This window comes from Tepidiphilus baoligensis (genome assembly GCF_012911495.1).
GTDB classification, from domain to species: Bacteria; Pseudomonadota; Gammaproteobacteria; order Burkholderiales; family Rhodocyclaceae; genus Tepidiphilus; species Tepidiphilus olei.
The window spans coordinates 1-227,829 of the sequence record NZ_JAAAUB010000002.1; the positions used below are offsets into that span (position 1 = coordinate 1).

The following is a 227,829-nucleotide window of genomic DNA, read 5'->3' on the forward strand; positions in this document are numbered from 1 at the left end:
ACGTCCATGGTGGCTTTGTCCGATTCGAGGGTGCAGATCGGATCCTCGGGCGCGAGCACGTCACCGGGCTCGACCAACACCTCGATCACCGGCACGTCGTGATAGTCGCCGATGTCCGGTACCTTCACTTCGATGAGGGATGCCATCGGGAGTCTCCTTTAGGCCGTGCGCGGGTTGGGTTTGGCGGGATCGATGCCGTATTTGGCGATGGCCTCGGCCACCTTGCTTCGCGGCAATTCACCGTCTTCGGCGAGCGCCATGAGGGCGGCGAGCGTCACCCAGTGCCGATCGACCTCGAAATGGAAGCGCAACTTCTCGCGCGTGTCGGAGCGCCCGAATCCATCGGTACCCAGCGTGTAATAGGTGCGTTTGACGAAAGGACGAATCTGCTCGGCGAAGAGTTTGACGTAGTCGGTCGCGGCGACCGCCGGGCCGCGATGACCGGAGAGTTTGCGCTCGACGTGGCTCTTGCGCGGTGCTTCCAGGGGGTGCAGCAGGTTCCAGCGTACCGTGTCCTGGCCGTCGCGGGCGAGCTCATTGAAGCTCGTGCAGCTCCAGACGTCGGCGGCCACGCCCCAGTCCTCACGCAGGATGTCGGCCGCGGCCATCACTTCACGCAGGATGGAACCGCTGCCCATGAGCTGCACGCGGGGCGCCGCGCCTGCCGGCGCGGCCTGGAGCAGATACATGCCCTTGAGGATATCCTCCCGGACACTTTCCCCTTCGGGCATGGGGGGATGCTCGTAGTTCTCGTTGAGCACGGTGATGTAATAGAAGACGTCTTCCTGCTCCACGATCATGCGCCGCAAGCCTTCATGGACGATCACGGCGAGTTCGTACTGGAAAGTAGGGTCGTAACTGATGCAGTTGGGCACGACGTGGGCGAGCACATGGCTGTGACCGTCCTGATGCTGCAGCCCCTCGCCGTTCAAAGTCGTTCGCCCGGAGGTGCCGCCAATGAGAAATCCTCTCGAACGTTGATCCCCCGCCGCCCAGATGAGATCCATGATGCGCTGGAAGCCGAACATCGAGTAGAAGATGTAGAAGGGGATCATGATCACGTCGTGCACGCTGTAGCTCGTGGCTGCCGCGATCCAACTGCAGGTCGCGCCCGCCTCGTTGATCCCTTCTTCGAGGATCTGACCGTCGCGCGATTCCTTGTAGAACATCAGCTGGTCATGATCCTCGGGAACGTATTTCTGCCCTTCCTGATTCCAGATGCCGAACTGGCGGAACATTCCCTCCATGCCGAAGGTGCGCGACTCGTCCGGCACGATGGGCACGACGCGTTTGCCGATTTTCTTGTCGCGCATGAGCTGGATCATCATGCGCACCAGCGCCATGGTCGTGGAGATCTCGCGCCCTTCGCCGCTGCCGGCGAAGAATGAGGCAAACGATTCGAGCGGAGGAATCTCCAGCGATTCGCTCGCCTTCTGCCGTCGCTGCGGCAGATAGCCGCCCAGCGCCTGGCGCCGTTCGTGCATGTAGCGCGCCTCGCGCGAGTCGGGGGCAAAGGTGAGGAAAGGCAGCGCATCGATCTGGTCGTCGGGAACGGGCAGTTGAAAACGGTCGCGGAAACTGCGGATCGCGTCGTGATCCATCTTCTTCGCCTGGTGGGCGATGTTCATCGCCTCGCCCGCCTGTCCCATGCCGTAGCCCTTGATGGTCTTGGCGAGGATCACCGTCGGCTGACCCTCGTGCTCGACGGCGGCCTTGTACGCGGCGTACACTTTGAAGATGTCGTGGCCGCCGCGGTTGAGCTGCCAGATCTCCTCGTCGGTCCAGTCGGCCACCAGCGCCTTGAGCTCCGGCGTGTTGAAGAAATGCTCGCGGATGTAGGCTCCGTCCTTGGCGCGGAACGTCTGATAGTCCCCGTCGCACAGCTCCATCATGCGTTTTTTCAGGATGCCCTTCTTGTCGCGGGCAAAGAGCGCGTCCCAGCGCGAACCCCAGATCACCTTGATGACGTTCCAGCCGGCGCCGCGGAACTCGGCTTCCAGCTCCTGGATGATCTTGCCGTTGCCGCGCACGGGGCCGTCGAGCCGCTGCAGGTTGCAGTTGATGACGAAAATGAGGTTGTCGAGCTTCTCGCGCGCCGCCAGGCCGATCGCGCCCAGCGTCTCGACCTCGTCGACCTCACCATCGCCGATGAAGCACCATACTTTGCGTTTGGCGGCTCGTTCCGCGTCGAGCAGCCCCCGGCAGGCGAGATACTTGATGAAGCGTGCCTGATAGATCGCCTGGATGGGACCCAAGCCCATGGAAACGGTAGGGAATTGCCAGAAAGCCGGCATCAACCAAGGGTGGGGATAGGAGGAAAGCCCCTTGCCGTCGATCTCGCGCCGATAGCTGATGAGCTGCTCTTGCGTGAGCCGGCCGAGCATGAAGGCGCGCGCGTAGATGCCCGGAGCGGAGTGTCCCTGGAAGAAGACGAGGTCCCCTGGATGCTTTTCGTTCGGCGCATGGAAAAAGTGGTTGAACCCCACGTCGTAGAGCACGGCGGCCGAGGCGAAGGAAGCGATATGCCCGCCCACGTTGGAATCGCGGTTGGCACGTACCACCATGGCCATCGCATTCCAGCGGATGTACGAGTGGATCTTGATTTCCAGATCGGGGTCGCCCGGATAAGGCGGCTGCAGTTCGACCGGGATGGTGTTGATGTAGGCGGTGTTGGCCGAATAGGGAATGTCAACGCCGTGTTCTCGGGCCTCTTCGATCAGGGTCTCGAGGAGCGCATGCGCCCGCTCCGCGCCTTCATGCTCGAGAACGGCGTCGAGCGCATCCAACCACTCGCGCGTTTCTTCGGGATCCGGATCCGGGTGGACATGGTGCTGGGACTGGACGGACATGAGGGGCTCCTTTTGCGATGGACATCTCGCAATATAAAATTTAATCTCACGAAGCGCAATCGTGCGCTGCAACACGGCAAAACGAAAACATGACTACGGGTTTTCCCTAGTAGTGGAATGGCCGGGAATGCGCGACATTGTCGGCCGAGGAATTTTTTCGTCTCTGGGCGTTCCCACCTACCGATGAAAACCAGTCTTCCCGTCAGCTCCTCGCGCGACGATGCCCCCCTGCGGTTTGGCGCCGCAGCGGCTCTGTTCGCCCTGATCATGTTAGGCGCCGGGGCCATGCTTTACCAGTGGGGCGCCTCGCAAGCCGCGACCGGCGCCAGCGCCGAGATGCTGACCATGCTGCTGGTGATCGCCGCGCTGGGGTCCTGGGTGATCGTGCTCCTCGTTCGTGCACGCCAGCAGGGCTTGGCCTTGAAGCGGCTCGAACGCGAGCGGGACCGGCTCTTCCATTTCTCGCTCGACCTGCTGGCGGTGCTGGGGCAAGACGGAAAGGTCCTGCGCTGCAATGCGGCTTTCCCCCGCGTGCTCGGCTATACCGAGAGGATGCTCCAGGGCAAGTCGCTCATCGACCTGGTGCATCGCGACGACTTGGCCGAGACGATGTCGGCACTGCGCCGGCTCTCGAGCGGCGAGGCGGTGGAATTCGTCGCCCGCGTCCGCGATATCACCGGGGAATACCGCTGGCTGTCGTGGCGCATCAACCCCGTCGCCGATGAAAACGCCTCCTATGCCATCGCCCACGACATCACGCAGGCCAAACAGACCGAACAGGCGCTGCAGGCCGAGATGGCCTTCCGTCGCGCGATGGAGGAATCCCTCGTCACCGGCCTGCGGGCGATCGATCTGCAGGGACACATCATCTATGTGAATCCAGCCTTCTGCCGCTTGGTAGGGTTCACGGAAGAAGAGCTGCTCGGGTGCGGGCCGCCGTTTCCTTATTGGCCGGAGGAATCGCTCGAAACGTGCTGGGAGAGCCTGCGCATGACGCTCTCGGGCCGTTTTCCTGCCGAAGGGTTCGACATGCGCATCCGGCGCAAGGACGGCGAGCGGCTCGACGTGCGTTTTTACCTCTCGCCGCTCATCGACGGCGAGGGGCGGCATACCGGCTGGATGGCGGCCGTGACCGATGTGACCGAGGCACGGCGGGTGCGCGCCGCGCTCGAGGCGGCGCAACGCCGCTTCGCCGCGGTACTGGAGGGGCTCGACGCCGCGGTCTTCGTCGCCGACTGGGAAAGTGACGAGATCCTCTTCGCCAACCGGGCATTCAAGCGCATCTACGGTTTCGACGCGGTGGGGCAACGGGCGGCGGCCTTGGGCGTGCCTCGGCCGATCTCTCCCGAGCCGGAGGGGGCTCATCCCGACGCAGAAAAGCTGCCCCGGGAACTCTTCGATGGCGAGGTGCAACATCCGGAATCCGGGCGCTGGTACCACGTCCATGAACAGCTCACGCGCTGGGTCGACGGGCGCATCGTGCGCATGGCGATCGCCACCGACATCACCGTCCATCAGCACCTGCGCGCGCTGGAGCTGCAGCGCCAGGCCCAATTGCAGCAGACGGCGCGGCTCATCACCATGGGCGAGATGGCTTCCACCCTCGCGCACGAGCTCAACCAGCCGCTGGCGGCGATCGCCAATTATTGCCGCGGCGGCATGAGCCGGTTGGAACAGGGCCGGCTCGACGAGGCGGCCGTGCGTGCCGTGCTCGAGAAAGCGGCGACGCAGGCTGAGCGCGCCGGTTCCATCCTCAACCGCATCCGCGACTTCGTGCGCAAGTCCGAACCGCGGCGCGAAGCGGTGCCGCTTGCCGCCATCGTGGAGGGAGCCGTCGAGATCATGACCCCCGAGGCCAAGCGCCACAACGTGCGTCTCATGGTGGAGATCCCCGAGGCGCTGCCGCCGGTGCGTGCCGACCAGATCCTCATCGAACAAGTGCTGGTGAATCTGATCCGCAACGGCATCGAAGCGATGGCGCGCACCAGACCCGCCGCGCGCCAGATCCGGGTGCAGGCGGCGCGTCTGGACGAACGCCACGTGGCCGTGGCTGTCATCGACCGGGGCCGCGGCCTCTCGCCGGAAGAACGCGAGCAGATCTTCACCTCGTTTTTCACCACCAAACCCGATGGACTGGGCATGGGCCTGAAAATCTGCCGCTCCATCGTCGAGTTTCACGAAGGGCGGCTCATGGTGGAGGACAACCCCCAAGGAGGAGGGACGGTGTTTCGTTTTACCCTGCCGCTGGAGGAGTGCTAAGAATGAACGGGATGGAGGAAGGGCGCATCGTGCATGTCGTCGACGACGACGAGGCGATGCGCGATTCCTTGCAGTGGCTGCTCGAAGGCAAGGGCCATCGCGTGCGCACCTACGCCGATGCGGCGAGTTTCCTCGCTGCCATCGGCGCGCAGGACGGGGGCTGCGTGCTGCTCGACGTGCGTATGCCTGGCATGAGCGGGCTAGAGCTCTTCGAGGAATTGCGCCGGCGCGAGCTGCCGCTGGCGGTGATCTTCATCACCGGACACGGCGACATCCCCATGGCGGTGCGGATGCTGCGCAAGGGGGCGGTCGACTTCCTGGAAAAACCCTTTTCCGACGTGCAGCTCATCGATCGCATCGAGGAAGCGCTCGGGCGTTCGCGTACCCTGCGGGAGCGGCAGCGACGGCGCCTGGAAATCGAGCGGCGCCTCGCGAGCCTGTCGCAGCGCGAACGCGAGGTGCTCTTGCTCATCGTCGCCGGACGCCTCAACAAGCAGGTCGCCGACGACTTGGGCATCTCGATCAAAACGGTGGAAGTCTATCGCGCCCGGGTGATGGAAAAGATGGCGAGCGAGTCGCTTGCCGAGCTGGTGCAGACGATGACCTGGCTGGAGGAAGAGCATGCCCGCCCTTGGGGGCAGCTCGAGTAATCAAAGCGCTTTTCGATTCCGCTCGGACCATTCATTCACCAGCTGCCGCGCCGCAGCCACCGTCTCGCTGGCCCTGAGCCCGATGGGGCCGATCCCTTCTGCAACGAGCCGATCGGCCGCTGCGCCATGCAGGAAGGTGCCGAAGCGCGCCGCGAGCGGCACCGGCCAACCCTGGGCGAGCAGCGATCCCAGCAGGCCGCTGAGCACGTCGCCCATGCCGGCGCTCGCCATGCCCGGATTCCCCGTGGGGTTGATCGCCCAGGTGCCGTCGGGATCGGCCACGATCGAGCCACAGCCCTTGAGCACCACGTGCGCCCGGTAGCGCCGGGCGAGCTCCTGCGCCGCGGCGATGCGGTCGTTCTGCACGGCGGCCACCTCGGTGCCGAGCAGGCGCGCGGCTTCCATGGGGTGGGGCGTGAGGATTGCCGGAATCGGGCGTGAGCGCAGGGACTCCTGCAATTCGGCGTCGACGGCCAGGCGATTGAGCCCGTCGGCGTCGAGCACGAGCGGCAGGGGGGAAGGCAGCAGACGCGCGAGCAAGGCCCGGGCTGGGTCCGAAGCGCCCAGCCCCGGCCCGACGACGAGGACATCGACGCCGCGCTCGGGAATCGCGTTTCCCACCATCAACTCCGGATGCACTGGACTGAAGGAGAGGATGTTCGGGTCGAGCGCGCACAGGGTCACCTTGCCGGCGCCGGTGGCGAGCGCCGCGTGCCCCGCGAGAAAGGCCGCGCCGCTCATGCGTGGTGCTCCGCCCACCACGAGCACGTGACCAAAGCTGCCTTTGTGGGTGTTTTTGCGCCGTGGCTGCAGATGGTCGGCGAAGGCATCCAGCCCAAGCAAACGTCCGAGCCCCAGATCGTGGCGCCGCGGATCGATGCCCAGCGAGTCGACGACCACCTTGCCGGCCCGATCCGGGCCGTCGAGCGTGTGCAGGCCGGGCTTGTCGGCAAGGAAAGTCGAGGTGAGGTCCGCCGTGAAACAGGGTCCCGTGCAGCGCCCCGTGTCGGCATCGAGCCCGCTAGGCACATCCACCGCCAGTTTGAACGCCGTCTGCGCCAGGCCCCATTCGATCCAGGAAGCATGGGGTTCGCCGATGGGACGCGCAAGCCCGATACCGAAGAGGGCATCCACGATCGCCGCCGGGGGTGTCTCGAGCGCGTCCGGTCCGGCCAACATGACCCCGCCGGATGCCACGAACGCTTCGCGCGCCGCCGCGGCTTCCCCTCCAGATCCCCCCCCGTCGAAGCGACCGATCACCACGGCTCGCCGTCCGAGAGCAAGCAGACGACGTGCCGCGACGAACCCGTCCCCCCCATTGTTGCCCGGTCCGCACAGGACGCACACCAAACCGCCAGGCGGCACGTGTGCGATTACCGCGCGGGCGATCGCCGCCCCGGCACGTTCCATCAGCGGTGGGTCGGCCAGGGGGACTTCCACCGCCTCGATCGCCCTGATTTCCTGCAGACGGAGCAAAGGGCGCGAAGAAAGGGGCACAGTGAACGAGGAAACGAAAGGCATGACGCGGCTCCCGGCTGGAGATCGAATCATGTTAGAATGAAAAACCGTTTTTACCCACCCAATTGCAAGGAACTCGGATGGAAGTCGCCGAACAGACGCCCGCGCAGCAGCCCGTCAATCCGCTCGAGCGTTCGCTCACGCTCGAGATCCCCGTCTCTGAGGTCGAGAAAGAGGCCGAGAAACGGCTCAAGCGTATCGCGCCCACCGTGAAGATGCCTGGTTTTCGTCCGGGCAAGGTGCCCATGCGCCTCGTCAAACAAATGTATGGGAACGAGACTTGGGCCGAAGCGGTGAGTGAGGCGATCGAACGCAGCTTCAACGAATCGGTCGCGCGCGAGGGTTTGCGCGTGGCGGGAAATTTTCGCATCGAACCTGCCGAATCCGCCGATTCGGCCATGCTCGCATTCACTGCCAAGTTCGAAATCTACCCCGAGATCGAACTGGCCGATCTCTCCGAACACACCGTGGAGCGGGTGAACCTCGAAGTCACCGACGCCGAGGTCGACAAGACCCTCGAGCGCCTGCGCAAGCAGCGCGCCACTTGGCGTGAAGTCGAGCGCCCGGCGCAGGAAGGTGATCGCGTCACCGTCTCCTACGTAGCCCGCAAAGACGGCGAAGAAGTCGAAAATGGGCGCATCGAGAACCATGCTTTCGAAATTGGCGCAGGGACCTTGCTCGAGCCCATCGAAAAAGCGCCGATCGGGATGCGCGCGGGCGAGACCAAGACCTTCGAAGTCACCTTCCCCGAAGGTGAAGAGAGCAAGTTCGCCGGCCAAACACTCCAGTTCGAGCTCACGGTGCATAAAGTCGAAGAGCCCGAGCTTCCTGGGGTCGACGCCGACTTCGCCCGTGCGCTCGGCATCGAAGATGGCGACGTGCGGAAACTGCGCGACGAAATCCGCGCTTCGCTCGAGCGCGAGCTCAAGCAGCGACTCGACGCCGATCTGAAAAAACAAGTGTTCGACCTCTTGCTCGCCGCCCACGAGTTTGCTGTCCCAGGTGCGCTCGTCGAACTCGAGGCCGAACAGCTCCTGGAGCGGGCCAAGCGCGATCTGCAGATGCGAGGGTTCGATGCCAACCAGCTCAAACTCTCGCCCGCGTTCTTCGAAGAAGAAGCCCGGCGACGGGTTCGTCTTGGGCTGCTCATCGGCGAAATCGTCAAGCGCCATGAGCTCAATGCCTCGCCGGAGCAGGTGCGGGCGTTCATCGAGGAAATGGCAGCCGAATACGAACGGCCACAGGAAGTCGTCGATTGGTATCATGCCGACCGACAGCGACTGGCCACCATCGAAGCGGTCGTCATCGAAGACAACGTGGTGCAATGGGTTCTGGAGCGAGTCCGGGTTACCGAAAAAACCGTCGACTTCGACGAATTCATGGCGCAGAAACCCGTCTGAGCCGAACGGCGCGGCTGCGGTGCATTTTGCCTCGGCCGCGAACTTACCGTCTTTTTTTGCGTCGATTGCTGGCAAGTCGATACGCTGTGTGAGGAATTCATGAAAGAATCGTTTGAGGCGAATACCCCGCTCGGCCTCGGTCTGGTGCCCATGGTGGTCGAGCAAAGCGGCCGAGGCGAGCGAGCCTACGACATCTACTCACGCCTGCTCAAGGAGCGGGTGGTCTTTCTCGTCGGTCCCGTCGACGATGCGGTCGCAAGCCTGGTCGTCGCGCAGCTCCTCTTCCTCGAGTCCGAAAATCCCGACAAAGACATCCACTTCTACATCAACTCGCCGGGCGGATCGGTCACGGCGGGCATGGCCATCTACGACACGATGCAGTTCATCAAACCCGACGTGAGCACCCTGTGCATTGGCCAGGCTGCGAGCATGGGCGCCTTTCTGCTCGCGGCCGGTGCCAAAGGCAAACGCTATTGCCTGCCCAACTCCCGGGTGATGATTCACCAACCTCTGGGCGGCTTTCAGGGGCAAGCTTCCGACATCGAGATCCATGCCCGAGAGATCCTGAAGATCAAGGCAAAGTTGAATGAATTGCTTGCCTTTCACACCGGCAACGATATCGAGCGCATCGAACGCGATACCGAGCGGGACAACTTCATGAATGCCGAAGAGGCCGTCAAATACGGCCTCGTCGACAAGGTGCTCATTCGTCGCGAGGATATCTGAGTCAACATGGCAAAAAGCAAACGCGGCAACAGCGGCGAATTCTTCTGTTCCTTCTGCGGCAAGAGCCAGCATGAGGTCAAAAAACTCATCGCCGGCCCATCGGTGTACATCTGCAATGAGTGCATCGAGCTGTGCAACGACATCGTTCGCCAAGACCTCGAAGAAGTGCGCGGCGAGGCCGTAGATGCAGCACGGCGTCTGCCCACTCCCAAGGAACTCGTCGACTACCTAGACCAGTACGTCATCGGCCAAGACTACGCCAAGCGTGTGCTCTCGGTCGCGGTCTACAACCACTATAAACGCCTGGCACTTGCTGCTCGCGACGACGAGGTGGAAGTCGCCAAGAGCAACATCCTGCTCATCGGGCCTACGGGTTCGGGCAAGACGCTGCTCGCACAGACGCTCGCGCGCAAGCTCGACGTGCCGTTCGCCATCGCCGACGCCACTACGCTCACCGAGGCGGGCTACGTGGGCGAGGACGTGGAGAACATTCTCGCCCGCTTGCTGCAAACGTGCGACTTCGACGTCGAGAGAGCCCAACGGGGTATCGTCTTCATCGACGAAGTCGACAAGATCACGCGCAAATCCGAGAACCCCTCGATCACGCGCGACGTCTCCGGCGAAGGCGTGCAGCAAGCGCTCCTCAAACTCATCGAGGGAACGGTCGCCTCCGTGCCGCCCCAGGGCGGACGCAAGCATCCGAATCAGGATTTCATCCAGCTCGACACCACCAACATCCTCTTCATCTGCGGCGGTGCCTTCGACGGGTTGGAGAAGATCGTCGAGCGTCGTACCGAAGCCGCCGGCATCGGGTTCGGGGCAGCGGTGGCGAGCAAGAAAGAGCGCAAGAAATCCGAATTGCTGCGTCAGGTCGAACCCGACGATCTCGTGCGCTTCGGGCTGATTCCCGAGTTCGTCGGACGCTTGCCAGTGATCGTTCCGCTCGAAGAGCTCGACGAAGAGGCGCTCATGCGCATCGCCACCGAGCCGAAGAACGCCCTCGTCAAGCAATACCGCAAGTTGTTCGAGATGGAGGGCGTGGAGCTCGAATTCACCCCGGGAGCAATCCGGGCGATCGCCCGTAAAGCCATCGAGCGGCGTACCGGTGCCCGAGGCTTGCGCTCCATCATGGAAGACATCCTGCTCGACCTGATGTTCGAACTCCCCAACCTCAGCAGCCAAGGGGTGCACAAGATCCTCATCGAAGAATCCACCGTAACCCAAGGAACCGAGCCGCTCAAGATCGGCAACGAAGAAGCCCACGTCAGCGGTGAAAACTGAGCACTCATGCAGTGATTGCCGCAAACGGCCCGCCCGCGAGGCGCCGAGGGCTCCAGCGAAACCGTTCGAGCAGCTCGAACGGTTTCGCTGTACTGCGACATGGCGGTGTTTTTCTGGTGCTGGGCTGCAGGCTTTGCCCTGATAGAGCGTTGCCGTACTCCGGTTGGCTTGCCCCGTAACCGCTCACGACGATTCATCGAGGCATTTCTTGGTGTATCGGATGAGCAAGGCGCGATGCCCCGAGTAGCGATGCGCCGGCAGGTCGCTGGCAGCACGTCCCACGAGCCCCCTTGATTTTTGCCCGCCAAGCGACCATATTGCGAAGTAGCGATCTCTCGCCTCATCAGGATTTCCACACATGACCGAACTCATCGAAGCCCAGGGTAAAACCCTCGAACACCTGCCGCTGTTGCCCTTGCGCGACGTGGTCGTGTTCCCTCACATGGTCATCCCGCTCTTCGTCGGGCGACCCAAGTCCATCAAAGCGCTCGAGCGTGCCATGGAAAATGGCGGGCGGCTCGCGCTCGCCACGCAGAAAGACGCCGCCAAGGACGATCCCGGAGCGGACGACATCTTCACGCTCGGGTGCATCGCCCACGTATTGCAGATGCTCAAACTCCCCGATGGGACGGTCAAGGTGCTGATCGAAGGGCGGCAGCGGGCGCGTTTCGATCGCATCCTCGAAGAGGGTGACACCTTCGTCGCTCTGGCTAAGCCGCTGGAAACACAGCCGGGCGACCCGCGTGAGACCGAGGCGCTACGCCGCTCGTTGCTGTCGGCTTTCGAGGAGTACGTCAAGCTCAACCAGAAACTGCCGCAAGAGCTCGTCGCCTCGCTCGCGGCGCTCGAAGATCCCGAGCATCTCACCGACATCATCGCTGCGCATCTGCCGCTGAAGATCGACAAGAAGCAGGAACTGCTCGAAATTCTCGCACTCGTGCCGCGCATGGAGCGCCTGTTGGCGCTGCTCGAAGCCGAGATCGACATTCTCGAAGTCGAGAAGCGCATTCGCAGCCGCGTCAAGCGCCAGATGGAGAAGTCTCAGCGCGAGTTCTACCTCAATGAGCAAGTCAAGGCGATCCAGAAGGAACTCGGCGAAGGTGACGAACAGGCAGAGCTCGACGAGCTCGAGAAGAAGATCAAGGCCGCCGGCATGCCCAAGGAGGTGCAGGAGAAGGCCGAGGCCGAGCTCAAGAAGCTGCGCATGATGTCGCCCATGTCGGCCGAAGCCACCGTGGTGCGCAACTATCTCGACGTGCTCGTGAGCCTGCCGTGGAACAAGAAAACCAGGGTCACGCTGGATCTGACCAAGGCGCAGAAGATCCTCGATGCCGACCACTATGGTCTGGAGAAAGTCAAGGAGCGCATCGTCGAATACCTGGCGGTGCAAAAGCGCGTCGATGTCGTCAAGGCGCCCATCCTGTGTCTGGTCGGTCCTCCCGGAGTGGGCAAGACCTCGCTCGGGCAGTCGATGGCGCGTGCCACGGGGCGTAAGTTCGTGCGCATGGCGCTGGGCGGCGTGCGCGACGAAGCCGAGATCCGCGGCCATCGGCGCACCTACATCGGTGCCATGCCGGGTCGTATCATCCAGAGTCTCATCAAGGTCGGCGTCAAGAATCCGCTCTTCCTGCTCGACGAGGTCGACAAGATCGGCATGGATTTCCGTGGCGATCCGAGCTCGGCGCTGCTCGAGGTGCTCGACCCCGAGCAGAATCACGCCTTCCAGGATCACTACGTCGAGGTCGATTTCGACCTCTCGGAAGTGATGTTCGTGGCCACGGCCAATACGCTCAACATCCCGGCGCCGCTGCTCGATCGCATGGAGGTGATCCGGCTCTCGGGGTACACCGAAGATGAAAAGATCGCCATCGCCGAGCGCTATCTTTTGCCCAAGCAGATGAAAAACAACGGGGTGAAGAAGAACGAGCTCACCGTGACCACCGAGGCGATCCGTGACATCGTCCGCTATTACACGCGGGAAGCCGGTGTGCGCAGCCTCGAGCGTGAGATCTCGAAAATCTGCCGTAAGGTGGTCAAGGGAGTCCTGCTCAAGGCACTCAAAGCGCCGGTCACCGTGGACTCGGGCGATCTCGAAACCTATCTGGGTGTGCGCAAGTATTCTTTCGGCGTGGCCGAAAAGGAGAACCAGGTGGGACAAGTCACGGGCCTCGCGTGGACCGAAGTCGGCGGCGAGCTCCTTACCGTGGAGGCGGCGGTGATGCCAGGCAAAGGCAAGGTCATCACCACCGGCAAGCTCGGCGAGGTCATGCAGGAATCCATCCAGGCGGCCATCACCGTAGTGCGCAAGCGCGCGCGCAAGCTTGGCATTGCCGAGGATTTCTACGAGAAGAACGACGTGCACGTGCACCTGCCCGAAGGGGCCATCCCCAAAGACGGGCCTTCGGCGGGGATCGCCATCACCACGGCGCTCGTGTCCGCGCTCACCGAAATCCCGGTGCGCTGCGACGTGGCCATGACGGGCGAGATCACCTTGCGCGGCGAGGTGCTGGAGATCGGCGGGCTCAAGGAGAAGCTGCTCGCCGCGGTGCGCGGTGGCATCCGCAAGGTGCTCATTCCCGAGGAGAACGTGAAGGATCTGGCCGAGATTCCCGAGAACGTCAAAGGTGCGCTCGAGATCATTCCCGTGCGCTGGATCGAGCAGGTGCTCGAGCTCGCCCTCGAGCGCAAGCCCGAGCCTTTGGTCCCAGCCAGCGAGCCTCCCGTCGCGACGCCAGTCGTTGCCGCGAGTACCACCACGGGCACAGGCGTGCGCCCAGCGGCAAGCGAATTGCCGCATTGAGCTTCGCCGCGTTTGCCAAGCAAGGTCGGTGATGGTACCATTGCCGGCTCTTGCAGCGGGTGCTTAGCTCAGTTGGTAGAGCGTCGCCCTTACAAGGCGAATGTCGGCGGTTCGAGTCCGTCAGCACCCACCATTCATCCCTTTTCGCTATGCTATCATTGAGCATTCGGTGCATGGGCGAAGGGGCAGGCGATGGTGCAACCAACGTTTCTGGCGCATAACGTGGGAATGCTGGAACACGCCATTGCCGCCAAGCTCGCCGTTCTGGGGCTCGATCCCGCCAATGCCAAGCAAATGCGCGATCTCGCCCGCGAGGCCCTTGATACCGACGCTGAGCACCTCACGCAGCATTTCTATTCTTCGACCCTTGAGCCGCGCGTGCGCGCCGAGCTCCTGGGGCTCATCGCCCTCATGTTTCAAACCATGGCTTCGGCAGCGAGCATGGGAGAGGAGCTCCACGGCGGCCCCGTGTGGAAGGCCGTTGCGCGGGCGATCTACGAAGAAGCCGAGGCCCGCGGGCTCATTCCGACGAAAGGGGCGTGAATGCGGAAGGATCCCATCTCGTCATCTCCTCAGCTCGAAACGCGCCTACGGCTAGCACTAGAAGCGGCTGAGCTGGCAACGTGGGATCTGGATTTCGGGAATGAAACTGCCTGGCTCGATGCCCAGTGGAGCCGTTGGATGGGTTTGGGCAACGAGCCCGTCCGCTTGAGTTTTGCCGAATGGCGTTCCTTCGTCCATCCCGACGATTGGCCCAAGGTTCGCTCGGCCCTCATCGATCTGCTCAAGGGAAAAACTGCAACTTATCAGCAGCGTTACCGTATTCGGACACCGGATGGCCGCATCCTGTGGCTCGAAGATCGTGGCCAGGTATGTGACCGCGATCCTACGACGGGACGCGCGTTGCGTGCGATCGGTGTGTCGCGTGACGTGACCCAGGAAGAAGAAAAAATCCAGCGAGATCGCCTCTTGACCGCGGCGCTGCGCCATGCGCCGGTAGGCATCATGATCGCGGCGGCCGACGGTACCGTCGAATGGGTCAATCCAGCGCTCGAGCAGATCACCGGTTATCGTGCCGATCAGCTGATCGGTACGCGTGCTGGACATTTGTTACACAGCGGCTTACAACCAGAATCGTTTTATCGAGAATTATGGGAGACGATCTCTCAGGGAGAGATTTGGCAAGGGCGGGTGCTCAACAAAACGGCAACGGGAGAATTGCGCCACCACGACGTGACGATCGCGCCCGTCACCGACAGAGCAGGGAAGCCTTTGCATTACATCGCCACCTATCGCGACGTCACCGACCAGGTACTGCTCGAGGAGCGGCTCGAGCGCATGGCCATGACCGATCCGCTCACCGAGCTACCCAACCGTCGTGCTTTTCTCGAGGTGATGCAAAAAGAGTTTCAGCGCGTCGTTCGTTCCGGATTCACGATCGATTCCTCCTTTTGCCTCATCGATCTCGATCACTTCAAACGCATCAACGACACGCTGGGGCATGCCGCGGGCGACGCCGTGCTGCGTCATTTCGCCCAGACGATTCGACAAACCCTGCGTCAGATGGACGTCTGTGGTCGGCTGGGGGGAGAGGAGTTCGGCATCCTGTTGCCGCAAACCGACGATCGGGCGGCCGCAGCGGCAATCGAACGGCTGCTGCGCACCATTCGCCAAAGCGTCGTCGTCTTCAATGGCCATGCGATCCGCTATACGGTGAGCGCCGGCGGCACGTCGTTCTCGATCAGCGATCGCACGATCGACGACGTGTTCGCACGTGCCGACCGGGCGCTCTATCAAGCCAAAGAGAACGGACGGGACCACTTGGTTTGGATCGCTCCGGAAGATCAGTAACTTGTCATTGTCACGAATCGAGGAGAATTCAATGGATTTGTGCGTGATCGGGACCGGCTACGTCGGCCTCGTGACTGGGGCGTGTTTTGCCGAGATGGGCAACGAGGTGTGGTGCGTCGATGTCGATGCGGCCAAGATCGAGGGGCTGAAAGCCGGGAAGTTGCCCATCTACGAGCCGGGGCTCGACGAGATCGTGGTCCGCAATTACCGCGAGGGGCGGCTGCGTTTCACCACCGATCTGGGCGAGGCGATGGCCGAGTGCGATGTGCTCTTCATCGCCGTGGGCACGCCACCGCTCGAAGACGGCTCGGCCGACCTGCAGCACGTGCTCACGGTGGCGCGCGACATCGGCCGGCGGCTTACGCGCTACAGCGTGATCGTCGACAAATCCACGGTTCCGGTGGGAACCGCCGAGCGGGTGCGCCGTGCGATCCAGGCAGAGCTCGATGCACGTGGCGTGTCGATCCCGTTCGATGTCGTCTCCAACCCCGAATTCCTCAAGGAAGGCGCTGCGGTCGAAGATTTCATGCGCCCGGACCGCATCATCGTCGGTACGGATTCGGAAGCGGCGCGCGAGCGCATGGCCGAGCTCTATGCGCCCTTCAACCGCAGCCACCAGCGCGTCATCCACATGGGCGTGCGCGATGCCGAGATGACGAAGTACGCCGCCAACGCCATGCTCGCCACCAAGATCTCTTTCATGAACGAGATCGCGGCGCTGTGCGAGCGCTACGGCGTCGATGTCGAAAACGTCCGCTTGGGCATCGGCTCGGATCAGCGCATCGGCTACCACTTCATCTATCCGGGCTGCGGCTACGGCGGCTCGTGTTTTCCCAAGGACGTCAAGGCGCTCATCGCCATGGCACAGGCGGCCGGGGTCGAACCGGAGGTGCTCACGGCGGTGGAAGAGCGCAACGCGAAGCAGAAGCGCGTGCTGGAAGAAAAGATCGTCGCGCGTTTCGGCGAAGACCTCACCGGACGGACTTTCGGCGTGTGGGGGCTCGCCTTCAAGCCGGGGACCGACGACATGCGCGAAGCGCCTTCCATCCCGCTCATCGAGGGGCTGCTCGGGCGCGGTGCCAAGGTGCTCGCCTATGATCCGGTGGCCATGGACAATGCCCGCAGCGTCTTCCCCTCGGCGTGGTTTGAGCAGGACCGGCTCGCCTTCACCCGGCATCAGTACGATGCGCTCGAAGGAGCCGACGCCATGGTGCTGGTGACCGAGTGGAAGCCTTTCCGCCATCCGGATTTCGCCGCGATCAAGCGGCTCCTGAAAACGCCGCTGATCTTCGACGGGCGCAACCAATACGATCCGCAGCAGCTTGAGCGGCTGGGAATCGCCTATGTCGGCATCGGGCGGGCGAACGCGCTGGCGGAGCGGGGGGCGGTTGCGGCCTGAGCGTGTTTGGTGCAAGTAGAGTACGGCTGGTCAGCAGGTGCCCCCCTGGAATGTCATGGACAAGAACCGCTTGATGCTCCTTCCAGGCATTTTCTTAGTTGCACCGCGAAGCGCAATGCCTGTGCCGGCTCCAGCATGGATGCGGTGATTCGCAAGGCCGGGCGCTTCGATGCGATCGCAAAGGCTTCACCGGTGCGTACGTACCACCCTTTTTGGGCTAGGGAATGTGCGACGCGCACAGCGTCAGTACCCTGCGGCAGCGGTACCCATACATTGAATCCATCACAGGGCTGTTGCGGGGCGAATCCCTCGGTGTGCAGCGCCTCGATCAAGGTTTCACGGCGCAAAGCATAGATGCTCCGGGCGGTTTGCAGATGTGCCCTGATGGCATCCGAGCCCAAAAGCCCTCGCACAGCGGCTTGTAATAAGTGGCTTACCCAGCTCGTACCTGGTGCTAGACGCATGCCGAGTCGAGCGGCAGTTGTGGCATCGCTCGCGACGAAGGCAAGCCGAAGGTCGGGGCCGAAGCCTTTGGACACGGAGCGGATCAACGCCCAATGTGAAGCAGATTCCGGCACGATGCTATGGTAGGCCGTGTTTGCCAGCAGGGCGAAATGGTCGTCTTCGATTACCAGGACATGGGGATGATTCTCGAGGATGCGGCGCAACTTGCTTGCGCGGGCCTTGCTCAGGCTGCAACCGCTCGGATTCTGGGCCCGCGGTGTGCACAGTACGGCTTGAGCGCCGGCAGCCAGCGCCTCCTCTAGGGACTCGGGCTGCATGCCTTGCCCATCGATGGCGACAGGTATTGCCTCTAGCCCTGCACAGCGCAGGGTGTTGAGGCTGCCTAGGAAGCAGGGATCCTCCACTGCGACCTTGTCACCGGGAACGAGATAGGCAGTGAGCAGGCGCTCGATCGCATCTACCGCCCCATGCGTCAAGCTCAAAACGTCATGGTCGCGGCAATCGGACCCAAACCATCGACGGGCCAGGTGCTCCAGATCAGGATAGAGCACGGGGTGGCCATACAGTGTCGGTCGATAGCCACTGGAGGAAAGAACCTGCAAAGGGTCGGGTAACAAAGCAGGGTCAGGATTGCCGCCTGCCAGGTCTACCAGCGGCGAGTTGGCAGAGGTTCCCTCCTGCTCCCCTAGGCGTGCAGGGGGTTTGATCACCGTGCCCTTGCGCCCCATGGTCTCGGCGATGCCAGCGGCGACCAGTCGCTTGTATGCAGCGGCGACCGTATTTCGATTGACCCCGAGCCGTTTGGCCAACTCGCGTACAGGGGGCAAGGGCTGCCCCCCACCCAAGCGACCTGAAAATACCTCGCGGCGAATGCTCTCGAAAATGTCCGATGCGCTGTTGCCGGTGATTTGCATTAGTCCTGTGACTATATATAATTTGTCTTAGGACAAATTATAGCACAACAAGGAGATCGTCCTCATGGACGCACCGCCCCTTTATCACGAAGCGCATCGCATCGAGGACTTTCAACGCAACTTGGAGACGGTGCGCACGCGCATCGTCTGCGCCTGCAAGCGGGCAGGCCGCGATCCGGCCGGGGTGCGTCTTTTGCCGGTCAGCAAGACGGTTTCCGAAGAGCGACTCCGGATGGCCTATGCGGCGGGATGCCGTGAATTCGGCGAAAACAAGGTGCAGGAGGCTTTTCACAAGGCCGGGCTCATGGCCGACTTGCCCGAGCTGCGCTGGTCGCTGATCGGACATTTGCAAACCAACAAGGTGAAGCTCGTCGCGCGCTTTGCCAGCGAATTCCAGGCGCTCGACAGTCTGCGTGTGGCCAAGGCCCTGGATCGGCGCCTGCAGGCTGAGGGGCGTGGATTGGACGTCTTGGTGCAGGTCAACACCTCGGGAGAGGTCAGCAAGTTTGGACTTCCTCCCGAGGAAGTCGCTGGTTTTCTGCGGCAGCTGACGGGGTTCTCCTCTTTGCGGATCCGAGGATTAATGACTTTGGCGTTATTTTCGACTGATTCCTCCAAGGTGCGTTCCTGCTTCGTCTTGCTGCGCGAGCTGCGCGACCGTCTGCGTCAAGAAACGCCAGCTGGCGTCGTGCTCGATGAGTTGTCGATGGGGATGTCGGGCGACTTCGAGATGGCGATCGAGGAAGGCGCTACCATCGTACGCGTCGGGCAAGCCCTTTTCGGCCCTCGCGCCACCCCCGACAGTCATTATTGGCCGGAGCATGACCACGCTTCAAGGGAGCGACATCGACCCTTGGAAACCAAGGAAAGCCCTGTGCTCGGGGGGTATTCATGAAAATTTACCGAATTGTCATTTTTCGGCATGGACGTCTGCTCGGTCAGTTCGACAGCGAGACGCCATGGGCAGCCGAGGCGGTGCATGATCTGCTGCAGCGTCTGCCTGAGCAGGAAGGCTATCGCACCGAACTGTTCGTTGCCCACGATGAGCGCCGCCTAATCGAGAGCGGACCAGGCGGTCTCAGGCTCCTGGGCCGCGAACCCTTGTTTCAACCTTTGCCGCTCGCCGCCGTGAGAGCGGATGAGTCTACGGAGCCTACCCGATGAGCACCTCTTGCTACCTGATGCCGACTTATCAGCGCCATCCTCTTCGTTTCACCCATGGGCGAGGAATGCGTCTGTGGGATGTGCAAGGCAACGAATATCTGGATGCGATCGCCGGTGTCGCCGTCACCAACTTGGGGCATGCTCATCCCGAGATCGCTGAAGCGATCAGCGATCAGGCCATGCGTCTTTTGCATACGTCCAATCTGTTCGAGATCGAATGGCAAGAGAATCTAGCGCAGCGACTCTGCGAGCTTGCCGGGATGGAGAGCGTATTCTTTTGTAATTCAGGTGCGGAGGCCAATGAGACTGCCATCAAACTCGCTCGCCTCCATGCGCGAGTGCGCGGTGTTGCGCTTCCGTCGATCGTGGTGATGGAGAACAGTTTTCATGGTCGGACGTTGGCGACGCTGTCGGCCACGGGAAGCGCTGCGGTGCAAGAGGGCTTCTCGCCCCTGGTCGAAGGGTTCGTGCGCGTTCCAGCCAATGACATTGAGGCTATTGGCAAGCTGGCTGCCGCTCGTGACGACATCGTCGCCGTCTTGCTGGAGACGGTGCAAGGGGAGGGCGGGGTGAGGGTGGTGTCGTCAGACTACCTGCGTGCTTTACGGGCGCTTTGCGATGAGAACGGCTGGCTGATGATGATCGATGAAATACAGACCGGTTTGGGGCGAACTGGCGCATGGTTCGACTATCAGCGTGCATCGGTTCGCCCGGATGTGGTCACGCTTGCCAAAGGACTCGGCAATGGCATCCCGATCGGTGCTTGTCTGGCAGGTGGGGCTGCGGCAAGGCTGTTTACCCCTGGCCGGCACGGCTCCACTTTCGGCGGCAATCCGCTTGCCTGCCGAGTCGGCTGCAAGGTGCTGGACATCACTGAGCGTGACGCCTTACCCCAGAGGGCCAGCGAACTCGGGCAGCGTTTGATCGATGGCTTGCGTCGATCGCTCGACGGCTTGCCTGGTATCCGTGAAATCCGCGGGCAGGCACTGATGGTGGGCATCGAGCTGGATCATCTTTGCGATCATCTGGCAGCCTTTGCCATCGAGCGCGAACGTTTGCTCATCAATGTAACCCGTGGCCGAACCATTCGCCTGCTGCCTGCGTTGGTGGCCAGCGAACGGGACATCGACGAGATCATCGAACGGATGTCCAGATTGCTGAGCTGGTACGTCCGGTCCGTGCAAATCTGATCACGGTTTCAGCCGCGCCGCAACACCAGCCCTAGCCCGGCCATGATGGGCAGTGCGCCGAGCAAGTCGGACGCGGGGATGTGCTCGCCCAAAAGCAGTACTGCGAGCAAGGTGCCAAACAGCGGATTCAGCAAGTGAAAGCTGCTTGCGCGGCTGGCTCCGCCATGGCGCACCAGCCACAGCAGCAGCAAGGTGGCGCCGATCGAAACCACTACTGCGAGGTACAGCAGACTGCCGAAAAATGCTGCGTTCGGCTGTACCGCCAGACCCTCACGCCACCAGGCCAGAGGCAGCAGCACGAGCCCGCTCGTTGGCAGCTGGATCGCAGCGATGCGCCACGGATCGAGCCGGCCCGCGACCTGGCGGTAGAGCAGGATCGACGCTGACAAGGCGACTGTACCTAGGAGGATCAGCATCACGCCATCCAGGTCGGCAGATGCCGAGAGCGCCCGTGTGCGCATGATCCAGACGACTCCGGCAAAACCCGCTGCAAGTCCCGCGGCGGCGCGCCAGCTAGGCCGCTCGCGCAGCGCCACGGCCGCGAGCGCCGAGGTCATCAAAGGGCTGGTGCTCACGAGAATGGTGGTCAGCCCCGCCGGCACCGTGCGCATGCCCACGAAGGCAAGGCCCAGATAGACGGCGTTGTTGAGCAGGCCTGCGAGCAGCGCCACGCCGATATCGCGCAGCTTCTGCTTCTTGGGTACGCGTTCGGGTCGGGCTTGGGCGGCTGCCCGATGCATGCCACTGTGCAGATGGACGAGCGGCCACACCAGGATTCCTGCGAGCAAAAAGCGCAGGCTCAGCAAAGTCAAAGGCCCGCTCGCGGCCATGCCGGCCTTGCCTGCTATGAAGGCAGAGCTCCATACGAGACTGAACAGCGTGCCCATCAGCACAAAGCGCGGCAGTGAGACCGGGGGCGGAGGCGCGGCGGAGGGGGTGGCAAAATCGGCGACGGGTGTGGAAGAACGTTGCATGCGGACTTCTCTCGCCTCGGTTATGGGAAGCCACTTACCACGCCTGCCCTGTCTCGCACGGAATGGGGGCAGGGGGATCAGGCGGCGGAAAGCGCTTGGTCTAGATCGGCGATCAGGTCGTCGACGTGCTCGATGCCTACCGATAGGCGGATCATGTCTTCGCTCACGCCGGCTTTCTCCAGTTCTTCCTTGCTCAATTGCCGGTGGGTGGTGGAGGCCGGGTGGCAGGCGAGCGTCTTCGCATCGCCGATATTCACGAGCCGGGTCACCAGCTTGAGTGCATCCTGGAATCGCGCCCCGGCCTCGCGGCCGCCCTTGACGCCAAACGTGAGGATGCCGGACGCGCGTCCGCCGAGGTATTTCTGCACCAGGGCGTGATCGGGATGATCGGGCAGGCCGGCGTAATTGACCCAGCTCACTTTGGGATGGGTGCGCAGGAAGTGGGCGATACGCACGGCGTTGTCGCAGATGCGATCCATGCGCAGCGGCAAGGTCTCGATCCCTTGCAGGATGAGAAAGGCGTTGAAGGGGCTCAGCGCCGCGCCCATGTTGCGCAGCGGCACCACGCGCGCCCGGGCGATGTAGGCCGCAGCGCCGAAGGTTTCCGTGTAGCTCACGCCGTGATAAGACGGATCGGGCTCGACGAGCACGCGAAAACGTTCCTTGTGCTCGGCCCAGGGAAACTTACCGCTGTCGACGATCACCCCGCCGATGGAATTCCCGTGTCCGCCGAGGTATTTGGTGAGCGAATGCACCACGATGTCGGCGCCGTGCTCGAAGGGACGGCAGAGGTAAGGGGAGGGGACGGTGTTGTCGACGATGAGCGGAAGGCCGTGTTCGTGGGCGATCGCCGCGAGCTGCTCGAAGTCGGTGATGTTGCCGAGCGGATTGCCGATCGATTCGCAGAAGATCGCCTTGGTCTTGCCATCGATGAGGCGGGCGAAGGAAGCCGGATCGCGGTGGTCGGCGAAGCGCACCTCGATGCCGTACTTGGGCAGCGTATGGGCGAAGAGATTGTAGGTGCCGCCATAGAGCGTGGCTGAACTTACTATATTGTCGCCAGCTTCGGCGATCGTCTGGATGGCGTAGGTGATGGCCGCCATGCCCGAGGCGAGCGCGAGGCCCGCGATGCCGCCTTCCATGGCGGCGACGCGTTTTTCCAGCACGTCGCAGGTGGGGTTCATCATGCGGGTATAGATGTTGCCCGGCACTTTGAGATCGAACAGATCCGCGCCGTGCTGCGTGTCGTCGAAGGCGTAGGAGGTGGTTTGGTAGATCGGCACTGCCACGGCTTTGGTGGTCGGATCGGGCGTATAGCCGCCATGGACGGCGAGCGTCTCGATGCGCATGGAACGGTCTCCTATCGGGTGGTGCGCGGAAATATAGCACGATGGCCAGAAGAGGACAGGGGGGAGTGGGAATGTCTTTATTCATGCACGATCTGGATCCTCCGCCGCGTGGCCATCTGACCGTGCGCCGCCTCGCATACTCATCCCGCCGGGCTTGCAGTATATTTTACATAATACAAATTATCACGAATTTATGTGGCCGTCGGGAGGCTATGTATCCCGATCGAGCCGGTTTGCGCGCTATCGACCCACGTCGGCAAAGCTCTCGAGGATGCGCTTGACCCGCGCCATGGTATCGGCGAGCGTTGCCTCGATTTCGGCGAACGAAATCTCGCCGGCATCTGGACCGCGGCCGGCGGCGTAGTTTGCCACCACGTTGATCGCGGCGTAGGCAAGGCCCAGTTCGCGGGCGAGCGCCGCTTCGGGCATGGCGGTCATGCCCACCACGTTGGCGCCGTCGCGCTCCAGGCGGTCGATCTCGGCGGCGGTCTCCAGGCGCGGGCCTTGGGTGCAGGCGTAGACCGCGCCGTCGATCACCGGCTCCCCTGCCCTTTGCGCCGCGCGAATCAGGCGTTGGCGCAGCGCCGGGGTGAACGGCAGGGTGAAATCGATGTGCGTGACCGGATCTTCCTCGCCTTCGAAGAAGGTCGACACGCGGCCCCAGGTGTAGTCGATGATCTGATGCGGGATTACCAACGTGCCGGGAGCGTAGCGCGCCTGGATGCCGCCGACGGAAGCCACCGAAATGACCTCGCGCACGCCCACGTGCTGCAGCGCCCAAAGGTTGGCGCGGTAGTTGATGCGGTGCGGCGCGTAGGTATGGCCGTAGCCGTGCCGGGCAAGGAAGGCGATGTCCCGGCCGGCGATGCGCCCGAGGGTGAGCGGCCCGGAGGGGTCGCCGTAGGGAGTGCGCACGACCTGCCGGTGTACGATTTCGAGGGTGTTGAGCGAGGTGAGGCCAGTGCCGCCGATGATCGCGAACATGGAATTTCCGCATCGAGCCGAAATGATGCGGAATTTTACACGACGCCGCCCTGCCCCTTTGTTATAATTGGCGTTTTCGTACGTCTGGAAGTCCATGTCCTCCGCCATTCGCAACATCGCCATCATCGCGCACGTCGATCATGGTAAGACCACCCTCGTCGACCAGCTCCTGAAACAATCCGGCACGTTTGCCCAGCATCAGACCGTCTCGGAACGGGTGATGGACAGCAACGATCTCGAGCGCGAGCGCGGCATCACCATCCTGGCCAAGAACTGCGCCATCCGCTATGGCGACACCCACATCAACATCGTCGACACCCCGGGTCACGCCGATTTCGGCGGTGAAGTGGAGCGGGTGCTCTCGATGGTCGACGGCGTGCTGCTGCTGGTCGACGCCGTCGAAGGCCCCATGCCGCAGACGCGCTTCGTCACCAAGAAAGCGCTCGCGCAGGGGCTCAAGCCCATCGTGGTCATCAACAAGATCGACCGCCCCGGCGCGCGGCCCGACTGGGTGATCAACGCCACGTTCGACCTCTTCGCGGAGCTGGATGCGAGCGAGGAGCAGCTCGACTTCTCCATCGTCTATGCTTCGGGCCTGCAGGGCTATGCCACGCTGGATCTGAACGAACCGGGCAAGGACATGCGGCCGCTCTTCGAGACCATCATCGCGCACGTTCCGCCGCCGCCGGTGTCGATCGACGCCCCCTTGCAGCTGCAGATCTGCTCGCTCGACTATTCGAGCTATGTCGGGCAGCTGGGTATCGGCCGCATCCGCCAGGGGCGCCTGCGTCCCAATCAGGAAGTGAGCGTGTGGCTGGGCAAGCAGAATCTGGGCCGGGCAAAGATCGGTCAGGTGCTGAAATTCGTCGGCCTGGAGCGCGAGGCCGTGCCCGAGGCGGTGGCGGGCGACATCGTGATGATCTCCGGCGTGGAACAGGTCGGCATTGGGGTGACGGTGTGCGATCCCGAGGCGGCGCAACCGCTGCCGCCGATCGAGGTGGACGAGCCCACGCTCACCATGACCTTCATGGTCAATACGTCGCCGCTCGCCGGGCGCGAAGGAAAATTCGTCACCAGCCGCCAGATCCGCGAGCGGCTGGAGAAGGAGTTGCTCAAGAACGTGGCGCTGCGCGTGCGCTTTGGCGAGGACGGCGACAGCTTCGAGGTTTCCGGCCGGGGCGAATTGCACCTCACCATCCTGCTCGAAACCATGCGCCGCGAGGGCTATGAACTGGCGGTGGGTCGGCCCCGCGTGGTATTGAAGGAGATCGACGGCGAGATACACGAACCCTACGAGCGGCTCACCGTCGATATCGAGGAAGGCCATCAGGGCGCCGTGATGGAGGAACTGGGCCGCCGCCGGGCGGAGCTCCTCGACATGGCGCCCGACGGCAAGGGGCGCGTGCGGCTGGAATACCGTGTGCCGGCGCGCGGCCTCATTGGATTCCAGGGCGAATTTCTCACGCTCACGCGCGGCACGGGGCTCATGAGCCACATCTTCGACGGCTACGGACCGCTCGCCGGCCCCGTGGGCGGGCGGCGCAACGGCGTGCTCGTGTCGCAGGACGACGGCCAGGCGGTGGCCTACGCGCTGTGGAAGCTGCAGGATCGCGGGCGAATGTTCGTCAATCCGGGTGATGCGGTCTATGAGGGGATGATCATCGGCATCCACACGCGGGAAAACGACCTCGTGGTGAATCCGATCCGTACCAAGCAGCTCACCAACATCCGCGCTTCCGGCTCGGACGAGGCGATCCGGCTCGTGCCGCCGATCGAACTCACGCTGGAAGCGGCGGTGGAGTTCATCGAGGACGACGAGCTGGTGGAGATCACACCGAAGTCGATCCGCCTGCGCAAGCGCTACCTGCAGGAGCACGATCGCCGCCGCGCGGCGAAGCAGACGGCGCTCGCCTGAGCCTCCTTTCGCGAAAAAGCCCCTTCGGGGGCTTTTTCGTTACAGCCCCACCGAGCGTGCGCGCAGGAAGTCGCGGAAGTCGTTGGCGACTTCGGGGTGACGCAGGGCGAATTCGACCGTGGCCTTGAGGTAACCCAACTTGGAGCCGCAGTCGTAGCGCACGCCGTCGAATTCGTAAGCGAGCACGGCTTCTTCCTGCAGCAGTGAGCTGATGGCATCGGTGAGTTGCAGTTCGCCGCCGGCGCCGGGTTGGATGCGGTGCAGGTGTTCGAAGATGTTGCCCGAGAGGATGTAGCGCCCGACCACGGCCTGGGTGCTCGGGGCTTCTTCCGGCTTGGGTTTTTCGACGATGCCGGTGATGCGCTGGATCTTGCCGCGGGCTTCGGGCTCGGTGCTGACGATGCCGTATTGGCGCGTTTCTTCGCGCGCGACGTTGATGGTACCGAGCACCGAGCAGCGGTGATAGTTGTAGACGTCGATCATCTGGGCGAGCACCGGTTTGCCTTCGGGATGGTCGCAGAGGTCGTCCGCAAGCAGCACGGCGAAGGGTTCGTCGCCGACCACGGATTCGGCACACATCACCGCGTGTCCCAAACCCAGCGCTTCGGACTGGCGGATGTAGATGCAGTTGACGCCCTTGGGAACGGTCTTGCGCACGACGTCGAGGAGTTCCTTCTTGCCGCGGGCTTCGAGCTCGGATTCGAGCTCGTAGGCTTTGTCGAAGTGGTCTTCGATCGAGCGCTTGGTGCGACCTGTGATGAAGATGAGCTCGGTAATGCCGGCGGCCACCGCTTCTTCCACAGCGTATTGGATGAGGGGTTTGTCGACGATGGGCAGCATTTCCTTGGGGCTCGCCTTGGTGGCGGGCAGGAACCGGGTGCCCATCCCAGCCACGGGGAACACGGCCTTGCGCACGGCTTTCTTCATCTCGTTCGACTCCTGCGGTTGATCCATGGGTTCATCCTTGGGTTGTGCTGCGCTCGGCGATCAGGCGCTCGAGCGTGTCTTCGTCGATGACGGGAACGCCCAGCTCGAGCGCCCGCTGCAGCTTGCTGCCGGCTTCGCTGCCGGCCACGACGTAGTCGGTCTTCTTCGAGACGGAGGAGCTCACCTTGCCGCCGTGCGCTTCGATGAGCGCCTTGGCTTCTTCACGGCTCATCCGCGGCAGCGTGCCGGTGAGCACGAAAGTGAGGCCGGCGAGCGCCCTGCTCTTCTTCGCGGGCGTGCTTTCCTCCCAATGCACGCCGAGCCGGCGCAGGCGCTCGATCGCTTGGCGGTTGTGCGGCTCGTCGAAGAAGTCGCGGATGCTCTGCGCCACCACCGGGCCGATGCCCTCGATGGCGGTGAGCTCCTCGAGCCCGGCCTGCATGAGGGCTTCGAGCGAGCCGAAGTGCTCGGCCAGGAGCTTGGCGGTGGCTTCGCCCACGTGCCGGATGCCGAGCGCGTAGATGAAGCGCGCGAGCGTGGTCTTCTTGCTGCGTTCGATGGCGGCCATCAGCTTGGCGGCGGATTTTTCCCCCATGCGGGGCAGGCTCGCGAGCCGCTCGGCGTTGATTTTTTCCGGATCGTAGAGGTCAGCGGGAGTTTCGACCCAACCGAGATCGACGAGCTGGTGGATGAGTTTCTCGCCCAGCCCCTCGATGTTCATCGCCAGGCGCGAGGCGAAGTGCTCGAGGGCGCGTTTGCGCTGGGCGGGGCAGTACATGCCGCCGGTGCAATAGGCCGCGGCTTCGTCCGGGTCGCGGGCCACCGCCGAGCCGCACACGGGGCAGTGCTCGGGCATGACGAAGGGGCGTTCGCTACCGTCGCGCCGCTCGGGGAGCACCTTGACGATCTCGGGGATGACTTCGCCCGCGCGGCGCACCACCACCCAGTCGCCGATGCGGATGTCTTTGTCCCGGATGTAGTCTTCGTTGTGCAGGGTGGCGTTGGTGACGGTGACGCCCCCTACGAAGACGGGTTCGAGCCGGGCGACGGGGGTGAGCGCGCCGGTGCGTCCGACCTGTACTTCGATGCCGATGAGACGGGTGATCTCTTCCTGCGGCGGAAACTTGTGGGCGATGGCCCAGCGCGGCGCCCGGGCGATGGTGCCCAGACGCTGCTGCGCGGTCAGATCATCGACTTTATAGACGACGCCGTCGATGTCGAAAGGAAGGCGGTCGCGCTCGACTTCCATGCGTCGGTAGTAGGCGAGCAGGCCGGCAATGCCGTCGGCGAGCGCGCGCGCATCCGACACGGGGAAACGCCAGCGTTGCAGCAGCGCGAGCGCCTGGCTGTGCGTTTCCGGCCAAGGGTGCCCTTCGAGGCGCACGAGCTGGTAGGCGTAGAAACGCAGCGGCCGTTTGGCGGTCACGGCGGGATCGAGCTGGCGCAGGCTGCCGGCGGCGGCGTTTCTCGGGTTGACGAAGGTTTTTTCGCCGGCCCGCAGCTGCGCTTCGTTGAGGCGTTTGAAGTCCTCGCGGGTCATGAGGACTTCGCCGCGCACTTCCAGCAACGTCGGCGGGGAATCGAGCCGCAGGCGCAAGGGAATGGAACGCAGGGTGCGCAGGTTGGCGGTGACGTCTTCGCCGGTGAAACCGTCACCCCGGGTGGCGCCGAGAGTGAAGAGGCCGTCGCGGTAGATGAGCGAGACGGCGAGCCCGTCGAATTTCGGTTCGCAGGCATAGCGGATGCGCTCGACGCCGAGCAGCTCGCGGCAACGCCGGTCGAAGGCATACACTTCTTCGTCGGTATAGGCGTTGGTGAGCGAGAGCATCGGCACTTCGTGCCGGACTTCGGCGAATTCGGGCGCCGGTTTGCCGCTCACGCGCTGGGTGGGGGAATCGGGGGTGACGAGCTCGGGGTAGCGGGTTTCGAGCTCGACGAGTTCGCGGAAGAGCCGATCGTATTCGGCATCCGGCACGAGCGGCTCGGCGAGCACGTAATAGGCATGATCGAGCCGAGCAATCTCCTCGCGCAGCCAGCGGGCGCGCTCGACCGCCTCCGGCGGGGCATGGGAGGTCATGACGATCCTTTCATCCGGCAAAGACGCGACGGGCGATGGAGCTGCCGGGTGGGATTTCTTGCGCTTTCATGCGCTGGTGGATCTGGGCGATGCGCTCGCGGATCAGCCGACCGGCTTCGGGCGTGATGGGGTTGCCGGCATCGTCGACCAGCTGGCCATCGAGCGTGGAGGCAAGCTTCTCGGCAAACGTGAACATGCGGTCGAACACCACCGGCGAGGGGATCTTGGTGACTTCGAGAAAGAGGGTGACCCCGTTTGCCTGATGCAATTTGATGTCGGGTTGGCGGAAGGGGCGTCCGTCGAGATCGGCGAGCGCGTACAAGGGAACACCATGATCGTCGAGCAGGCGATAAAGGCCGTCTTCACCGAGCGTGAGACCGGCCGCTTCGGCGGCGGCCCGGATCTTGGTACCCGGGATCGGGGCGTTGCGCGGCACGACGTTCACCGCGATCTGCACGTCGACCTCGGCACAGAAGCGGTCGAGCGCAGCGGCGCGCTCGAGCACGGTGACGCGCGGTTCGATGGCCCCGGGCACGGCACCGAGCTGGTCGGCCACCCGTTCGACGCCGCCGGTGAAACGCAGATAGTCTTTCTCGCCGATGGCGCCGCTGCGATCGGCGAGCTGCAGCGAGGCGAGCGCGAGGTGATACTGACCCTCGGTTTTGGCGGTGAGCGGCTGCCAGTCGTTGCTCGCATCGTCGAAAACGTACCAGCCGACCGGACGCGGCGAATCGCGGAATTCGCGCAGAACGACTTCTCTGAGCGCCGCGGCATCCATGCCGCCGAGCGATTCGAGGCGCACCATGAGATCCACGCCTTCCTTGAGACCGTCGGGATGATGGTGTGGAGCGCGGGATACGGACGGCGCGGCGGCGTATTCTCGCCGGGCCGGAGCGTGCCGAACCGGGTCGAGTACGCGGTCTCCTTCCCCACCCTCTCCAGACGTCTCCGGGGTCTCGTCATGCCTGGTGTCGAGCAGGGGGTCGTGCGAGGGCGTGTGCAGGGTGCGCTCGAGGGTGCGTCGGCTGCGGGTCTCCTGCCACTTGCTGTAGCCGAAGAATCCAGCAGTGACGATGACGAGCACGCCTCCCAGTGCGACGAGTAGATCGGTATCCATGCGTATTCCTTTGCGTCGGCGCGCGGGCTGGCCTCAGGGCATTTCGGCGAGCCGAAGCGCTTCGTCGATATCGACGGCGACGATGCGCGAGACGCCCTGCTCCTGCATCGTGACGCCGATGAGCTGCTCGGCCGCCGCCATCGTGATTTTATTATGACTGATGAAGAGAAGTTGCGTCGTGCCGGACATCTCCCGCAACAATCGAGCGTAACGTTCGGTGTTGGCATCGTCGAGCGGCGCATCGACCTCGTCGAGGATGCAGAAAGGCGCCGGGTTGAGGGCGAAGAAGGAGAAGACGAGCGCGATGGCGGTGAGCGCCTTTTCCCCCCCGGAAAGAAGGTGGATGCTCGCATTCTTCTTGCCCGGCGGTTGGGCGACGATCTGCACGCCGGCATCCAAAATCTCTTCGCCGGTGAGCACGAGCTTTGCCTGCCCGCCGCCGAAGAGCCGGGGAAAGAGCCGGCCGAAATGGGCATCGACGGCATCGAACGTGGCGGCGAGCGCCTGGCGCGTCTCGCGGTCGATGCGCCGGATCGCTTCTTCCAGCGTGCCGATGGCGGTGGTGAGATCGTTGAGCTGGGTTTCCAGTGCCGTCTTGCGCTCTTCCACCTGACGCAGGGCTTCGAGCGCGGCAAGGTTGACTTCGCCCAGCGCGGCGAGCTCGCGTCCGAGGCGCTCGATCTCCCGGGCGAGCTTGGCGGCGTCGAGATGGTCGAGCTGGGGTTCGAGCGCGGCCAGATCGGCGCCCAATTCGGCGAGCCGCTCTTCGGCGTGGGTGAGCGCCGCGACCGCTTCCTGCCGCCGTAACCTCGCCTGCTCGAGTTCGTCGCGCAGGGGTTGCAGGGCGAATTCCTGCTGCTGGCGGGTTTCTTCGAGCGTACGGAGCTGCTGGTGGTGCTCGTCCACCCGCAGGCGGGCTTGGGCAAGTGCATTGGCAGCGTGTTCGCGCGCTTCGCGTACGAGGGATTCTTCTTCGAGTGGCGCGGCGGCGAGCCGTTCGCGTTCGGCCTCGTGCTCGGCGCGCTCGCGCTCGAGCCGCTCAAGGCTTTCGGCGGCAATCCGGGCGCGGCGCTCGCTCTCCTCGCGCTTGAGGGTACATTCGCGGCAGGAGAACTCGGCCTCCTGCAGCTCGCGGGCGAGCGCCTGACGCTGCGTGCGGGCCTCTTCGAGGCGTTCGTGCTGACGGCGGAGATCGGCTTGACGCTCGAGGCAGGAGGTTTCGAGTGCGGTCTCGCGCTCAAGCAGCTCGGCGATGCGCTCCTGCAGCGTGGCGAGTTCGGCGCGCTCGCGCTCGGCCTGACGAGAGAGGGCAGCGCGCTCTTCGTCGATCGCCTGCCGTCGACGACGGGCGTGCTCGAAGGCCGTCTCAAGCCGGGCAAGCTCGAGCGCATGGTCGCGTTGCAGCTTTTCGGCTAGCTGCAGCTCGCGGCGCAGCGCTTCGTGTTCCGCCTTGGCTTCGTCACAGGCAGCGGCACGGCGGGAACGTTCCTCCGCGGCGGATTCCCGCTGCCGCTCGAGCTCGGCACATTCGGCGTCCAGCACACCGAGCTCGCGGGCGCGCTCGAGGACTCCGGCGAGCATCCGCTCGTCGGCGCCGAGGCTACGCGCTCCATGGGGATCGGCAATCCAGCCTCGCCGGTCGACCAGGCGCAACCCGTGCTCGCGGGCCCAGGCGAGGTTCGTTTTGTCGATCGTCTCGACGAAGACGGTATGGGCCAGGAGACGCTGGAGGGCTCCGGCGAGCGTTGGGTCGCTCGTGGAGACCGCCGCCGCAGCGCGCACCGCCCCTTGGGGCATCGGCCCGAAGCCTTCCGGCTCGTCCACCAGGGGAAGATCCTGCCACAGGCAGGCTTCCCCCGAACGCGGCGCGTGTTCGAGCTGCCTCGCGGCCTCGGGTAGCGGAACGAGGCGCGCGCCAAGCCAGGGGCCGAGCACCGTTTCGGCTGCCGTTTCCCAGCCGGCGGCGACTTCCAGCCTGGGCCAGAGGGCCGCGTACTCCTGCCCCGCAGCCCCGGCGCAGCGCGCCTGGGTTTCGGCGAGCGCCCGGCGGCGCGATTCGAGTCGACCGAGTTCGGCGTCGAGCCGGCGAAATTCGTCCTGGGATGCGTCATGCTGCGCCTGCGCGTCGCGCAGCCGGACTTGCGCAGCCTCGAGCGCCTCGCGTAGCGCTTCGAGCCGCTCGGCGAGTGTCTGCTGCCGCGCGTGCTCGCGCTCGAGCGCTTCCTCGTCCCCGCTGCCGAGCGCCGAGGCTTCCTGCTCGAGGCGCTCGAGCCGGGCCTCGTTCGCCTGCAGCGAGCGCTCGAGCGCGGCGATGCGGGCGCGTTCGACGGCGATCTGCCGCTGGGCATCGTTTCGCTCGCGCTCGGCGATCGCCGCGCCGTGACGGGCGTCTTCCAGGGCACGCCCGAGTGCTTCCAATACCTCGTCGAACGAATCCACCCGCTCCTGCAGCGTCTCGCAACGCCCCTGGGCGAGTTCGGCGAGCTCAGCCCAGCGTGCCAGGTCGAGGCGGGCCTGATCGCCCTCTTCCTGCCAGCGCCCTGCCTCCTCGCCGATGCGCTCGAGCCGCTCGGCAAGGGCGGCGAGCGTCTCCTCGCGGTGGCGCCGCTCGCCGATCACGCGTTCGAGCCGGGCGCTCGCCTCGAAATAAACTTGCTGGGCGGATTCGAGCGCCGCGGCGGCCGCCTGCGCCTCGACCCGGGCAGATTCGAGCGCCGCTGCGAGGTGCGTTCGTTCCTGCCGCTGCCGTTCCAGCTCGGCTTCGAGCGCGGCGATGCGCTCGTCTCCGGCGGCAAGGGCCGTGGCCGCCTCGCGCCGTCGCAGTGCCCAGGATTGCTGACGTGCGAGGCGCAGGCGCTTTTCCAGCTCACGATAGCGCCGGGCGCGTTCGGCCTGAGCGGCGAGCGTCTCGGCTTGGGCTGCGAGTTCGGCGTGCAGGTCGGCGAGCCGCCGAGATGGGCGCGTGCGTCCCGCAGCCGCGCTTCCGTCTCCTTGCGCCGCTCGTGGTAGCGGGTCACGCCGGCCGCCTCTTCGAGGAAACGGCGCAGCTCATCGGGCTTCGCCTCGACGATGCGCGAGATCATTCCCTGTTCGATGATGGCGTAGGCGCGCGGCCCCAGCCCCGTGCCGAGGAAGAGGTCGACCACGTCCCGGCGCCGCACGCGCTGACCGTTGAGAAAATAGCTGGATTCGCCGCCGCGCACGACGACGCGTTTGACCGAAATCTCGGCGAATCGCCCCCAGGGGCCGGGCACGCTGCCGTCGGCATTGTCGAAGACGAGCTCGACACTGGCGCGCGCCAAGGGTTTGCGCGTGTCCGAGCCGTTGAAGATCACGTCCGACATCTGCTCACCGCGCAGGGCGGAGGCGCGCATTTCACCGAGCACCCAGCGCACGGCGTCGATCACGTTCGATTTGCCGCAGCCATTGGGACCGACGATGCCGACCAATGCCCCGGGGAGCACGAGGGTGGTGGGCTCGACGAAGGTCTTGAAACCGGCCAGTTTGATCTTGATGAGTCGCACGGCGTATGAGGGAAGACCAATGAGGGCTTCGAGCCGCGCATGATACCATTTCGCGTTACGTGAAACTGGAATCATCTCCACGGAGGAACCTCATGGCCGACTGGCAAGGCGTCGCATCGCTGATCGACGCGGCATTCGAAGAGCGTACCCGCTTCTCTCCCGGCAACGCGCCCAAAGATCTCGTCGACGCGGTGGAGGCGGTGATCGACGGGCTCGACCGGGGCGCGATCCGGGTGGCCGAGAAGCGCGACGGCGATTGGCACGTCAATCAGTGGATCAAGAAAGCGGTGCTGCTCTCTTTCCGTCTGCGCGACAATCGCCTCATGGAAGGCGGCGAGACGCGCTACTTCGACAAGGTCGAGCCGAAATTCGCCCGCTACGATGAAGCGGCGTTTCGCGCGGGCGGCTTTCGCGTGGTGCCCCCGGCGGCGGCGCGGCGCGGCTGCTACATCGCCAAGAACGTGGTGCTCATGCCTTCCTACGTGAACATCGGCGCCTACGTCGATGAAGGCACGATGGTCGATACCTGGGCCACGGTGGGCTCCTGCGCCCAGATCGGCAAGAACGTGCATCTTTCCGGCGGCGTGGGCATCGGCGGCGTGCTCGAGCCGGTGCAAGCGGGGCCGGTCATCATCGAGGACAACGTCTTCGTCGGCGCGCGCTCCGAGATCGTCGAAGGCGTGATCGTCGAAGAGAATGCCGTGATCTCCATGGGCGTCTATCTGGGAATGAGCACGAAAATCTACGATCGCGAAAGCGGTGAGATCCTCTACGGGCGTGTGCCCTCCGGCGCCGTGGTCGTGCCCGGCAGCCTCCCCTCCCCGGATGGCAAGTACAGCCTGTACTGCGCCGTGATCGTCAAGCGCGTGGATGCCCAGACGCGCGCGAAGACCGCGATCAACGAACTGCTGCGCGGCGCCTGAGGAGGCGATCATCATGCCGATCGTCACACCGGTGCTGGAAAAACTCTTTCGCGCGATGCACGATCGCAGCGCCTCCGACATCTTCATCACGGCGGGCGCGCCGATCCACATCAAGATCAACGGCATCGTGGCACCGATCAACCAGCAGGTGATGAAGCCTGATCAAGTGCGACGGATACTGGAAGACGCCATCGCCAACGAGACCTTGTGGCAGCGCTACGTCGAACGCAAAGAGCTCAATTTTTCGCTCGGCGTCTCGGAGATCGGCAACTTTCGCATCAACGCGTTTTGGCAGCGCAACAGCCCGTCAGTGGTGATCCGCTATGTGAGCCGCGACATCCCCTCGTTCGAGGCTTTAGGTCTGCCGCCCGTCCTGGGCGAAATGGCTCTGGGCAAGCGGGGGCTCATCCTGGTGGTGGGCCCCACGGGGTCGGGCAAATCGACCACGCTCGCCGCGATGATCGATCATCGCAACGCGAATCTGCCGGGCCACATCCTCACGGTGGAAGACCCCATCGAATATCTCTTCCGCCACAAGAAATCCCTGGTCAACCAACGCGACGTGGGCATCGACACCCTTTCCTGGGGTGAGGCGCTCAAAAGCGCCATGCGCCAGGCACCGGACTGCATCCTCATCGGCGAGATCCGCGACCTCGAGACCATGCAGGCGGCCATCGCTTATGCGCTCACCGGGCACCTGGTGCTGGCTTCGCTGCATGCCAACAACACCTATCACGCGCTCAACCGCATCGTGAATTTCTACCCGCTCGAGAGCCGAGGCTTGCTCTTCTCAGACCTGAGCGTGGCCCTGCGAGGGATCATCGCCCAACGCCTGGTACGGCACGTCCAAGGGCAACGCATTCCTGCAGTGGAGATTCTCGTCAATTCGCGGCTGATCGCCGAGATGATCGAGAAAGGCAATCTCTCCATGATCAAGGACGCGATGGAGCGCTCCCTCTCGCCGGGCGTGCAGACCTTCGACCAGGATCTCGTGCGGCTCTACCGCAGCGGCGCCATCACTGTGGAAGAAGCCATCGCCCAGGCCGATTCGCCCACCAACCTGCAATGGGAACTGCAGAATACCGGGGTGAAAACGTCGATACAGGACGGAGGCGTTCCGTCTGCCGACGTCGACCCGCCTTCGCAGATGAGCGAAATCGAATTCCCCTCTTTGACCGATAACAAGACATGAACGTGCTCGAGCTCGCCCGGGCGCTCATTCGCCGCCCTTCCGTCACCCCCGACGATGCCGGTTGCCTCGAGTTCATCGGTGAGCGGCTCGCTGCGCTCGGTTTTACGCTGGAGCGGCTCGATGCGGGCGGCGTGGCGAATCTCTGGGCGCGGCGCGGCGACGATGGGCCGCTCTTCGTCTTTGCCGGGCACGTCGACGTCGTGCCCCCCGGCCCCGAGGATCGCTGGCGTTTCCCCCCCTTCTCCGCCACCGTGGCCGACGGCAGGCTCTACGGGCGCGGCGCCGCCGACATGAAGGGTTCGCTCGCCGCCATGGTGTGCGCGGTGGAATCCTTTCTCGCCGAGCACCCCTCGCCTCGGGGCTCCATCGGCTTTCTGCTGACTTCCGACGAAGAAGGGCCGGCAGTCCACGGCACGCGCCACGTGGTCGAGATCCTGCAAGCGCGCGGCCTGCGTTTCGATTACGCGCTGGTGGGTGAGCCCACCAGCGAACACGCGCTCGGCGACACGATCAAGAACGGCCGGCGCGGCTCGCTCACCGGCCGGCTCACGGTGCACGGCAAACAGGGGCACGTCGCCTATCCGCATCTGGTCGACAACCCGGTGCATCGCCTGTCGCCGGCGCTCGCCGAGCTCGTAGCCACCGAATGGGATCGGGGCAACGAACATTTTCCGCCGACCTCGCTGCAGGTGACCGACCTGCACGCCGGGGTGGGCGCGACGAACGTGGTGCCCGGCGAATGCCGCATGACCTTCAATTTCCGCTTTTCCTCCGAGCAGACGCCGGAGGGCCTGCAAGAGCGAGTGGATGCGATGCTGCGTCGGCACGGCGTGCCCTTCTCGCTCGCCTGGGAACTGGGCGGTCGCCCTTTTCTCACCCCCCAAGGCGAACTCATCACCGCCCTGTCGGACAGCATCGAGGCGGCCTGCGGGATCCGGCCGCGGCTTTCCACGAGCGGCGGTACCTCCGACGGACGCTTCATCGCCGCCATTTGCCCGCAGATCGTGGAGTTCGGACCGGTGAATGCGACCATCCACCAGATCGACGAATCGGTGGCGCTCGCCGAACTCGAGCCGCTCGCCGCGGCCTACCGCGGTGTACTGGAACGTTTGCTGCCCCCTGCCGGAGATGACGATGCCCGAGTTTGAAGACGATCCGATGTTCGCAGCGCACGATCATGACGAGACCGAAGCGCTCGTCACGGTGCGCGACTGGGTGCGTTACGCCGTCACCCGGCTCGAGAGCGAAGAAGCTTTCTACGGCCACGGCTGCGAGGACGTGATCGACGAAGCGGTGTGGCTGGTGAGCGGCGCCTTGAAGCTGCCGCGCGAGCGCCTGGAGTGGTTCCTAGATGCGAGCCTCACCGAGTCCGAGCGCCAACGCCTTGCCGAGCTGGTGGAGCGCCGTGCCGTCGATAAAGTGCCGACGGCCTACCTTCTCAACGAAGCCTGGCTGGGACCGTTTCGCTTCTACGTAGACGAGCGCGTGATCGTGCCTCGATCCTTCCTCGCCGAACTGCTAGAGGAGCGCTTCTCCCCTTGGATCGAGCAGCCGGAAGCGATTCACCGCGTGCTCGACTTGTGCACCGGCTCGGGGTGCCTCGCGATCGTGGCCGCCTACGCCTTCCCTCAGGCGGAGATCGTGGCGGCCGACCTCTCGGACGAGGCGCTGGAAGTCGCGCGGATCAACGTCGAAGCCTACGGCCTGCAGGATCGCGTACGGCTGCTGCGCTCGGACGTGTTCTCGGCGCTTGCCGGCGAGCCGTTCGATTTGATCGTGAGCAACCCGCCCTACGTCACGGCCCAGGCCATGGCCGAATTGCCGCAGGAATACCGTCACGAGCCGACGATCGCGCTCGCCGCGGGCGAAGACGGGCTCGACGTGGTGCGGCGCATCCTCGCCGGCGCGAAGCGCTACCTCACGCCCCAGGGCTGGCTCGCCGTGGAGGTCGGCCACAACCGGGCGCTCGTGGAAGCGGCTTTCCCCGAACTGCCCTTCACCTGGCTCGCCACGGAGACGGCGGAGGACAAGGTGTTTCTCCTGCCCGCCTCCGCGCTATGGAAACGCTGAATAATTGGCTGCGCGGGCGAATCGCTGCGTTGCGCGGTGCTCGCTCCCTCGCCTATCTACTCGATATGTCTCGGTCGCTGCGCTCCGTGCGCCTTGCGCTTCATCCCGCTCGCTCATTTCTTCAGCGTTTCCCTATGAGCGCCGGGGAAGATTCAGACGGCGAAGCTCTCGCCACACCCGCAGGTGGCCTTCACGTTGGGGTTGTCGAACTTGAAGGATTCGTTCAAGCCTTCGCGGCGGTAATCGATCACCGTGCCCTCGAGCATCGGCAGATCGTCTTGCGCCACCAGCACTTTCACGCCGTGGCTCTCGAACACCAGATCCTGCGGCCCCGCTGCGTCGGCCACGTCGAGCTTGTAGGCAAAACCCGTACAGCCCGAAGGCGTCACGCCCAGTTTCAGGCCCAAGCCGTGCCCGCGTTTTTCCAGGATCCGCCGCACTTGGGCAGCGGCGCGTTCCGTCAGGGTGATTGCCATGATGCGCTCCATTGCTCGAGATAAATGAATAGACCCTTCCCTGCCCCGCAGGGTTTCCCTCAGCGCCTCCGCAGAACGAGGATGCGCTCGCGCAGCAGGCGGATCGCCGTGTCGATCTCCTCGGCGGTGGTAAAGCGCCCGAGGGTGAGACGCAAGGCGCTGCGGGCGAGCTCCGGCGTTCGCCCGAGGGCGCGCAGCACGTAGGAGGGTTCGAGGCTCGCCGAAGTGCAGGCGGAACCGGCCGAGACGGCCAGTTCCTCGCCCAGGGACAGGAGCAGGGCATCCCCCTCGATGCCTTCGACCGAGACGTTGAGGTTGTGCGGCACGCGCCGCTCGAGGTCGCCATTGACGTGGATACCCGGAAGCTCCAGCAAAGCGGCGAGCAGGCGGTCACGCAACGCCCGGATGCGCGGCACTTCCTCGGCCATTTCTTCCCGCGCGAGGCGATAGGCTTCGCCCATGCCGACGATCTGGTGCGTGGGCAGCGTCCCCGAGCGAAAACCACGCTCGTGCCCTCCGCCGTGCATCTGCGCCTCCAGCCGCACCCGCGGGCGACGGCGCACGTAGAGCGCGCCGATCCCTTTGGGGCCGTACGTCTTGTGGGCAGAGAAGGACATGAGCGAGACGTCGAGTTTTTGCAGGTCGATCGCCATCTTGCCGGTGGCCTGCGCCGCATCGACGTGAAAGAGGATGCCGCGCTCGCGGCACAGCGCCCCGATCTCCTCGATCGGCTGGATGACGCCGATCTCGCTGTTGACGAGCGCCACTGACACTAGCAAAGTGTCCGGGCGCAGGGCACGTTCGAGTTCGTCCAGGTCGACCAGACCGTTGTCGCGCACCGGCAGATAGGTGGCGGTGAAACCGCGCGATTCCAGCGCCTTGACGCTGTCGAGCACCGCCTTGTGTTCGGTCTGCAGGGTGACGAGATGCCGACCCCGGTCGCGGTAGAACTCCGCCACGCCTTTGATGGCGAGGTTGTCGGCCTCGGTGGCGCCCGAAGTCCACACGAGTTCGCGCGGCTCGCAGCCGACGAGCTCGGCCACACGGCTGCGCGCCTCTTCCACGGCTTTTTCCGCCTCCCAGCCGTAGGCGTGGGTGCGGCTTGCCGGGTTGCCGAAACGCTCGGTGAGCCAGGGAATCATGGCATCGCGCACGCGCGGATCCACCGGCGTGGTGGCGGCGTAGTCGAGATAGATCGGTCGCTGCATGAAGAGTCCTTTCAATCGGCACACAAGGCCGCAAGGCGCCGCAGTTGGCCTGCGGCCTGCGCGAGCGCGGCGAGAAACCCGTCGATATCGGCTTCGGTCGTGCTGCGTCCGGTACTCACGCGTACGGCCCCGCGCGCGAGCGCCTCGGGCACGCCAATGGAGAGCAAGCTGCGCGGCGCGCCGGGCTGGGCGCTGGAGCAGGCCGAGCCGGTGCCCACCGCGAAACCGGCGCGATCGAGCACACCGGCGAGCGCCGCCCCCTCCAATCCGGGCAGGGCAAAAAACGTCGTATTGGGTAGCCGCGTCGCGCCGGCGCCGAAGATCACCGCCCCCTGCGCTGCGAGCCCCGCCTCCAGCCGCTGCTGCAAGGCGTGCAGGCGGGCGTGCAAGAATTCCCTGGCTTCGAGCGCTTCGACGAGCGCCGCGGCCATGGCCATCGCGCCCGGCACGTTCTCGGTGCCCGAGCGCCGCCCTGCCTCCTGCCCGCCGCCGGTGAGCAATGGCTCCAATGCCACTTCACGCGCGAGCACGAGGGCGCCGATCCCCGTCGGCGCGCCGAACTTGTGTCCCGACAGCGTGAGCGCATGCACGCCTAGGGCGCGCCGCGACAACGGCATTTTCCCGGCCGCCTGCACCGCGTCGCAATGCACCAGGGCGCCGGCCTCGCGTGCCGCTCGGGCGAGGCTCGCCACGTCCTGGATCACGCCCGTCTCGTTGTGCGCCAGCATCACCGAAACGAGCGCCGGGCGCTCGCGCAGGATGCGCTCGAAGGCGAGCGGGTCGACCCGGCCCGCGGCATCCACGGGAATCTCGACGAAACGCCAACCGTGCGCAGCGAGGCTTCTTGCCGTTTCGTAGACGCTGGAGTGCTCGACGGCACTCACGGCGATGATGCCAGGCTCCATGAGCGCCGCCGCACCGCGCAGGAAGAGCGCGTTGGCCTCGGTGCCGCCGCTCGTGAAGACGATCTCCTCGGGCGCTGTCTCGAGACAGTCGGCCAGGGTACGCCGCGCCTCTTCGAGCAGGGTACGGGCGCGTCGCCCCGCGGAATGCAGGCTGGAGGGGTTGCCGAGTAACTCTCCGTCCAGACAGGACTGCAACACGGCGCGCGCCGACGCCGCGAGCGGCGCGGTGGCATTCCAATCGAGATAGACGCCACCCGGGGCGAGGGTCATCGCCTCAGCACGCCTCGCAGGCGGCGAGCTCCCCCGTCTCATTGGCCTTCTTCTTTTTCGGCCGGCGACGGGAAACGACGCGCTTGATCTCGCCGCGCACCACGGCGCCCAAGGTGACGGAGTCGAGATACTCCATCATGCGCACGTTGAGGTTGCTCCAGAGATGGTGCGTGGAACAGATGTGGTCGTTCTGGCAATTTTCCTTGCCCCCACACTGCGTGGTATCGAGCGGCTCGTCCACCGCCTCGACGATCTCGGCGATGGTGATTTCGTCCATCGGCCGCCCGAGGCGGTAGCCGCCGCCGGGCCCGCGCACGCTCGACACCAGACCCTCGCGCCGCAGGCGGCTGAAGAGCTGTTCGAGATAGGACAAAGAAATGTTTTGGCGCTCGGCGATGGTTGCCAGCGCCACCGGCCCCTTGTCCTGGTGCTTGGCCAGGTCCACCATCGCGGTGACCGCGAATCGCCCCTTCGTCGTCAGTCGCATCGTCCATCCTCCCGCTGGATCCTCGCCAGCGTGTCGCGAGCAAAATAACTTACCCGACTGAAAAAGTCAACTATTCGAACGATGCGTCGAAACTATGCACGAGACGCCCGCAAGAGATTGCCATGCCTTGCGAAAGAACGGATAATGTCTTAAAATTGTACAATATAAAGTACAATAAAGGAGCTGCCCTCATGCGCGTGGTGAATTTTTCCGAGGCGAGAAACAACCTCAAGGCCGTGATCGATCAGGTCGTTGCCGATGTCGATTACACGGTCATCACACGCCGGGATGCACCGGATGCCGTGGTGATGTCGCTCGACACCTTCAACGGCCTGATGGAAACCGTCCATCTGCTCAAGTCCCCCGCCAATGCCCTGCATCTTGCACGCTCCATCGAGCAGTATCGCCAGGGACGGGTGAGCCAGTGGGATTTGATCGATGCCGATTGAAGGCAAGCTGCTCGAGCTGACGTGGACTCTGGCCGCTTGGGAAGATTACGAATACTGGCAAAATCAGGATCGAAAAACGCTCCGGCGCATCAATGTCCTGATCAAGGATTGCCTACGTCACCCTTTCGAGGGGATTGGCAAGCCCGAACCCCTGAAGGAAAACCTGTCGGGATTCTGGTCTCGCCGCATCGACGACACACACCGGCTGGTGTACTGCGTCGATGGACGATCCCTCGTGGTGATTGCCTGTCGGTACCATTACCAATAGCAACCTGCTGGTCATTCCACCCAACGTGAAACGCGCTGCGGGTCGAACCCTTGATCCTCGCCGGGCAGATCGGGCAAGGCGATGCCGGCCGCTTCCAGTCGGCGCACGAGCTCGGCGAAGCGCCGGTCGGATTCGACCGCGTGATCGAGCAGCGCATGCAGCGCCTTGGCGAGCGGATCGTCGAGATCCTTGGTGAGCCCGTAGGCGGTGAAACCGATCTCCTCGGCCTTGCGTCGGCGGGCTTCGTCGCGCGATTCCTCGTGTTCCGGCTCGAGGATGCGCGCGAGCGTTCCCACCGCGGTCGCGCCGGCCGGAACCGGCTTGACGACGACCGCGTTCGAACCGATCTTGGCCCCCGCCCCGACGGTGAATCCTCCCAGCACCTTGGCCCCGGCCCCCACCACGACGCCGGCTTCCAGCGTGGGGTGGCGCTTCACGCCGCGATAGAGCGAGGTGCCGCCCAGCGTCACGCCTTGGTAGATGGTGCAGTCGTCGCCTATCTCGGCGGTCTCGCCGATCACCACGCCCATGCCGTGATCGATGAACACGCGCCGGCCGATCGTCGCGCCGGGGTGAATCTCGATGCCGGTGAGCCAGCGCGCGAGATGGCTGAGAAAACGCGCGAGCCAATACCAGCGCCGAGTCCACAGGAAATGGGCCAGCCGGTGCAGCCAGAGGGCGTGCAGGCCCGGATAGCAAGTGAGCACTTCCCAGCGCGAGCGCGCCGCCGGGTCACGTTGCAGGATGCTGTCGATGTCTTCACGCAGGCGTTCCAGCCAGGAGGGCATGGAGGGGTTCCTTTCTCGGGTTGCGCCGCAAGGCGGATCATTTTACGGGATTTTACGCGCCACCGCCTTGAGCATGCCGCGCAGGATGTCGAGCTCGGCACGCTCGAGCCGGGTGCGGGCGAGCAGCCGCCGCAATCGCGCCTCTAGCCGTTTCGGCGCGGCCGGATCGTAGAAATCGAGCCGCTCGAGCACGGCGAGCCACTGCGCGATCAGCCCCTCGACCGCCTCGTGCGAGACGGGAACGAAATCGGGCGCGTCCGCGATGGCGCCCGCCTGAGGCGAAAAGGCTTCGCAGGTGCGGGCGAGCACGTAGCAGGCCACCTGCACCGCCGCCGCGAGGTTGAGCGAGGAATACTCGGGATTGGCGGGAATCGTCGCCGGGAAGGCGCACTGCCACACTTCTTCGTTCGCAAGGCCATTCGTCTCGTTGCCGAAGACGAGCGCAGCCTGCGTGTCGGGTGCGGCCTGCAGCGCCTGCAGCACTTCCCGGGCGCTCTCTTCAGGCGTGCGAAAGGGCTGAACGTACGTGCGCGAGCGCGTGGTGAAGGCCACGCTCACGACGGTTCCGGCGAGCGCTTCGGCGAGCGTCTCCACCACGACGGCGCGCTCGAGCACGTCGACCGCGCCGGAGGCCCGCGCCGCGGCCTCCGCATCGGGAAAACGCCGCGGCGCCACCAAGACGAGCCGGGACAGGCCCATCGTCTTCATCGCCCGGGCCGCCGCCCCGATGTTGCCCGGATGCGAGGGGCGGCACAGCACGACGCGCACGCGGGAAAGCAAGGAAGAAGAATCCATCGGCGTCGTCTTCTCAGGGTTCCGTGATTTTTTGTAATGACGATGACAGTACAGCTTGCTATACTATCACCATCAACCCCAAAATGCGGCGATCACCATGTCAGAAGCCACGCCCCGCGCCAAGCGCGACACGCTCAACCTACGCATCAAACCCGAAGTGCGCGCCCTCATCGACCGAGCCGCGCGGGTGCGCGGCAAGAACCGCACCGACTTCATCCTCGAGGCCGCTTGCCAAGCCGCCGAAGAAGCACTGCTCGATCGGGCCGTGTTTTTGGTCGGCGAAGAAACCTGGAGCGCGTTCCTCGAGCGTCTGGATCGCACCCCCCGCCCGGACGAGCGCCTCCAGCGCACCCTGAACACCCCTGCACCGTGGGATGAACGGTGAGCCTGCGAGCACCCGAAGCGCTCACCGCGCAGCACGACCCGAACGCATTCGATTGCGGCGCAGAATCGCTCGATCGCTGGCTACGCCAGCGCGCCCTGAAGAACCAGGCGAGCGGCGCTTCGCGTACCTTCGTGGTCTGCGAAGGGCTGCAGGTGCGAGCCTACTACGCGCTCGCCGCAGGCGCCGTGGCGCTCAGCGACGCCCCGGCGAGACTGCGGCGCAACATGCCCGATCCCATCCCCATGGCAGTGCTCGCTCGCCTGACGATCGATCGCGCGCTGCAAGGACGAGGTCTCGGTCGGGCACTCGTGCGCGACGCCCTGTTGCGCGTATTCGCCGCCGGCGAGTCCATCGGCATCCGCGGCTTACTCGTCCATGCGATCTCCGAACCCGCCCGGCGTTTCTACCAACACGTCGGATTCGACCCCTCGCCCATCGACCCCATGACGCTCATGATCACGCTCGCCGATCTGCAGGCCAATCTCGGTTGAGCAAAGGACGGGCGTGGAGTGCCTGTCCAGCGTATCTTCCTCATCTCGGTTCAGGCATCGGCAGAGGCTGATCGGTGCCGAGGCGTTCGGCCCATTCCTCGACGGCCCGATGCTCGAGCACCCGCCCCGCATCGACGTCTGCGAGCGCCTCCATCGTGAGGCGATCATTTTCTTCCTCTTGGGCGATCCAAGCCGCAAGCGCTTGTTTCAGGATCCAACCTCAAGAGCGCTCCATGCGCCGGGCGAGATCATCGACTTTTTCGGCCAAGGAAACGGGAACATGAGCCGTCAGAACGCGGGTATCGGTTTTCAGCATTCCCAAACTCTCGAGTTTGATTGAAATTCAATCGACGCGATCGAGTTTAAATCACCCCTGCGGACAACGCAACGCCTGCGAACGAATCGACCGCTTGCCCCGATCGAGAAAATCCATCGGGACGATCGTCTCGATCGCCATCGACGACAAAGGTTTTGCATGGATAATGGAATCTCACTCGAACCCCTCAGGAGACTCCGATGAACGCCCTCTATACCACCCGAGTCACCGTCACCAATGGCCGCAATGGGCATGTCCGCAGCGAAGACGGCCAGCTCGAACTCGAGCTTGCCATGCCCAGGAAACTGGGTGGCACTGGCCAAGGAACCAACCCCGAACAGCTTTTCGCCGCCGGCTATGCCGCCTGTTTCGGCAGCGCTGTGATGCACGTGGCGCGGCAAAAGCGCGTTGCGCTCGCCGACCGCGACGTGAGCATCACCGCCGCAGTCTCTCTCCTATCCACCCCAGAGGGCGGATTCCGTCTCAAGGTCGACCTGGAGGCGGCGCTCGCCGGGGTCGATTCACAGGCGGCGGAAGAACTGGTGCTCGCCGCGCATCAGGTCTGCCCTTACTCCAACGCCGTGCGCGGCAACATCGACGTCACCTTGTCGGTGCGAACGGTCTGAAACGTACGGTCGAGGCCGGTTCCTGATCCGCCGGCCCCGCAGTCCTTTACGGTAAAATTCAAGGTTGGCCCGCAGGGGCGTTTCGCAACCGAGGATTTCGCCGATGATCGTCCACCCCACCCTCAACATCGCCATCAAGGCCGCCCGGCGCGCCGCGGCCATCATCAACCGCGCGGCGCTGCAGCTCGAGCGGCTCACCATCGAAGCCAAGGCGTTCAACGACTTCGTCACCGAGGTCGACCGCTCGGCCGAGGAGGCGATCATCGAGACGATCCGCGAAGTGTACCCGGAACACGCCATCCTCGCCGAGGAATCGGGCGCACTGGCCGGGGAAGGGTTCGAGTGGATCATCGATCCGCTCGACGGCACGACGAACTTCATCCACGGCGTACCGCAATACGCCATTTCCATCGCCGTGCGCAAGGATGGCATATTGGAACATGCGGTGGTCTTCGACCCGGTGCGCAACGAGCTCTTTGCCGCCTCGCGCGGCAGTGGGGCGTATCTCAACGAACGGCGCATTCGCGTGAGCCGCACGGTGAAGCTGCACCAGGCGCTCATCGGCACGGGGTTTCCTTTCCGCGAGTTCCGTCACATCGACACCTACCTGGCGATCTTCCGCGATCTGGCGCAAAAGACCGCCGGAATTCGCCGTCCCGGCGCAGCGGCGCTCGATCTGGCCTACGTGGCCGCCGGCCGATTCGACGGTTTCTGGGAATTCGGTCTCCAGCCTTGGGACATGGCCGCGGGGGCGCTGTTGATCCTCGAGGCGGGCGGCCTGGTGAGCGATCTCTCCGGTGAAGGCGGCTTTCTCGAGAGCGGCAACGTCGTGGCCGGTACCCCCAAGGTTTTCGTGCCGCTGCTCGGCGTGGTGCGTGAGCACCTCACGCCCGAGCTTTCACGCTGATCGAACGTTTTTGCCCATGCCCGTGTCGCACACCCCCTCCGTCGCCGATCTCTCCGCCCATACCCCCATGATGCAGCAATATCTGCGCCTCAAGGCGCAGCATCCGGGGTGCCTGCTGCTCTTTCGCATGGGGGATTTCTACGAGCTCTTCTACGAGGACGCCGAGAAGGCCGCGCGGTTGCTCGATCTCACGCTCACTACCCGCGGCCAGTCGGCTGGAGCCCCCATTCCCATGGCCGGCATCCCGTTCCATGCATTGGAGACGTACTTGGGGCGGCTGATACGCGCTGGCCTGGCGGTGGCCATCGCCGAGCAGCAGGGCGAGCCGGGCGCGCAAAAGGGGCCGATGGAGCGGGTGGTGACCCGCATCGTCACGCCAGGCACGCTCGTCGATGCGGCGCTGCTCGACGAGCGCAGCGATGCGCCGCTCGCCGCGTTGTTTATCCGCAAAGGGAAAATGGGCGTGGCGACCCTGACGCTTGCGAGCGGCGATTTTCGCCTGCTGGTGTGCGATGCCGCCGAGCTGGAAGCGCAATTCGAGCGCCTGCGCCCGGCCGAGGTGCTCGTGCCCGAGGATCTGCCTTTGCCCGCGGTGTTGGAGACGGAGCGCACGCCCTTGCGCCGCCTGCCCGGCTGGCAGTTCGACGCAACGATCGCTCGGCGCCTGCTCACGGCCCATTTCGGCGTGCAGAATCTGGCCGCCTTCGGCGTGGAAGCGATGCACGAGCCGGCGCTCGCCGCGGCCGCGGCGCTTTTCGAGTACGTGCGCCAGACGCAGAAGAGCGAACTCGCCCATGTGCGCGCCCTGCGCCTCGAGCGCGACGACGATTATCTCTGGCTCGACGCCGCCACGCGCCGCAACCTCGAACTCACCGAGACGCTGCGAGGCGAATCCTCCCCTACCCTTTTCTCCACGCTCGATTTCACCCGCACGGCAATGGGTGCGCGCTGGCTGAAGCAGGCCTTGCACCATCCGCAGCGCAGTGCTGCTGCCGCGCGCGAGCGCCAGGCGGTGATCGGCAGGCTGCTCGCGCAACCGCGCACCTTGGATGCGCTCCTCGAGCGGCTCGACGGCTTGGGCGACCTGGAGCGGATCGCGGCGCGCATTGCGTTGGGCACGGTGCGCCCGCGTGAGCTGGCGGCGCTGCGCGCCTCGCTGCGCCGTCTGCCCGAGCTGAGGGCGTTGCTCGAGCCGCACCGCGAGGTGCCGCGCCTTGCCGCCTTGAGCGATTCCCTGACGGTGCCGCCCGAAGCGCTCACCCTTCTCGAACGCACGCTGGCGGACGATCCTCCGGCGCTGGTGCGCGACGGCGGTGTGATCGCCCCGGGGTTCGATGCCGAACTCGACGAATTGCGCGCCTTGCACAACGACTGCGGCGCCTTCCTGCTCGAACTGGAAGCGCGCGAGCGCGAGCGTACGGGCATCGCGACGCTCAAGGTCGAATACAACAAGGTGCACGGTTTCTACATCGAGGTGAGCAAGACGCATGCCGACAAGGTGCCGGCCGACTACCGTCGGCGCCAGACGATGAAAAACGCCGAGCGTTTCATCACCCCCGAGCTCAAGGTCTTCGAGGATCGGGCGCTGTCGGCAGCCGAACGGGCGCTCGCGCGGGAGCGTTTTCTCTATGAAGAGTTGGTACGTCGGCTGCTTGCCTGGGTGGCGGCGCTCCAGGAGGCCGGGCGCGCTGCCGCCGAGCTCGACGGGCTCGCTTCGCTCGCGCAAGCCGCCGAACGTTACGGCTACGTCGCACCGGAATTTACCGACACGCCGGGGCTCGCGATCGACGGTGGGCGACATCCCGTGGTCGAGCGTCAGGTGGAAACCTTCGTGGCCAACGACGTGCGGCTCGACGGCGCGGCGCAGCGGCTGCTGGTGATCACCGGTCCCAACATGGGCGGCAAATCCACCTTCATGCGCCAGACGGCGCTGATCGCCCTACTCGCCTACGTGGGTGCCTGGGTGCCGGCACGGCGCGCCGTCATCGGGCCGCTCGATGCGATCTACACCCGCATCGGCGCAAGCGACGATCTCGCCTCGGGCCGCTCCACCTTCATGGTGGAGATGACGGAGGCGGCCTATATCCTGCACCACGCGAGCGAGCGTAGCCTCGTACTGATGGACGAAATCGGCCGGGGTACCTCGACCTTCGACGGCATGGCGCTCGCCTGGGCGATCGCGCGCCACTTGCACGGCAAGAACCGCGCCCTCACCCTCTTTTCGACGCACTATTTCGAGCTCACGCGCCTGGCCGAAGAGCTGGAAGCCTGCGCCAACGTGCATGTGGAAGCGGTGGAGCACGAGGGACGGGTGGTCTTCCTCCACTCGGTGCGCGAAGGGCCGGCGAGCCGCAGCTACGGCATCCACGTGGCCGCGCTCGCGGGCATGCCGCGCGCCGTGCTCACCCAGGCCCGCCGCGAACTGGCGCGCCTGGAAGCCCGCGCCCTGGAGGAGAGCCGCCAGCCCCAGCTCTTCGCCTGTGAACCCACGGACGACGACTTGCCGGCCGAACCCGAGCGCGTGGAAGTGCTTCCTGCCTGGCTAGAGCCGCTCGCGGACGTCGATCCGCGCGCGCTCACCCTGGGAGAGGCGATCGCGTGGTTCGAGCGCCTGCGCGCCGCGCTGCGGGCAGCCGAGGGAGAATCTCGACACTAGCGAGATGAGCACCTTCGAGCGTCTCGAATAACCTATTATCGTAAATTAATTCCCCAGCGACCGGATTGCAGGCGTCTTTCCTTGGCGTTTTTCGTAGCCTTCCGAGGTGGCGCGGACGGCGTAACTGTATCGAATCGTGTTGAACCGGGAATCAAGAAATCAGAATGCTACAATGAAAGCCGGCATCACGATGCTCACCAGACTTCGTCATTTTAGTCGATTTTCATCTTTCTCTTCCTTGGAGGTCGGGTCCATGAGGTTTCAAGCCCATCTCATGTCGCTGTGTCTGCTGATCCTACCGCTCGTCGGCGTGGCTGCCGAAAAAACGATCTATGGCCTGCATGAATATGTCGGCATCCCTGATTTCGACTTGGAAGTCAAGGCCAAACTAGACACTGGTGCCGTGACCGCGTCGCTCAGCGCACGCGACATTACCCGTTTCGAGCGCAAGGGGGAGCCTTGGGTGCGGTTCTATCTGGCCATAGATGGTGCACACGCACATCCCATCGAACGACCGATCAAGCGTATCAGTAGGATCAAACGCCGTGCCGACGATTTCGACCCGAAAAAAGAAAAGCCCTATACCGAAAGGCCCGTCATCGAGCTCGACTTGTGTATCGGTGAGACGAAACGCACCATCGAAGTCAACCTCACCGACCGTACTTCGTTCGAATACCCGCTTTTGATCGGTTCCGATGCCCTCGTCAGTTTTGGCGCCGTGGTTGACCCAAGCCGATCTTTTACCGCCGGCAAACCCGGTTGTCTCAAAAAATCCAAAACTGATAAGTAATCAACATGCGCGCACTGAGTCTGCATTTGAAGATCCTGATCTCTCTGCTCGTTGTATTGGGAGTTTCGGTTACTGCCTATCAAATCTTCGTTCTCGGCATTCCAATTACCGAAGACGTAATCGACGACCTCTGGAATATCGAAGCCAAGATCGAATTCCAAGCCAATCCAGGCGTGCCCGTGAAACTGCAGATGTATGTGCCGCCATTGGATCAGGATTTCGTCAGCCTCAACGAGAGTTTCATCTCCAACAACTACGGCGTCAGCGTGAACCAGGTCAATGGCAACCGCCGTGTAACCTGGTCAGCGCGCCGCGCCAACGGCAAACAGACGCTCTATTATCGCTTGGTGGTGACCAAGCGCTACAGCGCAGAGCAAAGCAAACCCACAGGGCCTGTTTTCCGTGACCCAATCCCGATCGAAGGCCCGGAGAAGATCGCCGCCGAAGCCTTGCTTTCATCCATTCGTCAGCACTCCGCCGACATCGAAACCTTCATCAGCGAAGCGATCAAGCGGGTCAACAATCACAACGACGACAATGTCAAAATTCTTCTGGGCGGCGATACCTCGATCCAGAACAAGGCTCGCGTCATCGAGCTGATCCTCTCCATGGCGCACGTGCCGATGGAACGCGTACACACCATCCGATTGAACGCCGATCAACCTCAGACGCCGGAACTTTGGCTGCGCAGTTTCAATGGTAATAGGTGGCTGTTCTTCAATCCACAAACCGGTGCACAGGGTTTGCCCAACGACCGTCTGATCTGGTGGACCGGTGACGAGCCACTGATCAACCTGGAAGGTGGTCGTAACCCGAAGGTGACATTCACGTTGAGCAGCAGCGAGTTGAACGCGATCCGCCTAGCCAAAATGATCGACGAGAACACCGAGGCCAACATCCTGAAGTATTCCCCTCTCTATGACCTGCCGCTGCAAACCCAGCAGCTTTACCAGATCATCCTCATGATCCCCGTTGGCGTGCTGGTTATTCTGATACTTCGTAATCTTATTGGCATAGATACGCTCGGTACATTCACGCCGGTGCTGATCGCTTTGGCATTCCGTGAAACCCAGATCGGTTACGGTATCATCCTATTCACCCTGATCACCGCGCTTGGCCTGGCGCTGCGCTCATACCTGGAACACCTCAAGTTGCAAATGTTGCCCCGCTTGTCAGTGGTACTGACCTTCGTCGTGGCATTGATCGCAACGATCAGTTTGTTCAGTCACAAACTCGGCCTGGAACGTGGATTATCGGTTTCGCTGTTTCCCATGGTGATCTTGACCATGACCATCGAACGCCTATCCATCACCTGGGAAGAACGTGGCGGCGGTCACGCTTTCAAGGTGGGGATCGGAACGCTAATCGCAGCGAGCTTGGCGTATTTACTGATGAATATCCGGGAATTGGCTTACTTCATCTTCACCTTCCCGTCCGTACTACTGCTCATAGTAGCTTTCATGCTGGCGATGGGACGCTATCGCGGGTATCGCCTGACCGAATTGTTCCGATTCAAAGCCCTGGCAAAGGACTGAGTCATGTTCGGTCTGATCGAGACGTGGAGGGCCCTGGAAGCCAAAGGGGTCATGGGCATCAACCGGCGTAACGCCGATTACGTGCTCATGTACAACGAACGCAGTCTGTATCCGCTCGTCGATGACAAGATCCTTACCAAGCAGCGCGCCATCGAGGCGGGCATTCTCGTACCGGAGATGTACGGCATCATCGAGACCGAGAAGGACATCGAAAAACTACAGGACATCGTCAAGGATCACCAAGATTTCGTCATCAAGCCGGCTCAGGGCGCTGGCGGCGATGGGATTCTGGTGATCGCCGGGCGATTCGAAGGTCACTACAAGACGGTATCCGGCAAAATTTTGACCCACGAAGAGATCGAGCATCACATATCCAATATCCTGACCGGCCTCTACTCGCTCGGCGGCCATCGCGACCGTGCCTTGATCGAGTATCGCGTCAAGCCCGATCCGATTTTCAAGAGTATCAGCTATGAAGGCGTGCCGGACATCCGTATCATCGTACTGATGGGCTATCCTCTCATGGCCATGCTGCGTCTGCCTACCCGCCAGTCGGGCGGTAAGGCCAACCTGCATCAGGGTGCCATCGGCGTTGGCGTCGATCTTGCTACCGGCATTACCTTGGGCGGCACTTGGCACAACAAAAAGATCACGAAGCACCCTGATACCAACAACGCGGTAAACGGCATTCGGCTGCCTAGTTGGGGCGGGTTCATGCGGCTCGCCGCCGACGCTTACCATCTATGCAATCTGGGCTACATAGGGGTCGATATGGTGCTAGACCAAAACAAAGGTCCGCTGATCCTCGAACTGAACGCGCGCCCGGGGCTGAATATCCAGATCGCCAACAACTGTGGCTTGCTCCCCCGTGCCCGCGCCGTGGAACGCCACTTGGAAACGCTCAGAGAGAAAGGTATTCAGGAAACCGTCGAGGAACGGGTAAGGTTTTCTCAGGAACACTTCGGCCATGTCACGTCGCACGACTGACCGCAAGCGTGCGCCACAGCGTCTTGCCACCGCTCGCCTTGTCGATCTCTGCGAGCACCGCTTCATGGGCGATGAGCTCTTCCTCGCTCGGTCGCAGCACCCGCAGGGCCGGCCGTGGGGTGCCATCGCGCAGAGCGCCGCGCTGGGCCCTTGCCGCGGGCGTTGCATCCAGCATCAGGGTTTCCTGCCCGCGGGTCATCGCCAGATAGACTTCGGCGAGCAATTCGGCGTCGAGTAGCGCGCCGTGCAGGGTGCGGTGGCGGTGGTCGATGCCGTAGCGCTCGCACAGGGCATCGAGCGAGGCTTTCTTGCCGGGAGCGATCGTCTTGGCGAGCTTGAGCGTGTCGATCACGCCGCTGACCACCGTCTCGATCGGATCCCGTCCCAGGCGAGAGAGTTCGGCGTTGAGGAATCCCAGGTCGAACGCCGCATTGTGGATGATGAGCTCGGCGCCGCGCACGTAGTCGAGGAATTCGTCGACGATGTCGGCGAAACGCGGCTTGTCGGCGAGCATCTCGTCGGTGATGCCGTGCACCTCCACCGCTCCGGCGTCGATCGGGCGCTCGGGGTTGAGGTAGCGGTGGAAGCGATTGTCGGTAAGGCGCCGTGCCAGCAGCTCGACGCAGCCGATCTCAATGATGCGATCGCCGTTCTTCCAATCGAGCCCCGTAGTCTCGGTGTCGAGCACGATCTGATGCATGGTTCATTTCTCCTGCAGGGCGCCGCGGCGCACTTCGTCGATGCCGCGGCGGGCGAGCTCGTCGGCCCGTTCGTTGCCTTCGTCCCCGGCATGCCCGCGGACCCAGTGCCATTCGATGGGAAAACGCGAAGCGAGCGCGTCCAGCTCCTGCCAGAGGTCCTGGTTGGCCACGGGCTTGCCGGCGGCGGTACGCCAGCCGCGGCGTTTCCACTGCGGCAGCCACTCGGTGATGCCTTTTTGCACGTACTGGCTGTCGGTGTAGAGCGCCACCGGAACGGCTCGACGCAACGCCCGCAGTGCCTCGATCACCGCGCGCAGCTCCATGCGGTTGTTGGTGGTGGCGGGTTCGCCCCCCCATAGCTCCTTGCAGTGGCCGTTCCAGCGCAGCACCGCGCCCCAGCCGCCGGGGCCGGGATTGCCGGAACAGGCCCCGTCGGTATGAATCTCCACTTTTTTCTCTGCGCTCACGATCTTCGTTCCAGTCGCGCACGCTCGGCGATGGCCGCGAGCCGCTCGGCACGCTGTTTCTTGCGTTTCTGCCAATCCGGCTGGATGATCCGCATACCGGGCACGCGCTTGACTGCGTCGAGCACGTAGACGCCGCCCAGGAGCGGCCACCAGCGGTCTCCCGCCGCCTCGAAAGCGCGTCGCGCACGAGATGGCGCCCCGTTGCCGGGCGGGGCATAGAGGCCGAAACGCCCTCCGCGAGGCTCGAAACCGAGCACGAGCAGACGGTCCTTGAGACGCGGCACGGTCATGCTGCCCGGCAAGTGCGGCCAGCGCTCGCGGCGCAGGAGCAGCCGCCAAGGATACCAAGGGTTGAACCCAAAGAACAGCGCATGACCTTCCGGCACCAACACGCGCTCGATTTCGCGCAGCAGCGCATGGGGATCGGCGCTGCGATCGAGCGCGAACGGAACCACGACCAGATCGAGGGCGTTCGCTTCGAACGGCAGTTCGTCCCAGGCGGCGCGCACTTCCCCTCCTTCGGGGTCGCAGCGCCAGCGCCAGGGAATGCGGCAGGAAGCGAGCAGATCGCGCTGTGGCAGGCCGAGCTGGATGGCGTAGAATCCAAAGACGTCGGCGACGAAGCGATCGACGACCTCCTCACACCAAGCCCAAACCCGTTCCCCACCCGGCGATTCCAACCAGGCGGAAAAAGCCGGTTCTTGCATTTCAGGAGAAGCCATGACCCAAACGTTCCTCGAACCCATCGCCGCTTTGAGCGACAATTACATTTGGCTGGTGCACGACGGCCGGCACGCCGTGGTAGTCGACCCGAGCGAGGCCGACCCCGTGCGCGCGGCACTCGCCGCCCGAAGGCTCGCCTTGGCGGCCATCCTCGTGACGCACCATCACTTCGACCACGTAGGAGGCGTGCCGGCGTTGCATGCCGAGTACGACGTTCCGGTGTTCGGACCGGCGGCCGAAGACATCGGCTGCCTCACGCAGCGCTTGCACGAAGGCGATACGGTGTCGATTCCTCAACTGGACCTCACGCTCGAGGTGTGGGAAATTCCCGGTCATACCCGCGGGCATCTCGCCTATGTGGGCGCGGACTTCGTCTTTTGCGGCGACACCCTCTTTTCCGCCGGCTGCGGCCGCCTGTTCGAGGGAACCCCGGCGCAGATGTACACCTCGCTGCAGCGGCTCGCCGCGCTGCCCGAGTCGACCCGCGTATGCTGCGCCCATGAATACACGCTGGCCAACCTGCGTTTCGCCGCGGCGGTCGAGCCGGAGAATGCCGAACGAGCCGAATATCAGCGTCGTTGCGAGCAAAAACGGGCGGCCGGCGAGCCGACGCTGCCGAGCACGATCGGCCTCGAGCGCGTGATCAACCCTTTCCTCAGGGTACATTTGCCGAGCGTAGCCACGGCGCTCGCGCGGCATTACGGGCATTGCCCCGACGATCCGGTCGAGCGATTTCGTCTGCTGCGCCAATGGAAGGACGGCTTTCGCGGCTGATGCACGTAGGCGCGGCTCAACGAGACGCAGGCAAAGAGGACGCCATGGCATCCGCATCGAAAATGACAACTCGGTTCCTGCCTTCTTTTTTCGCCCGATAGAGGGCGGCATCGGCAAAGTCGATGAGGCGGCTCGCCGGCATGGCCGGCAAGGCGGCCGGATGCGCCACGGCCCCGCCCACGGAGATCGTCACGTGTTCCGCCATACCCTGGGCCGGGTGGGAAATGCGCAATTTATCCACGTTCTCACGGATGCGCTCGGCGATGTGGCGCGTACCGGCCAGGTCGGTGTTGGGCAATACCACGGCGAATTCTTCGCCGCCGTAGCGCGCGGCCATGTCTCCCGGACGCTGCAAAGACCCGGCAATGGTGGCGGCGACGATCTTCAGCGTATCATCGCCGGCCAGATGCCCTAGGCTGTCGTTGAACGCCTTGAAATGATCGACGTCGATCATCAAGAGCGCGAGCGGACGCTCTTCACGGCGGCAGCGCGCCCATTCGCGGGCGAGCTTGTCGTCGAATCCGCGCCGGTTGGCGATACCCGTGAGTCCATCGAGATTGGTGAGCCGGCGCAGTTTCTGGTTGGCTTCGTCGAGCCGACGGGTGAGCAGAAGAAGGTTCTGCTGAGCATGCGCCAGGCGCAGCATCGCCCGCAGTTTGGCCGCCAGCACCACGAACGAGACCGGCTTGGTGAGATAGTCGTCACCGCCTGCCTCGATTCCCGCCTCGATTGCCCCCTCATCGCTGCGGGCAGTGAGAAAGATGATGGGCGTCCATTCTCCCGCGCGCTCGGACTGGCGGATGCGCCGGGCCACCTCGATGCCGTCGATGCCAGGCAGAATCACGTCGAGCGGCACGACGTCCGGGTTGTGGTAAAAGAAGCTCTCCAGCCCTTTCTCGCCGCTGTCGGCCAGCAAAGGGATGCAACCCATTTTTTCGAGATGGCGTGCGAGCACCGCGGCGCTGGTGAGCGTATCCTCGATCACCAGCACCTTGCGCTCGCTGCCGGGGAGCTTGCCGGTGGACGCCTCAGTGGGCGTGCCCGCCGGCTCCGTGAGGGTGTCCATGGGCGATCTCTTCGGGCGTAGCGGGACGCACGTCGGCGACTTCGAGGTCGAATACCAGCGCCATGCCCGCGAGAGGGTGGTTGCCGTCGACCACCACCTTGCCTTCGGCGATGTCGGTGATGCGATAGAGGATGTCGTCCTCGCCGTCCTCACCCACGCGCTCGAACGCCATGCCGACCTCGATGTTCTCGGGAAAGAGGCTGATGTCCTCGATGAAGACGAGCTCTTCGTCGTACTCGCCGAACGCTTCTTCCGGCTGCAGCTTGAGGCGCAGCGTATCACCCACGTTCTTGCCCTGCAGCGACTCCTCGATCTTGGGGAAAATCCCGTCGTAGCCGCCGTGCAGGTAGACCAGGGGCTCCTTGCCGTCGTCGATCAGCTCGCCGTCGCTGTCGCGCACCGTGTAGCGCAGCGTGACCACCGTGTTTTTTGCCACTTCCATGGAACGAACTCCGTACAATCAAAGTAAGATGACACCGCCCGAGGACGCCCCCGTCCGATGCCAAGCCATTGTAGCAGCATGACCGCCGGCGCGGCAGGAGGTTCCTAAAGTTTTTGTCGAGCCCGCCGTTATCTCACGAAACCCATCGAGCAGAGAGCCCGACCATGCGGATCAACGAACCCGTGACGCAGCAAGAATACCCCGTGCGCGACGACGTGGTGATCGTCTCACACACCGACAAGGAAGGCGTCATCAAATATGTGAATGACGACTTCTGCGAATACGCCGGGATGACGCGCGAGGAACTCATCGGCCAGCCGCACAACGTCATCCGCCACCCCGACGTGCCGCCCGAAGTATTCCGCGACCTGTGGCAAACCATCCAAAGCGGCCACCCATGGCAAGGCGTCGTCAAGAATCGACGCAAGAACGGCGATCACTACTGGGTCAAGGCCACGGTGGCCCCCCTGCCCGACGGCTCCGGCTACATGAGCATTCGGCTCAAAGCCTCCCCGGAAGAAATCGCCGCCGCCCAGGCACTCTATACCCGCATGCGCTCCGACCCCTCGCTGCGGCTCGAGCGCGGCAAACCCCGCCCCTCGGCGCCGGTGCGCTTCCTGCGCCGCATCACCCTCAAGGCCCGTCTCTGGACCACGGTGGCCGTAGCGATGCTGCTCTTCACCGGCATGGGGTATACCGCCGTGCAGACCCTGCAAAGCGAGATCAGCATGATGGGCTCCATCTACCAGGACCGGGTGCTACCGCTCACCGACCTCGCCACGGTGAAGCATCTCATCGAGCGCAAGGGCGCGATGCTCTACCGCGCGTTTGGCGAAGCGGCCACCCAGTACGGCAGCGGCGAGTATTACCGCGAAGAGTGGCAGGAGATGGACCGGGCGGCGGTCGAGATCGACCGGCGCATCGCCTCCTACCTCAAAAAAACCGACGATCCGGAAGAACGGGCACTGTTCGAAAAGTTCGAACAGCATCGCCGCGCCTATCATGAACTGCTGATGACGGCGCGCGACGCGCTGGAGCGGGCGCCCGAGCGCGACACGGCGCTAGCGCTCGCCGGGGATTATCTCACGGCGATGGAAGAGCGCGGCCGGGCGGTTCATGCCACGCTCGACGAACTCATCGCCTTCCAGCGCGCCCGTACCGACGCCGGGCTGCAGCACTCCGTCGCCGAAGCCCGCAGTACCACATACGCCTTGCTCGGGCTGGGCGCAAGCGGCTTCATCCTGCTCGTCATCCTGGCTGCCTGGGCCGGACGGCGCATCGAGCGCGGCATGGGAAACATGCTTGCCATGGCCCGCTCGATCGCCTGGCTCGATCTGCGCACCGACGTCGACGACCCGCAGCGCGACGAGATCGGCGATCTGCTCGAGGCGCTCAAGATCATGCGGGCGCGGTTCTATGAAGTAGTGATCACCCTGAGCCAGGCCGACCACAAGCTCGAAGAGGCGGTCAAGGACGAGACCCAGCGCGCACTGCAAACCGCGGAGGCGGCGAGCAGGCAGGCCGAAGCGGCGCAGCGCATGGCCAGCAGTATCGAGGAACTCTCCACGAGCATGGACGAAGTGGCGGCCAACGCCGAACGCTCGGCGCAGCAGGTGGCCGAGGGGGTCGCGCGCAACCGTGCCGCCGCCGCCCGGGTGCGCGCGAGCGCCGAGAAAACCGAGCGGCTCGCTGACGAACTGGGCGCCATCGCCGGCGAGGTACAGTCGCTCACCGAAGCGATGCAGTCGGTGCGTTCGGTGATCGAGGTCATCCGCGAGATTGCCGAGCAGACGAATCTGCTCGCCCTGAATGCCGCGATCGAGGCGGCACGCGCCGGCGAACAGGGCCGCGGCTTCGCGGTGGTGGCCGACGAAGTGCGCAAGCTCGCCGAACGCACGGCCAAGTCCACCGTCGAGATCGGCGAGATGATCGGCCAGGTGGAAGAAAAAGTGGGAACGACGGTGGCCCACATGGCCGAAGGTCAGCGTACCGTGGGCGAGACCGTGGAATCGGCTCGCGAAGCCGCGCAGGAAATCGCCCTCGTCGAACAAAATATGGACCAGATCGGGGCGCAGGCGCTGGCGATTCGCGACAGCGTCCAGGAGCAGGCCGCCGTGACGCGACATGAGGCGGAAGAAGTGAGCCATATCGCCGAAATGGCGGAAGCCCTCGCGCGTCTGGCGCAGCAGGGACGGGAGCTCGCGCGCGACCTCGATACCATGACGCAGGCCATGGCGCAGATGCTACGTCAGTTCCGCACCTGAGGTCGGTGCGAACGATTTACTGCTGCGCGGCGGGATGCAGCCAGGAATGCAGGCGCTCCCGCTGTTGCGCCGTGGCACGCGGCATGCGGCGCAACTCCACTCGCTCGAGCGCCGGCGGCGCGAGTTCCAGGCTCGTCTGGTAGAGCCTCCCTTCGCGAAAGGCGTGCACGGCGATTCGTGCCCCCGCGCCGCGGCGGCGCAGCACGCTCTCCCACTGCGCGGAACTCGCCTTGAAGCCCTCGACCGCGATGAGCTCGTCGCGCGGCGCGATGCCGGCGCGCTCGGCCGACCCGCCCCGGCGCACCGTCGCCACGCGCATCGAATCGCGCTCGAAGCGCAACCCTGCATCGGGCAAGGTAGCCATCACCTCCCGCCACTGCACGCCAAAACGGCGCAGCAACGCCGCCAAGGGCGGATCCTCCGTGCCCTGGACCATTTTTTCCAACCAGCGTGCGAGCCGCGCCCCGGCCATCTCATGGAGCACGGCAAAGGGCGTATTTTCTTCCAGCCCCTTGCCGCTGCGACCATGGCGCTCCCACAGGAGGCGCAACAGCGCATCGAGCGATGCTCCACGTTCGCGCAGCTGCAGGTCGAGCGCCAAGGCCAGCAACGCCCCCTTGGCGTAGTAGCTCACGTTGGCGTTGGCGCTATTTTCGTCCGGACGATAGAACTTGATCCAGGCATCAAACGAGGCGTCCGCCAGGCTCTGCCGCAGACGCCCCGGGGCAGTCAGCACCTGCGTGGCCGTTTTCGCCACGAGGGCGAGGTAACGGTCCGCGTCGATCACCCCGGCACGCACCAGCAGCAGATCGTCGTAGTAGGATGTCCAGCCCTCGAAGAGCCACAGCAGGCGCGTGTAGTTTTCGCTGAAGAGATCGCAGGGGGTAAAGGCGGCGGGTTTGAGGCGCTTCACCACCCAGGCGTGGAAATATTCGTGGCTGAAGAGCCCCAGCAAGCGAACGTACTCGTCCGACGGCACCCCCATCCCCGGCCAGGGCAGATCGCGCCGAGCCGCCAGGAGCGCCGAACTCTCACCGTGCTCCAGCCCCCCATAGCCCTCGTCGGTGAGCGTCAGAAGGAATAGATAGCGGCGAAAAGGGATGTCGCCAAACAGCGCCTGGGTGGTGCTGCAGATCGCCGTCAGGTCGGAGGCAAGGCGTTGCCGGTCGACGGGCTCGAGCTGCCCGGTGAACGCCAACGTATGCGGCACGCCTCCGGCACTGAATTCGACGAACTCGAGCGGCCCCATCGCCACCGGCGCGTCGATGAGCGCGTCGTAATCGGGCGCACGATAGTCCCCGAAGCTCCACGGGGCCGTCCCCTCGGCACGATCCAAGGCCGTGGCCACGCGCCAGCCGGCACAGCGGGAATCGGAGGGTGGGACGAGCCGGACCCGATGTTCCTCGCGGATTCGACCTTCGACGCGCAAAAAGAGACTCGTGCCATTGAAAAACCCCCGGTTCGTGTCGAGCCAGGCTTCGCGCACCGAGGCGTCGAACGCCCACACGCGGTAGCGGCAGCGCACCGCGCGAGCGCCGCGCGGCGGCAGCACACGCCAGGAGCACTTGTCGATTTTGGTGACGGCAAGCGGCCGTCTCGCGCCATCGCTCAATACCGCTTCGGCGGTCAACTCGAGCACGTGGCGGGCGAACTCGCGGATCAGATAGGAACCGGGAATCCATACCGGCAAGCGCAGCAGGAGCGCTTCCTCACCGGCAAGGGGAACATCCATTTCGACCCGAAATTCATGGGCGGCGGGATCGTCGCAGTAAACCGTATATTCTATTGACATCATCGTTCTCCTCGCCCTGGCAGCCAAGCCACGGCAAGGGTCCTATAATGCCTCAAAATTCCCCGTGTGCTGCCCTATGACCGAATCGCTCGCCCTCGTCCTGTGCCCTTCACCGACCGAACGGGCCACGTTGCTCGCCGTGCTCGAATCCCTGGGCTACGAAGCTCTGGTAGCGGACACCCCCGAAGGAGCCATCGCCCTCTTCGAGCGTCGCCATCCCGACCTCGTCGTGCTCGAAGACGGCGAGGGACTCCCCTCTCTTTTGCGGGAGCTACGGCAGCGCCGCCGCCACGAGGTCGAATTCTTCGTGATGACGCATGCGGAAGAAGACGCCCTCCGCGCCCTGGAGGCGGGTGCGAGCGAGGTTGCGCTCACCCCTCTGCATCCGGCCTTGTTGCGTCATCGCCTCCAACGCCTGCACGCCGAACGCCTGCTGCAGCGCCATTTCCACGGTCTTCAGCAACTATGTACCACGGCTTCGCGCATCGCCGGCATCCTCGGCTGGGGCTGGCGGCCCGACGAAGACCGCTTCCATTGGCCCGACGAAGCCCATCAGTGGTGGCGTGGCGAGCCTCCGCCCAACCGTGCGGCATTGCTTGCACGGGTCCACGACGAAGACCGTTTACGCGTGGAAACGACGCTCGAGCACCTGCGCCTCCTCGGCCGGCAGGCAGAGGTGGAATTTCGCCTCGAGGAAGAACCTCCCCGGTTCGTGCGGCTGGTTGCCGAACCCTGTGAAGAAGAGGCTTCCCTCATCCTCGGCGTGCTGGTCGACGTCACTCTCGCACGCCGCTTCGAGGCCACGCTCGAGCGTCTGACGCAGTATGACGAGCTCACCGGCATTCCCAACCGAGCGCATTTTCTGCGCGCGGCGCGGGACATGATCCGTCAGGCCACCCCCGAAAGGCCCCAGCTTCTCCTGTGCCTCGACGTCGCGGGGCTCGCGAACATCAACGATGCCTTCGGTGACCGGGCAGGAGACGAACTCCTACGCACTCTGGCGCAGCGTCTCGCCCAATGGGCAGCACGTCATGGCGGGGTGGCGAGCCGTTTCGGCAGCGACGAATTCGTCGCCCTCGTGAGCCTCGGTTCGGAGAGCCGTGAAGCAGAGCCGATCGAAGAGCTGCTTGCCACCTTGCACAATCCGGTCGGCGTACTCACGACAGGTGGGGAACGACAGGAGCTCCATCCCCGTGTCACCCTGGGAGGCGCCTGGATTCCGGCTGCCGGCACCGACGTCGAAGCCCTGCTGCGGCTCGCCCGTCACCAGCAACACCAAGCCAAGGAGCGCGGACGGCGTTACTTCCTCACGAGCGACGCGGAATCCGGCGAAACCCCGCTCCTGCAGCTCGAATCCGATCTGCACCAGGCGATCGCACGCCAGGAATTCTTCGTCCTCTATCAGCCGCAGCGTGCACTGGAAACGCAGCGACTCGTCGGAGCGGAAGCCCTGCTGCGTTGGCGCCATCCGGAGCGCGGCGTACTGCCGCCGATCCAGTTCATTCCCCTGCTCGAGGAGACGGGGCTCATCGTCGAAGCCGGGCGTTGGGTGATCGACACCGTCTGCGCCCAACTCGCTGCCTGGAGCGACGCCGGTCTGCCGTTGCGGGTGGCGATCAACCTCTCGCCGCGCCAGATTCCCGACGATGGACTGGTCGATCACATCGCCGAGTGCTTGCGCCGTCATCGCCTGCCGTCGGCTCTGCTGGAATTCGAGATCACCGAGTCGCTCGCCATCCGCGATCCCGAGCGCGCCAGCACCATGATCGCCGCCATCCGCTCGCTCGGCTGCCCCGTCGCGCTCGACGACTTCGGCGTGGGCTATGCCTCGCTCGAATACATGCTGCAATTCCCCTTCGACGCGATCAAACTCGACATGTCCTTCGTCCATCGCCTGGTGGAGACCCCGGTCGATCGCGCCATCGTGCGCGGCGTCGTCACCATGGCCGACGCTTTGGACAAGCGCGTGATCGCCGAAGGCGTGGAGACGGCCCGCCAGGCCGATTACCTGCACGCGCTCGGAGTAGACGAAATCCAGGGCTGGCACGTGGGCAAACCCATGCCACCCGCCGATCTGATCGGGGAACTACGCAAAGAGCGGCAGCGCACTCAATGACGCAGCTGCGCAAGCGCTGCCTCGATGCGATCGACCCCAATCACCTCCAGCCCCGGGATGGGCTGCTTGGGGACGTTGGCGCGCGGCACGATCGCCTGGGTAAAGCCGAGCTTCGCGGCCTCGCGCAAGCGCTCCTGCCCGCGCGGCGCCGGCCGGATTTCGCCAGCGAGCCCCACTTCGCCGAAAACCGCCAGACGCAGCGGCAGGGCCCGGTTCCTGAGCGAGGAGACGATGGCGAGCGCCATCGCCAAGTCGGAAGCCGGTTCGGTGATGCGCACTCCGCCCACGGCATTGACGAACACGTCCTGGTCGAAACACGACACGCCGGCATGGCGGTGCAGCACGGCGAGCAGCATCGCCAGACGGTTGGGCTCCAGCCCCACCGTCAGGCGCCGCGGCGTGGGGCTCGCCGAACCGTCGACGAGTGCTTGAATCTCCACGAGCAGCGGTCTCGTACCTTCGAGCGTGACGAGGATGGCGCTGCCGGGCACGTCCGCCCGGTGTTCCGAGAGAAAGATCGCCGAGGGATTGCTCACCGCCTTGAGCCCCCGGTCGGTCATGGCGAACACACCCAGTTCGTTCGCTGCGCCGAAGCGGTTCTTCACCGCGCGCACCAGGCGAAAGCTCGAATGCGCGTCCCCTTCGAAATAAAGCACGGTGTCGACGATGTGCTCGAGCACGCGCGGCCCAGCCAGGCTCCCTTCCTTGGTGACGTGCCCCACGAGCAGCACCGCCGTGCCGCTTCCCTTGGCGTGGCGAGTGAGCTGTGCGGCGCACTCGCGCACCTGCGCCACCGACCCGGGCGCGGAGGTGAGCGCTTCGGTGTACATCGTCTGGATGGAGTCGATCACCATCACGCGCGGCGCGAGCACCTGCGCCGCGGCGAGCACCCGTTCGAGCTGGATCTCGGGCAGCAGCGGCAGCGGCAAGCCCGCCAGCCCCAGGCGCTCGGCCCGCAACGCCACCTGCTCGGCTGATTCTTCTCCCGTGACATAGAGCACGGGGCCGGCGCCGGCAGCTTCCAGACGGGCGAGCGCCTGCAGCAGCAAGGTGGACTTGCCGATACCGGGGTCGCCTCCCAGCAGGACCACCGCCCCGGGCACGATGCCGCCGCCGAGCACCCGATCGAGTTCGCCGATGCCCGTGGCTTGGCGCTGGAGGGGGCGGCGCTCGATGCGATCGAGCGTGACCAAGCCCGAGCCCGCGTCGGCCGCGAGCGCCGCTGGGCGTTGGATGGCCCGATGCAGGGTCGGCCCTGAGTCGTTCGTCTCGCGCGTTTCCTCCAGCGTGTTCCACGCCTGACATTGACTGCACTGCCCCTGCCAGCGGGGAAAACGCGCGCCGCACTCGCGGCAGACGAAGACGGTGCGTGCCTTGGCCATCAGCGTCCGAAGAAGAATTCGGCCGAGGGCAGCTGCCGTTCCATGGTCTGGATACGCTCCCGGGCGAAATCGGCGAAGGTCATGATGAGTCGCGAGCGAAAACGATCCTTGGGCAGGATCAGTTCGAAGGGCGTATATTGCGGCGGATCGAGCGGTGCGGCGGCCAATTGCCCCGTACGCAGCTCTTCGAGCAAGGCCGCGCGGGAAGCGATGGCCACGCCGATGCCGGCAGCGGCGAGATGTTTCACCCCTTGCAGCGTTCCGATCTCGGCGGCGATTTCCAACGATTCGGGCGAGATCCCCGATGCTGCGAAAAACGCCTCGGCGATCTCGCGAATGCCGTTGCCCGGGTCGCGCTGGATGAACGGATGCTTCGCGAGCTGCTCGGCGCGTACGGGCTTGCCTTTTCCCTTGGCCAGAGGATGGTTCGGAGCGAAGATCGCCCATAGTTCGTCCCGGCCGATTTCCTCCTGCTCCAAACCGGGTTCCTTGGTGGCGATCTCGATGAATCCCAGATCGAGGTCGCGTTCGAGCACCCGTTGCTGCGTGAGCTGCGAAGTGCCTACCACCAGCCGCGGAATCACGCGCGGGTGGGCTCGCTTGAACTCCTCGATCACGCGCGGCATCCACCAGGTCGCCAGCGTGGTCGACGCGCCGACGCAGAGTAGCCCCGAGAGCTCGCTCGTGAGTTCGGCCACGCGCGTCTCGAGTTCCTCGTCGAGCGAGAGCATCTTTTCAGCATAGGCGAAAACGATCTCGCCGGCTGGAGTGAGCTTCAGCTTGCCGTGGCCACGCTCGAGCAGCCGCGTGTTGAAATGCTCCTCCAGCTGCTTGATCTGGAACGTGACGGCGGGTTGCGTCATGAAGAGCCGCTCCGCCGCCTTGGTGAAGGATCCCGCCTTGACGACGGTATAAAAGACCTGTAGTCGACGATCAGCCATCGATGGTCACCTCTTCGAACGATGAGTAGTGGAGGGGCGCGGTGTAGTGCGCGGACGTGGGATCTTTCCTGCACGGGGGTTCGTTCGCTTCGTCTCGGAGGGGGTCAGCCCGAAGGTCTGCACCACCGACTCCGGCGGCAGTTCCATCCACATGCCGCGCTTGAGCCGCGGCGGCAGCGCCACGGGACCATAGCGCACGCGAATGAGACGGCTCACCGTAAAGCCCAGCGCCTCGAACATGCGCCGCACTTCGCGGTTGCGCCCCTCCTTGATGATGACGTGGTACCAATGGTTGGTCCCCTCGCCGCCCGCATCGACGAGGGATTCGAAACGCGCCGGGCCGTCTTCCAGGGTGATGCCGCCGGTGAGCTCCTCGATCTGCTGCGGCGTGAGCTCGCCGATGATGCGCACGGCGTACTCCCGCTCCAGCTCGTAGCGCGGATGCATCAGGCGGTTGGCGAGCTCACCGTCGTCGGTGAAGATGAGCAGGCCCGAGGTGTTGAAGTCGAGCCGCCCCACCGCGATCCAGCGCCCCTTGCGCAGCGCCGGCAAGCGATCGAACACGGAGGGGCGCCCCTCCGGATCTTCGCGCGAGACGATCTCCCCTTCGGGTTTGTGATAAAGCAGCACGCGCGGGATTTCGCGCCCCGGCCGCCAGGCGAGGAGCTTGCCATCGACCTTGATCCGGTCGCCCGGCCCTACCCGATCGCCCAATCGCGCCGGTCGATCGTTGATCGCCACCCGCCCCTGCACGATCCACTCCTCGATCGTGCGGCGCGAGGCGAGTCCCATGCGCGCGAGTACCTTCTGCACCCGTTCGCGCGGTGCCTCGGTCGAGGCGGCCGGCGCCGGAGCGTCCTTGTGCGCACGGGTGCGCCGCGGCGCAGCGCGAGGCGTTTCAACTTCCTTGGTCTTCATCTTCATCCTTGTCATGCACTCCCTGCAGGGGTTCGAGCATCGCTTCGAGCTCGGCGAGCGGGGGCAGTTCCGTCAGTGGCGCAAACCCAGATCGTCGAGGAAGCGCTGCGTGGTGGCATAGAGCGCCGGCCGCCCTGGGCCGTCGCGATGCCCCACGACTTCGATCCAGCCTCGTCCCTCCAGCGTGCGCAGCACCTGCGTCGACACCGTCACGCCGCGGATCGCCTCGATGTCGCCGCGCGTGACCGGCTGGCGGTAGGCGATCACGGCCAAGGTCTCCCACACCGCCCGGCTGTAGGTGGGCGCGCGCTGAGCCCTTAGCCGGTCGAGCCAGGGCTGGATTTCGGAGCGCGTACGAAAACGCCAGCCGCTCGCCGTGCAGACCAGCTCCACCGCTTTGCCGCTCCACTCCTGCTGCAAGTCGGCGAGCACCGAAGCGAGGATGTCCGCTCCCGGATCGGGTTCGAAGAGCCGGCGCAGGACGTCCAGCGTCAGCGGCTCGTCGGCCGCGAGCAGCGCCGCCTCGACGATGCGCTTGGTCGAAAAGGGGCCCGTCGTCATGGTTCGAGCGCCAGGGGTTCGGTTTCCGGTGCCGCTTCGGCCGAGCGCACCCAAAGAGGCGCGAAGGGCTCGCGCTGTTCCAGGTGCAAGGCCCTTTCCTTGCACAGCTCGAGCACGGCCACGAAGGTGACGGCCACGCCCAGCCTCCCCTGCTCCGGTTCGATCAGCGTGGAGAACGCGAGCGCTCCCGCGGCATGATGCAGCCGGCGCAGCACGCGGCTCATGGCCTCGCGCACCGAAATGGCCTCGGCGGCGACTTCGTGCCGGCGCTCGAGCCGCAGGCGCTGCAGGATTCCCGTCCAGGCGTCGAGGAGTCGATCCAGGCTCGCCTCCGGCTGCGGCCGCTGCGGCGTATGCCCCCACTCGATCGGCCCGGCCCAGAGAAAATCGCGTCCCGCCCGCGGATGCTCGCCCAAGAGGCGCGCCGCGCGTTTGATGCGTTCGTATTCGAGCAGGCGGCGCATGAGCTCGGCCCGGGGATCGCCGCCCTCGTCTTCCTGGAGCACCGAAGGGGCTCGCGGCAGCAGCGAGCGCGATTTGATCTCGAGGAGCGTAGCCGCCATCAAGAGGTAGTCGGCCGCCAGATCGAGGTCGAAGCGGCGCATCGCCTCCACGTAGGCGAGATACTGCTCGGTGAGCCGCGCCACCGGGATGTCGCGCACGTCGAGCCGGTTCTTCTGGATGAGATACCACAAGAGGTCGAACGGCCCCTCGAAGGTTTCGAGAAAGACACGCAGCGCCTCCGGCGGAATGAAGAGATCTTCCGGCACGGCGGTGAGCGGCTCGCCGTAGACGCGCGCGATCGGCGCCTCGGTGGCCAGAATTTCATCCATGCTCACGTGTAATCCAACCCCATCGCTTCGCGCACGTCGCGCAGGGTCGCCTGGGCGAGCTTGCGCGCCTGCTCGCAGCCGTCGGCGACGACGTTGCGCACGAGACCAGGGTTCTCTACATAGGGCTGCGCCCGCTCGCGCATCTCCGCCTGTTCTGCGAGGATGGCCTCGAGCACGGGCTGCTTGCATTCCAGACAGCCGATCTTGGCGCTGCGGCAGCCTTCCTGCACCCACTGGTGCACCTCGGCATCGGTGTAGATTTTGTGGAACTGCCATACCGGGCAGCGTGCCGGATCGCCGGGATCGGTGCGGCGCACCCGCGCCGGATCGGTCTGCATGGTACGCACCTTGCGCGTGATCGATTCGGGGTCTTCACGCAGATAGATCGTATTGCCATAGCTCTTCGACATCTTCTGCCCGTCGAGGCCGGGCATGCGGGATGCCTCGGTGAGCAGCACTTGGGGTTCCACCAGGATGTGCTTGCTATAGCCCTCGAGATAACCATAGAGCCGCTCACGGTCGCCCAGGGACAAACTCTGCGCTTCCTCGAGGAGGGCGCGGGCCTGTGCGAGCGCCTCGGTGTCGCCCTCCTGCTGGAAACGGGTACGCAACTCGAGGTAGAGCCGGGCGCGCTTGCTGCCGAGTTTCTTCACCGCCTCTTTGGCGTTTTCCTCGAAATTGGGCTCACGACCGTAGAAATGGTTGAAGCGGCGTGCCACTTCGCGCGTGAATTCCACGTGCGGGATCTGGTCCTCGCCCACCGGCACGAGATTGGCGCGATAGATGAGGATGTCGGCCGCCTGCAGCAAGGGATAGCCGAGGAATCCATAGGTGGTGAGATCCTTGTGCGAGAGCTTTTCGAGCTGATCCTTGTAGGTCGGTACCCGCTCGAGCCAGCCGAGCGGCGTGATCATGGAAAGCAGCAGATGCAGCTCGGCATGCTCGAGCACCCGGGACTGGATGAAGAGCGTGGCCTGGTTCGGGTCGATGCCCGCTGCCAGCCAGTCGATGAGCATCTCCCAGGTGGCCTGCGAGATCACGTCGGGCTGGTCGTAGGTCGTGGTGAGCGCATGCCAGTCGGCCACGAAGAAAAGGCAAGGATATTCATACTGCAGGCGGGCCCAATTTTTCAGCACGCCGTGATAATGCCCCAGATGGAGGCGCCCAGTGGGACGCATTCCCGAAAGGACCCTTTCAGCATACATGGTTTTTTCGCCTTTACGGTTCGTAGGATTCGAAGGTGCTAAAAGCCGATCGTCGCGAGAATTGTGCTGCGTACCGCGACGAACATCGGCCACAGGATGGAGGAGCCCACCCCGCTGATCATGGCCACCAGCAGGATCGCGATGCCGTACGGCTCCAGCCGCGACAAGGCCCAGGCCGGACGCGGCGGCAATACGCTCACGAGCATGCGACCGCCGTCGAGCGGCGGCAGCGGCAGGAGGTTCAATACCATGAGGGCGACGTTGATCGAGATGCCGGCATCGGCCATGCGCGCGAGGGGCACTGCCCAGAAGGGAGGTAGAAAAGTGAGCGAGAGCTTGAAGAGCAAGGCCCATCCGAGGGCCATCGCCAAATTGATGCCGGGCCCTGCGCCCGCCACCCAGAACATGTCGCGCTTGGGATGACGCAAGCGCGAAGGGTCGACCGGCACCGGTTTCGCCCAACCGAAGAGCAGCGCTCCGGCGCCGGTGAGCAGTGACAACAGGAGAATGCCCAGCGGCACGAGGAGGGTGCCCACCGGGTCGACGTGACGCAGTGGATTGAGCGAGATGCGCCCGGCACGCTCGGCGGTGGGATCGCCGAAAGCCCGGGCGACGTATCCATGCGCCGCCTCGTGCAAGGTGATCGCCAGCAGCACCGGCAGCGCCCAGAGCGTGAGATCGGCGAGAAAGGCGTTCATTCGACGATAAATGGGGTGGGATCGCCCGCCCCGAGGCGCACGATGCGCGGCGCTTCGCCCGTGAGATCGACCACGGTGGTGAGCTCGCGGCAGGTTTCCCCGGAGTCGACGATCACGTCGACCAGCTTGCCGATGCGCTCGGCCACCGCCTCGGCATCGGGCAAAGGCTCTTCCTCACCGGGCAGGATCAGACTGGTGCTCAAGAGCGGCTCGCCCAGCGCCTCGAGGATCGCCTGTACCACGCGGTGCTGCGGCACACGCAAGCCGATCGTACGCCGTTTGGGGTGCAGGATGCGCCGGGGAAGATCGTGCGTTCCCTCGAGAATGAAGACGTAGGGACCAGGGGTGTTGGCCTTCAGCAGGCGAAAGACGCGGTTATCCACCCGGGCATAGTTGCCCAGCTCGGAGAGGTCGCGGCACAGCAAGGTAAACGGCTGCGACTCGTCCATGTCGCGAATACGGCGGATGCGCCGGATCGCCTCGACGTCCCCCAGATGACAGGTGAGGGCATAGCTCGAGTCGGTGGGCATGGCCACGACCGCGCCTTGCCGCAATTGACGCGCGACGAGGTCGACGAGTCGGCGTTGAGGATCGACGGGATGAATGGAGAGAATTTGCGCCATAATCAAACATTATAGCGCGCATTCGAGCAGCTGCCACACCGGCGTGAGGTCGGGCGGCAAGGGAGGCGCCGCGCCCAGTTCGACGGGCGATTCTCCTGGAGAATGAAAATCGGACCCCAGCGAGGCGGCAAAGCCCCATTGGCGCGCCACGTGCGCCCAGCGGCGCATGTCGTCGGGGCCGTGGGAACCGGAACTCACCTCGATGGCCGTGCCCCCTGCTTCATCGAAGCGCCGTAGCAGCTCTGCGAACTGCGAGGTCGAGAGGCGGTAGCGCGCCGGATGGGCCAGCACCGCCACCCCGCCCGCCCTGTGGATCCAGGCGAGCGCCTCTTCGAGCACGGCCCACTCGTGTTGGACGTAGCCGGGCTTGCCCTTGGCGAGGTAGTACTCAAAAACTTCCGAGACAGAGCGCATCAGACCGAGGGAGACGATATAGCGGGCGAAATGCGCGCGGCTCACCAAGGCCGGATTCTTGGCGAAGCGAAGGGCGCCTTCCCATGCACCATGGATGCCATGGCGCTCGAGCTCCTCGGCGATGCGCTTCGCCCGCGCGTCGCGCCCCGATCGCACCCGCTGCAAGCCTTCACTGAGGGCAGGATCGTCGGGATCGATGCCCAGGCCGAGCACGTGGATCGTCTCGTCGGCGAACGACACCGAGATCTCCACCCCCGGCACGAAAGAGATGCTCCACAGGCGCGCCTCTGCCTCAGCCGAGGCGCAGCCGGCGGTCTCGTCGTGGTCGGTGAGTGCGAGCAACGCCACGCCGTTCGCAGCGGCGCGACGAACCACCTCGGCCGGGGTGAGCACCCCGTCCGAGACGAGCGAATGGCAATGGAGATCCACTTTCATCGCATCCACCCTTCGCCCGCCGTAAAGCCGCTTACTGAACGGCGACGAGCTCGATCTCGAATGTGAGGTCGCGCCCGGCGAGCGGGTGGTTCGCGTCGATGGTGATCGAATCTTCGGTCACTTCGACGACGACGATGGGGATCTGCCGACCGTCACGCGATTGCATCACCAGCTGCTGTCCCACTTCCGGCTCGAGATCCGGCGGCAGCTGCTCGCGCGGCACCTGCAACACCGCCTCGGCCACGCGATCGCCGTAGGCCTCGGCCGCCGGGATGGTGACGGTTTTCGTCTGCCCCACGGCCATGCCCTCCACGGCTTGTTCGAAACCGGGAATCACCTGACCGGAGCCGACGGTGAATTCGAGCGGGTCGCGCCCGGCCGAGCTATCGAACACCGAGCCGTCGTCGAACTTGCCGGTGTAATGGACCTGGACGGTATCGCCCGCTTTTGCTGCTTGATTCATGATCTTTCCTTTCCGCTGTCGTGTAGAGCACGCCGGTATCGACCGACGTATCCAAGACCTTACCTGCTTTCTCTTGCTTTGGCTAGACGTTTGCGGAAAAATTCCTTGCCCCTTTGGGCACTTGATGCTAATTTGGCGCCCCTGCAGCTTGCCCCGGAGCCCGTGATGAATCCCTCTCCCGACGACCGTCTGTACCTTCCCAGCCACCAGTGGTTGCGCCGCGAAGACGATGGAATTTACACTCTAGGCATCACCGATCATGCCCAGCGTGAGCTCGGCGACATCGTCTATGTGCAATTGCCCGAGCCTGGCCAGCATCTCGAAGCCGGAGACGTGCTCGCCGTCGTCGAATCGGTCAAGGTCGCTTCCGAGATTCTCTGCCCTTTCCCCGCCACCGTGGTCGCGGTAAACGAAGAGCCCCGCGAACGACCCGAGCGACTCAACGAAGCGCCCTACGAGGTCTGGCTCCTGCAATTGCTGCCCGACGAAGACGCGCCTCTTCCCGAGCTGCTCACGGCGCGCGCCTATGATGCACTCCTCTCGGTCTGAACCATGCTCTCTGCCGCGCAGGCGCCTTTACGGCGGTATTTCGCTCTCACGGCGCTCGTGCTCGCCGCCCTCCTGGGGTGGTACTGGCACGAGAGTCGTCCCATCGATCTGCCCTCCTCGCCGCTCGCCGACCCGCGCATGCAGTGCGTCTCTTACGCTCCCTACTATCGCGACGGCTACACCCCGTTCAAGAAAGACCTGAAACTCACTCGCGAAGAAATCGCCACCGATCTGCGCTCGCTCGCCGCCGTCACCCGCTGCGTGCGCACCTACTCGGTCGACCAAGGGCTGGATCGGGTCCCCGAAGTGGCACGCGAACTCGGGCTCACCGTGCTCTTGGGGGCATGGATCGGGCGCGACGACGACAAGAACCGCCATGAGCTCGAGCGCGCACTGGAGGTGGCCAATGCCAACGCCGACGTCGTGACGATGCTCATCGTCGGCAACGAAGTGCTGCTGCGCCGCGAGCAAAGCCCGGAGGCGATGGGCCGCTGGCTGGAAGAAGCCCGCGCGCGCAGCCGCGTGCCGGTGACCTACGCCGACGTCTGGGAATTCTGGCTGCGCCATCGCAGCGCGCTCGAGCCGCACGTCGATCGTGCCACCATCCACATCCTGCCCTACTGGGAAGACCGCCCTCAGCCGATCGAGGCGGCGATCGATCATCTCGTACGCATCAGGACGCTTGCCCGCACCTTGCTGACCAAACCGGTGGTGATCGGTGAGACCGGCTGGCCCAGTGCCGGACGCCAGCGCGAAGGAGCGATCCCTTCGCGTGTGAACCAGGCGCGCTACGTGCGCGAGTTCCTGGCCTTGGCGGAGCGTCATGGCTGGCAGTACAACTTCATCGAAGCGGTGGACCAGCCCTGGAAGCGCTGGTTGGAGGGCACCGTCGGTGGCCACTGGGGGATGCTCGACACTTCGCTCGCGCCCAAATTCCCCCTTACGGGGCCGATCGCCGAACGCGCGTCATTCTGGCCGGTGCTCGCCTGGGCGGGCATGGGCGCGGCGCTGCTGCTCCTCATGGCCGCGCCAAGAGCCGCGAGCGGACGCGAGCACGCGTGGTATGCGCTCGCTGGCGCCGTGCTCGGACTCATCGCGATGTGGCAGTGGGAACACGCCCTGCTCGCCTACCGCGACGCCATGGAATGGGCGGTGCTCGGCGCAATCGGACTCGCCTCGCTCCTCCTCGGCGCCCGGCTTGCCGTGACACCGCGTCTGCCTTCCCAAACCACTGCGTCCAAGTACGTCGCGCTCGCGCTGCGGCTCTTGCTCTTTTGCGCCGCCGTGGCCTCCGTCTGGCTCGTGGTCGACGGCCGCTACCGCGACTTTCCCACTGCGCTCTATCTGCCGCTCGCGCTCTTTGCCTGGCGCCGCGCATGGGAGGTGAGCGCCGAAGAGCGGCTCTGGGCCTGGATTCTCTTCGCCTTTGGCCTCTACCGCTGGCTGGAAGAACCGGGTAACGGCCAGGCACTGCTGTGGGGACTCACGGCGATGACGTTCGCGCGCGCCATCCACGCGGCGCATCGCAGAACCACAGCCGCGGCAAAGCCCATAGCACCGCAATGACTCCCGGCGTGGCGGCATAGAACACCGTGGCCGCCACGCCGAGCCACAGCGCCGCCACCGCCCAGCGGCGCGATCCACGAAGCTGGGAGAGGGCCGCGCACAACACGGCCACCCAACCGATGCGTTCCTCGAGAAACGCCTGAACCAACAGGAATTTGGCTGCACAGGCAACTCCTCCTCCGGGCACCCACTTGCCGCCGCAGGCCGCCGGCGCGAGTTGCGCCTCCAGCCATCCGAAGCGTACCCATAGGCAGGCGAGCCCCACCAGGATCGCACCCAAGAACCAGCCGCGCACCAAGGTGCGCCATCCACTCTTCTTCGTCATCCGGTTCGCCGTCTACATCCACCAGGAAACAAACATTTTCTCATCGCCCCGGCCAATTCCACACGGGAAGCCGTAAAATCGCCCGTTATCCCCCCGTACCACGGATCGATGCAGTGAGCGTAAAACTCCATCTCTTCTGGCGGGCGCTCGTCGCCCTCGTCCTTACTCTGCTCGTGATGTTCGGAACCTTCAAACTATGGGAATGGCAGGCGCGGGGCGATGCCATGCCCGGCGTCTCGGGCGAGATCGGCGGCTTCGCCTACACCCCTTTCCGTCGTGACCAGTCTCCCTTCGAGAAGAAGTACCCCACGCCTGAACAGGTCGCCGAAGACCTCGACATCCTGAGCAAGTACACTCGCCGCATCCGTACTTACGGCGTCACCGATGTCCCCTCGATCTATCCCTTGGCCGAAGAAAAAGGCTTTACCGTCACCATGGGTTTGTGGGTCTCGGCCGACAAGGAACTCTCCGAGCGGGAGATTAGCGAAGGCTTGGCGCTCCTGAAGCGACACAAGAACATCGAACGCATCGTGGTGGGCAATGAAGCGCTGCTGCGCAAGGAGATGACGGTGGCCGAGATGGCGTCCTATCTCGACCGCGTGCGCGCCGACATCCGCCGCCAGTTCCGCAAAGGACAACGTCCTCCGGTCTCCACCGCCGAACCTTGGCACGTCTGGCTCGCCAACCCCGAGCTCGTCGACCACGTCGATTACCTCATGGTGCACCTGTTGCCCTATCACGAGGGCATCTCCTCTGCACGGGCGCTCGAATACGCTTTCAGCCGATACGAAGAGCTGAGGCAGCGATTTCCCAAGAAGCCCATCGTCATTGGCGAGATCGGCTGGCCCACCAAGGGTGAAGTGATGCCCAACCTCATGGGCGGGGACGAATACGCCCGCGCCACCCTCGAAGACGCCGTGCGCTTCGTGCGCGGATTCCTCGCCGATCCACGTTCCGCCTTCCTCGATTACTTCATCATGGAGGCGTTCGATCAGCCCTGGAAAGTCGCCGTGGAGGGCTGGGCGGGTTCCTACTGGGGCATGTTCGACGCCGATCGTCAGCTCAAGTATTCTCTCGACGGTCTCATCGTGAGCGACGTACGCTGGCAAGAAAAAGCGCGGCTGGCGGTGGCGGTCGCAGCCGTGCCCATGTTCCTCATCGCCTTTGCCTTGGGTAGCTGGAACGTGCTCGGACGCCTGTGGCTCATGGGGCTGGTTCAACTCTCCGCGGCCGTGCTCGTGGTCGGCGTCTATCTGCCCAAGGATTATTACCTCTCGCGGGGCGATCTCGTCGGTCTCGTCTTTCTCATCTTTGCCACCCTCATGACCATCGCCGTGCTGCTGTCGCACGGGTTCGAATTCGGCGAGGTGCTCTTCAAGCGACAATGGCGACGGCGCTTCACCCCACGTGAGCCTCTGCCGCCCGAGCAGCAGCCCTTCGTCTCCATTCACCTCGCCTGCTACAACGAGCCGCCCGAGATGGTGATCGCCACCATCGACTCGCTCGCCCGGCTCGATTATGCCAACTTCGAGGTAATCGTCGTCGACAACAACACCACCGACGAAGCCCTGTGGAAGCCGGTGGAGGCGCACTGCGCCACGCTCGGGCCGCGTTTCCGCTTCTTCCACCTGCCGAAGTGGCCCGGCTTCAAGGCCGGCGCGCTCAATTTCGCCCTAAAGCAGACGGATCCGCGCGCCGAGATCATCGGTGTAGTCGATGCCGACTACGTCGTCGAACCCGATTGGCTCGCCCGACTCGTGCCGCACTTCCTCGACAGCCCTCAGGTGGCGGTGGTCCAGGCGCCGCAGGCGCATCGCGACTTCGAACACAGTTTCTTCCAGCGCATGTGCAACTGGGAGTTCGAAGGGTTCTTCCGCATCGGCATGCACCACCGCAACGAACGCAACGCCCTGATCCAGCACGGTACGATGACGCTCATCCGCCGCCGGGCCCTGGAGGAAGTCGGCGGCTGGTCGGAATGGTGCATCTGCGAGGATACCGAACTCGGCCTGCGCCTGATCGAGCTCGGCTACGAAACCCGCTACGTGGATCACATCTTCGGCCGTGGCCTCACCCCTTCGGACTTCGCCGCCATCAAGTCGCAGCGCTTCCGCTGGGCGTTCGGTGCGATGCAGATCCTCAAGGCCCACTTGCCCAAGCTCCTGGGGCTGCGACCCTCGAAGCTGAACTTCGCTCAGCGCTACCACTTCCTCACCGGCTGGTTCGCCTGGTTCGGTGATGCCCTGCACCTCGTCTTCGCGCTCGCCTCCATCTACTGGACGCTGGGCATGATCCACTTCCCCAAAACCTTCGCCCTGCCGGTCGCCTCGCTCGCCATGCCCGTGCTCGGTTTCATGGCCTTCAAGACCGCACTCGGGCCCGTCCTCTACCGGCGCACCATGCACACGCGCTGGAGTGACATCCTCGGCGCATCGATTCTCTCGGTCGGCTTGGCGCACACCATCGCGCGCGGCGTCTTCGCCGGGCTCTTCCAGAAAAAAGGCACCTTCGTGCGCACCCCCAAAGGCTGGCGCGCCAAGGGAACCTTTGCCTTCTTCGGTCCCATCCGTGAGGAACTCGGGCTGCTCGCAACGATCCTATTGGGTGCAGGGGTACTCATAGCCAAGCGGGGGCTGCTCGATCTGGAGGTCAAACTCTGGGTCTCCATCCTCATGCTGCAGGCGATCCCCTATCTGGCCGCGGTGCTGTGCCAGATCATCGCCTATCTTCCCGACAATGCCCCACCGGAAGAACAGGCCGAGAAACCGTCCGCCCCGAGCACTGGGGAAACCCCGGTGGGCATTTCGGGTACAATGGCCCATTGAACCGTAATTTCGCAGGAGTGTCATGGCTCAGTATGTCATGTCCATGCTTCGGGTGAACAAGGTCGTTCCCCCCAAGCGCCAGATCATCAAGGACATCTCGCTTTCCTTCTTCCCCGGCGCCAAGATCGGGCTATTGGGTCTGAACGGCGCGGGCAAATCCACCGTGCTGCGCATCATGGCCGGCGTCGACAAAGAGTACGATGGCGAAGTGCAATGGCAGCCCGGTATTCGCATCGGCTACCTGCCGCAAGAACCCCAGCTCGACCCGGAAAAAACCGTGCGCGAAGAAGTCGAAGAGGGTCTGGGCGAACTCATCGAGGCGCGGCGCAAGCTCGAGGAGATCTATGCCGCCTATGCCGAGCCCGACGCCGACTTCGAGAAACTCGCCGAAGAGCAGGCCAAATACGAGGCCATCCTCGCCAGCGCCGGCAGCGACCTCGAAAACCAGATGGAGATCGCCGCCGACGCGCTGCGCCTGCCCCCCTGGGACGCCAAGATCGCGAACCTCTCCGGCGGCGAGAAACGGCGCGTGGCGCTGTGCAAGCTCCTGCTCTCCAAGCCCGACATGCTGCTGCTCGACGAGCCCACCAACCACCTCGACGCCGAATCGGTCGAGTGGCTCGAGCAGTACCTCGTGCGTTTTCCCGGCACGGTGGTGGCCGTCACGCACGATCGTTACTTCCTCGACAATGCCGCGGAATGGATTCTGGAACTCGACCGCGGCGAGGGCATTCCCTGGAAGGGCAATTACACTTCCTGGCTGGAGCAGAAGGAAAAGCGCCTGGAGCAAGAAGCCAAGGCCGAAGCCGCTCGCCTCAAAGCCATGAAGCAAGAGCTCGAATGGGTGCGCCAAAACCCCAAAGGGCGGCAGGCGAAATCCAAGGCGCGTCTGGCGCGCTACGAGGAGCTCGCCTCGATCGAATACCAGCGCCGCAACGAGACCCAAGAGATCTTCATTCCGCCCGGTGAGCGGCTCGGCGACAAGGTGATCGAATTCCACCACGTGAGCAAAGGCTTCGGCGATCGGCTGCTCATCGACGACCTCTCCTTCTCCGTACCCAAGGGGGCGATCGTCGGCATCATCGGCCCCAACGGCGCGGGCAAATCTACCCTTTTCCGCATGATTCTCGGCAAGGAACAGCCCGATGCCGGCACGATCGAGATCGGCCCGACGGTGAAGATCGCCGCCGTGGATCAATCCCGCGAAGGGCTCGATCCCAACAAGACGGTGTGGGAAGAAGTCTCCGGTGGGCTCGACATCCTCAAGGTCGGCGCCTTCGAGATGCCCAGCCGGGCCTACCTCGGCCGCTTCAACTTCAAGGGGGCGGATCAGCAAAAACCCGTGGGCAAGCTCTCGGGCGGTGAGCGTGGACGGCTGCACCTCGCCAAGACCCTGATCCAGGGCGGCAACGTGCTGCTGCTCGACGAACCCTCCAACGACCTCGACGTGGAAACACTGCGAGCGCTCGAAGAAGCGCTCCTCGAATTCCCCGGCTGTGCGCTGGTGATCAGCCACGACCGCTGGTTCCTCGACCGCATCTGCACCCACATCCTCGCGGCCGAAGGCGACTCGCAGTGGACCTTCTTCGAGGGCAACTACCGCGAATACGAAGAGGACAAGAAAAAGCGCCTCGGCGAAGACGCCGCCCGCCCGCGGCGAGTCCGTTACAAGCCGCTCGCGCGCGCCTGATCATTCCCGGCCGGGATCTTCTTCCTCCGGCCGGGGAAACGCGACCCGGACTCGGGTGCCTCCCGTAGCGGGTCGCTCGAAGTGCAGGACCCACCCCTCCCGTTCGCACAGCCGGCGTACGATCGTCAACCCACGGCCACGAGCCTGGGCTCGAGCCACGACGTCCTGATCAGGAAGGCCGATCCCGTCGTCTTCGATATTCACCCCCTGCGCATCGATGCTCACCTCGACCCGGTGGCAGCGGGCGTGCTGTAGGGCATTACGCACCAGATTGGTCACGATCACCGCGAGCGCCTGGGGCGAGCCATGCAGCGTCGGGTTCGCCTCGACGCTGAAATGCAGGACAGGGCCTCCGTCTCGTGGGGTGAATTCGATCTGAGCAAGGCAATTGCGAACGATTTCGCTCACGTCGAATTCCTCCCGCGTCGCTTCCGGTTCGCGCGCGAGCAGCAGGAGGGTCTCGATGGTCTCGGCCATCCGTACGCTCGCGTGATCGATACGCGCCAGGGCCCTCCGGGAACGCTCCGAGAGAGAGGGATCTGACGCGAGCAGCTCTGCTGCATGGCGGATCACGGTCAGCGGCGTGCGCAATTCGTGGCTCGCGTCGGCCGAAAAATCCCGCTCACGCACGAGCGCCTCGAACATGCGCTGCCGGTAGTCTTCGAGCGCCCGTGCCAGCACCAATACCTCTTCGTCCATGTCCTCGTCGGCCAGTCGCATTTCGGGGGAAAAATCGTGTACCACGCTCAAACGCTCGGCGAGTCGATTGAGCGGTGCGAGCAAACGGCGGGAGAAGTAGAACCCGAACCACAGCGCTGCATAGCCGGCGAGCACGGTGCCGGCGAGCATGATGAATACGCTCACCCATTCGCGCTGCTCGATGCTGGAGATGTCGTGGAGCACGGCAAAACGCCGGCCATCCACGAGGGAGGCAAACCCCACGATCCATGCTTTGCGCCCGAGTTCGAATTCATGCACGCCATCGGGCAGGAAAAAAATGGCATCTGGCAAAGTTTCGAGCTCGAGAGCGTACAAGACGAGGACCTCGGGATGGCGTGGATGCGGGCGCAAGGCAAAGTTCTCTGGCGCCGCCATGAGGCTAGTCAGGCGATCTTGCACCACCTCCATCACCGCTCGCTCTTCCAGCTGGTAGCTTACCCAGAGCATGATGCCGGAGACGAGTGGCCCCAAAACCACCCCGAGGCAAGCAAAGGCGGCGATGAGCCGAACGCGCAGGCTATGCGGGCGTTTCTTCATCGGGTACGGCCAGACGATAACCCACGTGGGGCACCGTATGCAGCAAAGGAACATCGAACGGTCGATCGATCGCCTGACGCAGGCGATGGATGTGGGTTCTCAGCGCGTCGCTGTCGGGCGGATCGTCTCCCCATAGTGCGGCTTCGAGGCGCTCACGCGTCAGGACGGCGGGCGAAGCGCGCATCAAGAGCCGCAGCAGTTGGTAATCGAACGGGGCCAGGACGATTTTCTTTCCTTGTCGCGATACCTGGTGGGTTCGTTCATCGAGGATCAGGTCACCCACTTGCAGGCGTCGTCGTTCCAAGCCGCCTGCGGCCCGCCGCGTGTGTGCCCGCAATCTCGCTTCGAGCTCGCGCAGCGAGAGGGGCTTGACGAGATAGTCGTCGGCACCCACTTCCAGACCGAGCAGCTTGTCGTCCAATTCACCCCTGGCCGTGAGCACGAGGATCGGTGTGGCGATCCCTTCTTCCCGCAGGCGACGGCAGAGCTCGATCCCGTCGAGGCCGGGCAAGCCGAGGTCGAGCACGATGGCGTCGAAGGGCTTGCTCGCGGCCAGATGCAGCCCGCTCAGACCATCGCTCGCCCAATCGACCCGATGACCGCACGCTTCGAGATGGTCGAGGAGGTTGCCCGCGAGATCCCGATTGTCTTCGATGAGCAGAACATCCATGTCGTCATTATAAAGGGGGGATTACCGATTTTCGAGGATTTCACGCGGCGTTGACCTAGGGTTCACTAAAATCTCGCTCCCATGGATGCCTTACTGCGCCGCCCCTTTCCTTTGCAAACGTCGCCGCTCCATCTCGGCTGCTGGCTTGTCGGCATCTCGGCACTCACCCTGACGTTTCTCGTTTCTCTGCCTTTTCTGCCGATCGACGAGACGCGCTATCTCGGGGTTGCCTGGGAGATGTTCGCACGCGGCGATTTTCTCGTCCCGCATTTGAACGGCGAACCCTATCATCACAAGCCGCCGCTGCTTTTCTGGATATTCCACCTGGGCTGGGCCCTGTTCGGGATCAACGATTGGTGGCCGCGCGTGGCCGGGGCCGCAATCTCCTTTTCAGGATTGCTGCTCACGGCACGGCTCGCTCGGCGGCTCTGGGCGGAAGAAGCGATGCTCGCCCCTTTGGCCGGGACGATTCTGCTGGGGGCGGGACTCTGGGCCGCTTACACGCCGGCCGTGATGTTCGACATGCTGCTCGCGGTCTGCGTTCTATTGGCAATGAACGGATTGTGGGACGCAGCACAGGGTCATGGTCGAGCCTGGACGTGGGTGGCTGCGGGCATCGGTTTGGGGGTACTCGCCAAAGGGCCGGTGGTGTTGTTGCACGTGCTGCCCGCGGCGCTGCTGTGGCCGTGGTGGCGGCCTCTGGCACAGCCCTTGGGGCGCTGGTACCGACGCCTGGCGCTCGCCGTCCTGGGGGGCGCGGCGATCGCGCTCGCCTGGGCGGTGCCGGCGGCGATCCGCGGCGGCCCCGAGTACGCGCACATGATCTTCTGGGGGCAGAGCGCCGGGCGCATCGTCAAATCCTTTGCCCACCGGCGCCCCTGGTGGTGGTATTTCCCCCTCTTGCCGCTGCTCCTCTACCCCTGGCTGCTGTGGCCGAGCGCTTGGCGGGCGCTCTCGCGGCTCGAATGGCGAACCGACCCGGCGCAGCGCTTTCTCTTGGCTTGGGCAGTGGTCCCGTTCGTCGCCTTCTGTGCCATCAGCGGCAAACAAGCCCATTACCTCCTGCCGCTCTTCCCGGCCGTATCGCTCCTGCTCGCGCGCACTCTCGCGACGCGGGAGATACTTGCCACCCGTTTCGACCATTTCCCCTTGCTTCTGCCGTTCCTCGCGGCAACGGCGCTCCTCTTCCTTCGTCTGCGGCCCCCGGCTCATCTTCCCCCTTTCATTGCCGAAAGCGCTTGGTGGCCGATTCCTGCGCTCGCCGCCGTAGCCTTTTTCGGCTGGCTGGCTCCCGGGCGCATACTGTCTTTGATGGTATCGTCGCTCGCGGGCACCACCGTCCTGTCGCTCGTGATCCTCGCTCTGGGACTGGGTCGTGCTGCAGCGCCTTATTACGACGTACGCCCTACGAGCCGCTTCATCGCCCAAGCTCAGGCCGAGGGGCGCCCCGTGGGTTTCGTCGGTAAATACCACGACCAATTTCATTTCTACGGTCGTCTGACGCAACCGATCGAAGAGATTTCCTGGTCGAGTCTGCACGCCTGGGCCAAAGACCATCCTCATGGGTTGATCATCGAGACTTTCGCCAACACCCCGCCCTCTGAATTCGCTGCGCCGGTTTTTCAGCAACCCTACCGCGGCCGGATTCTACTCGTGGTCGCCGCCTCCGACGTCATGGCGGTTTTCGGTGACGCATCCACCAACCCTTCCAACGACGAGGCCGACGACGCGTCGGAATGAACTTCATGGACCTCTCCATCGTCATTCCTGTACACAACGAACGCGACAACGTCGCCACCCTCGCCGAGGAGATCGCCACGGCACTCGGTGACAAGCTCGATTTCGAAGTGATCTTCGTCGACGACGCGAGCACCGACGACACCTTGGCCGTGTTGCAAGATCTCTGCGCCAAGAAGGGGCCGAACTGGCGCGTCTTGCATCATGCACGCAACGCCGGTCAGAGCGCGGCGCTGCTCACGGGAGCGCTCGCCGCACGGGGAGAATGGCTCGGGACGCTCGATGGCGACGGCCAGAACGACCCGGCCGATCTGTGGCGTTTCTGGACCCTGGTGCAGCAGGAGCCAAACCCGCCGGACATGGTCATCGGCCATCGCGTCGATCGCCACGACACGTGGATTCGGCGGCTGTCCTCGCGCATCGCCAATGCGGTCCGCTCGGCGCTGCTGCACGATGGCGTGCCCGACAGCGGCTGTGGTGTGAAACTCATCCGGCGCGAGCTCTTTCTGCGCCTGCCCTACTTCGACCACATCCATCGTTTCCTGCCCGCCTTGGTGCGACGCGAGGGCGGGCGCGTGGTCTCAGTGCCGGTGCATCACCGCCCCCGACGGCACGGCACCTCGAAATACGGCATCGGTAATCGCCTATGGGTCGGACTGGTCGACCTCCTCGGCGTGTGGTGGCTTCTGCACCGCCGCCGTTTACCTTTTCCCTCGCAGAATGGAGGGCAAAAATGAATTCCGACTTCATTTGGCTAGGCATCGGCCTGCTCGGTCAGGCGCTTTTCTCGATGCGCTTTCTCGTCCAATGGCTCGCCAGCGAACGCCAACGGCGCAGCGTCATGCCAATCGCCTTTTGGTATTTCAGCCTGGCCGGCGGGGCAACGTTGCTTGCCTATGCGATCTATCGCGCCGACCCCGTGTTCATCATCGGCCAAATCACCGGGCTCTTCATCTATACCCGGAACTTGCACCTGATCTGGCGGGAGCGCAAAGCCCACGCAGACGAAGCTGCGCGTGCCGTCCCCGAAGCCCAAAGCAGCCCCGTTACTTCAACCCTTTCCGGGGGGAGCTAGGGAGACGCTGAAGAAATGAGCGAGCGGGATGAAGCGCAAGGCGCACGGAGCGCAGCGACCGAGACATATCAAGTAGATAGGCGAGGGAGCGAGCACCGCGCAACGCAGCGATTCGCCCGCGCAGCCGATTATTCAGCGTTTCCCTAGCATCTCGGGACGAGGCAAACCGATGTAATACCCCTGTGCATGGGTCACCCCCAATTCTCGCACTTGTTCGAGAAGCCTCTGGCTTTCGACGAATTCGGCCACCGTCTGGATGCCGAGATCGCGACATAGGCGAGCGAGGTTGCGTACCAGCGCCTCGTCGGTCTTCGAGTGCTCGATGCCGCGGATGAAGGCACCGTCGATCTTGACGAAGTCGAAAGTCAGCTCACGCAAGTAGTGAAAAGAGTTGTAGCCGCTGCCGAAATCGTCGAGCGCAAAACGAAACCCTTTGTTGCGCAAGGTATCGAGGAAACGGCGAATTTTCTCCATGTCGGAAATCGCGTCGCGTTCCAGCAGCTCGAAAACGATGCGATGGGGGTCGATCTCCCATTGATAGCAGAGACGAGAAGCAAAAGCCAGCACGTTGCGGTTCTGGATCTCCTGCACCGAGAGATTGAGGAAAAGCATCGGCGCGGTTTCCTTCGACTCGGCGGGAAGTCGGCGCAAAGTATCGAGGGAAGCAGCGATCATGCGACGATCGAGTTCACGCCCCATGCCATACTTCTCGATTGCATCGATGAAGCGGGCGGCGGAGACGATCTCCCCATCGTCGGCAATGAGGCGGGCGAGCACCTCATAGGCGACGACCCTGCCGGTCGCCGTTTCGATGATGGGCTGGAAATAAGGGACGATGCGCCCTTTGCGCAAAGCGGCCCGCACGATCTCCGCTTCTTGGCGGCGGTGCTGGGCGATGCGCTGCGCCTCCTCTCCACGATCGATGTCGCTGTAGAGGAAGATGCCATTCTTGCCTCGTTTCTTCGCTTCATAAGCGGCAAAGTCGAGACGGGTCATCAGTTCCTGCTCATTCACGCCGTCGTAAGGATAGGTGACGATACCGATCGAGGCGGTGAGGTGGAATTCGAGGTTGACGGCACGAATAGCCTGTTCACGCAGGCGATCGCAGAGGATGCGGGCAAGGCGCTTGGCTTCCTCCTTGCTCGTTTCGGGCATGAGGATGACAAATTCATCCCCGCCGATGCGACAGACGAGATCGCCTGGCCGCACACTATCCTTGAGTCGATTGCCGACTTGGCATAGCGCCTCGTCGCCCACGGGATGGCCGAAGGTATCGTTGACGTCCTTGAAGTCGTCGAGGTCGACCATTAGGAGTGAAAACTCATGATGATGGCGTTCGCTGCGCGTGATCTCGTATTGCAGCATGGTGAGGAAATGCCGCCGGTTGTAGAGATTGGTGAGTGGGTCGTGCAGCGAATAGTATTCGAGCTCGGCAAGGGATTGTCCCAGCGCCCGGCTTGAACCGACCACGATGACGACGATCGCCAAGAGCGAACGGATGACGGCTTCTTCCTGGGGCGAAAGCGTTCCGTGAATGCCAAAAGCCGCTCCGAGGATACCGGCGAGCTTGGTGTGATGCTCGGGTACGCGTTCGGTGATCAACACGAGCGAATCGGCTGGATTCACCTCGGTGTGCTTCGTCGAGAGGAAATACTCTTCGGTATCGAAAACGGCATCGGATGATTCTCCCAGTGCGGCGAGGACGTGCTGCGAGACTTGATGCAACAAACGTTCTCGCGTAGAGAAATCGATCGTCGTCGGGTGAAATACTTTGAGCGTCAGGCCATGTTTCTCGGTGAAAGCGATGAAAAAGGCGTCGAAGGGAAAAATCTCATAAAACTCGGTCAAGATCTCCTTGAGGAATTCCATCCATTGGGAAATGCGTTCATAGGAGAAAATGATGCGCTCGAGCACGGCGCGCTGCCGGTCGATGAGATCCTTCTCCACGAGGGTCTGCATCAATTCGGCGGTGCTTTGCTCGAATTGATGCAACAAGGCAGAGATTGCCTCCGTTTGGGCTCGACCGTCCTTGTCGAGGAGTTCGCGCAGCAGACTGACCATGTGGTCGAGTCGCTCGAGGCGGGAGCGTGGGGATTCCGCTTCGATGACCCCTTCACTCGAGGGATGTTCGAGCGCTGCCGCCAAGCGACGGTGACTACGCTCGATCGCCGACGTCATGGCGGAAAAGCCGATGCGAAAACGGGTCTCGTGCTCGAGGATCTCGATGATCGATTGCAGACTCTCGCGCCGCAGGCGCAGGAAATCGGGTGGGACGAAGCGGTTCATCGGCGAAAGACTCCGCCTGGCTGAAGCAGATCGACGCCGCATTCCAAACCGTCGAGCCACGCGAGGAATTCGCGGACGGCAGCCCCGCGGTAGATCGGCCCGTGCTGCGGCGCCAACAACTCGATCGCCCGATCGCCCAAGGTCTGCCGCCACGCCTCGATGGCCCGATTGCTCGCCATGTAGCGGCGGTGGAACCCTTCGATGCGCGGCAGGTGCGGTGCCAGCGTCTCGATGAATGCTTGCGTTTCGGTACCGCTCAGTTCGGAGGCTCCCAGGTCGCCGGAAAAGAGGATCTTCGCCCGTGGATCATAGACCTGGAAATTCCCTTCCGAGTGCAGGAAGTGGGCCGGGATCAGATCGAGCACGGCGGAGGTACCGAGATCGATCTGGGCTCCGGTATCGGGGATGGCGACGATGCGGTCGGTGCTCGGCAGGCCGTAATGGGGAATGAAACGCGTCCATAGGCGCGAGATGAGGACGGTGGCGCGGGTGAGCTCGAGCCAGGAAGCCAGGCCGCCGACGATGTCCGGATCCTGGTGCGACAGAATGATGTAGCGGATCTGCTCCGGTTCGCAGTAAGCGAGCATCGCCTCGAGCACGTCGGCCATCACGCCGAAACCGCCGGGATCGAGCAGGACGCCGAACTCCTGATGCAGGATGAGGTACTGGTTGGAGTGAATGCCGCCTTCGTCGAGCTCTTCGCTTTCGTTGAGGAGCACGCACAGGTGAGCCTCGTCCCGATAGAGCTCTATGTTGTGCATCGATTTCGTCTCACCTCGTGAGAAAAAGGGGCTCTGCTTCGAGTTCGATAAGAATAACACCGACTAGCTCAGGGATAAAACCCCATCAGAGGGTGTGGAGACATGGAACGAGTGCCTGTCCAGTCACGGGGAATATGCTCTGCTGGGCGGGAAGGCCGCACGACGCTACCGGGTGCCGTTTCCGCGTCCTTGCTGCGTTAAAATGGGCGGTCAAAATTCGTTGCGGCACGGCGATGCGCCCCTATCTCGACCTTCTGCGCCACATCCTCGAACACGGCACCCGCAAGGCAGACCGCACCGGCACGGGGACCTTGTCGGTCTTCGGCTGGCAGATGCGCTTCGACCTGCGTGAAGGCTTTCCGCTGCTCACCACCAAGAAACTGCACGTCAAATCGATCATCTACGAATTGCTGTGGTTCTTGCGTGGCGACACCAACGTCGCTTACCTGCGCGAACACGGCGTGACGATCTGGGACGAGTGGGCTGACGAGCACGGCGAGCTCGGCCCCGTCTACGGCAAACAGTGGCGACGATGGGAGGCCCCGGACGGGCGCACCATCGACCAGATCGCTCGCCTCGTCGAAGGGTTGAAGACCAATCCGGATTCGCGCCGGCATCTGGTCGTGGCCTGGAACCCCGCCGAGGTGGACCAGATGGCGCTGCCGCCGTGCCATGCGCTCTTTCAATTCTACGTTGCCGAGGGCAGGCTCTCCTGCCAACTCTATCAGCGCAGCGCCGACGTCTTTCTCGGCGTGCCGTTCAACATCGCCTCCTATGCGCTGCTCACCCTGATGGTGGCCCAGGTCTGCGGCTATGAGGCGCACGAGTTCATCTGGACGGGCGGCGATTGCCACCTCTATCTCAACCACCTGGAACAAGCTCGGCTGCAGCTCGGTCGCGAACCAAGGCCATTGCCCAAGATGAAGCTCAACCCGGCGGTGACCGATCTCTTTGCCTTCCGCTACGAGGATTTCACGCTGGAAGGCTACGATCCGCACCCCCACATCCCCGCTCCGGTGGCCGTATGAGCGAGTGGGTGATCGTCGCCGCCGTGGCGCGAAACGGGGTGATCGGCCGTGGCGGGGCACTGCCGTGGCGGCTGAGATCCGACTTGCGGCACTTCCGCCGGCTCACCACCGGGCACGCGGTACTCATGGGGCGAAAGACATGGGAATCGCTCGGCCGCCCCCTGCCCGATCGGCGCAATGTGGTGGTGAGCCGCGATCCCTCTTTCACGGCCCCGGGCGCCGAGGTCTATCCGTCGCTGGATGCCGCGCGGGCGGCGCTCGCCGATGAGCCGGTCGTCTTCGTGATCGGCGGCGCGCAGCTCTATCGCCAGACCCTGCCGTTTGCCGATCGCCTGGTACTCACGGAAGTGGACGCCGAGCCACCGGGAGATGCCTTCTTCCCGGAGTGGGATCGGACGCGCTTCGTCGAAGTCGGCCGTCAGGCGTTACCTGAAGAAAGCGACGAGTATCCGGCCGTGGTGGTCACGTACCACCGCCGGCCTCGAATTTGACCGTTCCCTGCCCGTCGCTGGAGGCAGGAGCCAGCATTTGCCGCAAGGTTTCTTCGAACTGCTCGATCGGCAACGGTCGAGCAAAATAGTAGCCTTGATAGGCGGGGCACCCGAGTTCGGCGAGGAATTTCCACTGCTCGGGCGTTTCCACCCCTTCGGCGATCACTTGCAATCCGAGGCTTTCGGCCAAGGCGACGATGGTACGGGCGATGGCGGCATCATTGGGATCGGTGAGCACGTCGCGCACGAAGGACTGGTCGATCTTGAGCTCATCGAGCGGTAGGCGTTTGAGGTATCCCAACGAGGAATATCCCGTACCGAAATCATCCAAGGCAAAACCGATGCCCCGTTGTTTCAGGACGCGCATTTTGTCGATGATGCCGCCGAGATCGGAGGCGAGCGTGCTCTCGGTGAGTTCGAGTTTGAGGCGGCGAGGATCGGCCTCCGTCTTCTCGAGGATTTCGAGCACCCGCTCGACGAAATCGGGCTGATAGAACTGACGCGCGCTCACATTGACCGAGAGCGTAAGCCCTGCCGTCTCCGCCTTGCGTTCCCATGCCACCAATTGCCGACAGGCGTTTTCGAGAATCCACCAACCAAGCGGTACGATAAGTCCCGTCTCCTCGGCCAAGGGGATGAATTCGGCCGGAGAGATCAAACCACGTTCGGGATGCGGCCATCGGATCAGCGCCTCGGCGCCGACCGGCCAACTGGGACCACGCACCTGAAGCTGATAGTAAAGGACGAATTGCCCCGTCTCCACCGCCTTGACGAGATCCCGCTCGAGTTCCGCTCTCCGGCGGACGGCGCGCGCCATCTCTTCGTCGAAGAAACAGAGACGGTCACGGCCGCTCGCCTTGGCGTGATACATCGCCACGTCGGCGCGTTTGAGCAGTTCTTCCAGCCCAGGATCACCATCGTGGAACAGCGCGCCCCCCGCGCTGGCGGTGGTGCGCACCGAGGCATGGTCGATCCGACAAGGAAGGGCAAGGGACTCGCGCAGGCGGGAAAAAACGACCTCGACGCGCTGCTTGGCCTGCTCTTCGGTCGCTCCGAGCCGCGACAGGATCACCAGGAATTCGTCGCCCCCGGCCCGGGCGATCAACCCTTGGCTTTCGAATTCGACACGCAAGCGCTCGGCGATCTGGCGCAGCAACTCGTCCCCTGCTTCGTGCCCCAAGGTGTCGTTGAGCGTTTTGAAGTCGTCCAGATCGACGAGCAGCAATGCGCCGTACTCTTGCGGGCATGACAGTAAAATCTCCCGTAGGTGCTCGAGCGCGGCGATACGATTGGGCAGGCCGGTGAGCTGATCATAGAAAGCGAGCTGGCGGATGCGCGCCTGCGCCCGCTTCTGTTCGGCGATGTAGGCGGCGAGTTTTTCCGTCATCGAATTGATGCCCTGCTGCAAGTCGCCCAATTCGTCGGCGTAGGTGATCGGGATGCGCGTCTCCAGCGCCCCTTCCTCGATCTGCGCGAGCGCCCTGAGGGTGCGCTGTACCCGGCGCGTGATGAGACGGTGCGCGACGAAGACGATGGCAAGCGATGTGAAGAGGAGGAAGGCCAGAGACAAGGCCGTCCCCCAGGCGATCACCTCGCGTTTGGCGGCACGCAACTCGGCGGTGTCGAAATCGAGCACCACCGTATAGAGGGGAATGGGGGTTTGCGGCCCTCGCAGACGTAGGACGGCAGTGAGCCGCTCGGACGTGAAGGACGCTTCGATCGGAGGGCGAGCGGCATCGTTCAACCAGGAAGGATCGAATCCCGGCACTTCTTCGGCTTTCTTCCCCAGGAGAAACGGGTCGCTCGCGACGATCACCCGGCCGTTGCCGCCCAAGACGAATCCGCCCTGGTATTCGAGGCCGATCAGGTCGGACATGAGGCAAGGGGTGGCCACCGCGTTGAGCGGCAGGTTTTCTTCCTGCAGCATGCGGCCGACGCGCTGCAGTTGAGCTTCGATGCGCCGCTCCATGATGGTGCGCGAGCGATCGAGATACACCGCCGTGAGCGCGCCGAAGGCGAGCGCCTCGATCGCGAGGACCAGCCAGGCGATGCGAGCGATCAGGCCGAAGCGCGGGCGGGTCATGGGCTTCCTCTCAGGGGGTATAGAGCGGGGTCTCATCGAAAGATTCGAGACGAGTATGATCTTCCCTCTCGTAGCGCACTTCTTCGGGGCTCAGGTGCCCAAGGATTTCGATGCCGGCGGCGGGGTTGACGGGATCATGGCGCCAGGTAGCGGTATAGACGGACTGCTGCAGGTGATGGCTCACCGGATCCATCCAGGCGTCGTCGTGCTGCATGCGCTCATGCGCGCTCCAACGCATCGTCTCGAGCGTACGGATCACGGCGTGGTTCTGCGTGGTGCCCGCGGCCTCGATCGCTTGCAACAGGGCACGCATGGCCAGATAGGCGGCGTGCGTCACGTCACCGGGATAATCGAGCACCGTGTTGCCGTAGCGCTGGCGGTAGCGCGCCACGAACTCGGCCGTGCCGGGCGTGTCGAGATTCCACGCCCAGGTGGTGCCGAAGAGCGGCCGCGGCGTGCCAGGCGCCGGATAGAGTTCCTCCCAATCGACCTCGCCCACCACCCACGACTGCCGTTCGAAGAGCGCGGGGTCGATCTGGGAGAAGAGGCGGATCTGGTTGTTGCCGCTCAGATTGACGGCGACGACGTCGATGTCCATCGACGCGATGCGCGCGGCAAGCCCGGCTGGATCGGGCAGTGAGACGGGGACGACGATCTCCTCGACCACGCTGCCGCCGTAGCGCTCGATGTAACCGCGCGAGGCCGCGGCGTTGCTGTGCCCCCAGACGTTGTCCTCGGTGAGCAGGATGGCCCGTTTACGCGGATGTCGATCGAGGGCGTATTTCAGGAGCGCCTTGTTGAAGTTGGCGCCGTTGGCATCGAAAACGAATTTCGTGCGATGGGCGTTCTCCACCGCTTCCGAGGGAGCCGAGGAGTTGGTGTTGATGAAGATCACGCCGTAGCGTTGGCACACTGCCGACATGGCGGCGGCCACGCCCGAGTCGATCGCCCCGACCATGAAGGCGATACGGTTCTGCGTGATGAGCGACTCGGCGATCTCGGCCGCTTTCGCCGGATCGGTGGTAGCGTTACGTGTGAGCAAAACCAGGTCGCGCCCCAGGATTTTACCGCCGAAATCCTCGATCGCCATTTCCACGCCGCGCCGGTCGGCCTCGGCATGCAAGGCGAAACGCCCCGTGGTGGGCATCACGTGGGCGATGAGGAGCGCAGGCTTTTGGGTTTGAGCGAAAGCGACGCTGCTCAAACAAAGAAAGCATAGCGTACGTATTCCGCTCCTGCCCAGGGAAGCGCAGAGGCGCTTTGCGTACAAAGCGCAAGCAAGAAGAATCCTCATCGCCGTAGTCGGTAAACCGCTGAAACGCTGCATGTCGTTCCCCTTCGGGCTCCTCGAATGCGCTGCTGCGCGGCCGCATGGCGCCGTTCCCGTGTGCCCGGATGCTCGCCCATCTTCGTGATGGGTGTCGCACTGTGCCCCGGACACCTTACCCTGCTGCCGCTCGCAACGGTTTTTCGAGGGGCTTTTCGTTTTGGTCCGCGCACGGCGGAGGATACGTTCAGCCGCTAGGTGCGCACGCAGTCGACATGATAGTCCCCTTCAGAGTCCTTGACCAGACCATGGATATCGGTTTCGAATCCGGGAAACTGTCGATTGAAGTCGCGGGCGAAACGCAGATAGCGCACGATGGTGGCGTTGAAACGCTCGCCGGGGATCAGCAGAGGGATGCCAGGCGGATAAGGGGTGACGAGCATGGCGGTGATCCGGCCTTCGAGCTCGTCGATCGGAACGCGGTCGATCTTGCGGTGCGCCATCATGGCGAAGGCGTCGGACGGACGCATCGCCGGCACCATTTCGGAAGTGTACATCTCGGTGGTGAGCCGCGCGACGTCGTGCACCTTGTAGAAAGCGTGGATGCGCTGGCACAGGTCGCGCAGCCCCCAGTCCTCGTACTGCGGGTGCTTGGCGACGAATTCGGGCATCACGCGCCACAGCTTGCGGTTCTCGTCGTAGTCGTCCTTGAACTGCTGCAGTTCGGTGACCATGGTATTCCACCGGCCCTTGGTGATACCGATGGTAAACATGATGAAGAAGGAATAAAGGCCCGTTTTCTCGACCACGATGCCGTGCTCGGCGAGGTAGCGCGTGACGACCCCGGCCGGGATGCCCCATTCGTCGAATTCGCCCTCCACGTCCAGCCCCGGCGTGATGATGGTGGCCTTGATCGGATCGAGGATGTTGAATCCTTCGGCCACGGCGCCGAAGCCGTGCCAGCGCTCGTTGGGGCGCAGCAGCCAGTCTTCGCGCTGGCCGATTCCTTCCGCGGCGAGATACTCTGGCCCCCATACTTTGAACCACCAGCCGCCGATCTCGGCTTCCACGTCGCGCATGGCGCGGCGGAATTCCGCCGCCTCCATGAGGGATTCCTCGACGAGCGCCGTGCCGCCGGGCGGTTCCATCATGGCCGCGGCGATGTCGCACGAGGCGATGATGGCGTACTGGGGCGAGGTGGAGGAGTGCATGAGGTAGGATTCGTTGAACACGTCGCGGTCGAGCGTGCGCGTGCGCGATTCCTGCACCAGGATCTGCGAGGCTTGGGACAAGCCCGCGAGCAGCTTGTGCGTCGATTGAGTGGAAAAGATGAGCGAGTGCTCGCAACGCGGGCGATCCTCGCCGATGGCGTGGTAGTCGCCGTAGAAATCGTGGAAAGCGGCGTGAGGCAGCCAGGCCTCGTCGAAGTGCAGCGTGTCGATGACGCCGTCGAGCTTTTGCTTGATGGTCTCGACGTTGTAGGCGATGCCGTCGTAGGTCGATTGCGTGATCGTCAGAATGCGCGGCGTGCGGCTGTTGGCCTGGTCGATGAGGGGGTGCGCGTCGATCTTGGCTTGGATCGACGCAGGCTCGAACTCCTCGAGCGGAATCGGACCGATGATGCCGTAATGGTTGCGTGTGGGCGTCAGGAAGACGGGAATGGCCCCCGTCATGATGATAGCATGGAGAATCGACTTGTGGCAGTTACGATCCACCACCACGATGTCGTTGGGTGCAACGGTGGAATGCCACACCATCTTGTTGGAGGTGGAAGTGCCGTTGGTGACGAAATAGAGGTGGTCGCAGTGGAAGATACGCGCGGCATTGCGTTCGGAAGCGGCCACCGGCCCGGTGTGGTCGAGCAACTGCCCCAGTTCCTCGACGGCGTTGCACACGTCGGCGCGCAGGAGGTTCTCGCCGAAGAACTGGTGGAACATCTGCCCGACGGGGCTCTTCAAGAAGGCCACACCCCCCGAATGCCCCGGACAGTGCCAGGAGTAGGAGCCGTCGGCGGCATAATGCGTGAGCGCACGAAAGAACGGCGGCGGCAGGCTGTCGAGGTAGTTGCGCGCCTCGCGCACAACGTAGCGCGCGATGAATTCGGGCGTGTCCTCGAACATGTGGATGAAACCGTGCATCTCGCGCAGCACGTCGTTCGGGATGTGGCGGCTGGTCCTGGTCTCGCCGTAGAGAAAGAGGGGGATGTCACGGTTGCGGAAGCGGATGGCGCGCACGAAGCCGCGCAACCGAGCGATGGCACGCGCGGCATCTTCCGGCGCCTGGAATTCCTCGTCGTCGATCGAGAGGAGGAAAGCCGAGGCACGGCTCTGCTGCTGGGCGAATGAGGAGAAATCGGTGATGCTGGTCACGCCCAGCACTTCCATGCCTTCGGCCTCGATCGCCTTGGCGAGCACCCGGATGCCCAGGCCGCTCGCATTCTCGGAACGGAAATCTTCGTCGATGATGACGATGGGGAAATGGAAGCGCATGGAACTCGCCCTCGCAGCAAGATTCGGCAAAGGATGAAAAACGGTTACGTACGGCGATCAGAGTCGCGGCAAGGTCACGCCGCGCTGACCGAGGTACTTGCCGCCGCGGTCGCGATAGGATGTCTCGCAAACTTCGTCGGACTCGAAGAAGATCATCTGCGCCACGCCTTCGTTGGCGTAGATCTTGGCCGGCAGCGGCGTGGTATTGGAAAATTCCAGCGTCACGTAGCCTTCCCATTCGGGCTCGAGCGGCGTGACGTTGACGATGATGCCGCAGCGCGCGTAAGTGCTCTTGCCCAGGCAGACGGTGAGGACGTTCCTCGGGATGCGGAAGTATTCCACCGTGCGGGCGAGTGCGAAGGAATTGGGCGGGATGATGCAGACTTCGCCCTTGAAATCGACGAAACTGCGCTCGTCGAAGGCCTTGGGATCGACGATGGTGGAGTTGATGTTGGTGAAGATCTTGAATTCGTCGGCACAGCGCACGTCGTAGCCGTAGCTCGAGGTGCCGTAGGAGACGATCTTGCCGCGCTCGGTCTGGCGCACGAGCTCGGGCGCGAAAGGTTCGATCATGCCGTGCTCTTGCGCCATGCGCCGTATCCAGCGATCCGATTTGATGCTCATCGTACTCCCGTTCGTGGCCTTGGTCGAAAACGGCGCGGCCGGCAACCCTGCACGCCCGCGATTGCCGCGAAGTGTACGCCAAAACTCAGCGATTTTGCACCACGACGGTAGGGAATTTGTGGCTGAGGTCGCGCGGCGAGCGCGCAAGCGCAAGTGCCACGCGCCGGGCGATGTCACGATAGCGCGCAGCGAGGGGGCCCTCGGGTTCGGCCACGACGGTGGGCGTTCCCGAGTCGGTCTCCTCGCGGATACGGATGTCGAGCGGTAGCGCCCCCAAGAACGGGAGACCATACTCCTGGGCCATGCGCTCTCCCCCGCCGCTGCCGAAGATGGGCTCGGCATGACCGCAGTTCGAGCAGACGTGGATGCTCATGTTCTCGACGAGCCCGAGGACCGGGACATTCACTTTCTGGAACATCTTCACCGCCTTGCGCGCATCGAGCAGCGCGATGTCCTGTGGCGTGGTGACGATGAGCGCACCGGTGAGCGGCGCCTTCTGCGACAGGGTGAGCTGGATGTCGCCCGTGCCCGGCGGCAGGTCGACGACGAGATAATCAAGTTCGTGCCAATTCGTCTGGGTGAGGAGCTGCAGCAACGCCTGGGAGGCCATGGGCCCGCGCCAGATCATGGGCGTCTCGGGATCGACGAGAAAACCGATGGAATTGACCTGCAGGCCGTGCGCGCGCAGCGGCTCCATGCTCTTGCCGTCGGTCGATTCGGGTGGCTGATGCCCCAGCCCCAGCATCTGGGGAATCGAGGGGCCGTAGATGTCGGCATCGAGCACGCCCACGCGCGCACCTTCGGCCAGAAGCGCCAAGGCGAGGTTCACCGCGGTGGTGCTCTTCCCCACGCCGCCCTTGCCGGAAGCCACCGCGATCACGTTGGCCACCCCGGGCAGGGGTTGCGTGCCGGGCGGAATCTTGTGGATCTCGATGCGGGAAAGAAGCTCGACCTGCACCGACGCCACGCCGGGCAGCCGGGCGAGCGCTTGCGTCACCGCCTCGCGCACCGCCTCTCCCATCTTCGCCACGGGATAATCCAGAGCGAGCCGCACGCGCACCGTGCTGTCGGCGAGCTCGATCCCGGCGATCGCCCTTTTACCCAAAGGAGTGCCGAGGTTGGGATCGGGGATCGCGGCCAGCGTGTCGCGAAGGGTATCGGCTGAAAAGCTCATTGCAAGAACTCCGACAGAGGTTCGGGTATCATAGGGGACACCTCGAATGATCTACAGCGTGGCCGCATGGCAGCGCTCTCCGCTACACGGATGGGCCCACGGGCGTGTCGCCCGGCGACTGCTCGTGACGGTTTTTCGAGGTGTGCATCGAAGCAGACACTTTTCGCCGATCTTACTGCAAAACCCGATACGGCAAACCCGCCGCCCTTCAGGGTTTCCAGGTCCGAGGATGATTCCAGACATCGAGCATTGCCGAGAACGTCTCGCCCGCCGTCCCAACGCCCGCTACTACAGCCTGCTGCTTCTGAAGGGCCCCCGACGGGAGGCGCTTTTCGTACTCTACGCCCTCATCGACGCGCTCGAAGACGTCGTGCATTCCTGCCGTGAAACTCAGGTGACCCTTACGACCCTTGCCTGGTGGGCGAACGAAGTCGAAGCCGCCTTTGCCGGAACACCGACCCACCCCATCACGCGAGCGTTGCGCCTCGTGCTGGCGGACATGCCCTGGGAACGGGCTTTCTTCGACGAGCTGGTGCTCGCCGCGAGGCTGAGGGCGACGACGATGCGCTGCGCCTCCAGCGCCGAGCTGCAGCAACTGACCTATCGCCTGGGCGCGGTGCCCGCCTTGCTCACGGTGCGCGCCTTGGGCGGCATGGAGCGCGAGGCGCAACAGGCGGCCCAGGAATTGGGCATGGGACTGGCGCTTGCCGAACTCTTGCTCGGCGTCGGCGCGGACGCGCGCGCCGGCCGCATTCTGGTACCCGTGGAACAACTGCAGCGCCACGACGTGCCCGCGGAGCAGATCCTCGAGGGGCGCTGGAGCGAATCCTTTGCGGCGCTGATGCGAGCCCAAGCCGAGCGGGTACGGCACCACTTCCGTGCCGTCGACGAAATGGCCTCGCCGGGAATGCGCGAGGCGCTGCGCCCCTTGATGGCACGGCGTACGGTGACCGAAGCCCTGCTCGCCGAAGCCGAGGCTCTCGACTATCGGCTGCTCGATCGTCGCCTCGAGCTGCCGCCGCTGCGGCAGCTGTGGCTGACCTGGCGCGGCTGGCGGCGAAAGCCCGGCCGATGAGCGCTGGTGAAGAAATCGTCGCGAGCGGTTCGCGCGGGCGGCGCCCGGAGCGCGGCGACGAGACCTATCGGGCAGATCCGCAAGGAACACGCACCGCGCAACGAAGCAATCGGGCTGCGCGACGGAGTGATTCACAGGCTCTGCAGGTGGCGGTTATCGGCGCAGGGGTGGCAGGGCTGGTATGTGCACTGCGCCTGGCAGAAGCCGGAGCCAAGGTGGCGGTCTTCGAGCGCGCGCCGCGGTTGGACGCGGGAACGTCCTGCCTGAGCGCGGAGATTCTGCCCCTGTGGGGGGCGAGCCTCCATCTCTTTGCTTGTGCCCGCCGGCTGGGCCTGTCACCACGCCGCTTGAGGACGATCGCGCCGACATGGTCGGTGGCCGGTGCCGGGACGGTCATCCTGCGCACGCGCTGGAGCGGACTGGAAGTATGGGTCGAGCCAGAGGGGATGCTCTCTGGCGCGGCACGGCGCGCGGCCGGCCGAGCCCTGAGGCGGCTGCTGCGCGCCGGCCGGCACGGCGCAAGCACCCTGCCCGACGTGCCGCTTGCCCAGGCGGCGCTGCCTTGGGGCGGCGAGGAGGGACTTCGTCTGCTGTGGCGCCCATTGTGTCGTCTTCTGTGTCTCACGGCGGCCGAAGAAACCCCCCTGCCCCGCCTCGCCCGCCTTCTCGCCGCTGCGCTGGGTACGAGGCTCCAACGCCAATGGGTCCAGTTACCCGATTCCTTCGTCGAATGGTTCTCCGTACCGCTCACTCGTACTTTGGGGCATTGCGGCAGCGAGGTGGCGATCGCCGCGCCGGTGCACACCCTGGAGCCCTGTGACGGCGGATGGCGCCTGCCTCAGACCGACGGCCGACGATTCGATCACGTCGTCCTCGCCGTCGCTCCTTGGGATGCGGCAGTTCTGCTCCGAGAAATCCAGGGGCTCGGTGCACTGCGCCACCGGCTCTCGAATTGGCCGAAAACCTCACTCTGGAGCACGATCCTGTCATGCCCTTCCGGCGAATGGCGTTTCACCCCGGCAGCCGATGCCTGGTGTGCGCCAGCCGGAGGCGCCCGCACGGGATGGGCTAGCCTTGATCGGCCCTCTGTGGAACGTCTCGCACCCCTGGGTACGGCAGCGATCGAGGAACCCTGGCATGATTTCCTCCTGCCTCTGCCAGAGTCCTCTTCCCTGACCCCGGACATCGCTCCAGGTCTCTGGCTCGCTGGTGGATGGCTGGCGCCAGCGCCGACCTTTGTGGGGCCGGAAGCGTCGGCCGCGAGCGGCTGGCATACCGCCGGTGCGATCCTGAACGCGGAAATGGTGGCAGGATAGCAAGCGAATGTCGGTTCCTCCTACCCCATGATGCGATTTTCCCGCGACCATTTCCTGCTCCTGCTCGTTGCCGCCATCTGGGGCAGTACCTTCGTTGCCCAGCGCCAGGCCATGACCACCATGGAGCCATTTTCCTTCAACATGGCCCGTTTTGCGCTGGCGGCGTCCTTTCTCCTGCCCATGTGGTGGTGGTATGAACGCCCTTGGGGCCGCGTACCCTTGCGACGCTGGATTCGGGCCTCGACGATCACGGGAACCCTACTCTTTGGTGGATTTGCCTTACAACAGATCGGTTTGCTCGAAACGACCGCCTCGAATGCAGCCTTCATCACCGCGAGCTACATCGTCTTCGTCCCCTTGTTCGGTTTGCTGCAAGGGATCCGCCCGCCAAAACTATTCTGGTATGCCCTATCCGCATGCATCCTTGGGCTCTATTTACTCTCGACCCAAGGAGGATTGAAAATTCACCGTGGGGATGCGTTCGAATTGGCCGGTTCCTTTTTCTGGGCAGCTCACGTCATTGCCCTCAGCCGCTACGGCCGACACTTGTCCCCCATTGGCCTGACGGCGGGACAATTCCTCGTGGCAACGCTGCTGTCCGCGCCGGTGGCCCTTTTTTGGGAGCGTCCAACCATCGAGGACGTGACGGCAACCCTAGGCCCCATCCTTTGGGCGGGGATCCTCTCCAGTGCTCTGGCCTTTACCTTACAGGTGGTCGCTCTGCGCACCGTACGCCCGACACATGCGGTGCTGATCCTCTCGCTCGAGAGCGTATTTGCGGCACTAGCCGGTGCGCTCTGGCTCGGCGAGACGTTGAGCGCACGCCAATGGCTGGGGGCCGCCATTTTGCTGATGGGTATTTTTTTGGCTCAATGGCACGAAACGTCTCGCGAGGAAGCTCTGAAGCGTGCCGAGACGCGCATACCTCATTGAACCAGTCGTCCCGCGTGCATTTTCAGGACACGATCGCATCGTGCTGCCAAGCTGGGATCATGCGTGACGAGCACGAGCGTGGTGCCTTCCCCCGCCCGCAAGGAGAACATCAGTTCGATCACCGCCTCTCCCGTGGCCGTGTCGAGGTTGCCCGTCGGCTCATCGGCGAGAATCACCTTGGGCGAAGTGACGAACGCGCGCGCCAGAGCCACACGTTGCTGCTCGCCGCCCGAGAGCGTACGTGGGTCGTGATGCAACCGGTGCGCCAAGCCGACGCGTTCCAGCCATTCCCGGGCTTTCTCCTGCGCAGCCGCAACACCACCGAGTTCCAGCGGCAACGCGACGTTTTCCAGGGCGCTGAGGGTCGGCAGGAGCTGAAAACCTGAAAAACGAAGCCGATCGTACGCCCCCGCAGAGCCGCGCGTTCGTCTTCGTCCAGTGCGAAGATCGACGCTCCAGCGAGTCGAACCTCGCCGCTGGTCGGCGAATCCAGTCCCGCGAGCAAGCCGAGTAAGGTAGACTTCCCCGAACCGGAGGAGCCGACGATCGCCACTGCCTCGCCCTGCGAGACGCTGAGATCGACGTCGTCGAGAATGACGAGAGGAGGGTCGTCCCGACGGGACACGACTTTACGGAGTTTTTCGGCGCTCAAGATCACGTTCTTCGTTTGCGGAGTTTGTTCACCCATGCCTTCCTTTCCTTCCTTGTCTCAAATCAGGCGTCTTGTTACCCACACGGTTTTGCTGGCACTCGTCTGCGTCACCTCCCCCGTTGCCGCGGCTACCCTCCTCGTGTTCGGCGACAGCCTCTCGGCCGGTTATGGTCTACCCCCAAAGAGCGGCTGGCCACATTTGCTGCAGGACAAGCTCGATACCCTCGAACCCGGGATGCACCGGGTCATCGACGCGAGTGTCTCCGGGGAAACGAGCGCCGGAGGGGCTGCCCGCTTGCCGGCGCTCCTTGAGCGACACCGACCCGATGTGCTCGTCCTCGCACTGGGCGCCAATGATGGCCTGAGGGGGCTTCCCCCTGCAGCCATGGAGGCGAACTTAGAGCGCATGATCCGCATGGCGCGCCAAGCCGGCTGCGAAGTCGTGCTCGTAGGTATGAGGCTACCTCCCAACCTCGGGCCGGATTACACGGCCGAATTCGAAGCGGTCTATTCGCGCCTCGCGGCCCGCCATCCCGTGCATTTCGTCCCTTTCTTGCTCGAGGCGATCGCGCTCGACCCTGACGCGTTCCAGGAAGACGGACTGCATCCCGTGCTGGAGGCCGTGCCCAAGTTGCTCGAGACGGTGTGGCCGGCGATCGCCACAGCGCTGGAGGCGGTGCGCAAACGCAGCGCCACCTCCGGGCGTTGAAACACGGTGCATTTCAGCGCAGCATGACGCGCGGCACGGGCGCCTCGATGATCTCACCGATCTTCCAGCCGCCCAACGCCTGATGGGCGCGGATCTCGGCGATCACCCCTTCGGCTGCCTCTGGCGCACAGGCGATCAGGAGCCCCCCGCTCGTTTGCGGATCGGTGAGCAAGGTACGCCACAGCGCCGTCTCGCTTTCTTCGTCGACGAGCGCCGACAGATCGACCTCCTCGCCGTAACTCGCCCAGTTGCGCTTGGAAGCCCCCGTGGCCACGCCCTCTGCGGCATATCGCCGGGCGCTGGCGAGCACGGGAATCGCCTCCCGGTCGAGCACCGCCGACACGCCGCTCGCACGGCAGATTTCCAAGAGATGTCCTGCCAGACCGAAGCCGGTGACGTCGGTCATGGCGTGCACCGCCTCGCGACTGGCGAGCGCCTGCCCGGCGCGGTTGAGCGTCATCGTCCACAGCCGCATCTCGGCGTATTCGCTGCCGGAGAGCCGGCCCTGCTTGAGCGCCGCCGAGAGGATGCCGATGCCCAGCGGTTTGCTCAGGATCAGCACGTCGCCCGGCCGCGCCCCGCCGTTGGTCTTCACCTGCTCGGGATGCACCACGCCCAGCGCCACCAGACCGTAGATCGGCTCGACCGTGTCGATCGAATGCCCGCCGGCGAGCGGGATGCCCGCCTCGCGGCACACGCTCGCGCCGCCCTCCAGAATGCGCGTGATCGCCTCCTCGGGCAACTTGCCGACCGGCATGCCGACGATCGCCAGCGCCAAAATCGGCCGCCCCCCCATGGCATAGACGTCGGAGAGCGCATTGGTCGCGGCGATGCGGCCGAAATCGTAGGGGTCGTCGACCACGGGCGTGAAGAAATCGGTGGTGGCGACGATCGCCAAATCCTCGCGCACGCGGTAGACTGCCGCATCGTCGCTCGCCTCGGTGCCCACGAGCAGCTCCGGCGGACACAGCCCCGGTGGCAACGAACCGAGCAGGCGCTGCAGCACCGCCGGCGCGATCTTGCAACCGCAGCCGCCGCCGTGGGCCCATTCGGTGAGCCGGATGCCTGGCATCGCCGCCTTCGTTCCTTCCGCTCGTTCCATATCGACCTCCTCGCTATCCATGGCCGCCAAAGACAAAGATAGGATTGTACCGCTCGAACGAATCGAGGAATTCGACACGATCATCGACGCGCGCTCCCCGTCCGAATTCCTCGAAGACCACCTCCCCGGTGCGATCAATCTGCCGGTGCTCGACGACACCGAACGGCGGATCGTCGGCACCATTTACAAGCAACGCTCGGCTTTCGAAGCACGCCGGCTCGGCGCCGCCTGGGTGGCCAAGAATCTCGCGCGCCACCTGCAGGAGCGCCTGCAGCAGTATCCCCCTTCATGGCGCCCCCTCGTCTACTGCTGGCGCGGCGGGCAACGCAGCGGCGCCTTCGTCACCTGGTTGCGCCTGATCGGCTGGCCAGCGGCACAACTGGCCGGCGGCTACAAGACCTATCGCCGCTGGGTGTTGGAGCGGCTCGTCGATCTGCCGGGGCGCTTTGCCTGGCGGGTGCTCGCCGGGCCCACCGGTTCGGGCAAGACGCGCGTGCTGCAGGCGCTCGCCCAACGAGGTCACCAGGTGCTCGATCTGGAGGCGCTCGCGCGCCATCGCGGCTCCATCCTCGGCACCTGGCCCGGAGGAGAATCACAGCCCTCGCAGAAAGCCTTCGACACGGCGCTCGTGGCGGCGCTGCGTCGGTTCAACCCGCAAAAACCCGTCTTCGTCGAAGCCGAGAGCAAGCGCATCGGCCTACTGCAGCTCCCCGATGCGCTCCACGAGGCGATCCGGCTCGCCCCGATGATCGTGCTCGACACGCCCCGCGAGTGCCGCATGCAGCTCCTGCTCGAAGACTATGCCTGGATGGGCGACGAGCCCGGATCGCTCGCACGACGGCTCGAGCGATTCAAAGGCTTCGTCCCGAACGAGACCTTGCGCCGCTGGCAGGAACTCGCCCTTCGCCGTGATCTGGCGACGCTCTTTGCCGAGCTCATCGCCCGGCATTACGACCCCCTCTACCGCCGCTCGCTTGCCCGCCACCCGGAGCTTGGCCGAGCGCCCCGGGTACGGCTCACGGGATTGGATCCCGGTGCACTGGAGGTCGCCTGCCGGGAGATCGAAGCGTGGAGCTCGGTTTCCGAGCGCCTTCTCCAGCCGTCCGCGGTCTCGGCCCGCCCTCCTCACGCCGCACCATAGCGCTCGCGCAGTGCCCGCTTGTTGATCTTGCCCACGCTGGTTTTGGGAATTTCCTCGAGGAAGACGATGCGATCGGGCACGGCATAGCGCGAAATTTCCCCTGCCTCGGCAGCGCGCCGTAGTGCCTCGAGGATGTCCTCGGAACCCACCGCGCCAGGCCGGGACGGTACGACGAAGGCCAGTGGACGCTCACCCCAGCGCTCATCCGGCACACCGATCACTGCCGCTTCGGCCACCCCCGGTACCCGGAGGACATGCCCTTCGATTTCGAGCGAGCTGATCCATTCGCCGCCCGATTTGATCACGTCCTTGAGGCGATCGGTGATGCGCAGGAAACCGTCGGGGTCGATCACACCGATGTCCCCCGTGTGCAGCCATCCGCCGCGCCATAGACGCTCGGAACCCTCGGGATCGTGCAAGTAGCCTTGGGTGAGCCAAGGCGCGCGCACCACCACTTCCCCGGCGCTCTTACCGTCGTGCGGCAGTTCGTTCATCGCCCCGTCGACGATGCGCAGCTGTACCAAAGGAATCGGCCGCCCTGTTTTGGATCGTTGTCTGGCCTGAGCTTCCAGATCCCACGACAGCATCTCTTCATCGAGGAACGCCACGGTGAGAATGGGGCAGGTCTCCGACATACCATAGCCAGTGACGACGTCGATACCACGTTCCAAGGCGGACTTGGCCAACGCAGCCGGCAAGGCCGAACCACCGATGATCACCTTCCAGCCGGAGAGATCGGCCGACGCCGACGCCGGACTCATAAGCAGCATCTGCAAGATGGTAGGCACACAATGCGAGAACGTCACGCCATGCTCGGCGCGCAATTTCAAGAGACGCTCCGGCACGTAGCGGCCGGGATAGATCTGCTTCAGGCCGAGGTTCGTCGCCACGTAAGGCATGCCCCAGGCGTGGACGTGAAACATGGGGGTGATCGGCATATAGACGTCCCGTTTGTCGAGACGGCAGTGCGCTGCGCTGCTCAGTGCGAGCTGACAAGCGAGCGTGTGCAGCACCAGCTGGCGGTGGCTGAAAAACACCCCTTTGGGTAGGCCCGTGGTGCCCGTAGTATAGAAAGTGGTGGCACGGGTGTCTTCGTCGAGCTCGGGGAAGAGGTAATCCGGCGCGGATTCTTCGAGCAAGGATTCATACTCCCCCGCGCAGCGCAAGCCCTGCAAATCTGCCTCGCGAGCCCTTCCTTCGTCGTCGAGCAGCACGACCGCCCTGACGGTGCGCAATTGCCCGGCGATGCGTTGCAGCAGCGGCAAGAACTCGACATTGACGAGCAGGATGTCGTCGGCGGCGTGGTTGATCGTATAGACGATCTGCTCCGGCGAGAGACGCACGTTCACCATGTGCAACACCGCCCCCATCATCGGTACGGCGTAAAAGCATTCGAGATAGCGGTTCGTATCCCAGTCCATCACGCCGACGGTGCTCCCCGCTTCCACGCCCAGCCCGGCAAGCGCATTGGCCAACCTCCCGACCCGTTCGTGCAATTGACGATAGGTACGGCACGTCTGGCCATAGACGATCTGGGCGTTAGGATGATCGGATACCGCCCGTTCGAGCATGTGCCGTATCAGCAAGGGATAGGGATAGGCCGAGGGGGTTCGTTCGATCCGTGCTGCCATGTTCATGGTTGTGTCTCCTCTGGGAAAACGACCGAGTGCTGCAAAGCATAACACGGAAAGCACTTTCGTTTCGAGGACTTCGTCGTTAAATGATTGTCGGGTCCCGAACGATGACATCGATCCACGACATCGTGCATCATTTTTGGGTCGTGAGACGATGCGCGAGTCGATCGAAGCGCTCGAAGCGACGACTCAGCGAGACTTCTGGCCCTCAATCACCGCATCCCCCAGAAAGCCCTGGGACATGTCACACCCATCGAAGCCATGAAAAGATGGTACGCGAAAAACGAGCGAAGCAAGTTTCGACGAAGTCAAAAACTGGAAAGTTTCATGAAAATAATACTTTGGCATCGTTCGGGACATGACACGTAAGCATTTTGTAAGACTTTCATCCTAGCCTATGGCCTGCAGACTCCCGCAAACGCTTAAGGAAGAGAGCAGCATGCAAAACGACATCTACGAGCGGATTCGCGCGAATCCGAAGTACCAGCGTCTGGTGCAGGCGCGCGGGCGATTCGGCTGGATCCTGACGATCCTGATGCTGATCGTCTACTACGGCTACATCGCGCTGATCGCCTTCGACAAGGAGTTCCTCGCCCAGCCCATCGGCACCGGCGTCACCACCCTCGGCATCCCCATCGGCGTCGGCGTCATTCTCTTCGCCATCATCATCACGGGCATCTACGTGCATCGGGCCAATACCGAGTTCGATGCGCTGACCGAAGAAATTCTCAAAGAGGTGCGCAAATGAGAATGGCAACGAAACTCGGCGGCCCACTGGCGCTACTCGCGATCACGGGGGTCGCCTTCGCGGCTGGCGGCGACCTGGGGCAAACCGTCAAGCAGGAAACGAACTGGACCGCGATCCTCATGTTCGTGGCCTTCGTCGGCCTGACGCTGTGGATCACGAAATGGGCAGCGGGACGCACGAAAACGGCAGCGGCCTTCTACACTGCCGGCGGCGGAGTCACCGGCTTCCAGAACGGCCTGGCGATCGCCGGCGACTACATGTCCGCGGCCTCCTTCCTCGGCATCTCGGCGGCGATCATGGCCAACGGCTACGATGGCCTGATCTACTCGATCGGATTCCTGGTCGGCTGGCCCATCATCACCTTCCTGCTCGCCGAGCGGCTGCGCAACCTCGGTCGTTTCACCTTCGCCGACGTGGCCGGCTACCGCTTTCAGCAAGGACCGATCCGCACCTTCGCCGCTGCCGGTACGTTGGTGGTCGTCGCCTTCTATCTCATCGCGCAGATGGTCGGTGCCGGTCAGCTCATCAAGCTGCTCTTCGGTCTGGACTACTGGATGGCGGTGGTGATCGTCGGCGTGCTGATGATGGTCTACGTGCTCTTCGGCGGGATGACCGCCACCACCTGGGTGCAGATCATCAAGGCGTGTCTCCTGCTCGCGGGTGCTTCTTTCATGGCCTTCGCCGTGCTCTTCCACTTCGGTTTCAACCTGGAGGCGATGTTCGCCAAAGCGGTGGAGATCAAGACCAACCTCGCCCTCAATGATCCCAAGGTGGTCGCCACGGCGGCCGAACAGGGCAAGGACGTGATGGAGGTGGCGAAGAACGTCGGGCACTCGATCATGGGGCCGGGCAACTTCATCAAGGATCCGATCTCGGCGATCTCCTTTGGCATGGCGTTGATGTTCGGCACAGCCGGCCTGCCCCACATCCTGATGCGTTTCTTCACCGTGCCCGATGCCAAGCAAGCCCGCAAATCCGTGCTGTGGGCCACCACCTGGATCGGCTATTTCTACATCCTCACCTTCATCATCGGCTTTGGCGCGATCATCTTCGTGCTCACAGACCCGACCTTCCTCGATGCCAAGGGCGCGCTCAAGGGTGGCGGCAACATGGCGGCGATCCACCTGGCCAACGCACTGGGCGGCAACGTCTTCCTCGGATTCATGTCGGCGGTAGCGTTCGCGACCATCCTCGCGGTGGTGGCGGGACTCACGCTGTCGGGCGCCTCGGCCGTGTCGCACGACCTCTATGCGACGCTCTTCAAGGAAGGCAAGGCGGATTCGGCCTCCGAGCTGCGCGTCTCGCGCATCGCCACGCTGTGCCTGGGCGTCGTGGCCGTGTTGCTCGGCATCGCCTTCGAGAAACAGAACGTCGCCTTCATGGTGTCGCTCGCCTTCGCGGTCGCGGCTTCGGCCAACTTCCCGGTACTGCTACTCTCGGTGCTGTGGAAAGACTGCACGACGCGCGGGGCGGTGACCGGCGGCTTCCTCGGCCTGATCGCCTCGGTGGGGCTCACCGTCGTCTCACCCGCGGTGTGGGAAGACGTGCTCGGCAATGCGAAGGGTTCGGCTTGGTTCCCCTATACCTCGCCGGCGCTCTTCTCCATGCTGGTCGGCTTCATCGGCACCTGGCTCTTCTCGGTGCTCGACCAGAGCGAGCAGGCGAAGAAAGAGCGGGCGGCCTATGCTGCCCAACGGGTACGCTCCGAAACCGGCCTGGGCGCTGCGGCCGCTTCGGACCACTGATCGTTCAATCAGAAAACCCCTACACCCCCGGCTCCGGCCGGGGGTTTTTCATGTTTCGGATTTCCCCGCCGACTCTGCCAACGGGTCCTCTCCCGCGGGATCGTCATCAAGCAGACCGGGCAGCAAGTTCTTCCCCGGTTTCACCCCCAGTTCCCTGAGCGACTCGGCACGACGCAGGAGATTTCCCCTGCCGGTGGCGAGTTTGCCCATCGCCTTGTCGTACTCGCTGCGCGCCTGCTCCAGGCGCTGCCCGAGCGCCTGCAAATCGGCGACGAACCCGGCGAGCTTGTCGTAGAGCTCGGCGCCGCGCTTGGCGATTTCCTGCGCGTTTTGATTTTGTTGCTCCTGACGCCAGAGGTGCGCCACGGTGCGCACGACGAAGAGCAGCGTCGAAGGGCTCACGAGCAGCACGTTGCGCTGCCAGGCGTCCATGAAGAGGTCCCGGTCGTGGGTGACGGCGAGCATGAAGGCCGGCTCGATCGGTACGAAGAGCAGCACGAAGTCGAGCGACCCCACGCCGTAGAGTTCTTCATAGCGTCGTTGCGACAGTCCTTTCATGTGCGTACGCACCGAATCGAGGTGCCGTTTGAGCGCCGCCTGGCGGGCATGCTCGTCCGTAGCGGCCGTGTAGTCTTCATAGGCATTGAGGGAGACTTTGGCGTCGATGACGAGGTGCCGCCCCTCGGGCAGGCGGATCACGACGTCGGGTTGTAGGCGGCGTCCTTCGCCATCGGTGTGCGACACCTGCACCTCGTACTCCTCGCCGCGGCGCAAACCGGAAGCCTCCAGCACGCGTTCGAGCACGAGCTCTCCCCAGGTGCCCTGGGTCTTGCTCGACCCCTTGAGCGCCTCGGTGAGTTGCCGCGCCTCCCGGCTCAGGGTCTGGTTGAGCGCCATGAGCTGACGCACCTGCTCGGCGAGCGCCGTGCGATCCTTGCCTTCATTGACGTAGGCTTCTTCGACCTTGCGCTGAAACTCGGTCAGGCGCATCTTGAGCGGTTCGAGCAAGCCGGCGAGTTGCGCCTGATTTTGATCGGTGAAGCGGCGAGACTTCTCTTCGAGGATCTCGTTGGCCAGGTTCTTGAATTGCTCGGTGAGCTGCTGACGGGTGTCTTCGAGCAAGCGCAATTTCTCCGCCGCTGCCCGGCGTTCGGCTTCGAGTTCCTGGGTCAGAGCCGCTTGACGTTCGGCCAGGCGCCGGTTTTCTTCCAAGGTTTGCTGCCAACGGGTTTGCACTTCCGCGAGGCGCTGGTTGGTTTCGGCCAGGCGCTCTGCCAAGCCGGCGCGATGAGTCAGCTCGCCGCGCAGTTGCGCCACTTCTTCGTGCAGCAGGCGGCGCTCGCTCTCCAGGGACTCGATGCGCTGGCGCAATTCGCTCTGCAAGCGCAGTTCCGCTTCTTGCCGTTGGGCGAGCTCACGCTCGAAACTGGAGCGCAGGGGCGAGAGCGATAAACGCGCCCAGAAAAAGGACGACGCAACGCCGATGAGCATCGCCAAGAGAATGAGAAGAAAAAAATCCATGGAATCGACCCCTCGCATCGAGTGAAAGTGCTAAGATGAAATGCGGAATCCCCCATCAACCAGGAGGAATAGCGCCATGAAACCAAATGTCGGAGGCGTCGACAAGATCGTTCGTATCGTCGTGGGCGTATTGTTGATCGTGCTCGCCCTGATGGGCATCGGCACGCCCTGGACGTGGATCGGCGTGCTGCCGCTCGTCACCGGCCTCGTCGGCTGGTGCCCGCTCTATCCGCTGCTCGGCATCAACACCTGCAAGACCAAGGAATCCGGCTCCGGCCAGAATTCCTGAGCCTCATGCCCCAGAGGCTGGCGCGTGCGCGAGCACGTTTGCCAGCCGCACGAAATCCTCGACCGCGAGGGTCTCCGCACGGGCGTTTGGATCGATCCCCGCCTGAACGAAGAGGGCCGGATCCGGAATCGACGCTTTCAAGGCGTTGCGTAACGTCTTGCGCCGCTGATTGAAGGCGGCGGCGACCAGCCGGGAGAATCGTTCGGGATCTTCGAGGGTATGCGTCCCCGCGGGCAAAGGAGTGAGGCGCACGATGCTGGAAGTGACTTTCGGCGTGGGCACGAATGCGCCCGGCGGCACGTCGAAACACTTGCGCACGGCAAATCGCTGCTGCAACATCACCGACAATCGCCCATAGGCAGCACTGTCCGGAGCGGCCGCCATGCGCTCCACGACTTCCTTCTGCAGCATGAAGGTCATGTCCGCGATGCGATCGGCGTAGTCCGCGAGGTGAAAAAGTAGCGGCGTCGACACGTTGTATGGCAGATTCCCTACCACCCGCAAAGGGGCCGGCAGAGAGGCAAAATCGAAACGCAAGGCGTCGGCCTCGATGAGCCGCAGCCGCTCCGCGGGGAAGCGCTGCCGCAGGCGGGCGGCGAGATCGCGATCGAGTTCGATGGCCGTGAGCTGGCCGGCGGCTTCGATGAGCGGCTCGGTGAGTGCGCCGAGCCCGGGGCCGATCTCGACGAGGTGCTCGCCTGGTTTCGGGTCGATCGTGACGACGATGCGCCGGATCACGTTGGGATCACGCAGGAAATTCTGCCCGAAGCGCTTGCGCGCCCGGTGGCCTTGTACTTCGGCGATCACGTGCCGCTTTCTCCCCGGGCGGCAAGACGCTCCTCGACGGAAGCAAGCAGACAGGCGAGCGTGACCGCCTCGAAGAGGCTGCCCGGATCGGCGCGCCCGGTGCCGGCCAGATCGAGGGCCGTGCCGTGATCGACCGAAGTGCGGATGAAGGGCAAACCGAGGGTGACATTGACGCCGTTGCCGAAACTGGCGTACTTGATCACCGGCAAGCCCTGGTCATGGTACATGACGAGCTGGGCGTCACTGCCGGCAATCACTCGGGGCGTAAAGAGCGTATCGGCCGGCAGAGGGCCGACCAGGGTCATCCCCTCGGCGCGCAACCGCTCGAGCACGGGAGTAATGACTTCGATTTCTTCCCGTCCGATATGGCCGCTCTCGCCGGCGTGCGGGTTGAGGCCGGCCACGAGGATGCGCGGCCGGGGGATGCCGAAACGGCGCTGCAGATCCCGATGGAGGATGCGTAGCACGGCTTCGAGCCGCTGCGGCGTGACGGCGGCAGGCACTTCGGCCAAGGGCAAATGGGTGGTGACCAGCGCGACGCGCAACCCCGCACCCACGAGCATCATCACTACGAGCGGCGTGCCGCTACGCTCGGCAAGATACTCGGTATGTCCGGTGAAGGTGCGCCCCGAATCGGCGATGAGGCTTTTTTGGATCGGCGCCGTGACGATCGCGGCGAAGGTGCCTTCGAGCACGCCGTCGATCGCCGTGTCGAGCACTTCGAGCACGTAAGGCGCGTTGGCCGGTTCGAGGCAACCGGGCTTGGAAGGGGCGCGCAGCGGGACATGGCGTACCGACAAGGGCGCAGGATCGGCGGGATCGAATTCGGGCAGCGGCGGCGCACCGCGTTGGCGCAGCAATTCCCGATCGCCGATCAGCACGAGCGGCGCGGGCCACAGACGGTCGGCAAGCCGGGCGCAGAGCTCGGGACCGACCCCAGCAGGTTCGCCTGTGGTGAGGGCGATCGGTTTCATGTTCCCTCCAGTGCGTCGCGACGGATTTCGACGAAGGCCTCGGCGCGAATGGTTTGCAACCAAGCATTGTAGGCCTGCTCGAGTTTTTGGCGACGTAGGATCTGCCTGGCGTAGTTACGGCGATAGTCTTCGGAGGCAGTGAGCGGACGGCGCTCCAAAACCTGGATCAGGTGCCAGCCGAAGGGGGTTTTCACCGGTTGGGAAATCTCGCCCGGTTCGAGTCGGTTCATCGCTTCCTCGAAGGCAGGCACGGTATCGCCCGGGTTGATCCAGCCGAGATCTCCTCCCTTGAAGGCGGAGCCGTCGTCGGAATTGGCCCGGGCAAGCTCGGCGAAGTCTACTCCATTGAGAATGCGTTCGCGCAATGCAAGGAGCCGTGCTCGAGCCGATTCGTCGTTGGTGGCCTGGTTGGTACGGATCAGGATGTGGCGTACGCGGGTCTGGATCACATTGCCTGCTTCCGCCTCGATGCGGCGCATCAGATCGGGGTTGTTGGCCAGAAAGTGGTCGACCTCGGTATCCGACACCGTCACCCGCCCCTCCATCTCTCGCTCACGCAGCCGAGCGATGGTCATTTCGCGGCGAATCTGCTCGCGAAACTGATCGAAACTGATCCCGTCGGCGGCGAGTGCCTGTTCCAAGGTATCCAAAGTGAGGGCATTGCGCTGGGCGATGTCCTCGATTGCCCGGGAAACGGCCGCATCATCGACGGAGATCCCCATGCGTTTGGCTACCTGCAGTTGCAGTTTCTCCAAAATCATCTGTTCGAGCACTTGCTGGCGCAAGTCGGATTCGGAGATCTGCAGGCCCTGTTTGGCCACTTGATTCTGAGCGCGGACGAGGTATTGGTTCAATTCGGTAGACGTGATGGGCTCGTTGTTGACCACGGCCACGACCCGGGTCAGCTCGAGCGCGGAGGCCGGCCACATCCAGAACACCAGAAGAAAGGGCAATAGCCCACGCAGCCCCCTTGGGCGTCGTTGTGCAATCATGCAAGCACCACGCAACCAAGCCATGTGGCTGCACAGTTGGCCAATCGAGATACCCATCACATCCCCCCTTCGGTTCCGAGCATCGTGCTGGTGGCGGTTGGTTGAATCTTGCCGTACCCGGGAACCGAGCGGCGCAATAGCGTTTCTGGGCTGGAACCGAGGCTACCCAATCCATTGAGTTCGAGTTGCACGAAAAATGCCGTGTTCTCGTCATCAGCAGACAAGGCATAACGGTGGAAGGCGGTGCGCAGCACCCAGCAGCCGCCGTCATACTCCAACCCCACGATGGCCTCGGTGAGGCGCTCTTCGAGCAAAGAGCGGCTCATGCGCGCCACTCCGACCCATCGTTTGGCCAGCGGCCACTGCACGCCTATGCCCACGTCTTCGAGGAGATCTCGAGTATAACGGTAGTCGAGATTGAGCACCCGGGCAAAACCTGGTTGGTAGCGCACGCCCGTATTCAGGCGCTGCGTCTGGTTCTCGTTGGGGTTATATTGCCAGAAGGTTTTGAACTGCATCTGTCGGGTCAGGTGTACATCGGCTTCACCGAGCACGTCGGTTCGTCGATCGAGAATGGGGCTCTCATAGGGCATCAGCACTCGAGGCGTTTCGAAATAATAACGTTGACCCAAAGTAACGCGCAGGCGTTCCCAACCGGTTTCGGATTCGAGCAAACGCGACGTGACGGCAAAAGTGATCTGGTCGGCATCGGAAATCCGATCGTCCCCGACGTAGCGGTTGGGGTAGAAAATCTGGGCAAATCCGTAGCCGAAACGGCTCGAATCGAACAAGGGGATGTCCGACTGCCGCCGATAAGGAGTGTTCACGTAAAAAAGACGCGGCTCGAGGGTCTGTAACCAATCCCGGCCGAAGAAGGCCGCGTCACGCTCGAAAGCGAGCCCCATGTCGAGCGAGGTGATGGGGATGCTGCGGGTGATCTGGGTCCTTCCCTGTTCGATGGCTGCCTGATCCAGGTCGTAGCGGCTGTAATGCCATTGAACCCTGGGCTCGAAATGCCACCAGCTGCGGTAGATCGGCAGGGAAAGACTCGGAGCGAGCACGAACCGGCTCCCATCGACCCAGTTCATGCCATAGAGACCGGGCGAACCGGCCTGATCATGCCGGAATTCAGTATAGTGCCCGCCCAAATCGAGCTGAAGGCCGCCGGGAAGATCGATCGGACGGTGCCACAAAGTCAGCTGAGGCAAACGGCGGTAAGGCTCGGTGACGTCTCGGTCGACCGTCTGGTATTCCTGCATCAACAGCGATCCACCCCAACCTGCCGGATTGTAGTAATTGAGGCGCCCCTTGCGAACCAGGTGCGAGATCGAAGATAGTTCGATGCGACTGCTCAGATCACGAAAATAGTTTTTGTCGCTGACGGCGTTGAGGTCTAGTGAATACGACCAGCTGGGGGAAATCGATTGTTGATGCTGCAGGGAGCCCAACGCACGGTTACGATCGGCCTGGCGGTCGCTGGGCAGGAATTCCCCACGCAGCTGCCCCTGATAGCTCGGGGTGAGGTAGCGGTATTCCCCCCCCAGTTGTACCCCACGCTTGGCCATCAGGCGCGTCGTCAGGGTGGCGTCGTAATTCGGGGCCAAGTTGAAGTAATACGGAACCGCCACGTCGAATCCGGACTGGGTGGACATCCCCGCGGTTGGCGTAAGGAAACCAGACTTTCGCTCTTTGCTCAGCGGAAATTCGGCGTAAGGCGCAGCCAGGATCGGCACTCCGTGCAGAACGAGCGACATGTTCCTTGCCTGCCCCTGGTTTCGGTCATAGTCGAGCTTTAGCTCATCGGCTTTGACGTACCAGGCCGGATCCGGGGCAGGACAGCTCGTCCAGGTGCCCCTGAGCAGGCGATACTGGTTTTCCCCTTCGAAGAAGAGCTTCTGCCCTTGACCGTGACCCGCGCGGCTCTGATCCTTGACGTGCTCCGGTGGATCGTAGCGATAGACCGGCTGCTCGATCTCGCCCTCTTTGGCCGTGACATAGAGACGCCCCCGCGGTCCCTCGACCTGGAAGCCCTTGGCCGTGTCCTGGATGACGACTCGTCCCTCGCCGCTCGCCTCATCGGTGAGCTCGTCGAAGCGCAAGCGATCCCCTCGGATGCGAAGGCTGTCTCGTATGATTTCAGCATTACCTATGGCTTCGACGGCAACCCCTCGCTCGCCGCGGATCTCGTCGGCTTCGACGATCGTCCCCTGAGGTAGGAGGGAGGTTTCGGTGCCACTCACCGCCTCGGCAGAAAGGCGGATACGAGACGCTTGCTGTGTGCTGGACGTCGCACCGGGCTGCGCCGCGGGCAAAGAAGCCGGCGCGGGGCTCGATGACGTTTGGGGCGAGGCGGAAGGAGGAGTCGGGGTGCGCGGCGCAGCGTCCTCCGATGCGGGTTCGGGCTCGACCGTGGCGGAAAGGGGAACAGGGGGCGGCGGTGTCGGCGAATCTTGCTGCGACGCCGAGGGTCGCGGCGCGCTTGCCGGCGGTAAAGGCTGAGCGGTTCCTTCCGTTGGCGAAGGAACGACGGTGACCGAGGCTCCAGAGGGCGTCGCCGTAGGCGAAGTTGGTGCGACGAGGACGGGCTTGGGCGCCGGTGGCAGGCCAAGGAGCTCCGGTTTCACCGGTAAAGGCGACAAGGGTTGGGCGATCGCTCGAGCGCACGGCAGGCTCCAGGCCAGGAACACCGCCGCCCAGGCAAGCAAACCAAAATTTTCCCCGTCACGCAAAATTCGACTCCCCCGAAGTCACGGGCACACAGCCTCGGCTTTGTTAAAATCGTCCGCCATTGTACCGCAAGGAACTCGCCCTCATGGATCGCTTCGCGCGCCTGCGCCATTGGCTCGCCGATCTCGGCATCGCTGCCGAACCCCGTCCGGCGAGCGCCGACGCCAGCTTTCGCCGCTACTGGCGCGTCGTCCTGCCCGACGGTGGTACGCGCATCGTCATGGACGCTCCGCCCGACAAGGAGCCTATCGGCCAGTGGCTCGCCGTGCAGAGGCTACTCTACGAGGCCGGCATCGCCGTGCCGCGCGTGGAGGCGGTCGACGCGGCCGAAGGCTTCGTTCTCATGGAAGATTTCGGCGACCGCCCCTACGCCGGCAACGTTTCCCCGGAATCCGCCCACGAGCGCTACGCCCAGGCCCTGGGAACGCTGGCCACCCTGCAGGCCCTGCCGCGCCCCGATTGGCTGCCGGAATATGATCGGGAAAAACTGCTCACCGAGCTGCGCCTCTTTCCCGAATGGTACGTGCGTCGCCATCTGGGCGTGACCCTCACGCCGAGCGAAGAAGAAATGCTCGAGCGCCTCTTCGCGGTGCTGGTGGAACGGGCGCTCGCGCAACCGCGGGTCTTCGTGCATCGCGACTACCACGGCCGCAACTTGATGCTGCTCGACGAAGGTCGCGGTCCGGGCGTACTCGATTTTCAGGATGCGGTCTGGGGTCCGATCACGTACGACGCGGTCTCGCTCTTCAAGGACGCCTACGTCGATCTGACCGAAGAATTCGCGCTCGACCTGCTGGTACGCTACTGGCAGGTGGCCAAGCGCCTGGGGCTGCCGATCCACGCCGAGTTCGAGTCCTTTTATACCGACTACGAATGGATGGGCGTACAGCGTCACCTCAAGGTGCTGGGCATCTTCGCCCGGCTCGCACATCGCGACGGCAAGACGCGCTACCTCGAAGACCTGCCGCGCGTGCGCCGTCATTTGCTGCTGGCGAGCCGCCGCTACGGGGAACTCGCCCCCTTGCGCCGATTGCTGGAGCGCTTGCATCCCGAGGATCTGGCCGTTGGGTACACCTTCTGAGGGATTCGTGGCGATGGTGCTCGCCGCCGGACGCGGTGAGCGCCTGCGCCCTCTCACCGACACCTGCCCCAAGCCGCTGGTGGAGGTGGGCGGGAAAACGCTCATCGACCACTGGCTCGACCGGCTCGCCGCCGCGGGCTGCCGCTGCGCCGTGGTCAATCCCTGCTGGCTCGGCGAGCGGATCGTTGCGCACCTCGCGCGGCGCGAAGGACCCCCGCCATTGCGCTTCAGCCCCGAGCCGGCGCCGGGCCTGGAGACGGCCGGAGGGGTGCGCCAGGCGTTGGCGCTGCTCGATGCCGAGTCGTTTCTCGTCGTCAATGCCGACGTCTACTGCCCGCTCGACGTGGCCGCTTTCGTATGCCGCGCCCGGCGCCGGCTAGAAGCCGGGTTCCTCGCACATCTTCTGCTCGTCCCCAATCCGGTACACCACCCCCAAGGAGACTTTGCCCTGGGAGCAAATGCCTTGGTGTATCCTGATGCCAAGGAGGCACACGGCGAACCGCTCACGTTTGCCGGTATCGGTCTTTACCGCGCGGAGTTCTTCCGGCCGCTGCCTGCCGGAATGCGCGCACCGCTCGCGCCGCTCTTGCGCGCAGCGATGCAAGAGGGCAAGGTGAGCGGGGAGCGCTACGATGGCCTGTGGGTCGACGTCGGCACCCCCGAACGATTGCACGCCCTGTGCCGCCAGTTGTCGGCAGCACCCGAGGAGAACGAATGAACCCCGATTTTCCCGTCGGCCGTTACCACGAAGACCTGAGTGCCTTCGCCAAGCGCCGTGCGAGCCTCTTGCATCAACTCGAAGGCGCTGGCGGCGGTGCGTTGCTCTTGCCCACGGCCCCCGAGCGCATCCGCAACGGCGGCACCACCTATCCTTACCGCTTCGACAGCGATTTCTACTACCTCACCGGCTACATCGAACCAGACGCCTGGCTGTTGCTGCGTACCTACGAAGAACCGCGCAGCGTGCTTTTTTGCCGCGACCGCGACCCGGAAAAAGAGTTGTGGGAAGGGCGTCGTCTGGGCGTGGCCGCCGCCCCCCAGGCATTGGGGTTGGAAGCGGCTTTCCCGCTCGCCGAGCTCGACACGAAGCTGCCGGAACTTCTCGCCGGCGCGCCGGCGCTGTGGCTGCCGCTCGCGGAGAACGAGGAGATCGACGCCCGTCTGCGGCGGCTGCTACCGAATTTGCGTGCCAAGGCCCGCCTCGGCCCACCGGCGCCTGCCACGCTGCACGACGCCCGTGCGCTCATCGGACGCATGCGCCGCGTAAAGGATGCCTTCGAGCTCGACCTGATGCAGCGCAGTGCGAGCATCGCCGCCCATGCCCACCGCCGCGCCATGCGCGTCTGCCGCCCCGGCGTGCATGAATACACGCTGGAAGCGGAAGTGATCGCCGAATTCCGCCGCCACGGCGCCCAAGGCCCCTCCTACCCCTCCATCGTCGCCGGCGGCGCCAATGCCTGCATCCTGCACTACACCGACAATCGTTCGCGCTTGAAGGCAGGGGATCTCGTGCTCATCGACGCGGGCTGCGAATACGACGGTTACGCATCGGACATCACTCGCACTTTCCCCGTGGATGGGCGATTCCGCCCGCCGCAGCGCCTACTCTACGACCTCGTGCTCGCGGCGCAGGAGGCGGCGATCGCCGCGATCCGCCCCGGCGCCACCTTCGACGAACCCCACCAGGCGGCGGTGCGCGTGCTCGTCCAGGGGTTGCTCGACCTGGGGCTCCTCTCCGGCACGTTCGACGAAGCGCTCGAACGGCAGACCTACAAGCGCTTCTACATGCACCGCACCGGTCACTGGCTGGGTCTGGACGTACACGACGCCGGGCCCACGCATGAGCACGGCCAGCCGGTCACGCTCGTGCCCGGCATGGTGCTCACCGTCGAACCAGGGCTCTACGTGCCAGAGGCCGACGACGTACCGCGCGACTTCTGGAACCTCGGCATCCGCATCGAGGACGACGCCCTCGTGACCGAAGAAGGCTGTCGGCTACTCACACGCGACGTGCCGGTTGCGCCCGAGGCGATCGAAGCGCTGATGCAGCACGAAGCGGCTTGACCCGAGGACGATCACCATGCCCCATTCCTCCTCTGCCCCCGAAGTCGCCATCGTCGGTGCCGGCCCCGTGGGGCTGACCCTCGCCCTGTGGCTACACGAGCTCGGACGCGAATCCGTCGTTTTCGATGCCCGGCCACTCGCGAGGCTCACCGATGATGCCCGGGTGCTGGCGCTCTCGCTCGGCACCTGGCGCCAGTTCGAGCGGTTGCAGATCGCCGAGCGGCTCCCGGCCACGCCGATCCGCACGATCCACGTCTCGCAGCGAGGTTTCGGTCGCGTGCGCCTGGAGGCGCACACCCTGGGAGTTCCCCTCTTCGGCGCGGTCGTGCGCGCGTCGGATCTCATCACTGCCCTGCTCGAGGCGGCACAAACCCGCGGCATCGCCGTGCTCGACGAGACTCCGGTCGAGTCGGCAGAAGCACAGAGCGAGCGCATCGCCCTGCGCACGCCCAAAGGAGCCTTCCATGCCCGGCTCTGCGCCCGCGCCGAGGGACGGCTTCCGGCCGAGGCCGAAGGGGTCGTCTCCCACGACTATGGCCAGAGCGCCCTCATCGGCTGGGTGCACGCCGAGGGGCTCGCGCCGGAGACTGCCGTCGAGCGCTTCACTTCCCAAGGACCCGCGGCGCTCCTACCCGATCACGGCCAATGGACCTTCGTCCACGTGATGCCGCATGGCGAAGCCGAACGCGCCCTGGCGCAGCCCGACGCCGACTACTTGGCACGTCTGGAACACACTTTCGGCAACCGCTGGCGCCTGAGCGAAATCCACGGCCGCGCCGCCTATCCTTTGGTGCTGCGCTGGCGCCGCCGACCGGTGGCCGAGCGTACGGTCTGGTTGGGCAACGCGGCGCAGACCCTGCACCCGGTCGCAGGACAGGGGTTCAATCTCGCCGCGCGCGACCTAGCCACCCTGGTGGAGCTGCTGCGCGAGGCCGATGATCCCGGCAGCGCCTGGACGCTCGAGCGCTACGCCCGGCGCCGCGCCCCCGATCGACGGCTCACCATCGGCCTCACCGACGGCTTCGTGCGCGGATTCCTGCCCCAGGAAGGCCTACTGCCGCTTGCGCGCGGCGCCGCCCTGCTCGCGCTCGATGCCTGCCTGCCGCTCAAGGCGCGCTTCGCGCGGCAGATGATGTTCGGGTGGCGATGATCATTCGTAGGCCGATCGACCATTCGATGGCTCCGCTCCGCCTTGGCAAGATCACGGCGCTCACCGCGGGCTGCGAGAGTAGGCTCGATGTCCAGGATCACGACGTCGGCACCCGCCGACAGCGCCTTGGAGAAACGCTCTGGCCGATTGCCGGGAACGAAGAGGTAGGTACGGGCGAGCTTCATCGACCTCACTCCCAGAATCGAGCCACGCGTGGCGCCTGGGCGATGGCCCACAGCCGCGGCAGCAGGCGATCGACCTCCTCGCCCGTGGCGGCCTTGCCATACTCGGTCAGCCGGCGGAATTTTTCCTCGATCTCGGTCCGCGACAAGGTATTGCCGGGATCGCCCTTGGGTTCATCGACGCGACCGCTCAAAGTTCGTCCATCGACGGTCTCGATGACGACTTTGCCGATCCAGCGCTGAGGGTAGGCCGAGTCGACCTCCGGGTCGAGCACCATGTCCACCTTGCCACGGAAGGCGACGACGCGCGGATCGCGGAAAGCGGTCTCGAACTCCTGCAGCCCGGCACGACCGAACACCGCGATGAGTCCGAGGACCGTCCCCATGGAGAATTTCGCCTGATGCACCGTCTGCGGCTCGACCACTGGCCCCAGGACGTCGATCGCCGCCTGATGCACGTAGGCGCGCACTCGCGCGATATCTTCGGCCTCGAGGCCATGTTGCCGCATCACGTGCAGCAGCGCATCGGCCGCCGGGTGCGTGTGGCGGCAGGAAGCGTGGTATTTGAACGAGGTCTCGGCCAAGGCCCAACGGCTGCCGAGCCGATCGGTGAGGCGAGAGGGGTCGGCATCGCGCGACATGCCGGCGCCCATTCCCTGTGGTCCTTCGAGAACGTGTTTCGCGCCGGTAAATCCCTTGGCCGCGAGCAGGGCAGCGGCCAAGCCGGCTGAGGCCGCATGCGCCGTATGCAGTTGCTTGGAGTCGGCGGCATCGCGCAGGAACTCCCACAAGCCGGCGGCCTGGGTACCGGCCGAGCCGAAGGCATCCAGCATCTGAGTAGGGGTGAGGCGCAGGAGCCTACCGGCCGCGGCCGCCGCGGCGAGCGTACCGGCCGTTCCGGTCGTATGAAAAATCTTGTAGTGCGATCGGCCGAGGAACTCGCCGACGCGGATCCCCACCTCATAGCCTGCCGCCACCGCGGTGAGAAATTCCTCGCCGCTGCGCCCCAAGCTTTGGGCCAAGGCAAGCGCCGGAGGAAACACCACCGCTGCCGGATGGAACACCGAGCCATTGTGCACGTCATCCTGTTCGGCATAATGCGACGCCGCGGCATTGACCATGGCGGCGAAATAGGGGCTGGTGCCGCGGCGCGAGATCAGCACTTCGGCCTCCCCTGCTTCGGGCCCCATCTCTCGTGCCAAGGATTCGATCGCCTCGACCGGGCGGGCGCCCTTGCCGGCGAGCGCCGAGCCGAACCAGTCGACGAAGAGCTCTTCGGCCCGGCGCAGCACCGTTTCCGGGATCGCCTTGGGTTCGAGGGTGGCCGCGAACTCGGCCAGAGTCTTGCTCGGATGCGCATCCATCGTCATTTCCCCGCGTCAAATCACCTCGTGTTCGCGCAGCCGGGCGATCGCCGGTGCATCGAACCCCAATTCACCCAACAAGGCTTCCGTATGCTCCCCCAGCGCCGGCACCGGATCCATGCGCACTTCCTGCGGCGTGCGCGCCGTGGGCGGCAAGAGCGCCGGCAAGGTCCCAACGGGAGAATCGATCTCCACCCAGCGGCGGCGCGCCTCGAGCTGGGGATGACGCCAGACGTCGTGCATGGTGTTCATCTGGGCGTTGGCGATCTGCGCGGCTTCGAGCTTCTCAATCACCTGCTCGGCGCTCAAACCGGCGAAAACGTTCTCGATGATGGCAGTGAGCTCGGCGCGCGCCGCGCTGCGCTTGGAATTCGAGGAGAAGCGCGAATCGTTTGCAAGCTCCGGCCGACCAAGGACGAGCTCGCAAAACTTCACCCATTCCCGCTCGTTCTGAATGCCCAACATCACCGTGCGTCCGTCGCCGGCACGGAAAGGGCCATACGGGAAAATCGAGGCATGGAAAGCGCCGGTGCGCGGCGGCGGTGGGGCGCCGTCGAAAGCATAGTAGAGGGGAAATCCCATCCACTCGACCATGGTCTCGAACATCGAGATCTCGATCGCCTTCCCCTTGCCCGTGCGTTCGCGCTCGTAGAGGGCGGCCAAGATGGCGCTATAGGCGTACATGCCGGCGGAGATGTCGGCGATCGAACAGCCCGCTTTCGCCGGTTGCTCCGCAGTGCCGGTCACGGACAGGAACCCCGATTCACTCTGAATGAGCAAATCGTAGGCTTTCTTGTCGCGGTAAGGACCCTCGGCGCCATAGCCGGAGATGTCGCACACGATGAGGCGAGGAAAGCGCGGTTGCAGCGCGGCAAAGGACAATCCCAGACGCGCCGCCGCTCCGGGGGCGAGATTTTGCACCAGCACGTCGGCGCGCTCGAGCAGCCGATCGAGTACCGGTTTCGCCTCGGGATGCTTGAGATCGAGGGTGAGGCTTTCCTTGGAACGGTTGGTCCACACGAAGTGCGAGGACATCCCCCGCACCCGCTCGTCGTAAGCCCGGGCGAAGTCGCCCACGCCGGGGCGTTCGATCTTGATGACCCGCGCACCGAGATCGGCGAGTTGCCGGGTGCAAAACGGGGCGGCGATGGCGTGCTCCAACGTGACGACGGTAATGCCTTCGAGTGGCCGCATCACGACCCCCCTTCAGAAAGAACGCGGTAGTCCGAGCACGTGCTCGGCCACGTAAGAGAGGATCAGATTGGTCGAGATCGGCGCCACTTGATAGAGGCGCGTCTCGCGGAACTTGCGTTCGACGTCGTATTCGGCGGCAAAACCGAACCCGCCGTGCGTCTGCAGGCAGACGTTGGCCGCCTCCCACGAGGCTTTGGCCGCCAGATACTTCGCCATATTGGCTTCGGCGCCGCAAGGCTCGTGCGCGTCGAACAAGGCGCAGGCGCGAAAGCGCATGAGGTTCGCCGCCTCGATCTCGATGTAGCACTCGGCGATGGGAAATTGCACCCCTTGGTTCTTGCCGATGGGCCGGTCGAAGACCACACGTTCGGCCGCATAGCGCCGTGCCTTGTCGATGAACCAGTAGCCGTCGCCGATGCACTCGGCCGCAATCAGGGTGCGTTCGGCGTTCAAGCCGTCGAGGATGTATTTGAAGCCCTTGCCTTCCTCGCCGATGAGGTTCTCGGCCGGGATCTCCAGATTGTCGAAGAAGAGCTCGTTCGTCTCGTGATTGACCATATTGCGGATCGGCCGCACGGTGAGGCCGTGCCCGATCGCCTGGTGCAGATCGACGAGGAAGATCGACATACCCTCGGACTTCTTCTTCACTTCGGTGACGGGTGTGGTACGCGCGAGCAGGATCATCAGATCGGAGTGCTGCACACGCGAGATCCACACTTTCTGGCCATTGACCACGTAGCGGTCGCCTTTTTTTACGGCGGTCGTCTTGATCTTGGTGGTGTCGCTGCCGGTGGTGGGTTCGGTCACCGCCATCGACTGCAGGCGCAGTTCGCCGGAAGCGATCTTGGGAAGATAGCGCCGTTTCTGCTCCTCCGAGCCATGGCGCACCAGCGTGCCCATGTTGTACATCTGTCCGTGGCAGTGCCCGGCATTGCCGCCGCAGCGGTTGATCTCTTCCATGATCACCGAGGCCTCGGCCAGCCCCAACCCGGCTCCGCCATATTCCTGAGGGATGAGCGCGGCGAGCCAGCCGGCCCGAGTGAGGGCGTCGACGAATTCTTCCGGATAGGTGCGCGCCTCGTCGTGCGCGCGGAAGTATTCAGGGGAAAACTGGGCACATACGGCCCGCACGCCGTCGCGAATGTCGCGGTAAGGATCATCGGCTCGATCGAGTTCGTTCATCTTGTTCCTTCTCCTCACGGGCACTCAGGCGAGGGTGGCACTGGCTTCCATCGTCACCCAGCCATCGGCATCCCTCGTCCACAAGGTGGCCGTCTTGCCGTCGGCCTCCAGTTTGCCGCACACGGTAAAAGGCCGTGGCGCGTAGAGCGGCCGCACCGCGCGGAACGAAAAGCGCTCCAGCCGCATGCGCGGCAAATGGCGGCGCAGCAGATCGACGAGAAGCGTTGCCGTGAGTGGCCCGTGCACCACCAAACCCGGGTAGCCCTCGATATGAGTCGTGTAAGGATGATCGTAGTGGATGCGGTGCCCGTTGAACGTCAGCGCCGAATAGCGAAAGAGCAACACCGGATCGGGCACGATCTCGCTGTGCCACGCAGCATCGAGCGGCGCCGCTTTGGGCGCGGGCGGGGTCTCACCCGGGCGTGGTGCCTCGCGATAGACGATGTCCTGCTCCTCCGCCAGCGCCACCCCGGCGTCGTTGCTCACTTCGTGGCGCACGCGCACGAACACCAGGGTGCCGCTGCGCCCTTCTTTCAGGCTCACGTCGGCGATGCGCGAGGTGCGCCGGATGGCTTCCCCCACACGCAGCGGGTGGAAGAACTCGAATCGCCCGCCCGCCCACATGCGCCGCGGCAAAGGTACCGGCGGCAAAAAACCGCCTCGCCGCGGATGCCCGTCGGACCCGAGTTCGGAATGCCGCACGAGCGGCAGGAAATAAATCCAGTGCCACAGCGGAGGCAGTTCATCTCCGGGTTGCGGTAAGGGATCGTCGCGATCGAGGGTAGCGGCCAACGCCGCCACCGGCACCGGAGTCACCGTATCGTCCTGGGTCTGACTGCGGCCGATCCATCGCCGCAATTCATCGAAATTCACGTCCATGATCCCAGCTCTCATCCCAAGGAAAGCCATCGCAGTTTGCCTCAGCTTGGCGCCCGAGACAATTCGTATCTGCCAAACCCCCCTTTCACCTGGCTTGAACCTCGTCCGGAGGCATACGGTACAATGTTCTCCGATTCCCAAGATGGCCAAACACCGAGCATGCATTTCGATCTCGCGGATTTTCGGCTGCTCGTGCATATCGCCGAAGCCAATAGCCTCACCGGCGGAGCCGAGCGCGCCCATCTTTCCCTGCCGGCCGCGAGCATGCGCATCAAGAACCTCGAAGAAAGCCTCGGTCTCAAATTATTTACGCGCACCAACCGCGGCGTCTGCCTCACCCCCGCGGGGCAGGTGTTCCTCAACCACGCCCGGCAAGTACTCGGCCAGCTCGAGAACTTGTGCGGCGATCTTCTGGAATATGCTAACGGAGTAAAAGGACAGGTGCGCATTTTTGCCAACACCACGTCCACCGAGTTTCTGCCTGAAGTCTTGCGCACCTATCTGGCACGGCACCCCAATGTAAACGTGGAGCTGCGCGAGCGCCTCAGCCAGGAAATCGTGCGCGCCGTCACCGAGGGAATGGCCGACATCGGGATCGTCGCCGGCAACGTGCGCACCGAAGGACTGGAAGCCTTGCCCTATCGGCGCGACCGGCTCGTCCTTGCCGTTGCCCCCAGCCACCCACTGGCCGCCAAACCCGCGGCGGACTTTGCCGAGACGCTCGATTACGGCTTCATCGGCCTGACCGAGACGAGCGCGATCCACGGTTTTCTCGTCGAAGCGGCGACCCGCCTGAACCGGCGACTCAAGATTCGTATCCAAGTGGGCAATTTCACCGCCGTCTGTCGCATGATCGAGGCCGACATCGGCATCGGCATCTTGCCGGAGTCGGCTGCCCGGCGCCATGCCAAATCGATGAACATTCGTCTGATACGTCTCAACGACGAGTGGGCCAAGCGCGATTTGCAGATCTGCGTGCGCAGCCTCGACCTACTACCGGTCTTCGGCCGCGATCTCGTCGAGCTGCTGCTTGCCGATGCCGCCGCCGCTGAACGGCCGCAGTGATACACTGATTCCCTTGATGCCTCTCGCGTGCCTCGAACGATGCCCACCTCGCCCGTCGATCTCGCCAAAGAAACCCTCTTGCGTCTGTCGCAGTTGCGACAACCCCCGACTCCGGAGAACTACACCCGGGTCTACTGCGAACTGGCCGGAGAACCGGAGCCACTGCCGCCGAGGTTCGTTCGCCTGCTCGAACAGCTCGTAGCCAAACTTCCCCGCGCGGGGGAGAAGGCCTGCGCGGCGCTCGGGCGAGCACGGGATCACCTCAAGCGTAACGAAACGGCTCAGGCACTAGCCGACGTCGAAGAAGCTTTGCTCGTCCTGCCGCCGTCCCACGAAACGGACGTCTCTTGGGGGGACTTGATCCGTCAACTGATCGATGCCTGGGAGCATGCCGCTTCCGGTTGGACGCCGGAGCGCAAACTTCACGCCTTGGAATCGATCCTCGCGGAAGGACAAAGCCGCTGGTTACCCCGACGGCTCGAGCGTTTCATCTCTGGGCTGCGCCAGTCGCCCGGGGAGACTGCTCCAACTTCGATTACTACGAATCAAGAGGTCGATACCGTTGCCCTCATCGGGGCGCTCCTCGAGCTGCTCGGTCGCTCCCTGCAAGCGCTCGAACTCGTCGGCAGCGACAACGACGGCATCCGGGTCGAGTTGGCCCACCTGCGCGCTGAACTTCTTGAGCCGGCCACCATCTTCACCCCGCAGTTGGTGCGCCTGCTGCAAGAACGGCTCGACGCCCTGCTCGACCCTTTGCAACGCGCCCTCGAGCGCAAGCGCCAGGCCGAAGCCGAACTCAAACGCCTGCTGGCGGATTTTCTCTCGCACCTGGGGCGTATGAGCCGAGAGACCGAGCAGTACCAGAGCCAGCTCCAGCAGGCGGCAACGGCCATCGAACAGGCCGACGATCTCGCCTCCGTCGCGGGCGAGCTCCGCACCTTGCTTCAGGCGACGCGCCACATGAGCGAGACCACACGCCAGGCGCACGAAGCGCTCGAACGCACCCGCCGTGAAGCCGAGGATGCCGATGCCAAGGTACGTGAATTGGAAGCGCAGCTACAGTCGCTCAATGAACGACTCGTGCGAGACTCCCTCACCGGTCTCTATAACCGCAACGGCTTGGAGGCCGCTTTTTCCCGCACGATCGAGACCCTGCGCCAAGGATCCATCCCTGCGCTCGCGCTGGGAGTGATCGATCTCGACGACTTCAAACGCATCAACGATCTCTTCGGTCATCAAGCCGGCGACGATTCCCTCAAATTCCTCGCCGAGATCGCCCGCAGGCACCTGCGCGAGCACGATGTCATTGGTCGCTACGGTGGAGAAGAATTCGTCGTCATCCTACCGGGCACGACCGCCGAGAATGCCGCCGAAATCCTGCGTCGGCTGCAGCGCATCCTCACGCGCGAGATTTTCTTCCACGACGAGCGCCATCGGGTGGTCACCTTCAGCGCCGGCGTCACCGAAGTCTACCCCGACGACGGTTGGGAGAGCGCCTTCGAGCGTGCCGATCAAGCGATGTACCGCGCCAAGCGCGCCGGCAAGAACCGCGTCTTCGTCGCCGACACCTGAAGCCCACCCGCGGTATACTTCTCTTCCGATAGATGGACCCCCGTTTCGACGTGCGACCGAGGGCAGGCGCACGCATCCAACCGTTCTGGAGAGCATTCAATGGACAAGAATTTCCGCGACGCCGCGCTCTACTATCACCGCCACCCCACACCAGGCAAGATCTCGGTAGTCCCCACCAAGAGCCTGAGCAACCAGCGCGACCTCTCGCTGGCCTATTCCCCCGGCGTCGCGGCCGCCTGTGAGGAGATCGTGCGCGATCCGCTCACTGCGCGGGAATACACCTCGCGCGGCAATCTCGTAGCCGTGATCACCAACGGCACCGCCGTCCTGGGGCTGGGCAACATCGGGCCCCTCGCCGCCAAACCGGTCATGGAAGGAAAAGGGTGTCTCTTCAAGAAATTCGCCGGTATCGACGTCTTCGACATCGAGCTCGACGAGAAAGACCCGGATCGCATCATCGACATCATCGCCGCCATGGAGCCGACGCTGGGCGGCATCAACCTCGAGGACATCAAGGCGCCCGAGTGCTTCTACATCGAGAAGAAACTGCGCGAGCGCATGAAGATCCCCGTCTTCCACGACGACCAGCACGGAACGGCCATCATCTCGGCCGCGGCGCTCCTCAACGGCCTCATGGTCGTCGGCAAGAAGATAGAAGAAGTCAAGCTCGTGTGCTCGGGCGCCGGAGCCGCGGCCATCGCCTGTCTCGATCTGATGGTGCGCCTGGGGCTGAAACGCGAAAATGTTTATGTGTGTGATTCCCGTGGCGTGATTCGCGTCGGGCGCGAACCGGACATGGAACCGAACAAGGCGCGCTACGCCCAGGTGACCGACGCGCGCACCCTCGCCGAAGTGATCGACGGCGCCGACGTCTTCCTCGGCCTCTCTTCGGCCGGGGTGCTCAAGCCCGAGATGGTCGCCAAGATGGCGCGCGACCCGCTCATCTTCGCGCTCGCCAACCCCATCCCCGAGATCATGCCGGAAGTGGCCAAGGCCGTGCGGCCGGACGCGATCATCGCCACGGGGCGCTCCGATTATCCCAACCAGGTCAACAACGTCCTGTGTTTCCCCTTCATCTTCCGCGGGGCGCTCGACGTGGGCGCCACCACCATCACGGAAGAGATGAAGCTCGCCTGCGTGCACGCCATCGCCGATCTCGCGCGCGCCGAACAGAGCGACATGCTCGTTGGGGCCTATGGAGAAGCTGCGCTCACTTTCGGGCCGGACTACCTCATTCCCAAACCCTTCGACCCGCGCCTCATCGTACGCATCGCTCCGGCGGTGGCCAAGGCGGCCATGGACTCGGGCGTGGCCACCCGGCCGATCGAGGATTTCGACGCCTATCGCGCCACCCTGCAGAACTTCGTCTACCACTCCGGCGTGGTGATGAAAACCATGTTCTCGGTGGCCAAGCGCATCCCGCTCGAACAAAAACGCGTGCTCTACGCCGAAGGCGAGGACGAACGGGTACTGCACGCGGCGCGCGCCGTGATCGACGAGAAACTCGCCCGCCCCATCCTCATCGGCCGCCCGGCGGTGATCGAGATGCGCATCAAGCGCCTGGGGCTCAACCTCGTGCCCGAGCGCGACTTCGACGTCGTCAATCCCGAATCCGACCCGCGCTACAAGGAACTGTGGCAGCAATACCTCGAACTGATGTGCCGCAAGGGAGTGACGCCCGAAATCGCCAAGGTGCGCATGATGAGCGACACCACTTTGATCGGCTGCATGCTGCTCAAGAACGGCTATGCCGATGCGCTCGTGTGCGGCACGTTCGGCACTTACCACGCCCACCTGCAGCACGTGCGCGACGTCATCGGCCTTGCCCCGGACGCGCGTCTCTTCGCCGCGATGAACATCCTCATGCTGCCCAAACGCACCGTCGCCATCACCGACACCTACGTCAACTACGACCCCAGCGTCGAGGACGTGGCCGAAATCGCCCGCATGGCCGCGGTCGAGCTCACCCGATTCGGCTACGAGCCGGCCGTGGCGCTGCTGTCGCACTCCAACTTCGGTTCGGCCGACACCCCATCCGCGCGCAAGATGCGTGAAGCCCGGGATCTACTGCGCACCCTGTGCCCACAGCTCAACATGGACGGCGAGATGCATGGCGACTCGGCCCTTTCTCCCGAGATCCGCCAGCGGCTGATTCCGACGTGCACCCTCGAGGGCGAAGCGAATCTGCTGGTGATGCCCAATTTGGACGCCGCCAACATCGCCTTCAACCTGATGAAAGTCGCCAACGGCGACGGCGTCACCGTCGGTCCCATGCTGCTCGGTGCGGCCATGCCCGTCCAGATCCTCACTCCTTCGGCCACCGTGCGCCGCTTGGTGAACATGACGGCCGTGTCGGTGGTCGATGCGCTCGAACTGCGCAACAAACTCGAAACAGAATGATTGGAGAAAGCAGGCCATGTTGACGCACGCGATCCGTTTCTCCGCTCATGGCGGTCCCGAAGTGCTGCGCTGGGAGGCGTTGGAACTCCCTGATCCCGGTCCGGGAGAAATCCGCATCCGCCACCATGCCATCGGGGTCAACTTCATCGACACCTACCACCGTACCGGGCTTTATCCGGTTTCTCTTCCCTCCGGACTCGGACAAGAAGGGGCCGGCGTGGTCGAGGCCGTCGGCCCCGGCGTGACCGAATTTCGCCCGGGCGATCGCGTCGTCTACTGCGGCGGGTCTCTGTCGCCCGTAGGGGCCTATAGTGAAGTGCGCAACTTCCCGGCCGAGCGGGCCGTGCGCCTGCCCGACGACATTTCCTTCGAAACCGCCGCCGCGGTAATGCTGAAAGGCTTGACGGCGCAATTCCTCGTGCGCCGTACCCACCGCGTGCAGCCGGGCGACACGGTCCTCATCCACGCTGCCGCCGGCGGGGTGGGACTGCTCCTCGTGCAGTGGGCCAAGCGGCTCGGCGCCACGGTCATCGCCACCGCAGGCAACGATGAAAAAGCCGAACTCGTGCGCGCGCACGGTGCCGATCACGTCATCGTCTATACGCGGGAGAATTTCACCGAACGCACCCGGGCGCTCACTAACGGGCGCGGCGTCGACGTGGTCTACGATTCGGTGGGCCGCGCCACCTTCCTCGGCTCGCTCGATTCGCTCCGCCCCCTGGGGCTGATGGTCTCCTTCGGCAATGCCTCGGGCAAGGTCGAGCCTTTCGACATCGGCTTGCTGGCCCAGAAGGGGTCGCTCTTCCTCACCCGGCCGACGCTCTTCACCTACATCGCCGAGCGCGAGGATTTGCTCGCCATGGCCGAAGAACTCTTCACGGCGCTGCGCGACGGCTGGCTCGACGTCCAAATCGGCCAGCGTTTTCCCCTCAGCCAAGCGACCGAAGCCCACCGCGCACTCGAATCCCGTCGCACCACCGGCGCCACCTTGCTGTTGCCCTGATGACGCTCTACGTCCATCTACGCCTGCACTCGGAATACTCGCTCACCGACGGCATCTGCACCCTGCCGGAGGCCGTCGCCGCGGCCGCCGACGACGGAATGCCCGCCCTGGGCATCTCGGACGCCATGAACCTCTTCGGCATGGTGAAGTTCTACAAGGCCGCGCGCGCCAAGGGCATCAAGCCGGTGATCGGCGTGGACGCCTGGATCAGCAACGAAGAAGATCGCGCCCATCCGTGGCGGATGCTGCTGATTGCCCGCCACCGCGAGGGTTACCGCCAGCTGTGCGAACTGCTCACCCGCGCCTATCTGGAAAACCAATACCGCGGCCGCGCCGAGATCCATCCGGCCTGGCTCGAACGGGAATCCTGCAGCGGCCTCATCGCCCTCTCCGGGGCGATGGAGGGCGAAGTGGGACGCTTGCTGCTCGCCCAGAAAGAAGCGGAAGCCGAGGCGGCGGCGCGGCGCTGGGCCGAGATTTTCCCCGACGCGTTCTACCTCGAGCTGCAACGCGCCGGACAGCCGGACACGGAGGTCTACATCGACGCCGCCGTCGAGCTCGCCGCTCGTCTGGGGCTGCCGGTGGTGGCGACGCACCCCATCCAGTTCATGCGCCCCGAGGATTTCGAGGCGCACGAGGCGCGCGTGTGCATCGCCCAGGGCACGGTGCTCGCCGACCCCCGTCGCCCCAAGCCCTTCACCCCGGAGCAGTACTTCCTCAGCCGCACCGAGATGGCCGAGCGGTTTGCCGATCTGCCCGAGGCGCTGGAGAACGCCGGTGAGATCGCGCGCCGCGCCTCGCTCTCCATCACGCTGGGCAAGAACTTCCTGCCGCCCTTCCCCACGCCGCCGGGCATGACGCTGGACGACTACCTCGTCGCGCGCGCCAAGGAGGGGCTGGAAGTTCGCCTGCGCGAACTCTATCCCATCGAGGCCGAGCGCGAACGCCAACGCCCGCGCTACGAGGAGCGGCTAGCTTTCGAAACCGAAACCATCGTGCAGATGGGCTTTTCCGGCTACTTCCTCATCGTGGCCGACTTCATCAACTGGGCCAAGGAAAACGGCGTGCCCGTCGGCCCGGGGCGCGGCTCGGGCGCGGGCTCGCTCGTGGCCTACAGCCTGCGCATCACCGACCTCGACCCCTTGCGCTATGCGCTCCTCTTCGAGCGATTCCTCAACCCAGAGCGGGTATCCATGCCCGACTTCGACATCGACTTCTGCCAGGATCGGCGCTACCGGGTGATCGAGTACGTACGCGAGCGCTATGGGCACGACGCGGTGAGCCAGATCGCCACGTTCGGCACCATGGCCTCCAAGGCGGTGGTGCGCGACGTGGGGCGCGTGCTCGACCTGCCCTATGGCCTGTGCGACCGCCTCTCCAAACTCATCCCGCTCGAGGGCGTCAAACCCGTCTCGCTCGACAAGGCGCTCGAGCTCGAACCGCAGCTGCGCGAGCTGATGGAAGATGCCAACGATGGCGAGGCGATCCAGCAACTGTGGCAGCTCGCCCGCCCGCTCGAGGGGCTGACGCGTAACGTGGGCATGCACGCCGGCGGAGTGCTCATCGCCCCGGGCAAGCTCACCGACTATTGCCCCCTGTATTTGGCCGACGGCGAGGACGCCGTGCCCGTGTCGCAGTTCGACAAGGACGACGTCGAGGCGATCGGGCTCGTCAAGTTCGACTTCCTGGGGCTGCGCAACCTCACCATCATCGACCTCGCCCTCGACTACGTCGAGCGGCTCACCGGCAGCCGTCCCAAACTCGAAACCCTGGGCTACGAGGATCCGGCCACCTACCAGATCCTGAAAGACGCGAACACCACCGCCATCTTCCAGCTCGAATCGGAAGGGATGAAGAAGCTGCTCAAGAAACTGCAGCCCGACCGTTTCGAAGACATCATCGCCGTACTCGCCCTCTACCGCCCAGGCCCCCTCGGGTCGGGCATGGTCGACGACTTCATCCTGCGCAAGAAAGGCGATCAGGCCATCGATTACTTCCACGAGGATCTCAAGCCCTGCCTCGAACCCACCTATGGTGTCATCGTCTATCAAGAACAGGTGATGCAGATCTCGCAGATCATCGGCGGCTATACGCTGGGCGGCGCCGACCTGCTGCGCCGGGCGATGGGCAAGAAAAAACCCGAGGAGATGGCCAAGCACCGCGAGATCTTCCGCGAAGGGGCGCGCAAGAAAGGCTACGACGAGTCCCTTGCCATGCGCCTCTTCGACCTGATGGAGAAATTCGCCGAATACGGTTTCAACAAGTCCCACACTGCCGCCTACGCCGTGGTCACCTACCAGACCGCCTGGCTGAAGGCACATCACTGCGCTGCGTTCATGGCCGCGACGCTGTCTTCCGACATGGACGATACCGACAGCGTCAAGATCTTCGTCGAGGACGCGCGCGCCAACGGCCTCGAGATCCTGCCGCCGGACGTCAACGCTTCCGCCTATCGCTTCGAACCGGTCGACAACCGCACCCTCCGCTACGGTCTGGGGGCGATCAAGGGGGTGGGCCGCCCCGCGGCCGAGGCCATCGTCGCCGAGCGTGAACGCAACGGTCCATTCCGCGACCTCTTCGAACTGTGCGCCCGCGTCGACCGGCGGGCGGTCAATCGCCGCGTGCTCGAGGCGCTGGTACGCGCCGGGGCGCTGGACAGCTTGCCGGGACATGCCGGTCGCGACCGGGCGCAGTTGCTCGCCACCGTCGGGCTTGCGATGGAAGCGGCCGAGCAGGCGCAGGCGAACGTCCTGCAAGGGGGGCTCTTCGACGACCTGCCCCAGGCCGAGGCGATGCAGCCGGCCTTCGCCGCCGTCCGCCCCTGGACCGAGCGCGAACGGCTCAAGGAAGAGAAGATCGCCATCGGCTTCTTCCTCTCGGGGCACCCCTTCCACGCCTGGGCCGAGGAAGTACGCCGTCTGGTCTCGAGACCGCTCGCCAGCCTCGAACCCGGCTGGGACCCGTGTGGATCGCCGGCGTGGTCACCAACCTGCGCACCAAGATGGGCAATCGCGGCAAGATGGCCTTCGTCGAATTCGACGACGGCACAGCCCAGGTCGAGGTACTCGCCTACAGCGAAGTCTATGAGGCCTGGCGCCACGCCATCGTGCTCGACGAGCCGCTCTTCGCCGAAGTGAAAGTAAGCCCTGACGACTACTCGGGGGGATTGCGGGTGGTGGCCGAGCGGTTCGCCACGCTCGCACAGCTGCGGGAAGAACGCGCCCGGGCAGTCGCCCTCACCGTGGTGCTCGAACGCACCACGCCGGGATTCATCGACGAACTGGAATCCGCGCTGCGGCCACACCTCGGCGGCAGGTTGCCGCTCGCGCTCACCCTGCGCCTCGACGGCACCGAGGGGACGCTGCGATGCTCCTCCCCGTGGACCCTGCATCCGCAAGAGACTTTGCTCGCCACCCTGCGGACGCTCCCGGGAGTGGAGCGCGTCGAGGTGCGCTACGAATGATCCACGCGCCCTGCGGCCAACCAGCCTCGTGGATATATGACAAATTCCTTATATGTCCGGATGTTCGTCCGCCTCCTTCCGCGCCCGCTCAACGCCCCGCGGGCAAGCGCTCGAGCCCTTCGACGCGCATGCCCGGCGCGATGCCGCGCTCGCGGAACCACCCGCCCGGCATCTCCAGCGCATAGCGCGCCGGCGCCACGGCACAGTGCGAATCCAGGGTACGCGGCGCCATCTCCTCTATGTTGAGGATGCGCCCCGCCTCGTCGATGAAAGCCACCGACAAGGGGATGAGCGTATTCTTCATCCACATGCACTGACGCCCCGCCACGGGAAAGACGAACACCATCCCCTCGTTCGCCCCCAGGTGCTCGCGAAACATCAGGCCGCGCGCCCGAGAGGGCTCGTCGGCCGCCACTTCGGCCACCACTCGGTACATGCCAACCGTCAGCTGCGCGCGCGGCTGAGCCAAGACGCTCAATGGCATCAGCACGAGCCCGAAAAGCATGGCCCACAAGCAGGACTTCAACGACATCTTTCCTCCTCGAGCAAGATGGGGTCAAACCCTCTTGACCCTCACCGGCTTTGCCCCCATAGTTCGATCGAACTTCTTCGTGGAGCCATCCCCATGAGCGATACCCTGCATATCGTCTGCCCGGCCTGCTTCGCCGTCAATCGCGTCCCCGCCGAGCGCGTGCACGAAAGGCCCAACTGCGGCAAATGTCACCAACCGCTCTTTCCCGATCACCCCGTCGAACTCAGTGAGGCGCACTTCGACACGTATCTGACGAAGAACGATCTGCCCGTGCTGGTCGATTTCTGGGCTCCCTGGTGCGGCCCCTGCCGCATGATGGCGCCCGCCTTTGCCCATGCTGCCAGCCAGCTCGTCCCGCGGGTTCTCTTCGCCAAGCTCAACACGGACGAAGCCCAACAAACGGCCGCCCGTTACGGCATCCGCAGCATCCCGACGATGATCCTCTTTCAGCAGGGGCGGGAAGTGGCGCGGCATTCCGGCGCCGTCGGTACGGCCGAGATCGTGCGTTGGGTCCAGAGCCACCTTCGCCAATCCTGACGATCCCGGCCTTTGGATGCCGACTCAGGGCCGCTCAATGAGCTCGATCTTGTAGCCGTCCGGATCCTCGACGAAAGCGATCACGGTGGTACCGTGCTTCATCGGCCCGGCCTCGCGGATCACTTTCCCACCGCGAGCACGGATCTCGTCGCAGGCGGCTTTGGCGTCGGGAACGGCGATGGCGATGTGCCCAAACGCGTTGCCCATTTCGTAATGATCGACCCCCCAGTTGTAGGTGAGCTCGATCACCGCCCCTTCGCTCTCGTCCTGATAGCCGACGAACGCCAGCGTGAATTTCCCGTCGGGATAATCTTCGCGCCGCAGCAGCCGCATGCCGAGCACTTTGGTGTAGAACTCGATCGAACGGTCGAGATTGCCGACCCGGATCATGGTATGCAAAATACGGGGCATGACGTCTCTCCTTCTTCTGGTTGAGGAATCAACTGTGAGGGCGTTCCCAGGGCAAACCTCGCTCCTCGAGCGCGGCCACGATGTCGCGCATCGCCGCCTCCACGATCGCCCTGGGGCCCTTGAAACCCAGCTCGAGCCGACGCCGGCCGCCCGTCTCCTCGGGTACCGACGGCAGCGAAAAGAGCGTTCCTTCAGGATAGCGCGCGGTGAGCGCCTGCATCAGATCGACCAGATCGCCCTCGTGCGCGTCCCACACGTAGACGGAATCCTCGACGTAGTCCTCGCGATGGAAGAGGTGCGCGTATTGGGTGTCGAGCACCCATTCGATCATGGGCCAGGCCATCACGGGAAAACCCGGCACGAAATGGTGATTGCCGACGGAAAAGCCCGGGATCTGGTTGTAGGGATTGGGGATGATGCGTGCGCCCCGGGGAAAACGCCCCATTTCCAGACGCTGCGCCGTGGTACGCTCGCCGAAACGCGCGCGGATCAGGGCCTCGGCCTCGGGATGCAGCTCGAGCGGCACGCCCAGGGCTTGCGCCACACACTGCCGCGTATGATCGTCGGGCGTGGCCCCGATGCCGCCGAAACTGAAGACGATGTCTTCGCTCGCGAAACTGTGGCGAAACGCCTCGGTGAGCCGCCGCGGATCGTCTCCCAGGTAGTGCACCCAGGCAAGGCGCAAGCCGCGCGCATGCAATAGCGCGCGCAGCTTGGCGAAGTGTTTGTCCTCTCGACGGCCCGAGAGGATTTCGTCACCGATGATGTAGGCTCCGAACGCGCTCATGGCTTCCCCTTGGGCAGATGAGGATACGAGGTCGCTTCGCCGGAAGGAACGTCCGCCTCCACGATCCATTCCCCGCGCTCGGCGCGCAAGCGCCGCAACGCCTCCAGCCCGGCATGCACGAAGAGCAAGCCCGTGATCGCCGGGGCGAAGAGGTTGAGCAGCGGCACGTAGGCGAGCGCCGCACCGATCGCTCCGAGCCAGAAGAAGGTTCCTCCTTCCCGTGCCTCCAGCGCCCGCAGCTCCTCGGCGTCGGCGTGTTCCATCAGGCAATCATAAGTGAAAGTGCGCCTGTTGAGCCAGGCCGTCAAGATCCAGGGTAGCACCAGCGCAGCGCCGGGAATCCACCAGAAAATCATGCTCACGAGAAAACCGATCAGGAAGAGGCCCGAGGCGCTGAGGGTGTTCCACAGGCTGCGGGCAAAATTCCCGCCATGGCGCAGATCGAGGTCGGCGTATTCCTCGCGGCCCACCAAGGCGACGACGCGCGGCATCACCCAGATGCCCACGATCACCAGCATGGTGACGTACATGAGCGGCAACACGCTCAACACCAGCAACACCTTGAGCGCGAAGAACCCGGCCATCGCCAGCATTCCCGCTTGCGCACCTTCCGGCGAGGCGTCGAACCAACCCGCAAGCCAGGTCGTGAGCGGCTCCCAGGCGAGTACGAGCGCCACGATCCAGACCAAGCCCGCCGCGAGCAGCGGCCAGAACATCTCCCACAGGATCTTGCCCCGCCCCAGGGTGGCGAGCGAGCGCCAGAGCGCGACGCGGATGAGATCCATCATCCCTCAGTGCAGCCGCGGCATCACGCCGCGCAGCCCGCGCATCACCTTGCCCATCCCGCCCTTGGAGAACTGCTTCATCACGCGCTGCGTCTGGTCGAACTGCTTGAGCAAGCGATTGACCTCTTGCACCGTCACCCCCGCGCCGGCGGCGATGCGCCGCTTGCGGCTCGCCTTGATGATGTCGGGATTGGCGCGCTCCTGCGGCGTCATGGCATCGATGATGCCCTGGATGCGCGAGATCGCTTTTTCCTCCATGCCCCCCTGCAGCTGCCCGGCCGCCTGGGCGAATTGGGCCGGCAGCTTGTCGAGCAAGGCCCCGATGCCACCCATCTTGCGCATCTGCACGATCTGCTCGCGGAAATCGTTGAGATCGAACCCCTTGCCGGTGCGCAGTTTCTGCGCGAGCTCCTTGGCTTTGTGCTCGTCGACGGTGCGCCGCGCCTCTTCCACCAGACCGAGGATGTCGCCCATGCCGAGGATGCGGTTCGCCATCCGGTCGGGATGGAACGGTTCCAGCCCCGCGAGTTTCTCTCCCACCCCGGCGAACTTGATCGGCTTGCCGGTGACGGCGCGCACCGACAGCGCCGCCCCGCCGCGCGCGTCCCCGTCGAGCTTGGTGAGCACCACGCCGGTGAGCGGCAGGGTCTCGTTGAAGGCACGCGCCGTATTGACCGCGTCCTGCCCCAGCATGGCATCGACCACGAAGAGCGTCTCGGTCGGGTTCAAGGCCGCGTGTAACGCCTTGATCTCGTCCATCATCGGCTGATCGATCGCCAGCCGGCCGGCGGTGTCCACCAACAGTACGTCGTGGAAATGCCGCTCGGCCCAGTCCTTGGCCGCCCGTGCGATCGCCTCGGGCTGCTGCTCGGGCGAGGAAGGAAAGAAGTCGACCCCGGCCCGTTCGGCCACCGTACGCAGCTGCTCGATCGCCGCCGGGCGGTAGACGTCGGTGGAGACCACCAGCACTTTCTTGCGTTTTTCTTCCTTGAGCCACTTGGCGAGCTTGCCCACGGTAGTCGTCTTGCCCGCCCCCTGCAGACCCGCCATGAGGATGACGACGGGCGGGCGCGCCTCGAGCTTGAGCCCCTCGCTTTGGCCGCCCATCAGCGCCACGAGTTCGTCGTGCACCACCCCGATGAGGGCCTGGCCCGGCGTGAGCGAACCGATCACCTCCTGGCCGACGGCCTTTTCCTTGACGCGGGCGATGAAGTCCTTGACCACCGGCAGGGCCACGTCGGCTTCCAACAGCGCCATGCGCACTTCGCGCAGCGCCTCCTGGATGTTGTCTTCCGTGAGCCGCGCCTGGCCGCGCAGCGTCTTGACGACTTTGGATAGTCTTTGCGTCAGGTTGTCGAGCATGGGCGCAAAACCTCGGCATTCTTCGAGTAAACTAGGATCATGGATTCGATTCTACCCCATCTGCTGGCCTTCCTCTTGTATGGCCTCGGGGCGATCGCCGTCGGGCGGCGTTGCCATCGTCAGCCGGAAGAAGGTAGCCGCTGCCCGCGCCCGCTCGACCGGGTGCTACTCACCGCAGCCATCCTCGCGCACGGCTGGGGCGCCGCCACCTTGCTGCTCTCGGACCAAGGATTGCGGCTCGGGTTCGCGCCGGCGCTCTCGCTCACGGTATGGCTTGCCGCCCTCTTTTTCTGGATCGAATCCTTCTACGCCCCCATCGGTTGGCTCTATATTCTGCTCACCCCCATCGCCGCCCTGGTGTGTTTGCTCGTGCCCTGGCTGCCCTTGCCGGCCACGCCCGTGGCCGCCGACAACCCCTGGCTGCGCCTGCACCTGGTGGTAGCGTTGCTCTCCTACGCGCTCTTCACGCTCGCAGCGCTGCACGCAGTGCTGATGTCGGTCCTCGAACGCGCCCTGCACCGACGCGATCCCGTCGCCTGGCTCGGGCGGATGCCACCGTTGCTCGTGATGGAGTCGCTCCTCTTTCGCGTCATCGGCGTGGCCTTCGTGCTGCTCACGATCACGGTGCTCACCGGCGTCGTTTTTTCCGAGACACTCTTCGGCCAGCCCTTGCGCTCCGACCACAAAACGGTATTCACCCTGCTCGCCTGGGCCATCTTCGGCATCTTGCTGCTGGGGCGACGAACCTGGGGTTGGCGCGGGCGCGTGGCCCTGCGCTGGACGTGGGCCGGTTTCATCACCCTCGTGCTTGCCTACCTCGGCACTCATTTCGTCCTCGAATACCTCCTGCAGCGCCGGTGACGCCTCCGATGGATGCCCCGCTCCCCGCCGATCTGTTCTGGCAATGGTTCGGCCTGGCCTTGTTGCTCTTGTCCTCGGGCCTGTCCTCCATGAGCGAAACCGTGATGATGGCGACCAACCGCTATCGCCTGAAAGCCCGGGCAGAGCATGGCGAGCGAGGTGCACGACTGGCCGTGACACTCATCGCACACCCCGAGCAGATGCTGAGCGTGATCTTGCTCGTAAACAACGCGATCAACGTAGGGGCTGCAACCCTCGCCTCGGTCATCACCATCGAGCTCTTCGGCCAGAACGAGGCGATGCTCGCCGTGGGCAGCTTCTCGCTGACCTTCCTCATCCTCGTCTTTTCCGAGATCACGCCGAAAGTGATCGGCGCGCGCTATGCCGACCTCCTCGCGCCCTACGTCGCTTATCCGCTCACGGTCTTGCTGCGCCTGCTCGGACCCGTAGTGAATTTCGTCAATCTCTTCGTCAGGGCACTGCTGTGGCTGCTGCGTCTGCCGCACCGAGCCGCACCTCAGGACCCGAGCCTGGAGGAGCTTCGCAGCCTCGTTCTCGAATCCCGCGTCTTGCGTTCCCAAAAGCACCGCGACGTGCTGCTCAAACTCTTCGATCTCGAGCGCATCACGGTAGCCGATGTGATGATCCCACGACAGGCGATCGAATTTCTCGATCTCACCGACGACGAAGAGACCCTACGGGCGCAACTGGCCACCGCCTACCATACGCGGCTGCCGGTGATCGAAGGCAATCCCGACGAGGTACTCGGCATTTTGCACGTGCGCCAGCTCCTCGCCGAGACGCTCACCGCGGGATTCTCCCGCGAATCCATCCGCCGCAGCCTCTCGCCGCCCTACTTCGTGCCGGAAGACACCAATGCCATGACGCAATTGCAGTTCTTCCAGGAACATCACCAACGGCTGGCGCTGGTGGTCGACGAATATGGCGAGCTCCAGGGGCTGGTGACGCTCGACGACATCATCGAGGAGATGGTGGGAAAATTCACCACCAGTCGCCCCGGTAGCGACGCCTTGCTGCAGTGGCAGGAAGACGGAACGGTCATCGTCGACGGGGCCACCCCCGTACGGGACATCAACCAGATGCTCGGACTGAACCTGCCCACCGCTGGCCCCAGGACCCTCAATGGGCTCATTCTCGAATATCTCCAGGAGATCCCCGAATCGGAAGTATCCCTGCGTATTGGCGACGTACGCCTGGAGGTTTTACAATGCCATGATCGCCGAATAAGATCGGTCCGCATTTACGCCCCCTCGTCCGGCAGAACCGATGCGGATGAGCGCGATGCCACTGAATCCAGTGAGGAAGGACGATGACGGAAAAGACGGGTTTGGTACGGGCCCTGATCCAGAAAGGCTGGATCGACGAGAAAACGGTCGAACAGGCTCAAGCCAAAGCGGATGATGGACCCAACGCCCTGCTGCTCGCCCTCATCAAGTCGGATGCACTCGACGAGCGCAAGGTCGCCCAGTTCGCGGCCGAGACGTTTGGTTTGCCCGTATTGGACATCGAGGCCGTCAATCCCGACGTCTTGCCACGCAAACTGATCGATCCGCAGATCGCCAGTCGCTACCAGATCGTCGCCTTGTCGCAGCGCAAAGGGAAAACGGTGATCGCCGTGGCCGACCCCACCCAGGTGCGTGTCTACGACGAAATCCGATTTCAGACCGGCATGTCGATCGAGCTCGTCGTTGCCCCGGCTCAATCCCTCGCCCGTTTTTGTGAAAAATTCTACGAATCGACCACCAATGCGCTTTCTACCCTCATTCAAACCGACGAGCTGTATGAGGAGGTCTCCCTCAGCACGGAGAGTACGGCCGCGGAGGAATCCGAAGTCGACGTCGAAGACGCCCCGGTGGTACGCTTCATACAGAAGATCCTGATCGACGCGATCAATGAAGGCGCCTCCGACATCCACTTCGAGCCCTACGAGAAATTCTTCCGCGTCCGGGTGCGCCAAGACGGCGTGTTGCGCGAGATCGCTCGCCCGCCGCTGGCGCTCAAAGAAAAGATCTCCGCCCGCCTCAAGATCATCTCCCGGCTCGACATCTCGGAAAAACGCATTCCCCAAGATGGACGTACCAAGCTCACCCTCAGCAAGAACAAATCGATCGATTTCCGCGTCTCCACCCTACCCACTCTGTGGGGTGAGAAGATCGTGCTGCGCATCCTCGATGCGAGCCAGGCGATGCTCGGCATCGACGCCCTCGGTTACGAGCCAGAGCAAAAAGCAGCACTTTTAGAGGCGATCGAGCGCCCCTACGGCATGATCCTCGTCACGGGCCCCACCGGCTCGGGCAAGACCGTCTCGCTCTATACCTGCCTCAATCTGCTCAACAAACCGGAAGTCAACATCTCCACTGCCGAGGACCCGGTAGAGATCAACCTGCCCGGAATCAATCAGGTCAACATCAATGACAAGGTGGGCTTGACCTTCGCCTCGGCCTTGCGCGCCTTCCTGCGCCAGGATCCGGACATCATCATGGTGGGTGAGATCCGAGATCTGGAGACCGCCGACATCGGGGTCAAGGCAGCCCAGACCGGCCACTTGCTCCTCTCCACCCTGCACACCAACGATGCGCCCAGCACCGTCGAGCGGCTGCGCAACATCGGGATCGCCCCGTTCAACATCGCTTCCTCGGTGATCCTCATCACCGCCCAGCGACTGGTACGGCGTCTTTGTACCTGCAAGCAACCGATCGACGTACCGCTCGAGGCCCTCATCTCGGCCGGTTTCACTGAAGACGAACTCGATGGCGACTGGCAACCCTACGGTCCGGTCGGCTGCGAGAAGTGCCGCGGCTCGGGCTACAAGGGGCGCACCGGGATCTATGAAGTGATGCCGATCAGCGATTCCATCCAACGCCTCGTCATGGCCAATGCTTCGGCCATGGAGATCGAGGCCCAGGCACGGAGCGAAGGCGTCCGCAGTTTGAGGCAATCCGGGCTTCTGAAAGTCAAACACGGCATCACTTCGCTCACCGAAGTGCTTGCCGCCACCAACGATTGATCCCGTTGCGAGAGGTTCTCCATGGCTGCTACGACCGCGAAATCCAAAGAGCTGCTGTTCAGCTGGGAAGGTAAGGACGCTCAGAACAAACCCGCCCGCGGGGAGATCCGCGCCATGAGCGAAGCTTCGGCGCGAACGGCCCTGCGCCGGCAAGGCGTGATCGTCACCAGGATCACCAAGATCAAGCAACGCCGCGGGCGCATCAACGAGAAGGATCTGGTCCTCTTCACCCGTCAGCTCTCCACCATGATGAAGGCGGGCGTGCCGCTGCTGCAATCCTTCGACATCGCCATCAAGGGCTCGACTAATCCAGCCCTGACGCGATTACTCAATCTCATCCGCGAAGACATCGCGGCCGGCTCCAGCCTGGCGGCAGCTTTTGCCAAACACCCCTTGTACTTCGATCGGCTCTTCGTCTCGCTGGTGGCTGCCGGCGAGCAGGCCGGTATCCTCGACGACCTGCTCGAGCGCCTGGCAACCTACCAGGAAAAAATCCTGGCAATCAAAGGCAAGATCAAATCGGCACTCTTCTATCCTGCCGCCGTCGTGGTCGTGGCCATGATCGTCATCGCGGTCATGATGATCTTCGTCATCCCGCAGTTCAAGGACATCTTTACCAGCTTCGGCGCCGATCTCCCCGCTCCGACCCAGATCGTGATCGACATGTCGGAATTCTTCGTCGCCAACTGGTACGTCATGCTGGGCGCGGTGATCCTGATCATGGTCGGTCTCACCCTGTTGCATCGGCGATCTCCGGCGTTCCGCGCCCTCGTCGATCGATCCATCTTGCGCCTACCCGTCGTAGGCGAGATCGTCCGCAAAGCCACCATCGCACGCTGGACCCGGACGCTCGCCACCATGTTCGCCGCCGGCGTGCCGCTCAACGAGGCGCTCGTCTCGGTGGGAGACGCCGCCGGCAACATCGTCTACCGTGAAGCCACCGAAAAAATCACCCAGGCAGTCACTTCGGGTATCTCGCTCACCGTGGCGATGGCCGAAACCGGTGTGTTCCCGGCCATGGTCACGCAAATGATTTCGATCGGGGAAGAGTCGGGGCAACTCGATTCCATGCTCAGCAAGGTGGCGGAATATTACGAACGCGAAGTCGATGAGGCGGTCGCGTCGCTCTCCCAGCTGCTCGAACCGGTGATCATGGTCTTCCTGGGGGTCGTCATCGGCGGCATCGTCGTGGCCATGTACCTTCCCATCTTCAAAATGGCCCAGACCATATGAGCGCAGCGGCCGTCCTGCCCTGGAGCGTGCAACTGCTCGCCGCGCTCGTCGTCGGCGCGATGGTGGGGAGTTTCCTCAACGTCGTGATCCATCGCTTACCTCGTATGCTGGAGCAACAATGGCAGGCGCAGGCGCGCGAAATCCTGGGGCTACCGCTCGAGCCTCGAGCGCGCTACGACCTCGCGCGACCGGCTTCGCACTGCCCGCACTGCGGCCATGCCATTTCCGCCTGGGAGAACGTCCCCCTGGTGAGCTGGCTCGTGTTGCGTGGGCGATGCCGCCATTGTCGAGCCCCCATCGGCTGGCGCTACCCCCTCGTGGAGCTCCTCGCGGCGCTCGCGGCGCTCGCCGCACTGTGGCGCTTCGGCATGGGCTGGCAGGCACTCGCCGGGGCTGGTTTTCTCTGGTGTGTGATCGCGCTCGCCTTCATCGATCTCGACACGCGCCTGCTGCCGGACGATCTGACTCTGCCTCTCTTGTGGGCGGGGCTGCTGGTCAACCTGCAGGAGCATTTCGCTTCCTTGCCCGAGGCCGTGCTGGGCGCCGTCGCCGGTTATCTGATCTTGTGGAGCATTTATTGGCTCTTCAAGCTCCTCACGGGCAAAGAGGGCATGGGTTATGGCGACTTCAAGCTGCTCGCCGCGATCGGCGCCTGGCTCGGCTGGACGGCCCTTCCCCTCGTTCTCCTGCTCGCCTCGCTCACGGGCGCCGTGGTTGGAATCGCGCTCAAGACGCTCGGACATCTGGGACAAGGGCAACCCCTGCCTTTCGGCCCTTTCCTTGCTGCCGGCGGAGCAGTAACACTGCTGTGGGGGGCTGACCTCTTGCAATGGTGGATCGGCGCCCCCATTTTGCGGTAGACTTGCCGATTCGTCCCGACAGGTGTTCTTTCCTTTCCAGGAGATCTGCGATGCCTATCTACGAATACCGTTGCAACGATTGTGGCACCCGGCACGAGCATCTGCAGAAACTCGGCGAGGCGCCGCTCGAACGCTGCCCCGATTGCGGCAGCATGCAGTACGCCAAACTCGTCTCTGCCGCTGGTTTCCAGCTGAAAGGCAGCGGCTGGTACGCCACCGATTTCAAGGGAGGAGGAGCGTCCAGTAACCCCTCCAGCGAAGCATCGAAGGCACCGGCCACGGCGACTGAAGGCGGCTGCGGTGCATCCTGCGCGTGCCATTGATTCCGGTAGCCTGGATCCTCCACCCCCATGCATCTGAGACGCTATTTCATCGCCGGGTTGCTGGTGTGGCTGCCCATCGTGGTCACTTTCGTGGTGCTCAGCTGGATCGTGGGCACGATCGATGCCATCGTCGACTGGCTACCCCATGCCTGGCGACCCGATGCCTTGCTAGGACGGCGCATTCCCGGCATGGGGGTGGTGATGGCCGTGGCCATCGTCTTTCTCACCGGGCTAGTGGCGGCCAACGTCTTGGGGCAGCGCCTGATCCGGCTGTGGGAAGCCCTCATCCATCGCATCCCCATCGTCAAGAGCATCTACGCGAGCGTGAAGCAAGTCTCCGAGACGCTCTTTTCCGATACGGGACAGGCCTTTCGCACTGCCGTCCTCGTGCAATATCCCCGGCACGGCACTTGGACCATCGCCTTCGTCACTGGCGAACCCGCCCCCGAGACGGTAGGCAATCTGAATGAACACGGTCGCTTTCTCACCGTGATGGTTCCCACGACGCCCAACCCGACTTCGGGCTTCCTCCTGATCGTGCCGGCACGCGACGTCATTCCCCTCGATTTGTCGATCGACGAGGCTTTGAAATACGTGATCTCTCTCGGCACGCTCAATCCGAAAACCCGCTCACCCGTCCCGCCTCCGGCGGATCTTCCCCCTTCTGTCTGACGAAAAAAGAAAACGGAACTCCATGCGTACCCACTATTGCGGCCAGGTTACTGCCGAACACCTCGATCAGACCGTCACCCTGTGCGGCTGGGTCCATCGCCGACGCGACCACGGCGGCGTCATCTTCCTCGATCTGCGCGACCGCGAAGGTCTGGTGCAGATCGTCTGCGATCCCGACTCCCCCGAAACCTTCCACACCGCCGAATCCCTGCGCAACGAATACGTCGTGCGCGTCACCGGTACGGTGCGCCGCCGCCCCGCGGGTACCGAGAACCCGAATCTGCCCACCGGCGAAATCGAGGTGCTGTGCCGTGATTTGGAAGTGCTCAACGCCGCCGCACCCCTGCCCTTCCAGCTCGACGAATCCCATCTCTCCGAGACCGTTCGCCTGACGCACCGCGTCATCGATCTGCGTCGCCCCGTGATGCAAACCAACCTCATGCTGCGTTACCGCGCCGCCCGGGCCTTTCGCCGCTTTCTCGACGCACAGGGGTTCATCGACATCGAAACGCCCATGCTCACGCGCAGCACCCCCGAGGGCGCGCGAGACTACCTCGTACCTTCGCGCGTGCATCCAGGGCACTTCTTCGCGCTGCCCCAGTCCCCCCAGCTCTTCAAACAGATGCTGATGGTCTCGGGGTTCGATCGCTACTACCAGATCACCAAGTGCTTCCGCGACGAAGACCTGCGCGCCGACCGTCAGCCCGAATTCACTCAGGTCGATATCGAGACTTCCTTCATGACGGAAGCGCAGATCACGGCGCTCGCCGAAGCCATGATCCGCGAGGTCTTCGGCGAAGCGCTCGGCGTACAGCTGCCCGATCCCTTCCCTCGCCTGAGCTACGCCGAGGCGATGGCGCGGTTCGGTTCGGACAAACCCGACTTGCGCGTGACGCTGGAGCTCACCGACGTCACCGACGCGGTGCGCGACGTCGCCTTCAAGGTTTTCTCCGGCCCGGCCAACTCGGGCGGGCTGGTGATGGCGCTGCGCATCCCCGGCGGGGCGCAGCTCACCCGCGGTGAGATCGACGACTACACCAAATTCGTCGGCATCTACGGCGCCAAGGGGCTCGCCTACATCAAGGTGAACGACGCGAGCCGCCCCGACGAAACCGGCTTGCAATCCCCCATCGTCAAGAACCTGCACGAGCAGGCGCTGCGGACCATCCTCGAGCGCACCGGCGCGCAAAGCGGCGATCTCATCTTCTTCGGCGCCGACAAACCCAAGGTGGTCTACGATGCCCTGGGGGCGCTGCGCACCAAGATCGGGCACGAAAAAGGCTTTCTCACGGGAGCCGACTGGGCGCCGGTGTGGATCACCGATTTCCCCATGTTCGAATACGACGAGGAAGAGAAACGCTGGGTGGCGCTGCACCATCCATTCACCTCGCCCAAGGACGAAGACCTCGAGCGACTGGAATCCGACCCGGGCAGCGTGCGCGCCAAGGCCTACGACCTCGCCCTCAACGGCTGGGAGGTCGGCGGCGGTTCGGTGCGCATCCACCGCGAGGAAGTGCAGCGGCGCGTCTTCGCCGTACTCGGTATCGGCGAGGAAGAGGCGCGCGCCAAGTTCGGCTTCCTGCTCGACGCGCTCAAGTACGGCGCGCCCCCCCACGGCGGCCTCGCCTTCGGCCTGGATCGCATCGTGGCGATGATGGCGCGCGCCGAATCGATCCGCGACGTGATCGCCTTCCCCAAAACGCAGCGCGCCCAGTGCCTGCTCACCCAGGCCCCCAGCCCGGTCGATGAGAAACAGCTGCGCGAGCTGCACATCCGCCTGCGTGTCGAACCGGAAAAACCAGCCAAGAACGCCTGATGCCAAGGACGATGCCATGACCCGGGAAACCTCCGACGCCCCGCTCACCGCCGCGCAGAAAGCCGACGTGCTCTCCGAAGCCTTGCCCTACATCCGCCAGTTCTTCGACAAGACGCTCGTCATCAAGTATGGCGGCAACGCCATGACCGACGAACGCCTCAAAGATAGCTTCGCGCGCGACGTCGTTCTGCTCAAGCTCGTCGGCATGAACCCGGTGGTGGTGCATGGCGGCGGACCGCAGATCGAGCAGCTGCTCGCCCGCATCGGCAAGAAAGGGGAATTCATCCAGGGGATGCGCGTCACCGACGCCGAGACCATGAGCGTCGTCGAGATGGTGCTGGGCGGTCAGGTGAACAAGGAGATCGTCAACCTCATCAACCGGCACGGCGGCAAAGCGGTCGGGCTCACCGGCAAGGACGCCGGCGGCTTCATCCGCGCGCGCCGTATGCGCCTGCGCCAGCGAGACGACGGCGAATCGCTCATCGACATCGGCCAAGTGGGTGAAGTGAGCGCCATCGACCCCGCGATCATCCAATTCCTCGATCGCGGTGACTTCATCCCGGTGATCGCTCCGATCGGCGTCGACGAAGAAGGGCAAACCTACAACATCAATGCCGACCTGGTGGCCGGAAAACTCGCCGAAGTGCTACGCGCCGAAAAGCTCATCCTCATGACCAACACGCCCGGCGTGCTCGACAAGAACGGCAATCTCCTCACGGGGCTCACGCCGAGCCGGATCGACGAACTGGTGGCCGACGGCACGCTCTCGGGCGGAATGCTGCCCAAGATCGCCTCCGCGCTCGAGGCGGCCAGGAACGGCGTGCGCTCGGTGCACATCATCGACGGACGCGTCGCGCATGCGCTGCTCGTCGAGATCCTCACCGACCAAGGGGTCGGCACCATGATTCGTGCCGAATGAAGAGAAACCGGCGACACAGAGCCCGTGAAGGGATTGCCACAGCCGGGAGAAACCGCGAGGCGCACGAGGCGCAACGCCACGATCAAACCGCCCGGCGGATCGATGTGCCAGGGTTCAGTCGCCGAGTTTCTCAGCCACGAAGTCGATGAGCGAACCCAGCGTGGCGAACGTGGTGCCGTCGATCTCGTCGTCGCCTATGATGAAGTCGAAACGCTCTTCGAGGAGATGGATCACGGCCAACACCCCCATCGAGTCGAGCTCGGGCACGGCCCCCAAAAGCGCGCTCTCGCGCCCCAGGGTCTGTAAGCGCTCCGGCGGCAATTCGAGCGCCTCGCCCAAGATTTCACGCACTCTGCGTTCGACGTCCAAACCCATCCCCTTCATGCATCCTCGCCCGGATGTGGCGAAACGATGATTATAACGGGAGGTCGCACCGCGATGCATCCACCGCTCCTGCTGTGGCATCTGCCACGGTACCACGCCGAACGTCGCCCCGAAGCGCGGGCGCTCACTTCCGGCAACGAACATCTCACGTACGCCCGACTCGCGCGGGAGATCGAACGCTGCGCCGCGGCGCTGCAATCGCTGGGTATTCGGCGCGGCGATCGTGTCGCCGTCTGGCTCGACAAACGACCCGAGACGGTCATCGCCTGTTTCGGCGCAGCCGCCGCCGGCGCCATCTTCGTGCCGATCAATCCGCTCCTCAAGGCCGAGCAGGTGCACTATCTGCTGCGCGACAGCGGCGCACGCTGCCTCGTCACCGCCCCGACGCGGCTGCGCACCCTGCTACCTTGGCCCGATGGCATCGCACCGCTCGCGCTCGCCGTGGAGGAAGCGGGACAAAGTACGCCGCCAGAGGCCCGTTCCTGGCATGAGTGCCTGGCGCAGGCCGGCACCTTCGCCGCACCGCCCGCCACGGAGCATGACGTCGCCGCCATCCTCTACACTTCCGGCAGCACGGGACGCCCCAAAGGGGTGGTGCTGTCGCATCGCAATCTCGTCGCCGGCGCCCAATCGGTGGCGAGCTATCTGGAAAATTCCCCGGACGACGTACTGCTCGCGGCGCTGCCGCTCTCGTTCGATGCGGGTTTTTCCCAGCTCACCACGGCTTTCTGCGCCGGGGCGCGCGTGGTGCTGCTCAACTACCTGCTGCCCGTCGACGTGCTGCGCACCCTGGAGCGCGAGCACGTCACGGGGCTCACCGCCGTGCCGCCGCTGTGGGTGGCGCTCGCCGAGCTCGACTGGCCGGCTACGGTCACCGCCCACTTGCGCTATTTCGCCAACACCGGCGGAAAACTGCCGCGGCGCACGCTCGAGCGCTTGCGCGCCCTCGCGCCCCAAGCCAAACCCTACCTCATGTACGGCCTCACGGAAGCCTTCCGCGCCACGTACCTGCCGCCGGAAGAGATCGACCGCCGCCCGGATTCGATCGGCCGCGCCATCCCCAACGCCGAAGTGTTCGTACTGCGCGACGACGGCACCCCCTGCGCCCCGCGCGAAGTGGGTGAGATCGTCCAGCGCGGCCCCCTGGTGGCGCAGGGCTACTGGAACGACCCCGAGCGCACTGCCGAGCGTTTCCGACCCTTACCAGCCGCCGTCGATCCGCGCCCGGCGCAAGTGCCGGCACGCGAGTGGGCGGTGTTCTCCGGGGACTACGGCTGGCTCGACGAAGAAGGCTATCTCTATTTTGCGGGGCGGCGCGACGAGATGATCAAGACCTCCGGCTACCGCGTCAGCCCCACCGAGATCGAAGAGGCGCTCTTCGCCTCCGGGCTCGTGCGTGAGTGTTGCGCCTGCGGGCTGGAAGACGAGCGGCTCGGCCAAATCATCGCCGTGGCGCTGCAACCGGCGGTCGAACCCTTCGATCCGGAAACCTTGCGTCGCCATTGCCGCCAGCACCTGCCCCCCTACCAGGTACCACACGTCTTCCTCGTGTCCGATCATCCACTGCCGCGCAACCCCAACGGCAAGCTCGACCGCCCGGCGATCCGCGAGCGGCTCGCCCGGCACGCCAAGACCCAGGCACGAGCATGATCCCGGAACACGCGCCGATGAACGAATTCCCCGTCGACGCGCGTGGTGAGCTCACCGTGGGCGGCCTGCCGCTCACCCGGCTTGCCGAGCGCGTCGGCCGCACTCCTTTCTACGCCTACGACCGAAGCCGGATAGGTGCGCGCGTGGCCCGCGTGCGCGAGGCGATCGGCCCCGAGGTGCGCCTGCACTATGCCCTCAAGGCCAATCCCTTCCCGCCGCTCGTGGCGCTGCTCGCACGCGAGACCGACGGGTTCGACGTCGCCTCCGCCGGCGAGATGGCACTCGCGCTCGACTGCGGCATGCCAGCCGAGCGCATCGCCTTTGCCGGTCCGGGCAAACGGGAAGAAGAACTGCGCCAAGCGCTGGCCGCAGGGATCACGATCACCCTCGAATCCGAACGCGAACTGTCGCGCGTGCTCGCCCACGCTGAGTCGCTCGGCATCGCACCGCACCTCGCGCTGCGGCTCAATCCCGATTTCGAGCTCAAGCGCGCCGGCATGAAGATGGGTGGCGGGGCCAAACCCTTCGGCATCGACCTCGAGCGCGCCCCGGTCATACTCGAAGCTCTGCATGCCGCCGGCCTTGCCCTCCAGGGGTTGCACCTCTACGCCGGCTCGCAGATCCTGGATGCCGCAGCGCTCGTGGCCGTGCAGCGCGCCGCCTTCGAGCGCCTCGTCCGGCTTGCCGAGCAGCTGCCTGTACCGCCGCGCTGGCTCAACCTCGGCGGCGGCTTCGGCATCCCTTATTTTCCCGGCGAGCAGCCCCTCGCGCTCGAACCGGTGGGCGAAAACCTGCGCGCGCTCGCCGCCGAGCTGCACCGTCTCCTGCCCGCGACCGAACTCGTCATCGAGCTGGGGCGCTACCTCGTAGGCGAAGCGGGTCTCTACGTCTGCCGCGTGCTCGACAAGAAACGCTCGCGCGACACGACGTTTCTCGTGGTCGACGGCGGCCTGCACCAGCATCTGGCCGCGAGCGGCAACTTCGGTCAAGTGATCCGCAAAAACTACCCCGTGGCGATCGGCAACAAGATGCACCTGCCGGCGAGCGAACGGGTCACCGTGGTTGGACCGCTGTGCACCCCGCTCGACATCCTCGCCCAAGAGGTGCCGTTACCGCCGGCCGAACCTGGTGATCTCTTCGTGGTCTATCAATCTGGTGCTTACGGCGCGAGCGCAAGTCCTCGCGCCTTCCTCTCCCATCCCGACGTGATCGAAACCCTCGTATAAAATGAAACGAACACTCCCTTTTCCGTTGCCCGATGGCGACGACGCGCTCTTTTGTTTGGTTCGCCACGGCGAAACCGACTGGAACCGCGAGAAGCGCATCCAGGGGCATCTCGACGTGCCGCTCAACGACACCGGTCGCCGCCAGGCGCTGGCCGTGCGCCGTGCCCTTGTCGGAATCCCCTTTGCCGCGCACTACGCGAGCGACCTCGCGCGTACCCTCGAAACCGCCCGCCTCATCCTCGGCGCAGATGCGCCCCTTCAGCCCCATCCGGGCCTGCGCGAGCGACACTGCGGCCACTTCCAGGGGCTCTTGCCCGAAGAAGCCGAACGGCTCGATCCTCATGGTTATGCCCGCTACGCGAGCCGAGACCCTCACTATCGACCGGTCGGCGGCGAAGCGCTCAGCGAAACGTTCGCCCGCATCGGCCGCACGCTCGACGAACTCGCCCGCGCCCATCGCGGCGAAGCCGTGCTCATCGTCACCCACGGCGGCGTGCTCGATGCCGTGCGTCGGCACGTCGAGGGACTGCCGCTCGAGCGCAAGCGCGACTTCCCCATCCCCAACTGCGGCCTGTCGTGGGTACGTTGGGGGCGAACGCGCGAGCTCCTCGCCTGGGCCGAGACCTCTCACCTCGAAGCGCCGGCGCGCGACGAGATCGCCGCCATGTGATCACGGCGCCCCATGCTAGAATTTCCCGTTTCCGAACCCCGACGGAGTCCCCCATGTTCCGCAAAGCCGATGGCCTCGCCCAGGTCGACCCGGAGCTCTTCGCCGTGATCGAAGCCGAAAACCGCCGGCAGGAAGAGCACATCGAACTCATCGCCTCCGAAAACTACGTCTCCTATGCCGTCATGCAGGCGCAGGGCTCGCAGCTCACCAACAAGTACGCGGAGGGTTATCCCGGCAAGCGCTACTACGGCGGCTGCGAACACGTCGACGTCATCGAGCGGCTGGCCATCGAGCGGCTGAAGAAACTCTTCGGCGCGGAAGCGGCCAACGTGCAGCCCCACTCGGGCTCGCAGGCCAATCAGGCGGTGCTCATGGCCTTCGCCAAGCCCGGCGACACCATCATGGGCATGAGCCTGGCCGAAGGCGGGCACCTCACGCACGGCATGCCGCTCAACCTCTCCGGCAAATGGTTCAACGTCGTCGCCTATGGGCTCGACGAGCGCGAGGAGATCGACTATGACCGCATGGAGCGGCTGGCCCACGAACACAAACCGAAAATCATCGTCGCCGGGGCCTCGGCCTATTCTCTGCGCATCGACTGGGAGCGTTTTGCCAAGGTCGCCCGCGATGTGGGCGCGATCTTCTGGGTCGACATGGCCCACTACGCCGGTCTCATCGCCGCCGGTTTCTATCCCAATCCCGTACCGCACGCCGACGTCGTCACCTCCACCACGCACAAAACGCTGCGCGGGCCGCGCGGCGGCGTCATCCTCATGAAAGCCGAGCACGAAAAGGCGATCAACTCCGCCATCTTCCCCGGTCTGCAAGGCGGCCCGCTCGTGCACGTCATCGCTGCCAAGGCCGTTGCCTTCAAGGAGGCCATGAGCCCCGAATTCAAGCGCTATCAGGAACAAGTCGTGCTCAACGCCCAGGTCATGGCGCGGGTGCTGGGGGAAGAGCGGGGGCTGCGCATCGTCTCCGGGCGCACCGAGTCGCACCTCTTCCTCGTCGACCTGCGTCCCAAGGGCGTCACCGGCAAGGACGCCGAAGCGGCGCTGGGGCGGGCCCACATCACGGTCAACAAGAACGCCATCCCCAACGACCCGGAAAAACCCATGGTCACCTCGGGCATCCGCATCGGCACCCCGGCCATGACCACCCGCGGGTTCAGCGAACTCGAAGCCGAACGGGTGGCGCACCTCATCGCCGACGTGCTCGAAGCGCCCAACGACGAAACCGTGCTCGCTCGGGTACGGGAACAAGTGGCCGATCTCTGCCGCCGTTTCCCCGTCTACGAGCCTTGATTTTCCTCCGCGATGAAATGCCCTTTTTGTGGTGACACGGACACCCAGGTGCTCGACACGCGTGAGGGCGAAGACGGCAGCGTCGTGCGCCGCCGTCGCCGCTGCGCCAACTGCCAGCGCCGTTTCACCACCTATGAGCGGGTCGACCTCAAGCCCCCGGTCGTCGTCAAGCGCGACGGCTCGCGCGAGGATTTCGATCGGGAAAAGCTCGCCGCCAGTCTGCGGCTAGCCTTGCGCAAGCGTCCCGTGCCCGCCGAGACGATCGAACACACGATCGAGCGCATCGAAGCGGAGCTCTTGTCGAGCGGCGCGAGCGAAGTCCCCAGTACCATGATCGGCGAAATGGTGATGGAAGCCTTGAAGCGCCTCGACAAAGTCGCCTACGTGCGCTTCGCTTCGGTCTACCTCAACTTCGAGGACGTCGGCAAGTTCGCCGAGCTCATTCGCGACGTGCAGGCGAGCGCCCGACGCAAGCGCAGCGAGAAGAACACCGACGACGATGCCGCCGACCTCGTCCGTTCCTGACGACCCGTACTGGATGCGCCGGGCGCTACGGCTCGCGCGCAAGGGGCTGGAGACCACCACGCCCAATCCGCGCGTCGGTTGCGTCATCGTCTCCCCCGACGGACGGCTGCTCGGCGAAGGATGGCACGAGCGCGCCGGCGAGCCGCACGCCGAGATCCACGCCCTGCGCCAGGCCGGAGCGGCCGCACGCGGCGCCACGTGCTACGTCACGCTCGAACCCTGCAGCCATCACGGCCGCACTCCGCCCTGTGCCGACGCCCTCATCGCCGCCGGCGTAGGGCGTGTCGTCATCGCCCTGCAAGACCCCAATCCCCGCGTGGCCGGCAAAGGGATCGAACGACTGCGCGAGGCCGGCATCCCCGTCGACGTCGGGCTGTGCGCCGCGGAATCCGCCGAGCTCAACCGGGGTTTTCTCACCCGCATGACCCAGGGCCGCCCCTGGTTTCGCCTGAAGACCGCCGCCACGCTCGACGGGCGCACGGCACTCGCCGACGGGCGCAGCCGCTGGATCACGGGCGAAGCCGCCCGGCGCGATGTCCACCGCTGGCGCGCCCGCTCCTGCCTCGTGCTCACGACGATCGCCACCGTGCTCGCCGACGATCCCGAGCTCACAGTGCGCCACGTCCCCTGCCGACGCGCGCCGCGCCGCGCCGTGCTCGACAGCCGCCTGCGCCTGCCCGAATCCGCCCGCCTGCTGCAAGGCGAACCGGTGTGGATTTTCACGGTGCGGGAAGACGTGGAGAAACGCGCCCGCCTCGAAGCCCTGGGGCATCGCATCATCCGGCTGCCGGCCGACGCCGACGGGCGTGTCGCACTCGAAGCGCTCGCGCAGTGGCTAGGAGCGCACGACATCAACGAAGTTTTGATCGAAGCCGGTGCGACGGCGAACGCCGCGTTCCTTGCCACCGGTCTCGTCGACGAATGGCTGCACTACGCCGCCCCTTGCGTGTTGGGTAATGGCGCGCGCGGTCTCTTTGCGCTGCCCGAACCGGCCACGCTCGCTCTAGCGCCCCGCTTTCGCCTGCAAGAAACGAAACGCCTCGGTGAAGACCTACGCCTGCGCCTGCGCCCCGCAGACCGGACATGAAGGGTCGCGCGCCACGTTCAAGGTGCGCCACTGCATCGTCAAGGCATCGAAGAGCACGAGCCGGTCGGAAAGCGCCGCCCCCAGGCCCGCGAGCCACTTGATCGCCTCGGCGGCAAGCGCCGTGCCGATGAGACCGGTGAGCGGCGCGAACACGCCCATCACGGCACAGCGCAGCTCCTCGTCCTCGGCCTCTTCGGGGAAAAGGCAGCGGTAGCACGCCCCACCCTGCCCTATCCGGTCGAACACGGCGATCTGTCCCGAGAAACGAATCGCCGAGCCGGAAAAAAGCGGTTTTCCCGCCGCTACACATGCGCGGTTGACGGCGTGGCGCGTGGAAAAGTTGTCGCTGCAATCGAGCACCAGATCGACCTCTGCCACCGCTTGCGCCAGGCGATCCCCTTCGAGCCGCGCCTGCAGCGGCACCATCTCGACCAGCGGATTGACGCGAGCAAGCGCCGCCCGCGCCGCCAGCACCTTGGGCTGACCGACCGAGGTCGCGTCGTAGAGCATCTGGCGCTGCAGATTGGTCTCGTCGACCACGTCATCATCGGCGATAAACAGCCGGCCGATGCCGGCCGAGACGAGATACCACGCCGCCGGGCAACCCAGACCGCCCGCTCCGACGATCAACGCCTTGCCCTGCCCGATGCGCTCCTGCCCTTCGATACCGATCTCGGGCAGGAGCAGATGTCGGCTGTAGCGCAGCAGCGCCGCGTCATCCATCGTTCTCACTTCAGGGGCGCTTTTTCGCCCTGCTTGCTCACGGCGCCAGATGGTTCGGCGCTCACCGAAGCGGGTACGACCCCTTCGCGCAACCACTTCAGCGCTGCCTGATATTGACGATCTTCGCTCGAACCAAACTCGAATCGGGGAGGCAGACTCGATTCTTCGGGCGAAGTCGATCCTTCGTCGGCACCAGTACCCACACCCTCCGAGCGTCCCGCGGGAGCACGTCTGACCCCATCGCGATCGAGCTCGAGATGCTGCTGCAGATCGGCCTCACGCAGCGCACGAACCGATCCATTCTCGGTTTCCTCGACGACGAAATCCGGCTCGATGCCTTTGGCCTGGATGGAACGGCCGTTCGGCGTATAGTAAAGCGCGGTGGTCAGCTTGAGCGCTGCGCCGTTGTTGAGCGGGAGAATGGTTTGCACCGAACCCTTGCCGAACGAGCGCGTTCCGAAGATCTTCGCCCGACCATGGTCCTGCAACGCTCCGGCCACGATCTCGGAGGCCGAGGCGGAACCTGCATTGATCAAGACCACCATCGGCAAGGTTCGATATTCCGTTGGCAAATTGGCGAGATAATCGCGCTCCCGTGGCCCACGCAGATAGTCCGAGGGACGCACGCGGTATTCGCGCCGTGAATCCGGCAAACGCCCCTCGGTCCTGACCACTACGGCATCCTCGGGCAGGAAGGCACCGGACACCCCGATCGCCGCATTGAGCAACCCACCCGGATCGTTACGCAGATCGAGGATCAATCCATCGACCGCCCCTTCCTGGCGCAGCTTGCTCAGGTGCTCGACGAGCATGGGGCCCGTGTTTTCTTGGAATTGGGTGATGCGCACGTAGGCAATGGTATCGTCACGCGTGCTCCTGACGCTGCGCACGGTGATCACCTCGCGCGTGATCGTGAGCACGATGGGCTTGTCGACCTGCTCGCGTACGATCGTGAGCGTCACCTTGGTACCGGGTTTGCCCCGCATGCGTTTGACCGCATCGCGCAAGCTCATCCCCTTGACTGGCGTCTCGTCGATTTTCACGATCAGGTCACCCGTCTTGATCCCGGCACGAAACGCCGGAGTATCCTCGATCGGCGAGACCACTTTGACGAAGCCATCTTCCATGCCGACTTCGATTCCCAGGCCACCGAACTCGCCTTGGGTGCCGACCTGCAGCTCCTGGTATTCTTCCGGATCGAGATAGGCCGAATGGGGATCCAGGCCGCTCACCATGCCCCGGATCGCTTCGCTGATGAGCTTTTGATCCTCTACCGGCTCGACGTACGCCTTCTTGACTGCATCATAGACCTCGGCAAACGCCCTCAGGTCTTCCAGGGGCAAAGCGGAAGTGGCGTTACGCTCCGCCAAAGCCGAGAAATTGAACGTGAGCAACGCCCCGCCCACGATTCCAACCACCAACAGGGAAATCCGACTAATCCAGCGTCGCATTCGACTCACCTCGATCGAGTGGGAGCCTCGAATGACCTACTGCCTGGCCGCATGGCACGGTGCTCCGATGCTCGGTTGCTCGCCCTTCCATTCGATGGGTCTTGCATTCCGTGCGCCGGGCTCCTTGCTCTGCAACCGCTCGTGACGGTTTTTCGAGGCACCCGAGTGTATCACCGCCGGATCCAACGCAGTGGATCCTGCGGTTCGCCATTATGCCTGATTTCAAAGTATAACCCCGAGCGTCCCATGTTACCGCTCGATCCCGTGGTGGCGATCGTCTCTCCGGCTTTTACCCGCTGTTGCGGTTCGTACAACATCGAGTCGACGTTGGCATAGACGGTGAGATAACCACCCCCATGGTCGAGGATGATCAGATTACCATAACCGCGCATCCAATCGGCGTGGGCGACCACCCCATCGGCCACGGCCCGCACGGGCTGCCCGGCATCGGTGGCGATGAACAGTCCTCGCCAGGTTCCACCTTCAGGGCGGGCCGCGCCGAATCGCCCCTGCACCCCACCTTCGGTCGGCCAGCCCAAGCGCCCGCGCAAGCCCGAGAGCGGTTGCCCCGCAGCAGACTCATCGGCGAGGACCCGGGCCGTGGTTTGGGCCATACGCCCCCGCGTCCCTTCGGCGGCTGGTCCGCTTTCTGCATCCCGCGCCATCGGTTTGGACGCAAGCCGCTCGCGTGCCTGCCGAGCTTCCTCCTCACGTCGCAACCTTTCCCGGCGCTGGGCTTCCTCGCGCCGAGCGCGTTCCTGAGCTTCCAGCTGACGCACCAGGCGGGTGAGTGCGGCAGCATCCGCCTCGATCTCGCGCTTGCGATCCTTGGCCGCCTGAACCTGTTGCGCCAACGCCTCACGCAACTGCCGCCGCTCCTGCGCCAGCACCTGCCAGCGCTCGGCCTCTCGGGCCGTTTCTTCCTGGACTCGTGCCAAACGCTCCCGACGGCGTTCGAGTTCTCTGCTCAGCACCACTGCACGGGATTGCTGCTCACGCAAGGCGGCGATACGCCGGGCCCGGTCGGCGGCCAGGATCTGCAGGTAATGCACGCGCCGCCCCACTTCGGCGGGATCTTCGCTCGAAAGGAGCGGATCGAGTGGGCGCTGCTGGCGGTAATACGCCCTTGCCCAGGCGGCCATTTCCTGTTGATGCTGCGCAATCGAGCGCTCCAGCTCCGCCAATGTCGCCTCGTTTTCGGCGATCCGCGCCGACAGGGTCGCCTCTTCGGTGCGCAAGCGCTCCAGTTTGCGCGCCGAGGCGTTGGCCGCACGCTCCGATTCTTTCAGCTTCGCTTCGATCTGCCGTCTTTTGTCCTCGGTCTGACGCACCTCACGATCGATACGCTGCATCTCCTGCTGCAGACTCTGGAGCTCGGAGCGTTTCTCCCCCAACCCCTCATCCGCCCACGTCCCGACCGGATGCGCGAGCCAGCCGAAAGGGACGAACCACGCGAACCCGATCAGCCTTGCCGCAACCCTCCGGACGTTCATCGACGCGTCGTCCGCCCGGTGCCCTTCACTTTTTCGCGCGCCCTTGCGCCGCCACGGCCGCCTGCTGCGCCTTGATCGTCTCCTCGTCGGCGAGGTAATAGCTCTTGAGCGGCCGGCAGCTCTCGTCCAGCTCATAGACGAGGGGCTGAGCCGTGGGAATGTTGAGCCCGACGATGTCCTGGTCCGACACCTCGTCGAGATACTTGATGAGCGCACGCAGGCTGTTGCCATGCGCCGCGATGAGGATACGTTCCCCGGCGAGAATGCGCGGCACGATCACCGTCTGCCAGTAGGGCACGAAGCGCGCCACCGTATCCTTGAGGCATTCGGTGCGGGGAAACTCGGCCTTGGGCAGATCGCGGTAGCGCGGATCGTCGGCGGTAATGCGCGGATCACCCTCGGGCAACGGCGGCGGCGGAACATCGTAGGAGCGGCGCCACAGCAGCACCTGCTCGTCGCCGTATTTGGCCGCCGTCTCGGCCTTGTCCAGCCCCTGCAGCGCACCGTAGTGACGCTCGTTGAGCCGCCAGGAATGCTCCACCGGCAACCATAGCTGATCGAGTTCTTCGAGCACGATGTTGAGCGTCTTGTTCGCCCGTTTCAGCACCGAGGTAAACGCCCGATCGAAGGCGAATCCCTGCTCGCGCAGCAGACGCCCGGCCGCGCGCGCCTCTTCGACGCCTTTCTCGGTGAGATCGACGTCGGTCCAGCCCGTGAAACGATTCTCCTTGTTCCACACGGACTCGCCATGACGCAACAGCACGATCTTGTACATGATCATCCTCTGATATGATTGGACACCTCGATCGACGCTCTGGCGACGGCAGATGCACATCACGATCGAGCCGAGCATTTTATCGCAGCCGTCGCCCGTGCGTCGTCCTATCCCGTCGTGAAAGGAGGCAATGTTGCAGGAATTTCTCGTGCAAAACTGGCATTGGGCCTTGCTCGCGTTGGCAAGCGGCCTGTGGTGGCTCATCGAGACGATACGCAGTGCCACCGACACCAGCCGCGTCACTCCCGCTCAGGCCGTCATCATGGTGAACCGTCAAGATGCCGTCCTGATCGACATCCGTCCCGAAGCCGATTATCGCAAAGGGCATTTGCCCAATGCGATCTCGATCCCCGCCGATCGCATCCCTGAAGATCGCAAACTCGAAGCCTTGCGCTCACGCCACCTCATCCTTTATTGTGATAGCGGCCTGCGCTCGGCCACCGCCTGCAAGAAACTGCGCGCCGCCGGTTTTCCGCACGTCTATAATCTCGAAGGCGGCATCGCTGCCTGGCAGAAAGCCGGGCTGCCTCTAGAAAGCGAGACTCAAAGGAAGAAGAAATGAGCGGGTCCCCCAGAGTACGCATGTATGCGAGCCAGGTCTGCCCCTACTGCGTCCGGGCCGAGCAGCTGCTGCGCCGTAAAGGGGTGAGCGAAATCGAAAAGATCCTGATCGACCGCGATCCCGAGCAACGCGACGAGATGATCCGCCTCACCGGTCGGCGCACCGTCCCGCAGATCTTCATCGGCGAGACGCACGTCGGCGGCTGCGACGATCTCTACGAACTCGAGCGCCAGGGCAAACTCGATGCCCTGCTGCAAGGCATTCCCTCCTCCTGATTTTTTCTTTTCGGATCCCAGCCATGAGCGACACCAACGCAACGCAAACCTCCGACCAGCCCGTCTTCAGCGTCGAAAAACTCTACGTGCGCGACCTCTCGATCGAGGTTCCCAATGCGCCGCAATGTTTCCTCGAGCGCGAGACGCCCAACATCGACGTGCAACTGGCCACTGCCGCCACGCGCCTCGACGAAGGATTCTTCGACGTCAGGCTCACCGTCACCGTCACCGCCAAGATCGGCCAGGACAAAACGCTCTTCCTCATCGAAGTGGCACAAGCCGGCATCTTCCAGATCCGCAACGTGCCGGAAGAAAATCTCGAACCGCTGCTCTTCGTCGCCTGCCCCAGCCTGCTCTATCCCTACGCACGCGAGGTCGTTACCTCCGCGTCGCTACGCGCCGGATTCCAACCGGTGATCCTTGCACCGGTCAATTTCGAAGCGCTCTACGCCCAACAGAAACAACAAGCCGAACTCGCTCGTGCAGGCGAAAGCCAAACGCCACTGCAGTGAATTCGGCATGAACGCATCGATGCCCGGTCCCAGAAACCATTCTTTCCTCGACGAGCTCGTCCATTGGGGCTTGCTCGTCGCCCTGGCCTTATGGCTGCCCGTCGCGTTGGCCCAGGGTATCCCGTACCGGAGCGTCACCACCCACACCCCGGCCTACCTCGCCCCCGAGGAGCCGGTGCCCGTGTTTTACTTATTGCCCGGAACCCCCGTCGAATTGATCCGAGACCAGGGCGGATGGGCCCAGATCCGAGACGCCGACGGAGGGCTCTACTGGGTACCCTCGGCCAATCTCGACCCTCGTCGTACCGTGATCGTCACCGTCGATCGGGCCGAAGTCCGCTCTGCGCCCGACCCTGAGGCGGCGATCGTCTTCGAAGTCGAGCGTAACGTCGTGCTCTCACTCTTAGCCACGCACGACGGCTGGGTCGAAGTCGCTCATGGCTCCCTGCGCGGATTCATCTCCCGCAGCGCCGTATGGGGGCCGTGATGCGCTTGGCCGTACTCGGCGCTGGCGCCTGGGGCACGGCACTCGCCGTCGCCATGGCGCAACGTCACCACGTCCGCCTGTGGTGCCGCGATCCCGTCCAGGCTGAGCTGATGGCGCGCGAACGCCACAATCACCGTTATCTGCCCGATGTGGTGCTCCCTGAAGCAGTGCGCGTCACGGCAAATTTTTCCGAGGCACTCGCAGGGGCGGATCTCGCTCTGATCGTCACGCCGCTCGCGGGGCTCGGGGCCACCGTGGCAGCGCTCGCCCGCGAGCGCCCGAATCTGCCCTTTCTCTGGGCCTGCAAGGGCATCGACCCCCAGCGCCTGGCACTGCCGCACCGTATCGTCGCCGAATCTTGGCCCGCGAGCCTGCCTCCGCCACGGGCGGGCGTGCTCACCGGCCCCAGTTTCGCCCTGGAAGTGGCGCGCAACTTGCCCACCGCCATGGTGCTTGCCGCCGCCGACGCCCACTGGGCCAAACATTGGGTCGAACAGCTGCACCAGCCACGACTGCGCCTCTACGCCCACGACGACGTGGTCGGCGCCGAGGTGGGCGGAGCGCTCAAAAACGTCATCGCCATCGCCGCGGGCGTAGCCGATGGTCTGGGCTGCGGGCTCAATGCCCGTGCCGCCTTGATTACACGCGGCTTGGCCGAGATTACCCGCCTCGCCCGCGCGCTCGGCGGACGTGACGAAACCTTGATGGGTCTGGCGGGCATGGGCGATCTGATCCTCACCACCACCGGGCAACTCTCGCGCAATCGCCGCGTCGGGCTCATGCTCGCCACCGGCAAGCCGCTAGCGGAAATCCTCGCCGAACTGGGGCACGTCGCCGAGGGCGTGCCCACCACCCGCGCCGCAGTAGCGCTCGCCCACCGCCACGGTATCGAGCTGCCCATCGCCGAGGCCGTCCATCGCCTGCTCTTCGAACCGGAGATCAGCGCCGAGGATGTGCTGGAGACCTTGCTCGCGCGCGATCCGAAGTTCGAGCGCGTTTGACCCTCCTCACCCTCCGCCCGAAAATCCCTGCTGCCGCCAGGCCTCGTAGACAACGAGCGCGACGGCGTTCGACAGATTGAGACTGCGGTTGCCCGGCAACATGGGGATGCGCAGGCGCGCCTCCTCGGCGAATTCCGCCGCCACCTCGTCGGGCACGCCACGGGTCTCGGAACCGAAGACGAAGACGTCCCCTGGCGCGAACGCCACGTCCGCATAGCGCCGTGCACCTTTGGTCGTGAGCAGGAAACGGCGCCGCGCGCCCAGCCAGACGCGGCACGCCGCCCAATCCTCGTGCACCACCACCCGCGCGAGGTCGTGATAATCGAGCCCCGCCCGTCGCAGGCCCTTGTCTTCGAGCACGAAGCCCAGCGGCCGCACCAGATGCAGCCGTGCCCCCGTATTTGCGGCAAGCCGGATCACGTTGCCGGTATTGGGCGCGATCTCCGGCCGGAAAAGAACGATCTCGAACATGTTCGTCATCGACTCCGACGGGCCGGCGAAATCGCCCGCGCCAGCACGATTCCCTGGACCGCCGCCGCGCCGCATTCCCGCAAGACCGCAGCCAGAGCGTTCAGCGTCGCCCCCGTGGTGAGCACGTCATCGACCACGCCCACCCGTCTGCCGGCGATCCCCTGCGCCCGATCCACGGCAAAGGCACCGCGCAAGTTCTCGCGCCTCGCCGCGGCGTGCAGACGGGCCTGATGCAGCGTCTCGCGCCGGCGCTGCACCGTTTCGAGCAGAACCGGCACGTGCCATGCGGCACCCAGATCGCGGGCGAGCACCGCGGCCTGATTGAAACCGCGCGAGCGCAGCCGCTGACGTGCGAGCGGCACGGGCACGAGGACGTCGACCGCCAGCGGAGAGGACAGCTCCTCCGCCAAGGCCCGCGCCAGGGCGCGCCCCAGGCGCAGATCTCCGCCATACTTGAAGCGCTGGATCAGGGCATCGAGCGGCGGCTCGTACCAGAACCCCGCCCGCACGGCGTCAAAGGATGGCGGATCCAGCGCACATTCGGCGCAGATTCCTTCACGCTCGTCCTCCCTCAGACGATCGCCGCAGCGCCCGCAGGCCGCCTCCTGCGTCCAGGGATCGAATTCGGCTCGGCAGGATGCGCACACGCCCCGCACCGTCGTCCCCAGACCGCACACACCGCAGTGCGACGGCAGGAAAAAATCGACGAGCAGCGTAAAATCCGGCAGATTCATTTCCTCCCCCTGCACCATGCCCGATACCTCGACCCCGCTGGGCCCCGACCTCGATTCCGCCCTGATTCGCCGCCGCGCCGAGCGCACCGCCCCGGCTTACCCTGCACACCGTTTTCTGGCCGAAGAAACGGCCCAGCGCCTGCTCGAGCGGCTCGACTACCTGCGCATCACTCCGCGGCGCGTGCTCGATCTCGGCGGCGGAAACGATTTGCCGGCGCTGCGTGCACGCTATCCCCAGGCCGAGGCGATCGCCGTCGACTTCGCCCCGGCGCGGCTCGCGCACCTTGCTCCCCGCCCCTCCTGGCTCAGCCGGCTGGTGCGGCACGAACCGACCACAGGCATCGTGGCCGATGCGCACGCGCTGCCGCTCGCCACCGGCAGCGTCGATTTCCTCTGGTCGAACCTGCTGTTACACTGGCTCGCCGAACCGCTCACTGCGCTCGCGGAGTGGCAGCGCGTGCTCGCCGTGGGCGGCACCGTGTTCTTCGCCACCGTCGGCCCCGACACGCTGCGCGAACTGCGCGAGGTGCTCGGTCCCACCGCGGTGCATCCTTTCCTCGACATGCACGACGTGGGCGATCTGCTCATGGCCGCGGGTTTCGCCGATCCGGTGATGGACATGCAGATGCTCACCCTGCGCTACCGTGACCCGGCGCGCCTGTGGCAGGATCTGCGCGCGAGTGGCGCGACGAACGCGCGCCGCGACCGCCGCCGCACCCTCACCGGCAAGGTGCGATGGCAGCGGGCGCTCGCGGCGCTGGAAGCGCGGCGCGAGGCCGACGGCACGATTCCCATCACCGTCGAGCTCGTCTTCGGGCATGCCTGGAAAACCGCGCCCAAGACGCTGCCCGACGGGCGCGCGGTGATCCGCGTACACCGCCGCCCTTGAGCGCCGACTCAGCGCCGCGCGAGCAGCCGCGCCGCCTCGAGCGCAAAGTACGTGAGGATGGCATCGGCCCCGGCGCGCTTGAAGGCAAGGAGCGACTCCATCATCGCCGCCTGCTCGTCGAGCCAACCGTGGGCGAAAGCGGCCTTGAGCATGGCGTACTCGCCGCTCACCTGATAGGCGAAGGTCGGCACGCCGAAGGTCTCCTTGACCCGGCGGATCACGTCGAGGTACGGCATGCCCGGCTTGACCATCACGATGTCGGCCCCCTCGTCGAGATCGAGCGCCACCTCGCGCAGCGCCTCGTCGCTGTTGGCCGGATCCATCTGGTAGGTCGCCTTGCTGCCTTTGCCGAGATTGGCCGCCGAGCCCACCGCGTCGCGAAACGGCCCGTAGAAGGCCGAGGCGTATTTCGCCGAGTAAGCGAGGATGCGCACGTGGATGAGGCCCTGCTCGTCGAGCACCCGGCGGATCGCCCCGATGCGCCCGTCCATCATGTCGGAGGGCGCCACCACGTCGGCGCCGGCGTGCGCATGGCATAGCGCCTGGCGCACGAGAGCGGCCACCGTCTCGTCGTTCATCACGTAGCCACGTGGATCATCCGGCGCGATCAGCCCATCCTGTCCGTGGCTCGTGTAGGGGTCGAGCGCCACGTCGGTGATCACCCCAAGCTGGGGAAAGCGCTGCTTGAGCGCCCGCACTGCCCGCGGCACCAGACCCGCCGGATTCCACGCTTCCTCCGCTCCCGGGGTTTTGAGCTCCGGCGGGATCACGGGAAAGAGGGCAAGCGCCGGGATACCCAGACCAACCGCCTCTTCGGCGAGCGCAAGCAAGCGGTCGATCGACAGACGCTTCACCCCCGGCATGGAAGGCACCGCCTCCTCGCGGTTTTCTCCCTCGAGCACGAACACCGGCAGGATCAGATCGTCTGCCGTGAGCACGTGCTCGCGCATCAAGCGTCGGGAAAACTCGTCGCGCCGCATGCGCCGCATGCGCGTCGTGGGAAACCTACCGAAAAACTGCATCATTCGCTCCTCGTCAGCATTCCCGCGGTGGCGGGAACTTCCGCTCGTGAAAACTTTCTACTTCATTGGCTCGACGCCGCCCTGCATGAACTCTCCCAGTTGAGCGGGACCCCGGCGGTTCTCGCCGGGTTGATGGCCCGAACACGCCCCCTGCGTTCGGGCCTCTTTTTATCCTACTTAGATATGCGCTCCGTCCGGCTCGAGCAAAATACCCGTGAGCCAGCCTCCTACTACGGTTTCCACCTCTTCCACGCCCTGCTTGCGAAGCGCCGAAAAGAGCTGCACCGTGACCTGGCCCGACCACGGCGCCAAGGCACGGCGCACTTGGGCGAGCGTTGCCGTTCTTGCCCCGTGCGAGAGCTTGTCCGCTTTGGTGAGAAGGACATGCACCGGTTTGCCGCTGGGCAAGAACCAGTCGAGTAATTGCCGATCGAGGGCCGTGAGCGGATGGCGCACGTCCATGATGTGGATCAGGCCCACGAGCGCCTCGCGCTCGTGCAGGTAACGTTCGATCAAATCCGCCCAGCCGCGACGCACCGCCTCGGGTACTTTGGCGAATCCGAATCCCGGCAAATCCACCAGGTAGAGGCCGGCAGGAGTGCGAAAAAGGTTGAGTAACTGAGTGCGCCCAGGCGTTTTCGAAACGTAGGCCAGTCGCGTATGCCCGACCAAGGCATTGATCGCACTGGATTTTCCAGCATTGGAGCGACCAACGAAGGCGATCTCCGGCCCTTTGGCTACCGGCAACCCTGCAGGCTTGGCGATCGAGGTGACGAACTCGGCATGGCGAAAAAGGGGCATGGCAAGAGAGGCAGGCAAGCCTGCGCAAAATGGAGAGATGCGATAGAATAGCAAAATTTCCGAATTCCCATCCATCGTGCCGAGGATCCCTTGCTCAAGCGTTCCATCGTGCTCACCGCGCTCGCAGCCTCCAGCCTACTCCATGCCGCCGAACCCGTGGCTCCGGAACAGGTGCAGGAAATCGTCACCACCTTGTGCGCTTCCTGCCACGGACCAGACGGCAATACGCCGCTGATGCCGGAATATCCCAAACTCGCGGGCCAACATCCCGAGTATCTCTACAAGCAGCTCCTCGATTTCAAAGCGTGGGACGACAAACCCCCTGCTCGGGAAAACGCCACGATGAACGCGATGGTCATGGCATATTCCAAAGAAGAAATGCTTGGACTGGCGCAGTATTTCGCCCAGCAACCCCTGCAGCCCGCCGAACCCAAGGCGCAGGAAACGCTCGCCCTCGGTCAGCGGATCTGGCACCATGGCCTTCCCGACAAGGCTGTGCCCGCCTGTTCGGGTTGCCACGGTAACAATGGAGCCGGCATCCCCAGCCTCTACCCCAGGCTCTCCGGTCAAACCCCTGATTACGTCGTCTTGCAGCTCAAAGCCTTCCGCGAACAGCAACGCGCCAACGATCCCGAGCAAATGATGCGCCAGATCGCCAACAAGCTCACCGATACCGAGATCGAGGCGCTGGCCGACTACGCCGCGAGCCTGCGCTGATGCCAATGACGCACGCCGACGAATTGAAGCGCCTGGCGGGCGAAGCTGCCGCGGCCGAGGTCCCCGAGGGCATCTTCCTCGGTGTCGGTACCGGCTCTACCGTCAATTGCTTCATCGATGCCCTCGTGCGCAGCGGCAAACGCATACGCGGGGCCGTCTCCAGCTCGGAGGCCACCACCGAGCGGCTGCGCCGCTACGGCATTCCCGTGCTCGATGCCACCGAGCTCGATACGGTGCCGCTCTACGTCGACGGCGCCGACGAGATCGACCCTTCGTTTGCCATGATCAAGGGCGGCGGCGGCGCACTCACCCGCGAGAAGATCGTCGCCGCCATGGCCGAGCGATTCGTGTGCATCTGCGACGAACGCAAGCTCGTCGAACGGCTGGGCCGCTTTCCCCTGCCCATCGAAGTCATTCCCATGGCCGAACGGCTCGTCGCACGCCGACTGCGCGAACTTGGGGGAGAACCGCGCCGACGCGTCGGCTTCGTCACCGACAACGGCAATGCCATCCTCGACGTGCACGGCCTCGTCATCGACGACCCGGATGCGCTCGAGACGGCGCTCAACGACATCCCCGGCGTCGTCACCAACGGCATTTTTGCCCACCGGCGTGCCGACGTTCTGCTGCTCGCCACCGGCGAGGGCGTACAACGCCGCGAACGCGCCAACGTCACGAAACGGTAACGTTCCCCCTTGATAATGACGATCACCACCGCAGGGATGCCATGAAGAAGACGATGGAAGAACATACCTTCCGGCCTTACGACCGCGAGCTCAACCAGCTGCGCCAGACCGTGCTCGAGATGGGCCGAACCGTCGAACAGCAGGTCGCCAAAGCCATCGAGGGCATACGCAAAGGCGATCAGGCCCTCTTCGACGAAGTGCTGCAAACCGAGCGCTCGATCAATGCCGAAGACCGGCACGTCTTCGAGCAGAGCGTACAGCTGATCGTGCGCAATGCGCCGGCAGCCAATGATCTGCGTCTGGTCATCTCCTCGCTGCAGATCAGCAAAGATCTCGAGCGCATCGGCGACGAGGCGAAGAAGATCGCCAAGAGCGGCATCCGCCTCTATCAATCCTACCCCGCCTTTACGCCCACGGTCGAGCTCGAGCTCATCACGCGCACGACGCTGGCCATGCTACACTCCTCGCTCGATGCCTATGCCCGGCTCGACGACAGCCATGCGTCCGAGATCCTCGCCGACGATCGCACGGTGGATGCGATGTTCAAGGCCATCCTGCGCGAGCTCGTCACCTACATGATGGAAGACCCGCGCACGATCTCGCATTCGCTGGAGCTCGTCTTCATCGCCAAATCGCTCGAGCGCGTGGGCGATCACGCGAAGAACGTGATCGAGCAAGTGGTCTATCTCGTCGAGGGGCGCGACATCCGCTACACCCCCGAGGCCAAACCCGAACCCGAGTAAGCCGCACCGGCCGCACCGAAAACCCACCGCATCGCGAGCGCTTGCAGGGCAAGGCACCCATCGTCCGATGGGGCGCGAAACCTACCGCATGGATCGCAAGTGCCCGGGCGCCGGGAAACGCCGCCGTGCAGCCGCACGCGGATTACGGGTCACCCTCCACGATTCGGCGGCACATAGCCGGCGATCTCGTCGGCTCCATCGCCGAAGAAATAGCGTTCCATCTGCTCCTGCAGATACTTGCGCGCAGCCGGTTCCATCAGGTTCAGACGATTTTCGTTGATGAGCATCGTTTGATAACGCTGCCATTCCTGCCACGCCTCCTTGGAGACGTTCTCGAAGATGCGCTTGCCGAGCACACCCGGCAGCGGCGGCCGTTCCAGCCCCTCGGCTTCCCGACCCAGCTTGACGCAAAAGACCGTCCTTGTCATCGGCGCTCCTTTCCCGTTTACTGCAACTCTTTGACGAACACCTTGGAGCGGCGCTGATAATTGTAGAGCTCGCGTTTGCGCCGAGGGAGCGCCTCGGGCCCCACCTCGCGAAAACCCCGCTCGAGGAACCAATGCGCCGTGCGCGTGGTGAGCACATAGAGCCGCTCTAGCCCCATGGCGCGGGCACGTGCCTCGATGCGCCGGAGCAGTTCCTCCCCGATGCCAGCACGGCGAAATTCCGGGGCCACCGCCAGGCAGGCCAATTCTGCCGCGTTCTCCTCGCTAAAAGGATAGATGGCGGCAGAACCCACGACCACGCCGTCGTACTCCACGAGCACGAAACGCTCGATTTCCTTTTCCAGCAACTCACGGCTGCGGCGCACCAAGGTGCCGTCGGCCTCCATCGGCGCGATGAGCGCAACGAGCGCCGCGACGTCCTCGGGGCGCGCGTCACGGAAACGAAAAATTGGATCGCGGGTGATAAGCGTCCCCACGCCGGAATGGGTGAAGAATTCGAGCAGGAGGCCGCCATCGAGATCACGGTCGATGAGATGCGCCCGGCCCACGCCGCGGCGTACCGCTTCGATCGCCCGCGGCAGATAGAGGTGCAGGTCCTCGGTAAGTCCCGTGCCCTCGGCGAGCGCCCGGGCGGCCGCATCCGCCGTCACCGACGAGACGAGTTTGCCCTGTGCATCCAGCAGACCCGGCGCGTCGCACAGAAAGACGAGTTTCTCCGCGCCGATCGCCACCGCCACCTCGGTGGCGACTTCCTCCATCGTGATGTTGAAGATCTCGCCCGAAGGTGAAGGCGCGAGCGGCGTGATGAGGACGACGTTTTCCTGCTCCAGGTCGGCGACGATCTCCTTGCCGATCACCCGGCGCACCGCCCCGGTATATTGAAAATCCACCCCGTCGATCACCCCCAGCGGCCGGGCAGTGATGAAATTCCCTCCCGTCACCCGCATGTAACTACCCGCCATGGGCGTGTTGGGTAGTCCTTGCGAGAGCTTGGCCTCGATCTCGACGCGCGTGACCATCATCGCCGCTTTGACGCATTCGAGCGCGGCCGCGTCGGTCACCCGCAGGTCCTTGTGGAACACCGGCGTCAAGCCACGGCGCGCCATCTCGGCGTCGATCTGGGGTCGAGCGCCATGCACCAGCACCAGGCGTATCCCCAGCGCTGCGAGCAGGTTGCAATCATAGGCGAGCCGCTGCATGCGCTCGCCCTGGGCCACTTCGCCGTCGAAGGCGATCACGAAAGTCTTGCCGCCAAATGCGTGGATGTAGGGCGCGGAGTGGCGCATCCAGCCGACGAAGGCCGCGGCCGAGCCGTCTTGCAGCGACAAGGGATGAGGCGCTTCGGGGATGCGCTCGCCCGGTTGGTCATACTGCGATCCCGAGCCCGCCGCTTTACTCATCTGTCTGCCTCCATTCACAACGACGCCTCGAGTCGATCACACAAAGTTCGTAGCACCTTCACCCGGGCATAGTACTTGTTGTTCGCCTCGACCAACGTCCAAGGTGCGATCTCGGTGCTCGTGCGCTCGATCATATCGCTCACCGCCAGTTCGTACTGCGGCCATTTCTCCCGGTTGCGCCAATCTTCCGGCGTAATCTTGTGCCGTTTCAAAGGATCGGATTCGCGCTCACGAAACCGTCGCAACTGCTCCTCCAAATCGATCGCCAGCCAGAACTTCACCACCACCGTCCCATTCTCGATCAGCTCTTCCTCGAAATCGTTGATCTCGGCATAGGCCCGCATCCAGTCGGCCGGCGCGCACAAACCTTCGACCCGTTCGACGAGCACGCGCCCATACCAAGAGCGATCGAAGATCACCACCCGGCCGTGCCCTGGCATGCGGCGCCAGAAACGCCAGAGATAGGGCTGGGCGAGCTCTTCGTCGGTGGGCGCGGCGATCGGCACCACCTGGTAGCGCCGCACATCCAGCGCCGCGGTTACGCGCCGGATTGCTCCTCCCTTGCCGGCCGCGTCCATCCCCTCGAAGAGCACGACCAGACTGCGCTTGGCGAAACGCGCATCGCGCACGAGCGCATCGAAGCGCCCCTGCAGATGCTCCAGTTGACGTTCGTACGCTTTCTTCGTCATCGGCTGATCCAGGGTTAGCGCACTCACGGCGTTGGGGCGTTCTTCGAGATCCGGCACGAGGACGAGGGGCGGCGCGCCCCCCTCCCCGCGCTCGATCGCTTCGAACTTGCGCTGCCAGGCACCGGCGAGCGTCTCACCCACGAACACCGCCCGATAACGATCGTCGGCCCCATCGACCAGTACCCAAGGCACCACACCGGTGCTCGTATGCCGAATGGCCGCGGCCGCCGTCTTGGCGTAGTCGTCGTAGTGTTCGAGATAACGCCAATCGGACTCCCTCACGCGCCAGCTGGTGCGTTCATCCTTGGAGAGTTTCTCCAAACGACGTTTCAACTCCTTGGCCGAAATGTGAAACCACAGCTTCAGCAGCAACACGCCCTCGGCTACCAGCATTTCCTCGAACCGGCGCACCCGCTCGAGCGCTGCTTCGAAGGCGGCGCGCTTGCTTCGACCCGTAGCCCGATCCTCGATGATTTCGGCATACCAGTTGTCGAAGAAGACCCCGATGCGCCCGCGTGGCGGCAAACGGCGCCAGAAACGCCACATGTAGGGCCGCTCTTCCTCTTCGGAGCTCGGGCGGTCGATCGCGTGGCTGTCGAGATGGCGCGGATCGAGCCAGGAATTGAGCAGATTCATCGTCTCGCCCTTTCCCGCCTTGTCGACCCCGTTGATGAGGATCAGCGTGGCGAAAGCGCGCTCCTGCACCAGGCGGTATTCCAGATCGAGCAACTGCAGGCGCACGGCTTCCGAGCGCTGGCGATAGGTCTCCTTGTCGAGGCGATGGCCCAATTCCACGTTCTCGAACATCAGCGATCCCCCCACAGAGCTTGCATCATCGCCAACACCGCAGCCGCGGCGGTTTCGCTGCGCAGGATCCGCGGCCCCAAGCCGATGCGCTCGACGCCGATCCGTTCCGCCTCGCTCAGTTCCTCCGCGCTCCAGCCACCCTCGGGGCCGACGAGCACGATCACCGGCCTCGAGGGTGGGGGAAGGCGGGACAGGGGAACCCCTTGCGGCGCGAGCAGCCACCGGTGCGCCTCGGGATGGTTCGTTCGCACGTCCTCCATCCATTCCCGCCAGTGACATGGCCGCGCCACCTCCGGCACCACGGTGCGGGCGCATTGCTGCACCGCGGCCACGGCGACACGCTGCCAATGCATCTGCTTGCGCGCTCCCCGCTCCAGCGCGCCACCGGTCTGAGTGCGCGCCGTCACGAGCGGCACGATGCGCGCAGCACCGAGTTCGACCGCTTTCTGGATCGCCCAGTCCATGCGCTCGGCCGGTAGCAGTGCCTGACCAAGCGTCACGGAGAAAGGCAACTCGCGCGAAACGGGCTCGAAGGCTTCCAGTCGTACCCGCGCTGCATCCCGCCCCACGGGTTCCAGCACCCCATGCCACTCCCCTCCCCGACCATCGAACACCACCACGGGTGCGCCTGCGCGTAACCTCAGCACGCGCAGGGCATGATGAGCCACCTCCGCAGGTAGCGACACCAGCGCACCAGCCTCGGGCGTGAGATCGGGAACGAAGAAACGAGCAACCATGGCAGCGCATTATACGATGGGCCGTGCTCCTGGCTGGAACGGACCGACCAGAATGACGGACTAGCCGTTTTGCAATGCAACGATCGCTTGACTTCCATCATGGACCGGGTATAATTTGTTTCATCGATCGCGGGGTAGAGCAGTCCGGTAGCTCGTCGGGCTCATAACCCGGAGGTCGCAGGTTCAAATCCTGCCCCCGCAACCATCGCCAAAAACCGGCTCTCGCAGCCGGTTTTTTCATGCCTGCAGAACACCGAGTCCATGTATCGAACTGCTGCGCGGTCCCTGCCTCGGTTACCTCCTCGAGCCGAGGAGGTTCCTCCCGCGAAGTGCAACGGTGAGAAGCACCAGCAGCGCCATCGTTCCCATCTCACCGTAGAAACGCACGAAGGGCGTCTCGCCGCGCCTTCCCTGCACCGTCAATTCCAGGATCGACTCACGCCATTCGGGCAAAACCGCCAGCACTCGCCCGTCGACGTCGAACCCTCCGCTCACGCCGGTGTTGGTCGCTTGTACCCACGGGCGGGCGGTTTCCAGCGCGCGCACCCTGCCGATCTGCGCGTGTTGGGCCTGTGCCGCGCTGCGGTCGTACCACGCGAGGTTGGAGAGATTGAGGAGCCACGTGGCCCCGGCGCGCACGTCGCCGGCGATGAGGTCGGCAAACGCGCTCTCGTAGCAGATGTCGACGGCGGCAGCCGTCTCGCCCACGTGCAAGAAAGGCTGAAGGGGCTCACCCGGGCCTTGGTTCGACATCGGAATCGACAAGGCGCGGAAAAACCAGCCGAAGAGCGGCGGCGAATACTCACCGAACGGAACGAGGTGACGCTTGTGATAGGAAAAGGGCGCAGCCTTGCCCTGTGCCACCGCCGAATTGTGGATGACGCCTGCTTCATCGCGCGTGAAGGTGCCATAGAGCACGGTGCGATCCTCGCCCAAGGTCTGCGCCACGAGGCCGTGCCATTCATCTGGGATCTGCACGTCGAGCAGCGGCAAAGAAGTCTCCGGCAATACCACCAGCGTGCCGCGCGTCTGCGCGATCAGCTCGGCCTGGCGCCAGAGGTGACGCCCCAGCAGCGCCCCGTCCCATTTCTGATCCTGGGGAATCGCGGGTTGGATCAGGCTCACCGCGAGTGGGGCACCTACCGGTCGGGTCCATTCCACGCTGCGCAATACCCCGCCGAGCGCGGCCACGAGCAGCACGACTGGCAACCAGCGTCGCCAAGGCATGCCAAACGCGAGGAGCGCAACCATGACGAAGAGAAGAAACCCCACACCCAGCGATCCGACGAGCGGATAGAATCCCGCCAAAGGGCTGGGCGGCGTCTGACTCAGACCGGGGCTGAGCCAGGGAAACCCCGTGAAGACCCAGCCGCGAGCCCATTCGGTTGCCGTGAAGACCGCCGCCGTGAAGACTGCCCGGCGAAAAGCGCTTCCTGCCGGAGACCAGCGCACGGCAAGCCCCGCAGCCAGCGCCCACCAGGCGGCGAGATAGACGGCGAAGAGCGCCACCGCCGCCCAAGCCGCCGGCCAGGGAAGTCCTCCGTAGCGTGCGAGCGCCACCGACAACCACCCCACTCCTACAAAGAAATAGGGCCAAGCCCAGAGAAGGGCTGCGACCATGGCCTGCCGTGGATTCGCTTGTTTCAACGCGAACAAGAGGGGAAGGAGCGCAACGGGCAACCACCAGAAAACCTCGGTCGGGGCGAAAGCCCACGGGGCGCTCGCGCCAGCAGCAGCGATCAGACACGCCACCGCCCAAGACGGCAATGCGCGGCCACGCAGGATGAGGCGCGGCAACCAGGCGGTCACGCTCACCCTCACTCCGATTCCGTCGCTCCGCCTGCCCTGGTCGGTGGCCGCACCCGCAGCCAGTGCAACCGGCGGCTGTCGGCGCGCAGCACCTCGAAGGTCCAACCGTCGATGTCGACGCATTCACCGCGCTGCGGTAGGCGCCCGAGCCGATGGATCACGAGTCCGCCGATGGTGTCGCCCTCCTCGTCGGAGAACTCGGTTCCGAACGCCTCGTTGAAGTCGATGAGTTCCATCGTCGCCTTGACGCGATAGCTGCCGTCCGCTTCCAGCCGGATGGCGTCTTCCGGCTCGTCGAAGTCGTATTCGTCCTCGATGTCGCCGACGATCTGCTCGAGCACGTCTTCGATCGTCACCAGGCCGCTCACTCCGCCGTATTCGTCGGCGACGATGGCCATGTGGTTGCGGCGGCGGCGAAACTCGCGCAGCAAGAGATCCAGCCGTTTGGATTCGGGCACGAACACGGCCGGACGCAGGCTGTCGCGCAGATCGAAGGGAAAACCGGCGAAATAACGGATCAGATCCTTGGCGAGAAAAATGCCAACGACGTCGTCCTTGCTCTCGCCGATCGCCGGGAAACGCGAATGATTGGTCTCGGCCACGAAACAGGCGATCTCTTCGATCGGATCGTCGATGCGAATCACGTCCATTTGGCTGCGCGGCACCATCACGTCGCGCACACGCAGCTCCGAGATGGCCAAGGCGCCTTCGATGATGGAGAGGGCCTCGGCATCGAAAAGGTTGCGCTCGCAGGCCGAGTGCAGCACTTCCAGCAATTCCTCGCGCGTTTCGGGTTCGCGCGACCAGAACGCCGTCAGTCGATCCCACCAACTACGATGGGAAGGTTCGTCGTCGTCTTTCATCGCTCCTCGTCGACATAGGGGTCGGGGAAACCGAGCCGCCCGAGCACGTCGCGCTCAAGCGCCTCCATCTCGGCCGCCTGGGAGTCGTCTTCATGGTCATATCCTTGCAGGTGCAGCATACCATGCACGATCAGGTGCGCGTAGTGCGCCGCCAGCGGCTTGCCCTGCTCCGCGGCCTCACGCTCTACCACGGGCGCGCACAGCACCAGATCTCCCATCAATCCGGCTTCTTCCGGCACATCATAGACGAAAGAAAGCACGTTGGTGGCGTAATCCTTGCCGCGGAAACGCCGGTTCAACTCGCGCCCTTCCTCCGTGTCGACGAAACGCACCGCGACCTGCGCCTCGCCCTTCTGCAAGGCGGCACGCACCCAGCGCAGCACTGCGGCGCGCGGTGGAACTTCGGCGGAGCAGACCCGCTGATAGCTCAAGCGCAGGCGCTTCACCGCTCCCCTCCTTCGCTGCCGTGACGGTCATAGGCCTCGACGATGCGCGCCACCAAGGGGTGACGCACCACGTCTTCCTTGAGAAACTGGGTAAACGCGATGCCGCGTACCTCGGCGAGTACCTCACGCGCCTGCGCAAGACCGCTCTTCGTGCCACGAGGCAGGTCGATCTGGGTGAGATCGCCCGTGATGACCGCCTTGGAGCCGATGCCGATGCGCGTCAGGAACATCTTCATCTGCTCGGGCGTGGTGTTCTGCGCCTCGTCCAGAATGATGAAGGCGTGATTGAGCGTACGCCCGCGCATGAAGGCGAGCGGTGCGATCTCGATCGCGCCGCGTTCGAAGAGCTTGCCTACGCGCTCGAAACCGAAGAGGTCGTAGAGCGCGTCGTAGAGCGGGCGAAGGTACGGATCTACCTTCTGGGCCAGATCGCCGGGCAGGAAACCGAGCCGCTCGCCGGCCTCCACCGCCGGGCGCGTGAGCACGATGCGCTCGATCTGTTCGCGCTCGAAGGCATCGACGGCCGCCGCCACCGCGAGATAGGTCTTGCCGGTGCCGGCCGGGCCGATGCCGAAGGTGATGTCGTGCGACTGGATCGCGCGCAGATAGGCCACCTGACGCGGCGTGCGCCCGCCGATCGCCCCCTTGCGCGTGCGCAGCCGCGGCACTGCGCCTTCCTCGGCCGATGCCTCGTTGGCGTCGCTCAGGCGCTCGATCACGCCGAGCTGGACGTCGTCGAGCGAGAGTTCCTGTCCGGCGCGAGCCCACAAGCGCTGCAGGACGTCGAGCGCGAGCCTCGTCTGCGCCGGCGCCCCCGCGAGGGTGAAATGGCCGCTACGCCGCGCGATCGTCACGTCGAATGCCGATTCGATCTGGCGCAGGTTCTCGTCGAGCACTCCGCACAGATTCGCGAGCCGCGCGTTGTCGAGCGGCTCGATGTCCCACTCCAGGTACTGCATCTCAGGACGCACGGACGAGCACCTCCCCCCGCAGGCTGTGCGGCAGCGCCTCGGTGATCTTCACGTCGACGAAGTGCCCCACCAGGCGGGGTTCGCCGCGGAAATTGACCACGCGGTTGTTCTCGGTACGGCCGGCGAGCCAGGCCGGGTCTTTCTTCGAAGGCCCCGTGACCAGCACCCGCTCGATGCGCCCCACCATGGCTTCGCTGAAAGCGCGCGCCTGCGCTTCGATCTGGGCCTGCAGCCGGGCGAGCCAGGCGAGCTTGGTGTCCTGCGGCAGCGGGTCGGGAAGTTCGGCCGCCGGCGTGCCGGGGCGGGCGCTATAGACGAAACTGAAGGAATGGTCGAACTGCAGCTCCTCGACGAGGCGCAGCGTCTTTTCGAAATCGGCTTCGGTCTCGCCGGGAAAACCGACGATGAAATCGGACGACAGCGACAGGTCCGGGCGCACCGCCCGCAGCCGCCGCACGATGGATTTGTATTCGAGCACGGTGTAGCCGCGTTTCATCGCCGCGAGCACCCGGTCGGAGCCGGACTGCACCGGCAGATGCAGGTGGCTGACGAGCTTGGGAATTTTCTCGTAGGCAGCGATCAGGCGCGACGTCATCTCACGCGGGTGCGAGGTCGTGTAGCGGATGCGCTCGATGCCGGGGATCTCGGCCACGCACTCCAGCAGAAAGGCGAAGTCGCCTACTTCCTCCCCGTCGCGCGACAGCCGCCCGCGCCAAGCGTTGACGTTCTGCCCCAGCAGCGTCACTTCTTTGACTCCCTGTTCGGCGAGCTGGGCCACCTCGACGAGCACGTCTTCGAGCGGACGGGAAATCTCTTCGCCCCGCGTATAGGGAACGATGCAGAAAGAGCAGTACTTGGAGCAGCCTTCCATGATGGAAACGAAGGCGCTCGCCCCTTCGACGCGCGGCTCGGGCAGCGCATCGAACTTCTCGATCTCGGGAAAGGAGATATCGACTTGCGGCCGATCCTGCCGCCGCCGCGCTTCGATCAGCTCCGGCAGCCGGTGCAAGGTCTGCGGCCCGAAGACGACATCGACGTAAGGGGCGCGGCGCACGATGGCCTCACCTTCCTGGCTCGCCACACAGCCCCCCACGCCGATCACGAGATCGGGGTTGCGTCGCTTGAGCTCCTTGACCCGCCCCAGGTCGTGGAAGACCTTCTCCTGCGCTTTCTCGCGCACGGAGCAGGTGTTGAAGAGGATGACGTCGGCTTCGAGCGGATCGTCGGTGGGTTCGGCGCCGTAGCGCGCCGCGAGCACGTCGAACATCTTGGTCGTGTCGTACTCGTTCATCTGGCATCCGAACGTGCGGATGTAGACTTTCTTCATTTGCCTATGGACCCTTGACACCCGAAAGGGAAAACCGGTATATTACCAGACTCGATGGTGAAGTAGCTCAGATGGTTAGAGCGACGGATTCATAACCCGTAGGTCGGCGGTTCGACTCCGCCCTTCACCACCATCACCCCAAAGCCGTTTTCGGCTCGAAACGCCTCCCGCCCCCCTCTTGCACCACCACCCGTTCTCGCTCGATGATGCGGCGAAACGCCTCGTCGATGCTCGCCCAGTCGATCACGTCCACGCGATAGGGCAAATCGGACTCGGAAAAGGCTTCACGCAACCGGGCCTCGAGATCGAGCGGCAAGGGTCGGTCGGTGATCACGGCGAGATCCAGATCGGAATACTTCCTCGCCGTTCCCTTGGCGCGTGAGCCGAATGCCCAGACTTCGACGCCCGGAAGGTGGCGCTGCAGGATGTCCCGCACGATCCGCCAATGCTCCGGGCGGATGTCGAGCGGCGGGACGCTCCCGCTCATGACAGACGCTCCCGCAGCCGGTCGCGCAGATGGCGTACTTCCTCGAGAAATTCGGGAATACCTCGAACCACTTCGAGGGCGACGTTCTCGTCGTACGCATGACTGGTCTTGGCGCGCATCTCGCGGTAACGCCGCCAGTCGGGCCATTCTCCCCGCAGGAGTCCACGCTCGTTGCCGGCGCGGATCAAGTCCTGAAAGGGCATCTCGTCGTATTGCTGAGGCGTAGGAGACGTGAGCCGAAGAAAGCGCTTGAGCATCTTGTGCGCGAGTTCGTAGGTGAACTCGAATCGCTGGATCAGCCCGTCGCGAATCTGCAAGTCCTCAGGATCTTGCAGATATCGCCTCCAACCCTCTTCCAGCCGGGCCACGGCGCGCTCCAGCGGGGTGACGTCGAGTGACTCATCCACCACTTTTCCTCCTTGATTCCTCTGCCGGGCTGGCGCTTCTGCAGCCCGGCGGTACCGACGCCCTCAGCGCTGGCCGATCTTCACGTCGCCGAACACGCCGCGATGCTGCTGCGGCTGGCAACGCCAGTATTGCGGCGGGGCTTTGACGGTGGCACCGAGCGCGGCGGCGGCGTGCCACGGCCAGCGCGGATCCCACACCATCATGCGGGCGAGCGCCACCAAATCGGCTTTTTCTTCGGCAAGAATGACCTCGGCTTGCTGGGGCTCGGTGATGAGCCCCACGGCGATCACGGGCATGTGCTTCACGGCGCGCCGCACCGCTTCGGCGAATGGCACCTGATAGCCCGGAGCCACCGGAATTTTCTGCAGGGGCGAGAGACCGCCGCTCGAGACGTGGATATAAGCGCAGCCCGAGGGTTCGAGCGCCTGTGCGAGCGCGATACTCTGCTCGAGATCCCAACCGCCTTCGACCCAGTCGGTGGCAGAGATGCGCACGCCCACCGGGATGCGTTCCGGCAGCGCTTCACGCACGGCGCGGAACACCTCCAGCGGGAAACGCATGCGGTTCTCCAGCGAGCCGCCATACGCGTCGGTACGCTGGTTCGATAACGGCGAGAGAAACTCGTGCAGCAGATAGCCGTGCGCCATGTGCAGCTCGATCGCCTGCAGGCCGCAGTCGACGGCACGGCGGGCGGCGGCGACGAAGGATTCACGGATACGGGCAAGACCGGCTGGATCGAGTTCCTGCGGCGGCAGCTCGCCCGGAGCGTGCGGCAAGGGCGAAGGGGCGAGCGCGAGCCAACCGCCCTCCTCCACCGGAATCTGGGCGCCTCCCTCCCACGGCACCCGGCTCGATGCCTTGCGTCCCGCATGGGATAGCTGGATGGCGAGTGGCATCACCCCTTGACGACGCACGGGTGCCAACGCACGGGCGAGCGACTCGGCGTGCGCATCCGACCACAGTCCCAGACAACCCGGCGTGATGCGCCCTTCGGGCGTGACGGCGGTCGCCTCGACGATGAACATGCCCGCACCCGAGAGCGCCATTGATCCCCAATGCAGACAGTGCCAATCACCGGGATGCCCCTCCTGCGCCGAATACTGGCACATGGGCGCGATCACGATGCGATTGGGCAGCTCCAACGCGCCCAAACGGAACGAGGAAAACAGACGGCTCATGTCATGCTCCTTGTTACATGGATGCAGGCGCCAGCGCACCTCCTAGGTCGACGCCCGGAAGAACTGCCGTAACGAGATCTCGGCGCCGAGCACCCCCAGTACTGCGCCGGCAGTGACGAGCACCAACACAGCCATCCATGCCGGAAACGGCAAGAATCCTCCCAAGCCGTAGAGCCGGGCGAGCTCGTCGAACGGCGGTGTGAGCCAGGCGACGAGCCCGCCCCAGAGCGCGGCACCGACACAGCCGGCGAGTAAGCCCTGCAACCAGCCAAACCAGCGGAACGGCCGACCGATGTAGCCGTCGGTGGCACCCAGGGCGCGCAGCACGGAGATCTCCTGCGCCGCAGCGACGAGCTGCAGCCGGATCGCCAGATAGGTCTGCGCCAGCATTCCCAGGGCGAACCAAGCCGCGAGCGCTGCCGCCACCATAGTGCCGGCGCGCGCCAGTCCATGCACCCGCTCGACCCAAGCCGTATCCACCTGAACCGTCTCGATGCCTGCCTCGGCGGCGAGCCGCTGCTGCAGCTGGGCCACGTCCTGCGGAGCAAAGCGTCGAGGCACCACCGTCATGGCATCGGGCAAGGGATTGTCGGGCAGGGTCTCGATCGCTTCGCCCAGATCGGTCTGCAGCAGCCGCGCGAGTGCCGCCTCGCGCGGCACGAAAACGACGCGCGCCACCATCTCGTCCTCGCGCCAGCGCTGCACTATCGCGAGCGCTTCCTCCCGATCGATCGTCTGTTGGAAAAAAACCGTGATCTGCGGCTCCGTTCCCTGCCCCCCGAACCACTGGGTCACGCCGGCCCCGATCCAGGCCATCGTCGCCGGCAACGCGAGCGCCGTGGCGAGCACCAGCGTGACCACCGCCGTCACCAGGGGCGCTCTGCCCAAGAGGGTGAGGGCGCGTCCCAGCGCTTCTGTTTGTCCTTCCCACCAACCCCGTTTCACCACGTATCCTCCACCAGGCGGCCGTTCGCGAGCACGATGCGCCGTTGCGCCACGCTGGCAAAGAGCGCTTCGTCGTGCGTGGCGATGATCATCGTCACCCCCGCCGCGTGGAAGGCACGCAACAACCGCACCACTTCCTCGGCGTTGTCGCGGTCGAGCTGGGCGGTGGGTTCGTCGGCGATGACCACCGAAGGCCGATGCACCACGGCGCGGGCGATCGCCGCCCGCTGCTGCTCCCCGCCCGAGAGCGTGGGCGGCAGCTCGTGCGCCCGGCCGGCGAGCCCGACGCGCTCCAGCGCCAGCGCCACGCGTTCGAACGCCTGTCGGCGCGGCACCCCGGCGATCAAAAGCGGCAGCGCCACGTTCTCGGCCACCGTGCGCTGCGGCAAGAGCGGCGCATCGGAGAGCACCAGGCCGAAGCGGCGCCGATAATAGGGCAAACCGCCTCGCCCCAGGCGCGCCACGTCGTGCTCATTGACCGAGACGCTACCGTGGGTCGGGGTCTCCAGCCCGGCGATGAGGCGAAAGAGCGTGGTCTTGCCCGCCCCCGAATGGCCGCAGACGAGTAGGAACTGCCCCGCCGGAATGGTGAGGTCGAGATCGACGAGCGCCGCCACCGGACCGGGATAGATCTTGGCGAGTTTCTCGCAACGGATCATCGCTCGATCCCGAGCAGTGCCTCCACGAATTCACGGGCCGAGAAGGGACGAAGATCGTCGATGCCTTCGCCCACGCCGATGAAACGCACCGGCTTGGGGCAACGCCGAGCGATCGCCGCGATCACGCCCCCCTTGGCCGTGCCGTCGAGCTTGGTGAGCACGAGGCCGGTGAGCCCGACGGCCTTGTCGAAGGCTTCGACCTGGGTGATGGCGTTCTGGCCGATGTTGGCATCGAGCACGAGCAGCACTTCGTGCGGCGCGCCCGGCTCGGCCTTGGCGATGACACGGCGCACCTTAGCGATCTCCTCCATCAGATGCAGCTGGGTGGGAAGCCGCCCGGCCGTGTCGATGATGGCCACGTCTACACCCCGTGCCTTGGCCGCCTGTACCGCGTCGAAGGCCACCGCCGCCGGGTCGCCGTGTTCCTGCGCGATCACCGGTACGCCGTTGCGCTCACCCCATACTACCAGCTGCTCGCGCGCGGCGGCACGGAACGTGTCCCCCGCCCCCAGCAGCACGGTTTTCCCTTGCGACTGGAAATACTTGGCGAGTTTGCCGATGGACGTGGTCTTGCCTGCACCATTGACCCCCGTCACCATGATGATGAAGGGCTGGTGCGCCTCGACCTGCAGCGGCTGCTGCAAAGGGAGCAGCAATTCGGTGAGGAGTTCGGCCATCACGTCGCGCAGCTGTTCGGCGTCGGTCAGGCCATCTTTCTTGATGCGCCGACGAAGGGCATCCATCAGCCATTGCGTGGCCTCCACCCCGCAGTCGGCGAGGAGCAAAGTGGTCTCGATCTCTTCGAGGAGCTCTTCGTCGATGCGCCGCCGCCCGAAAAGCCCCGAGAGATTCTGCCGCGTGCGCGCGAGCCCCGCCTTGAGGCGTTCGGCCCAGGAACGCTTGCGCGGAGCGGATTCGGTCGGTGCTTCATCGGGCAAAGCCGCCGTTTGGGCCTCGGTACGCGAAGGCTCAGATTGCGGTAGCGCACGATTCGCCCCGCCCTCGACCTGCCCGGGCGTCGGCATGGCCGCCGTTTCGTGCCCGAGCCCGTCCGCCGGGACGTCGAGGGTTGCCTCGGCCGAGGTGCCGTCTTCGGCCGTCTCCTGCGGCGACGTCACTGCAGGTGCCGGCTCCGTTTTCTTGCGTTTGAACAAACCGAACATAGAAGTTGTCTGCCACCTTGGCGCGACCCTCCGGGAATTCATCCCGGACATCGCCAAAAAATTATGGGTACAATGGTTTCTTCAGCGTTTGCTCACCCAATGGGTGAAAAGGATTCTAGCAGATGCGATTCGATCCCTCCGCCCGCCGGACGTTCCCCTGGTCGTGGTCGTTCTTCTCCGTGCTGTTCGTTTGCATTGCCGTGCTCGTCGCCACGACAGCGAACGCCGAGACCAAAATCTTTCGCCTAGACAACGGGATGGAACTCATCGTCGTCGAAGACCACCGGGCTCCCTCCGTGGTGCACATGGTGTGGTACGACGTGGGTGCCATCGATGAGCCGGCGGGCAAGACGGGCGTAGCCCACGTATTCGAACACATGATGTTCAAAGGCACCCCCTCGGTGGGACCGGGAGAATTCAGCCGGCGTGTAGCCGAGCTCGGCGGGCGAGACAACGCATTCACCAGCCGCGACTACACCGCTTATTTCCAGCAGATTCCACCCGAAGCGCTGGGCGAAGTGATGGCGCTCGAGGCGGACCGGATGGAGCATCTCGTCTTCGACCCCGATGAATTCGTCAAGGAGCGCGAGGTCGTGCGTGAAGAGCGTCGCTTGCGCACCGACGACGTGCCCGAAGCGCTCGGCCATGAAGCCCTAATGGCTACCGTTTTTTGGTCACATCCCTATCGTAACCCCATCATCGGCTGGCCCACCGACCTCGAACGGCTCAGACTCGAAGACGTGCAACAGTGGTACCGTAGCTGGTACGCACCCAACAATGCCCGGCTGGTGGTGGTGGGCGACGTCAACGCGGGCGAAGTCTACGCTTTGGCACAACGGCACTATGGCGCGATCGGCGCCCGTCCCGTACCCGAGCGGCCGTTCCTGGACGAGACCCCGCAGCATGGGCGCCGCCATGCGGTCGTGCAAGGGCCGACGGAACTCTCCAGCATGAGGCTCGCCTGGAAAGTCCCGCCGCTGCGCGATCTGGAGGCCGACCGGGATCCTTACGCCCTCATGGTGCTCGCCGCCGTGCTCGACGGCTACGACGGTGCACGTCTGACGAAAGCCTTGGTGCGGGAGCAACCGCGGGCCATCGCGGTTTCGGCCGATTACGACGGAATTGCCCGCGGCCCCGGCCTCTTTACGCTGTCGGCCAGCGCCCGACCGGGTATCGCGCTCGATCAGTTGGAAAAGGCACTGCGCGAGGAAGTGGAACGCATCGCCAAAGAAGGCGTTTCCGAGCAGGAACTCCAGCGCGTCATCCGTCAAGCGGTGGCGCAGCAGGTCTATAAGCGGGATTCCCTCATGGGACAAGCCATGGAGATCGGGTTCGCGCGCGCCGTGGGGCTCCCTTGGGACGCGAGCGCGCGCATCACCGAAGCGATTCAGCGCGTCACCGCCGAGGACGTGCAGCGCGTGGCCCAAACCTGGTTCACCGAAGAAGGGCTCACCCGGGTCGACGTGCTGCCCGATGGCCGCGCCCCCCGCCCCGTTGCCACCGATCCCCATGCGCCCCTGCGCTGACCCTGCTCCGAGGAGGTCCCGATGATCCAACGCACCCTCCGCACCCGCGCTTTTGCCGTGCTGCTCTTTTTCGTCGCCACCGCGTTCTCGCCGCTCGCCCTGGCGCTACCGACGATCGAGCGCTTCACCACCGCAAGCGGAGTGCGCGTCGATTTCGTCGCCAACCGCGACTTGCCGCTCATCGACGTCGTCGTCTCGTTCGACGCCGGTTCCGCCCGCGACCCTGCAGGGAAGGAGGGGCTCGCTGCCCTCACACGGCGTCTGCTCGATACCAGTACCAGAGTGCACGATGAACAAGGCTTGAGCGAAGCCTTCGCGGATCTGGCGGTCAGCCTCTCCGGCTCGGTCGACGAAGACCGCGCCACCGTCGCCTGGCGTAGCCTCTCGGAGCCCTCCGTGCGCGACGCGGCCGCCGATCTGGTAGCCGAAGTGCTCACCCAGGCGATTTTCTCCCCTGCCGTCTTCGTTCGCGAACGGGCAAACGCCAAAGCGGCCCTCAAAGACGCGCTCACCCGGCCCAATGTCCTCGCCGAGCGTGCTTTTACCACCGCCATCTACCGCGACCACCCATACGGCAGGCTCACCACGCCCGAGTCCCTCGACCGACTCGGCCGCAACGACCTCGTCGCCTTCCATCGCACCCACTACACGCGTGCGCGGGCACACGTGGCCATCGTCGGTGACCTCGACCGCGCTCAGGCCGAGCAGCTCGCCGAGCGCATCATGGCCAAACTGCCCGCTGGCGAGACACCCGAGCCCCTGGTGCCAGTCGCGCCGGCGCAGGCGAACGACGTGCGCATCGCTCATCCGGCGCAGCAGGCTCATCTGCGTCTGGGCTTGGCCGTGATGACCCGCGACGACCCCGATTATTTTCCCTTGCTCGTAGGCAACCACGTACTGGGCGGCGGCGGTTTCAGCTCGCGCCTGGTCGATGAGATCCGTGAGAAACGCGGTTATGCTTACAGCGTAGGAAGTTATCTCGAGCCGCGACGCCAGGCCGGCCCTTTCGTCATCGCGTTGCAGACCCGGGGCCAGCAGGCCGAGGAAGCCCTGGCGCTCGCGCGCGAAACGCTCGCGCGTTTCCGCGAACAAGGCCCCACGGACGAAGAACTACGCCGCGCCCAGGACAACATCGCGCGCGGTTTTGGCCTGAGACTCGATTCCAACCGCAAGCTCATCGGCTACGTCTCGATGATGGGCTACTACAACCTCCCCACCGACTGGCTCGAACGCTATCCGCAGGCGGTGCGCGCCGTGACGGGGCAGCAGGTGCAAGACGCTTTCAGTCGCCGCATCGACCCGGCCCGCCTCGTGACGGTGCGCGTCGGCGGCGACGGAGATCGTTGAGGCGATGGCGCGGCTGCGCCTCATCGGCGGCGCCTGGCGCTCGCGCGTGCTCATCGTGCCCGATCGCCCCGGCCTGCGCCCGACACCGGATCGGGTCCGCGAGACGCTGTTCAACTGGCTGGGACAGGATCTCACGGGGCTGACCTGCCTCGATCTCTTTGCAGGCACCGGCGCGCTCGGATTCGAAGCCGCCTCGCGCGGTGCGGCGCGCGTCATCCTGGTCGAGCGCGACCGACACCTAGCCCGGCAACTCGAAGAAAACCGCAAGGCGTTGCGTGCCGACGAGGTGGAAGTCATCACGGCGAATGCGTTAGAATGCGCGCGCACCTGGTCGGAGCCCGTCGACGTCCTCTTTCTCGACCCGCCCTACCACGCGCATTGGCCCGAACGGCTCGAACCCTGGCTCGACCGGCTCGTGCGCCCCGACGGTTCCCTCTATCTCGAATCCGAGCGAGAGATCGAAACCCTCGGGGCCTGGCACACCGTGAAACGCGGCCGCGCGGGCCAAGTACATTACCACCTGCTGGAGCGCAACGCATGAGCGAACGATCGGTCGTCGTCTATCCCGGCACCTTCGACCCTTTCACTCGGGGTCACGAAGATCTCGTGCGCCGGGCGTCTCGCATTTTCGATCACATCGTCATCGCCGTGGCGCGCAGCCGCAATAAAAATCCCCTCTTCGGGCTCGAAGAGCGAGTAGAGATCGCCCGGGAGGTGCTACAGCGTTTTCCCAACATCGAGGTGGTCGGTTTCGACGGCCTGTTGATCGATTTCATGCACCAACGCGGGGCACGCATCCTCTTGCGGGGTTTGCGCGCCGTCTCCGACTTCGAATACGAATTCCAGATGGCCGGAATGAACCGCAAGCTCTTCCCCGACATCGAAACGGTGTTCCTCACGCCGGCGGACGAGTACATGTTCATCTCGGCGACCATGGTGCGCGAGATCGCCCGGCTGGGGGGCGACGTGCGCGGGTTCGTGCATCCCGTGGTTGCCGACCGGCTCTCCCGCCGCAATACCACACCAACCGATTGACTTTTTCTTCCTATGGAGGCTTGTCCATGGCCCTGAAAATCACCGAAGAGTGCATCAACTGCGACGTGTGCGAACCGGAGTGCCCCAACGATGCGATCTCGCAGGGCGACGAGATCTACGTCATCGACCCGAACAAATGCACCGAATGTGTCGGCCACTATGACGAACCCCAATGCCAGCAAGTCTGCCCGGTCGATTGCATCATCCCCGACCCCGCCCACCGCGAGACCAAGGAGCAACTGCTAGAAAAATACAAGCGCCTGATGGCTGCCAAGGCGTAAGCCCGAGCGCACGACGCGGCACCGATCCTTCCACGAGGTCATCGGTGCCCCGTGTTTGTTGCGCTGCAAAAAGCGTATAATTTCGCCGTCGCGCTCGTTCCGATCTTTTCCGTGAACTCCAAAACCCGCTGTCGACCTCGTCGCTCGTTCCTCTACTGCTGCGTTCGCGGCTGACGCCTTCGTCGTTTCGCCGCGATCCCCGACCCCGCTGGCGAAACGTGTAAAGGTGCTCCATGCTGCGACTGTTCCAGGCCGAAAAAGACACCATCCGTGAACTGCCCAAGGCGCTCGCGCTCGACGACCAAGCCGTGGCCAGGGCCCTGTGGATCGACGCGCAAGACCCGGACGAAAACGAGCGCGAGCTGCTGCAGCGGCTGTTGAACGCCGAACTCCCCGAATCCGAAGACGTCGAGGAAATCGAGTCCTCCGCGCGCTTTTTCATCGACAACCAGGGGCTGCACGTCCACTCCCTTTTCCTTGCCCAGGAAGAGGGCCGCCACGTCACCGTCACCGTCGCTTTCATCCTACAGCGCGATCGCCTCATCTCGGTGCGCGAGGAAGACCTGGCCGACTTCCGCCTGCTGCGCATGCGTGCTCGCCACGGCCAGGTGCACGCGCGTACCCCCCAAGAGCTGCTCGTGACCATCTTCGAGCAGAAGGTGGAAAACCTCGCCGACACCATCGAAGACCTGCACCGGCGGCTCGAGGACGTCAGCTTCATGGTGCTCGAGGACGAGAACGCCGAGCTCGAGGACGCCATCGACAAGCTGGCCAAGATCGAGAACAGCAACGGACGCATCCGCCTGTGCCTGATGGACACCCAGCGCGCCGTCTCCTTCCTGCTGCGCCATCTGCGCGATCAGGCCGAACTGCAGGAAACCTGCCGCGAGATGATCCGCGACCTCGAAACCCTCATGTCGCACACCAACTTCGTCTTCGAGAAGATCAACTTCCTCATGGATTCGGCTCAAGGATTCATCAACATCGAGCAGAACCAGATCATCAAAATCTTCTCGATCGCCGCCGTCGTCTTCCTGCCGCCGACCCTGGTCGCCAGCATCTACGGGATGAACTTCCAGCACATGCCGGAACTGCACCTCGAATACGGCTATCCCCTCGCGCTGATCCTGATGGTGATCAGCGGCTTCGCCCCCTACTTCTACTTCAAGCGCAAGGGCTGGCTGTGAAACTCACCCAGCATCCCATCCGGCAAGCGCTGCACGAGGAGATCCACGCCCGGCCGTCCGTGCCGCTGCTCGCCCCGGCCACGGTGGTGCAACTGTCGTGGCTATTGCCGCGTGAGACCCCGTCCGACCGTCTCCTCAAGCATTGGGCGCGGCTGCGCAATCTTCCCGGCGCCGTGCTCGAGCTCGATGCCGCGGCGCAGTCCCTCCTACGGTGGGGTGGGTTGCGCATCAAGCGCGAACGCCACGCCGAATTCCATGCCTATACCTTCTATCTCGACGGCGACCACGACTCGCCCGAGGCGCTCCTTTCCCGCTTGCCCCAGGGCTGGCTCGAGGCCAGCCCCGGCGAAGTCATCGCCGCCACGCACGTTCGCCTGAGGCCAGTATCCGACACGCCGCCCACCGAGTTCCTCGACGCGGCCGATCCGTTCGGTCCGGCGCTCGTCGCCTCGAAGATCTCCGACGGCAACGCCTGGGTGCTCAGCGACTTCCAACTGCACGAGGGGTTCATCCAGTTCATCGTACTCGACGCGGCCATGACGCCGAAACAGGCCGGACGCGCCGTGCAGCGACTGCTCGAGATCGACACCTACCGCATGCTGGCGCTGCTCGCCTTTCCCATGGCCAAGGAAGTCGGAGCCTTTCTCGGCCGCGCCGAGGCGGAACTGGCCGAACTGGTGGCGGCCATGAGCCGCGCCGCTTCGTTCACCGACGAGCGCGAGATCCTGGCACGACTCACCCACCTGGCCGCCGAAATCGAAAATTCGATCGCCGCCAGCGCCTACCGCTTCGGCGCCGCCTCGGCCTACAGCGCCCTGGTGCGTCAGCGCATCGCCGAGCTGCGCGAGATCCGGCTCCCCGGCTATTCCACCTTGCAAGGATTCATGGAGCGTCGCTTCGCTCCGGCCATGAACACCTGCACCGCCGTCGCTCGGCGTCAGGAAGAACTCTCGCAGCGCTCGGTGCGCGATTCCCAGCTGCTGCGCACGCGTGTCGATCTCGAAATCGAACGCCAGAACCAGCAGTTGCTCGCACAGATGAACCGCCGCGCCAAGGTACAACTACGGCTGCAGGCGGCCGTCGAGAGCCTGTCGGTGATGGCCATCACCTACTACGGCTCGCAGCTCGTCAATTACCTCACCAAGGGATTCAAGCCCTGGCTGCACCTCGAACCGGAACTGGTCACGGCCCTTTCCATCCCTGTGCTCGCTGCCCTGATCGCCCTGGGCGTGCGCCGCGTCCACCGGGCGGTGGAACACGAAAGCTAAGGCCCATGCGATAATTTCTTCTTTTAGAATGCCGGGGAAGGATCCATGGCCGAGGCGATCTTCGAGACGCACATCACCAGTCTGCCGCTCATCGGACGCGGCAAGGTACGCGACCTCTACGCGGTTGGCGAGGACAAGCTCCTCGTCGTCGCCACCGACCGGCTCTCCGCGTTCGACGTCGTGCTGCCCGATCCCATTCCGGGCAAGGGCAAAGTGCTCACGGCAATCACCGAATTCTGGCTCGATCTGCTCGCCGGCATCGTTCCGGATCATCGCACCGGCATCGATCCGACTTCCGTCGTCGCGCCCGAAGAGCGCGACCAGGTCCTCGGGCGGGCCATGGTGGTCAAACGCTTGCAGCCCTTGCCCATCGAAGCAGTGGTGCGCGGTTATCTCATCGGTTCGGGCTGGAAAGAATATCAGCACAAAGGCAGCGTGTGCGGCATCGCGCTCCCGCCGGGGCTGGGGCTCGCCGCGCGCTTGCCCGAGCCGATCTTCACCCCGGCCACCAAGGCCGAGGCGGGCGAGCACGACGAGAACATTTCCTTCGAACAGGCCGAGGCCCTGTGCGCTGCGCGACTCGCACCGCACGATGGCGCGAGCCTCGCGCGGCAAGCCAAGGCCGCGGCGCTCGCGCTCTACATCCGGGCGCGCGACTACGCCGCCGAACGCGGCATCCTCATCGCCGACACCAAGTTCGAGTTCGGCATCGACGCTGCCGGCGTGCTGCACCTCATCGACGAAGTACTCACACCCGATTCGTCCCGGTTTTGGCCGGCCGACGCCTGGCAGCCCGGCACCAACCCGCCGTCCTTCGACAAGCAATACGTGCGCGACTACCTTGAGACGCTCGACTGGGACAAGACCGCGCCCGGGCCGCGTCTGCCGGAAGACGTCATCCGGAAGACGGCCGAGAAGTATCGTGAGGCGTATCGACGCCTGGTTGGGCAAGCGCTGCCGGAATGAGCGAAAGCAGGGAGGCGAGGTTGCGGCGCAGCGCCTGGCCCCCGTCGTGTGCAAATTCGCTCAGGACGAAAGCGGAGAGGGTGACCAGGATCGCCAGCGCGGCGCGCCCAAACCAAATCAATCGGTGAACGTATCGTTTCATCGCGAACTCCTTGTTCCTCGTCAGTGACGGTCGAAGCCATTATCGACCGTCCGGGCTTGTCTTCGCGGCGGAAATAACGCATTCTTGGGGCACCAATTCCCGCGACGGCTCCCCCTCGCGAGGATTCCAACCAAAAAGAGGAGACACTCCATGGCCTGCAGCCGCCGCACGACGGCGCTCGTCGTCGTCATCGCCGCCTACGTTTTGTCCTTTTTCCACCGCTTCGCCCCCGCCGGTATCGCCACCGAACTCGCCGCGGCCTTCCACACCAGCGCCGCTTCGCTCGGCACGCTCGCTGCCACCTATTTTTACGTCTACACCCTGATGCAGCTGCCCACCGGCATCCTCGCCGACACCGTGGGCCCGCGACGCATCATCGTGGCGGGCGGCTTCGTCGCCGCCGCGGGTAGCCTCCTCTTCGCGCTCGCCCCTTCGCTGGAAGTGGCGCTCGCCGGGCGCACCCTCACCGGCCTGGGCGTGTCGGTCACCTTCATCGCCATGCTCAAACTCTTCGCCCTGTGGTACGACGAGCGCCGTTTCGCTTCCCTCGTGGGTCTGGGCATGTTCGTCGGCAACCTCGGCTCGGTGCTCGCCGGCACGCCGCTCACGGCGCTGGCGCAGCTCACGGGCTGGCGCGGCGTGTTCGTGGCCACGGCCTTGGCGTCGCTGGCCGTCGCCGTGCTGTGCTGGCGGCTGATCGAGCCGGAAGAGCCGGGTACGCTCAAGCGTTTCGACCGTACCGTGATCTTCGGGGGACTCGCGACCATCCTGCGCAACCGCGCCACCTGGCCCGCCGTGCTCGCCAACTTCGGCATCGCCGGCAGCTTCTTCGCCTTCGCCGGTCTGTGGGCCACGCCTTACCTCATGAGCGTGCACGGCCTGACGAAACTGCAAGCCTCGCACCACCTCTCGCTCTACTTCCTCGCCTTCGCCCTCGGGTGCCTCGCCATTGGCGCCCTGTCCGATCGGCTCGCGCGGCGCAAAGCCGTGCTGGTGCCAGTGGCCGCACTCTACCTCGCCTGCTGGGTCGTGTGCCTGACGGCGGGGCCGCTGCCCCAGACGCTCACCTTTCCCCTCTTCGCCCTCATGGGGCTCGCCTCCTCTTCCTTCTCGCTCACCTGGGCCTGCGCCAAGGAAGTCAATCTGCCGGCGCTCTCGGGCATGAGCACGGCGCTCACCAACATGGGCGGATTCCTCGGCGGCGCCCTCCTGCAGCCGCTCGCCGGCGCGCTCATCGACCGCGCCTGGAACGGAACCGTACTCGACGGAGTCCGTATCTATGCCCCGGAACATTTCACCGCGGCGATCGCCTGCCTCGCCGGTGCCGCCGCGCTCGGTTTTCTCGGCGCCTGTCTCGTCCACGAGACACGCGCCCGCAACCGGTGGCAAAATCCCGCCTGAAGAGAATCCACCTCGAGGACACGATGAACGCACCAGAACATCCGCTGCTGCATCCCTTTCAACTCCCTCCCTTCGATCGCCTCCGGCCTGAGGACGTCGAGCCGGTCATCACCGAACTCATCGCACGGGCCCGCGCCGCGATCGAGCGCGCGGTCGATGAACGCACTCCGCCCACCTGGGAAGACTTCGTCGCCCCGCTCGAACGCGCGCTCGAACAGCTCTCGGACGCCTGGGGCGTGATCGGGCACCTGCACAGCGTGATGGACACCCCCGCCTGGCGCGAGGCCTACAACCAGATGCTCCCCGAAGTCACGCGTTTCTGGACGGAGTTGGGACAGAACGAGGCGCTCTACCGCAAGACGCAGGCGCTCGCGCAAAGCCCCGAGTTCGCTCGCCTCTCGCCCGAACGCCGCCGCGTGATCGAACTCGACTTGCGCGACCATCGGCTCGCCGGTGCGGAACTGCCGCCCGAGAAGAAACCCCGCCACCGCGACATCCAACAGGAACTGTCGGCGCTCTCGGCCAAGTTCTCGGAAAACCTGCTCGATGCGACCAATGCCTACCAGGAATGGATCGAGGACGAGGCGCAACTCTCCGGCATTCCGGAGGAAGTGCGGGCCATGGCGCGCGAGGCGGCGCAGGCGCAAGGCCGTCCGGGCTGGTGCTTCACCCTGCAGATGCCCTTCTACTTGCCGGTGATGCAGTACGCCGACGATCGGGCGCTGCGCGAGCGCATGTACCGGGCCCACGCCACCCGCGCCTCCGAGTTCGGCCCGCCCGAGCGCGACAACGGCCCGCTCATCGAGCGCATCCTGGCGCTGCGCGGCGAAGAGGCGCTCCTGCTGGGCTATCCCGACTACGCCAGCTACTCGCTCGTACCCAAGATGGCCAACGAGCCGGAGGAGGTCGCCTCATTCCTGCGGGAACTCGCCGCCCGCGCCAAACCCTTCGCCCTGCGCGATCTGGAAGAACTGCGCGCTTTCGCCCGCGACCGCCTCGGCCTCGATCCGCTCGAGCCCTGGGACATCGCCTATGCCTCGGAAAAATTACGCCAGGCGCGCTACGACTATTCCGAACAGGAAGTGCGGCGCTACCTGCCGCTTCCGCGCGTCCTGGAGGGGCTCTTCGCCCTCCTGGAACGGCTCTTCGGCGTGCGCCTCGTGCCCGACACCGCCCCCGTGTGGCATCCGGACGTGCGTTTCTACCGCGTCGAGCGCGACGGCGCGCCGATCGCCTACTTCTACGTCGACCTCTATGCCCGCGACACCAAGCGCGGCGGCGCTTGGATGGACAGCGCCAAATCGCGCCGACGCGAGGCCGAATTTCTCATGCTGCCGGTGGCCTACCTCGTGTGCAACTTCGCCCCGCCGGTGGGTGGCAAGCCCCCCACGCTCACCCACGACGACGTGCTCACGCTCTTCCACGAGATGGGCCACGGGCTGCATCACATGCTCACCCAGGTCGACGAGGCGCCCATCTCGGGTATCCACCACGTCGAATGGGACGCCGTCGAGCTACCCAGCCAGTTCATGGAAAACTTCGCCTGGGAATGGGAAGTGCTGGAGAAAATCACCGCCCACGTCGACACGGGCGAGCCGCTGCCACGCACGCTCTACGAGAAAATGCGTGCGGCCAAGAACTTCCAGGCCGGCATGCAGATGGTGCGCCAGATCGAATTTTCGCTCTTCGACCTGCGCATCCACCGCGAACTCGCCCGTGCCCAGGAACCGGCCCCCGAACGCGTGCCGCTCGCCGACGTGCTGCGCATCCTGGAAGAAGTGCGCGACGAAGTGGCAGTGATCCGGCTGCCGTCTTGGCATCGCTTCCCGCAGAGCTTCTCGCACATCTTCGCCGGAGGGTACGCGGCCGGCTACTATAGCTACAAGTGGGCCGAAGTGCTCTCGGCCGATGCCTACGAGGCCTTCGAAGAGGCGAGCGCGCGCACCGGCACCGTGCTCGATCCCGACACGGGGCGTCGCTTCTGGCGCGAGATCCTCGCCGTGGGCGCGAGCCGCCCCGCAGCCGAATCCTTCCGCGCCTTCCGCGGCCGCGAGCCGCGCATCGACGCCCTGCTGCGGCACAACGGGCTGATGGAGGAGCCGGCGCGCAGCTGAATGAGACGAGCGACCCGCTCAGCCGAGCAGCCGCTCGACGAGCGCCGCCGCGCGCGCTTCCACTTCCGGATCCTGGACGATGGCCCGGCCCCACTCGCGGTGGGTCTCGCCGGGCCACTTGTTCGTGGCATCGATCCCCATCTTGCTGCCCAGGCCGGCTTCGGGCGAGGCGAAGTCGAGATAGTCGATGGGCGTGTGCTCGGCGATGAGCGTGTCGCGCGCCGCATCCACGCGCGTGGTGAGCGCCCAGATCACCTCCTGCCAGTTACGGATGTCGACGTCCTCATCCACCACCACGATGAACTTGGTGTACATGAACTGGCGCAGGAACCCCCAGATGCCGAACATCACGCGCTTGGCGTGCCCCGGATAGGCCTTTTTGATCGACACCAGCGCCATGCGGTAGGAGCAACCCTCCGGCGGCAGGTAGAAATCGACGATTTCCGGATACTGGCGCTGCAGCAGCGGGACGAAGACTTCGTTCAGGGCCACGCCCAGCACCGCCGGCTCGTCGGGCGGCTTGCCGGTGTATGTGGTGTGGTAGATCGCCTCGCGCCGCAGCGTGATGCGATCGAGCGTGAGCACGGGGAAGACCGCCTGCTCGTTGTAGTACCCCGTGTGATCGCCGAATGGGCCTTCGAGGGCCGTGTCGCCGGGATGGATGTGCCCTTCGAGCACGATCTCGGCGCGCGCCGGCACCTGCAAGCCCCCCACGGCCTCGGTGAGCTCGGTTTTCGCCCCGCGCAGCAAGCCGGCGAACTGGTATTCGGAAAGGGTGTCGGGCACCGGCGTGACCGCGGCAAGGATAGTGGCCGGGTCGCAGCCGATCACCACCGCCACGGGAAAGGGCTCGTCGGGATGCAGCCGGGCGTGTTCGGCGTAATCGATCGCCCCGCCGCGATGCGCGAGCCAGCGCATGATCACCCGGTTTCGCCCGATCACCTGCTGGCGGTAGATTCCCAGATTCTGGCGTTTCTTGTGCGGCCCGCGGGTGACCACCAGCCCCCAGGTGATGAGCGGACCCGCATCCTGCGGCCAGCAGTGCTGGATGGGCAGCCGAGCGAGATCGAGCTCCGCCCCTTCCCACACCACTTCGCGGCACGGCGCGCGCGAAACGACCTTGGGCGCCATGTCGAGCACCCGGCGCAGCACCGGCATCTTCTCCCAGGCATCGCGCCAGCCGCGCGGCGGCTCAGGTTCTTTCAGATAGGCGAGCAGGCGCCCCACGTCACGCAGCGGCTCGCGCCAGTCACCGTCCTCGCCCACGTCCTGCCCCATGCCCAGCAAGACGCGGCGCGGCGTACCGAAGAGATTGGCCAGCGCCGGCAACGGATGCGCCCGGCCCTGGGTGTGCGGCCGCTCGACGAGCAGCGCCGGGCCTCGACGCCGCAGGACGCGATCGGCGAGCGCCGTGAGCTCCAGGTGCGTATCCACCGGCTCGGTCACCCGCTTTAGTTCGCCCAGCGCCTCGAGCTGAGCGCAGAATTCGCGCAGATCGGCAAACGTCATGTCGCTCATGCCCGATCGGCGAGCACTGCGCGCACGGCAGCGTGCACCGACTGCGCCGCGGCGGCGGCGGCATCCTGCCAATCCTCGCCCTCGCTTGCGTAGAGGATGGCGCGCGAGGAATTGAGGATCAGACCGGGAAACTCCGGGCGGCACCAGCCGGCGCGCACCGTGGCCGCCAAGTCTCCGCCCTGCGCACCGATACCTGGCACGAGCAGCGGCACGCCCGGCGCGAGCCGGCGCACCTGCGCCACTTCCTGCGGCCAGGTCGCACCCACCACCAGCCCTGCCTGCCCGTTCGTATTCCACGGGCCGGCGGCCAGGCGCGCCACGCGCTCGAAGAGCCGCTCGCCGCCGGCGAGCTCCAGGGCCTGCAGCTCGGCGCTGCCCGGATTCGAAGTCCGGCAGAGCACGAACACCCCCTTGCCCGGCCAGGCGAAGAAAGGCTCGAGCGAATCTCCGCCCAAGTAGGGATTCACCGTGACCGCGTCGGCCCCATAGCGCTCGAACGCCTCGCGTGCATAGTGGCGGGCGGTGGAGCCGATGTCGCCGCGTTTGGCATCCAGGATGACCGGAACGTCGGGATGGTTCAGTTTCACGTGGGTGATCAGCCGCTCGAGCACGCCCTCCAACCCCAGAGCGGCGAAATGCGCGATCTGCGGTTTGAAGGCGCACACGCAAGGCGCGCACGCCTCGATCACCTCGCGGCAGAACACCCAAACCCCCTCAGCGAGCGGCAGACGGCGCACGCTGCGCGGCAAGCGTTCCGGCTCCGGATCCAGCCCCACGCACAGCAGGCGCGCCGGATCGCGCCAGCGCTCGCGTAACGATTCGAGGAAAGTCGTTTGCGCCATTTCGTTCTCTCTTTCAGCCGTGCCACAGGTCGAGCACGACGCCGGCAAAGAGCACGAGCCCGAGGTAGTTGTTGTGCAAGAACGCCTTCAAGCAACGTGCGGGTTCGCGCGTGCCGATGAGCTCCAGATGGTAGGCGACGATGCCCGCGGCGACCACCAGCGAGACGAGGAAAGGCGCGCCGGCCCCGGCGAGGATGCCGGCGCGCGCCCACAGCGCAAACGCCGCGAGGTAACACAGGAACACCGCCAACACGTCCCAGCGCCCGAAGGTGATGGCCGACGAATGGACCGGCAGTTTCAGGTCGTCGGGCCGGTCGGCCATGGCGTATTCGGTGTCGTAGGCGATCGTCCAGAAGAAGTTGGCGGCAAAGAGCGTCCAGCACACCGCGTCGGTCTGGCCGCGAATCGCCACCCAGGCCATGGGAATGCCGAAGGAAAACGCCACCCCTAGATAAGCCTGAGGTAGCGGCAGAAAGCGTTTGGTGAAGGGATAGGTGGCGGCGATGGCGAGCGCCGGCACCGACCAGGCCACCACCTTCCAGCCCAGAGGCAGCACCAGGAGAAAGGCGAGACCCGCGAGCGCGGCGGCGACCTTGAGCGCCTCATCGGGTGAAATCAACCCCGCGGCGAGGGGTCGGTCGCGCGTACGGGCCACGTACGGATCGATGTCGCGGTCGGCCCAGTCGTTGATGGCGCAACCGGCCGAACGCATGAGGAAAGTACCCACCACGAAGACGAAGAAGACCCCCGGCGGCGGAAATCCGCCCGCGGCCCACCACAGGGCGATCAGGGTCGGCCACAGCAGCAGCAGCGTGCCGATGGGTCGATGCCCCCGGATCAGCCGCCAATAGAGCGGCAGGCGCGCTCTCCAGTCGAAATTCGGCTCCATCGCTCGTCACGTCGGTGTAATGAGAAGGTCGATCGGCGGCAGAAAAACCTCGCTCACCAGCAGCGGCACGCCCGCCCGCCAAAAGAGCGAGCGTCGCGCCCACAAACCCGGCGGTACTTCCCGCCACAGTGCCGATGCGCGATGATACCGCGGATCGCGCGCATCGAGCCGAACCGCCTGCACTGTGCCGCGGCGTACCGTGGGATCGGCGAAGAGCACCGCGCCCAGAGGACGGTTGCCGATGCGCTGCAACAGACGCCACGGGTATCGCACTCCCTGCCACGCCGTCAGCGAGCGTGCGAACACCACCGGCACGCCGTCGGCAAGAAGCGCCACTTCGCGCACGCGCACCCTCTCCCACCTCGGTACCTTCAGGGCGATCGCCTCGTCCGGATAGGGGCGGCCCCATCCTTCCCAAAGGCGGCGCACGGCGAACTCCCGACAGTGCGCCCGGATGCGGGCGGTGAGCGAGCCCCGCTCGGCAAGCCAAGGCTGCAGACGGCGCGGCACCCCGACAGGCAAACCGGATCGCCAGCGCGGCACGAAGAAGAGCGCCCCCTCAGGCATGGAGCCAAGCCCCGCCACCCGGCACCCAGCGCCGGATGAGCGTCTCGGCAAGCGCCGGATCGCGTTCCAGCACTTCGTCGGCGAGCCGCTGCGCGAGCGGCACGAGATCCTCGTCCGCCACCAGATCGGCCACACGCAGGCTGGGCACGCCGCTCTGGCGCAGCCCGACGAACTCGCCGGGGCCGCGCAACCGCAGATCCTCGCGCGCGAGCGCAAAACCGTCGTCGTTGGCACGGATCGCCGCGAGCCGCTGGCGCGCCGTGGCCGAGAGCGGCTCGCCGTAGCACAACACGCAAAAAGACGCCTCGCTGCCGCGCCCAACCCGGCCGCGCAATTGATGCAGCTGCGCCAGGCCGAAACGCTCGGCGTGATCGATCACCATGAGGCTCGCGTTGGCCACGTCCACGCCCACCTCGATCACGGTGGTCGCCACCAGCACGTCGAGGGCGCCGGCCACGAACCGCTCCATGACCTGCTGCTTCTCTTCGTTCTTGAGTCGACCGTGCAGCAGACCGACCCGCAGCTCCGGCATCGCCGCCACGAGCTCCTGCCAGGTTTCGGTGGCCGCCTGCAGATCCAGCACTTCCGACTCCTCGATCAAAGGGCAGACCCAGTAGGCCTGTCGCCCTCGCGCACACCAGCGGCGTACCCGCTCGATGAGTTCGTCCCGGCGGCGCTGCGACAGCAGCAAAGTCTGTACCGGCTGGCGCCCCGGAGGGCGCTCGTCGAGCAGCGACAACTCCAGGTCGGCGTAGATCGCCAGCGCGAGCGTGCGCGGAATGGGCGTGGCGGACATCATCAGCAGATGCGGCGAAAATCCCTCGCCCGCCTTCGCGCGCAAGGCAAAGCGCTGACGCACGCCGAAACGGTGCTGCTCATCGACCACCGCGAGCGCCAGGCGCGGCAAAGCGACCGCCTCTTCGATGAGCGCGTGCGTGCCGACCACGAGGAGCGGTTCCCCTTCGGCGAGCCGGGCACGCAGCGCCTGCGCGCTGCGCGCCGGCGTGGCGGCGGTGAGCAGCGCCACCTCGATCCCGGCCTGGGCGAGCCACTCGCCGAGCTTGCGCGCGTGCTGGACGGCGAGGATCTCGGTGGGCACCATCAACGCCCCCTGGTGCCCTCCATCCAGCGCCCGCGCGAGCGCTAAAGCGGCCACCACCGTCTTGCCGCTGCCCACGTCGCCCAAGAGCAAACGGTGCATCGGATGAGGTTTTCCCAGATCGGCGTCGATTTCGGCGAGCACCCGCTGCTGCGCCGCGGTGAGGGCGAAGGGCAGCGCCTCGCGCACGCCCGGCGCACCGGCCCTTCCGCTTCGGGCAAGGCGGGCGCCGTGGCCGAGCGTCGCACCGCGCGCGCCCGACGCATCGATGCCTGCTGCGCCACCAATTCCTCCAGTTTCAGGCGGCGACGCGCTGCGTCCAGCCGACGTTCATCGGCACCGGCGGGCGGCGCGTGCAAGCATTCCAGCGCTTCGCGCAGCGGCGGCAGTTGCTCGCGTGCGCGCAGCGCCTCGTCGAGCCACTCGGCGGGTGCGACCACCTCCAGCGCCCGGCGCACCAGACGGCGCAAGAGCCCTTGAGACAATCCCTCCACGCTCGGATAGACGGGGGTGAGGCGATCGGGCAGCGGTGCCTCGAGCGGCACCAGCCGCGGATGGAACATCTCGCGCTCGCCGAAGAAACCGACCCGCACCTCGCCGAACCAGCGCATGCGCTTGCCCGCTTCGAGCCGCTTGGCGGTACCGGGATAGACGTGCAACCAGCGCCCGGTGAGCAAGCCCGTGCCATCATCCAGATGCGCGACGAGCTGCGGCCGCGGCCCCTCCTTGCGCTCCACGCGTACGATGCGGCCTTCCACGAGTACGGACGAACCGGTTGGCGCCTGCGCCACAGGCGTGACGCGTGTCTCGTCCTCGTAGCGCAGCGGCAGAAGGAAAAGGAGATCCTCGGGGCGCATCACCCCGAGTTTCACCAGGCGCGCGGCCACCGCCGGGCCGACGCCCGGCCAGGATTCCAACGGATGACGAAAAGGCGCTTGCGCGGGCAAGGCCGGATCACGCCCCCAGCCAGACGACGGCCTCGGCCTCCACCATCGCCCCGCGCGGCAGGCCTTTCACCTCCACCGCCGAGCGCGCCGGATAGGGTGCGGTGAAATGGCGGGCCATCACCTCGTTGACGGTGGCAAAGTAGGACAGATCGGTGAGAAAGACCGTGAGTTTCACCACCTGATCGAGGCTCGCCCCGGCCGCCTCCACCACCGCCGCGAGATTGGAAAACATCCGTTCGCATTGGGCGGCGAATTCCGGCGGCAGCGTCATCGTGGCCGGGTCGAGCCCCAGCTGGCCGGAGAGATAGAGCGTATCGCCGGCGAAGACTGCCTGGGAATAAGTACCGATCGCTGCCGGGGCCTTGTCGGTATTGACGTGACGTCGCATGGCCTCGACCTCCTTATGCCCGCACGACCATTTCACAGGTAAACCGCTCGAGCACCTTTTGCAATCCGCGACGCGCGGCGGTGTTGATCAGCAGCGGCCCCATGAAGTTCGCCCGCAGGCCGCTATCCTGCGGCGTTTTCGCCTCCGTTCCATCGGCGCGACGCACGATCACGGCCAGCGCCACGTCCTCGGGCTTCTCGATTTGCAGTTGGGCCACTTCTCCATCGGAGAGCGTGATCTCGTAGCGCACCCCCAAGGCCTCGGGGCTCACCACGGAAAAAGCCACGTTCGGATCGTCCAGACTCTGCAGGATGAAGACCTTGGGACGATCCTCGCCTGCGCCCCCTTCTTCATCGTGTGCCAGCATGAAACGCTGGCACGACTCGAACCCTGGCAGGCCGTTGGGAAACTCGATCACCTTGTCTTCGGCCACATTCACTTCACCCAACACGGGACTTTGCACTTTCATCTCACATCTCCTCGTCTCAAAACCTACGGAACCGCTCATTTCACCTGGGTCACCGCGCCGACCTCGATCTCATGGCGCTTGAGTTGCTTGGCCGCCTCCATCGCTTCCTGGCGCGAAGCATACGGCCCCACCAACACCCGCGCTTGTAGATGAGAGGGGAAACCTCGTTCCTGTACCCGCCCTGCGAGTGCCACGGCATTATCCATCCGTCCGAACACACCGATGGGGACATAGTACCCTTTGTCGAGCGGCTTCGAACGGTCGATAAGGGGGGATTCTTCCGTCTTTTCTCTTGTCGGGGGCGTTGCCATGGCTTTGGCGGGAGCACTCTGGCCGCTCGTATCGGCCTTCGCGGTCGGTGCAACCGGTTCGGGCGGCGGAGCAGCCTGGGCGACGATCGGATCTTCCGATGCAACCGTCGGCGGATGATTCTCGAGCGGGGAGCGATGCGTTGTCGCATCCTCCCGCGACGCAGCCCCTTGCCATCGGTCCTTTCGTGCGGGGTCGTTATCTTCTTGCCCTCCCGGTTCGCCCCGAGCCTGCATCTGGGCAGGGGCTTCCTGGGTGCCGGCCGCCGGTCTCGGGGTGTCCCTCGTCTCATACCATAGACCGTACGCAGCAGCAGTTGCGATCAGCAGGGCCAGTAGCACCCGCTTCCAGGGAAAGACTCGAGAACCTTTCTCGGCTTTACTCATGGCTCACTTCTCCCTTCGCCGCGCGCCATCGCCACGAGCAACTCCGCCTCGCCGAGCGTGATGCCGCAGCGCGCGGCAATCGCCGGCGCGTCCAACCCCCGGCGGGCGAGTACCATTGGCTCGACGTATTCTGGAGAGGCGGCAAGCGGTTCGACCGGGCCGGTAGCGGAGGTAGAGGCCGAAGCGGATGCCTCCAGGCGATTCAGCCGTTCGAGAATTTCCTGCTCACGGCGGGCATGCTCTTCGAGATCGCGCTGCAACGCCTCGCAGCGCCGCTCGAGCGTTTTCACCGCCAGATCGAGTGCAAAGAGGGCCGGAGTCTCACCCGGCACATCGGAGGCGGCAGCGTTGGCCGTGCCCTTGGGCTGATTCCGCCGACGAGCACGCCACCAGCGCACGACCTCGAACATCACCCAAGCGATGCTCGCCACCAGGATCCCGCCGATCACCCACTGCACGCTCAGCGCTCCGTCGTTCTTCTAGCGGCAATGATAAAGCCGGACGGCATTCTCACCAAGACATAGGGCACTTCGGGGTACGGTACATATGAGCGGAAGCCCTTCGAGACTTCACAGGAAGTCGCCCTCCCCGCACGTCGGGTCGTGCGAACGCGCCCTCAGCAACCGCGAAAACGTGGTTTACGCTTGGCCAGGAACGCCTCGACGCCCTCGGCGAAATCCTCCGTGGCGCTGCAATCGCCGAATGCCTCGGCTTCGGCAAGGAGCTGCGCCTCCAGGCTCTGTTCGAGCGAATCGGCGAGCAGCGAGCGGATGCGCCCATAGGCGTAGCCCGGCCCGGCGGCCAGGCGCGCGACCAGCGCCTCGACTTCGGCGTCGAGCGCTTCGGGCGCCACCACCCGATTGACGATCCCCAGCTCCAGGGCACGCTGCGCGTCGAAACGCTCCGAGAGAAGGAAAAGCTCCGCCGCACGGCGGCTGCCCACCACCCGGGGCAAGAAGTAAGACAACCCGCCGTCGGCCGGAAGCCCCAGCATGGCATAGGCCGTGGTAAACACCGCGTCGCTCGAGGCGATCGCCAGATCGCAGGCGAGCATCAAGGACATGCCGAACCCGGCACAGGCACCACGCACCTTGGCCACCACCGGACAGGGCACACGGCTCAAACGCTCCACCACGGGATTCACCCGCTTCTCGATCGTGGCGCGAAACGCTTCACGCCGCTCCCCGGGCGTGCGGTCGAGCAGGCGGGAAAAATCGCGAATGTCCCCACCGGCCATGAAATGCCCACCCTGCCCGCTCACCACCAGGACGCGCAAATCGGATCGCTGCACCAGGGCGGCGCTCGCCTCGTCGAGCGCTTCCATCATCTCGAACGACAAGGCGTTGAGCGACTCCGGCCGGTTGAGCACCAGTTGCCCGACCCCGTCGACCACCTCCCACAGCACCGTCTGCGCCATGTTTCCTCCCGCTTACACCCGCTCGAAAATCCCCGCGGCGCCCATGCCCGTGCCGATGCACATCGTCACCATGCCATAGCGCACCTTCGGGTCGCGTTGCATCGCCGCCATCAGGGTGGCGGTACGGATCGCTCCGGTTGCCCCCAGAGGATGGCCCAAAGCGATCGCCCCGCCCAGCGGATTCACCTTGGCCGGATCCAGCCCCAGCGTGCGCATCACCGCCAACGATTGCGCCGCGAACGCCTCGTTGAGCTCGATCCAGTCGAGATCATCCTGTTTCAGGCCGGCACGCTGCAAGGCTCGGGGGATGGCTTCCACCGGACCGATTCCCATCACCTCCGGCGGCACGCCGACCACCGCGTACGATACCACGCGGGCAATGGGCCGCACTCCATAGCGTTCGAGCGCCGCTTCGGACATCAGCAACACTGCCCCCGCCCCGTCGGACATCTGCGAGCTGTTGCCGGCGGTCACGCTGCCGCGCGCAGCGAATACCGGTTTGAGGGAGGCGAGCCGCTCCGGTGAGGTATCGCGCCGCGGCCCCTCGTCGATCTCGGCCATCGACTCGCGCACCGCCACCGTTCCCTCGGCGCCGGGCAGGTGCGTTCGTACCATCAGGGGAGCGATCTCGTCGCGGAAGTACCCTGCGTCGATTGCCGCCACTGCCTTGCGGTGTGATTCCAGGGCGAAGGCATCCTGATCCTCACGCGACACGCCATATTTGCGTGCCACCACCTCTGCGGTCAACCCCATCCCGTAAGCGATGGCCCGGTTCTCGTCCGATTCCACCACCTTCGGGTTGAGGCTCACCTTGTTGCCCATGATCTGCGGCATCACGCTCATCGACTCGGTGCCCGCGGCGACCATCACGTCGGCCTCACCCAAGCGGATGCGCGCCGCCGCGTCGGCCACCGCCTGCAGGCCGGAAGCGCAGAAGCGGTTGATCGTCACGCCCGGCACTTGCACCGGAAAACCAGCCAGCAAGAGGCCGATGCGGGCCACGTTCATCCCCTGCTCGGCCTCGGGCATGGCGCAGCCCGTGATCACGTCGCCGATCTCCGCCAGATCGAGCGACGGCACCTTTTCCGTCACCGCTCGCAGCACGTGCGCCAGCATGTCGTCCGGTCGTACATGGCGTAGCATCCCGCCCTTGCGACCCACCGGCGTGCGTACCGCTGCCACCACATAGGCATCCTGCCCTCGTTTGCTCATCGTTGCTCCTTTCCTCAGTTGCGCAGCGGTTTGCCCGTTGCGAGCGTATGTGCGATGCGTTCCAACGTCTGGGGCGTGCGCAGCAGCGCCATGAATTCGCGCCGCTCCACCGCCAGCAGCCATTCCACCGGCACCCGGGCTCCGCTCTCCACTTCCCCTCCGCACAACGCAGTGGCCACCCCCTTGCCGACACGGTAGTCGTGCTCGGAAATGAATCCCCCTTCGCGCATATTGACCAGCATCATCTCGCAGGTGGCAATGCCGTTTCGCCCCGCCACCACGACCTCACGCTCGGGCAGCGGCGGACGGTAGCCCGCCTCGGCCAGAGAGCGGGCACGACGGATCGCCACATAGAGCAATTCCTTCGGGTGCATCACCACGTCGTCCCCGACCCGGCCATAGCCGATCGCCTGCGCCTCGAGCGCACTGCGCGAGACCTTGGCCTTGGCCACCTGCTCGAACATCGGCTGAATGAACGCGAAGACGTCACCGCCAGCGGTACGCCGGGCCATGCGATGCGCCTGGATCGCCAGTTCCTTGCATCCGCCCCCGGCCGGAATGAGCCCCACGCCCACCTCCACCAGACCGACGTAGGATTCGAGCGCGAACACCCGATGCGCCGCATGCAGAGCGAACTCGCAGCCCCCGCCCAAGGCCATGCCCTCGATCGCCGCCACCACGGGAATCTCGGCGTGCTTGAGCCGCATGGATGCCTGCTGGAATCGTTCGACCATGGTCTCCAGTTGATCGAACCGGCCAGCCTGTGCCGCCTCGAGCACCTGCTTCAGGTCGGCGCCCAGCGCAAACGGAGCCTCGTGCCACAGCACCAGCGCATCGAGCTCACGCTCGGCCCGCGCCACTGCCTCCAGGATGCCCTCGATCACCGCTGCGCCCAGCGTGTGATGGCGGGTGCGCACCGAGACGATCCCCACGCCCTGGTCCTGATCGGGGCGACGCCACAGGCGCACCCCCTCGTTCTCCCACAAGGTCTCGCCCGGATCGTCGAATCTTTCCCCCAAGACCCTGTCGGGATAGAGCTGACGCCGATATACCGCGAGCGAAGAGCGTCCCACCCACGTGCTGCGCGCCGCGCTCCACGAACCCTTGGCCGAGTGCGTGCCTTCGAGCCCCTCCACCCAGGCTGGCAGCGGCACGTTGGCGAGCGTGAGGCCGGCGGCACGATCTTCCTCGATCGACCGGGCGATGTCGCGCCAACCCGCCGCCTGCCAGGTCTCGAAAGGCCCCATGGCCCAGCCGAACCCCCAGCGCATCGCCAGATCGACGTCGCGGGCGCTGTCGGCGATCGTCGCCAGATGGAAAGCGCAGTAGTGGAACACGTCGCGAAACAGCGCCCACAGAAACTGGGCCTGAGGATGCCCGCTCGCGCGTAGCCGGGCAAAGCGCTCGCGCACATCGCGCAGGGCGAGGATCTCCTCCACTTCCGGCGCCACTTCTCCCTGGGCCGGACGGTAAGTCCCGGCGGATAGATCGAGCACCAGGATGTTCCCTTTCTCCTTGCGATAGACCCCGGCGCCGCTCTTCTGCCCCAAGGCACCCTGCCGGATCAAAACCTCAAGCCACGGCGGCACGCGAAAGATCTCATGCCAGGGATCGTCGGGCAGGGTCGTCTGCATCGTCCCGATGACGTGTGCCAGCGTGTCCAGACCCACCACGTCGGCCGTGCGGTACGTCGCGCTTTTGGGACGGCCGATGCGCGGCCCCGTGAGCGCGTCGACTTCGTCGAACCCCAGGCCCAGCCGCTGCGTGTGATGCATCACCGCGAGGATGGAAAACACGCCGACGCGGTTGGCGATGAAGTTGGGCGTATCCTTGGCCCGGATCACCGATTTCCCCAAGCGCGTCGTCAACCAACCCTCCAGCGCATCGAGCCGTGCTGCGTCGCTACCCGCATGCGGCACCAGCTCCACGAGCGGCAAGTAGCGCGGTGGATTGAAGAAATGGATGCCGCAGAAATTGCGGCGCACCGCCTCGGGCAGCGCCTGCGCGAGCGCAGTGATCGACAGGCCCGACGTGTTCGAGGCCAGCGTGACCCCTTCCGCGAGAAAAGGCGCCACGCGTTCATAAAGGGACTGTTTCCAGTCCAGGCGCTCGGCGATCGCCTCGATCACCAGATCGCACTCGCGCAGCGCCTCCAGATCGTCGTCGTAATTGGCCGGTTGAATCCAGCCGAGCCGCTGCGACTCGGCCAGCGGCGCCGGATCGAGGCGCTTCAGCCCCTCGAGCGCCCTGAGCACCGTCGCATTGCGATCCCCCTCGCCCGAGGGTAGATCGAACAACACCACCGGCAGGTCGGCATTGGCGCAATGCGCGGCGATCTGCGCCCCCATCACCCCGGCGCCGAGCACGGCCACCTTGCGGATCCTCATACGTTCCACACGATTCTCCTTGCTTCGAACGAATACCATGATGGCGCCGAAAAAACGGCACCTCGAAAAACCCTCGCGCGTCGCCGTCGTACCAACCCCAAGAGCCTGCGCGTCGGACCGAATGGACGAGCGGTCGCACAGCGAGGTCCAATCGAGGTCCGCTCACGGCGCCCGATCGACATACTCAGGAAGCGCGAGAATACTGCACTCCGGCTAGCCACACGTCGCCTTCGTATTTGCCTCTCACCCAGCCCTTTCCTTCGTCGATCGCGTTCCTGTCGATGCGCGTATCGTTGATGAATAGATACGCCAGCCCCAAATCCACCCGGTTGTCACGATCCGGCATCCAGCGAGCCCCCAGCGATACCCAGATGCGGTCGTTGTCCGGCAGCGCCGTGAGCCGACGCTCGGCATCGCGCACCGCCGACTCGTCGTAGGCCACCCCAAACTTCAGTAACCAGTGCTCATCGTAACGATAGCGTGCTCCCAAAGCCACGCGCCATGTATCCTGAAAACGAGTAGCCAAAGTATCGGCCACCGAACCGGACTGAACCCCGCTCGAACGGTAGATTGGCAGCACGTTCAGACTGCTCCAGCCAGTCCACGACACGTCGGCGAGGATCTCCCACCGCTCACCAACTCCCTGCGCCGCACTGGCGATGAAGGTATCTGGCAGATCCACCGACACCTCGGCGTCGACGCCGGCCAAGCGAACCCGTGGGTTGCTCAGCACCGGCGCAGCCGGGCCTCTGGCCTCGATGTCGCCATCGAGATCGTGCTTCACCTTGGATCGATAGGAGAACCCCAGCTTGGTCCTTTCGGTGGGGGTAAAGAGTATGCCCACGTTCCACCCCCAGGAGACATCGTCCGCTTCGAGGCGTAACTTGGTTCGCTGCATCGCCGCATCGCTTACACCGAAGGATTTCAGAGGCCCCGGCGCCGCCACGCCTGCGTAGCGATCGTATGTCGCCTCGAAACGCTGTACGCTCACCCCGAATCCCAGCGAGACCGCCTCATTCACCTTGAATGCCAGGGAAGGATTGACGTTGATCGTCTTGATCTCGAACTTGGTCGAATGGAATCGGCCGATCCAGTCGTCGTCGTACTCCGTCACGAGACCGAAGGGCACGCCCATCCCCAGGCCGAGCCACAAGCGATCGTTGATCTTCTGCGAATAATAGCCGTTGGGTACCGCTGCCCAACCGCCGGCATCCCCGCCGTTGCTGCCGGTCAAGGGTGCGCCTGGCGCCGCAAGACTCCCTCTGTCATCGAACTTGAAACTGGGTTTGATCGCCGCCACGCCGAGTGAGACCTCGCGGGCTTTCAGACGTGTCATTCCCGCCGGGTTATAAAAAATTGTTCCGGCATCGTCGGCCACGGCAGCCGAACCAGCATAAGCATTGCCGATGCCGCTCGCGCTCTGTTCGATGAGCTGAAAACCGCTGGCCAGCGCCGTGGAACTGGCGGCGAACAACGACGGAATTACCACGGCCAAAAGTTTCTTCTTCATTGCTCGTCTCCTCCTCTTCGTCACGAACCGACGGGCATACGCCCGCTCTTTCTTTTTTACCTGCCACGTTCCGACGAAGCCTCCTCGGCAAGCCGGACCGTTCAGCTCCCCTCTATGGGGCGTTTGTTGCCCTGCGCATCGAGCGCCACGTAGGTGAGCCGGGCTTCGGTGACCTTCACCACGAGCGGACGCTCGGGATGACGCTCGGCAAAGACTTCGACGTCCACCGTGATCGACGTACGCCCCACCGAGACGACCTCCGCATACAGGCTCACCACATCACCCACGGCGATGGGCTGTTTGAACACGAAACTGTTGACCGCCACCGTGGCCACGCGCCCGCGGCTGCGACGGCGCGCCGGCAAGGAGCCTGCGATGTCGACCATCGCCATCACCCAGCCACCGAACACGTCGCCCGCAGGGTTGAGATCCGAAGGCATGGGCATCACCCGCAATTCCGGTTGACGATCTGGCAGGACATCCGACATGGTTTTCTCCTGAGGACACGAATCGAACGACCATGATAGCCGACTCGTTCATCCCTTCCTGGCAAAAAAAGGCGCTCGCCCGAGGGCGAGCGCGACCACCAAGGGAGGGAGGGAACTCTGGAGAACGCATGGGATGCACCAATTGTTTCGTACGTTTGTTTGAATAATAGCACAAAAAATTTTTGGAGCAATGGTTCGCGGAGAAAAATGCCGAGGAAGGGGAGGGAGAAACCAGGGAAGGGTCGTGCACCGCGAAAACCACTCCGAGTAGAATCCGGGCAAAGGGTCTTCGGTCGAGGTATCGAGGCGACAAGCCGCCCTGCAGCCGTCCATTTCGAGCTGCCGGGCATCGGCCCATCCAAGGGAAAGAATGCGTCTGATGATAGAATGCCGGGAGAGGGAGTCGAACCCTCACGGTGTTACCACCGGCGGATTTTGAGTCCGCTGCGTCTACCTGTTCCGCCATCCCGGCGCGGAAGAAAGATTATATGCAAGAACCCGAGCTGCGCAAAGCCCCGTCGCTGACGGTGCACGACTTCGATTTTTCCCTGCCGCCCGAACTGATCGCCCAGGCGCCGCTGCCCGAGCGCAGCGCCAGCCGCCTGCTCGTGCTCGACGACGAAGCGCTGCACGACCGGCTCTTTCGCGATCTGCCCGAATTCCTCGAAAAAGGCGACCTCCTCGTCTTCAACGACAGCCGGGTGATCCACGCGCGCCTCTTCGGACGCAAGGAAAGCGGCGGTGCGGTGGAGGTGCTCGTCGAGCGGCTCGTCGGCACACAGGAGGCGCTCGCCCAGGTGCGCGCGAGCAAGCCGCCGCGCCCCGGCATGCGCCTGCGGCTGGAAGAGTCCTTCGAGGTCGAAGTCGTGGGCCGCGACGGCGAGTTCTACCACCTCCGGCTCGTCGGAGAAGGCGATCTGCCCCGCCTCGTCGAGCGGCACGGCCGGCTGCCGCTGCCGCCCTACATCGCCCGCCCGGCCGAACCGGAGGACGAGGCGCGCTACCAGACGGTCTATGCCCGTACGCCCGGCTCGGTGGCCGCGCCCACCGCCGGACTGCACTTCGACGAAGCGCTCTTGCACCGGCTCGCCGAGCATGGCGTGGACACCGCCTGGGTAACGCTGCACGTCGGTGCAGGGACGTTTCAGCCGGTACGCGTCGAGCGCCTCGACGAACACCGCATGCACCGCGAGCGCTACTGGATCCCGGAGGAGACGGTGGCGCGCATCGCCCGGGCGCGGGCACTCGGGCGGCGGGTGATCGCCGTGGGGACCACCAGTCTGCGTGCCCTCGAAGGCGCCGCCCAAGACGGAGAACTTCGCCCCGGCAGCGGCGAGACCGGGCTCTTCATCACGCCCGGTTACGAGTTTCGCGTGGTCGATGCGCTGGTGACCAACTTCCACCTGCCCCGTTCGACGCTGCTCATGCTGGTGTCTGCGCTCGCCGGGCTCGAGCGCGTCCGCCGCGCATACGCCCACGCGATCGCAAAACGCTACCGCTTCTTCAGCTATGGCGACGCGATGTTCATCCCGCGCCGCTTCGCGCGTTGAATTCCTGTCATCGAGGAATCCCCATGAGCGACACTCCCGCCTTTACCCTGCTCGCCACCGACGGAGCCGCCCGGCGCGGACGGCTCCAGCTGGCACACGGCACGGTGGAGACACCCATCTTCATGCCAGTGGGCACGTATGGCACCGTCAAGGCGATGACCCCGGCGGCGCTCGAAGACGTCGGCGCACAGATCGTGCTCGGCAACACCTTTCACCTGTGGCTGCGCCCGGGGCTCGAGGTGATCCGCCGCCACGGCGGTCTGCACCGATTCATGGGCTGGGCACGGCCGATCCTCACCGATTCGGGTGGGTTTCAGGTTTTTTCTCTCGGAGCGCTGCGCAAAATCAGCGAGGAAGGCGTGCGTTTCGCCTCCCCCATCGACGGAGCCCGTTGTTTCCTCACCCCGGAAGTCTCCATGCAGATCCAGACCGTGCTCGATTCGGACGTGGTGATGATCTTCGACGAATGCACGCCCTACCCCGCCACGGCAGACCAGGCGGCCGAGTCGATGCGCCTGTCGCTGCGCTGGGCCAAGCGCTCGCGAGCCGAATTCGACCGGCTGGAGAATCGCAACGCGCTTTTCGGCATCGTGCAGGGCGGCATGTACGAGACGCTACGCGACGAGTCGCTCGCCGGGCTCATGGAGATCGGCTTCGACGGTTATGCCATTGGCGGATTATCGGTGGGCGAACCCAAGGACGAAATGCGGCGCGTGCTCGAATACGTCGCGCCCAAGCTGCCGCAGACGCGTCCGCGCTATTTGATGGGCGTGGGTACACCGGAAGACCTCATCCACGGCGTCGGAGTAGGTGTAGATATGTTCGACTGCGTCATGCCCACGAGGAACGCGCGTAACGGACTTCTCTTCACCCGCCATGGCGACGTCAAGATCCGCAACGCGCGCTATCGCGAGGACACCGCCCCACTCGACGAGACCTGCAGCTGCTATACCTGCCGCCATTTCAGCCGGGCCTACCTGCATCACCTCTACCGCACCGGCGAAATCCTCGCGAGCATCCTCAACACCACGCACAACCTGCACTTCTACCTGACGCTCATGGCAGAGCTGCGCACGGCGATCGAACGAGGAACCTTCGCCGAAACGGCGGCGCGGATCCTTGCCGAACGTCAGCGCGGCGTATAGGGAGGGGAGGCGCGATTCAGGCGAAAATATTGACCGAATTGCCCAAGTGCGGCGGATTCGAAGCCGATATCGGCGCTTGTTGAATTTGCGGCAGCGCCGAGAGCAGCGCCTGCGCCGTGCTCTCCTGCACGTCGAGTGCTTTTCTCAGCACGGCGGTGCCGACCTGATCCTGCAGCTGCGCTTGCTGCATGGCGGTCATCATGCTGGCGACACTGACGGCATCCATGACGCACCCCCTTCTTTCATCTGGCTCATAGAAGCATTGTAGATCATCGAAGGATTGCCGTGTTCCCCTGCCGGAACGACCAGCCCGCAGAGGTCGTATCATCTCCCTCGTCTCCCCCCGATGTTTCAGCGCAGCACCGCCACCGCCTTGATCTGCGCCCACACGGTTTGCCCGGGATGCAGATCGAGCCGGGCCAAGGAACGACGCGTGATGCGCGCGAGCAGAGCGGATTCTCCCACCGTGAGCCGCACCAAGGCGTCGGCCGGGTGTTCATCCTCGCCGATTGCCTCCACTCTGGCCGGCAACACGTTGAGTACGCTGGCATCCTGATGCGGCGAGCGCGCAAGGCTCACGTCGCGCGCGAGCACCCGCAAGCGCAAAGGGGCACCCAGGGGTAGATTTTCACGGCGTACCCACAGCCTTCCCCCGGGAAAGGAAACGCACATCAAGACCCACGTCTCGTCGTGCTCGGCAACCTCCCCCTGTAAGACCACACCGGCCTCCTCGCCCAAGCGAATCGGCGTATCCAGGCGCACGAGCACCTCGGACAAGGGGCCGCTGGCCAGTACCTTGCCTGCGCGCAAAACCACTAAGTGATCGGCCAGGCGCGCGACCTCGTCGGGCGCGTGGCTGACGTAGACGATGGGAAGGTCGAGCTCGTGCGGCAGACGTTCCAGGTAGGGGATGATCTCCTCCTTGCGCCCGATGTCCAGGGCCGAGAGCGGCTCGTCCATCAGCAAGAGGCGCGGCGAAACGGCCAAGGCTCGGGCGATGGCCACCCGTTGGCGCTCACCGCCGGACAAAGTCTGGGGACGGCGATCGAGCAGCGGGGCGATCCCCAGCAGCTCGATCGCCTGCTCCAAGGCGATGCGCCGCTGCGCCGGCGGGACGCGCCGCAGACCATATTCGACATTGCCGCGCACCGACAGATGGGCGAAAAGGCTCGCCTCTTGGAAGACCACGCCGATCGCCCGCCGATGCGTCGGCACGAAAACTTTCTTGGCATCGTCTTGCCAGACTTCGTCGGCAAAGCGTACGAACCCTCGCGGGCGCATCAAACCGGCCAAGGCGCGCAGGCAGCTCGTCTTGCCCGAACCCGAAGGGCCAAAGAGGGCGCTCACACCCCGTCCGGGCAAGGACAAAGACACCCTGAGCGAAAAATCGGCGAAGTCGGCATGCAACTCGGCCTCGATACCGGCGTGCATCATCGCTTTCTCTTCCCGAAGAAGTTGAGCAGCAGCAAGACGGCAAAAGAGAAGAGGACGAGCACGAGAGCGAGCCGATGCGCCTCGCCATATTCCATCGCTTCGACGAACTCATAGAGCTGAACCGAAGCGACGGTCGTTCTGCCCGGGATATTGCCCCCGATCATCAGGACGACGCCGAATTCCCCCATCGTATGGGCGAAACTGAGCACGCCGGCAGTGAGAAAACCCGGACGGGCGAGCGGCACGGCCACGGTGAAAAAGCGATCCCACGGCCCGGCGCGCAAGGTGGCGGCTACCTCCAAGGGGCGATCGCCCAACGCTTCGAAGGCATTCTGCAGAGGTTGAACGAGAAAGGGCAAGGAAAAGATCACCGAACCCACCACGAGGCCGGAAAAGGAAAACGGCAGCAGCCCCCAACCGAGTTGCTGGGTGAGCCAACCCACCGGTCCATGGGGTCCCATGAGGAGCAGGAGATAGAAACCGATCACGGTGGGTGGCAGGACGAGCGGCAAGGCCACGACCGCGGCAATGACCTCCTTGAAGCGGGAGCGCGTGCGTGCGAGCCACCACGCGAGCGGCGTTCCTATCAAGAACAACACCAACGTCGTCACCGCGGCCAGACGCAGCGACAGGGCCAAGGCCGCCCAAGCGCCTGCGCTCATCGCACGAGCTCACTCGAAGGAATAGCCGTAGCGCCGGATGATCGCCCGCGCCGGTTCGCGCTGCAGATAGGCAAGCAGTTCAAGCGCTGCCGGCTCGTCTTTGCCCCGCACAAGCAAGACGGCGTCTTGCCGGATCGGATCATAATCTTCTTGCGGCACCAACCACGCCGATCCCTTCACTTTTCCGTCTTCATGGACTTGCGACAACGCGACGAACCCGAGCTCGGCCGCCCCGCTCACGACGAGTTGGTACGTCTGGGTGATCGATTGGCCCCTGACGATCTTTGGTTCGAGGCGCGCGGCAAGTCCTCGTTTCTGCAGGACTTGCATCGCCGCTTTGCCATAAGGAGCGAGCTTGGGATTGGCCACGGCCAAATGCGCGAATTTGCCCGTCTCCAGGATCTTGCCTTGGGCATCCACCAGAGGGCCGGGGCTCCACAGCACCAGTTTCCCCACCGCATAGGTGAAACGCGTACCCGGCACGGCATGGCCGTCGCGTTCGAGCGCGGCCGGTGTTTCGTCGTCCGCGGCCAGAAAGACCTGGAATGGAGCACCATGGACGATCTGGGTGTAGAAACCGCCGGTCGAACCGAAACTCAGGCTCACCTGATGCCCCGTCTCGCGCTCGAAAGAGGCGGCGATCTCTTTCATCGGGGCGCTGAAGTTGGCCGCCACGGCCACGATCACTTCGGCGGCCCAAGTCGGCGAGGCCATAGCCCACAGGCCGAGGAGCAGGCAGACCGCCTGCAGATGGGATCGACCCCGAGACGAAACCCGTTGCTCAGAACTTGGCTCCATTCCCTCGCTCCTCCTTGATAAGGCTTCAAGTGTAGCGCGAAGGGGCAAAAAAAGAGCCCCGCTCGCGCGGGGCTCCCGGATCTCGATCCCTGCTCCCGGAAAGGAGCAGCGCGAGAAATCACATGTCCATACCGCCCATGCCCGCCATGGGGTTGGCGGCGGGTTTGTCTTCCGGCACCTCGGCCACCATGGCTTCGGTGGTGAGCATCAGGCTGGCGACGGAAGCAGCGTTTTGCAGCGCGGTGCGCGTGACCTTGGTCGGGTCGAGCACACCCATGTCGATCATGTCGCCGTATTCGCCGGTGGCGGCGTTGTAGCCGAAGTTGCCCTTGCCTTCGAGCACCTTGGCCAGGACCACGCTGGCTTCTTCACCGGCGTTGGCCACGATTTCACGCAGCGGCTGCTCGACGGCACGCATCACGATCTTGATGCCGGCATCCTGATCGTGGTTGGCGCCCTTGAGCCCCTTGGCGAGCACGGCCTCGCGGGCACGCAGCAGAGCCACGCCACCGCCAGGGACGATGCCTTCCTCGACCGCGGCGCGGGTAGCGTGCAGCGCATCCTCGACGCGGGCCTTCTTCTCTTTCATCTCGACTTCGGTGGCCGCACCGACCTTGATCACCGCCACGCCGCCGGCGAGTTTCGCCACGCGCTCTTGCAGTTTCTCGCGGTCGTAGTCGCTCGTGGCCTCTTCGATCTGGACGCGAATCTCCTTGATGCGCGCCTGGATCTTGGCCGGATCGCCCGCCCCGTCGATGATGGTGGTATACTCTTTGCCCACCTCGACGCGCTTGGCTTGACCGAGGTCGTTGAGCGTGGCTTTCTCGAGCTGCAGGCCGAGTTCTTCGGAAATGACCGTACCGCCGGTAAGGATGGCGATGTCTTGCAGCATGGCCTTGCGCCGATCGCCGAAGCCCGGGGCCTTGACGGCGCAGGTCTTCAGGATGCCGCGCAGGTTGTTGACCACGAGCGTGGCGAGCGCCTCGCCTTCCACGTCTTCGGCGATGATGAGCAGCGGCCGGCCGGCCTTGGCGACCTGCTCGAGCACCGGAAGCAGCTCACGAATGGAGCTGATCTTCTTGTCGTGCAACAGGATGTAGGGGTTGTCGAGAACGGCGATCTGCTTCTCGGCGTTGTTGATGAAGTACGGCGAGAGGTAGCCGCGGTCGAACTGCATCCCTTCGACCACTTCGAGTTCGTTTTCGAGCGACTTGCCGTCTTCGACCGTGATCACGCCTTCCTTGCCGACTTTCTCCATCGCTTGAGCGATGATGTCGCCGATCGACTGGTCGGAGTTGGCGGAAATGGCACCGACCTGGGCGATCTCCTTGCTGGTGGTGCAGGGCTTGGAGATCTTCTTGAGCTCGTCGACGATCGCAACGACGGCCTTGTCGATGCCGCGCTTGAGATCCATCGGGTTCATGCCGGCGGCGACGTACTTCATGCCCTCGCGCACGATGGCCTGGGCGAGCACGGTCGCGGTGGTGGTACCGTCACCGGCCACGTCCGAGGTCTTGGAAGCGACTTCCTTGACCATCTGCGCGCCCATGTTCTCGAACTTGTCCTTGAGTTCGATTTCCTTGGCGACCGACACGCCATCCTTGGTCACGGTCGGAGCGCCGAAGCTGCGCTCGAGCACGACGTTGCGACCTTTGGGGCCGAGCGTCACTTTGACCGCATTGGCGAGAATGTTGAGACCCGCCACCATCCGCTCGCGGGCTACGTCACCGAATTTGACTTCCTTGGCAGCCATGGATCATGCCTCCTGAAAAGTTTCCGAAAAGGGTTGGAGTCGCAGCGCGATCAGTCTTCGATCACGCCGAGGATGTCTTCTTCGCGCAGCACGAGCAGCTCTTCGCCCTCGACTTTCACGGTTTGACCGGCATACTTGCCGAAGAGTACCTTGTCGCCCGGTTTCACCGACATGGGGCGCACGCTGCCGTCTTCGAGGATCTTCCCGTTGCCCACGGCGATCACTTCGCCCTGATCGGGTTTCTCGCCCGCAGTGTCCGGAATCACGATGCCGCTGGCGGTCTTGCGCTCGGACTCCAGACGCTTGACGATTACGCGATCATGCAAAGGACGGATTTTCATGGTGTCGACTCCTCTGGTTCGGATACAGGGTTTGAACACACCCAACGGCGGCCCGTTGTTAGCACTCACCGTTGTCGAGTGCTAATAATAAGGATCTTCGCTCCGAATTTCAAGAGGGTCGTCGTACCAAGAAGGGTCGATACGCCTCGTGCCCCTGAAGGCAGCGCACGAGGCGTCGCGAACAGAATGGGGGGTCAGGAGGCGTCTTCGGCCTCGTGATAGGCACGCACGCGCTCGACCTCTTCCGTCGAGCCCAAGATCACCGGCACGCGCTGATGCAGCCGCTGCGGCACGATCTCGAGGATGCGCCGCCGCCCGTCGATGGCCGCCCCGCCCGCTTGTTCGACCAAGAAAGCCATGGGGTTGGCCTCGTAGAGCAGGCGCAGCTTGCCGCCTTGCGCCCGGTTCTTCGCATCCAAGGGATAGAGGAAAATCCCGCCACGGGACAAAGTACGGTGCACGTCGGATACCATGGAAGCCACCCAGCGCATGTTGAAGTCGCGCCCCCGAGGTCCGTCCTTGCCGGCGATGAGCTCCTCGATATAACGACGCACCGGCGGTTCCCAGAAACGCATGTTGGAGGCATTGATGGCGAATTCGCTCGTCTGGTAAGGAATCGTCATGAACGGATGGGTATAGACGAAGTAGCCGAACTCCCGATCGAGCGTGAAGCCATGCACCCCGTTGCCGGTGGTGAGGACGAGCTGGGTGGCCGGGCCATAGATGGCATAGCCGGAGGCAGCCTGGGCGGTGCCCGGCTGCAGGAAGGAAGCCTCGGTCGGAATCGCCTCCCGATCGGGATTGCGTAGCACCGAGAAGATGGTGCCCACGGAGATATTGACGTCGATGTTGGAGGACCCATCGAGCGGATCGAACAAAAGCAGGTAGCCGCCGCGCGGATACTCGAAGGGGATTTGGCAGATTTCCTCGACCTCTTCGGACGCCATGGCAGCGAGGTGCCCGCCCCATTCGTTGGCCTGCAGCAGCAGTTCGTTGGCGATGACGTCGAGTTTCTTCTGGACTTCGCCCTGGACGTTCTCCACGCCGGTCTCGCCATGCACGTCCCACAGCTTCCCTTTGGAGATGGTCACGGCGATGGCCTTCACGGCACGGGCGACGACCTCCACGAGGAGTCGCAGGTCGGCATCGAGCCGTCCGGCGCGTTGTTCTTCGATGAGGAATTGCGAGAGGCTGACACGGCGCATGGGAAAGACTCCAGCGGTTGGCGGAAAAGAGAATTATCGCGCCAAGGAGGGTACTTTGGCACGATCGCCGACGATGAAGACGAATCGCACACGAAAAAATTTCAGCTATATTCTTCGCCTCACCGCCTTGGAGGAAGCCGATGATCGAACGCATCCCCGACGACACCGACTTGCCGGAGCTGACGCTGCGCGGCATGTTGCTCGGAGCCGTGCTCACCGTGATCTTCACCGCAGCCAACATTTATCTCGGGCTCAAAGTGGGGCTGACGTTTGCCTCCTCGATTCCCGCGGCGGTGATTTCCATGGCGGTGTTGCGCCATTGCCGCGGCGCGAACGTCCTCGAAAACAACATGGTTCAGACGCAAGCCTCGGCCGCGGGAACGCTATCGGCCATCATCTTCATCCTGCCCGGCCTGCTGATGATCGGTCATTGGCAGGGATTCCCCTTCTGGCTGACGGCAGTGGTGTGTGGCGTGGGCGGACTCTTGGGCGTGGTCTACACCATTCCCTTGCGGCGAGTAATGGTAGTCAACAGCCCCCTGCCCTATCCTGAAGGGGTGGCTGCAGCCGAAATCCTACGCGTGGGCGAACTCGCGCGGGAAAAAGACAACAAGAAGGCAATCGCCCAAGGACAAGCGCAGGCGCGCGAGATCGCCTTCGGCGGCATGCTCGCCGCGGTGGTCACCCTTTGTTCCAGCGGTTTCCGTTTTCTGGCCGAAAGCTTTACCGCCTGGATCCCGCTCGGAGCGGCCACGGTGCGCCTGTCGGTGGGTTTCTCGCTCGCGCTCGTCGGCGCCGGCTACCTCATCGGGCTGGCGGCAGGCTTGGCGATCCTGCTGGGGCTCGTGGTCGCCTGGGGCGTGATTGTACCCTGGCTGACGATGCAGGCCACGCCCGCAGCAGACCAGACGCTGGCGGCGCAGGCCATGAGCCTGTGGCACCAGCAGGTACGATTCTTCGGTGCCGGTACCATCGGCGTAGCGGCCCTATGGACGCTCGCCACGCTCGCCAAGCCGATGTGGGACGGAATCCGCACCGCGCTCGAGGCAGTCCATCTGGGCAATGAGGCTGCCCCTCGTACGGAACGGGATCTCTCGCCCCGGGCGATCCTCGCCGTGGGACTGGCATCTCTCCTCGTGCTGCTGCTCGCCTTCCACCGCTTTCTCGCGGCGGCCGACTCTGGCCTCGGCCTCTTCGCCTATGCCGTCCTGGTGCTCGCCTGCGTGCTCTTCGCAGCGCTCTTCGGCTTTCTCATCGCCGCGGCGGCAGGATACATGGCAGGACTCGTCGGCTCTTCGAGTAGCCCCATTTCCGGTATCGGCATCCTCGCCGTGATTCTCGTCTCACTCATGCTGCTCGCTTTTGGCGGCGCCGTGCCGCAGCTCACTGGCACCAACGAGGGCAAGCTCGCCGTGGCCCTGGCACTCTTCACCACGTCGGTGGTGGTGGCGATCGCGGCCATCTCCAACGACAACCTGCAAGATCTCAAGACCGGATACCTCGTCGGCGCTACCCCCTGGCGTCAACAGGTGGCGCTGATGATCGGCTGCGTGGTGGGTGCCTTGGTGATCCCCCCAGTGCTCGAACTCCTTTACCAAGCCTATGGGTTTGCCGGTGCCCTGCCTCGCCCCAACATGGACCCAGCCCAAGCGCTCTCCGCTCCGCAAGCCACCCTGATGACGGCGATCGCCATGGGGATCTTTCACGCCACACTGGAGTGGAAGATGATCCTGGGCGGCGTGGCGCTCGGTGCCGTGCTCATCCTCGTCGACCGGCTCCTGCGCCGTAGCGGCTCGGGTTCGTTGCCAGTGCTCGCCGTGGGGCTGGGCATCTACCTGCCGCCGACCATCGGCATGACCCTGGTGGTCGGGGCGTTGCTGGGCCATGCCGTCGCACGGGCCCTGGCCCGCCGCCCGGCCGCCGAGCGCGAAGAGCCCCGGCGTCGCGGCGTCCTGCTCGCCTCGGGTTTCATCGTCGGCGAAAGCCTCATGGGCATCGTGCTCGCCGCGCTCATCGCCGGTACCGGCAAGGAAGCGCCGCTCGCGCTCGTGGGCGAAGGGTTCGAGCCGGTGGCGCAATGGATGGGGCTGGCAGTGCTCGTCGCGGTGTGCCTCCTTTTTTACCGCCGCATCGCCTTGCGCTAAGAAGCGGAAGAGGCCGTGCCGCCGGTTTGCGTCTGCCAGCGCACCGGCGGCAAACACTCGAACCCCGGCTTGGCGAAGAAATACCCTTGCATCAGGTGCACCCCGCGCGCGGCGAACCACTGCGCCTCCTCGGCCTGCTCCACGCCTTCGGCGAGCACCTTCACGCCCAGCTCCCGGCAGGTGAGCAACAATCCCTCGAGGATCGCCTGCTTGACGCGATCACGATGCACATCGCGCACCAGGGCCATGTCGATCTTGATGAGATCGGGCACGAAGCGCGCCAGCATGTTCAGCCCCGAATGCCCCGCGCCGAAATCGTCGAGCGCGGTGAGAAATCCGCGCGAACGGTAGTAGGCAAAGATGTTCGTGAGATGATCGACCTCGTCGATGCGCTCCCCCTCCGTCACCTCGAAGAGGATTTTCTCGGCGGGAAACCCGCATTCCCTTGCCGCCTCCAGAGTGCTGCGGATGCACAGGGAAGGCTCATAGACCGCATTGGGCAGGAAATTGATGCTCAGATATCGATCCAGCCCCAGGCGGCTCGCCAAGGTGATCGCGCGCACGCGGCAGGCCTGATCGAAGGCGTAGCGGTTGGTATCGTCGACCCGGCCGAGCACGGTCATCGCCGGTTCGCCTTGGGGTCCGCGCACCAGCGCCTCGTAGCCGAACACTTCGCGTCGCACCACGTCCACGATCGGCTGAAAGGCGAAAGTGAAGGCGAATGCTACTTCCTCGCGGCAGCGGTCGCAACCGGAACGCAAGACTTCTTCCGGGGGAAACAGGGTGGGCATGGCAGGACCTCCGGCGTGCTGGCAATGGTTGCATGATAACAGCGGCGGCCCTCACAGCGCGTTGCGCAACCCGAGCCGGGGCGGATGCGGTTCGAGATAGACCTGCTGCGCCAGATAGGGATCGGGGTGGCGGCGCAGGTGGTGGCGCAGCAGCACGAGCGGCGCGACGAGCGGCACCACGCCCTCTCGATACTGCGTGATGAGCTCCTGCAATTCCTGCCGCTCCTCGGCCGGCAGCACCCGACGCAGGTAGCCGGCCAGATGCTGCAGCACGTTGGCGTGCGTGCCGCGCGTGGCGCGCCGCCTCAGGGCGGCCATGAACGCCGGAAAATAGTGCGACGCGAACGCCCCGGGCGTCTCCTCGCCGAGTCCGGCCACCATACGCCCCAGGGTACGGTAACCCGCGGGGTCGTGCGCGAGCAGCAGATACTTGTAGCGTGAATGGAACGCGACGATCGCCCCGCGCGTGAGTCCCGCGGCGAGCAGGCGTCGCCACTCGCCGTAGGCGCGCACCCGAACGACGAAATTCTCTAGCAGTACCGGATCGTGCAATCGCCCTTCCTCTTCGATGGGCAGCTCCGGCAGCCGGCGCGCCAGCGTGGCCGCAAAGAGGCCGCTGCCGAACTGCGGCGGTCGATCGTCCTGCCGATAGACCTTCACCCGGAAGAGCCCACAGGAAGGCGAGCGCTGCATGAGAATGACCCCGCTCACCCCTTCGAGCGTCGCCGCCGTGCGCTCGGCCCATTCTTGCAGACGTTCGGTGACGTCGAGCGAGGCATCGCCCACGGCCCGGGGGGAGTCGGGCGAACCGACGAGGCGGATGGGCGGGCGCGGCGTGCCCAGCCCGATCCCCACTTCCGGACACAAGGGCACGAAGTCGAACGCCTGACCCAGCAGCTCGACGCACAAGGCCGAGCGCTTGTGCCCGCCGTTGTAGCGCACCGGCTGCCCCAGCACGCAGGCGCTCACGGCAAGTTTCAGGCGCTCCGCCCCTTGTAGGGCCTGACTTTCATTCCCCACACCCTGGCGCATCGTTTTCCTCCTCCCGCATCAAGACCACCGACACCCAACCGCGCAAGGCATTGAGAAAAGCAAGCTCTTCGGCTGAGCCGAGCTCCTCACGGCGAATCCGTCGTTCGACGAGCCGCCCTTGCGTCAAGAGTATGCGGCGCATCACGCCATCGAGCAAACCACAGCACAGCGGCGGGGTATACCACGTCTCACCGAATCGCACCGCGACGTTGCCGCGCGTGAATTCGGTGAGCTCACCGGCCTCGTTCCACAGCAAGGTGTCGAATACCCCGGCACGGGCGAGCGCCTCGTAGGCCTCGCGCCGCGTGGTCTTGTAGCGCACGAACTCGCTCGTGCCATCGATCGGCGAGCGGGCGAACACCACTTGTGGGCGATCCGGCGTTCCGGGCACAGCATCGACATCGACCGACACCTTCCCCTCGGCATCGAGCAACAAGCGCAGCCGCCCCGCCGGCTCGGGCCAAGAGGCCACGGCCGAGCGCACCTCCGCGTCGAGCGCGGCTTCGTCGCAGGGATAGCCGAAATGCCGCGCCGCACACAACAGGCGTGCCCGATGCAACGGCCAATGGGCCACCTCACCGCTTTCCACGCGCATCGTCTCGAGTAGCTGAAAAGGACGCGCCGCCCGTTCCAGGAAAGCCCGCTTCACTCGCCACTCACACGCCTCGCTCCGTGCCCGCGCATCGGCGGTGATGGCGCTGCCGATGCCGCATCGGGCCCGCCCTTGGGCGATCTCGACGGTCCGGATGGGTACGTTGAACGTGGCATCCCCTCCGGGACGAACCACCCCCATCGCGCCGCAATATACGCCCCGCGGTCCGCGTTCCAGGCGACGAATCCAGTGCATCGCCCGCACCTTGGGCGCCCCGGTCACCGACCCGCAAGGAAAAAGCGCCTCGAAGATTTCACCCAAGCTCACCGCTTCGCGCAGCTCCGCCTCGACGTCGGAGCTCATCTGCCACACCGTCGGCCAAGCCTGCGTATGGAAGAGCCTCGGCACGCGCACTCCTCCCGGTTGGGACAAGCGCGAGAGATCGTTGCGAATGAGATCGACGATCATCACGTTTTCCGCCCGCTCTTTCTCCTCCGTGCGCAAACGCAGCGCCTGGCGTGCATCCTCTTCGGGAGAATTTCCCCGCGGCGCGGTCCCTTTCATCGGACGGCACAGGATGCGCTCGCCCGCGCGGTGGAAGAAGAGCTCCGGCGAGACGCTCGCCACCCGACGCCCCTCACCCGTATCGAGAAAGAGCGCATACCCTCCCGGCTGCGCCCGGCGCAAGGCAAGAAAGAACGCCAGCGCGTCCCCCGAAAAGGAGCTCTCGACGGGCGCCGTGAAATTGAGCTGGTAGAACTCCCCCTCGGCGATCGCTCGATGGATGCGCGCCACCGCCGCCGTGAAGGCCGCATCATCCAATGTCTCGCGCCAAGCCAAAGGGGCATATTCTCCCGCTGTGATGGACTCTGGCCAGGGAGCGAGCCGTTCGAAGAGTGCGAACCAGACTAGAGGCGCTCCCGGCTCCGGAGCATGGATCTCCAAGGCAGCATCGAACGCGGCGGCCGCCTCATAGCTCAGGTATCCCACGGCCCACAGCCCGGCCCTCGCCGCAGCCTCGACCCGCTCGAGCACGATCGGGACCTCCGCGAAACGCTCGGTCTGCAGCACGCTGCGCAGTCCCGCGAAACGCCCCCGCAGCGGCACGTCCTCCGCTCTCGGTGCGGCAAAATCGATCCACGCTTCGGGAGTAACGCCCTCACCGCCCACTTCCTGCCCTCCGACGACGCAGCCCGCCCCGGCGCATCACCCCGTGCACCACCAGCACCAGCACGGCCAGCGCCCCCATGATCCAATACTCGTAACGGCCGAGCTCGTCGAGCCAGACCTCGACCGCGGCGCCGAAGAGGTAGCCGGCGAGCACGATCACCGCCGCCCACAAGAGCGCCGACAGGAAATTGAGTGGCACATAGAGCTGCACCGGAATGCGGCTCATCCCCATGGCAATCGGCAAGGCGATGCGCAACCCGTAGAGAAAACGCATCAGCAGGATGAGTTTTACCGGATGGTTCTCGATGAGCACGAGGGCCCAGGTAATCTTGCCGCGCAAACGAGGCAAAGTCTCCAGCACCCAGCGCCCGTGCCGCCGACCCAGCCAGAAGAAGAACAAATCCCCCAGCGTACCGGCAAAGGCCGCCACGGCCCAGACGAGCCAGGGATCGAGATATCCGCGCCGCGCGGCGTAGCTCGCCAGGAGCAGGATCGTCTCCCCTTCGAGAAAGCAGCCGACGAACACCGCCAGATAACCGTATTGGGACACCAGCGAGGGAAAATCGAGCGAGAACGTCATCACGCCTCCTTCGTCCTGCACCGCGACAACGCCGCCTCGGCCACCGTGCGCAGCGTCAACGCCAGCCCACACGACACCAAGGCAAGGCCCACCAACAGCCCGATCCAGAAACCGAACACCCCCAACGGGCGGCCGAACGGCCCCCCGTCATAGCCGAACCAAGCCCCCAGAGGGATACCCACCAGCCAGAACGCCCCGAGCATGAGGAGCATGGGCAGCAGGGTCACATGATAGCCGCGCAAAGCGCCCATCATGCACGCCTGGGTCGCGTCGAACACCTGCCATAATGCCGCCAGCACCAGGAGCGAAGCCGCGAGATCCCGCACCGCCGGATCCGAACTGTAGAGCGCCGTGATCGCATGCCGCCCCGCCAGCACCGGCCCCATCATCAGCACCCCGATCGCCAGCCCTACCGCCACTCCCATCCAGGCGAGCCACCTTGCCCGCGCCGGATCGCCCGCGCCCAGGCTCTGCCCCACCCGGATCGCCAACGCCGCGCCGATACCCGCCGGCAACATGAAAAGGAGCGAAGCCACGTTGAGCGCCACCTGATGCGCCGCGATCTGCACCGGCCCGAAGCGCCCGATCAGCACCGCGATGCCCGTGAAGGCCGCCACCTCCGCGAGCCCCGCCCCGCCCATGGGCAAACCCAGGCGCAACAGGCGTTTCTGCCCCTCCAGGCTCGGCCAGCTCCAGCCGCCGCGCCAGAGACGAAACGGCGCATAGGCCGGCGCGAACGCCGTCCACAGCCCCATCACCACGAGGCTGCACCACATCCCGATCGCCGTGGCCCAGCCGCATCCCGCGCCCCCCAGAGCCGGCGCCCCCAATCGGCCGTAGATCAGCACCCAGTTGAAAAACGCGTTGATCCCGAGCCCGAGAAACGCTATCGTCATGATCGGTTTGGGCCGGTCCACGCTCGCCGAATAGAAGGCGAGCGCCCGGAATATCAGCGCCGCCGGCAGACCGCAGCCGATTCCTTCCAGGAAAAAGGTCGTTTTCTCCGCCAGTTCCGGCTCGATCCCGAAGGCACGCAACACCGCCGGCACGAAAGGCAAGGCCGCCAGCGGCACCAGCGAAGTCCAGAGCGCCAGCCACATCGCCTCGCGGGTATCGCGCACGATGGCGCGATGATCCCCCGCCCCATAATGCCGCGCCACGAAGGGGCTCACCGCCTGCACCACGTTCATCAGGCCGATGAAGATCGGAATCCACAGCGCCACCCCCAGCCCCACCACCGCCTGCTCCTGCGCCCCCGCGTGCCCCGACATGGCCGTATCCACCAGCCCCATGAGCACGAACGCCACCTGCGACAGCACCATCGGCCCGGCGAGACGGAGCAACGCCCGGATTTCTGACCAGCGTTCGTACCCCCTTTCGCTCATCGTTTTCTCGCAGAGAACGTACCCGAGGTGGAGATGCCCGTAGCCCAGGCGATGAAAGGCGACGTAAGGTACGAGAAAGTGCAACGAATCATTCGAATTCCTCGACCGAGGGGAACCTCGAAGTCTGCCACGAAAGCCATCTGCACGCGTAGCGTGTTTTTTTATGCGCTACACTGTTCTACATGCAAGGCAGGTGACTTCCCATTTCGTCCGATGGAGACAGGATCCCCATGAAAACCCTCGTGATCGGTGCCGGCGTCATCGGCGTGTCCACGGCCTGGGCCTTGTGCGAGGCAGGGCATAAGGTGACGCTGGTGGATGCGCGCGAGGCGCCTGGGCGTGGCGCGAGCTATGCCAACGGCGCCCAGATCTCGGTGAGCCATCCTCAGCCCTGGTCCAGCCCCAAAGCGCCCTTGATCGCCCTGGAATCCCTGGGACGCGAGGACGGGCCGTTTCGCTGGCGCCCCTCGCTCGATACCGCGCAGTGGTGCTGGCTCACGACCTTCCTGCGGGAATGCCTGCCGGCGCGCCACGAGCGCAACGCGCGGGCGATCGCGCTGCTCGCGCGCCACAGCCTGCAGGTGCTGCGCCGCTGGCGCGAGGCGCTCGGCCTGGAATACGACGTGCAGACCCGCGGCATCCTGCACCTCTTCTTCACCCCGCGCGACTGGGAAACCGGGCGGCGGCACGAGGCGGAACTGCGCGAGATGGGAATCACCGTTCGGGCGATCTCGCCCGCCGAGGCGGTGGAGATCGAGCCGGCGCTCGCGCCGGTGGCCGCGAAACTCTGCGGCGCCCTCTACGCGCCGGAAGACGAATCCGGCGACGCGCGCCGCTTCTGCGAGGAGATGGTGGAGCGGCTACGCCAGGCCGGGGCCGAAGTGCTCTTCGAGACGCGCTGGAGCGGTTGGCGTCTGGGCAAGGGCGGCTGCGAGGCGGCGCGCTTCGAGGGGCCGGCCGGGACGTTCGAGCTCACGGCTGATGCGATCGTGGTCTGCGCCGGGGTGGATAGCCCGCGGCTGCTCGCACCGCTCGGCATGGAAGCACCGATCTATCCCGTCAAGGGCTATTCGCTCACGGCGCCCATCCTCGCGCCGGAGCGCGCGCCCACGGTATCGCTCACCGACGAATCGAAGCGCATCGTCTGCTCGCGGCTAGGGAACCGCCTGCGAATTGCCGGCACGGCGGAAATCGCCGGCTACGACGATTCGGTGCGTCCGGAGCGCATCGCGCCCTTGAGACGCTGGGCGGAATCGATGCTGCCCGGCGTGGCGGATCTGGAAGCGGCCGAAGCCTGGGCCGGTCTGCGGCCGATGACGCCGGGCGGCGTGCCGCTCATCGGCCGCAGCCCCATGGCCAACGTGTGGGTGAACACCGGCCACGGTTCGCTTGGCTGGACGCTCGCCTGTGGTTCGGCGCAGGCGCTCGTCGCCCGCCTCGATGGGAAAACGCCGCCCGGACTGGAAGCCTTTCCCTTCGTGGGCTGAGCCTATTTCACCACGCGCAGGAATCCCCCACCCCGCTTGCCGGCGGGTTTTTCTTCCGGTCCCTCGGGTGGGGTCGGTTCACCGTCGGGTTCGGGCGCGGTGAACATCTCATCGGGCAGCGCGATGCCGTGCCCGGTCTCGCGCGCGTAGATCGCGAGGACGTTTTCCGCCGGCAGCCAGACGTCGAAGACCTTGCCGCCGAAACGGGCCTGGAAGGAGATGCCGTCGGGCTCGAAGGCGAAACGGTTGGTCGCCTCCGGCCCGAGGTTGAGCACGATGACCCCGTCCTGATCGTAGCCGCGGGGCACGCTCGCCCCCTCGACCTTGGCGCTGACGTAGGGCGTGAGCCCGCGGTCGAGGCACCAGTCGTAGAGGGCGCGGGCGAGGTAGAGTTTGGCCGAAGGGGGCAGCATCGTCACTTCCTCATGAGTTTTTCGGCAGGCGAGAGGGCGTCGATGAATCCCTGGCGGCTGAAAAGGCGCTCGGCATACTTCATGATCGGCGAGGCAGCCGAGGGCAACGTGATGCCGTAGTGCTCGAGCCGCCACAGCAAGGGCGCCATCGCCACGTCGATCATCGAGTAGTCCTCACCGAAGAGGTACTTCTGCCGGTTGAGGATGGGCGCGAGCTGCACCAGCTGGTCGCGGATCGTCTGGCGCGCCTGCTCGCGCGGCGCATCTTCTTGCGCATCTTCCAGCACGCGCATGTGGCGGAAGAGCTCGTTCTCCAGCGTCTGCAGCAGCTGGCGCGCGCGGGCGCGCAGGATCGGATCGGGCGGCATCAGCTGCGGATGGGGAAAGCGCTCGTCGATGTACTCGTTGATGATGTTGGGCTCGAAGAGCACGAGTTCGCGATCGACGAGCACCGGGACCCGTCCGTAGGGGTTGATGCGGGCGACGTCGGCCTGTTTGTCGAGCAGATCGACGTCGGTGACTTCGAAATCCATCCCCTTTTCATAGAGGACGATGCGGCAACGATGGCTGAATGGATCGACCGATCCCGAATAGAGGTTCATCATGGTGTGCGTCTCACGAAGAAAAACGAACGCACCCCGGCCGGGGTGCGTGCGTGACGACGGGGCGCGGATCCTGCCCGGCCGGGCTGCGGCGCCCCGCCGCAGCCGAGTTCAATGGACGTCTTTCCAATACGCTTTCTTGAGCGCATAGGCGAGCGCAAAGAACACCGCCAGGTAGATCATCACCCAGATGCCGATGGATTTGCGTTTCTCGGCGATCGGCTCGCCCATCCACTGCATGAACGAGACGAGATCGGCCACCATCTCGTCGTATTCCTGCGGGCTCATCGTTCCGGGCTTGGAGAGCACGAGCTCGATCGACTGGGTACCATCGGGGTTTTGAGTGATTTTGGCCGTCTGCTCGCCCTGAAGTTCCCAGAAGACGTGCGGCATGCCGGCACCCGGGAAGACGACGTTGTTCCAGCCGTTGGGACGGGAAGGATCGCGGTAGAAAGAGCGCAGGTAGGTGTAGACCCAGTCCGCGCCGCTGCCGAACTCGGAATTACGCTGACGCGTCACCAGCGTGAGGTCGGGCGGAGCGACCCCACCGAACCACCTCTTCGCGTCCTGCGGCCGCATGGCGATGGTCATGAGGTCGCCCACTTTCTTGTCCGGCGGCAAGAGCTTTTCCTTGATCTCGTCTTCGGTGAAGCCGATCTCGGTGAGCTTGTTGTAGCGCATGAAGCTCGCGGAGTGGCAGGCGAGGCACTCCGCGACGAAGGTCGTCGCGCCGCGCTTGAGACGCTCGAAATCCGTAGAAAGCGGCGCCTTGTCGAGTGGCACCCCTGCGGCTGCGGCAAAAACGAGCGCGGGGGCGAAAAGGACGGCCGTGAGCAGCCGCTTGGCATGGACGATGAGGTTCTTCATTTCCAGGTCACCCTTTCCGGTTCGGGTTTGCAGGGATCGATCTTGCTGTACCAGGGCATCAGCAAGAAGAAGGCGAAATAGAGCACAGAGCAGATCTGCGACACCAGCGTGCGTCCCGGCGTGGGCGGCAATACGCCGAGATACCCGAGAATGAAGAAGGAGATGACGAAGATCGTGAGCGCGGTCTTGTAGATCGGTCCCTTGTAGCGAATGGATTTCACCGGCGAACGGTCGAGCCAGGGCAGGAAAGCGATGATGATGACCGCCGCGCCCATGGCGACCACACCCCAGAATTTGGCGTCGATGCCGAAGAGCGGGTAGGTGACGGCGCGCAGGATGGAGTAGAACGGTGTGAAGTACCACACCGGCGCGATGTGCGGCGGCGTGACCATGGGATCGGCCGGGATGAAGTTGTTGTACTCGAGGAAGTAGCCGCCGCCCTCGGGCATGAAGAAGAGCACCGCGAAGAAGACGATGAGGAAGCCCGCCACCCCGACGATGTCCTTGACCGTGTAATACGGATGGAAGGGGATGCCGTCGAGCGGGCGGCCGTTGGCGTCTTTCTTCTTCTTGATCTCGATCCCGTCGGGGTTGTTGGAGCCGACTTCGTGCAGCGCGATGATGTGCGCGGCCACGAGCAGCAGCAGCACCAGCGGCACGGCGATGACGTGCAGCGAGAAGAAGCGGTTGAGCGTGGCATCCGACACCACGAAATCGCCGCGGATCACGGTGGAGAGATCCGGCCCGATGACGGGGATCGCCGAGAAGAGGTTGATGATGACCTGCGCCCCCCAGTAGGACATCTGCCCCCATGGCAGCAGGTAGCCCATGAAGGCTTCGGCCATCAGGGCGAGGAAGATGAGCACACCGAAGATCCACACGAGTTCGCGCGGCTTACGATACGACCCATAGAGCAGCCCGCGGAACATGTGCAGATAGACGACGATGAAAAACGCCGAAGCGCCGGTGGAGTGCATGTAGCGGATGAACCAGCCGCCGGGCACCTCGCGCATGATGTACTCGACGCTGGCGAAGGCCACGGGGATGCCGGAAGCGTTGAGCGAGGCATCCGGCTTGTAGTGCATCACGAGGAAGATGCCGGTGACGATCTGGATCACCAGCACGAGCAGCGCCAGCGAGCCGAAGTAGTACCAGAAGTTGAAGTTTTTGGGTGCGTAGTATTCGGTGAGGTGCTCCCGGATCGTGGAGGTGAGCGGGAAGCGCTCGTCGATCCAGTGCAACAGTCCTTTCTTGGCAGTCATGTTCTTTCCTCGCGCGTCAAGCTTTGTCTTCGCCGATGAGGATCTTGGTATCGGTCAGGTATTGGTGCGGCGGCACGGTGAGGTTCGTCGGCGCCGGTTGGCTCTTGAACACGCGTGCGGCGAGGTCGAACTGCGAGCCGTGGCAGGGGCAAAGATAGCCGCCCAGCCAGTCCTTGCTGATACCGCTCGCATCACCCTTGGCGAACTTGGGCGTAGGGGAGCAGCCGAGGTGGGTACAGATCCCGACGACGACGAGATATTCCGGTTTGATGGAACGGTGCCGGTTCTTGGCGTAGGGAGGCTGGATGGATTTCTCGGAATTCGGATCGGCAAGGAGCGGTTCGACTTCTTCGAGCGTGGCGAGCATCGCCTCGTTACGGCGCAGGATCCAGACGGGCTGGCCACGCCATTCGACGGTCATCATTTCGCCCGGAGCGAGCTTGCTGACATCGGCTTCGGCCGGCGCGCCGGCCGCCCTGGCGCGATCGGAAGGCGTGAGACTGGCGACGAAGGGAGCCGCTGCGGCAACCACGCCGGCTCCTCCGACGACGGAGGTGGCGATCAATAGCTGCCGCCGGTTGTCGTCCAACGTTTGATCCTTGCTCATGGCGCGAATCCTCGAGAGATGGGAAGACGGAACAAATTTGCAAATTATAAAGGATCGACGGGAGGCGTCCAAGAGGAATGCGGTGGCTCTGTAGCGAACAAATAAACTGTCCGGACTTGTAGCACGAGG

The 227,829-nt window shown here is 64.6% G+C and carries 207 protein-coding genes, 4 tRNA genes and 6 pseudogenes; 99 read left to right on the plus strand and 118 right to left on the minus strand.

Features of this window, described 5'->3' with window-relative positions; genetic code table 11:
- Together GV368_RS11695 and aceE are read right to left on the minus strand one after the other, a co-directional pair.
- Nucleotides 1–146, minus strand: a 146-nt coding sequence (locus tag GV368_RS11695) for a biotin/lipoyl-containing protein (RefSeq protein WP_408033895.1), incomplete at its 3' end; no start/stop codon positions are given.
- 12 nt (nt 147–158) lie between these two features.
- Nucleotides 159–2,849 (minus strand): pyruvate dehydrogenase (acetyl-transferring), homodimeric type, encoded by a 2,691-nt coding sequence (gene aceE, locus GV368_RS01835; protein ID WP_169115011.1) that lies wholly within the window; start codon nt 2,847–2,849, stop codon nt 159–161.
- A 183-nt stretch (nt 2,850–3,032) separates the two neighbouring features.
- Here aceE and GV368_RS01840 point away from each other — a divergent pair, with 183 nt between their 5' ends.
- Together GV368_RS01840 and GV368_RS01845 are read left to right on the plus strand one after the other, a co-directional pair.
- The gene (locus GV368_RS01840; protein WP_206673202.1) at nt 3,033–5,108 is read left to right on the plus strand and encodes a PAS domain-containing sensor histidine kinase; all 2,076 of its coding nucleotides are present in this window, start codon (nt 3,033–3,035) and stop codon (nt 5,106–5,108) included.
- Nucleotides 5,109–5,110: 2 nt separating this feature from the next.
- Entirely contained in the window at nt 5,111–5,758 is a 648-nt protein-coding gene (locus GV368_RS01845; protein WP_169115015.1) for a response regulator transcription factor, read from the plus strand.
- Here the strand turns inward: GV368_RS01845 and GV368_RS01850 are convergent, their stop codons facing one another.
- Nucleotides 5,759–7,279: an NAD(P)H-hydrate dehydratase gene (locus GV368_RS01850; protein WP_169115017.1), complete on the minus strand. Its 1,521-nt coding sequence runs from the start codon at nt 7,277–7,279 to the stop codon at nt 5,759–5,761.
- 77 nt (nt 7,280–7,356) lie between these two features.
- On the opposite strand from GV368_RS01850, the gene tig reads away from it, so the two are divergent.
- From tig to GV368_RS01890, 8 genes are all read left to right on the plus strand, one after another.
- Entirely contained in the window at nt 7,357–8,676 is a 1,320-nt protein-coding gene (gene tig / locus GV368_RS01855; protein WP_169115019.1) for a trigger factor, read from the plus strand.
- A gap of 99 nt (nt 8,677–8,775) precedes the next feature.
- Entirely contained in the window at nt 8,776–9,402 is a 627-nt protein-coding gene (gene clpP, locus GV368_RS01860) for an ATP-dependent Clp endopeptidase proteolytic subunit ClpP (RefSeq protein WP_142804455.1), read from the plus strand.
- 6 nt (nt 9,403–9,408) lie between these two features.
- On the plus strand, nt 9,409–10,683 hold the full coding sequence (clpX, locus tag GV368_RS01865; RefSeq protein ID WP_142804456.1) for an ATP-dependent Clp protease ATP-binding subunit ClpX: 1,275 nt from the start codon (nt 9,409–9,411) through the stop codon (nt 10,681–10,683).
- Nucleotides 10,684–11,041: 358 nt separating this feature from the next.
- Nucleotides 11,042–13,483: an endopeptidase La gene (gene lon / locus GV368_RS01870; RefSeq protein WP_169115022.1), complete on the plus strand. Its 2,442-nt coding sequence runs from the start codon at nt 11,042–11,044 to the stop codon at nt 13,481–13,483.
- Between the two features lie 57 nt (nt 13,484–13,540).
- Nucleotides 13,541–13,616: transfer RNA gene (locus GV368_RS01875), tRNA-Val, on the plus strand.
- A gap of 59 nt (nt 13,617–13,675) precedes the next feature.
- The gene (locus GV368_RS01880; protein ID WP_169115024.1) at nt 13,676–14,026 is read left to right on the plus strand and encodes a hypothetical protein; all 351 of its coding nucleotides are present in this window, start codon (nt 13,676–13,678) and stop codon (nt 14,024–14,026) included.
- Nucleotides 14,027–15,334 (plus strand): sensor domain-containing diguanylate cyclase, encoded by a 1,308-nt coding sequence (locus GV368_RS01885; protein WP_169115033.1) that lies wholly within the window; start codon nt 14,027–14,029, stop codon nt 15,332–15,334.
- Nucleotides 15,335–15,365: 31 nt separating this feature from the next.
- The gene (locus tag GV368_RS01890; RefSeq protein WP_169115035.1) at nt 15,366–16,733 is read left to right on the plus strand and encodes a UDP-glucose dehydrogenase family protein; all 1,368 of its coding nucleotides are present in this window, start codon (nt 15,366–15,368) and stop codon (nt 16,731–16,733) included.
- 53 nt (nt 16,734–16,786) lie between these two features.
- On the opposite strand, the gene ptsJ is transcribed toward GV368_RS01890, so the two are convergent.
- Entirely contained in the window at nt 16,787–18,112 is a 1,326-nt protein-coding gene (ptsJ, locus tag GV368_RS01895; RefSeq protein ID WP_169115037.1) for a MocR-like B6 salvage transcription factor PtsJ, read from the minus strand.
- A 64-nt stretch (nt 18,113–18,176) separates the two neighbouring features.
- On the opposite strand from ptsJ, the gene GV368_RS01900 reads away from it, so the two are divergent.
- From GV368_RS01900 to GV368_RS01910, 3 genes are read left to right on the plus strand one after another with little or no spacing between them, the layout of a single operon-like run.
- Nucleotides 18,177–19,007: a YggS family pyridoxal phosphate-dependent enzyme gene (locus GV368_RS01900; RefSeq protein WP_169115039.1), complete on the plus strand. Its 831-nt coding sequence runs from the start codon at nt 18,177–18,179 to the stop codon at nt 19,005–19,007.
- Nucleotides 19,004–19,276, plus strand: a complete 273-nt coding sequence (locus GV368_RS01905; protein ID WP_169115041.1) for a cytoplasmic protein — start codon at nt 19,004–19,006, stop codon at nt 19,274–19,276. Before GV368_RS01900 ends, GV368_RS01905 begins: the two co-directional genes overlap by 4 nt.
- Nucleotides 19,273–20,466, plus strand: a complete 1,194-nt coding sequence (locus GV368_RS01910) for an aspartate aminotransferase family protein (protein WP_206673203.1) — start codon at nt 19,273–19,275, stop codon at nt 20,464–20,466. The genes GV368_RS01905 and GV368_RS01910 overlap by 4 nt, the downstream gene beginning before the upstream one ends.
- A gap of 8 nt (nt 20,467–20,474) precedes the next feature.
- Here the strand turns inward: GV368_RS01910 and GV368_RS01915 are convergent, their stop codons facing one another.
- The 3 genes from GV368_RS01915 to GV368_RS01925 form a co-directional block, all read right to left on the minus strand.
- On the minus strand, nt 20,475–21,440 hold the full coding sequence (locus GV368_RS01915) for a DMT family transporter (RefSeq protein WP_169115043.1): 966 nt from the start codon (nt 21,438–21,440) through the stop codon (nt 20,475–20,477).
- Nucleotides 21,441–21,517: 77 nt separating this feature from the next.
- Entirely contained in the window at nt 21,518–22,789 is a 1,272-nt protein-coding gene (locus GV368_RS01920; RefSeq protein WP_169115046.1) for a bifunctional O-acetylhomoserine aminocarboxypropyltransferase/cysteine synthase, read from the minus strand.
- Between the two features lie 240 nt (nt 22,790–23,029).
- Nucleotides 23,030–23,773, minus strand: a complete 744-nt coding sequence (locus tag GV368_RS01925; protein WP_169115048.1) for an S-methyl-5'-thioinosine phosphorylase — start codon at nt 23,771–23,773, stop codon at nt 23,030–23,032.
- Nucleotides 23,774–23,867: 94 nt separating this feature from the next.
- Between GV368_RS01925 and typA the strand changes: the two genes are divergently transcribed.
- The gene (typA, locus tag GV368_RS01930; RefSeq protein ID WP_169115050.1) at nt 23,868–25,688 is read left to right on the plus strand and encodes a translational GTPase TypA; all 1,821 of its coding nucleotides are present in this window, start codon (nt 23,868–23,870) and stop codon (nt 25,686–25,688) included.
- A gap of 39 nt (nt 25,689–25,727) precedes the next feature.
- Here typA and galU read toward each other — a convergent pair whose 3' ends face one another.
- From galU to smc, 4 genes and pseudogenes are all read right to left on the minus strand, one after another.
- On the minus strand, nt 25,728–26,642 hold the full coding sequence (gene galU / locus GV368_RS01935) for a UTP--glucose-1-phosphate uridylyltransferase GalU (RefSeq protein WP_235933633.1): 915 nt from the start codon (nt 26,640–26,642) through the stop codon (nt 25,728–25,730).
- A gap of 4 nt (nt 26,643–26,646) precedes the next feature.
- Nucleotides 26,647–28,692, minus strand: coding sequence for an NAD-dependent DNA ligase LigA (ligA, locus tag GV368_RS01940; RefSeq protein WP_169115052.1), 2,046 nt, complete (start codon nt 28,690–28,692; stop codon nt 26,647–26,649).
- Nucleotides 28,693–28,702: 10 nt separating this feature from the next.
- A complete protein-coding gene (locus GV368_RS01945) occupies nt 28,703–29,809 on the minus strand; it encodes a cell division protein ZipA C-terminal FtsZ-binding domain-containing protein (protein WP_169115054.1) in 1,107 nt (368 codons plus the stop codon).
- 33 nt (nt 29,810–29,842) lie between these two features.
- Nucleotides 29,843–33,333 (minus strand): annotated as a pseudogene (gene smc, locus GV368_RS01950) (chromosome segregation protein SMC).
- A 92-nt stretch (nt 33,334–33,425) separates the two neighbouring features.
- Here smc and dapD point away from each other — a divergent pair.
- Genes dapD through prmB form a run of 4 tightly spaced genes read left to right on the plus strand, consistent with a single transcriptional unit; the run spans nt 33,426 to nt 37,518 of the window.
- Nucleotides 33,426–34,256, plus strand: a complete 831-nt coding sequence (gene dapD, locus GV368_RS01960; RefSeq protein WP_169115060.1) for a 2,3,4,5-tetrahydropyridine-2,6-dicarboxylate N-succinyltransferase — start codon at nt 33,426–33,428, stop codon at nt 34,254–34,256.
- A gap of 13 nt (nt 34,257–34,269) precedes the next feature.
- Nucleotides 34,270–35,448 (plus strand): PilT/PilU family type 4a pilus ATPase, encoded by a 1,179-nt coding sequence (locus tag GV368_RS01965; protein ID WP_169115062.1) that lies wholly within the window; start codon nt 34,270–34,272, stop codon nt 35,446–35,448.
- Nucleotides 35,445–36,596: a succinyl-diaminopimelate desuccinylase gene (gene dapE / locus GV368_RS01970; RefSeq protein ID WP_169115064.1), complete on the plus strand. Its 1,152-nt coding sequence runs from the start codon at nt 35,445–35,447 to the stop codon at nt 36,594–36,596. The genes GV368_RS01965 and dapE overlap by 4 nt, the downstream gene beginning before the upstream one ends.
- Nucleotides 36,577–37,518, plus strand: coding sequence for a 50S ribosomal protein L3 N(5)-glutamine methyltransferase (gene prmB, locus GV368_RS01975; protein WP_169115066.1), 942 nt, complete (start codon nt 36,577–36,579; stop codon nt 37,516–37,518). The genes dapE and prmB overlap by 20 nt, the downstream gene beginning before the upstream one ends.
- A gap of 152 nt (nt 37,519–37,670) precedes the next feature.
- On the opposite strand, the gene GV368_RS01980 is transcribed toward prmB, so the two are convergent.
- The 4 genes and pseudogenes from GV368_RS01980 to GV368_RS01995 form a co-directional block, all read right to left on the minus strand.
- On the minus strand, nt 37,671–37,994 hold the full coding sequence (locus tag GV368_RS01980; protein ID WP_169115068.1) for a HesB/IscA family protein: 324 nt from the start codon (nt 37,992–37,994) through the stop codon (nt 37,671–37,673).
- Nucleotides 37,995–38,062: 68 nt separating this feature from the next.
- Nucleotides 38,063–39,202: pseudogene (locus GV368_RS01985) on the minus strand (IscS subfamily cysteine desulfurase); the annotation flags it as partial.
- 11 nt (nt 39,203–39,213) lie between these two features.
- Complete coding sequence (locus GV368_RS01990) at nt 39,214–40,377, minus strand: cysteine desulfurase family protein (RefSeq protein ID WP_169115072.1); 1,164 nt, start codon at nt 40,375–40,377, stop codon at nt 39,214–39,216.
- A 4-nt stretch (nt 40,378–40,381) separates the two neighbouring features.
- Nucleotides 40,382–40,864 (minus strand): Rrf2 family transcriptional regulator, encoded by a 483-nt coding sequence (locus tag GV368_RS01995; RefSeq protein WP_142809107.1) that lies wholly within the window; start codon nt 40,862–40,864, stop codon nt 40,382–40,384.
- Between the two features lie 191 nt (nt 40,865–41,055).
- On the opposite strand from GV368_RS01995, the gene GV368_RS02000 reads away from it, so the two are divergent.
- Entirely contained in the window at nt 41,056–41,313 is a 258-nt protein-coding gene (locus tag GV368_RS02000) for a type II toxin-antitoxin system Phd/YefM family antitoxin (RefSeq protein WP_169115074.1), read from the plus strand.
- Entirely contained in the window at nt 41,303–41,581 is a 279-nt protein-coding gene (locus GV368_RS02005) for a Txe/YoeB family addiction module toxin (RefSeq protein ID WP_169115076.1), read from the plus strand. Before GV368_RS02000 ends, GV368_RS02005 begins: the two co-directional genes overlap by 11 nt.
- Nucleotides 41,582–41,592: 11 nt before the next feature.
- Here the strand turns inward: GV368_RS02005 and cysE are convergent, their stop codons facing one another.
- Nucleotides 41,593–42,369, minus strand: coding sequence for a serine O-acetyltransferase (gene cysE, locus GV368_RS02010; protein ID WP_169115078.1), 777 nt, complete (start codon nt 42,367–42,369; stop codon nt 41,593–41,595).
- Nucleotides 42,370–42,411: 42 nt separating this feature from the next.
- Nucleotides 42,412–43,164 (minus strand): RNA methyltransferase, encoded by a 753-nt coding sequence (locus GV368_RS02015; RefSeq protein WP_169115080.1) that lies wholly within the window; start codon nt 43,162–43,164, stop codon nt 42,412–42,414.
- A 97-nt stretch (nt 43,165–43,261) separates the two neighbouring features.
- On the opposite strand from GV368_RS02015, the gene GV368_RS02020 reads away from it, so the two are divergent.
- The gene (locus tag GV368_RS02020; RefSeq protein ID WP_169115082.1) at nt 43,262–43,549 is read left to right on the plus strand and encodes a type II toxin-antitoxin system TacA family antitoxin; all 288 of its coding nucleotides are present in this window, start codon (nt 43,262–43,264) and stop codon (nt 43,547–43,549) included.
- Entirely contained in the window at nt 43,546–44,040 is a 495-nt protein-coding gene (locus tag GV368_RS02025; RefSeq protein ID WP_169115084.1) for a GNAT family N-acetyltransferase, read from the plus strand. The genes GV368_RS02020 and GV368_RS02025 overlap by 4 nt, the downstream gene beginning before the upstream one ends.
- A 40-nt stretch (nt 44,041–44,080) precedes the next feature.
- On the opposite strand, the pseudogene GV368_RS11700 reads toward GV368_RS02025, so the two are convergent.
- Nucleotides 44,081–44,356, minus strand: a pseudogene (locus tag GV368_RS11700) (CopG family ribbon-helix-helix protein).
- A 200-nt stretch (nt 44,357–44,556) separates the two neighbouring features.
- On the opposite strand from GV368_RS11700, the gene GV368_RS02035 reads away from it, so the two are divergent.
- The 6 genes from GV368_RS02035 (at nt 44,557) to GV368_RS02060 (ending at nt 51,857) form a co-directional block, all read left to right on the plus strand.
- A complete protein-coding gene (locus GV368_RS02035; RefSeq protein ID WP_169115086.1) occupies nt 44,557–44,982 on the plus strand; it encodes an organic hydroperoxide resistance protein in 426 nt (141 codons plus the stop codon).
- A 103-nt stretch (nt 44,983–45,085) separates the two neighbouring features.
- Entirely contained in the window at nt 45,086–45,889 is an 804-nt protein-coding gene (locus GV368_RS02040; protein WP_169115088.1) for an inositol monophosphatase family protein, read from the plus strand.
- A 16-nt stretch (nt 45,890–45,905) separates the two neighbouring features.
- Nucleotides 45,906–48,545, plus strand: a complete 2,640-nt coding sequence (mutS, locus tag GV368_RS02045) for a DNA mismatch repair protein MutS (RefSeq protein WP_206673204.1) — start codon at nt 45,906–45,908, stop codon at nt 48,543–48,545.
- 253 nt (nt 48,546–48,798) lie between these two features.
- Complete coding sequence (gene rloA, locus GV368_RS02050; RefSeq protein ID WP_142804480.1) at nt 48,799–49,335, plus strand: retropepsin-like aspartic peptidase RloA; 537 nt, start codon at nt 48,799–48,801, stop codon at nt 49,333–49,335.
- Nucleotides 49,336–49,340: 5 nt separating this feature from the next.
- Entirely contained in the window at nt 49,341–50,870 is a 1,530-nt protein-coding gene (gene rloB, locus GV368_RS02055; protein WP_142804481.1) for an osmotic stress tolerance membrane protein RloB, read from the plus strand.
- Between the two features lie 3 nt (nt 50,871–50,873).
- Nucleotides 50,874–51,857, plus strand: coding sequence for an alpha-L-glutamate ligase-like protein (locus GV368_RS02060; protein ID WP_169115090.1), 984 nt, complete (start codon nt 50,874–50,876; stop codon nt 51,855–51,857).
- Here GV368_RS02060 and dnaQ read toward each other — a convergent pair.
- Genes dnaQ through GV368_RS02075 form a run of 3 tightly spaced genes read right to left on the minus strand, consistent with a single transcriptional unit; the run spans nt 51,841 to nt 53,747 of the window.
- Nucleotides 51,841–52,557: a DNA polymerase III subunit epsilon gene (gene dnaQ / locus GV368_RS02065; RefSeq protein ID WP_142804484.1), complete on the minus strand. Its 717-nt coding sequence runs from the start codon at nt 52,555–52,557 to the stop codon at nt 51,841–51,843. The genes GV368_RS02060 and dnaQ overlap by 17 nt on opposite strands.
- A 3-nt stretch (nt 52,558–52,560) precedes the next feature.
- Nucleotides 52,561–53,025, minus strand: a complete 465-nt coding sequence (gene rnhA / locus GV368_RS02070; RefSeq protein ID WP_142804485.1) for a ribonuclease HI — start codon at nt 53,023–53,025, stop codon at nt 52,561–52,563.
- The gene (locus GV368_RS02075) at nt 53,022–53,747 is read right to left on the minus strand and encodes a class I SAM-dependent methyltransferase (RefSeq protein ID WP_206673205.1); all 726 of its coding nucleotides are present in this window, start codon (nt 53,745–53,747) and stop codon (nt 53,022–53,024) included. Before GV368_RS02075 ends, rnhA begins: the two co-directional genes overlap by 4 nt.
- Here GV368_RS02075 and gloB point away from each other — a divergent pair.
- The gene (gloB, locus tag GV368_RS02080) at nt 53,746–54,522 is read left to right on the plus strand and encodes a hydroxyacylglutathione hydrolase (RefSeq protein WP_169115092.1); all 777 of its coding nucleotides are present in this window, start codon (nt 53,746–53,748) and stop codon (nt 54,520–54,522) included. The genes GV368_RS02075 and gloB overlap by 2 nt on opposite strands.
- A 16-nt stretch (nt 54,523–54,538) precedes the next feature.
- Here gloB and GV368_RS02085 read toward each other — a convergent pair whose 3' ends face one another.
- Complete coding sequence (locus GV368_RS02085; RefSeq protein ID WP_169115102.1) at nt 54,539–55,588, minus strand: GGDEF domain-containing response regulator; 1,050 nt, start codon at nt 55,586–55,588, stop codon at nt 54,539–54,541.
- Nucleotides 55,551–56,030, minus strand: a complete 480-nt coding sequence (locus tag GV368_RS02090; protein ID WP_169115105.1) for an FKBP-type peptidyl-prolyl cis-trans isomerase — start codon at nt 56,028–56,030, stop codon at nt 55,551–55,553. Before GV368_RS02090 ends, GV368_RS02085 begins: the two co-directional genes overlap by 38 nt.
- Nucleotides 56,031–56,194: 164 nt before the next feature.
- Between GV368_RS02090 and GV368_RS02095 the strand changes: the two genes are divergently transcribed.
- Nucleotides 56,195–58,294, plus strand: a complete 2,100-nt coding sequence (locus tag GV368_RS02095) for a methyl-accepting chemotaxis protein (protein WP_169115106.1) — start codon at nt 56,195–56,197, stop codon at nt 58,292–58,294.
- A 16-nt stretch (nt 58,295–58,310) separates the two neighbouring features.
- Here the strand turns inward: GV368_RS02095 and GV368_RS02100 are convergent, their stop codons facing one another.
- Nucleotides 58,311–60,089 carry a M61 family metallopeptidase gene (locus GV368_RS02100; protein ID WP_194240870.1) on the minus strand — a complete coding sequence of 593 codons (1,779 nt, stop codon included), beginning with the start codon at nt 60,087–60,089 and terminating at the stop codon, nt 58,311–58,313.
- 73 nt (nt 60,090–60,162) lie between these two features.
- Here GV368_RS02100 and GV368_RS02105 point away from each other — a divergent pair, with 73 nt between their 5' ends.
- Nucleotides 60,163–62,202: a putative bifunctional diguanylate cyclase/phosphodiesterase gene (locus GV368_RS02105; RefSeq protein ID WP_169115107.1), complete on the plus strand. Its 2,040-nt coding sequence runs from the start codon at nt 60,163–60,165 to the stop codon at nt 62,200–62,202.
- Here the strand turns inward: GV368_RS02105 and radA are convergent.
- From radA to GV368_RS02155, 10 genes are read right to left on the minus strand one after another with little or no spacing between them, the layout of a single operon-like run.
- Nucleotides 62,196–63,584 (minus strand): DNA repair protein RadA, encoded by a 1,389-nt coding sequence (gene radA, locus GV368_RS02110; protein WP_169115108.1) that lies wholly within the window; start codon nt 63,582–63,584, stop codon nt 62,196–62,198. The genes GV368_RS02105 and radA overlap by 7 nt on opposite strands.
- Nucleotides 63,584–64,525, minus strand: a complete 942-nt coding sequence (locus GV368_RS02115) for a LysR family transcriptional regulator (protein ID WP_142804493.1) — start codon at nt 64,523–64,525, stop codon at nt 63,584–63,586. Before GV368_RS02115 ends, radA begins: the two co-directional genes overlap by 1 nt.
- A 6-nt stretch (nt 64,526–64,531) precedes the next feature.
- Nucleotides 64,532–65,458, minus strand: coding sequence for a 23S rRNA pseudouridine(2605) synthase RluB (gene rluB / locus GV368_RS02120; RefSeq protein ID WP_206673206.1), 927 nt, complete (start codon nt 65,456–65,458; stop codon nt 64,532–64,534).
- A 57-nt stretch (nt 65,459–65,515) separates the two neighbouring features.
- On the minus strand, nt 65,516–66,004 hold the full coding sequence (scpB, locus tag GV368_RS02125; RefSeq protein WP_206673207.1) for an SMC-Scp complex subunit ScpB: 489 nt from the start codon (nt 66,002–66,004) through the stop codon (nt 65,516–65,518).
- Complete coding sequence (locus tag GV368_RS02130) at nt 66,001–66,837, minus strand: segregation and condensation protein A (protein WP_169115110.1); 837 nt, start codon at nt 66,835–66,837, stop codon at nt 66,001–66,003. The genes scpB and GV368_RS02130 overlap by 4 nt, the downstream gene beginning before the upstream one ends.
- 2 nt (nt 66,838–66,839) lie before the next feature.
- Complete coding sequence (locus tag GV368_RS02135; RefSeq protein ID WP_169115111.1) at nt 66,840–68,042, minus strand: tryptophan--tRNA ligase; 1,203 nt, start codon at nt 68,040–68,042, stop codon at nt 66,840–66,842.
- Nucleotides 68,043–68,080: 38 nt separating this feature from the next.
- Complete coding sequence (locus GV368_RS02140) at nt 68,081–68,740, minus strand: site-2 protease family protein (RefSeq protein WP_169115112.1); 660 nt, start codon at nt 68,738–68,740, stop codon at nt 68,081–68,083.
- Entirely contained in the window at nt 68,737–69,363 is a 627-nt protein-coding gene (locus GV368_RS02145; RefSeq protein ID WP_169115113.1) for an L-threonylcarbamoyladenylate synthase, read from the minus strand. The genes GV368_RS02140 and GV368_RS02145 overlap by 4 nt, the downstream gene beginning before the upstream one ends.
- A gap of 9 nt (nt 69,364–69,372) precedes the next feature.
- Complete coding sequence (locus GV368_RS02150) at nt 69,373–70,212, minus strand: 3',5'-nucleoside bisphosphate phosphatase (protein WP_169115115.1); 840 nt, start codon at nt 70,210–70,212, stop codon at nt 69,373–69,375.
- Nucleotides 70,213–70,243: 31 nt separating this feature from the next.
- On the minus strand, nt 70,244–70,675 hold the full coding sequence (locus GV368_RS02155; RefSeq protein ID WP_142804665.1) for an FKBP-type peptidyl-prolyl cis-trans isomerase: 432 nt from the start codon (nt 70,673–70,675) through the stop codon (nt 70,244–70,246).
- Between the two features lie 165 nt (nt 70,676–70,840).
- On the opposite strand from GV368_RS02155, the gene gcvH reads away from it, so the two are divergent.
- Nucleotides 70,841–71,224 (plus strand): glycine cleavage system protein GcvH, encoded by a 384-nt coding sequence (gene gcvH, locus GV368_RS02160; RefSeq protein WP_142804664.1) that lies wholly within the window; start codon nt 70,841–70,843, stop codon nt 71,222–71,224.
- 3 nt (nt 71,225–71,227) lie between these two features.
- Complete coding sequence (locus GV368_RS02165; RefSeq protein ID WP_178086724.1) at nt 71,228–72,790, plus strand: glycoside hydrolase family 17 protein; 1,563 nt, start codon at nt 71,228–71,230, stop codon at nt 72,788–72,790.
- Here the strand turns inward: GV368_RS02165 and GV368_RS02170 are convergent.
- Complete coding sequence (locus tag GV368_RS02170) at nt 72,708–73,115, minus strand: hypothetical protein (RefSeq protein WP_169115117.1); 408 nt, start codon at nt 73,113–73,115, stop codon at nt 72,708–72,710. The genes GV368_RS02165 and GV368_RS02170 overlap by 83 nt on opposite strands.
- A gap of 176 nt (nt 73,116–73,291) precedes the next feature.
- On the opposite strand from GV368_RS02170, the gene GV368_RS02175 reads away from it, so the two are divergent.
- Together GV368_RS02175 and ettA are read left to right on the plus strand one after the other, a co-directional pair.
- Nucleotides 73,292–75,940, plus strand: coding sequence for a glycosyltransferase (locus GV368_RS02175; protein WP_169115307.1), 2,649 nt, complete (start codon nt 73,292–73,294; stop codon nt 75,938–75,940).
- 22 nt (nt 75,941–75,962) lie between these two features.
- Nucleotides 75,963–77,630, plus strand: a complete 1,668-nt coding sequence (gene ettA / locus GV368_RS02180; protein WP_169115119.1) for an energy-dependent translational throttle protein EttA — start codon at nt 75,963–75,965, stop codon at nt 77,628–77,630.
- Here the strand turns inward: ettA and GV368_RS02185 are convergent, their stop codons facing one another.
- Both GV368_RS02185 and GV368_RS02190 read right to left on the minus strand, forming a co-directional pair.
- Nucleotides 77,631–78,887, minus strand: a complete 1,257-nt coding sequence (locus GV368_RS02185) for a sensor histidine kinase (protein ID WP_169115122.1) — start codon at nt 78,885–78,887, stop codon at nt 77,631–77,633.
- Nucleotides 78,868–79,557, minus strand: a complete 690-nt coding sequence (locus GV368_RS02190; protein WP_169115124.1) for a response regulator transcription factor — start codon at nt 79,555–79,557, stop codon at nt 78,868–78,870. The genes GV368_RS02185 and GV368_RS02190 overlap by 20 nt, the downstream gene beginning before the upstream one ends.
- 81 nt (nt 79,558–79,638) lie before the next feature.
- Between GV368_RS02190 and GV368_RS02195 the strand changes: the two genes are divergently transcribed.
- From GV368_RS02195 to GV368_RS02205, 3 genes are read left to right on the plus strand one after another with little or no spacing between them, the layout of a single operon-like run.
- Nucleotides 79,639–81,297 carry an ArnT family glycosyltransferase gene (locus GV368_RS02195; protein WP_169115126.1) on the plus strand — a complete coding sequence of 553 codons (1,659 nt, stop codon included), beginning with the start codon at nt 79,639–79,641 and terminating at the stop codon, nt 81,295–81,297.
- Nucleotides 81,298–81,302: 5 nt separating this feature from the next.
- Nucleotides 81,303–82,031: a glycosyltransferase family 2 protein gene (locus tag GV368_RS02200; protein ID WP_169115309.1), complete on the plus strand. Its 729-nt coding sequence runs from the start codon at nt 81,303–81,305 to the stop codon at nt 82,029–82,031.
- Nucleotides 82,028–82,369, plus strand: a complete 342-nt coding sequence (locus GV368_RS02205) for a lipid-A-disaccharide synthase N-terminal domain-containing protein (RefSeq protein WP_169115128.1) — start codon at nt 82,028–82,030, stop codon at nt 82,367–82,369. The genes GV368_RS02200 and GV368_RS02205 overlap by 4 nt, the downstream gene beginning before the upstream one ends.
- 132 nt (nt 82,370–82,501) lie before the next feature.
- Here the strand turns inward: GV368_RS02205 and GV368_RS02210 are convergent, their stop codons facing one another.
- Both GV368_RS02210 and GV368_RS02215 read right to left on the minus strand, forming a co-directional pair.
- Nucleotides 82,502–84,655 carry a putative bifunctional diguanylate cyclase/phosphodiesterase gene (locus GV368_RS02210; RefSeq protein WP_169115130.1) on the minus strand — a complete coding sequence of 718 codons (2,154 nt, stop codon included), beginning with the start codon at nt 84,653–84,655 and terminating at the stop codon, nt 82,502–82,504.
- Nucleotides 84,652–85,416 carry an oxygen-binding di-iron domain-containing protein gene (locus GV368_RS02215; RefSeq protein ID WP_169115132.1) on the minus strand — a complete coding sequence of 255 codons (765 nt, stop codon included), beginning with the start codon at nt 85,414–85,416 and terminating at the stop codon, nt 84,652–84,654. Before GV368_RS02215 ends, GV368_RS02210 begins: the two co-directional genes overlap by 4 nt.
- Nucleotides 85,417–85,649: 233 nt before the next feature.
- On the opposite strand from GV368_RS02215, the gene GV368_RS02220 reads away from it, so the two are divergent.
- Nucleotides 85,650–86,444 (plus strand): thymidylate synthase, encoded by a 795-nt coding sequence (locus GV368_RS02220; protein WP_142809167.1) that lies wholly within the window; start codon nt 85,650–85,652, stop codon nt 86,442–86,444.
- Entirely contained in the window at nt 86,441–86,935 is a 495-nt protein-coding gene (locus tag GV368_RS02225; RefSeq protein ID WP_142809170.1) for a dihydrofolate reductase, read from the plus strand. Before GV368_RS02220 ends, GV368_RS02225 begins: the two co-directional genes overlap by 4 nt.
- Here GV368_RS02225 and GV368_RS02230 read toward each other — a convergent pair.
- The 5 genes from GV368_RS02230 to apbC form a co-directional block, all read right to left on the minus strand.
- The gene (locus GV368_RS02230; protein ID WP_169115134.1) at nt 86,907–89,018 is read right to left on the minus strand and encodes a putative bifunctional diguanylate cyclase/phosphodiesterase; all 2,112 of its coding nucleotides are present in this window, start codon (nt 89,016–89,018) and stop codon (nt 86,907–86,909) included. The two genes, GV368_RS02225 and GV368_RS02230, sit on opposite strands and share 29 nt — an antisense overlap.
- Before the next feature lie 10 nt (nt 89,019–89,028).
- Nucleotides 89,029–90,222 carry an ABC transporter substrate-binding protein gene (locus GV368_RS02235; protein ID WP_169115136.1) on the minus strand — a complete coding sequence of 398 codons (1,194 nt, stop codon included), beginning with the start codon at nt 90,220–90,222 and terminating at the stop codon, nt 89,029–89,031.
- A gap of 317 nt (nt 90,223–90,539) precedes the next feature.
- Nucleotides 90,540–92,774 (minus strand): arginine/lysine/ornithine decarboxylase, encoded by a 2,235-nt coding sequence (locus GV368_RS02240; RefSeq protein ID WP_169115138.1) that lies wholly within the window; start codon nt 92,772–92,774, stop codon nt 90,540–90,542.
- 57 nt (nt 92,775–92,831) lie between these two features.
- Entirely contained in the window at nt 92,832–93,398 is a 567-nt protein-coding gene (gene dcd, locus GV368_RS02245; protein ID WP_028874211.1) for a dCTP deaminase, read from the minus strand.
- Between the two features lie 85 nt (nt 93,399–93,483).
- Entirely contained in the window at nt 93,484–94,572 is a 1,089-nt protein-coding gene (gene apbC / locus GV368_RS02250; RefSeq protein ID WP_169115140.1) for an iron-sulfur cluster carrier protein ApbC, read from the minus strand.
- Nucleotides 94,573–94,801: 229 nt separating this feature from the next.
- On the opposite strand from apbC, the gene GV368_RS02255 reads away from it, so the two are divergent.
- From GV368_RS02255 to GV368_RS02265, 3 genes are read left to right on the plus strand one after another with little or no spacing between them, the layout of a single operon-like run.
- Nucleotides 94,802–95,647, plus strand: a complete 846-nt coding sequence (locus tag GV368_RS02255) for a squalene/phytoene synthase family protein (RefSeq protein ID WP_169115142.1) — start codon at nt 94,802–94,804, stop codon at nt 95,645–95,647.
- On the plus strand, nt 95,605–96,963 hold the full coding sequence (locus tag GV368_RS02260) for an FAD-dependent oxidoreductase (RefSeq protein ID WP_178086725.1): 1,359 nt from the start codon (nt 95,605–95,607) through the stop codon (nt 96,961–96,963). Before GV368_RS02255 ends, GV368_RS02260 begins: the two co-directional genes overlap by 43 nt.
- Before the next feature lie 27 nt (nt 96,964–96,990).
- Nucleotides 96,991–97,896, plus strand: coding sequence for a DMT family transporter (locus GV368_RS02265; RefSeq protein ID WP_142809183.1), 906 nt, complete (start codon nt 96,991–96,993; stop codon nt 97,894–97,896).
- Here the strand turns inward: GV368_RS02265 and GV368_RS11705 are convergent.
- Nucleotides 97,890–98,584 (minus strand): annotated as a pseudogene (locus tag GV368_RS11705) (ABC transporter ATP-binding protein). The gene GV368_RS02265 and the pseudogene GV368_RS11705 sit on opposite strands and share 7 nt — an antisense overlap.
- Here GV368_RS11705 and GV368_RS02275 point away from each other — a divergent pair.
- Nucleotides 98,583–99,257: an arylesterase gene (locus GV368_RS02275; RefSeq protein WP_169115144.1), complete on the plus strand. Its 675-nt coding sequence runs from the start codon at nt 98,583–98,585 to the stop codon at nt 99,255–99,257. The pseudogene GV368_RS11705 and the gene GV368_RS02275 sit on opposite strands and share 2 nt — an antisense overlap.
- Nucleotides 99,258–99,270: 13 nt before the next feature.
- Here GV368_RS02275 and selD read toward each other — a convergent pair whose 3' ends face one another.
- Nucleotides 99,271–100,329 carry a selenide, water dikinase SelD gene (gene selD, locus GV368_RS02280; RefSeq protein ID WP_169115313.1) on the minus strand — a complete coding sequence of 353 codons (1,059 nt, stop codon included), beginning with the start codon at nt 100,327–100,329 and terminating at the stop codon, nt 99,271–99,273.
- Between the two features lie 49 nt (nt 100,330–100,378).
- On the opposite strand from selD, the gene mnmH reads away from it, so the two are divergent.
- Nucleotides 100,379–101,500, plus strand: a complete 1,122-nt coding sequence (mnmH, locus tag GV368_RS02285) for a tRNA 2-selenouridine(34) synthase MnmH (RefSeq protein ID WP_169115146.1) — start codon at nt 100,379–100,381, stop codon at nt 101,498–101,500.
- Here the strand turns inward: mnmH and GV368_RS02290 are convergent.
- Entirely contained in the window at nt 101,485–103,131 is a 1,647-nt protein-coding gene (locus GV368_RS02290) for a fatty acid--CoA ligase (protein WP_169115315.1), read from the minus strand. The genes mnmH and GV368_RS02290 overlap by 16 nt on opposite strands.
- Nucleotides 103,132–103,303: 172 nt before the next feature.
- Here GV368_RS02290 and GV368_RS11225 point away from each other — a divergent pair.
- From GV368_RS11225 to GV368_RS02300, 3 genes and pseudogenes are all read left to right on the plus strand, one after another.
- Nucleotides 103,304–103,503, plus strand: a pseudogene (locus GV368_RS11225) (hypothetical protein); the annotation flags it as partial.
- 70 nt (nt 103,504–103,573) lie between these two features.
- Nucleotides 103,574–103,882: a DUF485 domain-containing protein gene (locus tag GV368_RS02295; RefSeq protein WP_169115148.1), complete on the plus strand. Its 309-nt coding sequence runs from the start codon at nt 103,574–103,576 to the stop codon at nt 103,880–103,882.
- 2 nt (nt 103,883–103,884) lie between these two features.
- The gene (locus GV368_RS02300; protein WP_206673213.1) at nt 103,885–105,627 is read left to right on the plus strand and encodes a cation acetate symporter; all 1,743 of its coding nucleotides are present in this window, start codon (nt 103,885–103,887) and stop codon (nt 105,625–105,627) included.
- A gap of 48 nt (nt 105,628–105,675) precedes the next feature.
- On the opposite strand, the gene rmuC is transcribed toward GV368_RS02300, so the two are convergent.
- Nucleotides 105,676–107,148, minus strand: a complete 1,473-nt coding sequence (rmuC, locus tag GV368_RS02305) for a DNA recombination protein RmuC (RefSeq protein WP_169115152.1) — start codon at nt 107,146–107,148, stop codon at nt 105,676–105,678.
- 76 nt (nt 107,149–107,224) lie between these two features.
- Here rmuC and GV368_RS02310 point away from each other — a divergent pair, with 76 nt between their 5' ends.
- Nucleotides 107,225–107,437, plus strand: a complete 213-nt coding sequence (locus GV368_RS02310; protein WP_169115154.1) for a YgaP family membrane protein — start codon at nt 107,225–107,227, stop codon at nt 107,435–107,437.
- 3 nt (nt 107,438–107,440) lie between these two features.
- On the opposite strand, the gene rsmA is transcribed toward GV368_RS02310, so the two are convergent.
- The 4 genes from rsmA to lptD are packed head-to-tail and all read right to left on the minus strand — an operon-like array spanning nt 107,441 to nt 112,939.
- Nucleotides 107,441–108,244 carry a 16S rRNA (adenine(1518)-N(6)/adenine(1519)-N(6))-dimethyltransferase RsmA gene (gene rsmA / locus GV368_RS02315; protein WP_328514220.1) on the minus strand — a complete coding sequence of 268 codons (804 nt, stop codon included), beginning with the start codon at nt 108,242–108,244 and terminating at the stop codon, nt 107,441–107,443.
- Complete coding sequence (pdxA, locus tag GV368_RS02320; protein WP_169115156.1) at nt 108,241–109,218, minus strand: 4-hydroxythreonine-4-phosphate dehydrogenase PdxA; 978 nt, start codon at nt 109,216–109,218, stop codon at nt 108,241–108,243. The genes rsmA and pdxA overlap by 4 nt, the downstream gene beginning before the upstream one ends.
- Complete coding sequence (locus GV368_RS02325) at nt 109,215–110,210, minus strand: peptidylprolyl isomerase (RefSeq protein ID WP_169115158.1); 996 nt, start codon at nt 110,208–110,210, stop codon at nt 109,215–109,217. Before GV368_RS02325 ends, pdxA begins: the two co-directional genes overlap by 4 nt.
- 56 nt (nt 110,211–110,266) lie before the next feature.
- On the minus strand, nt 110,267–112,939 hold the full coding sequence (gene lptD, locus GV368_RS02330; RefSeq protein WP_206673214.1) for an LPS assembly protein LptD: 2,673 nt from the start codon (nt 112,937–112,939) through the stop codon (nt 110,267–110,269).
- Between the two features lie 83 nt (nt 112,940–113,022).
- Between lptD and GV368_RS02335 the strand changes: the two genes are divergently transcribed.
- The 4 genes from GV368_RS02335 to GV368_RS02350 are packed head-to-tail and all read left to right on the plus strand — an operon-like array spanning nt 113,023 to nt 117,232.
- Nucleotides 113,023–114,018 (plus strand): aminoglycoside phosphotransferase family protein, encoded by a 996-nt coding sequence (locus tag GV368_RS02335; protein WP_169115160.1) that lies wholly within the window; start codon nt 113,023–113,025, stop codon nt 114,016–114,018.
- A gap of 13 nt (nt 114,019–114,031) precedes the next feature.
- Nucleotides 114,032–114,736 (plus strand): N-acetylmuramate alpha-1-phosphate uridylyltransferase MurU, encoded by a 705-nt coding sequence (gene murU / locus GV368_RS02340; protein ID WP_169115321.1) that lies wholly within the window; start codon nt 114,032–114,034, stop codon nt 114,734–114,736.
- Nucleotides 114,733–116,082 (plus strand): aminopeptidase P N-terminal domain-containing protein, encoded by a 1,350-nt coding sequence (locus tag GV368_RS02345; RefSeq protein WP_169115162.1) that lies wholly within the window; start codon nt 114,733–114,735, stop codon nt 116,080–116,082. Before murU ends, GV368_RS02345 begins: the two co-directional genes overlap by 4 nt.
- 16 nt (nt 116,083–116,098) lie before the next feature.
- Nucleotides 116,099–117,232 (plus strand): FAD-dependent monooxygenase, encoded by a 1,134-nt coding sequence (locus tag GV368_RS02350; RefSeq protein WP_169115164.1) that lies wholly within the window; start codon nt 116,099–116,101, stop codon nt 117,230–117,232.
- Nucleotides 117,233–117,422: 190 nt separating this feature from the next.
- Here the strand turns inward: GV368_RS02350 and GV368_RS02355 are convergent, their stop codons facing one another.
- The 4 genes from GV368_RS02355 to GV368_RS02370 are packed head-to-tail and all read right to left on the minus strand — an operon-like array spanning nt 117,423 to nt 122,033.
- Nucleotides 117,423–118,784 carry an MmgE/PrpD family protein gene (locus tag GV368_RS02355; protein ID WP_169115166.1) on the minus strand — a complete coding sequence of 454 codons (1,362 nt, stop codon included), beginning with the start codon at nt 118,782–118,784 and terminating at the stop codon, nt 117,423–117,425.
- Nucleotides 118,785–118,793: 9 nt separating this feature from the next.
- A complete protein-coding gene (locus GV368_RS02360) occupies nt 118,794–119,972 on the minus strand; it encodes a CaiB/BaiF CoA transferase family protein (RefSeq protein ID WP_169115168.1) in 1,179 nt (392 codons plus the stop codon).
- Between the two features lie 12 nt (nt 119,973–119,984).
- Nucleotides 119,985–121,154, minus strand: a complete 1,170-nt coding sequence (locus tag GV368_RS02365; RefSeq protein ID WP_169115170.1) for an acyl-CoA dehydrogenase family protein — start codon at nt 121,152–121,154, stop codon at nt 119,985–119,987.
- Between the two features lie 24 nt (nt 121,155–121,178).
- Nucleotides 121,179–122,033: an FAS1-like dehydratase domain-containing protein gene (locus tag GV368_RS02370; protein WP_142804630.1), complete on the minus strand. Its 855-nt coding sequence runs from the start codon at nt 122,031–122,033 to the stop codon at nt 121,179–121,181.
- 159 nt (nt 122,034–122,192) lie between these two features.
- Here GV368_RS02370 and GV368_RS02375 point away from each other — a divergent pair, with 159 nt between their 5' ends.
- The 5 genes and pseudogenes from GV368_RS02375 (at nt 122,193) to dnaE (ending at nt 131,536) form a co-directional block, all read left to right on the plus strand.
- Nucleotides 122,193–123,098: a LysR substrate-binding domain-containing protein gene (locus tag GV368_RS02375; protein WP_169115171.1), complete on the plus strand. Its 906-nt coding sequence runs from the start codon at nt 122,193–122,195 to the stop codon at nt 123,096–123,098.
- Between the two features lie 39 nt (nt 123,099–123,137).
- Complete coding sequence (locus GV368_RS02380; protein WP_169115175.1) at nt 123,138–124,670, plus strand: GGDEF domain-containing protein; 1,533 nt, start codon at nt 123,138–123,140, stop codon at nt 124,668–124,670.
- Nucleotides 124,671–124,769: 99 nt separating this feature from the next.
- A complete protein-coding gene (locus GV368_RS02385) occupies nt 124,770–127,070 on the plus strand; it encodes an NADP-dependent malic enzyme (protein WP_169115177.1) in 2,301 nt (766 codons plus the stop codon).
- A 19-nt stretch (nt 127,071–127,089) separates the two neighbouring features.
- Nucleotides 127,090–128,073: a quinone oxidoreductase family protein gene (locus GV368_RS02390; RefSeq protein WP_178086729.1), complete on the plus strand. Its 984-nt coding sequence runs from the start codon at nt 127,090–127,092 to the stop codon at nt 128,071–128,073.
- Nucleotides 128,073–131,536 (plus strand): annotated as a pseudogene (gene dnaE / locus GV368_RS02395) (DNA polymerase III subunit alpha). The gene GV368_RS02390 and the pseudogene dnaE overlap by 1 nt, the downstream one beginning before the upstream one ends.
- Before the next feature lie 88 nt (nt 131,537–131,624).
- Here the strand turns inward: dnaE and GV368_RS02400 are convergent.
- A complete protein-coding gene (locus GV368_RS02400) occupies nt 131,625–132,068 on the minus strand; it encodes a DUF192 domain-containing protein (RefSeq protein ID WP_206673218.1) in 444 nt (147 codons plus the stop codon).
- 93 nt (nt 132,069–132,161) lie between these two features.
- Between GV368_RS02400 and trxC the strand changes: the two genes are divergently transcribed.
- Nucleotides 132,162–132,605, plus strand: a complete 444-nt coding sequence (gene trxC, locus GV368_RS02405; RefSeq protein ID WP_169115181.1) for a thioredoxin TrxC — start codon at nt 132,162–132,164, stop codon at nt 132,603–132,605.
- Between the two features lie 24 nt (nt 132,606–132,629).
- Here the strand turns inward: trxC and gloA are convergent, their stop codons facing one another.
- Genes gloA through ffh form a run of 4 tightly spaced genes read right to left on the minus strand, consistent with a single transcriptional unit; the run spans nt 132,630 to nt 135,950 of the window.
- Nucleotides 132,630–133,016 (minus strand): lactoylglutathione lyase, encoded by a 387-nt coding sequence (gene gloA, locus GV368_RS02410; protein WP_142804624.1) that lies wholly within the window; start codon nt 133,014–133,016, stop codon nt 132,630–132,632.
- Between the two features lie 28 nt (nt 133,017–133,044).
- Nucleotides 133,045–133,803, minus strand: coding sequence for a competence/damage-inducible protein A (locus GV368_RS02415; RefSeq protein WP_169115183.1), 759 nt, complete (start codon nt 133,801–133,803; stop codon nt 133,045–133,047).
- Complete coding sequence (locus GV368_RS02420; protein WP_169115185.1) at nt 133,800–134,591, minus strand: EI24 domain-containing protein; 792 nt, start codon at nt 134,589–134,591, stop codon at nt 133,800–133,802. Before GV368_RS02420 ends, GV368_RS02415 begins: the two co-directional genes overlap by 4 nt.
- 3 nt (nt 134,592–134,594) lie before the next feature.
- Entirely contained in the window at nt 134,595–135,950 is a 1,356-nt protein-coding gene (gene ffh, locus GV368_RS02425) for a signal recognition particle protein (RefSeq protein WP_142804621.1), read from the minus strand.
- Between the two features lie 39 nt (nt 135,951–135,989).
- Here ffh and GV368_RS02430 point away from each other — a divergent pair, with 39 nt between their 5' ends.
- From GV368_RS02430 to argB, 9 genes are read left to right on the plus strand one after another with little or no spacing between them, the layout of a single operon-like run.
- Complete coding sequence (locus GV368_RS02430) at nt 135,990–136,811, plus strand: cytochrome C assembly family protein (RefSeq protein WP_178086726.1); 822 nt, start codon at nt 135,990–135,992, stop codon at nt 136,809–136,811.
- Between the two features lie 8 nt (nt 136,812–136,819).
- The gene (locus tag GV368_RS02435; RefSeq protein WP_169115193.1) at nt 136,820–138,145 is read left to right on the plus strand and encodes an HlyC/CorC family transporter; all 1,326 of its coding nucleotides are present in this window, start codon (nt 136,820–136,822) and stop codon (nt 138,143–138,145) included.
- On the plus strand, nt 138,142–139,839 hold the full coding sequence (pilB, locus tag GV368_RS02440) for a type IV-A pilus assembly ATPase PilB (RefSeq protein WP_169115194.1): 1,698 nt from the start codon (nt 138,142–138,144) through the stop codon (nt 139,837–139,839). The genes GV368_RS02435 and pilB overlap by 4 nt, the downstream gene beginning before the upstream one ends.
- A 21-nt stretch (nt 139,840–139,860) precedes the next feature.
- Entirely contained in the window at nt 139,861–141,072 is a 1,212-nt protein-coding gene (locus tag GV368_RS02445; protein WP_142809268.1) for a type II secretion system F family protein, read from the plus strand.
- On the plus strand, nt 141,069–141,932 hold the full coding sequence (locus GV368_RS02450) for a prepilin peptidase (protein ID WP_169115195.1): 864 nt from the start codon (nt 141,069–141,071) through the stop codon (nt 141,930–141,932). Before GV368_RS02445 ends, GV368_RS02450 begins: the two co-directional genes overlap by 4 nt.
- A 50-nt stretch (nt 141,933–141,982) precedes the next feature.
- On the plus strand, nt 141,983–142,255 hold the full coding sequence (locus GV368_RS02455) for an FmdB family zinc ribbon protein (protein WP_142804615.1): 273 nt from the start codon (nt 141,983–141,985) through the stop codon (nt 142,253–142,255).
- A gap of 33 nt (nt 142,256–142,288) precedes the next feature.
- On the plus strand, nt 142,289–142,927 hold the full coding sequence (locus GV368_RS02460; RefSeq protein ID WP_142809376.1) for a DUF502 domain-containing protein: 639 nt from the start codon (nt 142,289–142,291) through the stop codon (nt 142,925–142,927).
- Between the two features lie 22 nt (nt 142,928–142,949).
- A complete protein-coding gene (gene aspS / locus GV368_RS02465) occupies nt 142,950–144,743 on the plus strand; it encodes an aspartate--tRNA ligase (protein ID WP_169115196.1) in 1,794 nt (597 codons plus the stop codon).
- Nucleotides 144,744–144,759: 16 nt separating this feature from the next.
- On the plus strand, nt 144,760–145,662 hold the full coding sequence (gene argB / locus GV368_RS02470; protein WP_142804613.1) for an acetylglutamate kinase: 903 nt from the start codon (nt 144,760–144,762) through the stop codon (nt 145,660–145,662).
- 114 nt (nt 145,663–145,776) lie between these two features.
- Here argB and GV368_RS02475 read toward each other — a convergent pair whose 3' ends face one another.
- On the minus strand, nt 145,777–146,046 hold the full coding sequence (locus GV368_RS02475; protein WP_206673221.1) for an acyl carrier protein: 270 nt from the start codon (nt 146,044–146,046) through the stop codon (nt 145,777–145,779).
- Between the two features lie 54 nt (nt 146,047–146,100).
- On the opposite strand from GV368_RS02475, the gene GV368_RS02480 reads away from it, so the two are divergent.
- The 6 genes from GV368_RS02480 to ribD are packed head-to-tail and all read left to right on the plus strand — an operon-like array spanning nt 146,101 to nt 152,508.
- Nucleotides 146,101–147,696, plus strand: a complete 1,596-nt coding sequence (locus tag GV368_RS02480) for an acyl-CoA ligase (AMP-forming), exosortase A system-associated (protein WP_169115197.1) — start codon at nt 146,101–146,103, stop codon at nt 147,694–147,696.
- Between the two features lie 17 nt (nt 147,697–147,713).
- Nucleotides 147,714–148,922: a pyridoxal-dependent decarboxylase, exosortase A system-associated gene (locus GV368_RS02485; protein ID WP_169115198.1), complete on the plus strand. Its 1,209-nt coding sequence runs from the start codon at nt 147,714–147,716 to the stop codon at nt 148,920–148,922.
- A 1-nt stretch (nt 148,923) separates the two neighbouring features.
- Entirely contained in the window at nt 148,924–149,592 is a 669-nt protein-coding gene (locus GV368_RS02490) for a histidine phosphatase family protein (protein WP_142804610.1), read from the plus strand.
- Nucleotides 149,593–149,645: 53 nt separating this feature from the next.
- The gene (gene glyA, locus GV368_RS02495) at nt 149,646–150,896 is read left to right on the plus strand and encodes a serine hydroxymethyltransferase (protein WP_169115200.1); all 1,251 of its coding nucleotides are present in this window, start codon (nt 149,646–149,648) and stop codon (nt 150,894–150,896) included.
- Nucleotides 150,897–150,908: 12 nt separating this feature from the next.
- Nucleotides 150,909–151,421, plus strand: a complete 513-nt coding sequence (gene nrdR / locus GV368_RS02500) for a transcriptional regulator NrdR (RefSeq protein ID WP_142804608.1) — start codon at nt 150,909–150,911, stop codon at nt 151,419–151,421.
- Nucleotides 151,396–152,508 carry a bifunctional diaminohydroxyphosphoribosylaminopyrimidine deaminase/5-amino-6-(5-phosphoribosylamino)uracil reductase RibD gene (gene ribD / locus GV368_RS02505; protein ID WP_235933634.1) on the plus strand — a complete coding sequence of 371 codons (1,113 nt, stop codon included), beginning with the start codon at nt 151,396–151,398 and terminating at the stop codon, nt 152,506–152,508. Before nrdR ends, ribD begins: the two co-directional genes overlap by 26 nt.
- On the opposite strand, the gene GV368_RS02510 is transcribed toward ribD, so the two are convergent.
- The 4 genes from GV368_RS02510 to gpmA all read right to left on the minus strand — a co-directional run bounded on the left by GV368_RS02510 (nt 152,473) and on the right by gpmA (nt 156,950).
- A complete protein-coding gene (locus GV368_RS02510; RefSeq protein ID WP_169115202.1) occupies nt 152,473–153,231 on the minus strand; it encodes a TOMM precursor leader peptide-binding protein in 759 nt (252 codons plus the stop codon). The genes ribD and GV368_RS02510 overlap by 36 nt on opposite strands.
- A 5-nt stretch (nt 153,232–153,236) precedes the next feature.
- On the minus strand, nt 153,237–154,682 hold the full coding sequence (locus tag GV368_RS02515; RefSeq protein WP_169115203.1) for a S41 family peptidase: 1,446 nt from the start codon (nt 154,680–154,682) through the stop codon (nt 153,237–153,239).
- Nucleotides 154,683–154,852: 170 nt separating this feature from the next.
- Entirely contained in the window at nt 154,853–156,175 is a 1,323-nt protein-coding gene (locus GV368_RS02520) for a murein hydrolase activator EnvC family protein (protein WP_169115204.1), read from the minus strand.
- 25 nt (nt 156,176–156,200) lie between these two features.
- Nucleotides 156,201–156,950 (minus strand): 2,3-diphosphoglycerate-dependent phosphoglycerate mutase, encoded by a 750-nt coding sequence (gene gpmA / locus GV368_RS02525; RefSeq protein ID WP_142804604.1) that lies wholly within the window; start codon nt 156,948–156,950, stop codon nt 156,201–156,203.
- A 130-nt stretch (nt 156,951–157,080) separates the two neighbouring features.
- Between gpmA and GV368_RS02530 the strand changes: the two genes are divergently transcribed.
- The 5 genes from GV368_RS02530 to GV368_RS02550 are packed head-to-tail and all read left to right on the plus strand — an operon-like array spanning nt 157,081 to nt 159,787.
- A complete protein-coding gene (locus GV368_RS02530; protein ID WP_142804603.1) occupies nt 157,081–157,512 on the plus strand; it encodes a rhodanese-like domain-containing protein in 432 nt (143 codons plus the stop codon).
- On the plus strand, nt 157,509–157,787 hold the full coding sequence (gene grxC / locus GV368_RS02535; RefSeq protein WP_178086727.1) for a glutaredoxin 3: 279 nt from the start codon (nt 157,509–157,511) through the stop codon (nt 157,785–157,787). The genes GV368_RS02530 and grxC overlap by 4 nt, the downstream gene beginning before the upstream one ends.
- Nucleotides 157,788–157,810: 23 nt before the next feature.
- Nucleotides 157,811–158,299, plus strand: coding sequence for a protein-export chaperone SecB (gene secB / locus GV368_RS02540; protein WP_142804602.1), 489 nt, complete (start codon nt 157,811–157,813; stop codon nt 158,297–158,299).
- 19 nt (nt 158,300–158,318) lie between these two features.
- The gene (locus tag GV368_RS02545; protein WP_169115205.1) at nt 158,319–158,786 is read left to right on the plus strand and encodes an SH3 domain-containing protein; all 468 of its coding nucleotides are present in this window, start codon (nt 158,319–158,321) and stop codon (nt 158,784–158,786) included.
- Nucleotides 158,786–159,787 carry an NAD(P)H-dependent glycerol-3-phosphate dehydrogenase gene (locus GV368_RS02550; protein ID WP_206673222.1) on the plus strand — a complete coding sequence of 334 codons (1,002 nt, stop codon included), beginning with the start codon at nt 158,786–158,788 and terminating at the stop codon, nt 159,785–159,787. Before GV368_RS02545 ends, GV368_RS02550 begins: the two co-directional genes overlap by 1 nt.
- Before the next feature lie 6 nt (nt 159,788–159,793).
- Here GV368_RS02550 and GV368_RS02555 read toward each other — a convergent pair whose 3' ends face one another.
- Together GV368_RS02555 and GV368_RS02560 are read right to left on the minus strand one after the other, a co-directional pair.
- Complete coding sequence (locus GV368_RS02555; protein WP_169115337.1) at nt 159,794–160,258, minus strand: tRNA (cytidine(34)-2'-O)-methyltransferase; 465 nt, start codon at nt 160,256–160,258, stop codon at nt 159,794–159,796.
- Nucleotides 160,259–160,263: 5 nt separating this feature from the next.
- Nucleotides 160,264–160,992 (minus strand): ComF family protein, encoded by a 729-nt coding sequence (locus tag GV368_RS02560; RefSeq protein ID WP_169115207.1) that lies wholly within the window; start codon nt 160,990–160,992, stop codon nt 160,264–160,266.
- A gap of 16 nt (nt 160,993–161,008) precedes the next feature.
- Here GV368_RS02560 and GV368_RS02565 point away from each other — a divergent pair, with 16 nt between their 5' ends.
- A complete protein-coding gene (locus GV368_RS02565; protein WP_169115208.1) occupies nt 161,009–161,881 on the plus strand; it encodes a methyltransferase domain-containing protein in 873 nt (290 codons plus the stop codon).
- 8 nt (nt 161,882–161,889) lie between these two features.
- Here the strand turns inward: GV368_RS02565 and hemB are convergent, their stop codons facing one another.
- Nucleotides 161,890–162,903, minus strand: coding sequence for a porphobilinogen synthase (gene hemB / locus GV368_RS02570; RefSeq protein ID WP_169115339.1), 1,014 nt, complete (start codon nt 162,901–162,903; stop codon nt 161,890–161,892).
- Nucleotides 162,904–163,080: 177 nt separating this feature from the next.
- On the minus strand, nt 163,081–163,704 hold the full coding sequence (gene yihA, locus GV368_RS02575) for a ribosome biogenesis GTP-binding protein YihA/YsxC (RefSeq protein ID WP_142804597.1): 624 nt from the start codon (nt 163,702–163,704) through the stop codon (nt 163,081–163,083).
- Nucleotides 163,705–163,794: 90 nt separating this feature from the next.
- On the opposite strand from yihA, the gene GV368_RS02580 reads away from it, so the two are divergent.
- The 3 genes from GV368_RS02580 to phoU are packed head-to-tail and all read left to right on the plus strand — an operon-like array spanning nt 163,795 to nt 165,850.
- Nucleotides 163,795–164,421, plus strand: coding sequence for a c-type cytochrome (locus GV368_RS02580; RefSeq protein WP_142804596.1), 627 nt, complete (start codon nt 163,795–163,797; stop codon nt 164,419–164,421).
- A 5-nt stretch (nt 164,422–164,426) separates the two neighbouring features.
- Nucleotides 164,427–165,107 carry a ribose-5-phosphate isomerase RpiA gene (gene rpiA / locus GV368_RS02585; protein ID WP_142809384.1) on the plus strand — a complete coding sequence of 227 codons (681 nt, stop codon included), beginning with the start codon at nt 164,427–164,429 and terminating at the stop codon, nt 165,105–165,107.
- 41 nt (nt 165,108–165,148) lie between these two features.
- A complete protein-coding gene (phoU, locus tag GV368_RS02590) occupies nt 165,149–165,850 on the plus strand; it encodes a phosphate signaling complex protein PhoU (RefSeq protein WP_206673224.1) in 702 nt (233 codons plus the stop codon).
- A 149-nt stretch (nt 165,851–165,999) separates the two neighbouring features.
- Here phoU and GV368_RS02595 read toward each other — a convergent pair whose 3' ends face one another.
- The 4 genes from GV368_RS02595 to GV368_RS02610 are packed head-to-tail and all read right to left on the minus strand — an operon-like array spanning nt 166,000 to nt 169,929.
- Nucleotides 166,000–166,278, minus strand: coding sequence for an oxidative damage protection protein (locus GV368_RS02595; RefSeq protein ID WP_142804595.1), 279 nt, complete (start codon nt 166,276–166,278; stop codon nt 166,000–166,002).
- Between the two features lie 17 nt (nt 166,279–166,295).
- Nucleotides 166,296–167,696 (minus strand): amino-acid N-acetyltransferase, encoded by a 1,401-nt coding sequence (gene argA / locus GV368_RS02600; protein WP_169115209.1) that lies wholly within the window; start codon nt 167,694–167,696, stop codon nt 166,296–166,298.
- 14 nt (nt 167,697–167,710) lie between these two features.
- The gene (gene pap / locus GV368_RS02605) at nt 167,711–169,192 is read right to left on the minus strand and encodes a polyphosphate:AMP phosphotransferase (protein ID WP_169115210.1); all 1,482 of its coding nucleotides are present in this window, start codon (nt 169,190–169,192) and stop codon (nt 167,711–167,713) included.
- Complete coding sequence (locus GV368_RS02610) at nt 169,192–169,929, minus strand: 16S rRNA (uracil(1498)-N(3))-methyltransferase (RefSeq protein WP_169115212.1); 738 nt, start codon at nt 169,927–169,929, stop codon at nt 169,192–169,194. Before GV368_RS02610 ends, pap begins: the two co-directional genes overlap by 1 nt.
- Before the next feature lie 128 nt (nt 169,930–170,057).
- Between GV368_RS02610 and GV368_RS02615 the strand changes: the two genes are divergently transcribed.
- A tRNA-Met gene (locus tag GV368_RS02615) sits at nt 170,058–170,134 on the plus strand.
- A gap of 89 nt (nt 170,135–170,223) precedes the next feature.
- Here the strand turns inward: GV368_RS02615 and lnt are convergent.
- Genes lnt through miaB form a run of 5 tightly spaced genes read right to left on the minus strand, consistent with a single transcriptional unit; the run spans nt 170,224 to nt 175,345 of the window.
- Nucleotides 170,224–171,744, minus strand: a complete 1,521-nt coding sequence (lnt, locus tag GV368_RS02620; protein ID WP_169115214.1) for an apolipoprotein N-acyltransferase — start codon at nt 171,742–171,744, stop codon at nt 170,224–170,226.
- Between the two features lie 2 nt (nt 171,745–171,746).
- Nucleotides 171,747–172,601 carry an HlyC/CorC family transporter gene (locus GV368_RS02625; RefSeq protein ID WP_169115222.1) on the minus strand — a complete coding sequence of 285 codons (855 nt, stop codon included), beginning with the start codon at nt 172,599–172,601 and terminating at the stop codon, nt 171,747–171,749.
- On the minus strand, nt 172,598–173,047 hold the full coding sequence (ybeY, locus tag GV368_RS02630; protein WP_169115224.1) for an rRNA maturation RNase YbeY: 450 nt from the start codon (nt 173,045–173,047) through the stop codon (nt 172,598–172,600). The genes GV368_RS02625 and ybeY overlap by 4 nt, the downstream gene beginning before the upstream one ends.
- Nucleotides 173,044–174,006 carry a PhoH family protein gene (locus GV368_RS02635; RefSeq protein ID WP_169115343.1) on the minus strand — a complete coding sequence of 321 codons (963 nt, stop codon included), beginning with the start codon at nt 174,004–174,006 and terminating at the stop codon, nt 173,044–173,046. The genes ybeY and GV368_RS02635 overlap by 4 nt, the downstream gene beginning before the upstream one ends.
- A 1-nt stretch (nt 174,007) precedes the next feature.
- A complete protein-coding gene (gene miaB / locus GV368_RS02640) occupies nt 174,008–175,345 on the minus strand; it encodes a tRNA (N6-isopentenyl adenosine(37)-C2)-methylthiotransferase MiaB (RefSeq protein ID WP_169115225.1) in 1,338 nt (445 codons plus the stop codon).
- A gap of 56 nt (nt 175,346–175,401) precedes the next feature.
- Between miaB and GV368_RS02645 the strand changes: the two genes are divergently transcribed.
- Nucleotides 175,402–175,478 (plus strand) — tRNA-Met (locus GV368_RS02645).
- Here GV368_RS02645 and GV368_RS02650 read toward each other — a convergent pair.
- The 6 genes from GV368_RS02650 to ftsY form a co-directional block, all read right to left on the minus strand.
- Nucleotides 175,479–175,832, minus strand: a complete 354-nt coding sequence (locus tag GV368_RS02650) for a nucleotidyltransferase family protein (RefSeq protein WP_142811633.1) — start codon at nt 175,830–175,832, stop codon at nt 175,479–175,481.
- A complete protein-coding gene (locus tag GV368_RS02655) occupies nt 175,829–176,239 on the minus strand; it encodes a nucleotidyltransferase substrate binding protein (RefSeq protein WP_169115226.1) in 411 nt (136 codons plus the stop codon). Before GV368_RS02655 ends, GV368_RS02650 begins: the two co-directional genes overlap by 4 nt.
- Before the next feature lie 63 nt (nt 176,240–176,302).
- On the minus strand, nt 176,303–177,418 hold the full coding sequence (locus GV368_RS02660) for an NADH:flavin oxidoreductase/NADH oxidase (protein ID WP_169115227.1): 1,116 nt from the start codon (nt 177,416–177,418) through the stop codon (nt 176,303–176,305).
- A 42-nt stretch (nt 177,419–177,460) separates the two neighbouring features.
- Nucleotides 177,461–178,363, minus strand: a complete 903-nt coding sequence (locus tag GV368_RS02665; RefSeq protein ID WP_169115228.1) for a cell division protein FtsX — start codon at nt 178,361–178,363, stop codon at nt 177,461–177,463.
- The gene (locus GV368_RS02670) at nt 178,360–179,022 is read right to left on the minus strand and encodes a cell division ATP-binding protein FtsE (RefSeq protein ID WP_142804585.1); all 663 of its coding nucleotides are present in this window, start codon (nt 179,020–179,022) and stop codon (nt 178,360–178,362) included. Before GV368_RS02670 ends, GV368_RS02665 begins: the two co-directional genes overlap by 4 nt.
- Complete coding sequence (gene ftsY, locus GV368_RS02675) at nt 179,019–180,185, minus strand: signal recognition particle-docking protein FtsY (RefSeq protein ID WP_169115229.1); 1,167 nt, start codon at nt 180,183–180,185, stop codon at nt 179,019–179,021. The genes GV368_RS02670 and ftsY overlap by 4 nt, the downstream gene beginning before the upstream one ends.
- Before the next feature lie 122 nt (nt 180,186–180,307).
- On the opposite strand from ftsY, the gene GV368_RS02680 reads away from it, so the two are divergent.
- The 10 genes from GV368_RS02680 (at nt 180,308) to GV368_RS02725 (ending at nt 191,452) form a co-directional block, all read left to right on the plus strand.
- Nucleotides 180,308–181,711 carry a M16 family metallopeptidase gene (locus GV368_RS02680; protein ID WP_169115230.1) on the plus strand — a complete coding sequence of 468 codons (1,404 nt, stop codon included), beginning with the start codon at nt 180,308–180,310 and terminating at the stop codon, nt 181,709–181,711.
- Between the two features lie 21 nt (nt 181,712–181,732).
- Nucleotides 181,733–183,058, plus strand: coding sequence for a M16 family metallopeptidase (locus GV368_RS02685; RefSeq protein ID WP_169115231.1), 1,326 nt, complete (start codon nt 181,733–181,735; stop codon nt 183,056–183,058).
- Between the two features lie 4 nt (nt 183,059–183,062).
- Complete coding sequence (rsmD, locus tag GV368_RS02690) at nt 183,063–183,599, plus strand: 16S rRNA (guanine(966)-N(2))-methyltransferase RsmD (RefSeq protein WP_142804581.1); 537 nt, start codon at nt 183,063–183,065, stop codon at nt 183,597–183,599.
- On the plus strand, nt 183,596–184,093 hold the full coding sequence (coaD, locus tag GV368_RS02695; RefSeq protein ID WP_169115233.1) for a pantetheine-phosphate adenylyltransferase: 498 nt from the start codon (nt 183,596–183,598) through the stop codon (nt 184,091–184,093). Before rsmD ends, coaD begins: the two co-directional genes overlap by 4 nt.
- Before the next feature lie 26 nt (nt 184,094–184,119).
- A complete protein-coding gene (locus GV368_RS02700) occupies nt 184,120–184,374 on the plus strand; it encodes a YfhL family 4Fe-4S dicluster ferredoxin (RefSeq protein WP_142804579.1) in 255 nt (84 codons plus the stop codon).
- Nucleotides 184,375–184,607: 233 nt separating this feature from the next.
- Nucleotides 184,608–185,561, plus strand: a complete 954-nt coding sequence (gene corA, locus GV368_RS02705) for a magnesium/cobalt transporter CorA (protein ID WP_169115235.1) — start codon at nt 184,608–184,610, stop codon at nt 185,559–185,561.
- On the plus strand, nt 185,558–186,829 hold the full coding sequence (locus tag GV368_RS02710) for a DUF3422 family protein (RefSeq protein WP_169115237.1): 1,272 nt from the start codon (nt 185,558–185,560) through the stop codon (nt 186,827–186,829). Before corA ends, GV368_RS02710 begins: the two co-directional genes overlap by 4 nt.
- A gap of 45 nt (nt 186,830–186,874) precedes the next feature.
- Nucleotides 186,875–187,795, plus strand: a complete 921-nt coding sequence (locus tag GV368_RS02715) for a phosphoribosylaminoimidazolesuccinocarboxamide synthase (RefSeq protein WP_169115239.1) — start codon at nt 186,875–186,877, stop codon at nt 187,793–187,795.
- Between the two features lie 292 nt (nt 187,796–188,087).
- Nucleotides 188,088–189,338 (plus strand): MFS transporter, encoded by a 1,251-nt coding sequence (locus GV368_RS02720; protein WP_169115241.1) that lies wholly within the window; start codon nt 188,088–188,090, stop codon nt 189,336–189,338.
- Between the two features lie 23 nt (nt 189,339–189,361).
- Entirely contained in the window at nt 189,362–191,452 is a 2,091-nt protein-coding gene (locus GV368_RS02725; RefSeq protein ID WP_169115243.1) for a M3 family metallopeptidase, read from the plus strand.
- A gap of 18 nt (nt 191,453–191,470) precedes the next feature.
- Here the strand turns inward: GV368_RS02725 and ubiD are convergent, their stop codons facing one another.
- The 16 genes from ubiD to GV368_RS02800 form a co-directional block, all read right to left on the minus strand.
- Nucleotides 191,471–192,961: a 4-hydroxy-3-polyprenylbenzoate decarboxylase gene (ubiD, locus tag GV368_RS02730; protein WP_169115345.1), complete on the minus strand. Its 1,491-nt coding sequence runs from the start codon at nt 192,959–192,961 to the stop codon at nt 191,471–191,473.
- Nucleotides 192,962–192,966: 5 nt separating this feature from the next.
- Nucleotides 192,967–193,812, minus strand: a complete 846-nt coding sequence (pyrF, locus tag GV368_RS02735) for an orotidine-5'-phosphate decarboxylase (RefSeq protein WP_142811594.1) — start codon at nt 193,810–193,812, stop codon at nt 192,967–192,969.
- A 13-nt stretch (nt 193,813–193,825) separates the two neighbouring features.
- Nucleotides 193,826–194,701 carry a 4-hydroxybenzoate octaprenyltransferase gene (gene ubiA, locus GV368_RS02740; protein WP_169115261.1) on the minus strand — a complete coding sequence of 292 codons (876 nt, stop codon included), beginning with the start codon at nt 194,699–194,701 and terminating at the stop codon, nt 193,826–193,828.
- 6 nt (nt 194,702–194,707) lie between these two features.
- A complete protein-coding gene (locus GV368_RS02745) occupies nt 194,708–195,268 on the minus strand; it encodes a chorismate--pyruvate lyase family protein (RefSeq protein ID WP_169115263.1) in 561 nt (186 codons plus the stop codon).
- Entirely contained in the window at nt 195,261–196,469 is a 1,209-nt protein-coding gene (locus GV368_RS02750) for an ATP-dependent DNA helicase RecG (RefSeq protein ID WP_235933644.1), read from the minus strand. Before GV368_RS02750 ends, GV368_RS02745 begins: the two co-directional genes overlap by 8 nt.
- On the minus strand, nt 196,412–197,284 hold the full coding sequence (locus GV368_RS11230) for an ATP-dependent DNA helicase RecG (RefSeq protein ID WP_235933636.1): 873 nt from the start codon (nt 197,282–197,284) through the stop codon (nt 196,412–196,414). The genes GV368_RS02750 and GV368_RS11230 overlap by 58 nt, the downstream gene beginning before the upstream one ends.
- A gap of 37 nt (nt 197,285–197,321) precedes the next feature.
- On the minus strand, nt 197,322–197,702 hold the full coding sequence (locus GV368_RS02755; protein WP_142811586.1) for a RidA family protein: 381 nt from the start codon (nt 197,700–197,702) through the stop codon (nt 197,322–197,324).
- A gap of 13 nt (nt 197,703–197,715) precedes the next feature.
- Nucleotides 197,716–198,171 (minus strand): flagellar assembly protein FliW, encoded by a 456-nt coding sequence (gene fliW / locus GV368_RS02760; protein ID WP_169115265.1) that lies wholly within the window; start codon nt 198,169–198,171, stop codon nt 197,716–197,718.
- A gap of 35 nt (nt 198,172–198,206) precedes the next feature.
- Complete coding sequence (locus tag GV368_RS02765; RefSeq protein ID WP_169115267.1) at nt 198,207–198,866, minus strand: SPOR domain-containing protein; 660 nt, start codon at nt 198,864–198,866, stop codon at nt 198,207–198,209.
- Entirely contained in the window at nt 198,863–199,324 is a 462-nt protein-coding gene (locus GV368_RS02770; protein WP_169115269.1) for a DUF2802 domain-containing protein, read from the minus strand. The genes GV368_RS02765 and GV368_RS02770 overlap by 4 nt, the downstream gene beginning before the upstream one ends.
- A gap of 158 nt (nt 199,325–199,482) precedes the next feature.
- Nucleotides 199,483–200,283, minus strand: a complete 801-nt coding sequence (locus GV368_RS02775) for an enoyl-CoA hydratase/isomerase family protein (protein ID WP_169115271.1) — start codon at nt 200,281–200,283, stop codon at nt 199,483–199,485.
- Nucleotides 200,284–200,295: 12 nt separating this feature from the next.
- On the minus strand, nt 200,296–201,495 hold the full coding sequence (locus tag GV368_RS02780; protein WP_055423622.1) for an acetyl-CoA C-acyltransferase: 1,200 nt from the start codon (nt 201,493–201,495) through the stop codon (nt 200,296–200,298).
- A 14-nt stretch (nt 201,496–201,509) separates the two neighbouring features.
- Nucleotides 201,510–203,891, minus strand: coding sequence for a 3-hydroxyacyl-CoA dehydrogenase/enoyl-CoA hydratase family protein (locus GV368_RS02785; protein ID WP_169115273.1), 2,382 nt, complete (start codon nt 203,889–203,891; stop codon nt 201,510–201,512).
- Nucleotides 203,892–204,066: 175 nt separating this feature from the next.
- Nucleotides 204,067–205,392 carry an OmpP1/FadL family transporter gene (locus GV368_RS02790; RefSeq protein ID WP_169115275.1) on the minus strand — a complete coding sequence of 442 codons (1,326 nt, stop codon included), beginning with the start codon at nt 205,390–205,392 and terminating at the stop codon, nt 204,067–204,069.
- 101 nt (nt 205,393–205,493) lie between these two features.
- Nucleotides 205,494–205,880, minus strand: a complete 387-nt coding sequence (locus GV368_RS02795; protein ID WP_169115277.1) for an acyl-CoA thioesterase — start codon at nt 205,878–205,880, stop codon at nt 205,494–205,496.
- A 388-nt stretch (nt 205,881–206,268) separates the two neighbouring features.
- A tRNA-Leu gene (locus GV368_RS02800) sits at nt 206,269–206,352 on the minus strand.
- Nucleotides 206,353–206,368: 16 nt separating this feature from the next.
- Between GV368_RS02800 and queA the strand changes: the two genes are divergently transcribed.
- On the plus strand, nt 206,369–207,430 hold the full coding sequence (queA, locus tag GV368_RS02805; protein WP_142804561.1) for a tRNA preQ1(34) S-adenosylmethionine ribosyltransferase-isomerase QueA: 1,062 nt from the start codon (nt 206,369–206,371) through the stop codon (nt 207,428–207,430).
- Between the two features lie 23 nt (nt 207,431–207,453).
- Nucleotides 207,454–208,575 carry a tRNA guanosine(34) transglycosylase Tgt gene (gene tgt, locus GV368_RS02810; protein WP_169115279.1) on the plus strand — a complete coding sequence of 374 codons (1,122 nt, stop codon included), beginning with the start codon at nt 207,454–207,456 and terminating at the stop codon, nt 208,573–208,575.
- A gap of 16 nt (nt 208,576–208,591) precedes the next feature.
- Here tgt and GV368_RS02815 read toward each other — a convergent pair whose 3' ends face one another.
- The 7 genes from GV368_RS02815 to GV368_RS02845 all read right to left on the minus strand — a co-directional run bounded on the left by GV368_RS02815 (nt 208,592) and on the right by GV368_RS02845 (nt 214,768).
- A complete protein-coding gene (locus tag GV368_RS02815; RefSeq protein ID WP_142804559.1) occupies nt 208,592–208,801 on the minus strand; it encodes a YjfB family protein in 210 nt (69 codons plus the stop codon).
- 125 nt (nt 208,802–208,926) lie between these two features.
- Nucleotides 208,927–210,006 (minus strand): molybdenum ABC transporter ATP-binding protein, encoded by a 1,080-nt coding sequence (modC, locus tag GV368_RS02820; RefSeq protein WP_169115347.1) that lies wholly within the window; start codon nt 210,004–210,006, stop codon nt 208,927–208,929.
- Nucleotides 210,006–210,671: a molybdate ABC transporter permease subunit gene (modB, locus tag GV368_RS02825; protein ID WP_142811571.1), complete on the minus strand. Its 666-nt coding sequence runs from the start codon at nt 210,669–210,671 to the stop codon at nt 210,006–210,008. Before modB ends, modC begins: the two co-directional genes overlap by 1 nt.
- 9 nt (nt 210,672–210,680) lie before the next feature.
- Nucleotides 210,681–211,469, minus strand: coding sequence for a molybdate ABC transporter substrate-binding protein (modA, locus tag GV368_RS02830; protein ID WP_142804557.1), 789 nt, complete (start codon nt 211,467–211,469; stop codon nt 210,681–210,683).
- Nucleotides 211,470–211,587: 118 nt separating this feature from the next.
- Nucleotides 211,588–213,222, minus strand: coding sequence for a chaperonin GroEL (gene groL / locus GV368_RS02835; protein ID WP_142811656.1), 1,635 nt, complete (start codon nt 213,220–213,222; stop codon nt 211,588–211,590).
- A gap of 50 nt (nt 213,223–213,272) precedes the next feature.
- Entirely contained in the window at nt 213,273–213,563 is a 291-nt protein-coding gene (gene groES / locus GV368_RS02840; protein WP_142804555.1) for a co-chaperone GroES, read from the minus strand.
- A gap of 194 nt (nt 213,564–213,757) precedes the next feature.
- The gene (locus GV368_RS02845) at nt 213,758–214,768 is read right to left on the minus strand and encodes a class 1 fructose-bisphosphatase (RefSeq protein WP_169115281.1); all 1,011 of its coding nucleotides are present in this window, start codon (nt 214,766–214,768) and stop codon (nt 213,758–213,760) included.
- Between the two features lie 140 nt (nt 214,769–214,908).
- Between GV368_RS02845 and GV368_RS02850 the strand changes: the two genes are divergently transcribed.
- Nucleotides 214,909–216,912: an OPT family oligopeptide transporter gene (locus tag GV368_RS02850; RefSeq protein WP_169115283.1), complete on the plus strand. Its 2,004-nt coding sequence runs from the start codon at nt 214,909–214,911 to the stop codon at nt 216,910–216,912.
- Here the strand turns inward: GV368_RS02850 and GV368_RS02855 are convergent.
- From GV368_RS02855 to GV368_RS02875, 5 genes are read right to left on the minus strand one after another with little or no spacing between them, the layout of a single operon-like run.
- A complete protein-coding gene (locus GV368_RS02855) occupies nt 216,909–217,703 on the minus strand; it encodes an EAL domain-containing protein (protein ID WP_169115285.1) in 795 nt (264 codons plus the stop codon). The two genes, GV368_RS02850 and GV368_RS02855, sit on opposite strands and share 4 nt — an antisense overlap.
- Nucleotides 217,704–217,754: 51 nt before the next feature.
- Nucleotides 217,755–218,735, minus strand: coding sequence for a YbgA family protein (locus GV368_RS02860; protein WP_169115287.1), 981 nt, complete (start codon nt 218,733–218,735; stop codon nt 217,755–217,757).
- Nucleotides 218,713–220,497 (minus strand): aminodeoxychorismate synthase component I, encoded by a 1,785-nt coding sequence (gene pabB, locus GV368_RS02865; protein WP_178086728.1) that lies wholly within the window; start codon nt 220,495–220,497, stop codon nt 218,713–218,715. Before pabB ends, GV368_RS02860 begins: the two co-directional genes overlap by 23 nt.
- On the minus strand, nt 220,487–221,077 hold the full coding sequence (locus GV368_RS02870) for a DedA family protein (protein WP_169115289.1): 591 nt from the start codon (nt 221,075–221,077) through the stop codon (nt 220,487–220,489). The genes pabB and GV368_RS02870 overlap by 11 nt, the downstream gene beginning before the upstream one ends.
- The gene (locus GV368_RS02875) at nt 221,077–222,462 is read right to left on the minus strand and encodes an MATE family efflux transporter (RefSeq protein WP_169115291.1); all 1,386 of its coding nucleotides are present in this window, start codon (nt 222,460–222,462) and stop codon (nt 221,077–221,079) included. The genes GV368_RS02870 and GV368_RS02875 overlap by 1 nt, the downstream gene beginning before the upstream one ends.
- Before the next feature lie 230 nt (nt 222,463–222,692).
- Between GV368_RS02875 and GV368_RS02880 the strand changes: the two genes are divergently transcribed.
- Nucleotides 222,693–223,949 carry a D-amino acid dehydrogenase gene (locus GV368_RS02880; protein ID WP_169115293.1) on the plus strand — a complete coding sequence of 419 codons (1,257 nt, stop codon included), beginning with the start codon at nt 222,693–222,695 and terminating at the stop codon, nt 223,947–223,949.
- 2 nt (nt 223,950–223,951) lie between these two features.
- Here the strand turns inward: GV368_RS02880 and GV368_RS02885 are convergent, their stop codons facing one another.
- From GV368_RS02885 to petA, 5 genes are all read right to left on the minus strand, one after another.
- The gene (locus GV368_RS02885; protein WP_142811670.1) at nt 223,952–224,362 is read right to left on the minus strand and encodes a stringent starvation protein B; all 411 of its coding nucleotides are present in this window, start codon (nt 224,360–224,362) and stop codon (nt 223,952–223,954) included.
- A gap of 2 nt (nt 224,363–224,364) precedes the next feature.
- Nucleotides 224,365–224,967 (minus strand): glutathione S-transferase N-terminal domain-containing protein, encoded by a 603-nt coding sequence (locus GV368_RS02890; RefSeq protein ID WP_169115295.1) that lies wholly within the window; start codon nt 224,965–224,967, stop codon nt 224,365–224,367.
- Between the two features lie 108 nt (nt 224,968–225,075).
- Nucleotides 225,076–225,831, minus strand: a complete 756-nt coding sequence (locus GV368_RS02895; RefSeq protein ID WP_142804545.1) for a cytochrome c1 — start codon at nt 225,829–225,831, stop codon at nt 225,076–225,078.
- Nucleotides 225,828–227,093 (minus strand): cytochrome b, encoded by a 1,266-nt coding sequence (locus tag GV368_RS02900; RefSeq protein ID WP_142804544.1) that lies wholly within the window; start codon nt 227,091–227,093, stop codon nt 225,828–225,830. The genes GV368_RS02895 and GV368_RS02900 overlap by 4 nt, the downstream gene beginning before the upstream one ends.
- Before the next feature lie 16 nt (nt 227,094–227,109).
- Nucleotides 227,110–227,700, minus strand: a complete 591-nt coding sequence (gene petA / locus GV368_RS02905) for a ubiquinol-cytochrome c reductase iron-sulfur subunit (protein ID WP_169115297.1) — start codon at nt 227,698–227,700, stop codon at nt 227,110–227,112.
- Between the last annotated feature and the right edge of the window lie 129 nt (nt 227,701–227,829).

Coding starts and splice junctions, on each gene's coding strand:
- aceE (WP_169115011.1), bottom strand. CDS start 2,849: ATGTCCGTCCAGTCCCAGCACCATGTCCACCCGGATCCGGATCCCGAA.
- GV368_RS01840 (WP_206673202.1), top strand. CDS start 3,033: ATGAAAACCAGTCTTCCCGTCAGCTCCTCGCGCGACGATGCCCCCCTG.
- GV368_RS01845 (WP_169115015.1), top strand. CDS start 5,111: ATGAACGGGATGGAGGAAGGGCGCATCGTGCATGTCGTCGACGACGAC.
- GV368_RS01850 (WP_169115017.1), bottom strand. CDS start 7,279: ATGCCTTTCGTTTCCTCGTTCACTGTGCCCCTTTCTTCGCGCCCTTTG.
- tig (WP_169115019.1), top strand. CDS start 7,357: ATGGAAGTCGCCGAACAGACGCCCGCGCAGCAGCCCGTCAATCCGCTC.
- clpP (WP_142804455.1), top strand. CDS start 8,776: ATGAAAGAATCGTTTGAGGCGAATACCCCGCTCGGCCTCGGTCTGGTG.
- clpX (WP_142804456.1), top strand. CDS start 9,409: ATGGCAAAAAGCAAACGCGGCAACAGCGGCGAATTCTTCTGTTCCTTC.
- lon (WP_169115022.1), top strand. CDS start 11,042: ATGACCGAACTCATCGAAGCCCAGGGTAAAACCCTCGAACACCTGCCG.
- GV368_RS01880 (WP_169115024.1), top strand. CDS start 13,676: ATGGTGCAACCAACGTTTCTGGCGCATAACGTGGGAATGCTGGAACAC.
- GV368_RS01885 (WP_169115033.1), top strand. CDS start 14,027: ATGCGGAAGGATCCCATCTCGTCATCTCCTCAGCTCGAAACGCGCCTA.
- GV368_RS01890 (WP_169115035.1), top strand. CDS start 15,366: ATGGATTTGTGCGTGATCGGGACCGGCTACGTCGGCCTCGTGACTGGG.
- ptsJ (WP_169115037.1), bottom strand. CDS start 18,112: ATGCAAATCACCGGCAACAGCGCATCGGACATTTTCGAGAGCATTCGC.
- GV368_RS01900 (WP_169115039.1), top strand. CDS start 18,177: ATGGACGCACCGCCCCTTTATCACGAAGCGCATCGCATCGAGGACTTT.
- GV368_RS01905 (WP_169115041.1), top strand. CDS start 19,004: ATGAAAATTTACCGAATTGTCATTTTTCGGCATGGACGTCTGCTCGGT.
- GV368_RS01910 (WP_206673203.1), top strand. CDS start 19,273: ATGAGCACCTCTTGCTACCTGATGCCGACTTATCAGCGCCATCCTCTT.
- GV368_RS01915 (WP_169115043.1), bottom strand. CDS start 21,440: ATGCAACGTTCTTCCACACCCGTCGCCGATTTTGCCACCCCCTCCGCC.
- GV368_RS01920 (WP_169115046.1), bottom strand. CDS start 22,789: ATGCGCATCGAGACGCTCGCCGTCCATGGCGGCTATACGCCCGATCCG.
- GV368_RS01925 (WP_169115048.1), bottom strand. CDS start 23,773: ATGTTCGCGATCATCGGCGGCACTGGCCTCACCTCGCTCAACACCCTC.
- typA (WP_169115050.1), top strand. CDS start 23,868: ATGTCCTCCGCCATTCGCAACATCGCCATCATCGCGCACGTCGATCAT.
- galU (WP_235933633.1), bottom strand. CDS start 26,642: ATGGATCAACCGCAGGAGTCGAACGAGATGAAGAAAGCCGTGCGCAAG.
- ligA (WP_169115052.1), bottom strand. CDS start 28,692: ATGACCTCCCATGCCCCGCCGGAGGCGGTCGAGCGCGCCCGCTGGCTG.
- GV368_RS01945 (WP_169115054.1), bottom strand. CDS start 29,809: ATGGATACCGATCTACTCGTCGCACTGGGAGGCGTGCTCGTCATCGTC.
- dapD (WP_169115060.1), top strand. CDS start 33,426: ATGGCCGACTGGCAAGGCGTCGCATCGCTGATCGACGCGGCATTCGAA.
- GV368_RS01965 (WP_169115062.1), top strand. CDS start 34,270: ATGCCGATCGTCACACCGGTGCTGGAAAAACTCTTTCGCGCGATGCAC.
- dapE (WP_169115064.1), top strand. CDS start 35,445: ATGAACGTGCTCGAGCTCGCCCGGGCGCTCATTCGCCGCCCTTCCGTC.
- prmB (WP_169115066.1), top strand. CDS start 36,577: ATGACGATGCCCGAGTTTGAAGACGATCCGATGTTCGCAGCGCACGAT.
- GV368_RS01980 (WP_169115068.1), bottom strand. CDS start 37,994: ATGGCAATCACCCTGACGGAACGCGCCGCTGCCCAAGTGCGGCGGATC.
- GV368_RS01990 (WP_169115072.1), bottom strand. CDS start 40,377: ATGACCCTCGCCCCGGGTGGCGTCTATCTCGATTGGAATGCCACCGCG.
- GV368_RS01995 (WP_142809107.1), bottom strand. CDS start 40,864: ATGCGACTGACGACGAAGGGGCGATTCGCGGTCACCGCGATGGTGGAC.
- GV368_RS02000 (WP_169115074.1), top strand. CDS start 41,056: ATGCGCGTGGTGAATTTTTCCGAGGCGAGAAACAACCTCAAGGCCGTG.
- GV368_RS02005 (WP_169115076.1), top strand. CDS start 41,303: ATGCCGATTGAAGGCAAGCTGCTCGAGCTGACGTGGACTCTGGCCGCT.
- cysE (WP_169115078.1), bottom strand. CDS start 42,369: ATGCCCTCCTGGCTGGAACGCCTGCGTGAAGACATCGACAGCATCCTG.
- GV368_RS02015 (WP_169115080.1), bottom strand. CDS start 43,164: ATGGATTCTTCTTCCTTGCTTTCCCGCGTGCGCGTCGTGCTGTGCCGC.
- GV368_RS02020 (WP_169115082.1), top strand. CDS start 43,262: ATGTCAGAAGCCACGCCCCGCGCCAAGCGCGACACGCTCAACCTACGC.
- GV368_RS02035 (WP_169115086.1), top strand. CDS start 44,557: ATGAACGCCCTCTATACCACCCGAGTCACCGTCACCAATGGCCGCAAT.
- GV368_RS02040 (WP_169115088.1), top strand. CDS start 45,086: ATGATCGTCCACCCCACCCTCAACATCGCCATCAAGGCCGCCCGGCGC.
- mutS (WP_206673204.1), top strand. CDS start 45,906: ATGCCCGTGTCGCACACCCCCTCCGTCGCCGATCTCTCCGCCCATACC.
- rloA (WP_142804480.1), top strand. CDS start 48,799: ATGAGGTTTCAAGCCCATCTCATGTCGCTGTGTCTGCTGATCCTACCG.
- rloB (WP_142804481.1), top strand. CDS start 49,341: ATGCGCGCACTGAGTCTGCATTTGAAGATCCTGATCTCTCTGCTCGTT.
- GV368_RS02060 (WP_169115090.1), top strand. CDS start 50,874: ATGTTCGGTCTGATCGAGACGTGGAGGGCCCTGGAAGCCAAAGGGGTC.
- dnaQ (WP_142804484.1), bottom strand. CDS start 52,557: ATGCATCAGATCGTGCTCGACACCGAGACTACGGGGCTCGATTGGAAG.
- gloB (WP_169115092.1), top strand. CDS start 53,746: ATGACCCAAACGTTCCTCGAACCCATCGCCGCTTTGAGCGACAATTAC.
- GV368_RS02075 (WP_206673205.1), bottom strand. CDS start 53,747: ATGGCTTCTCCTGAAATGCAAGAACCGGCTTTTTCCGCCTGGTTGGAA.
- GV368_RS02085 (WP_169115102.1), bottom strand. CDS start 55,588: ATGGACACCCTCACGGAGCCGGCGGGCACGCCCACTGAGGCGTCCACC.
- GV368_RS02090 (WP_169115105.1), bottom strand. CDS start 56,030: ATGGAAGTGGCAAAAAACACGGTGGTCACGCTGCGCTACACGGTGCGC.
- GV368_RS02095 (WP_169115106.1), top strand. CDS start 56,195: ATGCGGATCAACGAACCCGTGACGCAGCAAGAATACCCCGTGCGCGAC.
- GV368_RS02100 (WP_194240870.1), bottom strand. CDS start 60,089: ATGATGTCAATAGAATATACGGTTTACTGCGACGATCCCGCCGCCCAT.
- GV368_RS02105 (WP_169115107.1), top strand. CDS start 60,163: ATGACCGAATCGCTCGCCCTCGTCCTGTGCCCTTCACCGACCGAACGG.
- radA (WP_169115108.1), bottom strand. CDS start 63,584: ATGGCCAAGGCACGCACCGTCTTCGTCTGCCGCGAGTGCGGCGCGCGT.
- GV368_RS02115 (WP_142804493.1), bottom strand. CDS start 64,525: ATGGCTGATCGTCGACTACAGGTCTTTTATACCGTCGTCAAGGCGGGA.
- rluB (WP_206673206.1), bottom strand. CDS start 65,458: ATGACAAGGATGAAGATGAAGACCAAGGAAGTTGAAACGCCTCGCGCT.
- scpB (WP_206673207.1), bottom strand. CDS start 66,004: ATGACGACGGGCCCCTTTTCGACCAAGCGCATCGTCGAGGCGGCGCTG.
- GV368_RS02130 (WP_169115110.1), bottom strand. CDS start 66,837: ATGGATGAAATTCTGGCCACCGAGGCGCCGATCGCGCGCGTCTACGGC.
- GV368_RS02135 (WP_169115111.1), bottom strand. CDS start 68,042: ATGTATGCTGAAAGGGTCCTTTCGGGAATGCGTCCCACTGGGCGCCTC.
- GV368_RS02140 (WP_169115112.1), bottom strand. CDS start 68,740: ATGAACGCCTTTCTCGCCGATCTCACGCTCTGGGCGCTGCCGGTGCTG.
- GV368_RS02145 (WP_169115113.1), bottom strand. CDS start 69,363: ATGGCGCAAATTCTCTCCATTCATCCCGTCGATCCTCAACGCCGACTC.
- GV368_RS02150 (WP_169115115.1), bottom strand. CDS start 70,212: ATGAAAGTGGATCTCCATTGCCATTCGCTCGTCTCGGACGGGGTGCTC.
- GV368_RS02155 (WP_142804665.1), bottom strand. CDS start 70,675: ATGAATCAAGCAGCAAAAGCGGGCGATACCGTCCAGGTCCATTACACC.
- gcvH (WP_142804664.1), top strand. CDS start 70,841: ATGAATCCCTCTCCCGACGACCGTCTGTACCTTCCCAGCCACCAGTGG.
- GV368_RS02165 (WP_178086724.1), top strand. CDS start 71,228: ATGCTCTCTGCCGCGCAGGCGCCTTTACGGCGGTATTTCGCTCTCACG.
- GV368_RS02170 (WP_169115117.1), bottom strand. CDS start 73,115: ATGACGAAGAAGAGTGGATGGCGCACCTTGGTGCGCGGCTGGTTCTTG.
- GV368_RS02175 (WP_169115307.1), top strand. CDS start 73,292: ATGTTCGGAACCTTCAAACTATGGGAATGGCAGGCGCGGGGCGATGCC.
- ettA (WP_169115119.1), top strand. CDS start 75,963: ATGGCTCAGTATGTCATGTCCATGCTTCGGGTGAACAAGGTCGTTCCC.
- GV368_RS02185 (WP_169115122.1), bottom strand. CDS start 78,887: ATGAAGAAACGCCCGCATAGCCTGCGCGTTCGGCTCATCGCCGCCTTT.
- GV368_RS02190 (WP_169115124.1), bottom strand. CDS start 79,557: ATGGATGTTCTGCTCATCGAAGACAATCGGGATCTCGCGGGCAACCTC.
- GV368_RS02195 (WP_169115126.1), top strand. CDS start 79,639: ATGGATGCCTTACTGCGCCGCCCCTTTCCTTTGCAAACGTCGCCGCTC.
- GV368_RS02200 (WP_169115309.1), top strand. CDS start 81,303: ATGGACCTCTCCATCGTCATTCCTGTACACAACGAACGCGACAACGTC.
- GV368_RS02205 (WP_169115128.1), top strand. CDS start 82,028: ATGAATTCCGACTTCATTTGGCTAGGCATCGGCCTGCTCGGTCAGGCG.
- GV368_RS02210 (WP_169115130.1), bottom strand. CDS start 84,655: ATGAACCGCTTCGTCCCACCCGATTTCCTGCGCCTGCGGCGCGAGAGT.
- GV368_RS02215 (WP_169115132.1), bottom strand. CDS start 85,416: ATGCACAACATAGAGCTCTATCGGGACGAGGCTCACCTGTGCGTGCTC.
- GV368_RS02220 (WP_142809167.1), top strand. CDS start 85,650: ATGCGCCCCTATCTCGACCTTCTGCGCCACATCCTCGAACACGGCACC.
- GV368_RS02225 (WP_142809170.1), top strand. CDS start 86,441: ATGAGCGAGTGGGTGATCGTCGCCGCCGTGGCGCGAAACGGGGTGATC.
- GV368_RS02230 (WP_169115134.1), bottom strand. CDS start 89,018: ATGACCCGCCCGCGCTTCGGCCTGATCGCTCGCATCGCCTGGCTGGTC.
- GV368_RS02240 (WP_169115138.1), bottom strand. CDS start 92,774: ATGCGCTTCCATTTCCCCATCGTCATCATCGACGAAGATTTCCGTTCC.
- dcd (WP_028874211.1), bottom strand. CDS start 93,398: ATGAGCATCAAATCGGATCGCTGGATACGGCGCATGGCGCAAGAGCAC.
- apbC (WP_169115140.1), bottom strand. CDS start 94,572: ATGAGCTTTTCAGCCGATACCCTTCGCGACACGCTGGCCGCGATCCCC.
- GV368_RS02255 (WP_169115142.1), top strand. CDS start 94,802: ATGATTCCAGACATCGAGCATTGCCGAGAACGTCTCGCCCGCCGTCCC.
- GV368_RS02265 (WP_142809183.1), top strand. CDS start 96,991: ATGATGCGATTTTCCCGCGACCATTTCCTGCTCCTGCTCGTTGCCGCC.
- GV368_RS02275 (WP_169115144.1), top strand. CDS start 98,583: ATGCCTTCCTTTCCTTCCTTGTCTCAAATCAGGCGTCTTGTTACCCAC.
- selD (WP_169115313.1), bottom strand. CDS start 100,329: ATGCCAGGCATCCGGCTCACCGAATGGGCCCACGGCGGCGGCTGCGGT.
- mnmH (WP_169115146.1), top strand. CDS start 100,379: ATGGCCGCCAAAGACAAAGATAGGATTGTACCGCTCGAACGAATCGAG.
- GV368_RS02290 (WP_169115315.1), bottom strand. CDS start 103,131: ATGGCAGCACGGATCGAACGAACCCCCTCGGCCTATCCCTATCCCTTG.
- GV368_RS02295 (WP_169115148.1), top strand. CDS start 103,574: ATGCAAAACGACATCTACGAGCGGATTCGCGCGAATCCGAAGTACCAG.
- GV368_RS02300 (WP_206673213.1), top strand. CDS start 103,885: ATGGCAACGAAACTCGGCGGCCCACTGGCGCTACTCGCGATCACGGGG.
- rmuC (WP_169115152.1), bottom strand. CDS start 107,148: ATGGATTTTTTTCTTCTCATTCTCTTGGCGATGCTCATCGGCGTTGCG.
- GV368_RS02310 (WP_169115154.1), top strand. CDS start 107,225: ATGAAACCAAATGTCGGAGGCGTCGACAAGATCGTTCGTATCGTCGTG.
- pdxA (WP_169115156.1), bottom strand. CDS start 109,218: ATGAAACCGATCGCCCTCACCACAGGCGAACCTGCTGGGGTCGGTCCC.
- GV368_RS02325 (WP_169115158.1), bottom strand. CDS start 110,210: ATGATTGCACAACGACGCCCAAGGGGGCTGCGTGGGCTATTGCCCTTT.
- GV368_RS02335 (WP_169115160.1), top strand. CDS start 113,023: ATGGATCGCTTCGCGCGCCTGCGCCATTGGCTCGCCGATCTCGGCATC.
- murU (WP_169115321.1), top strand. CDS start 114,032: ATGGTGCTCGCCGCCGGACGCGGTGAGCGCCTGCGCCCTCTCACCGAC.
- GV368_RS02345 (WP_169115162.1), top strand. CDS start 114,733: ATGAACCCCGATTTTCCCGTCGGCCGTTACCACGAAGACCTGAGTGCC.
- GV368_RS02350 (WP_169115164.1), top strand. CDS start 116,099: ATGCCCCATTCCTCCTCTGCCCCCGAAGTCGCCATCGTCGGTGCCGGC.
- GV368_RS02355 (WP_169115166.1), bottom strand. CDS start 118,784: ATGACGATGGATGCGCATCCGAGCAAGACTCTGGCCGAGTTCGCGGCC.
- GV368_RS02360 (WP_169115168.1), bottom strand. CDS start 119,972: ATGCGGCCACTCGAAGGCATTACCGTCGTCACGTTGGAGCACGCCATC.
- GV368_RS02365 (WP_169115170.1), bottom strand. CDS start 121,154: ATGAACGAACTCGATCGAGCCGATGATCCTTACCGCGACATTCGCGAC.
- GV368_RS02370 (WP_142804630.1), bottom strand. CDS start 122,033: ATGGACGTGAATTTCGATGAATTGCGGCGATGGATCGGCCGCAGTCAG.
- GV368_RS02375 (WP_169115171.1), top strand. CDS start 122,193: ATGCATTTCGATCTCGCGGATTTTCGGCTGCTCGTGCATATCGCCGAA.
- GV368_RS02380 (WP_169115175.1), top strand. CDS start 123,138: ATGCCCACCTCGCCCGTCGATCTCGCCAAAGAAACCCTCTTGCGTCTG.
- GV368_RS02385 (WP_169115177.1), top strand. CDS start 124,770: ATGGACAAGAATTTCCGCGACGCCGCGCTCTACTATCACCGCCACCCC.
- GV368_RS02400 (WP_206673218.1), bottom strand. CDS start 132,068: ATGTCGTTGAAGTCCTGCTTGTGGGCCATGCTTTTCGGGCTCGTGCTG.
- trxC (WP_169115181.1), top strand. CDS start 132,162: ATGAGCGATACCCTGCATATCGTCTGCCCGGCCTGCTTCGCCGTCAAT.
- gloA (WP_142804624.1), bottom strand. CDS start 133,016: ATGCCCCGTATTTTGCATACCATGATCCGGGTCGGCAATCTCGACCGT.
- GV368_RS02415 (WP_169115183.1), bottom strand. CDS start 133,803: ATGAGCGCGTTCGGAGCCTACATCATCGGTGACGAAATCCTCTCGGGC.
- GV368_RS02420 (WP_169115185.1), bottom strand. CDS start 134,591: ATGATGGATCTCATCCGCGTCGCGCTCTGGCGCTCGCTCGCCACCCTG.
- ffh (WP_142804621.1), bottom strand. CDS start 135,950: ATGCTCGACAACCTGACGCAAAGACTATCCAAAGTCGTCAAGACGCTG.
- GV368_RS02430 (WP_178086726.1), top strand. CDS start 135,990: ATGGATTCGATTCTACCCCATCTGCTGGCCTTCCTCTTGTATGGCCTC.
- GV368_RS02435 (WP_169115193.1), top strand. CDS start 136,820: ATGGATGCCCCGCTCCCCGCCGATCTGTTCTGGCAATGGTTCGGCCTG.
- pilB (WP_169115194.1), top strand. CDS start 138,142: ATGACGGAAAAGACGGGTTTGGTACGGGCCCTGATCCAGAAAGGCTGG.
- GV368_RS02445 (WP_142809268.1), top strand. CDS start 139,861: ATGGCTGCTACGACCGCGAAATCCAAAGAGCTGCTGTTCAGCTGGGAA.
- GV368_RS02450 (WP_169115195.1), top strand. CDS start 141,069: ATGAGCGCAGCGGCCGTCCTGCCCTGGAGCGTGCAACTGCTCGCCGCG.
- GV368_RS02455 (WP_142804615.1), top strand. CDS start 141,983: ATGCCTATCTACGAATACCGTTGCAACGATTGTGGCACCCGGCACGAG.
- aspS (WP_169115196.1), top strand. CDS start 142,950: ATGCGTACCCACTATTGCGGCCAGGTTACTGCCGAACACCTCGATCAG.
- argB (WP_142804613.1), top strand. CDS start 144,760: ATGACCCGGGAAACCTCCGACGCCCCGCTCACCGCCGCGCAGAAAGCC.
- GV368_RS02475 (WP_206673221.1), bottom strand. CDS start 146,046: ATGAAGGGGATGGGTTTGGACGTCGAACGCAGAGTGCGTGAAATCTTG.
- GV368_RS02480 (WP_169115197.1), top strand. CDS start 146,101: ATGCATCCACCGCTCCTGCTGTGGCATCTGCCACGGTACCACGCCGAA.
- GV368_RS02485 (WP_169115198.1), top strand. CDS start 147,714: ATGAACGAATTCCCCGTCGACGCGCGTGGTGAGCTCACCGTGGGCGGC.
- GV368_RS02490 (WP_142804610.1), top strand. CDS start 148,924: ATGAAACGAACACTCCCTTTTCCGTTGCCCGATGGCGACGACGCGCTC.
- glyA (WP_169115200.1), top strand. CDS start 149,646: ATGTTCCGCAAAGCCGATGGCCTCGCCCAGGTCGACCCGGAGCTCTTC.
- nrdR (WP_142804608.1), top strand. CDS start 150,909: ATGAAATGCCCTTTTTGTGGTGACACGGACACCCAGGTGCTCGACACG.
- ribD (WP_235933634.1), top strand. CDS start 151,396: ATGCCGCCGACCTCGTCCGTTCCTGACGACCCGTACTGGATGCGCCGG.
- GV368_RS02510 (WP_169115202.1), bottom strand. CDS start 153,231: ATGGATGACGCGGCGCTGCTGCGCTACAGCCGACATCTGCTCCTGCCC.
- GV368_RS02515 (WP_169115203.1), bottom strand. CDS start 154,682: ATGCGACGCTGGATTAGTCGGATTTCCCTGTTGGTGGTTGGAATCGTG.
- GV368_RS02520 (WP_169115204.1), bottom strand. CDS start 156,175: ATGAACGTCCGGAGGGTTGCGGCAAGGCTGATCGGGTTCGCGTGGTTC.
- gpmA (WP_142804604.1), bottom strand. CDS start 156,950: ATGTACAAGATCGTGCTGTTGCGTCATGGCGAGTCCGTGTGGAACAAG.
- GV368_RS02530 (WP_142804603.1), top strand. CDS start 157,081: ATGTTGCAGGAATTTCTCGTGCAAAACTGGCATTGGGCCTTGCTCGCG.
- grxC (WP_178086727.1), top strand. CDS start 157,509: ATGAGCGGGTCCCCCAGAGTACGCATGTATGCGAGCCAGGTCTGCCCC.
- secB (WP_142804602.1), top strand. CDS start 157,811: ATGAGCGACACCAACGCAACGCAAACCTCCGACCAGCCCGTCTTCAGC.
- GV368_RS02545 (WP_169115205.1), top strand. CDS start 158,319: ATGCCCGGTCCCAGAAACCATTCTTTCCTCGACGAGCTCGTCCATTGG.
- GV368_RS02550 (WP_206673222.1), top strand. CDS start 158,786: ATGCGCTTGGCCGTACTCGGCGCTGGCGCCTGGGGCACGGCACTCGCC.
- GV368_RS02555 (WP_169115337.1), bottom strand. CDS start 160,258: ATGTTCGAGATCGTTCTTTTCCGGCCGGAGATCGCGCCCAATACCGGC.
- GV368_RS02560 (WP_169115207.1), bottom strand. CDS start 160,992: ATGAATCTGCCGGATTTTACGCTGCTCGTCGATTTTTTCCTGCCGTCG.
- GV368_RS02565 (WP_169115208.1), top strand. CDS start 161,009: ATGCCCGATACCTCGACCCCGCTGGGCCCCGACCTCGATTCCGCCCTG.
- hemB (WP_169115339.1), bottom strand. CDS start 162,903: ATGCAGTTTTTCGGTAGGTTTCCCACGACGCGCATGCGGCGCATGCGG.
- yihA (WP_142804597.1), bottom strand. CDS start 163,704: ATGCCCCTTTTTCGCCATGCCGAGTTCGTCACCTCGATCGCCAAGCCT.
- rpiA (WP_142809384.1), top strand. CDS start 164,427: ATGACGCACGCCGACGAATTGAAGCGCCTGGCGGGCGAAGCTGCCGCG.
- phoU (WP_206673224.1), top strand. CDS start 165,149: ATGAAGAAGACGATGGAAGAACATACCTTCCGGCCTTACGACCGCGAG.
- GV368_RS02595 (WP_142804595.1), bottom strand. CDS start 166,278: ATGACAAGGACGGTCTTTTGCGTCAAGCTGGGTCGGGAAGCCGAGGGG.
- argA (WP_169115209.1), bottom strand. CDS start 167,696: ATGAGTAAAGCGGCGGGCTCGGGATCGCAGTATGACCAACCGGGCGAG.
- pap (WP_169115210.1), bottom strand. CDS start 169,192: ATGTTCGAGAACGTGGAATTGGGCCATCGCCTCGACAAGGAGACCTAT.
- GV368_RS02610 (WP_169115212.1), bottom strand. CDS start 169,929: ATGGTTGCTCGTTTCTTCGTTCCCGATCTCACGCCCGAGGCTGGTGCG.
- GV368_RS02625 (WP_169115222.1), bottom strand. CDS start 172,601: ATGAAAGACGACGACGAACCTTCCCATCGTAGTTGGTGGGATCGACTG.
- GV368_RS02635 (WP_169115343.1), bottom strand. CDS start 174,006: ATGCAGTACCTGGAGTGGGACATCGAGCCGCTCGACAACGCGCGGCTC.
- miaB (WP_169115225.1), bottom strand. CDS start 175,345: ATGAAGAAAGTCTACATCCGCACGTTCGGATGCCAGATGAACGAGTAC.
- GV368_RS02650 (WP_142811633.1), bottom strand. CDS start 175,832: ATGAGCGGGAGCGTCCCGCCGCTCGACATCCGCCCGGAGCATTGGCGG.
- GV368_RS02660 (WP_169115227.1), bottom strand. CDS start 177,418: ATGAGCCGTCTGTTTTCCTCGTTCCGTTTGGGCGCGTTGGAGCTGCCC.
- GV368_RS02670 (WP_142804585.1), bottom strand. CDS start 179,022: ATGATCCGTTGCGAGAAACTCGCCAAGATCTATCCCGGTCCGGTGGCG.
- ftsY (WP_169115229.1), bottom strand. CDS start 180,185: ATGTTCGGTTTGTTCAAACGCAAGAAAACGGAGCCGGCACCTGCAGTG.
- GV368_RS02680 (WP_169115230.1), top strand. CDS start 180,308: ATGCGATTCGATCCCTCCGCCCGCCGGACGTTCCCCTGGTCGTGGTCG.
- GV368_RS02685 (WP_169115231.1), top strand. CDS start 181,733: ATGATCCAACGCACCCTCCGCACCCGCGCTTTTGCCGTGCTGCTCTTT.
- rsmD (WP_142804581.1), top strand. CDS start 183,063: ATGGCGCGGCTGCGCCTCATCGGCGGCGCCTGGCGCTCGCGCGTGCTC.
- coaD (WP_169115233.1), top strand. CDS start 183,596: ATGAGCGAACGATCGGTCGTCGTCTATCCCGGCACCTTCGACCCTTTC.
- GV368_RS02700 (WP_142804579.1), top strand. CDS start 184,120: ATGGCCCTGAAAATCACCGAAGAGTGCATCAACTGCGACGTGTGCGAA.
- corA (WP_169115235.1), top strand. CDS start 184,608: ATGCTGCGACTGTTCCAGGCCGAAAAAGACACCATCCGTGAACTGCCC.
- GV368_RS02715 (WP_169115239.1), top strand. CDS start 186,875: ATGGCCGAGGCGATCTTCGAGACGCACATCACCAGTCTGCCGCTCATC.
- GV368_RS02720 (WP_169115241.1), top strand. CDS start 188,088: ATGGCCTGCAGCCGCCGCACGACGGCGCTCGTCGTCGTCATCGCCGCC.
- GV368_RS02725 (WP_169115243.1), top strand. CDS start 189,362: ATGAACGCACCAGAACATCCGCTGCTGCATCCCTTTCAACTCCCTCCC.
- ubiD (WP_169115345.1), bottom strand. CDS start 192,961: ATGACGTTTGCCGATCTGCGCGAATTCTGCGCTCAGCTCGAGGCGCTG.
- pyrF (WP_142811594.1), bottom strand. CDS start 193,812: ATGGCGCAAACGACTTTCCTCGAATCGTTACGCGAGCGCTGGCGCGAT.
- ubiA (WP_169115261.1), bottom strand. CDS start 194,701: ATGGAGCCGAATTTCGACTGGAGAGCGCGCCTGCCGCTCTATTGGCGG.
- GV368_RS02745 (WP_169115263.1), bottom strand. CDS start 195,268: ATGCCTGAGGGGGCGCTCTTCTTCGTGCCGCGCTGGCGATCCGGTTTG.
- GV368_RS02750 (WP_235933644.1), bottom strand. CDS start 196,469: ATGCACCGTTTGCTCTTGGGCGACGTGGGCAGCGGCAAGACGGTGGTG.
- GV368_RS02755 (WP_142811586.1), bottom strand. CDS start 197,702: ATGCGACGTCACGTCAATACCGACAAGGCCCCGGCAGCGATCGGTACT.
- fliW (WP_169115265.1), bottom strand. CDS start 198,171: ATGAAAGTGCAAAGTCCCGTGTTGGGTGAAGTGAATGTGGCCGAAGAC.
- GV368_RS02765 (WP_169115267.1), bottom strand. CDS start 198,866: ATGAGTAAAGCCGAGAAAGGTTCTCGAGTCTTTCCCTGGAAGCGGGTG.
- GV368_RS02775 (WP_169115271.1), bottom strand. CDS start 200,283: ATGGCGCAGACGGTGCTGTGGGAGGTGGTCGACGGGGTCGGGCAACTG.
- GV368_RS02780 (WP_055423622.1), bottom strand. CDS start 201,495: ATGAGCAAACGAGGGCAGGATGCCTATGTGGTGGCAGCGGTACGCACG.
- GV368_RS02790 (WP_169115275.1), bottom strand. CDS start 205,392: ATGAAGAAGAAACTTTTGGCCGTGGTAATTCCGTCGTTGTTCGCCGCC.
- GV368_RS02795 (WP_169115277.1), bottom strand. CDS start 205,880: ATGTCGGATGTCCTGCCAGATCGTCAACCGGAATTGCGGGTGATGCCC.
- queA (WP_142804561.1), top strand. CDS start 206,369: ATGCAAGAACCCGAGCTGCGCAAAGCCCCGTCGCTGACGGTGCACGAC.
- tgt (WP_169115279.1), top strand. CDS start 207,454: ATGAGCGACACTCCCGCCTTTACCCTGCTCGCCACCGACGGAGCCGCC.
- GV368_RS02815 (WP_142804559.1), bottom strand. CDS start 208,801: ATGGATGCCGTCAGTGTCGCCAGCATGATGACCGCCATGCAGCAAGCG.
- modC (WP_169115347.1), bottom strand. CDS start 210,006: ATGCACGCCGGTATCGAGGCCGAGTTGCATGCCGACTTCGCCGATTTT.
- modB (WP_142811571.1), bottom strand. CDS start 210,671: ATGAGCGCAGGCGCTTGGGCGGCCTTGGCCCTGTCGCTGCGTCTGGCC.
- modA (WP_142804557.1), bottom strand. CDS start 211,469: ATGGAGCCAAGTTCTGAGCAACGGGTTTCGTCTCGGGGTCGATCCCAT.
- groL (WP_142811656.1), bottom strand. CDS start 213,222: ATGGCTGCCAAGGAAGTCAAATTCGGTGACGTAGCCCGCGAGCGGATG.
- groES (WP_142804555.1), bottom strand. CDS start 213,563: ATGAAAATCCGTCCTTTGCATGATCGCGTAATCGTCAAGCGTCTGGAG.
- GV368_RS02845 (WP_169115281.1), bottom strand. CDS start 214,768: ATGCGCCGTGTCAGCCTCTCGCAATTCCTCATCGAAGAACAACGCGCC.
- GV368_RS02850 (WP_169115283.1), top strand. CDS start 214,909: ATGATCGAACGCATCCCCGACGACACCGACTTGCCGGAGCTGACGCTG.
- GV368_RS02855 (WP_169115285.1), bottom strand. CDS start 217,703: ATGCCCACCCTGTTTCCCCCGGAAGAAGTCTTGCGTTCCGGTTGCGAC.
- GV368_RS02860 (WP_169115287.1), bottom strand. CDS start 218,735: ATGCGCCAGGGTGTGGGGAATGAAAGTCAGGCCCTACAAGGGGCGGAG.
- GV368_RS02870 (WP_169115289.1), bottom strand. CDS start 221,077: ATGACGTTCTCGCTCGATTTTCCCTCGCTGGTGTCCCAATACGGTTAT.
- GV368_RS02875 (WP_169115291.1), bottom strand. CDS start 222,462: ATGAGCGAAAGGGGGTACGAACGCTGGTCAGAAATCCGGGCGTTGCTC.
- GV368_RS02880 (WP_169115293.1), top strand. CDS start 222,693: ATGAAAACCCTCGTGATCGGTGCCGGCGTCATCGGCGTGTCCACGGCC.
- GV368_RS02885 (WP_142811670.1), bottom strand. CDS start 224,362: ATGCTGCCCCCTTCGGCCAAACTCTACCTCGCCCGCGCCCTCTACGAC.
- GV368_RS02890 (WP_169115295.1), bottom strand. CDS start 224,967: ATGATGAACCTCTATTCGGGATCGGTCGATCCATTCAGCCATCGTTGC.
- GV368_RS02895 (WP_142804545.1), bottom strand. CDS start 225,831: ATGAAGAACCTCATCGTCCATGCCAAGCGGCTGCTCACGGCCGTCCTT.
- GV368_RS02900 (WP_142804544.1), bottom strand. CDS start 227,093: ATGACTGCCAAGAAAGGACTGTTGCACTGGATCGACGAGCGCTTCCCG.
- petA (WP_169115297.1), bottom strand. CDS start 227,700: ATGAGCAAGGATCAAACGTTGGACGACAACCGGCGGCAGCTATTGATC.